199 protein-coding genes and 1 pseudogene (2 of these 200 cut by a window edge) are annotated in these 230,686 nt (G+C 58.5%); 99 read left to right on the top strand and 101 right to left on the bottom strand.

Translation table 11 applies throughout. From position 1 onward, the window contains the following. From RE428_RS08840 to RE428_RS08805, 8 genes and pseudogenes are all read right to left on the bottom strand, one after another. Positions 1 to 1,060, bottom strand: the 5' portion of a protein-coding gene (locus tag RE428_RS08840; protein WP_004581639.1) for a TDP-N-acetylfucosamine:lipid II N-acetylfucosaminyltransferase family protein. Its footprint begins 98 nt before the window's first position; the window shows 1,060 of its 1,158 coding nt (coding positions 1-1,060); its start codon is at positions 1,058 to 1,060; the stop codon falls past the left edge of the window. Next, positions 1,057 to 1,620 carry an acyltransferase gene (locus RE428_RS08835; RefSeq protein ID WP_081614607.1) on the bottom strand — a complete coding sequence of 188 codons (564 nt, stop codon included), beginning with the start codon at positions 1,618 to 1,620 and terminating at the stop codon, positions 1,057 to 1,059. Before RE428_RS08835 ends, RE428_RS08840 begins: the two co-directional genes overlap by 4 nt. Further along, positions 1,620 to 2,705 carry a DegT/DnrJ/EryC1/StrS family aminotransferase gene (locus RE428_RS08830; protein WP_004581637.1) on the bottom strand — a complete coding sequence of 362 codons (1,086 nt, stop codon included), beginning with the start codon at positions 2,703 to 2,705 and terminating at the stop codon, positions 1,620 to 1,622. Before RE428_RS08830 ends, RE428_RS08835 begins: the two co-directional genes overlap by 1 nt. Beyond that, positions 2,702 to 3,574 (bottom strand): glucose-1-phosphate thymidylyltransferase RfbA, encoded by an 873-nt coding sequence (gene rfbA, locus RE428_RS08825; protein WP_004581636.1) that lies wholly within the window; start codon positions 3,572 to 3,574, stop codon positions 2,702 to 2,704. Before rfbA ends, RE428_RS08830 begins: the two co-directional genes overlap by 4 nt. Before the next feature lie 78 nt (positions 3,575 to 3,652). Then, on the bottom strand, positions 3,653 to 4,705 hold the full coding sequence (gene rfbB / locus RE428_RS08820; RefSeq protein WP_004581635.1) for a dTDP-glucose 4,6-dehydratase: 1,053 nt from the start codon (positions 4,703 to 4,705) through the stop codon (positions 3,653 to 3,655). 68 nt (positions 4,706 to 4,773) lie between these two features. Beyond that, on the bottom strand, positions 4,774 to 5,535 hold the full coding sequence (locus RE428_RS08815) for a Wzz/FepE/Etk N-terminal domain-containing protein (RefSeq protein WP_004581634.1): 762 nt from the start codon (positions 5,533 to 5,535) through the stop codon (positions 4,774 to 4,776). A gap of 247 nt (positions 5,536 to 5,782) precedes the next feature. Further along, the gene (gene rfaH / locus RE428_RS08810) at positions 5,783 to 6,262 is read right to left on the bottom strand and encodes a transcription/translation regulatory transformer protein RfaH (protein ID WP_004581633.1); all 480 of its coding nucleotides are present in this window, start codon (positions 6,260 to 6,262) and stop codon (positions 5,783 to 5,785) included. Between the two features lie 228 nt (positions 6,263 to 6,490). Beyond that, positions 6,491 to 6,664, bottom strand: a pseudogene (locus RE428_RS08805) (integrase core domain-containing protein); the annotation flags it as partial. 35 nt (positions 6,665 to 6,699) lie between these two features. Here RE428_RS08805 and RE428_RS08800 point away from each other — a divergent pair. Both RE428_RS08800 and RE428_RS08795 read left to right on the top strand, forming a co-directional pair. Then, on the top strand, positions 6,700 to 7,098 hold the full coding sequence (locus tag RE428_RS08800) for a DDE-type integrase/transposase/recombinase (protein ID WP_115840248.1): 399 nt from the start codon (positions 6,700 to 6,702) through the stop codon (positions 7,096 to 7,098). Continuing rightward, positions 7,089 to 7,349 (top strand): IS3 family transposase, encoded by a 261-nt coding sequence (locus RE428_RS08795; protein ID WP_004581630.1) that lies wholly within the window; start codon positions 7,089 to 7,091, stop codon positions 7,347 to 7,349. The genes RE428_RS08800 and RE428_RS08795 overlap by 10 nt, the downstream gene beginning before the upstream one ends. Positions 7,350 to 7,449: 100 nt before the next feature. Here RE428_RS08795 and RE428_RS08790 read toward each other — a convergent pair whose 3' ends face one another. Together RE428_RS08790 and RE428_RS08785 are read right to left on the bottom strand one after the other, a co-directional pair. Beyond that, complete coding sequence (locus RE428_RS08790) at positions 7,450 to 8,991, bottom strand: O-antigen ligase family protein (RefSeq protein ID WP_154660759.1); 1,542 nt, start codon at positions 8,989 to 8,991, stop codon at positions 7,450 to 7,452. Positions 8,992 to 9,024: 33 nt separating this feature from the next. Continuing rightward, positions 9,025 to 9,495 carry a pilin gene (locus RE428_RS08785; protein WP_004581629.1) on the bottom strand — a complete coding sequence of 157 codons (471 nt, stop codon included), beginning with the start codon at positions 9,493 to 9,495 and terminating at the stop codon, positions 9,025 to 9,027. Between the two features lie 320 nt (positions 9,496 to 9,815). Between RE428_RS08785 and pilB the strand changes: the two genes are divergently transcribed. From pilB to RE428_RS08715, 14 genes are all read left to right on the top strand, one after another. After that, positions 9,816 to 11,531: a type IV-A pilus assembly ATPase PilB gene (gene pilB / locus RE428_RS08780; protein ID WP_004581628.1), complete on the top strand. Its 1,716-nt coding sequence runs from the start codon at positions 9,816 to 9,818 to the stop codon at positions 11,529 to 11,531. Between the two features lie 2 nt (positions 11,532 to 11,533). After that, positions 11,534 to 12,751 carry a type II secretion system F family protein gene (locus tag RE428_RS08775; protein ID WP_004581627.1) on the top strand — a complete coding sequence of 406 codons (1,218 nt, stop codon included), beginning with the start codon at positions 11,534 to 11,536 and terminating at the stop codon, positions 12,749 to 12,751. A gap of 63 nt (positions 12,752 to 12,814) precedes the next feature. Further along, the gene (locus RE428_RS08770; RefSeq protein ID WP_004581626.1) at positions 12,815 to 13,690 is read left to right on the top strand and encodes a prepilin peptidase; all 876 of its coding nucleotides are present in this window, start codon (positions 12,815 to 12,817) and stop codon (positions 13,688 to 13,690) included. 66 nt (positions 13,691 to 13,756) lie between these two features. After that, entirely contained in the window at positions 13,757 to 14,374 is a 618-nt protein-coding gene (coaE, locus tag RE428_RS08765; RefSeq protein WP_004581625.1) for a dephospho-CoA kinase, read from the top strand. 66 nt (positions 14,375 to 14,440) lie between these two features. Continuing rightward, complete coding sequence (locus RE428_RS08760; protein ID WP_004581624.1) at positions 14,441 to 14,893, top strand: HIT family protein; 453 nt, start codon at positions 14,441 to 14,443, stop codon at positions 14,891 to 14,893. Next, entirely contained in the window at positions 14,868 to 15,938 is a 1,071-nt protein-coding gene (locus tag RE428_RS08755) for a hypothetical protein (RefSeq protein ID WP_227500224.1), read from the top strand. Before RE428_RS08760 ends, RE428_RS08755 begins: the two co-directional genes overlap by 26 nt. After that, positions 15,935 to 16,675, top strand: a complete 741-nt coding sequence (tsaA, locus tag RE428_RS08750) for a tRNA (N6-threonylcarbamoyladenosine(37)-N6)-methyltransferase TrmO (RefSeq protein ID WP_004581622.1) — start codon at positions 15,935 to 15,937, stop codon at positions 16,673 to 16,675. The genes RE428_RS08755 and tsaA overlap by 4 nt, the downstream gene beginning before the upstream one ends. A 299-nt stretch (positions 16,676 to 16,974) precedes the next feature. After that, the gene (locus RE428_RS08745) at positions 16,975 to 19,323 is read left to right on the top strand and encodes a response regulator (RefSeq protein ID WP_227500223.1); all 2,349 of its coding nucleotides are present in this window, start codon (positions 16,975 to 16,977) and stop codon (positions 19,321 to 19,323) included. 158 nt (positions 19,324 to 19,481) lie between these two features. After that, a complete protein-coding gene (locus tag RE428_RS08740; protein WP_004581620.1) occupies positions 19,482 to 19,679 on the top strand; it encodes a DNA gyrase inhibitor YacG in 198 nt (65 codons plus the stop codon). A gap of 161 nt (positions 19,680 to 19,840) precedes the next feature. Beyond that, positions 19,841 to 20,395 carry a YfaZ family outer membrane protein gene (locus tag RE428_RS08735; protein WP_004581619.1) on the top strand — a complete coding sequence of 185 codons (555 nt, stop codon included), beginning with the start codon at positions 19,841 to 19,843 and terminating at the stop codon, positions 20,393 to 20,395. 227 nt (positions 20,396 to 20,622) lie between these two features. Further along, a complete protein-coding gene (locus tag RE428_RS08730; protein ID WP_004581618.1) occupies positions 20,623 to 22,728 on the top strand; it encodes a hypothetical protein in 2,106 nt (701 codons plus the stop codon). Positions 22,729 to 22,828: 100 nt separating this feature from the next. After that, the gene (locus tag RE428_RS08725) at positions 22,829 to 23,740 is read left to right on the top strand and encodes a glucosaminidase domain-containing protein (protein WP_004581617.1); all 912 of its coding nucleotides are present in this window, start codon (positions 22,829 to 22,831) and stop codon (positions 23,738 to 23,740) included. A 2-nt stretch (positions 23,741 to 23,742) separates the two neighbouring features. Continuing rightward, positions 23,743 to 24,126, top strand: a complete 384-nt coding sequence (locus RE428_RS08720; protein WP_004581616.1) for a YkvA family protein — start codon at positions 23,743 to 23,745, stop codon at positions 24,124 to 24,126. A gap of 92 nt (positions 24,127 to 24,218) precedes the next feature. After that, complete coding sequence (locus tag RE428_RS08715; RefSeq protein ID WP_004581615.1) at positions 24,219 to 25,154, top strand: acyltransferase; 936 nt, start codon at positions 24,219 to 24,221, stop codon at positions 25,152 to 25,154. 37 nt (positions 25,155 to 25,191) lie between these two features. Here the strand turns inward: RE428_RS08715 and RE428_RS08710 are convergent, their stop codons facing one another. From RE428_RS08710 to zapE, 5 genes are all read right to left on the bottom strand, one after another. Next, positions 25,192 to 27,897 carry a LuxR C-terminal-related transcriptional regulator gene (locus tag RE428_RS08710; RefSeq protein WP_154660758.1) on the bottom strand — a complete coding sequence of 902 codons (2,706 nt, stop codon included), beginning with the start codon at positions 27,895 to 27,897 and terminating at the stop codon, positions 25,192 to 25,194. Positions 27,898 to 28,470: 573 nt separating this feature from the next. Beyond that, a complete protein-coding gene (locus RE428_RS08705) occupies positions 28,471 to 29,832 on the bottom strand; it encodes a DUF1329 domain-containing protein (RefSeq protein ID WP_004581612.1) in 1,362 nt (453 codons plus the stop codon). Positions 29,833 to 29,867: 35 nt separating this feature from the next. Beyond that, positions 29,868 to 31,709 carry a DUF1302 domain-containing protein gene (locus RE428_RS08700; RefSeq protein WP_004581611.1) on the bottom strand — a complete coding sequence of 614 codons (1,842 nt, stop codon included), beginning with the start codon at positions 31,707 to 31,709 and terminating at the stop codon, positions 29,868 to 29,870. Between the two features lie 361 nt (positions 31,710 to 32,070). Then, positions 32,071 to 33,255, bottom strand: coding sequence for a thiolase family protein (locus RE428_RS08695; protein ID WP_004581610.1), 1,185 nt, complete (start codon positions 33,253 to 33,255; stop codon positions 32,071 to 32,073). A 105-nt stretch (positions 33,256 to 33,360) separates the two neighbouring features. After that, a complete protein-coding gene (zapE, locus tag RE428_RS08690) occupies positions 33,361 to 34,458 on the bottom strand; it encodes a cell division protein ZapE (protein ID WP_004581609.1) in 1,098 nt (365 codons plus the stop codon). Positions 34,459 to 34,769: 311 nt separating this feature from the next. Between zapE and RE428_RS08685 the strand changes: the two genes are divergently transcribed. After that, positions 34,770 to 35,201, top strand: coding sequence for a Z-ring associated ZapG family protein (locus RE428_RS08685; RefSeq protein WP_004581608.1), 432 nt, complete (start codon positions 34,770 to 34,772; stop codon positions 35,199 to 35,201). Between the two features lie 155 nt (positions 35,202 to 35,356). On the opposite strand, the gene RE428_RS08680 is transcribed toward RE428_RS08685, so the two are convergent. The 11 genes from RE428_RS08680 to RE428_RS08630 all read right to left on the bottom strand — a co-directional run bounded on the left by RE428_RS08680 (position 35,357) and on the right by RE428_RS08630 (position 44,299). Beyond that, complete coding sequence (locus tag RE428_RS08680) at positions 35,357 to 36,118, bottom strand: Nif3-like dinuclear metal center hexameric protein (protein WP_004581607.1); 762 nt, start codon at positions 36,116 to 36,118, stop codon at positions 35,357 to 35,359. Positions 36,119 to 36,145: 27 nt separating this feature from the next. Continuing rightward, the gene (gene hisC, locus RE428_RS08675; protein ID WP_004581606.1) at positions 36,146 to 37,210 is read right to left on the bottom strand and encodes a histidinol-phosphate transaminase; all 1,065 of its coding nucleotides are present in this window, start codon (positions 37,208 to 37,210) and stop codon (positions 36,146 to 36,148) included. Between the two features lie 27 nt (positions 37,211 to 37,237). Continuing rightward, entirely contained in the window at positions 37,238 to 38,545 is a 1,308-nt protein-coding gene (hisD, locus tag RE428_RS08670; RefSeq protein ID WP_004581605.1) for a histidinol dehydrogenase, read from the bottom strand. A 102-nt stretch (positions 38,546 to 38,647) separates the two neighbouring features. Continuing rightward, a complete protein-coding gene (hisG, locus tag RE428_RS08665) occupies positions 38,648 to 39,292 on the bottom strand; it encodes an ATP phosphoribosyltransferase (protein WP_004581604.1) in 645 nt (214 codons plus the stop codon). Between the two features lie 20 nt (positions 39,293 to 39,312). Then, positions 39,313 to 40,575, bottom strand: a complete 1,263-nt coding sequence (murA, locus tag RE428_RS08660; RefSeq protein ID WP_004581603.1) for a UDP-N-acetylglucosamine 1-carboxyvinyltransferase — start codon at positions 40,573 to 40,575, stop codon at positions 39,313 to 39,315. 130 nt (positions 40,576 to 40,705) lie between these two features. Continuing rightward, the gene (locus RE428_RS08655; RefSeq protein WP_004581602.1) at positions 40,706 to 40,951 is read right to left on the bottom strand and encodes a BolA family protein; all 246 of its coding nucleotides are present in this window, start codon (positions 40,949 to 40,951) and stop codon (positions 40,706 to 40,708) included. Positions 40,952 to 41,203: 252 nt separating this feature from the next. After that, positions 41,204 to 41,524, bottom strand: coding sequence for an STAS domain-containing protein (locus RE428_RS08650; protein WP_004581601.1), 321 nt, complete (start codon positions 41,522 to 41,524; stop codon positions 41,204 to 41,206). Next, positions 41,521 to 42,171 (bottom strand): MlaC/ttg2D family ABC transporter substrate-binding protein, encoded by a 651-nt coding sequence (locus RE428_RS08645; RefSeq protein WP_004581600.1) that lies wholly within the window; start codon positions 42,169 to 42,171, stop codon positions 41,521 to 41,523. Before RE428_RS08645 ends, RE428_RS08650 begins: the two co-directional genes overlap by 4 nt. Before the next feature lie 75 nt (positions 42,172 to 42,246). Further along, entirely contained in the window at positions 42,247 to 42,696 is a 450-nt protein-coding gene (mlaD, locus tag RE428_RS08640) for an outer membrane lipid asymmetry maintenance protein MlaD (RefSeq protein ID WP_004581599.1), read from the bottom strand. Next, the gene (mlaE, locus tag RE428_RS08635) at positions 42,696 to 43,478 is read right to left on the bottom strand and encodes a lipid asymmetry maintenance ABC transporter permease subunit MlaE (protein ID WP_004581598.1); all 783 of its coding nucleotides are present in this window, start codon (positions 43,476 to 43,478) and stop codon (positions 42,696 to 42,698) included. The genes mlaD and mlaE overlap by 1 nt, the downstream gene beginning before the upstream one ends. Beyond that, positions 43,475 to 44,299, bottom strand: coding sequence for an ABC transporter ATP-binding protein (locus RE428_RS08630; protein WP_004581597.1), 825 nt, complete (start codon positions 44,297 to 44,299; stop codon positions 43,475 to 43,477). Before RE428_RS08630 ends, mlaE begins: the two co-directional genes overlap by 4 nt. A 373-nt stretch (positions 44,300 to 44,672) precedes the next feature. Here RE428_RS08630 and RE428_RS08625 point away from each other — a divergent pair, with 373 nt between their 5' ends. The 14 genes from RE428_RS08625 (at position 44,673) to yjgA (ending at position 55,583) form a co-directional block, all read left to right on the top strand. Beyond that, positions 44,673 to 45,635 carry a calcium/sodium antiporter gene (locus RE428_RS08625; protein WP_004581596.1) on the top strand — a complete coding sequence of 321 codons (963 nt, stop codon included), beginning with the start codon at positions 44,673 to 44,675 and terminating at the stop codon, positions 45,633 to 45,635. Positions 45,636 to 45,653: 18 nt separating this feature from the next. After that, on the top strand, positions 45,654 to 46,622 hold the full coding sequence (locus tag RE428_RS08620) for a KpsF/GutQ family sugar-phosphate isomerase (RefSeq protein WP_004581595.1): 969 nt from the start codon (positions 45,654 to 45,656) through the stop codon (positions 46,620 to 46,622). A gap of 59 nt (positions 46,623 to 46,681) precedes the next feature. Continuing rightward, positions 46,682 to 47,230 carry a KdsC family phosphatase gene (locus RE428_RS08615; protein WP_115840329.1) on the top strand — a complete coding sequence of 183 codons (549 nt, stop codon included), beginning with the start codon at positions 46,682 to 46,684 and terminating at the stop codon, positions 47,228 to 47,230. A 3-nt stretch (positions 47,231 to 47,233) separates the two neighbouring features. Next, on the top strand, positions 47,234 to 47,824 hold the full coding sequence (lptC, locus tag RE428_RS08610; protein ID WP_004581593.1) for an LPS export ABC transporter periplasmic protein LptC: 591 nt from the start codon (positions 47,234 to 47,236) through the stop codon (positions 47,822 to 47,824). After that, the gene (gene lptA, locus RE428_RS08605; protein WP_040882589.1) at positions 47,802 to 48,350 is read left to right on the top strand and encodes a lipopolysaccharide transport periplasmic protein LptA; all 549 of its coding nucleotides are present in this window, start codon (positions 47,802 to 47,804) and stop codon (positions 48,348 to 48,350) included. The genes lptC and lptA overlap by 23 nt, the downstream gene beginning before the upstream one ends. Next, the gene (gene lptB / locus RE428_RS08600; RefSeq protein ID WP_004581591.1) at positions 48,350 to 49,075 is read left to right on the top strand and encodes an LPS export ABC transporter ATP-binding protein; all 726 of its coding nucleotides are present in this window, start codon (positions 48,350 to 48,352) and stop codon (positions 49,073 to 49,075) included. The genes lptA and lptB overlap by 1 nt, the downstream gene beginning before the upstream one ends. Before the next feature lie 38 nt (positions 49,076 to 49,113). Next, on the top strand, positions 49,114 to 49,482 hold the full coding sequence (locus RE428_RS08595) for a hypothetical protein (RefSeq protein WP_004581590.1): 369 nt from the start codon (positions 49,114 to 49,116) through the stop codon (positions 49,480 to 49,482). Positions 49,483 to 49,578: 96 nt separating this feature from the next. Further along, positions 49,579 to 51,099 carry an RNA polymerase factor sigma-54 gene (locus RE428_RS08590; protein WP_004581589.1) on the top strand — a complete coding sequence of 507 codons (1,521 nt, stop codon included), beginning with the start codon at positions 49,579 to 49,581 and terminating at the stop codon, positions 51,097 to 51,099. 123 nt (positions 51,100 to 51,222) lie between these two features. Then, complete coding sequence (hpf, locus tag RE428_RS08585; RefSeq protein WP_004581588.1) at positions 51,223 to 51,531, top strand: ribosome hibernation-promoting factor, HPF/YfiA family; 309 nt, start codon at positions 51,223 to 51,225, stop codon at positions 51,529 to 51,531. A 29-nt stretch (positions 51,532 to 51,560) separates the two neighbouring features. Then, positions 51,561 to 52,028: a PTS IIA-like nitrogen regulatory protein PtsN gene (gene ptsN, locus RE428_RS08580; RefSeq protein WP_004581587.1), complete on the top strand. Its 468-nt coding sequence runs from the start codon at positions 51,561 to 51,563 to the stop codon at positions 52,026 to 52,028. Positions 52,029 to 52,085: 57 nt separating this feature from the next. Continuing rightward, on the top strand, positions 52,086 to 52,976 hold the full coding sequence (gene rapZ, locus RE428_RS08575) for an RNase adapter RapZ (RefSeq protein ID WP_004581586.1): 891 nt from the start codon (positions 52,086 to 52,088) through the stop codon (positions 52,974 to 52,976). Then, a complete protein-coding gene (locus RE428_RS08570) occupies positions 52,973 to 53,242 on the top strand; it encodes an HPr family phosphocarrier protein (protein WP_004581585.1) in 270 nt (89 codons plus the stop codon). Before rapZ ends, RE428_RS08570 begins: the two co-directional genes overlap by 4 nt. Positions 53,243 to 53,407: 165 nt before the next feature. After that, the gene (gene mgtE, locus RE428_RS08565; protein ID WP_004581584.1) at positions 53,408 to 54,769 is read left to right on the top strand and encodes a magnesium transporter; all 1,362 of its coding nucleotides are present in this window, start codon (positions 53,408 to 53,410) and stop codon (positions 54,767 to 54,769) included. 283 nt (positions 54,770 to 55,052) lie between these two features. Then, the gene (gene yjgA, locus RE428_RS08560) at positions 55,053 to 55,583 is read left to right on the top strand and encodes a ribosome biogenesis factor YjgA (protein WP_004581583.1); all 531 of its coding nucleotides are present in this window, start codon (positions 55,053 to 55,055) and stop codon (positions 55,581 to 55,583) included. 60 nt (positions 55,584 to 55,643) lie between these two features. On the opposite strand, the gene RE428_RS08555 is transcribed toward yjgA, so the two are convergent. The 7 genes from RE428_RS08555 to RE428_RS08525 form a co-directional block, all read right to left on the bottom strand. Further along, positions 55,644 to 56,486: a carbon-nitrogen hydrolase family protein gene (locus tag RE428_RS08555; RefSeq protein ID WP_004581582.1), complete on the bottom strand. Its 843-nt coding sequence runs from the start codon at positions 56,484 to 56,486 to the stop codon at positions 55,644 to 55,646. A 95-nt stretch (positions 56,487 to 56,581) separates the two neighbouring features. After that, positions 56,582 to 60,544 (bottom strand): YhdP family protein, encoded by a 3,963-nt coding sequence (locus tag RE428_RS08550; RefSeq protein WP_040882587.1) that lies wholly within the window; start codon positions 60,542 to 60,544, stop codon positions 56,582 to 56,584. A 94-nt stretch (positions 60,545 to 60,638) separates the two neighbouring features. Further along, entirely contained in the window at positions 60,639 to 62,120 is a 1,482-nt protein-coding gene (rng, locus tag RE428_RS08545) for a ribonuclease G (RefSeq protein WP_004581580.1), read from the bottom strand. Further along, positions 62,117 to 62,725 (bottom strand): Maf family protein, encoded by a 609-nt coding sequence (locus RE428_RS08540; protein WP_004581579.1) that lies wholly within the window; start codon positions 62,723 to 62,725, stop codon positions 62,117 to 62,119. Before RE428_RS08540 ends, rng begins: the two co-directional genes overlap by 4 nt. A 23-nt stretch (positions 62,726 to 62,748) precedes the next feature. Continuing rightward, positions 62,749 to 63,228 carry a rod shape-determining protein MreD gene (mreD, locus tag RE428_RS08535; protein WP_004581578.1) on the bottom strand — a complete coding sequence of 160 codons (480 nt, stop codon included), beginning with the start codon at positions 63,226 to 63,228 and terminating at the stop codon, positions 62,749 to 62,751. Then, positions 63,225 to 64,175 carry a rod shape-determining protein MreC gene (gene mreC / locus RE428_RS08530; RefSeq protein WP_227500222.1) on the bottom strand — a complete coding sequence of 317 codons (951 nt, stop codon included), beginning with the start codon at positions 64,173 to 64,175 and terminating at the stop codon, positions 63,225 to 63,227. The genes mreD and mreC overlap by 4 nt, the downstream gene beginning before the upstream one ends. 199 nt (positions 64,176 to 64,374) lie before the next feature. After that, positions 64,375 to 65,418 (bottom strand): rod shape-determining protein, encoded by a 1,044-nt coding sequence (locus RE428_RS08525; protein WP_004581576.1) that lies wholly within the window; start codon positions 65,416 to 65,418, stop codon positions 64,375 to 64,377. 284 nt (positions 65,419 to 65,702) lie between these two features. On the opposite strand from RE428_RS08525, the gene gatC reads away from it, so the two are divergent. From gatC to gatB, 3 genes are read left to right on the top strand one after another with little or no spacing between them, the layout of a single operon-like run. After that, complete coding sequence (gatC, locus tag RE428_RS08520) at positions 65,703 to 65,990, top strand: Asp-tRNA(Asn)/Glu-tRNA(Gln) amidotransferase subunit GatC (protein ID WP_004581575.1); 288 nt, start codon at positions 65,703 to 65,705, stop codon at positions 65,988 to 65,990. Positions 65,991 to 66,030: 40 nt separating this feature from the next. After that, on the top strand, positions 66,031 to 67,485 hold the full coding sequence (gene gatA / locus RE428_RS08515) for an Asp-tRNA(Asn)/Glu-tRNA(Gln) amidotransferase subunit GatA (protein WP_004581574.1): 1,455 nt from the start codon (positions 66,031 to 66,033) through the stop codon (positions 67,483 to 67,485). 2 nt (positions 67,486 to 67,487) lie between these two features. After that, on the top strand, positions 67,488 to 68,936 hold the full coding sequence (gene gatB, locus RE428_RS08510) for an Asp-tRNA(Asn)/Glu-tRNA(Gln) amidotransferase subunit GatB (protein ID WP_004581573.1): 1,449 nt from the start codon (positions 67,488 to 67,490) through the stop codon (positions 68,934 to 68,936). Positions 68,937 to 69,279: 343 nt separating this feature from the next. Here gatB and rimO read toward each other — a convergent pair whose 3' ends face one another. Next, on the bottom strand, positions 69,280 to 70,623 hold the full coding sequence (rimO, locus tag RE428_RS08505; protein WP_004581572.1) for a 30S ribosomal protein S12 methylthiotransferase RimO: 1,344 nt from the start codon (positions 70,621 to 70,623) through the stop codon (positions 69,280 to 69,282). 350 nt (positions 70,624 to 70,973) lie between these two features. Between rimO and RE428_RS08500 the strand changes: the two genes are divergently transcribed. The 4 genes from RE428_RS08500 (at position 70,974) to RE428_RS08485 (ending at position 75,381) form a co-directional block, all read left to right on the top strand. Further along, on the top strand, positions 70,974 to 71,414 hold the full coding sequence (locus tag RE428_RS08500; protein WP_004581571.1) for a PilZ domain-containing protein: 441 nt from the start codon (positions 70,974 to 70,976) through the stop codon (positions 71,412 to 71,414). 231 nt (positions 71,415 to 71,645) lie between these two features. Beyond that, complete coding sequence (cysD, locus tag RE428_RS08495) at positions 71,646 to 72,554, top strand: sulfate adenylyltransferase subunit CysD (protein WP_004581570.1); 909 nt, start codon at positions 71,646 to 71,648, stop codon at positions 72,552 to 72,554. 34 nt (positions 72,555 to 72,588) lie between these two features. After that, complete coding sequence (cysN, locus tag RE428_RS08490; RefSeq protein ID WP_004581569.1) at positions 72,589 to 74,250, top strand: sulfate adenylyltransferase subunit CysN; 1,662 nt, start codon at positions 72,589 to 72,591, stop codon at positions 74,248 to 74,250. 99 nt (positions 74,251 to 74,349) lie between these two features. Further along, the gene (locus RE428_RS08485) at positions 74,350 to 75,381 is read left to right on the top strand and encodes a nucleoid-associated protein (RefSeq protein ID WP_004581568.1); all 1,032 of its coding nucleotides are present in this window, start codon (positions 74,350 to 74,352) and stop codon (positions 75,379 to 75,381) included. A 21-nt stretch (positions 75,382 to 75,402) separates the two neighbouring features. Here the strand turns inward: RE428_RS08485 and trmH are convergent, their stop codons facing one another. After that, positions 75,403 to 76,143 carry a tRNA (guanosine(18)-2'-O)-methyltransferase TrmH gene (gene trmH, locus RE428_RS08480; protein ID WP_004581567.1) on the bottom strand — a complete coding sequence of 247 codons (741 nt, stop codon included), beginning with the start codon at positions 76,141 to 76,143 and terminating at the stop codon, positions 75,403 to 75,405. A 13-nt stretch (positions 76,144 to 76,156) separates the two neighbouring features. Continuing rightward, positions 76,157 to 76,483 carry a DUF1820 family protein gene (locus RE428_RS08475; RefSeq protein ID WP_004581566.1) on the bottom strand — a complete coding sequence of 109 codons (327 nt, stop codon included), beginning with the start codon at positions 76,481 to 76,483 and terminating at the stop codon, positions 76,157 to 76,159. Between the two features lie 184 nt (positions 76,484 to 76,667). Between RE428_RS08475 and miaB the strand changes: the two genes are divergently transcribed. From miaB to lnt, 5 genes are read left to right on the top strand one after another with little or no spacing between them, the layout of a single operon-like run. Beyond that, complete coding sequence (miaB, locus tag RE428_RS08470; RefSeq protein ID WP_004581565.1) at positions 76,668 to 78,008, top strand: tRNA (N6-isopentenyl adenosine(37)-C2)-methylthiotransferase MiaB; 1,341 nt, start codon at positions 76,668 to 76,670, stop codon at positions 78,006 to 78,008. 56 nt (positions 78,009 to 78,064) lie between these two features. Beyond that, positions 78,065 to 79,057, top strand: coding sequence for a PhoH family protein (locus RE428_RS08465; RefSeq protein WP_004581564.1), 993 nt, complete (start codon positions 78,065 to 78,067; stop codon positions 79,055 to 79,057). Further along, on the top strand, positions 79,054 to 79,527 hold the full coding sequence (ybeY, locus tag RE428_RS08460; RefSeq protein ID WP_004581563.1) for an rRNA maturation RNase YbeY: 474 nt from the start codon (positions 79,054 to 79,056) through the stop codon (positions 79,525 to 79,527). Before RE428_RS08465 ends, ybeY begins: the two co-directional genes overlap by 4 nt. Beyond that, on the top strand, positions 79,524 to 80,369 hold the full coding sequence (locus RE428_RS08455; RefSeq protein ID WP_004581562.1) for an HlyC/CorC family transporter: 846 nt from the start codon (positions 79,524 to 79,526) through the stop codon (positions 80,367 to 80,369). Before ybeY ends, RE428_RS08455 begins: the two co-directional genes overlap by 4 nt. Next, on the top strand, positions 80,359 to 81,897 hold the full coding sequence (lnt, locus tag RE428_RS08450) for an apolipoprotein N-acyltransferase (RefSeq protein ID WP_004581561.1): 1,539 nt from the start codon (positions 80,359 to 80,361) through the stop codon (positions 81,895 to 81,897). The genes RE428_RS08455 and lnt overlap by 11 nt, the downstream gene beginning before the upstream one ends. Before the next feature lie 12 nt (positions 81,898 to 81,909). Here the strand turns inward: lnt and RE428_RS08445 are convergent, their stop codons facing one another. Continuing rightward, entirely contained in the window at positions 81,910 to 82,476 is a 567-nt protein-coding gene (locus tag RE428_RS08445; RefSeq protein WP_004581560.1) for a zinc ribbon-containing protein, read from the bottom strand. Positions 82,477 to 82,820: 344 nt separating this feature from the next. On the opposite strand from RE428_RS08445, the gene leuS reads away from it, so the two are divergent. The 5 genes from leuS to RE428_RS08420 all read left to right on the top strand — a co-directional run bounded on the left by leuS (position 82,821) and on the right by RE428_RS08420 (position 88,337). Next, positions 82,821 to 85,406, top strand: a complete 2,586-nt coding sequence (leuS, locus tag RE428_RS08440) for a leucine--tRNA ligase (RefSeq protein WP_004581559.1) — start codon at positions 82,821 to 82,823, stop codon at positions 85,404 to 85,406. Between the two features lie 37 nt (positions 85,407 to 85,443). Then, a complete protein-coding gene (locus tag RE428_RS08435; RefSeq protein ID WP_004581558.1) occupies positions 85,444 to 86,025 on the top strand; it encodes an LPS-assembly lipoprotein LptE in 582 nt (193 codons plus the stop codon). Continuing rightward, positions 86,022 to 87,029 carry a DNA polymerase III subunit delta gene (gene holA, locus RE428_RS08430; RefSeq protein WP_004581557.1) on the top strand — a complete coding sequence of 336 codons (1,008 nt, stop codon included), beginning with the start codon at positions 86,022 to 86,024 and terminating at the stop codon, positions 87,027 to 87,029. Before RE428_RS08435 ends, holA begins: the two co-directional genes overlap by 4 nt. A 122-nt stretch (positions 87,030 to 87,151) precedes the next feature. Further along, positions 87,152 to 87,415 (top strand): hypothetical protein, encoded by a 264-nt coding sequence (locus RE428_RS08425; RefSeq protein ID WP_004581556.1) that lies wholly within the window; start codon positions 87,152 to 87,154, stop codon positions 87,413 to 87,415. 280 nt (positions 87,416 to 87,695) lie between these two features. Then, positions 87,696 to 88,337, top strand: coding sequence for an endonuclease (locus RE428_RS08420; RefSeq protein ID WP_051079854.1), 642 nt, complete (start codon positions 87,696 to 87,698; stop codon positions 88,335 to 88,337). Between the two features lie 84 nt (positions 88,338 to 88,421). On the opposite strand, the gene RE428_RS08415 is transcribed toward RE428_RS08420, so the two are convergent. The 9 genes from RE428_RS08415 to bioB form a co-directional block, all read right to left on the bottom strand. Then, positions 88,422 to 90,212 (bottom strand): acyl-CoA dehydrogenase C-terminal domain-containing protein, encoded by a 1,791-nt coding sequence (locus tag RE428_RS08415; protein WP_004581554.1) that lies wholly within the window; start codon positions 90,210 to 90,212, stop codon positions 88,422 to 88,424. A 242-nt stretch (positions 90,213 to 90,454) separates the two neighbouring features. Continuing rightward, a complete protein-coding gene (locus RE428_RS08410; RefSeq protein ID WP_004581553.1) occupies positions 90,455 to 92,254 on the bottom strand; it encodes an acyl-CoA dehydrogenase C-terminal domain-containing protein in 1,800 nt (599 codons plus the stop codon). A gap of 221 nt (positions 92,255 to 92,475) precedes the next feature. Next, positions 92,476 to 93,180 carry a putative metalloprotease CJM1_0395 family protein gene (locus tag RE428_RS08405; RefSeq protein ID WP_004581552.1) on the bottom strand — a complete coding sequence of 235 codons (705 nt, stop codon included), beginning with the start codon at positions 93,178 to 93,180 and terminating at the stop codon, positions 92,476 to 92,478. A gap of 26 nt (positions 93,181 to 93,206) precedes the next feature. After that, a complete protein-coding gene (locus tag RE428_RS08400; RefSeq protein WP_040883351.1) occupies positions 93,207 to 93,455 on the bottom strand; it encodes a flagellar basal body rod C-terminal domain-containing protein in 249 nt (82 codons plus the stop codon). A 48-nt stretch (positions 93,456 to 93,503) separates the two neighbouring features. Next, a complete protein-coding gene (gene bioD, locus RE428_RS08395) occupies positions 93,504 to 94,196 on the bottom strand; it encodes a dethiobiotin synthase (protein WP_004581550.1) in 693 nt (230 codons plus the stop codon). Between the two features lie 215 nt (positions 94,197 to 94,411). Continuing rightward, a complete protein-coding gene (gene bioC / locus RE428_RS08390) occupies positions 94,412 to 95,239 on the bottom strand; it encodes a malonyl-ACP O-methyltransferase BioC (protein ID WP_004581549.1) in 828 nt (275 codons plus the stop codon). Beyond that, positions 95,220 to 95,930, bottom strand: a complete 711-nt coding sequence (locus RE428_RS08385) for an alpha/beta fold hydrolase (RefSeq protein ID WP_004581548.1) — start codon at positions 95,928 to 95,930, stop codon at positions 95,220 to 95,222. Before RE428_RS08385 ends, bioC begins: the two co-directional genes overlap by 20 nt. Before the next feature lie 56 nt (positions 95,931 to 95,986). Next, positions 95,987 to 97,156 carry an 8-amino-7-oxononanoate synthase gene (bioF, locus tag RE428_RS08380; protein ID WP_004581547.1) on the bottom strand — a complete coding sequence of 390 codons (1,170 nt, stop codon included), beginning with the start codon at positions 97,154 to 97,156 and terminating at the stop codon, positions 95,987 to 95,989. Between the two features lie 8 nt (positions 97,157 to 97,164). Beyond that, positions 97,165 to 98,226 (bottom strand): biotin synthase BioB, encoded by a 1,062-nt coding sequence (gene bioB, locus RE428_RS08375; RefSeq protein ID WP_040883348.1) that lies wholly within the window; start codon positions 98,224 to 98,226, stop codon positions 97,165 to 97,167. A gap of 151 nt (positions 98,227 to 98,377) precedes the next feature. Between bioB and RE428_RS08370 the strand changes: the two genes are divergently transcribed. Then, entirely contained in the window at positions 98,378 to 99,067 is a 690-nt protein-coding gene (locus RE428_RS08370; RefSeq protein WP_081614650.1) for a ComF family protein, read from the top strand. A 17-nt stretch (positions 99,068 to 99,084) separates the two neighbouring features. On the opposite strand, the gene RE428_RS08365 is transcribed toward RE428_RS08370, so the two are convergent. Together RE428_RS08365 and RE428_RS24420 are read right to left on the bottom strand one after the other, a co-directional pair. Beyond that, positions 99,085 to 99,837, bottom strand: coding sequence for an NAD(P)/FAD-dependent oxidoreductase (locus RE428_RS08365; RefSeq protein WP_421930571.1), 753 nt, complete (start codon positions 99,835 to 99,837; stop codon positions 99,085 to 99,087). Then, the gene (locus RE428_RS24420) at positions 99,795 to 100,199 is read right to left on the bottom strand and encodes an FAD-dependent oxidoreductase (protein ID WP_421930570.1); all 405 of its coding nucleotides are present in this window, start codon (positions 100,197 to 100,199) and stop codon (positions 99,795 to 99,797) included. The genes RE428_RS08365 and RE428_RS24420 overlap by 43 nt, the downstream gene beginning before the upstream one ends. 219 nt (positions 100,200 to 100,418) lie before the next feature. Here RE428_RS24420 and RE428_RS08360 point away from each other — a divergent pair, with 219 nt between their 5' ends. The 6 genes from RE428_RS08360 (at position 100,419) to cmoB (ending at position 105,351) form a co-directional block, all read left to right on the top strand. Continuing rightward, complete coding sequence (locus RE428_RS08360; protein ID WP_004581543.1) at positions 100,419 to 101,342, top strand: DMT family transporter; 924 nt, start codon at positions 100,419 to 100,421, stop codon at positions 101,340 to 101,342. A 180-nt stretch (positions 101,343 to 101,522) separates the two neighbouring features. Beyond that, positions 101,523 to 101,945 (top strand): hypothetical protein, encoded by a 423-nt coding sequence (locus RE428_RS08355; protein WP_004581542.1) that lies wholly within the window; start codon positions 101,523 to 101,525, stop codon positions 101,943 to 101,945. A gap of 117 nt (positions 101,946 to 102,062) precedes the next feature. Continuing rightward, entirely contained in the window at positions 102,063 to 103,088 is a 1,026-nt protein-coding gene (locus RE428_RS08350) for a serine/threonine protein kinase (RefSeq protein WP_004581541.1), read from the top strand. A gap of 45 nt (positions 103,089 to 103,133) precedes the next feature. Next, positions 103,134 to 103,508 (top strand): PA3694 family proteiin, encoded by a 375-nt coding sequence (locus tag RE428_RS08345; RefSeq protein WP_004581540.1) that lies wholly within the window; start codon positions 103,134 to 103,136, stop codon positions 103,506 to 103,508. A gap of 48 nt (positions 103,509 to 103,556) precedes the next feature. Beyond that, positions 103,557 to 104,288: a carboxy-S-adenosyl-L-methionine synthase CmoA gene (gene cmoA / locus RE428_RS08340; RefSeq protein ID WP_004581539.1), complete on the top strand. Its 732-nt coding sequence runs from the start codon at positions 103,557 to 103,559 to the stop codon at positions 104,286 to 104,288. A 76-nt stretch (positions 104,289 to 104,364) separates the two neighbouring features. After that, positions 104,365 to 105,351 carry a tRNA 5-methoxyuridine(34)/uridine 5-oxyacetic acid(34) synthase CmoB gene (gene cmoB, locus RE428_RS08335; protein WP_004581538.1) on the top strand — a complete coding sequence of 329 codons (987 nt, stop codon included), beginning with the start codon at positions 104,365 to 104,367 and terminating at the stop codon, positions 105,349 to 105,351. 212 nt (positions 105,352 to 105,563) lie between these two features. Here the strand turns inward: cmoB and RE428_RS08330 are convergent, their stop codons facing one another. The 11 genes from RE428_RS08330 to RE428_RS08280 form a co-directional block, all read right to left on the bottom strand. Then, the gene (locus RE428_RS08330) at positions 105,564 to 106,865 is read right to left on the bottom strand and encodes an adenylosuccinate synthase (protein ID WP_004581537.1); all 1,302 of its coding nucleotides are present in this window, start codon (positions 106,863 to 106,865) and stop codon (positions 105,564 to 105,566) included. A 38-nt stretch (positions 106,866 to 106,903) separates the two neighbouring features. Continuing rightward, the gene (locus RE428_RS08325) at positions 106,904 to 108,091 is read right to left on the bottom strand and encodes an ATP phosphoribosyltransferase regulatory subunit (RefSeq protein ID WP_004581536.1); all 1,188 of its coding nucleotides are present in this window, start codon (positions 108,089 to 108,091) and stop codon (positions 106,904 to 106,906) included. A gap of 243 nt (positions 108,092 to 108,334) precedes the next feature. Further along, the gene (hflC, locus tag RE428_RS08320; protein WP_004581535.1) at positions 108,335 to 109,216 is read right to left on the bottom strand and encodes a protease modulator HflC; all 882 of its coding nucleotides are present in this window, start codon (positions 109,214 to 109,216) and stop codon (positions 108,335 to 108,337) included. Between the two features lie 2 nt (positions 109,217 to 109,218). After that, positions 109,219 to 110,409, bottom strand: a complete 1,191-nt coding sequence (gene hflK / locus RE428_RS08315; protein WP_004581534.1) for an FtsH protease activity modulator HflK — start codon at positions 110,407 to 110,409, stop codon at positions 109,219 to 109,221. 105 nt (positions 110,410 to 110,514) lie between these two features. Further along, complete coding sequence (gene hflX, locus RE428_RS08310) at positions 110,515 to 111,819, bottom strand: ribosome rescue GTPase HflX (protein WP_004581533.1); 1,305 nt, start codon at positions 111,817 to 111,819, stop codon at positions 110,515 to 110,517. A gap of 142 nt (positions 111,820 to 111,961) precedes the next feature. After that, positions 111,962 to 112,213, bottom strand: coding sequence for an RNA chaperone Hfq (hfq, locus tag RE428_RS08305; protein ID WP_004581532.1), 252 nt, complete (start codon positions 112,211 to 112,213; stop codon positions 111,962 to 111,964). A gap of 187 nt (positions 112,214 to 112,400) precedes the next feature. Further along, a complete protein-coding gene (gene miaA / locus RE428_RS08300) occupies positions 112,401 to 113,414 on the bottom strand; it encodes a tRNA (adenosine(37)-N6)-dimethylallyltransferase MiaA (protein WP_004581531.1) in 1,014 nt (337 codons plus the stop codon). A gap of 3 nt (positions 113,415 to 113,417) precedes the next feature. Next, positions 113,418 to 115,316 (bottom strand): DNA mismatch repair endonuclease MutL, encoded by a 1,899-nt coding sequence (mutL, locus tag RE428_RS08295; RefSeq protein ID WP_004581530.1) that lies wholly within the window; start codon positions 115,314 to 115,316, stop codon positions 113,418 to 113,420. Between the two features lie 160 nt (positions 115,317 to 115,476). After that, complete coding sequence (locus tag RE428_RS08290) at positions 115,477 to 116,835, bottom strand: N-acetylmuramoyl-L-alanine amidase (protein WP_004581529.1); 1,359 nt, start codon at positions 116,833 to 116,835, stop codon at positions 115,477 to 115,479. Next, positions 116,825 to 117,361, bottom strand: a complete 537-nt coding sequence (gene tsaE / locus RE428_RS08285) for a tRNA (adenosine(37)-N6)-threonylcarbamoyltransferase complex ATPase subunit type 1 TsaE (RefSeq protein WP_004581528.1) — start codon at positions 117,359 to 117,361, stop codon at positions 116,825 to 116,827. Before tsaE ends, RE428_RS08290 begins: the two co-directional genes overlap by 11 nt. A gap of 125 nt (positions 117,362 to 117,486) precedes the next feature. Next, positions 117,487 to 119,043 carry a bifunctional ADP-dependent NAD(P)H-hydrate dehydratase/NAD(P)H-hydrate epimerase gene (locus RE428_RS08280; protein WP_004581527.1) on the bottom strand — a complete coding sequence of 519 codons (1,557 nt, stop codon included), beginning with the start codon at positions 119,041 to 119,043 and terminating at the stop codon, positions 117,487 to 117,489. 164 nt (positions 119,044 to 119,207) lie between these two features. On the opposite strand from RE428_RS08280, the gene queG reads away from it, so the two are divergent. Further along, positions 119,208 to 120,281, top strand: coding sequence for a tRNA epoxyqueuosine(34) reductase QueG (gene queG / locus RE428_RS08275; RefSeq protein WP_004581526.1), 1,074 nt, complete (start codon positions 119,208 to 119,210; stop codon positions 120,279 to 120,281). Between the two features lie 30 nt (positions 120,282 to 120,311). Here the strand turns inward: queG and orn are convergent, their stop codons facing one another. Next, positions 120,312 to 120,860 carry an oligoribonuclease gene (orn, locus tag RE428_RS08270; RefSeq protein ID WP_004581525.1) on the bottom strand — a complete coding sequence of 183 codons (549 nt, stop codon included), beginning with the start codon at positions 120,858 to 120,860 and terminating at the stop codon, positions 120,312 to 120,314. A gap of 113 nt (positions 120,861 to 120,973) precedes the next feature. Here orn and rsgA point away from each other — a divergent pair, with 113 nt between their 5' ends. Then, positions 120,974 to 122,023, top strand: coding sequence for a small ribosomal subunit biogenesis GTPase RsgA (rsgA, locus tag RE428_RS08265; protein WP_004581524.1), 1,050 nt, complete (start codon positions 120,974 to 120,976; stop codon positions 122,021 to 122,023). A gap of 12 nt (positions 122,024 to 122,035) precedes the next feature. On the opposite strand, the gene motB is transcribed toward rsgA, so the two are convergent. Together motB and motA are read right to left on the bottom strand one after the other, a co-directional pair. Continuing rightward, a complete protein-coding gene (gene motB / locus RE428_RS08260; RefSeq protein WP_004581523.1) occupies positions 122,036 to 122,995 on the bottom strand; it encodes a flagellar motor protein MotB in 960 nt (319 codons plus the stop codon). A 74-nt stretch (positions 122,996 to 123,069) separates the two neighbouring features. Next, positions 123,070 to 123,921: a flagellar motor stator protein MotA gene (gene motA / locus RE428_RS08255; protein WP_004581522.1), complete on the bottom strand. Its 852-nt coding sequence runs from the start codon at positions 123,919 to 123,921 to the stop codon at positions 123,070 to 123,072. A 306-nt stretch (positions 123,922 to 124,227) separates the two neighbouring features. Here motA and RE428_RS08250 point away from each other — a divergent pair, with 306 nt between their 5' ends. Continuing rightward, positions 124,228 to 125,058 (top strand): rhodanese-like domain-containing protein, encoded by an 831-nt coding sequence (locus tag RE428_RS08250; RefSeq protein ID WP_004581521.1) that lies wholly within the window; start codon positions 124,228 to 124,230, stop codon positions 125,056 to 125,058. Positions 125,059 to 125,063: 5 nt separating this feature from the next. Further along, complete coding sequence (gene asd / locus RE428_RS08245) at positions 125,064 to 125,921, top strand: archaetidylserine decarboxylase (protein ID WP_004581520.1); 858 nt, start codon at positions 125,064 to 125,066, stop codon at positions 125,919 to 125,921. A gap of 43 nt (positions 125,922 to 125,964) precedes the next feature. Here the strand turns inward: asd and epmA are convergent, their stop codons facing one another. Then, entirely contained in the window at positions 125,965 to 126,945 is a 981-nt protein-coding gene (epmA, locus tag RE428_RS08240) for an EF-P lysine aminoacylase EpmA (protein WP_004581519.1), read from the bottom strand. A gap of 49 nt (positions 126,946 to 126,994) precedes the next feature. Further along, complete coding sequence (gene efp / locus RE428_RS08235) at positions 126,995 to 127,570, bottom strand: elongation factor P (RefSeq protein ID WP_004581518.1); 576 nt, start codon at positions 127,568 to 127,570, stop codon at positions 126,995 to 126,997. A gap of 63 nt (positions 127,571 to 127,633) precedes the next feature. Between efp and epmB the strand changes: the two genes are divergently transcribed. The 3 genes from epmB (at position 127,634) to RE428_RS08220 (ending at position 133,187) form a co-directional block, all read left to right on the top strand. Continuing rightward, complete coding sequence (gene epmB, locus RE428_RS08230; protein ID WP_040882581.1) at positions 127,634 to 128,716, top strand: EF-P beta-lysylation protein EpmB; 1,083 nt, start codon at positions 127,634 to 127,636, stop codon at positions 128,714 to 128,716. Positions 128,717 to 128,986: 270 nt separating this feature from the next. After that, positions 128,987 to 130,780 (top strand): hypothetical protein, encoded by a 1,794-nt coding sequence (locus RE428_RS08225; protein ID WP_004581516.1) that lies wholly within the window; start codon positions 128,987 to 128,989, stop codon positions 130,778 to 130,780. A gap of 319 nt (positions 130,781 to 131,099) precedes the next feature. Further along, positions 131,100 to 133,187: an EAL domain-containing response regulator gene (locus tag RE428_RS08220; RefSeq protein ID WP_004581515.1), complete on the top strand. Its 2,088-nt coding sequence runs from the start codon at positions 131,100 to 131,102 to the stop codon at positions 133,185 to 133,187. A gap of 216 nt (positions 133,188 to 133,403) precedes the next feature. Here RE428_RS08220 and serB read toward each other — a convergent pair whose 3' ends face one another. Both serB and parC read right to left on the bottom strand, forming a co-directional pair. Further along, positions 133,404 to 134,630: a phosphoserine phosphatase SerB gene (gene serB, locus RE428_RS08215; protein WP_004581514.1), complete on the bottom strand. Its 1,227-nt coding sequence runs from the start codon at positions 134,628 to 134,630 to the stop codon at positions 133,404 to 133,406. Further along, entirely contained in the window at positions 134,623 to 136,923 is a 2,301-nt protein-coding gene (gene parC, locus RE428_RS08210) for a DNA topoisomerase IV subunit A (protein ID WP_004581513.1), read from the bottom strand. Before parC ends, serB begins: the two co-directional genes overlap by 8 nt. Positions 136,924 to 137,277: 354 nt before the next feature. Here parC and RE428_RS08205 point away from each other — a divergent pair, with 354 nt between their 5' ends. Together RE428_RS08205 and RE428_RS08200 are read left to right on the top strand one after the other, a co-directional pair. Next, positions 137,278 to 137,517 (top strand): hypothetical protein, encoded by a 240-nt coding sequence (locus RE428_RS08205; protein ID WP_227500221.1) that lies wholly within the window; start codon positions 137,278 to 137,280, stop codon positions 137,515 to 137,517. A gap of 118 nt (positions 137,518 to 137,635) precedes the next feature. Continuing rightward, on the top strand, positions 137,636 to 139,273 hold the full coding sequence (locus RE428_RS08200) for a methyl-accepting chemotaxis protein (RefSeq protein WP_004581511.1): 1,638 nt from the start codon (positions 137,636 to 137,638) through the stop codon (positions 139,271 to 139,273). Positions 139,274 to 139,535: 262 nt separating this feature from the next. Here the strand turns inward: RE428_RS08200 and RE428_RS08195 are convergent, their stop codons facing one another. The 3 genes from RE428_RS08195 to RE428_RS08185 form a co-directional block, all read right to left on the bottom strand. Continuing rightward, on the bottom strand, positions 139,536 to 140,129 hold the full coding sequence (locus RE428_RS08195; RefSeq protein ID WP_004581510.1) for a YceI family protein: 594 nt from the start codon (positions 140,127 to 140,129) through the stop codon (positions 139,536 to 139,538). Between the two features lie 194 nt (positions 140,130 to 140,323). Further along, a complete protein-coding gene (locus RE428_RS08190) occupies positions 140,324 to 140,899 on the bottom strand; it encodes a cytochrome b (protein ID WP_004581509.1) in 576 nt (191 codons plus the stop codon). 16 nt (positions 140,900 to 140,915) lie between these two features. Further along, positions 140,916 to 141,179: a hypothetical protein gene (locus RE428_RS08185; RefSeq protein ID WP_154660757.1), complete on the bottom strand. Its 264-nt coding sequence runs from the start codon at positions 141,177 to 141,179 to the stop codon at positions 140,916 to 140,918. Between the two features lie 530 nt (positions 141,180 to 141,709). Between RE428_RS08185 and RE428_RS08180 the strand changes: the two genes are divergently transcribed. Continuing rightward, positions 141,710 to 142,978 (top strand): EAL domain-containing protein, encoded by a 1,269-nt coding sequence (locus tag RE428_RS08180; RefSeq protein WP_004581508.1) that lies wholly within the window; start codon positions 141,710 to 141,712, stop codon positions 142,976 to 142,978. A gap of 87 nt (positions 142,979 to 143,065) precedes the next feature. Here the strand turns inward: RE428_RS08180 and parE are convergent, their stop codons facing one another. The 7 genes from parE to RE428_RS08145 all read right to left on the bottom strand — a co-directional run bounded on the left by parE (position 143,066) and on the right by RE428_RS08145 (position 153,531). Next, positions 143,066 to 144,961 (bottom strand): DNA topoisomerase IV subunit B, encoded by a 1,896-nt coding sequence (gene parE / locus RE428_RS08175; protein ID WP_004581507.1) that lies wholly within the window; start codon positions 144,959 to 144,961, stop codon positions 143,066 to 143,068. 104 nt (positions 144,962 to 145,065) lie between these two features. Further along, entirely contained in the window at positions 145,066 to 145,437 is a 372-nt protein-coding gene (locus RE428_RS08170; protein ID WP_169334067.1) for a protease complex subunit PrcB family protein, read from the bottom strand. Positions 145,438 to 145,541: 104 nt separating this feature from the next. Then, a complete protein-coding gene (locus RE428_RS08165; protein WP_040882576.1) occupies positions 145,542 to 148,175 on the bottom strand; it encodes a S8 family peptidase in 2,634 nt (877 codons plus the stop codon). Between the two features lie 151 nt (positions 148,176 to 148,326). Then, on the bottom strand, positions 148,327 to 150,375 hold the full coding sequence (locus RE428_RS08160) for a TRAP transporter large permease subunit (protein ID WP_004581504.1): 2,049 nt from the start codon (positions 150,373 to 150,375) through the stop codon (positions 148,327 to 148,329). 17 nt (positions 150,376 to 150,392) lie between these two features. Then, positions 150,393 to 151,406, bottom strand: coding sequence for a putative solute-binding protein (locus RE428_RS08155; protein WP_004581503.1), 1,014 nt, complete (start codon positions 151,404 to 151,406; stop codon positions 150,393 to 150,395). 114 nt (positions 151,407 to 151,520) lie between these two features. Then, positions 151,521 to 152,582 (bottom strand): hypothetical protein, encoded by a 1,062-nt coding sequence (locus tag RE428_RS08150; RefSeq protein WP_004581502.1) that lies wholly within the window; start codon positions 152,580 to 152,582, stop codon positions 151,521 to 151,523. Positions 152,583 to 152,901: 319 nt separating this feature from the next. Then, positions 152,902 to 153,531 carry a TetR/AcrR family transcriptional regulator gene (locus RE428_RS08145; protein ID WP_040882574.1) on the bottom strand — a complete coding sequence of 210 codons (630 nt, stop codon included), beginning with the start codon at positions 153,529 to 153,531 and terminating at the stop codon, positions 152,902 to 152,904. A gap of 199 nt (positions 153,532 to 153,730) precedes the next feature. On the opposite strand from RE428_RS08145, the gene RE428_RS08140 reads away from it, so the two are divergent. From RE428_RS08140 to RE428_RS08105, 8 genes are all read left to right on the top strand, one after another. After that, a complete protein-coding gene (locus RE428_RS08140; protein ID WP_004581500.1) occupies positions 153,731 to 155,530 on the top strand; it encodes an acyclic terpene utilization AtuA family protein in 1,800 nt (599 codons plus the stop codon). Continuing rightward, positions 155,527 to 156,393, top strand: a complete 867-nt coding sequence (locus RE428_RS08135) for an SDR family oxidoreductase (protein ID WP_004581499.1) — start codon at positions 155,527 to 155,529, stop codon at positions 156,391 to 156,393. Before RE428_RS08140 ends, RE428_RS08135 begins: the two co-directional genes overlap by 4 nt. 9 nt (positions 156,394 to 156,402) lie before the next feature. Further along, positions 156,403 to 158,019 carry an acyl-CoA carboxylase subunit beta gene (locus RE428_RS08130; protein ID WP_004581498.1) on the top strand — a complete coding sequence of 539 codons (1,617 nt, stop codon included), beginning with the start codon at positions 156,403 to 156,405 and terminating at the stop codon, positions 158,017 to 158,019. Positions 158,020 to 158,332: 313 nt separating this feature from the next. After that, positions 158,333 to 159,493 (top strand): citronellyl-CoA dehydrogenase, encoded by a 1,161-nt coding sequence (atuD, locus tag RE428_RS08125; protein WP_004581497.1) that lies wholly within the window; start codon positions 158,333 to 158,335, stop codon positions 159,491 to 159,493. Positions 159,494 to 159,502: 9 nt separating this feature from the next. After that, the gene (locus RE428_RS08120; RefSeq protein WP_004581496.1) at positions 159,503 to 160,324 is read left to right on the top strand and encodes an enoyl-CoA hydratase/isomerase family protein; all 822 of its coding nucleotides are present in this window, start codon (positions 159,503 to 159,505) and stop codon (positions 160,322 to 160,324) included. Between the two features lie 10 nt (positions 160,325 to 160,334). Beyond that, positions 160,335 to 162,308 carry an acetyl/propionyl/methylcrotonyl-CoA carboxylase subunit alpha gene (locus RE428_RS08115; RefSeq protein ID WP_004581495.1) on the top strand — a complete coding sequence of 658 codons (1,974 nt, stop codon included), beginning with the start codon at positions 160,335 to 160,337 and terminating at the stop codon, positions 162,306 to 162,308. Beyond that, on the top strand, positions 162,305 to 163,129 hold the full coding sequence (locus tag RE428_RS08110; protein ID WP_004581494.1) for an SDR family oxidoreductase: 825 nt from the start codon (positions 162,305 to 162,307) through the stop codon (positions 163,127 to 163,129). The genes RE428_RS08115 and RE428_RS08110 overlap by 4 nt, the downstream gene beginning before the upstream one ends. A 63-nt stretch (positions 163,130 to 163,192) precedes the next feature. Then, positions 163,193 to 165,025 (top strand): long-chain-acyl-CoA synthetase, encoded by a 1,833-nt coding sequence (locus tag RE428_RS08105; RefSeq protein WP_004581493.1) that lies wholly within the window; start codon positions 163,193 to 163,195, stop codon positions 165,023 to 165,025. 763 nt (positions 165,026 to 165,788) lie between these two features. On the opposite strand, the gene RE428_RS08100 is transcribed toward RE428_RS08105, so the two are convergent. Then, positions 165,789 to 166,766, bottom strand: a complete 978-nt coding sequence (locus RE428_RS08100) for an NADPH:quinone oxidoreductase family protein (protein ID WP_004581492.1) — start codon at positions 166,764 to 166,766, stop codon at positions 165,789 to 165,791. 163 nt (positions 166,767 to 166,929) lie between these two features. Between RE428_RS08100 and RE428_RS08095 the strand changes: the two genes are divergently transcribed. Beyond that, the gene (locus tag RE428_RS08095; protein ID WP_004581491.1) at positions 166,930 to 167,529 is read left to right on the top strand and encodes a DUF2238 domain-containing protein; all 600 of its coding nucleotides are present in this window, start codon (positions 166,930 to 166,932) and stop codon (positions 167,527 to 167,529) included. On the opposite strand, the gene RE428_RS08090 is transcribed toward RE428_RS08095, so the two are convergent. Further along, positions 167,526 to 168,086 carry a BLUF domain-containing protein gene (locus RE428_RS08090; protein WP_004581490.1) on the bottom strand — a complete coding sequence of 187 codons (561 nt, stop codon included), beginning with the start codon at positions 168,084 to 168,086 and terminating at the stop codon, positions 167,526 to 167,528. The two genes, RE428_RS08095 and RE428_RS08090, sit on opposite strands and share 4 nt — an antisense overlap. Before the next feature lie 354 nt (positions 168,087 to 168,440). Between RE428_RS08090 and RE428_RS08085 the strand changes: the two genes are divergently transcribed. From RE428_RS08085 to RE428_RS08070, 4 genes are all read left to right on the top strand, one after another. Further along, on the top strand, positions 168,441 to 169,736 hold the full coding sequence (locus RE428_RS08085) for an NCS2 family permease (protein WP_004581489.1): 1,296 nt from the start codon (positions 168,441 to 168,443) through the stop codon (positions 169,734 to 169,736). Positions 169,737 to 169,784: 48 nt separating this feature from the next. After that, positions 169,785 to 170,327, top strand: a complete 543-nt coding sequence (locus tag RE428_RS08080) for an adenine phosphoribosyltransferase (RefSeq protein WP_004581488.1) — start codon at positions 169,785 to 169,787, stop codon at positions 170,325 to 170,327. Positions 170,328 to 170,390: 63 nt separating this feature from the next. After that, positions 170,391 to 171,056: a fumarylacetoacetate hydrolase family protein gene (locus tag RE428_RS08075; RefSeq protein WP_004581487.1), complete on the top strand. Its 666-nt coding sequence runs from the start codon at positions 170,391 to 170,393 to the stop codon at positions 171,054 to 171,056. A 165-nt stretch (positions 171,057 to 171,221) separates the two neighbouring features. Further along, a complete protein-coding gene (locus RE428_RS08070; protein ID WP_004581486.1) occupies positions 171,222 to 172,532 on the top strand; it encodes an ABC1 kinase family protein in 1,311 nt (436 codons plus the stop codon). A gap of 100 nt (positions 172,533 to 172,632) precedes the next feature. Here RE428_RS08070 and RE428_RS08065 read toward each other — a convergent pair whose 3' ends face one another. The 5 genes from RE428_RS08065 to ligD (RE428_RS08045) all read right to left on the bottom strand — a co-directional run bounded on the left by RE428_RS08065 (position 172,633) and on the right by ligD (RE428_RS08045) (position 179,782). After that, positions 172,633 to 174,723: a catalase gene (locus RE428_RS08065; protein WP_004581485.1), complete on the bottom strand. Its 2,091-nt coding sequence runs from the start codon at positions 174,721 to 174,723 to the stop codon at positions 172,633 to 172,635. Positions 174,724 to 175,091: 368 nt separating this feature from the next. Then, positions 175,092 to 176,210 (bottom strand): non-homologous end joining protein Ku, encoded by a 1,119-nt coding sequence (ku, locus tag RE428_RS08060; protein ID WP_004581484.1) that lies wholly within the window; start codon positions 176,208 to 176,210, stop codon positions 175,092 to 175,094. Beyond that, entirely contained in the window at positions 176,200 to 176,976 is a 777-nt protein-coding gene (gene ku / locus RE428_RS08055) for a non-homologous end joining protein Ku (RefSeq protein WP_004581483.1), read from the bottom strand. The genes ku (RE428_RS08060) and ku (RE428_RS08055) overlap by 11 nt, the downstream gene beginning before the upstream one ends. Continuing rightward, positions 176,976 to 177,227: a hypothetical protein gene (locus RE428_RS08050; protein ID WP_004581482.1), complete on the bottom strand. Its 252-nt coding sequence runs from the start codon at positions 177,225 to 177,227 to the stop codon at positions 176,976 to 176,978. The genes ku (RE428_RS08055) and RE428_RS08050 overlap by 1 nt, the downstream gene beginning before the upstream one ends. Further along, a complete protein-coding gene (gene ligD / locus RE428_RS08045) occupies positions 177,224 to 179,782 on the bottom strand; it encodes a DNA ligase D (RefSeq protein WP_004581481.1) in 2,559 nt (852 codons plus the stop codon). Before ligD (RE428_RS08045) ends, RE428_RS08050 begins: the two co-directional genes overlap by 4 nt. Before the next feature lie 428 nt (positions 179,783 to 180,210). Between ligD (RE428_RS08045) and RE428_RS08040 the strand changes: the two genes are divergently transcribed. The 4 genes from RE428_RS08040 to RE428_RS08025 all read left to right on the top strand — a co-directional run bounded on the left by RE428_RS08040 (position 180,211) and on the right by RE428_RS08025 (position 185,678). Further along, positions 180,211 to 181,560 (top strand): acetyl-CoA C-acetyltransferase, encoded by a 1,350-nt coding sequence (locus RE428_RS08040; RefSeq protein WP_004581480.1) that lies wholly within the window; start codon positions 180,211 to 180,213, stop codon positions 181,558 to 181,560. A 21-nt stretch (positions 181,561 to 181,581) separates the two neighbouring features. Continuing rightward, positions 181,582 to 183,705: a 3-hydroxyacyl-CoA dehydrogenase NAD-binding domain-containing protein gene (locus RE428_RS08035; protein ID WP_004581479.1), complete on the top strand. Its 2,124-nt coding sequence runs from the start codon at positions 181,582 to 181,584 to the stop codon at positions 183,703 to 183,705. Between the two features lie 158 nt (positions 183,706 to 183,863). After that, positions 183,864 to 184,391 (top strand): ankyrin repeat domain-containing protein, encoded by a 528-nt coding sequence (locus RE428_RS08030; protein ID WP_004581478.1) that lies wholly within the window; start codon positions 183,864 to 183,866, stop codon positions 184,389 to 184,391. Between the two features lie 282 nt (positions 184,392 to 184,673). Next, entirely contained in the window at positions 184,674 to 185,678 is a 1,005-nt protein-coding gene (locus RE428_RS08025) for an AraC family transcriptional regulator (protein WP_004581477.1), read from the top strand. A gap of 553 nt (positions 185,679 to 186,231) precedes the next feature. On the opposite strand, the gene RE428_RS08020 is transcribed toward RE428_RS08025, so the two are convergent. The 7 genes from RE428_RS08020 to RE428_RS07990 form a co-directional block, all read right to left on the bottom strand. Continuing rightward, entirely contained in the window at positions 186,232 to 187,413 is a 1,182-nt protein-coding gene (locus tag RE428_RS08020; protein ID WP_004581476.1) for a thiolase family protein, read from the bottom strand. 30 nt (positions 187,414 to 187,443) lie between these two features. Further along, a complete protein-coding gene (locus RE428_RS08015; RefSeq protein ID WP_004581475.1) occupies positions 187,444 to 188,592 on the bottom strand; it encodes an acyl-CoA dehydrogenase family protein in 1,149 nt (382 codons plus the stop codon). Positions 188,593 to 188,613: 21 nt separating this feature from the next. Beyond that, on the bottom strand, positions 188,614 to 189,375 hold the full coding sequence (locus RE428_RS08010; RefSeq protein ID WP_004581474.1) for a 3-hydroxyacyl-CoA dehydrogenase: 762 nt from the start codon (positions 189,373 to 189,375) through the stop codon (positions 188,614 to 188,616). A 224-nt stretch (positions 189,376 to 189,599) separates the two neighbouring features. After that, a complete protein-coding gene (locus tag RE428_RS08005; RefSeq protein ID WP_004581473.1) occupies positions 189,600 to 190,001 on the bottom strand; it encodes a hypothetical protein in 402 nt (133 codons plus the stop codon). A gap of 83 nt (positions 190,002 to 190,084) precedes the next feature. Further along, positions 190,085 to 194,995: a putative Ig domain-containing protein gene (locus RE428_RS08000; protein ID WP_004581472.1), complete on the bottom strand. Its 4,911-nt coding sequence runs from the start codon at positions 194,993 to 194,995 to the stop codon at positions 190,085 to 190,087. A gap of 423 nt (positions 194,996 to 195,418) precedes the next feature. Next, positions 195,419 to 195,904, bottom strand: a complete 486-nt coding sequence (locus RE428_RS07995) for a hypothetical protein (RefSeq protein ID WP_004581471.1) — start codon at positions 195,902 to 195,904, stop codon at positions 195,419 to 195,421. A gap of 40 nt (positions 195,905 to 195,944) precedes the next feature. After that, the gene (locus RE428_RS07990; RefSeq protein WP_004581470.1) at positions 195,945 to 196,325 is read right to left on the bottom strand and encodes a DUF6152 family protein; all 381 of its coding nucleotides are present in this window, start codon (positions 196,323 to 196,325) and stop codon (positions 195,945 to 195,947) included. A 281-nt stretch (positions 196,326 to 196,606) separates the two neighbouring features. Here RE428_RS07990 and fdhF point away from each other — a divergent pair, with 281 nt between their 5' ends. From fdhF to RE428_RS07960, 6 genes are all read left to right on the top strand, one after another. Then, on the top strand, positions 196,607 to 199,576 hold the full coding sequence (gene fdhF / locus RE428_RS07985) for a formate dehydrogenase subunit alpha (RefSeq protein WP_004581469.1): 2,970 nt from the start codon (positions 196,607 to 196,609) through the stop codon (positions 199,574 to 199,576). Further along, complete coding sequence (locus tag RE428_RS07980) at positions 199,576 to 200,058, top strand: helical membrane plugin domain-containing protein (protein WP_004581468.1); 483 nt, start codon at positions 199,576 to 199,578, stop codon at positions 200,056 to 200,058. Before fdhF ends, RE428_RS07980 begins: the two co-directional genes overlap by 1 nt. Before the next feature lie 77 nt (positions 200,059 to 200,135). Beyond that, positions 200,136 to 200,735, top strand: a complete 600-nt coding sequence (locus RE428_RS07975; RefSeq protein WP_004581467.1) for a paraquat-inducible protein A — start codon at positions 200,136 to 200,138, stop codon at positions 200,733 to 200,735. Further along, the gene (locus tag RE428_RS07970; protein ID WP_004581466.1) at positions 200,717 to 201,349 is read left to right on the top strand and encodes a paraquat-inducible protein A; all 633 of its coding nucleotides are present in this window, start codon (positions 200,717 to 200,719) and stop codon (positions 201,347 to 201,349) included. Before RE428_RS07975 ends, RE428_RS07970 begins: the two co-directional genes overlap by 19 nt. Beyond that, positions 201,342 to 202,997, top strand: coding sequence for a PqiB family protein (locus tag RE428_RS07965; RefSeq protein ID WP_004581465.1), 1,656 nt, complete (start codon positions 201,342 to 201,344; stop codon positions 202,995 to 202,997). Before RE428_RS07970 ends, RE428_RS07965 begins: the two co-directional genes overlap by 8 nt. Further along, on the top strand, positions 202,994 to 203,560 hold the full coding sequence (locus RE428_RS07960) for a PqiC family protein (protein WP_004581464.1): 567 nt from the start codon (positions 202,994 to 202,996) through the stop codon (positions 203,558 to 203,560). The genes RE428_RS07965 and RE428_RS07960 overlap by 4 nt, the downstream gene beginning before the upstream one ends. Positions 203,561 to 203,575: 15 nt before the next feature. Here RE428_RS07960 and RE428_RS07955 read toward each other — a convergent pair whose 3' ends face one another. The 6 genes from RE428_RS07955 to RE428_RS07930 form a co-directional block, all read right to left on the bottom strand. Further along, entirely contained in the window at positions 203,576 to 204,559 is a 984-nt protein-coding gene (locus RE428_RS07955) for an aldo/keto reductase (protein ID WP_004581463.1), read from the bottom strand. A 249-nt stretch (positions 204,560 to 204,808) separates the two neighbouring features. Next, positions 204,809 to 205,189, bottom strand: a complete 381-nt coding sequence (locus tag RE428_RS07950) for a cupin domain-containing protein (protein ID WP_004581462.1) — start codon at positions 205,187 to 205,189, stop codon at positions 204,809 to 204,811. A 28-nt stretch (positions 205,190 to 205,217) separates the two neighbouring features. Next, entirely contained in the window at positions 205,218 to 208,355 is a 3,138-nt protein-coding gene (locus RE428_RS07945) for an efflux RND transporter permease subunit (protein ID WP_004581461.1), read from the bottom strand. After that, positions 208,348 to 209,604, bottom strand: a complete 1,257-nt coding sequence (locus RE428_RS07940) for an efflux RND transporter periplasmic adaptor subunit (RefSeq protein ID WP_004581460.1) — start codon at positions 209,602 to 209,604, stop codon at positions 208,348 to 208,350. Before RE428_RS07940 ends, RE428_RS07945 begins: the two co-directional genes overlap by 8 nt. Continuing rightward, a complete protein-coding gene (locus RE428_RS07935; RefSeq protein ID WP_227500282.1) occupies positions 209,604 to 210,983 on the bottom strand; it encodes an efflux transporter outer membrane subunit in 1,380 nt (459 codons plus the stop codon). Before RE428_RS07935 ends, RE428_RS07940 begins: the two co-directional genes overlap by 1 nt. Before the next feature lie 260 nt (positions 210,984 to 211,243). Continuing rightward, entirely contained in the window at positions 211,244 to 212,431 is a 1,188-nt protein-coding gene (locus tag RE428_RS07930) for a multidrug effflux MFS transporter (RefSeq protein ID WP_004581458.1), read from the bottom strand. Positions 212,432 to 212,737: 306 nt separating this feature from the next. Between RE428_RS07930 and ligD (RE428_RS07925) the strand changes: the two genes are divergently transcribed. The 4 genes from ligD (RE428_RS07925) to RE428_RS07910 all read left to right on the top strand — a co-directional run bounded on the left by ligD (RE428_RS07925) (position 212,738) and on the right by RE428_RS07910 (position 218,752). Next, complete coding sequence (gene ligD / locus RE428_RS07925) at positions 212,738 to 213,751, top strand: non-homologous end-joining DNA ligase (RefSeq protein ID WP_004581457.1); 1,014 nt, start codon at positions 212,738 to 212,740, stop codon at positions 213,749 to 213,751. After that, positions 213,748 to 214,665 (top strand): non-homologous end-joining DNA ligase, encoded by a 918-nt coding sequence (ligD, locus tag RE428_RS07920; protein WP_004581456.1) that lies wholly within the window; start codon positions 213,748 to 213,750, stop codon positions 214,663 to 214,665. Before ligD (RE428_RS07925) ends, ligD (RE428_RS07920) begins: the two co-directional genes overlap by 4 nt. Before the next feature lie 277 nt (positions 214,666 to 214,942). Next, positions 214,943 to 216,424: an ATPase domain-containing protein gene (locus tag RE428_RS07915; protein ID WP_004581455.1), complete on the top strand. Its 1,482-nt coding sequence runs from the start codon at positions 214,943 to 214,945 to the stop codon at positions 216,422 to 216,424. 12 nt (positions 216,425 to 216,436) lie between these two features. Further along, positions 216,437 to 218,752 carry a putative bifunctional diguanylate cyclase/phosphodiesterase gene (locus tag RE428_RS07910; protein WP_004581454.1) on the top strand — a complete coding sequence of 772 codons (2,316 nt, stop codon included), beginning with the start codon at positions 216,437 to 216,439 and terminating at the stop codon, positions 218,750 to 218,752. A gap of 23 nt (positions 218,753 to 218,775) precedes the next feature. On the opposite strand, the gene RE428_RS07905 is transcribed toward RE428_RS07910, so the two are convergent. Then, complete coding sequence (locus tag RE428_RS07905; protein ID WP_004581453.1) at positions 218,776 to 219,099, bottom strand: low molecular weight protein tyrosine phosphatase family protein; 324 nt, start codon at positions 219,097 to 219,099, stop codon at positions 218,776 to 218,778. 194 nt (positions 219,100 to 219,293) lie between these two features. Here RE428_RS07905 and RE428_RS07900 point away from each other — a divergent pair, with 194 nt between their 5' ends. The 5 genes from RE428_RS07900 to RE428_RS07880 all read left to right on the top strand — a co-directional run bounded on the left by RE428_RS07900 (position 219,294) and on the right by RE428_RS07880 (position 225,669). Further along, positions 219,294 to 220,292 carry an HlyD family secretion protein gene (locus tag RE428_RS07900; RefSeq protein WP_004581452.1) on the top strand — a complete coding sequence of 333 codons (999 nt, stop codon included), beginning with the start codon at positions 219,294 to 219,296 and terminating at the stop codon, positions 220,290 to 220,292. Further along, positions 220,285 to 223,023, top strand: a complete 2,739-nt coding sequence (gene rbbA, locus RE428_RS07895; protein WP_004581451.1) for a ribosome-associated ATPase/putative transporter RbbA — start codon at positions 220,285 to 220,287, stop codon at positions 223,021 to 223,023. Before RE428_RS07900 ends, rbbA begins: the two co-directional genes overlap by 8 nt. A gap of 1 nt (position 223,024) precedes the next feature. Next, a complete protein-coding gene (locus tag RE428_RS07890) occupies positions 223,025 to 224,143 on the top strand; it encodes an ABC transporter permease (protein WP_004581450.1) in 1,119 nt (372 codons plus the stop codon). A gap of 114 nt (positions 224,144 to 224,257) precedes the next feature. After that, positions 224,258 to 224,863, top strand: a complete 606-nt coding sequence (locus RE428_RS07885; RefSeq protein ID WP_004581449.1) for an ABC transporter ATP-binding protein — start codon at positions 224,258 to 224,260, stop codon at positions 224,861 to 224,863. Beyond that, positions 224,863 to 225,669, top strand: coding sequence for an ABC transporter permease (locus RE428_RS07880; RefSeq protein ID WP_004581448.1), 807 nt, complete (start codon positions 224,863 to 224,865; stop codon positions 225,667 to 225,669). Before RE428_RS07885 ends, RE428_RS07880 begins: the two co-directional genes overlap by 1 nt. An 18-nt stretch (positions 225,670 to 225,687) precedes the next feature. Here the strand turns inward: RE428_RS07880 and RE428_RS07875 are convergent, their stop codons facing one another. Together RE428_RS07875 and RE428_RS07870 are read right to left on the bottom strand one after the other, a co-directional pair. Next, positions 225,688 to 226,623, bottom strand: coding sequence for a hypothetical protein (locus RE428_RS07875; protein WP_154660756.1), 936 nt, complete (start codon positions 226,621 to 226,623; stop codon positions 225,688 to 225,690). A gap of 293 nt (positions 226,624 to 226,916) precedes the next feature. Then, positions 226,917 to 227,375 carry a DUF1353 domain-containing protein gene (locus RE428_RS07870; protein WP_004581446.1) on the bottom strand — a complete coding sequence of 153 codons (459 nt, stop codon included), beginning with the start codon at positions 227,373 to 227,375 and terminating at the stop codon, positions 226,917 to 226,919. 120 nt (positions 227,376 to 227,495) lie between these two features. Between RE428_RS07870 and RE428_RS07865 the strand changes: the two genes are divergently transcribed. Both RE428_RS07865 and RE428_RS07860 read left to right on the top strand, forming a co-directional pair. Next, the gene (locus RE428_RS07865; protein ID WP_004581445.1) at positions 227,496 to 228,326 is read left to right on the top strand and encodes an AraC family transcriptional regulator; all 831 of its coding nucleotides are present in this window, start codon (positions 227,496 to 227,498) and stop codon (positions 228,324 to 228,326) included. A gap of 36 nt (positions 228,327 to 228,362) precedes the next feature. Next, positions 228,363 to 228,968, top strand: a complete 606-nt coding sequence (locus RE428_RS07860) for a LysE family translocator (RefSeq protein ID WP_004581444.1) — start codon at positions 228,363 to 228,365, stop codon at positions 228,966 to 228,968. 6 nt (positions 228,969 to 228,974) lie between these two features. Here RE428_RS07860 and RE428_RS07855 read toward each other — a convergent pair whose 3' ends face one another. Beyond that, positions 228,975 to 229,919 carry an AEC family transporter gene (locus RE428_RS07855; RefSeq protein WP_004581443.1) on the bottom strand — a complete coding sequence of 315 codons (945 nt, stop codon included), beginning with the start codon at positions 229,917 to 229,919 and terminating at the stop codon, positions 228,975 to 228,977. Between the two features lie 9 nt (positions 229,920 to 229,928). After that, a protein-coding gene (locus RE428_RS07850) for a 2-hydroxyacid dehydrogenase (protein WP_205624610.1) crosses the window boundary here: on the bottom strand, positions 229,929 to 230,686 show its 3' portion. 220 nt of this gene lie beyond the right edge of the window; the window shows 758 of its 978 coding nt (coding positions 221-978); the start codon falls outside the window, past its right edge; its stop codon occupies positions 229,929 to 229,931.

The raw sequence follows: 230,686 nt of genomic DNA, 5'->3' as shown, positions 1-230,686 counted from the left end.
CACGCTCCTCGTCAGAAAGCGGTAGATTAAGTAGACCCGGATTCACTTCAAGTTCCTGAACAGTTGAGAGTGACACACCCAATTTTTTAAAAAAGGTATAAACCAAATTTTCTTCTCGAACGAATACTCTGGCCCCCAAGTACAGCATGATTACGATGTTGCCGACTGCCTGTTGCCGTCTATGATTCATTATTACGTAGCCGCATTTTTTTATCATAGCCACGTAATCTTTTATAGGTAAAAATTCTTGTAGCGGAACAAAGTCCACACCGAAATAACATTCCCCTGACTCTATAACTTTCCTAGCGTATAGCTTATTTCCATAACTAAGAGGAACAATAAATTTTCTATTTTTTAGATTTTGTGCCAGGAGAAAATCAAAAGCTTCTGCATGATTACAGTTCGGCGAAGCGCTATTGCCAACCAAGATCGCATCGCCACTTACTTGGTGTCTTTCAAATCCTCTAATTAAGTTGTCTTCGATGGTGCCATAATTCCAACTTGCGCTTCGAGGGAAGTCTTGCCACTTTCTGGCTTTTCGAACCAGCTCGTATTCATTAGGTAGCACCGGCGAAAACAGCGATATCTTTTCTATCGCCTTTTCTCGCGATTTAGAAAAACCTAGTGCCAGCAAGGCGCGACCAAAACTAGCACCGACAATTCTTAAAGTATTATTTTTTCTTAATTCGTCAATTAATAGCCGTGTTTTTGGAAGAAGCAATTCGCTTGAGGTACCAATCAATTCGTAGTAGTCATACCCCCATCCTAGCCAAATCTTTGGTAGATGCTCGGGGATATTGTAAACTTCTGGGTAAATTAAATCGTCAAGCGAATGAAAAAAAACCGCGTCGTAGTTTTCATAAAACGATCTTCGTACCTTTGGCCGCCTTTTGATTGAAAATCGGACCAAAGAAAGTTTTTTAGGAACCAGTTTAACGTACTTTAAATTGAAAGACTTCGAAATTATAAGTACGTCATTTTGCTTTGGAAACGCAGCTTCGAATAGATCAAACGCGTGATCTATGAATTTATCGTCTGTTGCGACGTGAAGTATCCTCATGACAAACTAAGCAGTTCTTTTTCCAGATTCTCGATATTCCTACTTCTATTTTTTATTGGCTTAGCCGGCACTCCAGAATATATTTTAAATTCCTGGCAATCTTTAACAACTAGACTAAGTGAACCCACCGCTGCACCTTTGTTAATAGTCACCCCAGGAAGAACGACTGCGCCAGAGCCAATAATTACATGTTTTCCAATGTAAACATTAGATACTTTCACACGTTTAAACTGGTCGGGAACTGTAGGATTGGTAAGGGAACCCCCTGAATAATCATCGTTACTGCTATAGACGGCGACTCTAGATGACAAACCGCTAAAATCATCTAGATGTATTGAGCCTGCGCCGATTAATAACGAGAAAACAGCAATATGAACATAGTTTCCAATAAAAATCCCACCGTCACCGGCGGAGAGCACACAATAATCATCTATCCTGACATTGCTTCCAATTTTGATATTTTCGGGATTATAAATGGAGGCTTTGTCAGATATTAATACGTTATTACCTAACTCAGAGAACCCTATAGACTTAAGCTGATCACAAGCTAGAAACGCCATTAGTACAATCTCCAAATTGAATCAACAACTCTTTCAAAGTCGCAACCGAAATAGAGTGGAAGGCATAGAATTCTTGAGGAGACGGAGGCAGAAACTGGCATCGGCTTTTCATTCTCCAGAAACTTAACACTCTCAAGTGATGGATAAAAATAGCGCCTCGGAAAGATATTTTTTTCAGCTAAGAATAACAACAACTTTTTAACTTCGTCTTGATTTTTCAGCATTACCGGAAAGTATGCGTAATTATATGTGATATTTTTATTTATTTTTTGTTTGGTAAAGTGCGATGGGACCTTTTGATAGTAGCCCTCCCACGCTTTCTTCCTCGCTCTAAGGTTATCTTGCATTTCATCCAAAACAGACAAACCCATCGCTGCCTGGAGCTCACTCATCTTCGCGTTGATGCCGATCTCCTCCATGCTTTCAGGCGCGGTTATTCCGAAATTAATCATTTTCCTGGCTCGCTCCAAATCCTCTTGGCGCTTGAAGACAATTGCGCCCCCCTCACCGGTATGGAATAGTTTCGTAGCGTGAAAACTAAGCGTGGCAGCATCTCCCTGCTTTAGTAGGCTCTCGCCTTTATATTTTACGCCAAAAGCGTGGGAAGCATCGTAAATGACTTTTAAGTTGTACTTGTGAGCAATTCGTCCGATAGCTTCTACATCGCAAGCGTTGCCGAATACATGCACAGGAATGATAGCGCGGGTTTGTAGTGTAATCTGCGCTTCGATGCTCTCTGGCGCTATACACCAGCTTTCCGGGTCGATATCTGAAAACGATGGCTGAATACCATCCCACTTCAATGAGCTTGCCGTAGCGATGAACGTAAAAGGTGTTGTAATCGCTTCAGCAGGTTTACGATCGACCAACTTGTTAATACCGAGCGCGCGATAAGCAATTTGTAGCGCAAGAGTACCATTTGAAACCAGGAGTAGATTTTCAACTTCGAGAAAATCTTCAAGTCTACTAGTAAGTGTCTGTACCAGCGGGCCGTTGTTGGTTAACACATTGCTGTCATATATATCATCAAGGTACCGGTTCAGCTTTTCCCGGCTTGGTAGGTACGGCTTAGTGACAGGGATCATTTTGTGCCTTCCAGTATATCTAGTAAGTATTGGCCGTAACCGTTTTTCTGAAGCCGGCTGGCTTGCTGCAGAAACTGTTCTTTGGTAAGCCAGCCTTGATTAAGGCCAATTTCTTCAAGACAAGCGATTTTGTACCCTTGACGCTTTTCAACAGTTTCCACAAACTGAGCGGCCTCCAATAGGCTTTCGTGTGTTCCAGTGTCCAGCCATGCGAACCCCCGACCCAACAGCTCAACATTTAGCTTACCTTGCTCCATATAGACCTGATTTATGCAGGTAATTTCCAGTTCGCCTCGGTTGCTGGGCTTTACCTTTTTGGCAATTTCTACGACGCTGTTATCGTAGAAATAAAGACCGGTAACTGCGTAATGGGATCTCGGATGTTCAGGCTTTTCTTCGAGGGAAATTGCGCGTTTGCTTTCGTCAAATTCTACTACACCAAAGCGCTCGGGATCTTTTACCTGATAACCAAAGACGGTGGCCCCATCAATACGCCGGGCCGATTGTTGCAATTTGGGAGTGAACCCTTGGCCATAGAAAATGTTGTCACCCAGCACTAAGCATACGCTGTCGCTACCTATGAATTCTTCCCCAATAATGAAAGCTTGGGCGAGTCCCTCCGGACGTGGTTGTACTTCGTAGCTCAGATTTATCCCGAACTTATCGCCCATACCCAATGCTCGTTTAAAACCAGCCTGGTCTTCAGGCGTCGTTATGATGAGGATATCCCGAATACCTGCGAGCATGAGTACGGAAAGAGGGTAGTAAATCATCGGTTTGTCGTACACCGGCAGAAGCTGTTTGGAAGTGCCTAGCGTTATGGGATATAGGCGCGTGCCGGAGCCGCCTGCAAGGATGATTCCTTTCACGTTCAATCGCCCTTTAGTTTGGTGATTTGAAAACTACTAACGCGGTGCTTGACCACTCAGAAATTCCATTTCGCTGTCTCATCCCGATACGCCCAAGCGCTCTCGTTGGTAGCTGCTATCTTGAATACGCTTGCACCAGTCGATGTTCGTCAGATACCAAAGTACGGTCTTTCGAATGCCAGTTTGGAAGGTTTCTTTTGGCGTCCAACCGAGTTCATTCTGAATCTTCGTTGCATCAATCGCGTAGCGCATGTCGTGGCCCGGGCGGTCTTTTACATAAGTAATTAGCTCCCTGTAATGGCCCTTTCGAGGACGGAACTCCTGTAGGAGCTCACAGAGGGCATGTACCACCTCAATATTTTGTTTCTCGTTGTGACCACCAACATTGTAAGTTTCACCCACCTTACCTTTTGTCACTACCTTATATAACGCTCGGGCGTGGTCTTCCACATATAGCCAGTCCCGGATCTGCTCGCCTTGACCGTAGACGGGTAGCGGCTTACCTTCCAGAGCGTTGAGTATCATCAGAGGTATGAGTTTCTCAGGAAAGTGATAAGGTCCGTAATTGTTAGAACAATTAGTTACCAAAACAGGCAAACCATAAGTCCGGTGCCACGCGCGCACTAGGTGGTCAGAACCGGCTTTACTTGCCGAATAAGGCGAGCTTGGCGCATAGGAGGTTGTTTCGGTGAACAGGTCATCCGACCCTTCCAGGTCACCATATACTTCGTCAGTGCTTATGTGATGGAAGCGGAAGCTCGACCTCCGTCTCAAATCCAAGGCATTCCAGTATTGACGGGCCGCTTCCAGTAACGTGTAAGTACCAACTATATTGGTCTCGATGAAGGCTGCGGGACCATCGATAGAGCGATCGACGTGGCTTTCTGCGGCGAGATGCATGACCGCATCAGGACGATGCTCGTCAAAAATACGGTCCATTTCCGCTCGATCACAGATATCCGCTTTCTCAAAGACATATCGCTCACTATCGCTTACTTCTGCCAAACTCTCCAAGTTGCCGGCATAAGTCAGCTTATCTAGATTGACCACTTGATCCGTCGTATCGTGGATAATATGGCGAATAACGGCAGAGCCAATGAAGCCCGCCCCACCTGTAACTAGTAGCTTCATGTGTTACTCAACATCTCCAAGATCCTAAATATACATTTTCGTTGAAATATACCCCCTTATTACAGCCTCTACTTTATGTCTACTCTCAATTTGGCCCTCACCAAAACGCAAAATTCAGCGAGGAACACGGCAAAAATACCACCAGCGCCAGCCAAAATGCCGGCTACCACCACAATTAGCACTCGCCGCGGCTCAGTTTTGTCGGCACTCTGGCGACTCACGACAAGCTCATCCACCGGCTTGAGCTGTTCCAGCTCACTCTCCAGGTTCACTCGCTTCTCGATTGCGCTCGCTAAAGCTTCGCCCGCATTCTGTTGTCCTTCAAGCGCTTGAATCACGTCGTCCAAAGATTTGACCTGACGCTGGAGACTTTTCTCCTCAATTTTGAGCGAGCCATTCTGATGTTCTTTTACTTTTTCAATTAACGTTGTATGAATTTTTTCTACCAAATCAGCGCTTTCTTGTTCTGCCTCCGACACCAGACGGACCAGACTGGTCTGCTCTGGATTGCTAGCCTTTACTTCGAAAGGAAGCTTCATATCCATTTCCGCTCGGAAACGTACGCCGACCTCCGGCAACCAGCGATTCTCTATAGTCGCAATAACTGTATGGGGTTGCTCAACCGATTTACCGTCTCCCAGTTTGGCCACTTCCAAGAGGCTCACATACTCATACTTGTCCGATGCAAGCAGAGCGTATGCTAGGCCGGCTAACGTCACGATGATGAATACGATATAAAATACAAACCGCCGCCGAACGAATACCGCGGCGAGATCTACCAAACTTATGTCATCGTCCAGCTTTTGTTGCTGCTCGTAAGCACTATTCATCTGCAATACCTGCTACATCTTATTGGCCAAGCCGGCACGCTACCGCCCCACCCACCCATTTCAGTGCTTTGAGGCATACGCCATCCGTGACAGTGGTTCAATAACTGTCCGTAAAGCCTGATGGGTATAAGCTTACCGGTGATTGGTACGCGTTACGGAAGGAGCCGAATTCTACGGCATTTTGGAGGATTTTTGCAGTTTCAGTGAGTGACGAACTTGTAGGGTGGCGTTTCAGAGTAGTCTTTGATTAGCGTTTTATGGAAGATACCGGCATGCGCACCCGCTGTTGCTTCTGCAAAAACTCAAGCAGAACAATGGCTCGGGTGTCACCGTCGTAGGTTTGAAAAATCGCGCTAAAGCCTTTAAAGGGACCTTCCTGAATCTCAATGGGCTGGCCAGGCTTCATACCACCCCGCTCCGCGATGGCTTGCATGCCTTCTTTAATCTGAGCGATGACATCGTCACCAACCGGTGCAGGATTCCCGGCAAAACTGACTACGCGTAGTACACCTCGAGTTGAGCGAAGCTTTGCCCATTGAGGGTCGTCGGGTTCCATTCTGAAAAAGATGTAACCGGGGAAAAGCGCTTCAAGCCTTTTAAAACGCCGACCAGCTTTGACCTTCTCGACTTCGATCTTGGGATAGAAGCAAGCAACTTCCTGACTTTGTAGGTGCTCTACCGCGCGATCGCCCTGATTTGGTTTGTGCCGTAGAACGTACCAAGTCATAGCTATGCTCCGCGTTTGGCGATGAGTGTGACTTCATCCAAAGCTATTCTATATTGAGCCCTTAAACTACGCGTAGTAGCGGGGGCTCAGAATGCGTCGCCCTAGGAAGACGGCCGCTTTGACTGGTTTGCCCATACCCTCGAATAAAGGCGCATACGGCAATGAGAAACAGGCCGAGCATCCCGCCTTACCATCACGCGCTTGGGTCCGCCTGTAAACATCCTTGTTTTAGTTGCACCGCTGATTAGAGTTTTCCGTCTGTTGGTGTCTCGCCAGATATTCCCATGGCGTCAGGTCTTCCAGTGAATCGTGGGGACGTTCGTCGTTGTATTCGGCCATCCACGACTCGGTCCGCTGCCGGACTTCGGTGAGATTCCGGAAGACATACATATTCAGGATCTCGTCCTGAGCCCGGTCGGGTCCGAGCCAACAGGGCACTGCTGCAGCAGATCGAGCAGGTTCACCATCAGAATCGGCACGCCTACTGTCCGCTTAGGATCAGGAAGGAGTTGCTCAGCCAAGGGGTTCTGGGCGGTGTGAACCGCATTGCGAAGCTCAAGCGCCAGGCGGGTCTGGTGACCGCTCTAGCCAAGGTCTGGCAACGTTCCTGTCGTGGCCAAACCTTCGAACACATCGTTGAGCGTCGGCTGCTCAGGTGCTTCTCGGCTGAGGCACCGAATCAGCGCTGGGTGGGCGATATTACCTTCATCTCCACCGCAGAAGGCTGGCTGTACCTCTCCGCCTTCATGGACCTGTTCTCACGCATGATTGTAGGCTGGTCGAAAATGGCGGCCCTAGTCGAAACCTGGCTACAGAGGCACTGGAGATGGCTTTAGGGCGACGCGGCAAACCGGACAAGCTCATGCTTCATACCGACCAGGGCGTTCAGTACCGCACCGCTCAGTACCAGGCACTGCTAACCCTTAATGGCATCGAGCCCAGCATGAGTCGTAAAGGCAACTGCCTCGATAATGCGGCAATGGTGAGCCTCTTCCATACGTTGAAGACCGAGCATGTACGGCACCATCGATACCGGACACACCAGCAGGCTCGACAAAGTTTATTGGATTACATGACACCCTTTTGAGTATAAACAACGACACGCTGTCTCTTAACCGAGTGTCCGTATAACTGAGGCTAGTTCAATCTGACCCCTGCACTTGCACCTGCACTTGAGAGCCAAACTTTCAATGCACGGATTGATAAGAAGCGGGCAAATCTGCAGCATATCCATGCAGCCAAAATCTAGGGTAGTACGTTACTCCTCCCTCTGAATAACGCCCGCCATCGAGTTTCATTGATTCCCAATAGTCATAAACACCCCTAGACCACAAAATCGCCCATGTAGAAAGCATTAGCACCATACAAATAGGCACAAGAACATTCGAGCCGCGCACTTGGTTGTTCGAGACAATAAAGCCGGAAGATTCAGCCTCCAGCAATGCCCACAAAGAAGACAAACAAGTAACACCAACTATCGCCGAACTTGGCATCAGCAGATTGCCAGAAACACCGGCATGAAGTAGACCAGAGACGCACGAATAAATAAAACCAAGAGTCAGCATAACTTTTGCCGAATCGGCCTTACTGGACAGCTTAACGGTCATTTTGAAATATCTAATCCTTAATGCAAAAGCAAGAAAAACTAACGCCAATCCAAGAAGCGAAACCCACCCATACTCCGCAGCAAACAAAAAATATGTGTTATGGGGATGACCGTGGGACAAGTTAGAAATAAAATTACCGTCTACCGGTGCGTGCAATATCCATGATTCACCTCCCATACCCCAAGGGAAATTTACGAAGCTCATGCCCCAAGCCTCTCTCCATAACATTACGCGCCCCGTTGGGTCTACAACAAACTCATTGGAAATAAGATCTTTGGAATCTATAACAAATTGAGTGACTGCCACCCATAACAAAAAGGCAAGAACAAAGGAGAGTAAAGCCGGATATACATGATTCCTACTTCTACCTCCAAATACAAGAAATAGAAAAACACTAGATAAGGCTATACTAAGAATCGTCCCCCGGATTGAGACGCTCAATACGATGAACCACAATCCAGACATAAGAGAAAATGATAGTATTCTAATTAGTTGGCGACGATACCTATATTCATATGAAGCCGCAGCGGACAACAAGGGTATGCACCATGTAGCCACTTGGCCTAAAAAGTTGATATTTGCAAAACCCGAGCCAATTATCGCACCTCTGAAACTTTGCATACCTCCAGCCACCAATAAAGCAACATATAATGAAAGGTAAACTAATGAAAAGACGAATACTGCGCATATTACGACTTGAGCCAGAGTGATACGAAACTGAGGAGATTGCGAAGAGAAAAACACGAAGACAAACAACAGGGCGAACAAAAAATAGGAAAGGTTTGCCAGCCAAAACTTCGACACTGCATACAGATGATCTGAGATCAGACTAGATAATACGAAAAGCAGAGTACCGAGCAGAAACAATATAGCACTAGGACTTCTAGAAGAACGCCAGTTAAAAAAAAGGACAGAAAGAACTACAGAAACAGCCAGATAGGAAACAAGAGCAACTCTGACCTGATCAAACCCTCCAACCCCAAGTACTCGCACTATCCCACCAAAAAACGCGAAGAAAAATAGGACGAAAATGAGGAAAACAGAAAAATACCACCAAACACTCCGGACGAATGTCAAAGGAAGACCCTCAAATAACCCCCAGCCCGGTGATGTGCTGGTCACCGGGCTGGGGTTTATACCAACTTCAGCAGCGTTTTAGGATGCGCTGTCGTTACGGCATTCGTTCGGAATACGATTGTAGTAGTCTGAATCAATATCAGTCCAGCATGTCACAGCCAGCCCGTTCGCCGACGGAGTTAGCGTGAAGTTCAGCTTCTTGCTGTCCAGATTCGTAGCATCACCGGTATTGGCAAGTGTAAGCTCGACTAGAGTTGCATCGGCAGTCGTGGCGCCAGCGGTATAATCAGCCGCACTTACGAGATCAGATTGCGACGCAATACGATCGACAATCTCTTCACCGTCACTATCGTCAGGCCATGCGCCCTCAGATACCATACGCTCATAGATATCCAGCTTTGCTGCAGACATCAGGGATACAGGCTCGGCCATACGGGCGCGAGTTGTATAGTCTTGGTAAGCAGGAATGGCAACAGCTGCCAAAATACCGATAATTGCAACCACGATCATCAATTCGATCAAGGTAAAACCCTGCTGCACACGTTTCATATACTTCTCCAATTCTTCAATTTTGGTTTGACACGTCCGTCACGGACAGCCTGACCAAGTCTCTACATATATCGTGCCAACCGCATAAAAAAATTTTTTGCCATATTTTTCAGCACAATAGGGACGACATGAAACATGACCCTAGTAACTGATACGACGAACGATGACCGTTTAACGCAAATTGTGACGCTCCACGTCACCCAGTCCTGCTATTTACAAAAGATCTCAAAAACCCACCGCTCCATAACTTTCCAAACCTTGGCCTGCCATCTAAACTACTTCGTCGACTAACGGGAACCATCGAGCGTTTAAAGCTGCCTATGCCTCCTAGCAATCAGAACGTTACTCTTACCGGGCTTGCACGCCGCTTCGTTGAAGACGGACTGCTGGACGAAGCCGCTGCTCGCGATGCTTTTATCCAGGCATCCAATAATAAGATCCCGCTCATCACCTATCTTGTGCAAAACAATCTAGCCGATAGCCGTGGGCTGGCGTTTTCAGCCGCAATGGAGTTTGGTGTTTCGGTACTGGATCTAAGTTCTTTCGCTCCTGAAATGCTGCCGGAGAAGATCGTCGACGAGAAACTCGTCAGGAAACATAACGCTCTACCACTCTACAAGAGGGGTAAGCGCCTCTTTATCGCGGTTTCCGATCCGACAAATATCCAGGCGCTCGATGAGATCAAGTTCAATACCGGCCTGAGTACCGACGCCGTGCTAGTCGATGACTCTCGACTCAGAGAACTCATTGACCGCTACCTCGAATCCAGCGACACCTCCATGGGAGATCTTGACGACAGCGATCTTGAAGACATCGATGTGGAGGGCGGGGACGATGAACGTGAAGACGCCGGCGTTACAGCCGCTGACATAGACGATGCACCTATCGTCAAGTACGTGAATAAAGTTCTTCTTGACGCTATCCGTGGCGGAGCTTCGGATATTCATTTTGAACCTTATGAAAAGACCTATCGAGTTCGCTATCGAACCGATGGCATTCTTAAGGAAATGTCCAAGCCCTCCATAAAGTTGGCACCGAAGATCTCCGCTCGCGTAAAGATCATGGCTCAATTGGATATTTCAGAGCGCCGCGTACCTCAAGACGGCCGTATCAAGATGAAGCTGTCCAAGACCAAAGCCATCGACTTCCGGGTAAACACCCTGCCGACACTTTGGGGCGAAAAGATCGTACTGCGAATATTGGACCCAAGCTCTGCCAAACTCGGCATTGATGCTCTGGGCTATGAGGATGAACAAAAGCAAATGTATATGGAGGCGCTGGAACAGCCTCAGGGCATGATTCTGGTTACAGGCCCTACGGGTTCGGGTAAGACAGTCTCGCTCTATACCGGCCTAAATATCCTCAATACTCAGGAACGCAATATTTCCACCGCCGAGGATCCGGCGGAAATCAATCTCGAAGGCATCAACCAGGTTAACGTCAACACCAAGGTTGGCCTCGGCTTCGCTGAAGCCCTTCGCGCATTCCTGCGTCAGGATCCGGACGTCATCATGGTCGGTGAGATCCGGGATCTGGAAACCGCCAATATAGCTATCAAGGCTGCCCAAACAGGCCACTTGGTGCTCTCGACGCTACATACTAACAGCGCCCCAGAAACACTGACCCGAATGATGAACATGGGCGTTCCCGCTTTTAACATTGCAACTTCCGTAAGCTTAATTATTGCCCAGCGACTTGCCCGACGCTTATGTAGCTGCAAAGAGCCTCTAGATGTCCCCAAGGACGTTCTTTTGAAGGAAGGCTTCACAGAGCAACAAATTGAAACAGGCTTTACTTTGTACCGACCCAAGGGCTGTGATAAATGCAATGGTGGATATAAAGGTCGCGTCGGGATTTACGAAGTGGTGAAGATTACGGATGAGCTGGCCAACATGATCATGGAAGAGGCTAGCTCCATCCAGATTGCAAAACAGGCTCAGGCGGAAGGCTTCGCAAACTTGAGGCAGTCAGCCTTGAAGAAAGTCATTGACGGCATGACCAGTCTCGAAGAAGCGAACCGCGTGACGAAGGATTAAACATGGCAGAAAATGCACAGAAGCTGTCTACCTTTGTATGGGAAGGTAAGGACCGTAAAGGTAACAAGACCAACGGCGAACTCGCCGGTTCGAGCTTGGCTTTGGTAAAAGCACAGCTAAGAAAGCAGGGGATTGTTCCTAGCAAGGTTAGAAAAAAACCTAAACCATTGTTCGGCGGAAGCAAGAAGATCACGCCGTTCGATATTGCAATGCTTACGCGTCAATTGGCGACCATGATGAAGGCGGGCGTACCGCTAGTTCAGAGCTTTGATATCGTAGCAGACGGTCTCGATAATAAAGGACTGCAAGAACTAGTGATCGCGATCCGTAATGATATCGCTGCAGGTACTAGTTTTGCCGGCTCCCTCCGCCGGCACCCCAAGTACTTTGATGATCTCTACTGCAACCTTGTTGATTCAGGCGAGAAGGCAGGCGCATTGGAACAAATGCTTGACCGTATCGCCACATACCTTGAGAAAACCGAGACACTTAAGAAAAAAGTAAAAAAAGCGATGACATATCCAGCTGCTGTCGTCGCGGTGGCGATCGTTGTTACCGCCATACTGCTGGTGAAGGTCGTACCTCAATTCGAATCTCTATTTCAAGGCTTTGGCGCGGACCTACCGGTTTTCACGCAATTTATTATTCGAATCTCCGAGTGGATGCAGGCTTGGTGGTTTATTGTACTCATTGGAATAGTTGGAGCTATCTTCGCATTCAAAGAAGCCAAGAGACGCTCTCAGAAATTTTCTGACTTGGTCGATAAATATGTCTTGAAGCTCCCTATTGTCGGCGAAATTCTAGATAAATCGGCTGTCGCCAAATTTGGTCGAGTGTTATCTACAACATTCGCATCAGGCGTTCCCCTTGTCGACGCTCTCGAGTCCGTTGCAGGTGCAACCGGCAACGCGATTTACCGCGATGCTGTACTTCGAATCAGAGATGAAGTTTCAAGTGGTACTCAGCTTCAAGCATCCATGCGCTCGGCGGGAGTTTTCCCCGTGATGGCAATTCAACTGACCGCCATCGGGGAAGAATCCGGTAACCTCGATTCCATGCTAGAAAAAGTCGCTGACCACTACGAATCTGTTGTTGACGATATGGTCGACAACCTCACGGCTTTGATGGAACCGATGATCATGGCCGTTCTCGGGGTGCTGGTCGGCGGTCTAATTGTTGGTATGTACCTGCCAATCTTTCAAATGGGCCAGGTCGTCTAACAAAAAGGTATTCGTGCGCCATCAGCCAGATGGCGCTTTTCTCCTTTAAAATCAAGCTTCCTCATGCCAACTCTTCAAGCATTCTTGAGTACCTCTTGGCTACTCTATCCCGCAGTCATTGTCCTCGCCCTCTGTATAGGCAGCTTCCTAAACGTAGTCATCCTCCGCCTCCCCAAGATGATGGAGCAGGACTGGCGCTGCCAATGCGAGGAGTTCCTCAAGCTCCCTGAAAAGCAACGCAAAAAGTCAGAAAAGATCAACCTCTCCTATCCCAATTCCACGTGCCCCAAATGCGGCCACGAGATCAAGCCTTGGGAGAACATCCCGGTCATCAGCTATCTGCTCCTCCGCGGTAAATGCAGCTCTTGCAAGACATCAATCTCGGCACGCTATCCCTTTATCGAGGCTGCGACTGCGATTCTCTCGGTGTTCACGGTTTACCTACTGGGAGCGACACTGGAAGGTCTCTGGGCGCTGCTCTTGGTCTGGGCTCTGATTGCCCTGACGGTTATCGACTTCGACACTCAATTACTACCAGACAGCATCACGCTGCCCCTACTCTGGCTGGGCTTAATTCTTAACTACTTCGGCATTCTGACTGATTTCACCAGCGCCTTCTGGGGCGCCATATTCGGTTACCTGTCACTCTGGTCCGTCTACTGGCTCTTCAAGCTGGTAACCGGTAAAGAAGGCATGGGGCACGGGGATTTCAAGCTGCTGGGCGCTCTCGGCGCTTGGCTGGGGTGGCAGTTGCTGCCGGCTGTGATTCTGCTCTCTTCCGTGGTGGGTGCTGTTATCGGCCTGAGTTTGATCGCCTTTAAAGGCCATGGTCGTGAAGTACCCATTCCTTTCGGCCCTTATCTCGCCATCGCTGGGCTTTTGGCGTTATGGTTTGGGCCTGAGATCCAGGCACTGTGGTTCAGCTACCTGAGGGGCTAAGCGCAGCCCTTCCTGTAGAACACTGATTGCAGAGCGTACTTTTCCATTTCCGGCAGGAATATTCGTTTGAGAGTCATCGGTCTGACAGGCGGGATCGGCAGCGGGAAGTCGACGGTTGCTCGCCTCTTCGAACAGGAAGGCGTGCATGCGGTCGATGCCGATACCGTAGCCCGAGAAGTTGTGGAACCCGGTACGTCAGCATTAGCAAAAATAGCAGACCATTTCGGGCCGGCTATTCTCACAGCGCAAGGCGCCCTGGACCGTGCCGCTTTGCGTCGCATCGTCTTCGAGGCACCTGCCGAACGGGATTGGCTCGAGAAGTTGCTGCATCCGATCATCCGTGATGAGCTGATGCGCCAGCTCTGGCTGACGCCTGACGCGCATGTTCCGCAGGAGTACAAAGCCGGTTACGTTCTACTCGTATCACCACTATTGCTCGAGACCGATCAGCACCAGCTCGTCGAGCAGGTCATCGTGGTGGATGTTCCGGTAGAGACGCAGATAGAGCGCACAATGGCCAGGGACGATAATGATCGCGCGCAGGTCGAGCGGATTGTCGCCGCGCAGATGAACCGCAAGAAGAGGCTGGAAAGTGCCGATATCGTTGTCGATAACACCCGGCCCGTCGAGGAAGTGGCAGATCAAGTCCGCAGCATCCATCACAAGCTAAGTGACGAAGGCTGAAAAACTGCGATACTTGCTATCCAAAGACCCAAGTATCCAACGACTTATTGGGATGAGATTCCGTAAATGGATTGCGTATTTTGCCAGATCGGCCAGGGACGGGCGCCCGCGGCACGGGTATTTGAAGACGAACACTGCTGCGCGTTCATGGATATCCATCCGCTTGGTCGAGGACATGTCCTGGTTATCCCGAAAACGCATGTGGTGCAAATCACCGAACTATCCGACCCGGTCTCGAATCACCTGTTTTCCGTGGCACGAAATATACTCAAAGCACAACGCGTCGTCGGCTGGGGCGTGGACGGTACCAACCTGCTGATTAACGATGGCAAGGCTGCCAACCAGACACTGCCCCATACCCATATCCATGTGATCCCGCGAGAAAAAGGCGATAGCCTGAAATCTGCCGGCCGGCTTTTACTTCACGTAACTGGCCTGTTTGGACCCAAGACTCGCCCCCACATCCTACAAGAACAAGCTGAAGCGCTACGTAATGCCTTGGAAACCCCTAGCGGCTAAAAGCCTCTATTTCACGATGATCGCCTCTGTTTTACTGCCAGGCAGGCTGGTTGCGGCGACAGAAGATCCTGATAACAAGTTTCTCTCGCCTCCGGGCATGGAGAGTGTGGAGCCATCGTTTTTTACCTACTCGCCCGACGAGACCCAATACCCTGCACAGGACTCCTGGTGGCTCAGGTCGTCTGACTGGGTCATCAAGGAGCATTACCGTCGCTCTGACCAAGTCCAGCAGGTTGGCGCCTGGGCGGATCGCACGCTTTCAGGGGACGAGCAAGCCTTGCCCGACAACGAGAGCTATTTACGCCTGGGCTTCGCTACTCGCCATGAAACCGGCGACCTTGCCCAACTGGAACCGGAAGCCCGTTTCAGACTGGACCTGCCAACGCTGGAAGAAAAGCTACGGCTGGTTATCGAAAGCGAGAGCGAGGAGACCAGATCACTGTCTGAACGTGACCGGGACCGCCAGTTGACCGACGCTGAACGCTCCGAATCCGAGACTACCGGCGCGCTACGTTACATCACCCAACTCACAGAGACCCTCAACCTGAGCAATGATGTAGGCGCTCGCCTACACTTCCCGCCGGACGCTTTCTGGCGCGCGCGGTCGCGGGCGCGATTCGATCTCGTGGACAACTGGCAGTTGGAGATTGACCAGCGCATCTACTATTTCCACGTGGATGGCTGGGGTGAAAGCACCCAGGTAGAATTTTCCCGGCCCATTGGCGAGTGGCATTTTCTCAGTGGTTCTGAGCTTCGCTGGGTCCATAAGGACCGCAATTTCGAGTTCTCGCAAATCCTGAGCCTCTACGATCGACTAAACAATCGAGCCGAACTGAACCCACGGATCGGCGTCATTGGGGAAAGCAATCCGACATGGCGCACTACCGAATATTTTGCCGATATGACCTATCGCTATCGCCTTTACGATACCTGGCTCTATGGCGAGGTCATCCCGGCCGTCAACTTTTATCGCGATGACGACTTCGGTGAAACCACATCCCTGACCTTGCGTATCGAGATGTTCTTCTCCCGGAGTATCCGATGAGCAGGCACCTTTCGCGGCCAGCCGAAGAAGCGCTCACACTGACCCCCATTGCCATCACCCGCTCCTGCTTCCGGGACAAGTTTGGCGTTCCGCGGCAGCCGGGATTGACTCGTCACGCCTGGGCCGACCTGGTAATCCAGCCGCCTTTTAACCGTGAAGATGCCTTTCGTGGACTGGAGGATTGCTCGCATATCTGGCTGACCTTCCAGTTCCACGAGGCGGTCCGTGCTGAGTGGCGCCCGACTATCCGGCCTCCACGACTGGGGGGTAACCGGAAGATTGGCGTCTTCGCCAGCCGTTCGCCTTTCCGGCCGAACAGTCTGGGACTCTCGGTGGTTCGCAACGAAGGCTTGTGTCGTCGCGATGGGGAGCTGGTTCTACGCGTCCGGGAGCACGATCTGATCGACGGTACGCCAATACTCGACATCAAACCCTACCTGCCGTTTGCCGACGCGATTCCCGAGGCGCAAATCCCGTGGGCCTCAACACCGCCGACCGAGCGATTCCCTGTCATTTTCGACGCTGAAGCGGACCGGCAACTGGCGGCACTGGATCCGGCGCGCTATCCCGATTTCAGGGCTCTGATCGAAGACGTGGTGGCCTACGATCCACGCCCGTCATTTCGGCGTGGGAGGATCGAAGAACGGATCTATGGCGCACACCTATACGACCACAATGTGCGCTTCCGATTTGACGATCACCAGGTGACCGTTTTGACGGTAAGTCTGCTAGACTGACAATCCGTTCTGGCGACATATTACAGGTTTGTTGAGCGCCATCTATCCGGCGCTACAGCGTCCATATAACACAGGGTTGCGGCATACGGACATGCTGCCACGTTGAAGGTCTCACCCTTCGATTCTGCGAGCCGGTCGAGCTGTGCTTGTGCCCGGTGACTCCGCGAAATGCCAGGGATGGCGCTTCAGCATGAAACACGGCCAACTGACCGAAGACACATGCCGGAGTCGCAAAACGAGCAACCACCAAGCTGTACCTATGCAGCCTTGGACGGTCTCAAAACCAGGGAAACGGTAGCGTGGCATTACGATTATCCCTCCGAAAGCTTGGCATTCGCCCCCTCGCGGCAAGATTGTTGGTCTACGTCTTGCTGTTCAGCCTCCTGTTGTCTCTGGTAGCGACCGGTGCCCAGATGGTGGGCGAGTTCGAACAGCGCAAGAGCAACCTGATGGACGTGCAGAACCGGGTCGCCGAGATGCTACTTCCCATCCTCAGCAAGAACCTCTGGATGCTGGATATGGAGGCGGTCGAAACCAGCCTTGAGGGGCTGCTGGCGTTCCCGTCCATGCAATACGCCGAGGTTCAGTCTGAAACCGGCGAAATCTTCCGGGCCGGTCAGCCCGTCGAACACGAGCATATCGAACAGCACTACACCATCGTGCTCAATAGCGAAGGCCGCCCACCCCAGGAACTGGGAACGTTGACCATCAGCTCTTCCCTGGCAACCGTCTACGACGAGATTATTGGCCGCGGGCTCCTATTGCTGATGTTCCAGAGCCTGATCGTTATGCTCGGCACCCTAGGCTTGCTCCTGATCGTCAGGCTGACCCTCACCCGTCACCTGGAAGCTATTTCCGATTACATCAAGCGACTGAATTTCGACGCGTTGATTGCACCGTTGAAACTGCGGCGTAAACCACCCAGCAAGCCAGACGAGTTGAGCGAGGTGGAGCACGCCCTGAATGTCATGCGCGCCCAGCTACTCGAGGAAGCGCGCGACCTGCGGCAGTCTAACCTGCGGAGCCAGGATGAGAGAGACGAGGCGGTCCGGGCCAACCACGCCAAGAACCTGTTCCTGGCCAACGTCAGTCACGAACTGCGAACGCCACTTCAGTCCGTGCTTGGCTACGCGAGCCTGCTGGAAGATACGGAGCTGGACCAGGAACAGCTGGATTACGTCAAAACCCTGCAAAGTTCGGCGGAGAGCCTATCCGCCATCATCAATGACCTGCTCGACATCTCCAGCATGGAAGCCGGTAAGCTGGTGCTCGAGAACATCGCCTTCGACCTGCGGGACACCCTAAACGACCTGGTCATCATGTTGGGCGGACGCGCAAGGGAGAAAGGCCTCGCCCTGGAGTTGAGAGTTGACGAGAACCTCCCCTCTGCCCTGCGCGGCGACCCGATTCGTTTGCGCCAGATCCTGCTGAACCTGACCTCCAACGCCATCAAGTTTACCGACTCCGGCCATGTCCTGATCAGCCTGGAAGTCCTCGGGCGCAGCCATGAGGACATCCAGATCCGCATCGCCGTTGAAGATACGGGTGTGGGTATTCATTCCGAAGACCTGCCCCTGGTCTACGAGCCTTATGTCCAGCTCGGCCAGCGCTTTCGCCGGCAGTTACCGGGCGCAGGGCTGGGCCTGACGATCTGTCGCCAGCTAATCAACCTCATGGGCGGCAATCTCGATGTCCAGAGCACGCCGGGCGAAGGCTCCACGTTCTGGATAGAACTGAATCTGACCCTGGCCCCCGAGGGCTCAACGCGGGTGCGGCCGGATACGCGGATGATCCTGGGCAAGCGGCTGCTGGTCGTCGATTCCTACGCCCTCTCCCGCAAGATCACGCTGGAGATGCTGTCCCGGCACGAGGTGGAGATCGAAGCGGTCAAGTCTGCGGCCGAAGCGATCCTCACCCTGCGCCAGAGCAGCGAGGGCGACATTCCCATCGATGCCATCATCCTCGATGGTTTCGTTCCGGATATGGACAGTGACCTGCTCTGCCAGCAGATCCGGGAAAACCCCGACTGGAAGGAGACACGTATCCTGGTGCTCTCCTCCAACCCGCAGCGCGGTGATGCTGAACATTTCAGACAGGCCGGCGCCGATGGATTCCTGAGCAAGTCGCTGCGCGAATCCTGCCTCACTCCCATGCTGCATCAGCTTTTTGCGGACCGCTCTAACGGCCAGCGCACCTTCCTCACCCGGTTCTCCCTCCAACCGGCACAGGAACAGCGCGAACGTACACCGCTACCAAGCCAGCGCATGCGCATCCTCCTGGTAGAAGACAATCCGGTGAACCGGACCCTCACCCGGCGTCTGCTGGAGAAACTCGGTTGCGACGTGACCACTGCCAACGATGGCGAAGCTGCGCTTGGTCTGATCCAGTGGCACCAGTTCGACATGATCTTCATGGACTGCGTCATGCCGCGAGTGGACGGATTCGAGGCAACCCGCCGCCTGCGTCAGCGCGAACGCGAGCAGAACCAGCTACCGGTGCCGGTCGTCGCGCTCACCGCGAGCGCCATGGAGAAGGATGAGGAACGCTGCCGCCGGGCCGGGATGGATGCCTTCGTAGCGAAGCCGGTCAATATGGAGATGCTCCGGGCAGTGTTGGAACAGTTCTGCCAGAGTGCAATCGACGTCTGAGCTGGTTACCATAGGCCACGGGAACGCCCTGTTCGCTACCCCAATTCCCTCGTGGCTACCATCGATGGTCGTTACAGACTTTTTGAGAACGGCCACTAGAGGTTCCCGGAGGTAAAGGGCGCCAAAACAACCCCTGTTTGACCGGTATACAGAAAGACATGCGAGTAACCTGCCCGACCTGCAAGAAAGACATCGAATGGGACACCGGCAATCCCCGCCGGCCATTCTGCAGCGAACGCTGCAAGCTGATCGACCTTGGCGCCTGGGCAAATGAGGAATACAGGGTTCCAGCCGAGGAGGTGGACCCGAACGACATACCCGCGGGCCAGGAAGACCCGGACGCCCCACGGCACTAAGGCAAGGATTGGCTAATCACCGAGGACGAACTTGGGAACGATAGGAACGACAGTCCCCAAGGCCATAACAAAACCGTTACCCAGCTTTAAGTTGAGCGGCCCCAAGCCCATGGCTACCATGAGCCGCTGATTCCATCAGAACGCATTATAAGGGTGAATCCATGAAATATAGCCGCCTTTCAGTTCTGGCACTTGCCATCGCCGCAACGCCTGCCCTGGCTGCCGATTTTGATCTGAGCCTGACCGACGACTCCGCAAAAGGTCAGGTCAACTTCACGCCGACCAACGCCGATATCCAGGCTGGTGCAGGCTACACCTACCACCAGGGTAGCCGTCACATTGCCAACGTCGATCTTCACGCCCAGGGCCGTACCGCGGTCGGTAATCTACCGACAACTGCTGGCATCGGCATGCGCGGCATCGGCTGGGATGACGACGATCTGGACGGCGGCGCCATCGGCCTGGGTGGCTTCGCCACCATGAACATCCCCAACGTGCCGGGGCTGTCCGTCGGCGGCAGCCTGCACTACGCGCCGAGCATCCTGTCATTCGGTGATTCGGACGACATGACCAGCGCAGAGGCCCGGGTCAGCTACCGTGTTATCCGCAACGCGGAAATCTTTGGTGGTTACCGCTACCTCAATACCGACCTGGATGGCGGCGGCGACGTCAACCTGGACGAAGGCATCATGGCAGGCATGAAGATCTTCTTCTAGGCCAGAACACTGATCGACCAGACGGGGCCCATCAGCGGCCCCGTTTTTGATTCCGTGCCCCGCCTCACTTTTTACCGCCCTCTGCACTGCTAAGCTGCTTTTTCCAATAATAGTCTTCAATAAAAATACAGGGATCGTCGCAGCCTATGTCTCCGGTAGTTCGTCTTATGTGTCTCGTTGGCCTCTCTACCCTTCTGGCAGCTTGCGGAGGTGGCGGAGATGATGCCGTGGAAGAGGCCGGCAGCCGGCCCAACACCTTTCCAGGCAACAAGAATCCTGCCGACGGTTTCTCGGAATCCAGTACGGGCGATTCCAACAACGCCAACGGGCTCAAGAAGAACCAGGTTCGCATTACCGTCGAGGTGCCCACCTCGCTGGCGCCCGGCGCTCCGTTGTCGCGCCGGAATTTGCGGTTGGTTCAACCGGATGGGATTAGCGTCTACCGGACAAACCAGACCCTCACCAGGATCTCGTCGGTCGACACAGAACACGGTGTCGACGATGATGGCTTTGATGTTATCGAGTTTTCGGAGGGTCAGCCCCTCGGGCCCGACGTCCTTATCGAAGTCGATTACAACGGTACCCGGATTCGTGCATTCGCCACGGATCGTGATCGTGACATCAAAGTTAACCCCTTTTCGGAGTACCTGGTGCGCAATGCGCTTGGTGGCTATAGCAGCGCGCAGTTCGAAGAAGTCATGGAGTGCGTCAACTCCAGCGATGACGCGTTGTGCATCAACAAGTACGTCTGGTCGACGCTTGCCGACCAGATCCAGGATTTCGAGATCGATATACCGGATGGCAACGACATCGATAGCGCCGTTGCACTGCTCGACGATCGTGCGGATTTTGCCGGTTACGTCAGTGACATGGCTGATCTGGCACAGGTTCCACCGAACGAATCGGGCGTGATTTCGGCGCAGTCCGTCAATATGAATACCGTATTCTTTGGCCTTGAACTCGGGCGCACCAGTCGGTTCTCGGATGAGCCGGCTTCCCAGTGGGGTACCCGGCGCGGCTACGAAGAGCAACTGGAGAGTTCCGGCACAGCATACGTCTATCCCGGGCTCAGCATGGCTTCACTTGAGGCTTTGGGTATCAGTGTCACAACCCTGGCCAGCGATGTCCCCTATGAGCGCGCCACCCTGACGCGCTTCGCCGATTACACCCCGCAGACTGAAGGTCCCGATTTCTGGGGCATCAATAGCCACGCGACCTCAGGTAGCCCGGCGAGTATCGTGAACGACACCCGCCTGCTATCGGGGCAGGCGCTATTCCAGACCATTACCGGTAAAAACAGTGCCCAACCCATTGGCTGGTCGCGCAACCCCTATTTCCTGGATGCCCAGCTCCAGCTGACCGGCCAAGATCCCAACGCATTACTCGCAAGCTACTTCGTCGGAGGCCGAGCGATTGAACTGGAAGGCTCATCGGGTGACTACGAACGTGGCGCCCTCGTCGAAGAGCACTATACGTCAGTGTTCGATGTATCACTGACTAAAACCGACGTGAAGGAAGAAGGCGCCTTCCAGATCGTCACCCTTGCCGATAACTACAATGTCGTCAGCTTTTCGGTTCAGCTTGGGGACAGCAGCTTTCCGTACAGAGCCGAGTCGTTCGTCGGCACCTGGACGGAAAGTGGCGGAATTGCAGGCCAATACACCCAGCAGGCCGATGCGCGTGAAATAAACCGCACACCCAACGGTGCAATAGGAACAGCAACGCCCAACCGCGCTGACACAGCTCAAATTGGCAACAGAACGTCGACGACAAGCTCCGGTCCCGAGGAGAATGGACGCCTCAATCTCGACTACACCGGGATTGGCAACGGATCCCGCTCGGAAGACGGCATTGGTGCAAGTAACCCTGATGGATCCATCGTCGCCTTCAACCTCAACAATCCAGCCAATGGCGATGGCATCCTGATCGCCATGGAGCGATCGACCCATAGCCCCGAGCTCGCCAACTACCGGTTGCAGGGCACTATTGCGGGTCTTGGGCCCGATACCAACTATCTTCGTCACATCAAGGACGGTCAATTATCGTTCACAAGCGGCACGGAAGCTTCGGTCTCGCTTGCAGGTTTCCAGGTAGAGCAGCAAATCAGCACCCGCGGCCTGACACGCCCCGTTAAGTCGAGTAGCGATCCGGTGGACCTCACGTATACCCAAGACGGTACAACCGGTCGACTCTCGTTCACCGCCGGGAGTGGCGCCATGGAAATGGACGGTTTCGTCTCCAGCAATGGTGAGTATCTGACGCTCAGGATCAGGGAGGCTTCCGGCAGTGGCGAGCAATACCTCGGCCTGCTCCTGGGCACGTTGGAGGACTAGCCCGTAACAACAAAACAACAGTTGGGGCCGCAAACCCGAATCGGGCACCGTTTCGTAACCTGATATAATAGACCTCACGCCGCAGTATACGGAGGACGTAATGTCAGCAGGTGCGAAACTCACGGCAATGGTCGTTACCCTGGTCGTCGCCTTTGGATGGGGGATCTTTCACGAGCCCGACGACTACCAGCCAGAGTATGACCAGGAGAGCATCACCCTGGATGCGCTGCCGCCCCTGCCTGAGTGGGCTCATGCCGATCTTCCGGATTTCAACAGCTACCGCGATACAGCCGAGAAAAAGGCTGCCTTTTTCTCCTTTCTGTACCCGCGCATCGTCCTGGCCAACACGAGGGTACTGATGTTGCGCGACAACCTGCAGGTGCTTGAAACCAAAAGCGAACTGACCGACACAGAGAAGGCCTGGTTGCAACGCCAGGCGGACAGGCTTCGTGTCGATGAGCAAACCGGATCGGCAGCAATGTATGAACTGCTGAATCGCCGCCTCGATGTTATTCCACCCTCACTGATCATGGCCCAGGCGGCCAACGAATCGGCCTGGGGAACCTCCCGGTTTGCGCGCAAAGGAAATAACCTGTTTGGTCAGTGGTGCTTTTCAGCCGGTTGCGGCTTAGTGCCCCTGGAGCGCAACGAAGGCGCCAGTCACGAAGTAGCGAGTTTCGAGTCGCCCTATGAATCCATCCGGGCCTACATAACCAACCTGAACCGTCACACGTCCTATCAGGCCTTGCGCAATACCCGCGAGCAGGCCCGCAAGAACGAACGTTTTCCCAATGGCACAACGCTGGCCCAGGGGTTGATCGGTTACTCCGAGCGGGGGGCAGCCTATGTTGAGGAAATCCAGTCTATGATCCGTTACAACAATCTCGGATACTATGACCAGCAGTACAAAGCATTGATTGGAGAGCGAGACTCCCTGCCGGACCTTTTACAACTGGCAACGAGCGACGAAAATGCGTTCTCTCCGGGAGGCATCGCAAAGAATGAGGGCTAACGATGAAAAGGCCGACGATCGACACACTTGAAAACTGGTCCGCGGATTACTCAGAGCCCGGCTTCTGGTCCAAGGTGCGGAACCGCACCCGGGCAATAGGGCGCCGCCCGGTAGAAATGGGCCTGACGTTGTTCTACACACTCAGGGAGCCATCCACGCCCATCTGGTGCAAGGCGGTCATTTCCGGAAGTCTTGGTTATTTTATCAGCATGGTCGACGCCGTTCCCGACTTGACGCCAGTCCTGGGGTATACCGATGACATCTACGTCATGGCTGCCGCCTTGGCCGCCCTTGGTGTCCATATAACGCCAAGAGCCCGTCAGAAGGCGCACGATACAGCCCGCCGCCTGATTAGGGACGACGCCCCTGCTCGCAAGCCAGAGTGACAGCCGTTAAGTAGCATCCGTTAACCGTGATACTCGTCGTCCGGCCGGCACGCTGGCAGAGAGTCACTGCATAAACCTGAGAGCCCGTGTACATGTTGTATTTCCTGCCCGCGAAGCTAAAAGGCTGTCTCGCGGCCTTATTGATTCTTGCCAATACGCTTTGGCTTTTCCCGATACTGCTGGCCTTCGCCTTCCTCAAACTACTCATTCCGTTGCGCTTTAGTCGCAAGCTCTGCACCAGGGTCCTCAATGCCATCGCCTACTTCTGGATCGGCTTTAACAACCGGTTGGCAGATCTCTTTCACCGCATCGAGTGGCAGGTTGAGGGCGCCGAAGCTCTGGCCCGAGATGATTGGTACCTGGTCACCTGCAATCATCAATCCTGGGCTGACATTCCCGCGATCCAGTACGTGCTGAACGACCGCATTCCGTTGCTGAAATTCTTTCTCAAGAAAGATCTGATCTGGGTGCCCTTTCTCGGCGTCGCCTGGTGGGCATTGGACTTCCCCTTTATGCGCCGATATACCAAGGAACAGATTGTCCGCCAGCCGGCGCTGAAGGGTAAGGATCTTGAAACAACCCGCATTGCTTGCGAAAAGTTCCGGTATATGCCGGTAACGGTCGTCAACTTCATGGAAGGCACACGATTTACCCCGGCCAAGCATGACAGCCAACAATCACCTTACCGTCACCTGCTCAAACCCCGTGCCGGCGGGACGGCTTTCGTGCTGGGGGCCATGGGCGAGGTTCTCAATAAGATGCTGGACGTCACCATCGTCTACCCGGGCAGGGCCCACGGCTTCTGGGATTACCTCTGCGGACGGATTGAGCGGATTATTATCCACATTCGCACCATCGATATTCCCAGCCAGTTCCTGGGAATGGATTACGCGAACGACGAAGCCCTACGGGAGGCGTTCCAGGAATGGATCGCCCAGGTCTGGGCTGAAAAGGATCGTCGAATCGAGAGCCTCCTGCACAACGGCCCCCACGAGCAGGAACAGGACATCAAGTCGTCAGCGGCCTGACCAGGCAGACCGCCGCTATCACCTCCTCCAACCAAATTCAGAGAACACCCAGCTCCCGCGCCCTTACGATGGCTTGGGTGCGGGAACGTACGCCCAGTTTGGCGTTAATGCGCCGGGCGTGGGTTTTTACAGTATGCAGGGAAATATGCAGACGGTCGGCAATATCCTGGTTTGAGAGTCCGATCGCGATCAATTCCAGCACACCCCGCTCCCGGTCACTGATCGGCTCCGCCAAAGCTTCGCCACCGGCCGGCCTGTCGCTCTTCTCTACCCGGAAATAAGCCCGCAGCTTGTCGTAGAAGTCGGAGTCGCCCGCGCTAGCCAGCACTTTCGGCAACAGGGCACGCAACGAGCGCTCCATTTCAACGAAGGGACTGATGTACTCCTCCCGGGCAGCCTCCTGGACCGCTTCGCGTAGCACGACTAACGCCCGGTCCGGCTTACCTGCTTTGTCGTGGATCAGCGACTGCAGGATTTTCGAGTAGATCAGGTGCCCCAGAGGGACCAGGCCACTGTCCCCGCCAGGTTCCAGATAAGCATCCAGCTTGTCCTGCGCCGCCTCCTGGTCGCCATTGGCAATATGCAGGCGAATGCGCATGGCCTCGAGCAATCCGGGTAACATCGGAAACAGTTCAGGGACTCGATCGTCCTGATCGTCCATGGGCAGCTTCTGCAGGGCATCGCTCACGTGATCGAGCTGATCGCCGTGCAGCCAGCATGACACTTTCAGCGCCTCGAGAATCGGACGATATACGACGTCGTCGACCTGCCACAACTGCATGGTCCGCTCCGCCTGCCCGATCCAGCTGAATGCCTGCTCCAGCTCGCCCCGGGACTTGGCAATCAGTACGCGCAACGCCATGTTCAGCAACAGGCCGAGATCCCGACATTGCTCCGCCTGACGAGCCGAGCGCACCAGGCAGGTCTCCGCCTCATCGAACCGACCCTGATGCCAGAGCACCAAGGCCAGGCTCAACTGGAGGCGGCTCTCCCCTACCCGCGGCGGCTGGTACGGCACGTTCAGAGCCACGTCCAGCCCTCGGCGAATCAGCGTCTCTGCGCGCTTGAGGTAGCCTTTACCCAGTTCGATTCGCGCGTGATCGTAAACCGCCAGTATTTCGCAGCCGGCATCGCCGGATTCCCGCGCTAGCCTGGCTGCATTCCGGTTAGCACTGCGTGCCTCGGCGTAGCACTGGGTCGCGCAGAGCGCACTGGAACGCACAAGCAGGGCCATCAACCTCGCGTGATCGGATAACTCCGCATCCTTCAATGCCCAGTCGGCCTCATCGAGCGCCGGCGTAATCGCGCCCCGCCCACGCAGGATGAATGCCTTAAGTGCCGACAGGCGGCCACCGAGGGATTCGACTTCGTCCTCCGGGAGGCCCGATATCAATTTTTCCGCTTGAGCGAACTGACCACCAATCGCATGCACCCAGCCATAAACCAGTCGCAAACGTGGACTTTTCTCAACCAGATGACCAGGGAGGTGCTGACGCCAGCTTAGGAGTGCGCCGGTATCCTGGCCGGCTAACAGCGCTTCGGAGCCCGATGCTGCGATTTCAAGCGCCCGATCGGCATCCTGTGCCCGTAGGGCATAGGTAAGCGCCTCGGACCGGTCCCCACGGGACTCGAACCAGTGGCTAGCCCGCACAGCTCGCTCGAATCGGCCGTTAAGCCCCTTCGCCAACAACCAATCGCGGAACAAGGGATTGAAGCGGTACCAACGGCCCTTGCCGGCAACCGGCCACAAAGGCAAACCTTTCTGGTAGGCGCTGGACGGCGAAAAATCCCCATTATCCCTGGTCTCGTGGATGGCATGAAACAGCGCGTCACTGATGAGGTCCGGTTCAGCCATCTGGAACAGGGTAGCCTGGGCTTCAGCGGTGAACCGGGCCAACAGGCCGTCGCGGAAGAAGCGAGCCACGCCGGGGCTTTCCGAGATCGAGCGGGCCATTGCATCGACCGTATTCAGCTCCAAGCGATAGAGCTGTAATGGCGTCAACCAACCTTCCGAAAGATGGTGTAAATGTTCGATCGACGTTGTGGAGATTCGCCCCCGGGCCATTTCGTCGGCGAACAACGTGGACGTCTCCGCCAGGGTCAGGGTGAGTTCATCGACCCCGAGGCGTTGGAGGCGGCCGTTGAGTGCCGGAGCGTGCGTAGAAAAGCTCACCTGCTCACTGGCTATGATAACCAGTGCAAGCGAGTCGGGTAATTCGGTAATGAGCTGGGCCACCATCTCCCGTGTGACGGACTGGGACAGCCAATGTACGTTGTCCAGTATGAGGCATCCAGGCAGTCCATCCGCGCCGGCTGCCCGTTCATTCTCGTAGCCCTGGAGCATGAGAGAGATCAGATCAGGGTAGACGTCCCGCTGGATCGGCGAGCGTCCCATTTGCTGGTCCTGTTTGAGAGCAATCGCCAGCAGGGTTAGTAGCCGTGAAGGCTCGTTGTCGCGGGGCTCAAGGCTCAGCCACGCAACACCCTGTCTCTCGCTGGCAACTGTCCGGACCGCCTGGGTTTTGCCGTATCCGACGGGGGCCTCCAGCAACAGCACGTGACCTGGCCTGATCGCGGAATCGATATGGTGGAGAAGCGCCGGCCGTTCAAGCATATCGCCGGCGGCAGGTGGAATTCGGATTCGATGGGTTAACAGATCCCAAACAAGATCACCCGGTTGTGCACCCCGGGCCTGACCGGCATAGTCGTCGTTCGCCGCATGTACGTCGTGGATACTTTTCAAGATTTGCCCCAATCAAAGCGGTGCGCTGCAGGCCAATCGCACCTGTGTGATGTCTCATTCTTATTCTCCTTGTTCTTATTCGTTCTTCCGTCCGGTTGCTTGGAGCTTCATTGGCGGATTTACCCAAAAGCCCTTATAGCCGACGTCTTGTGCGCCTTGGTTTCCGGCTCTTCTAATAACCTCAGCGCCTAGAGTAATACAAAGCTCTCAACAATCGCAAAATAACGTAAGGGGCTCAACTTCCTGAATTCACAGGATTTCACACTTTACTAAAGGTAAGGAAACCATAGCAATGAGGCAAAAAAGGTTCATCGCACCTTAGCGGGAATCCGCATAACGGAAAGCATTCCAAGGATGGGCAGCCCGACGGTCTGATCCGAAGCCGAAGCGTCGGGCAAATTTGCCAAATAACTCGAGCATGTAGCAGATGCTTCAGCTTCTGAGGCGCTGAAGGCGCCCATGGTCTTACGGCTCGTGCGGAAGGCTCCGAGTTCCCCGTCACGCTGATCAGCGATGAACCAAAAAAAAGCCCCGGCCATTGCCGGGGCTCATGAACGTCAGACGTTCCTGCGATTAACGGGTGCCCGCGCGGCGCAGGGCTGCCGGCGTGTACTCGCGGGAGTGGCGCTCGACACCAAACTCGTACGGGTTCGTCTCCTCGTTGGTCAGACCCAGCGCGAGGTAGCGGCCGGACAGCGTGTCATACAGGGTCTCAATGGCGTACCAGGGGACCTTCTGATCGTAGAAGTACATGCTATGGGCCTCGGCCACACGCCAGAGCTCGCCGCGTCCGTCGTAGTGATCGATGACCGTCGCCTGCCAGGTATCCTCGTCGATATAGAAGTCACGACGGGCGTAGATATGACGTTCACCGTCCTTCAACGTTGCACGCACGTGCCATACGCGGTGCAGCTCGTAGCGCGTCAGCTCCTGGTTGATATGGCCCGGCTTGATGATCTGGTCGTAGTTCAGACCACGGTCGACCAACTGGTAGGAGTTGTACGGGATGTACATTTCCTTCTTGCCGAGCAATTCCCAGTTGTAGCGGTCAGGAGCGCCGTTGAACATGTCGAAGTTGTCGGAGGTACGCATGCCGTCAGCAGCGGTACCCGGACCGTCATAGGCGACCTGCGGCGCACGACGGACACGACGCTGACCGGCATTGTAGACCCACGCACGCCGAGGCTCCTGGACCTGGTTGATAGTCTCGTGGACCAACAGCACATTACCCGCCAGACGAGCCGGACCGGTAATCGCCTGCTTGAAGTAGAACAGCACGTTCTCGTCTTCGTTCGGATCGAAGTCTGCCAGGGCCGTACGCCAGGTCAGCTCATCCTGAAACTTGACCACGCTATAGGCGCCGTCGGCAGTCGGAGTAACCTGCCCCACGTTACGGGAAACAGAGCCACCGCGATAACGCGTGATATGGTTCCAGATCGCTTCCAGACCGTTCTGTGGAATCGGGAACGGGAAACCTTTGGTGTAGTTTTCCATCCCGTTGCCGCTAGGGATCAGGCTCGTCTGAGTCGCATTGTTTTCGGTCGCCTCGTAAATGTCCTGAGGATAGGCCGCAGTCCGGTGGGTCGGGTAGACCGGGATGAAGTAACTGTCGTACTTCTTGATCATCTTCACCTGGCCCGGCGAAAGCTTGTCCGCGTACTCGTCGACGTTGCTCTGATCGATGCGGAATTCTTCTTTCTCGTCAGGGAACGGGTTCACGTAGATCCCATCACCCTTGTAGCCAGCCGGAATATCCTGCAAGCCCCCGTCCCAGGCCGGGACGGCGCCGCCATTGCCCGATTTTTCGGCGCCGACCGGTGTCAGCGAGTTGCCCAGTTGCTCGGCCTTATCCGCCGATACTTCAGCGAGAGCACTGCCGCTCAATACGGACGCGGCGAAGATACCGGACACAATCAGTTTCTTGTTTAATTTCATTGAATCTATACCTCGTTATACGAATTCAGGCCCGATCAGAAGGAAACCGATACACTGGCGCTGACATTATCCCGGTCTGCAAGTTCGTTATAGTCGCCGCCGAAATAGTTCGTATAGCCAACCGATGCACTGTAGCGGTTCTGGTAAACCCCCGTCAGGGAGACGCCCACCGCCTTGCTGCCCTCATTGAAGTTACCGCCAGGAGACGGCGCGTAACCCAGGACATCATGAGAGAACGCCAACTGCGGGCTCAGGTTCACGCCGGCAAAAACGTTCGGGTAATCCCATACGAAACGGGCACGGTAGCCCCACGAGAAATCGGTGGTGAAACCTTCGTTGTTACAGTAGTTATCGTTGATGTTCAGCGCGATGCAGCCACCACCGTCGAGCTCGCCGATGCCGTAGGTACCAGAGCGGCCGTAACGGGCTTCGTCAGTGTCCGGCAGATCGTGGACATACGTCGCACCTACTTCACCCACGAATGTAAGACGACTCGCACCCATGATCTGATCGAAGAATTTGATCAGTGTAAGCTGCGCCTGCGAGACCTTGAACCGGTCATACCCGCTGCTCTCCTGGCCGGAAAGATCAGCGCCGTTGGCTTCTTCGGTACGCTGGATCTCCAACAGGCTCGCGGGTTGCCCCGTAGCCGGGTTTTCCAGCTGCAAACCGCCGTAGATCAGTTCAAACGCGTTCCACTGGATCGGCATGTTGTCGCGGAAGCTGTATTCCGCACCCAGCGACCAGCCACCCGGGATGGTGGTGTTGATACTGATGCCGTATAGATTGATGGCTTCCGGATACTCAATAAAGTAATCAGGGAAACGCTTGCCTGCGGAGGGATCGTTAACCACACCGCTCACATAGGGCAGACGGCTATGGTAGCGAATGTAGTAGAAGCCGAGTTCAGAGTCATTCAGCTCAGGTACGTACCAGCGGATTGCCGCACCAAACTGGTCGCGATCATCCGGCTCCTCGTCCCCCAGGCGAGGGGAAACAAATCCCTGGGCATAGGCCTGGGAGTCCGGGAGCTGACCGGCCAGCAATACCGGGCCGCAACCGTCTGCTGCAAAGTCGTTCGTGGAAAAGAAGGTGCCACAGTCGTCCGGACGGACCTTTTCCCACTCGGTCTGTACGAAGCCTTCGAAGGTAATGTTCTCCGTCAGACCGATAGACGTATAAAGCATCTCGACCGGCAGCAGCGCGTCCTTGAGCTCCGCACCAGGCGCGCGAATGGCGTTGACGTCTACCGGATTGATCACGTTGATACCGCCCTGGATGAACGTGCTCTCGCCCCAGCTCAGAACCTGCTTACCGTAGCGGACACTGACCGGTGTCTCACCGAAATACCAGTCGGTAAATACATAAGCATCGAGGAATTCGCCGCCGGAGGCGTTGTCTTTGGCATCTGAGTTGAGTTCACGCTGCTGGCCTACCGGATCAATCGCACGGGATTCGTCCTTCAGCTCGAAATCGTACCAGTACCGGCCACGAACGAAGCCGCCGACGCGGGTCAGGTACTGACTGTCGACGTAGTAGTTCAGGTAGAGTTCACTGGTGCCCTTGACGATCTTGCTGTAGGTGTCGCCTTTCTCGAAATTGAGGTTACCGTCATCAAAGTTATTCGAGGAAGCACCGATGTTCTCGTTCACGCCACCCGGCGCATAGGACGGCCCGAGGTTACCCTGGGCGATCAGTTCCTTATCCTGCTCCTCAACGCGCCAGCCAACGCCGGCAGTCAGTGTGGTGTCGAAAGACGCTTCCACGTCCCCCAGATAGAACTGGAAAGCTGCAGCCGGAGTGGAAATGCTCGCTGCAATGGCTGCCGCCAGTGGCAACTTCGCCCACTGCTGCCGCTGCTGAATTTTTCTTGTCATTGGAAGGCTACTCCATTGTTGTTCTGAGTCGCTGCTCTAGTTATTGGTCTTCACGATATCGGAGGTCCACGCACAGTGCTCGTGATGCTGGCACTATAGCTAAGCGCGTGGGACGCTTTGATCAGTCAAAAGTATGATTTTGTGGACTCGCAGGTCGACGGCGCATCCGAAATGTCCAAACTGGCACCTCCCCCTGGGACATGCGCCGGCCTGGCGGTCAGAATCAATATAGACGCTATTCCAGCATGCAACCAGTTGGACATGCAGCGGGAACAAAGGGGAGCGGCAAGGTTGGGAGAGAGAGTCGGAGGACGGCGGACGAACACGTTCGCCCGCCAGGAAAAGACACGCCTTAGGGGATTTAGAGCATTTCGATCGCCATGGCCGTGGCTTCACCACCACCGATACAGAGTGCAGCAATACCCCGCTTCTTGCCCTGTCGCTTGAGCGCATGCATCAAGGTCACCACGAGCCGGGAGCCGGTGGAGCCCACAGGATGACCCTGGGCACAGGCGCCACCATAGATGTTCACCTTTTCAGGACCCAGAGCCAGTTCGCGGATGGGCATCATTGCGACCATGGCAAAGGCTTCGTTGATCTCGAAAAGGTCTACATCATCCTTCGACCAGTTCGCCTTCTCGAACAGCGTCCTGATTGCGCCTACCGGTGCGCAGGTGAACTCGGACGGGTGCTGGGAATGGGTCGCATGGGCAACGATCCGGGCCATTGGCTTCAGGCCGCGGCGTTCAGCTTCACTCTCGCGCATGAGCACCAGCGCTGATGCACCATCGGAGATCGACGAGGCATTCGCTGCGGTGACCGTGCCATCCTTCTTGAACGCAGGACGCAGGGTCGGGATCTTTTCGAGGTTCGCGGTCAGCGGCTGCTCGTCATCCTCGACAAGGGTCTCTCCCTTGCGGGTCTTGACGGTGACTGGCACGATTTCCTCTTTAAGCACGCCATCCTTGATGGCCTGCTGTGCCCGCTTGAGGGAGTTGATGGCGTAGTCGTCCATCTCCTCTCGGGTATAACCTTTCTTGTCTGCCATATCCTGTGCAAATGCCCCCATCAGGCGGCCGGTCTCTGCGTCTTCGAGCCCGTCCAGGAACATATGGTCCTGCGGCGCGGGGCCCGGGCCCATACGATAGCCCTGGCGCGCGCCTGTCAGGACGTAGGGGGCGTTGGACATGCTTTCCATGCCGCCAGCGACCATGATGTCGTTGGACCCCGCCTTGATCAGGTCGTGAGCCAGCATCGCAGCCTTCATACCCGAACCACACAATTTGTTGATGGTGGTTGCGCCCGTGCTATCCGGCAGACCCGCCTGGCGCGAGGCCTGACGAGCCGGTCCCTGTTTGAGCCCTGCGGGGAGCACGTTCCCCATAATCACTTCCTGCACGTCTTCCGGCTGCAGGGATGCCCTGCGAACAGCCTCGGCGATACTGACCGCCCCTAACTCAACGGCACTGACACTCCCAAGACTGCCCTGGAAACCGCCCATCGGCGTGCGTGCGCCGCTCACAATCACAACGTTGTCGTGGCTCATTCTGATTCCTCATCGGTTGAGTCAAGCTTGAAGCCCATCTTTATGGGCCGAGCCGCCGGTTAGGCGGTTCTTGTTATGGTCTTCTTTGGTTTCAGTTGATGATGGTCAAGGCTTATGCGGTGCTTCCAGATACTCCTGGGATTGCATCTCCAACAGCCGGGATTCCGTGCGCTCGAATTCGAAACCCAACCGTCCGCCCGCGTATAGCTCATGGATAGGAGCAGCAGCGGACATGATGACCTTCACGTTGCGGTCGTAGAATTCGTCCACCATATTGATAAAACGTCGCGCCTGATCGTCCTTGTCGTTACCCAGCACCGGCACGTTGCTGATGATGATGGCGTGGAACTCCCGCGCCAACTCGATGTAATCGTTCTGGCTGCGCGGCCCATCGCATAGGGCAGTAAAATCGAACCAGACGACATCCTCACAATGAGCCAACGCGCGGATCTTGCGGCCGTTGACCTCGAGATCCAGCTCATCGCGATCACATTCCACGGCGAGGCTGTCGAAACTGCGTTTCAGGCTTGCATCGGCGGATGAGTCCAGTGGCGTATGGAAGAGTTCGGCCTGCTCAAGCGTGCGCAACCGGTAATCCACACCGCCGTCGACGTTAACCACATCGGTGTACTTCTTCACAAGATCGATCGCCGGCAGGAAACGTGCGCGCTGTAAGCCGTCCTTGTAGAGCCCATCAGGCACGATGTTGGAGGTGCAAACCAACGTCACGCCACGACTGAAAAGCGTATCGAGCAGGGTGGCCAGGATCATCGCATCCCCGATATCCGACACGAAGAACTCATCAAAGCAGATAACGGCCGTTTCGTCCGCGAATCGCTGGCCCACGGTTTCCAAAGGATTCTTGGTGCCTTTCAGGGACTTCAGCTCGTTATGGACTCGTTGCATAAAGCGGTGAAAGTGAACCCGCATCTTGCGATCGAACGGCAGGGTTTCGTAAAAGGTATCCATCAGGTAGGTCTTTCCACGACCGACACCGCCCCAGAAATACAGACCCTTGACCGGTTCCTCACGACCACTGCTCAGCTTGCGACGTAAGCGGTTTAAGGGCTTATCCCGTTGCCTTTCCGCTTCAACAAGTTTGTCGTAAAGCGCCTGGAGACGCTTGACTGCATCTTCCTGTGCGGCATCCTTCTCAAAGCCGTCTTTCTGGAGATCTTGCTGATATCGTTTCCAGGGGGTCATGCGGTACTCTTGTCTCGCTCGGTAATCTTGGAGTTTGAGGATCGTCACGCTGAATGGCTGTCAGACCAAATAACGTACTTTGTCGACGGACAGCGCGCATCGACGCCTGCTCTAGCGCTCGGTTCAACAAAGCGCCGTATTGTCGCTGATTTCGTTCCTTTTCTCCATTATGTGAGTAGACTCACAGCAAGTACCCAAAGCACCGTCCCGACCTATTCGACGATTGGAGCAAGGTTCAGGCATGGGCGATCCGCGGGTCAGACGGTATACTCGGGCAACCACACCATTTTGAATTCAGGGCCAGGGACAGTATGACGAAACTCATTCTCATTGCTTTAGCGACACTCGTTATCGGGCTCATCGCCGGCGTTCTCATCGGACGCTCGGGGCAGAGCACCAGCCTGCGCCAACGTCGGCTGGAGCAGCAGATCGACGAGCTGCGCAGCGAGTACACCCGCTATCAGGCCCAGGTGAACGAGCATTTCATGGAATCCGCTCACATGATGCGCCGGCTCAACGATGTCTACCGTGATGTCAGCCAGCATATGGCGCGTGGCGCCAATCGGCTTTGCCACGATGAAGATTGGCTGGGTGAGCTGGATGAAAAAGACGACACCGCCCGCCTGGATAGCCAGAAGGACAGCGGCTTCGAACCGCCCAGAGACTACGCGCCCAAGAGCGATCCGAAAGAGAAAGGGACATTGGCCGAGGATTATGGCCTGAAAGAGAAGAACAAGGCCTAAACCGGTTCAACCTCAACTGCAGTAGACGTCTTCATAGCATAGGGCAGCCCGCCGGGCTGCTCCGAAGCTGAAGCGTCGGCTACATTTTACGGACAACTCGAGCATGTAGCAGAAGCTTCGGCTTCTGAGGCACCGCAGGTGCCCCAGTCTGGCATCTATACCGGGTTATCAATATCGATAAATTGGTGCTCTATATCCAACTCCCGCGCCAAACGCTCCCCCACTGCCTGAACACCATACCGCTCCGTTGCATGATGCCCCGCCGAGAAATAGTGGATGCCGCATTCGCGAGCGGTATGGACCGTCGGCTCGGAAATCTCCCCACTAACATACGCATCAGCCCCCGCCTCCAGAGCGTGGGTTATAAACCCTTGGGCTGCGCCCGTGCACCAGGCGACCTTGCGAATTCCCGCGCGCCCTTCCCCAACGTGTAGCGGACGGCGTGCGAGGCGGTCCTCAAGCAGACCGGCAAAGTCTTCGGCCGACATCGCGGCCTCCAGATCACCCATCCATACCAACCCACCTTCGGGATCAAGCGGCTTGGCATGTTTGATACCGAGCCTATTCGCCAACTGCCGGTTATTGCCCAATTCGGCATGAGCATCCAACGGCAGGTGGTAGGCCAGCAGACTGACGTCCCGAGCCAGCAGCGATTGCAAGCGCTGCTTCTTCATACCCTGGATGCGTTGATCCTCGCCCTTCCAGAAATAGCCATGGTGGACCAGGATCATATCGGCGTCAGCCGCCAACGCAGCATCGATAAAGGCCTGGGAGGCGGTGACGCCGCTGACGATGCGACGCACTCGGGATTTGCCCTCAACCTGGAGGCCATTTGGACAATAATCCTGGAAGCGGCCCGGCTGCAGCCATTCGTCGACGCGTCGCACGATATCGTCGCGTGCTACCTGAGCTGTCATGGTCTCCTCCGAGTCAATTACCCGACATCACCAATACCCCACAATCTCCGGCAACGCGCCCAGCAGGGCATCGTTCTGCTCGGTGGAGCCGATGGTGATCCGAAGGTGGTTTTCGATACGTGGCTTGTTGAAGTGTCGCACGATGATGCTGCGTTCACGCAAGCCCGCGGCAATATCCGCTCCTGCGATGCCGGGGTGCCGAGCCAGTACGAAGTTGGCAACCGACGGCAGCACCTCAAAGCCCAGCGTCTGCAGCGCCGCAGTCACACGCTCGCGCTCGCGGATAACGTAATCGGTGGCTTCGCGGAAGTAGGTTTCGTCTTCATACGCTGCCACGGCTCCGACGATGGCCAGGCGATCCAGCGGATAGGAATTGAAGCTGTTCTTGACCCGCTCGAGTGCTTCGATCAGGTCGGCATGACCAATGGCGAAGCCGACCCGCAGCCCTGCAAGGGACCGGGATTTCGACAGCGTCTGGGTGACCAGCAGGTTGGGATACCGATCCACCAGCTGTATTGCTGATTCTCCGCCGAAGTCCACATAGGCTTCGTCGACGACCACCGGTACATCCGGATTGTTCGCCGCGATCGTCTCGATATCGGCAAGCGGCATTAGCCGCCCGGTAGGCGCGTTGGGGTTGGGAAAGATAATACCGCCGCAATCGCCGGAGTAGTCTTCAGGACGAACGGCGAACTGCTCATCCAGTGGAATCAGGCGCGCCTCGATGCCATAAAGACCGCTATACACCGGATAGAAGCTGTAGGTGATATCGGGGAATAGCACCGGTTTGCCATGCTGGAACAGGCCGTAGAAGATGTGCGCCAGCACTTCATCGGACCCATTGCCGACGAACACCTGTTCAGCTGTTACGCCATGGTAGTCCGCCAACTTGTTTTTCAGCGCGTCGGCATTGGGATCCGGATAGAGGCGCAGGTTGGCGGATACTTCCGCCTGGATAGCCTCGATCACCCTGGGCGATGGGCCCCATGGGTGCTCGTTGGTATTCAGCTTGACCAGGTTGACCAGTTTGGGTTGCTCACCCGGCACATAAGGCACCAGGTCGTGGACCAATGGACTCCAGAAACGACTCATATTCAATCCTTCAGCTGCAATCTCGAATCAGGACTTCACCCGGTATTCAGCTGAACGGGCATGAGCCGTCAGCCCTTCGCCGCGGGCCAGAACCGAGGCCACTCTACCCATTCGGTCGGCACCCTCGGCGGAGAAGCCGATGATTGAAGAGCGCTTCTGGAAATCGTAAACCCCGAGCGGCGACGAAAAACGTGCTGTTCCGGAGGTAGGGAGCACGTGGTTCGGGCCCGCGCAATAATCACCGAGAGCTTCCGCCGTATATCGGCCCATGAAGATCGCACCTGCATGACGGATCGACGGCAGCAGGGCTTCGGGATCGGCTACCGACAATTCCAGATGCTCTGGGGCAATGCGATTGCTGACCTTGGCGGCTTCAGCAAGATCCTCAACCTGGATGAGGGCCGCACGGTCAGAGACCGACTTGGCAATGATCTCCGCCCGCTCCAGTGTCGGCAGCAGTTTGCGAATACTGGTTTCAACCTTGTCGAGAAAGTCGCCATCTGGGCTGACGAGGATGGACTGGGCCTGCTCGTCATGCTCGGCTTGCGAGAAAAGATCCATCGCGATCCAGTCCGGGTCCGTCTGCCCATCGCAGATCACCAGGATCTCGGAGGGTCCGGCAATCATATCGATTCCAACGGTGCCAAAGACTTCCCGCTTAGCGGTCGCCACAAAGATATTGCCCGGCCCGACGATCTTGTCCACCGGCGGGACGGTTTCGGTGCCATAGGCCAGCGCGGCCACGGCCTGGGCCCCGCCGAGGGTAAACACCCGGTCGACGCCGGCGATACACGCAGCCGCCAGCACCAGCTCGTTAACTGTGCCCCCAGGCGTCGGCACGACCATCACCACTTCACCGACGCCGGCCACCTTGGCAGGGATGGCGTTCATCAGGACGGATGAGGGGTAAGCCGCCTTGCCCCCTGGTACGTAAAGACCGGCCCGATCCAGCGCAGTCACTTTCTGCCCCAGGACCGTTCCATCGTCTTCTTCATACTGCCAGGAGCCCGCATTCTGCCGCTCGTGGTAGCTACGGATACGCTCGGCGGCCTTTTCCAGCGCCTCGCGCTGGTCCGCTGGAATCTTGTCCAGTGCCTGCTGCAGCCGTTCGGCGGAAATTTCCAACTCTGCCACGCTTGCCGCGTCCACCTGATCGAATTTGGAGGTAAATTCCAGCAATGCCGCGTCGCCACGGGTTCTTACGGCTTGGAGGATATGACGGACCGACTCGTTCACCTGATGATCGACACTATCCTCCCAGGCCAGCAGGCGATCGAGGGTGGCATCAAAATCCGCATCGGCCGCGGACAGGCGTTTTACGGTGACCTCAGTCATAACACATCCTCTCGGGATACGAACAAAGCAGGAGTTCCAGGGCGGCACACGTAAGTACCGCCAAATACGGGGCGACTAAAAATCGAAGGCGTCGGCTGTGAATCAGTCGTTACGGCGACGATCCACCGCTGCCCCCAACTGTTCAATAATAGGGTGCAGTCCCCGGTGTTTCATCTTCATTGAGGCACGGTTGGCAACCAGGCGCGTACTGATATGCGTGATCAGCTCGCGCGGCTCCAGCCCGTTGGCCTTGAGGGTATTGCCGGTATCGACAATGTCCACGATCTCGTCGGCCAGGTTCAGTATGGGAGCCAACTCCATCGCGCCATATAGCTTGATAATGTCGGCCTGCCGTCCCTGTGAGGCATAGTACTGGCGGGCAAGGTTGACGAACTTGGTGGCCACCCGCACTCGACCCTGGGGCGCCTTTACCCCCACTGGTCCTGCCGTCATCAGCTTACAACGGGCGATATTCAGATCCAGGGGCTCATAGAGGCCAGCACCACCATGCTCCATCAACACGTCCTTACCGGTCACACCAAGATCAGCGCCGCCATACTGGACGTACGTCGGTACATCCGTCGCCCGGATAATCAATAGCCGGACATTCGGATCGCTGGTGGGAAACACCAGCTTGCGTGATCGATCGATATCGTCGACCGGCTCGATGCCCGCCTCCGCCAGTAGCGGCAACGTCTCCTTGAGGATCCGCCCCTTGGAGAGCGCGATGGTGATGCTATCAGTCATAATACGTCCACAATGCTGGATCAAGCAGGCAGCCGGCGGATGCTTGCACCCAGGAGCTGCAACTTCTCTTCGATACACTCGTAGCCGCGGTCGATATGGTAGATGCGGTCGACGATGGTATCCCCATCAGCGACCAACCCTGCAATAACCAGGCTGGCCGAGGCTCGCAGGTCCGTGGCCATGACCGGCGCACCATTGAGGCTGCCAACGCCCTTGATGATGGCGGTGTTGCCTTCCAGCGCGATGTCAGCACCCATGCGGATCAATTCCTGGATATGCATGAAGCGATTCTCGAACACCGTCTCCGTGATGGAGCCGCTGCCCTCCGCGACGCTGTTCATTGCCGCAAATTGCGCCTGCATATCGGTCGGGAAGGCCGGATAAGGCGCCGTACGAAGATTGACAGCACGGGGCCGATTACCCTTCATGTCCAGCTCGATCCAGTCCTTACCGGTCGAAATATGGGCACCCGCTTCACTCAACTTGAGCAGCACGGCCTCAAGCAGATCCTCACGCGTATCCTTGACCTTGACACGACCGCCGGTCGCCGCGGCCGCAACGAGGTAGGTTCCTGTCTCCACCCGGTCCGGCAGCACGTTGTAAGTACAGCCGTGCAGACGCTCTACACCGTTGATTTCGATCGTGGCCGTGCCCTGCCCCTTGATATCCGCGCCCATGGCAATCAGGCATTCGGCAAGGTCGACGACTTCCGGTTCGCGGGCCGCATTTTCGAGGATGGTCTTACCATCGGCCAGGGCCGCGGCCATCATCAGGTTCTCGGTGCCTGTTACGGTAACGGTATCCAGGAAGATATGCGCGCCCTTCAGACGGCCGTTGGAGCGGGCCTTGATATAGCCGTTCTCCACCTTGACCTCGGCTCCCATCTGCTCGAGCCCCTGGATATGCAGGTTGACCGGCCGACTACCGATGGCACAACCACCCGGCAGAGAGACCTCGGCCCGGCCAAAATGGGCGACCAGCGGACCCAGCACGAGGATCGACGCGCGCATGGTCTTGACCAGCTCATAAGGCGCGTGGAATTCCTTGATCGTGTTGGCGTGGATCTCGACGCTCATCTTCTCGTCGATCATGAGTTCCACACCCATGCGCCCGAGCAGTTCGATCATCGTGGTGATGTCGTTGAGGTGCGGCAGGTTGCCTACCGTTACCGGCTCATCGGCCAGCAGGGTGGCGGCCAGGATGGGAAGAGCCGAGTTCTTGGCGCCGGAAATCCGGATCTCACCGTCCAGCGGCTTGCGACCGCGGATGAGTAGTTTGTCCACAATTCTTGTCCTGTTAGTAAGGTGTCGCACACAGTGGCGATCAACGTTATGCAAAACGGGCGGTATAGCTTTTTACAGTCACCCTTGGACCAGAAATCGCCTTGCCCTACGAAAGTTTGCCCGGCAAGAACTATTGCCCCTGACGTGCTGCCCACTGCGCGGGTGTAAAGGCCTTGATCGTCAGGGCGTGTATGGTTCCTTCGGCCAACTGCTCGTTGAGCGCTGAGTAGATCAGCTGCTGCTTCTTGACCGGTGACATACCTTCGAACCGCTCACCAACGGCGACCACCAGATAGTGGTTGCCATCGTTCTGGACCTGGATTTCGCAATCCGGCAGCTCTTTGCGGACCAGTTCTGCGACGTCCTCCGCCTGCATATATACCTCATCTGTTCTAGAGAGTGGGCTGCAACCGGCAACCCAGTCGGGAATCGGCCGGCCGCTGTACGAGCAATCTGTAAAAAGCCCCGGACACGGGTAGCCATTTAGCCCCATGATGAATCCACGACTGTGGCTCAGAATTATCGGCCATTCCGGACTTTTCAAAGACCCTTGCACAGAGGCGGGTTAGACGCGGGATTGTATCGAATTACCGAGGCAGGCTAAACAATAGATATCCAATGATGTCGATCAGGCGCTTTCGAGACCCAGGTACCCGGCGACGTGGCTCATCTCTGCCAAATCACGAAGACGCTCATTAGCGCCTTCGAAACGCAGCTCGATGTTGCGCCGGATGGCTTCCCGCTTCCAGCACAACATCAGGGAAAGCACGACGCTGCTGGCGTTGTTCAGCCCGGCGACATCAACCGTGCATTCGCCACTACCCCACTCACCCAGCAGCCGCTCACCTTCCTTGCGCACAGCGCGTACATCAGGCTCAAGCACCGTACCTGAGAGCTTCAGACAACCTTCGGGGTCTTTTTCCACGAGCGCTGGGGCCTGGGCATTCACGACTGGTCCACCTCGTCGTCGAGGTTCAGGTCCTTCACACTGTCAGTCCAACCGTCGATGACAGCTTGCACGTTGCCACGGCTTTCTTCCATTTCCTGAGCGAAACGGTCCCGGAACGCAAGTCCAATATTTACACCCTCGACGATGACATTCTCCATCATCCAATTACCGTTATTCGCCTTGAACATCGAGTAAGTCACCGGGTAGCGGTTACCGGAAGCGGTGTTCACCTGCAATTGGACAGATGCTCGATCTGAATTGTTCTGGTTTATTGTCGCCTCCTTCACGTCAATCGTGAAGCTGTCGGCCTCAACCAGTGCCTTGGCATAGCTATCGAACAGGCTGCGCTTGAACTTCTCGACGAAGGCATCACGCTGCTCGGGAGAAGCCTGATGAGCATACCGACCCATGACTCGGGCCGCGATCCGGCGAAAGTCGACAAAATCCTCCAGCGCGCTTTCCATCTCGCGATAGAAGGCTTCAGGATTCTTGCTGTAGAGAGAACGCTCTTCGTTGAGCTTCTGCACCAGTTCCTGGGTGTTTTCGTCCACGTACTGACGCAACGACTCGTCCGCCATGGCGGGCATGCCCAAAACCATGGAAACCAGAGCCACCAAACCGATCCAGAGTTGCTGGACTGCCTTCATAAACCTGCTCCTGCCTTGCTTTACATGCACAGGTTACACGCCGAGTGCAACTTGCGCCTTGCCCAAACCTGCAGCTTATTTGCCCGATGCAAAGTTACTGATCAACCGTTCGATGTTGAGCGCAGATTGAGTACCGTAAAAGGTATCGCCTGGTTGCATGTACGACTGATCGGCGCCAATGGATACATCGATATACTTTTCTCCCAAAAGACCAGCAGTACGGATAACCGCCGTGCTATCCGTCGGAATGATATCCACCGACCGGTTAACCGCCATTTCGACCCGAGCTTGGTAAGTTTCACGATCCAGCGTGATATCGGTGACTTCGCCGATGGTAACGCCGGCCATGGAGACCTGGCCACGCACCGATAAGCCACCGATATCGTTGAAATTGGCGTAAACCTTGTAGGTCGGCTCACCCGATTGCGGTGTCAGGCCGCTGACCTGCAACGCGAGGAACAGCAGTGCACCGATGCCTGCGAGCATGAAACACCCGACTACAATTTCCAACGTTCTCTGACGCATCAGATTTCTCCGAACATGACTGCTGTAAGAATAAAATCGAGACCCAGGACCGCCAGCGACGAGAAGACCACGGTCTTTGTCGTCGCCGAGCTTATGCCCTCGGAAGTCGGTACCGCGTCATAGCCCTGGTAGACTGCGATCCAGGTGCAGACGAAGCCGAACACAATACTCTTGACGATGCCGTTGAGGACATCCTCATAAAACGCCACGGAAGACTGCATATTGGCCCAGTAAGAGCCCTCGAACACACCCAGCCAGTCCACGCCGACCAGCATGCCACCCCAGATACCCACCACCGAAAAGATCATCGCGAGTAGCGGCATGGCGATAAAGCCTGCCCAGAACCGCGGCGCAATCACCCGCCGCAATGGATCGACGCCCATCATTTCCATACTGGAGAGCTGCTCGGTAGCCTTCATCAGACCTATTTCCGCCGTTAGCGCCGACCCGGCACGGCCAGCGAACAGTAATGCAGTCACGACCGGGCCAAGCTCACGCACCAGGGTTAACGCCACCATCTGGCCAATAGCCTGTTCGGAGCCATAGTCAGAGAGAATGTTGTAACCCTGAAGTCCCAGCACCATGCCGATAAACAGGCCCGAGACGACGATAATCGCGAGGGAAAGCACGCCCACGGCGTAAATCTGTTTGATCAGGAGCGGCAACCCGGTCGCCGGGCGTGGCACGGCAACGATACTGCGGAAGAGGAACTCACCGGAACGACCAACAGATGCGAAAGTATCAAGGGTTCCTCGCCCCAACGCGGCCAGACGTGCAATCATTGGGAGACTCCAGCAAGATCTTCGGCGATCGCCCGAGCGGAATAGTGGAAGGGAACCGGACCGTCGGGCTTGCCCTGCAGGAACTGCTGGACCCGCTCGGATTCGCTGGCCTTGAGGTCCGACGGCACGCCCTCACCAATGACCTTGCCATTGGAGACGATACAGGCGTAATCGCAGATACTCAGCGATTCAGGCACGTCATGGGAGACCAGCACGCTGGTCAGCCCCATGGTCCGATTGAGCTTGCTGATCATTTCCACCAACACGCCCTTGGCAATCGGGTCCTGCCCGGTGAACGGCTCGTCGTACATGATCAGTTCGGGATCCAGGGCAATGCTTCGCGCCAAGGCGACCCGGCGCGTCATGCCGCCAGAGAGTTCGGACGGCATAAGCTTGCGCGCACCACGCAACCCCACCGCTTCGAGCTTCATGAGCACGATGTCGCGGATCATATCTTCGGGCAGGTCGGTATGAACGCGTAGCGGAAAAGCAACATTCTCGTAGACACTCAGGTCTGAAAAGAGAGCCCCACTCTGGAACAGCATGCCTATTCGGGCCCGTAAGGCATAGAGCGCAGAACGGCCCAGGTCGTGGACTGCTTGCCCGTCGACCAGGATTCGCCCACTGTCCGGCTTGAGCTGGCCGCCGATCAGCTTGAGCAATGTGGTCTTGCCGGTGCCGCTCGGCCCCATGATGGCCGTGACCTTGCCGCGGGGAATCTTGAGGGAAAGACCATCAAAAATCCGGCGTTCGCCACGCAGGAACACCAGATTCTCAATATCGATGTACGTACTCTCGATATCGCTGTACGTGGACGCCATCAAGACCTTCCTATTGGAATAGTACGAGGGCATGCTGCGTTAGTGACGCATTAAACACCCATTAAATCCGTTACATACGTGCTCGTCATAACGCTATGGCGGACACGGACGCCAGTGTACTCTGACAGTACGCCAAGTGGCAGTGCGGTACATTAAGCGAAGTCGCTGCGAAGCTCAAACGCGACTGCAACGAGCCACCGTCAGCGCGTTACGCGGTTACATCGTCGACGGACCCGTAGAATACCCCGATTTCCCGCTTAGCGCCCGCCCGGTTGCGGCAATCCACCATCTCACGCACAATCCCACGCCTTCGCAAATCAAATACCTAATTGCTCCAACAACCTATTCGGTCTTCAAAACAGGAAACCGCAGGATGTCCTTACTCCCCTACATTGGCGCGCTCGTTGCCGGTCTTGTACTACTGATCTGGAGCGCCGACCGATTCGTCGAAGGATCGGTTGCCATTGCCCGCGGCTTCGGCATGTCACCTCTTCTGATCGGCCTTACGATCGTCGCGTTCGGCACTTCAGCACCCGAGATGCTGGTCTCCGCCACAGCGGCGCTCACTGACGCGCCGGCGCTGGCGGTAGGTAACGCACTCGGTTCGAACATCGCCAATATCGGCCTGGTGCTGGGGATCACCACCCTGATCGCACCAATACCGCTGAAACGTACCGTTCTGTTTCGTGAGTTCCCCATCCTGCTGGCTGTCACCATTCTGGTATTTCCATTGTTGCTGGACAACGAACTGTCCCCCCTCGACGGCATTCTCTTTCTCATCATGCTTGGGGTGTCGCTGTTCCTCATGAGTCGCAACAACGACCCTTCGGACGCTCCGGAATTCGTCGAGGAACTCGAGGACATTCCTGCCATGACTACGGGACGAGCGGTCCTCTGGTTCGTTATTGGACTGGCCGCCCTGGTCCTGAGTTCACGGATCCTGGTCTGGGGTGCTACCGAGATGGCGCTATCCCTGGGCGTGAGCGAACTGATCGTCGGCCTGACCATCGTCGCGATCGGCACCAGCCTGCCGGAACTGGCCGCCTCGGTTGCCAGCGCCCTCAAGGGGCATCACGACGTCGCGCTCGGCAACATCGTAGGCTCCAACCTGTTCAACCTGCTGGCCGTACTGGCAATGCCGGCGCTGCTCAACCCGCTACGCGTGGAGACCGACGTGCTCTACCGCGACTATGCGACCATGGGTGGACTCACGTTGCTGCTCGCCGCGTTCGCCTATGGCATGCAGAAAAAGGGAAAACTGGCCCGCTTTGAAGGTGGTATACTGCTGGCCGGATACATTGCATACACCGCCCTGCTTTACCATGCAGCGCGCTAGAGAGATATTTCTGCAATTATGACAACGTCCTTTATCGATTCGGCGCGTCAGGCCATTGCTATCCAGCGCGAGGCTATCGACGCCCTCGCCAATCGGATCGACGACACCTTTTCCAAAGCCTGCGAAGTTATCATGTCGTGCTCCGGCCGCGTGGTCGTGACCGGCATGGGCAAGTCCGGCCATATCGGCAAGAAGATTGCCGCGACCCTGGCCAGTACCGGCACACCATCCTTTTTCGTGCATCCCGGTGAGGCCAGCCACGGTGATCTGGGCATGATTACCGGCCAGGACGTGGTTCTCGCCATCTCCAATTCCGGTAAGACCAGCGAAGTGCTGACCATTCTGCCCCTGCTCAAGCGCATGGGCGCGCCTCTGATCAGCATGACCGGCGATGCGGAGTCCGTATTGGCCCAGGAAGCGGTGGTCAACCTCGATGTCAGCGTACCGCGTGAAGCCTGCCCATTGAACCTGGCACCGACCAGCAGTACCACGGCTACCCTCGTCATGGGCGATGCCCTGGCGGTGGCCTTGCTCGAGGCGCGAGGTTTCAGCGCTGAAGATTTCGCCTTTTCACACCCCGGTGGCAGCCTGGGCCGTCGCCTGCTGCTCCGGGTTTCCGACATCATGCACACTGGCGACCGTATCCCCCGGGTCTCTACCGACACTCTGCTCAGTGGCGCCTTGCTTGAAATTTCACGCAAGGGCCTGGGCATGACAACGGTCGTAGATGACAACGGCATGATCGTAGGCATCTTCACCGATGGCGACCTGCGCCGCACGCTTGACCGTAATATCGATGTCCGTGTGACGCCGATCAGCGAGGTTATGACTGCCGGGGGACGCAGCATCTACGACGACCAGCTCGCCGCGGAAGCGCTCAAGCTGATGGACGAAGTAAAGATCAATGCACTGCCGGTACTGAACCGTGAAGGACGACTGGTCGGCGCCATCAACATGCACGACTTGCTGCGCGCCGGGGTCATTTGAAGACAGGTGCCGACAGACACCCTAAACGAGACTCAAGAATGACCGTGAAGGACCTCCGAATGGAACGCCCCCTACCCGAGGATTTGATCAGTAAAGCTGCCGGCATCCGCCTACTGGCACTGGATGTCGATGGAGTCATGACCAATGGACAGCTCTACTTCACGGCCCAGGGCGACGAGATGAAAGCCTTTAACATCCTCGACGGCCACGGCATCAAACAGCTTCGACGCAACGGCGTCGAAGTGGCCATCATCACCGGCCGCAACTCCCCGCTGACCGCTCGCCGCGCGCGGGACCTGGGCATACAGCACCTACAACAAGGGCGAGAGGACAAGGAGAGCGCACTGCGCGAGCTATTGCAGGACCTGAATATCCCGGCCGAGTCGGCAGCCTATATGGGCGACGACCTGCCGGACCTGGGCGCCATCATGCTCGCCGGACTGGGCATCACCGTGCCCAACGGCCACTGGTACGTGCGTGAGCAGGCCGACTATTGCACCGAAACTGGCGGCGGCGAAGGCGCCGTCCGGGAAATCTGCGATCTGATCCTGCAGGCACAGAACAAGCTTGCCGACCTGCACCAGACCTATCACGGAAGCGGAGGCTGAGCCATGCTGAGCCGCCTCAACCTCCTCCGACTGCGCTACCTGGGCATCGCTGCCCTTTCGGCGGTGCTGATCGGACTGTTGTGGCAGAGCGACGAGAAAAGCGACGTCGATCCGGCGGCCCAGCTCCGCGGACCCCAGGAACCCGACAGCTTCGTCGTTAATGGCGAGTACCGGTCGTTTGCCGAATCGGGCGAGGTCTCGACCATTATCAGCAGCCCTCGCATCGAGCAGTTCGATGACCAGAACCTGGCCCACATGAACGAGCCCAGGGGCCGCCTTATCGACGTCAGCACCGGTACCCCCTGGACCGTCAGGGCAAACGAGGGCCGCTACCAGCTGGACAGGGATATCATCAGACTCAGTGGCAACGTGGTCATTACCCGCCTCCTCCCCTCCGGTCAGGAGGGCCAACTGGAAACTGAGCATCTCACGCTGGATAACGACGAGCGCATTGTGCACACTGACGCCCCGGTAGTCCTGACCGAACCCCGCGGCATCACCCGGGCAACGGGTATGCAGGCCTGGATCGACGAACGAATCGTGGAACTCAAATCACAGGTGGAAGGACAGTATGACACGCCCTCAAACCGGTAAAGCCCGCATACTCCAAGGACTCCTCGGCGTCGCTCTAGTCATGGTGGGCAGTCACGTGACGGCCTTCGACCTGGACTCGGACAACCCGATCAAGGTGAGCGCCGATAGCGCCCGCCTGGATGACGCTGAGGGTACGGCGGTCTACACCGGCGACGTGGTCGTACGGCAGGATGCTACGGAACTGACCGCCGACCGGGTGGTTTTGTATCGCACCGAAGGTGTACTCGATCGCATCGAAGCGTTCGGACAACCGGCCCACTATACCCAGCCACGCCAGGGCGAAACCCCGAAGACCGATGCAGAAGCCCTGACGATCATCTATGCCGCGGGTGAGAACCGCATCACCTTCGAGAAGCAGGCGGTCATTCGCCAGGAAGGCAACGTCTTCAAAGGCGATCACATCGAATATAATACGGCCAGTCGCGTCGTAGTGGCCGAAGGCGGCCGTGACGCTGACTCGGACGGACGGGTGGAAATGGTCATTCAACCCCGTCAGAGTGAAAGCAACCAGGACGGAGCCAACTGATGGCCATCCTCTGCGCGAGCAACCTGGCGAAGAGCTATAAGCAGGTGAACGTCGTCAAGGATGTTTCCCTGGAAATCCGAAGCGGTGAAATCGTTGGACTCCTTGGCCCCAACGGTGCGGGTAAAACCACCTGCTTCTACATGATCGTGGGCCTGGTGCCGGCCGACCGCGGTCGGGTCACAATAGACGATCGCGACATCACCCCTCTGCCGATGCATGGCCGCGCCCGCGCGGGAATCGGTTACCTGCCACAGGAAGCATCCGTTTTCCGCAAGCTCAGCGTGCGCGACAACATCATGGCGATCCTGGAAACACGCAAGGGTCTGTCCCGTGCTGATCGTGAGAGCCGCCTGAAAAACCTGCTGGAAGAGTTTCACATTACCCATATTCGTGACAGCCTCGGGATGGCCCTTTCGGGGGGAGAGCGAAGGCGGGTGGAGATAGCCCGGGCATTGGCCATGGAGCCGGCCTTTATCCTGCTGGATGAACCCTTCGCCGGGGTGGATCCGATTTCTGTCAGCGACATCAAGCAGATCATTCGCCATTTGCGGGACAAAGGCATCGGCGTCCTGATTACAGATCATAACGTGCGTGAGACCCTCGATATCTGCGAAAATGCCTATATCGTCAGTGGCGGGCACATCATTGCCTCCGGACATGCGGACGATATCCTGGCCAACCAGCAGGTGAAGGAAGTCTACCTGGGGAACGAATTTCGCTTATAAGATTCGTTTTGGGATTACTGGTAACACCGACTGGATTGATGCAAACAGCGATATTGAAAAAGAACGTAGCGCTGAAAAGCCCAGTATTTGAAAACGCAGTCCTTGAAAAATCAGCCTCTGACAAAGAAGTTCTGATGAAAGAGGGGCTGAAAAGAAAAAAGCGCTCACAGGTCGAGTTGCGAATTGACGGCGCCGCGAATTGCCTGATCCTGCAAACAGCCGGACTGGCGCATATTCCTGTGAAAACGCTACACTCAAAGCATGGTCGCCCGGGCACGGGCTCAAACACCGGCGGCCATAACGTTGTCATCTGCACACCCATGGCAGTAAACTTCGGCAAAGAATTTGCTTGTAGAACCGGGTCGCTACTTTGCAGCAACCATATCAATGCCCTATGCAATGCCTAATAATTGAGGGCGCGGCTTGGTTCGGCAAAAAATTAACCGCCGATAGCGCGGAGCCTCTGAAAAGCTCCAAAGGGTGACGGGACTAATTCAATGGTAATGAAAGCTTCGCTCCAGCTTAAGCTGGGTCAGCAGCTCACCATGACACCACAATTGCAGCAGGCCATTCGCCTCCTGCAGCTGTCGACGCTGGATCTACAACAGGAGATCCAGCAGGCTCTTGAATCCAACCCCATGCTCGAGAACTCCGAGGAAGAAGAAGGCTCGGACAACTCGACTGATTCCGAGAGCAACGCCGACGGCACCGAAGTAAAGGATCAGGACGACACCCGTTCGCAACAGGAAGACGGTAACTGGGACGAATCCGGCGACGATCAGGACTGGTCAGCCGACAATGAGCAGGACATCCCGGACGATCTGCCGGTCGATACCGCCTGGGACGATATCTACCAGTCTGCACCAGCGTCAGCGTCCCGCGGTGACGACGAAGACGACACTGACTTCGAGTCGCGTAATTCCCCGACGGAAACCCTGCAGGACCACCTACTCTGGCAATTGAACCTGACACCCATGAGCGATCGCGATCGGGCAATTGCGCATGCATTGCTGGATTCCGTCGATACGCGCGGTTATCTGGTCACCAGTCTTGAGGACATCCACACCGGCCTGCTGGACGAGACCGACGAGGACCCGCTGGAAATGGACGAGGTTGAAGCGGTGCTACGCCGACTGCAGCACTTCGACCCGCCCGGCGTTTTTGCCCGGGACCTGCAGGAATGCCTGCTGATCCAGCTCAACCAGTTCCCAGCAGAAACGCCCTGGCTGCCCCAGGCCCGCCTGGTAGTAAGTCATTACATCAACTTGCTGGGCAACCGCGATTACGCCCAACTCCTGCGTCGCAGCCGGTTGACCGAAGAACAGCTGAAGGCGGTTCTGGCGCTGATTCAGACCCTGGATCCGCGTCCGGGCGACATCCTCGACCAAGCCGAGCCCGACTATGTGGTCCCGGACGTGGTCGTCAGCAAATCCAAGGGGCGTTGGCGCGTCGAACTGAATCCGGAAATTGCGCCCCGTATTCGGGTTAACGCCGGCTATGCGGCGCTGATCCGCCGGGCAGACAACAGTGCAGAGAACACCTACCTGCGCGACCAGCTTCAGGAAGCCAAGTGGTTCATCAAGAGTCTGCAGAGCCGCAACGAAACCCTGCTAAAGGTAGCGACCCGTATCGTCGAGCATCAGCAGGGCTTCCTGGATCACGGCGAGGAAGCAATGAAGCCGCTGATCCTGTCGGATATAGCCCAGGCGGTGAGCATGCACGAATCGACGATATCCCGGGTAACGACCCAGAAGTACATGCACACACCACGGGGCATTTTCGAGCTCAAATATTTCTTCTCGAGTCATGTCAGTACCAACGAAGGCGGGGAGTGTTCGTCCACTGCAATCCGTGCCATGATCAAGAAACTGGTAGCGGCAGAAACACCAAAGAAGCCGCTTAGCGACAGCAAGATTGCCGCTTTGCTCGGCGATCAGGGCATCAACGTCGCCCGAAGGACGGTAGCGAAGTATCGCGAAGCGATGCACATTCCACCGTCCAACGAACGCAAACGACTGGTATGAGGGACTGCTGCTCCAATGAGTGAGCGGCTGCGAGGGCATTATTTCTGGCGTCCGCCGTCCGCGACGGGCTCAACACCGGAGACCTTCCGGGCCTCCGGGCATGTCGACAAGTAGGAGAAGCCTATGCAACTCAATATGTCAGGTCACCATGTCGAATTGACTCCCTCCCTGAAGGACTATGTGTCAGAAAAGTTCGAGAAACTCGAACGCCATTTCGACCATATCAGTAACTGTCAGGTGACCCTGTCCGTGGTGAAGCTCCGCCATACCGCCGAAGCCACCCTCCACGTCGTCGGCGGCGAGGTTCACGCAAAGGCTCAAGACGAAGATATGTATGCAGCGATTGATTCGCTTGTAGACAAGCTTGATCGGCAGATCCTGAAGCACAAGGAGAAGACGGTCGATCGAATGCACGGCGCGGCCAGTCGCTAGCCGTTTCATCAAGGAAAAGCATTCCATCCATGACGGAAACACCTTTAACCATCCAGTCCATCCTGGTACCCGAGCTCACCCTTTGCGGTGTCTCGGGCACCAGCAAGAAGCGCATCCTGGAGCTGATCGCCGAGCACATTGCTCGGCGCTACCCAGAGCTCGAGGAAACCCAGATCTTCAACAACCTGGTTTCCCGCGAGCGCTTGGGCAGCACCGGTATTGGCCAAGGCATCGCTATCCCTCACTGTCGCCTCGAAGGCTGCACCCAGGTCATTGGCGCCCTGTTGACGCTTGAGGAAGGCGTTGCCTTCGACGCTATCGACAACCAACCGGTTGATCTGCTCTTCGTGCTGATCGTACCCAAGGAGGCGACGAGCGAGCACCTTGAGCTGCTCAGTCAGCTGGCCGAGAAATTCAATGAACGCGCTTTCTGCGAGCGATTGCGTCGGTGCGAGAACGCGACCCAGCTCTATGAGGCCATGACGCAGTCGGACTAAACGGTAAAACAGGCGGCGGTCGCGACGCCGGATCCGGACAGGGCATTAAGGCTCACCATGAAACTGATCATCGTTAGCGGTCGCTCAGGCTCCGGAAAGAGCACGGCCCTCCACGTGCTGGAAGACCTGGGTTTCTACTGCATCGACAACCTGCCCATTGGCCTGCTGTTCCCGCTAACCGAGGAAGCCAGCCAGGCCTCGCCACGCAAGTTGCGCAATATTGCGGTGAGCATCGATGCCCGCAACCTGGCAGGCGAGATTGCCAACTTCGAATCCATGCACGAACGTCTGCAGAACGCCAAGCTCAAGGTTGAGATCATCTTCCTCGACGCGACTGACCAGGCGTTGTTACAACGTTTCCATGCAACCCGACGTAAACACCCGCTGAGCGATGATCGTACGTCGCTACGTGAAGCGATCACCGGCGAGAAACGTTTATTGGAGCCCCTGGCCCGCCTCGCCGACCTCTACATCGACACCACCGAACTCTCGATGTACGAGCTGCGAGACATGGTCAAGCAGCGGATTGTCGGCCGAAGGGAACAGGAACTGGCGCTGCTGTTCCAATCCTTCGGCTTCAAGCACGGCGTGCCAGTAGATTCGGATTATGTATTCGATGTGCGCTGCCTCCCCAACCCCTACTGGGACCCCAACCTGCGCAGGTTCACCGGCGTGGATCCCGAGGTCAAGGCATTCCTTGAGCAGCAGCCGGCGACACAGCATATGCTGGATGATATCAAGCGCTTCCTCGAATCCTGGCTACCCGCTTTCCGCGAAAGCAACCGCAGCTACATGACCATCTCGATCGGCTGCACCGGCGGCCAGCATCGCTCGGTCTATATGTGCGAACAGCTCGGCAGTTACTTCGAAAGTCACTACAGCAATGTCCAGGTTCGTCACACCGAGCTTCCTCACCTGCAAACCAAGCCCGCTCAGGACGCCACATGATCCGTGAGCCCATCACTATCATCAACAAACTCGGCCTCCACGCCAGGGCAGCGGCCAAGCTGGTCAGCACCGCATCGGAATTCGAAAGTCGCGTACTGGTTGCGAAAGAAGGCCGCGAAGTGGATGGCAAGAGCATCATGTCCGTCATGATGCTGGCCGCAAGTTGCGGAACCCAGATCGAACTGGTAATTGATGGGTCGGATGAGAACCAGGCCAGGGATGCGCTCGTAAACCTGATCAACGACTATTTTGGCGAAGGCGGGTGACAGGCCAGGGAGCCCAGCGGCTGTCGGTGGAATTCACCTACACTGATTTCTCACGTCTGCAACGTAAGTCCGCTATAATAAATCAGTTTCTTGAGCGGTAACCCCCGGGGAGCCAGTTATTTGCTCCCATCCCCACCGCCGTTATCCCGATTTCGTGGGTGATTCATGTCCGATGCACTCGAAAACAGCCAGGCCCGGCAGCGCCTCCGTACGCTTGGAGAAGCGCTGGATAGCGGCGCCCTGCAGCAGGTCGCCAGGATTCTCAATGGCGGCCTGAGTCCGAGTGATATCGCCCATCTTTTAGAATCGTCTCCGCCACGCCAGCGCGCCCTGCTGTGGAACCTGGTGGACAAGAGTCTGGAGGGGGAAGTCCTCCAGTACCTGAGCGACGATATCCGAAGCTACTTCCTGAGCAAGCTGAACGCCCAGGAACTGGCTACCATCATCGAGGACTTCGAATCGGATGACCTGGCCGACCTGCTGCAGCAGCTGCCGGACACCGTCATCCAGGAAGTCCTCGACACCATGGACGATCAGGACCGACAGCGGGTAGAGGAAGTACTCTCTTACCCGGAAGACACCGCCGGCGGCCTGATGAACACCGACACCATCACGGTACGTCCGGACCTCAGCATCGACGTTGTCCTGCGTTACCTACGCCGTCATCGGTCGCTACCGCCGATGACCGACAGTCTGATCGTGGTCAACCGCCGCGATGAATACATCGGTGTCATGCCCATCACCAAGATGCTGGTATCCAGTCCCAGTGCAACGGTACGGGAGGTGATGGATACCGATATCGAGCCCATTCCCGTTACCATGTCAGATACCCAGGTTGCCACGCTGTTCGAACGCTACGATCTGATTTCCGCTCCGGTGGTGAGCGAGAAAGGCAAACTACTGGGGCGTATTACAATCGATGACGTGGTCGACGTTATCCGCGAAGACGCCGACCACTCGCTGATGAGTATGGCGGGTCTGGACGAAGACGAAGATACCTTCGCGCCGGTTATGAAAACCACCAAGCGCCGCGCCATCTGGCTGGGCATCAACCTGATTACCGCATTCATCGCCTCATCAGTGATTGGCCTGTTCGAAGGCACCATTTCCAAGGTGGTCGCGCTGGCGGTACTGATGCCTATCGTCGCCAGCATGGGTGGTATCGCCGGCAGCCAGACCCTGACCCTGGTGATCCGGGGCATGGCGGTGGGACAAATCAGTGGTGCCAATGTGGCCTGGTTGCTGAACCGGGAGTTTCTGGCCGGAGCACTTAACGGCGTCCTCTGGGCCCTGGTGGTCTCTGTTGCCGCTACAGTCTGGTTCGGAGATCCGATGATCGGCCTCATCATCGCGGCAGCTCTGGTCATCAATCTGATTGCTGCGGCCCTGGTAGGCACCCTGTTGCCCCTTTTCCTGAAAGCCCGCAATATCGACCCAGCGCTCGCCGGAGGCGTTATTCTGACCACGGTTACCGATGTGGTAGGCTTCCTCGCTTTCCTTGGCCTGGCTACATTGATATACGGCTAGAACCACGCTTATTTGGTTATTTGTACTTTAAAATGGAAAGCTGCAGCCGGTAGCAGCTTCCTTCAATCCGGCAGCCCCTCGGGGCTGCTCCGAAGCTAAAGCATCGGCTACACTTTGCCTCAAACTCGAGCATGTAGCAGGCGCTTTAGCTTCTGAGGCGCCGAAGGTGCCCATGGCTTCAGCTCCTCGAGTGATGACCTCTCGCTCGCGCAAATCCGCTAAAAATACTTATTACGGTGGGCGGTAATTTAAATTCAATACGCCCGAAATAAAGAGAACAGTAATGACGACCGACCAGGAAGACGATTTCCACGACGAGGATTACAAAAGCAAATCCCAACTCAAACGGGAAATGCATGCGTTGCAGGATATCGGCAAACAGCTGATCGAACTGCGACCTGATCAGGTCACGCCCCTGCCCATGAGCGACAAGCTGAGGGCAGCCATTGAGGAATCACGCCGGATCACCCAGCGCGAGGCTCGCCGTCGCCACCTGCAATACATCGGCAAGGTCATGCGACAGGAAGATCAACTGGACGAGCTGATCCGTGCTATCGAGGGCTACGATGCCGGCAGTGCCGAACACACCCGTCGCCAGCACCTGGCTGAGCGCTGGCGCGACCGACTGGTGGACGAGGGAGACGCGGTTGTCGGAGAGTTTATCGACTACTGTCCGTATGCGGACATCCAGCACCTGCGCAACCTGGCCCGCAACGCCCGGCGGGATGCCCAGAAGGAAAAAAATACAGGGCAGGCAAAAAAACTATTCCGCTACCTGCGCGAGTGTATCGACGAGCAGGAAAGCCCGGGCTGAACCGGTACCCGCTTGTCTAGGGCGGGCACCGTGTCCCATGGGCGGTCCGTCGATCCGCTTTCAGCGATGCGGCTCCAATCGACGGTGTGACCATACCGGCATTCGCTCACGGGTCATGGCCAGGCGCTGCTGATCCAGTTCGGCCAGGGCCAGGGTCATGCCCTCACTCACCTCGACGGTCATGCTGCCCCAGGGGTCGACAATCATCGAGTGGCCGTAGGTGCGACGCTTGGAGTCATGCTCGCCGCCCTGCCCTGCTGCTACCATCCATACCTGGTTCTCGATTGCCCTGGCCCGCACCAACGGATGCCAGTGTGCGGCGCCAGTCTGGTAGGTAAAGGCGCTCGGCAGGGTAATCCATTCAGCCCCCTCCTCGCGCAACATTCGAAACAGCTCCGGGAAACGCAGGTCATAGCAGATTGCCAGTCCCAGACGTCCGAACGGCGTATCGACGGTAACTACGTCCTCGCCAGGTTCGAAGGTATCAGATTCCCGGTAACGCCCCTGCGCATCCTCGACTTGGGCGTCGAACAGGTGGATCTTGTCATAGCGGGCAACCTGATCGCCCTTATCGTTGAAGACCAGGCAACTGGCCCGGACCCGCTCGGTCAATGCCGTACCATCAGGGCGAGCGGCGATGGGCACGGAACCACCAACGATCCACAATCCCAGGCGCCGTGCCTGTTCGGCCAGGAACGACCGGATCGGACCATCGGGCGCACGCTCGTCCAGGCCGCGCTCTAGCATCTGACGTGTGCTGAGCACGGCGAAATTTTCGGGAAGCACGGCCGCCACGGCGCCTTTTTCGCTCGCGGCTTCCAGCAATTCACGGGCATCGGCCAGGTTCTGATCGAGGTCATGGCCGCTGACCATTTGCAACACGGCTACACTACGGTTCGTCATCACACGCTCTCCGGAAGAACCTCAATAACTTCAATGCTGCAGGGTGTTCTTATTGTTCTATTGCTGCTAGAAGATGGACATGCCGACCAGTCCAATCAATCGCCGGTATCGAACACGTTGCGCAGATCGACATCCGGCTCATCCCAGGTCCCTTCAACCGAATATGTGGCACTGGTCAGCCTGCTTAAAGGATCGCCCAAAACCTTGTCCAGCACAAACAGCGCACCACCGATCGGCGGCGCGGCCCCCATCAGGATTGCAGCCAGCGGCAGGTTTTGGGTGAGAGGAAGGACGACAACCAGACGCATATCCAGCGTCTCTTCCACGAGATTGGTAAAGCCGGTCAGCTTGAAGGCACCGGATGGTCCGACGATCTGCAGTTCCGGGTCCCAGCTCAAAATGCCTGAACCCAGGCGTGCGGTTCCGGAAATCGCATCGAAGGCGACACCCGCCTCGTAAAGATCGGAGAAATCCAGTTGCAGGCGTCGCAGCAACGTATCGGAATTGAGAATGCCGAACACGCGAAAAATCTGTGCGGTATTATTGCTCTCGAGAATCACGCCATCATCGAGACGAAACCCCAGCGTGCCCTCCACCGTCCTGAGCGAACCGTTAGTGGGGGCGCCTGCCCACCCAAGATCCACCGCGATTGCGGTCTTTTCGCTACGTAGCGGTACCGCGCCGCTAATCCAGGGGCTGATGTCGGCCAGGTTACCCCCCGTGAGGTTGCCGTTAATCTGCGTTTCTTCGATGCCGTCGAGCATGGACCAGACCACACTTCCATCGAACACCAGGCTGCCTACCTCGCCTTTCAGTTGCTGGATATTCAGAGAACTGGTCGAAGGCCGCAACAGGAACGACCAAGCTCCGTAATTCCGTCCGTTCAGGCGCAGATCCTCGATATTGACGTCCACGTCCGGCCAATCCGCTATCCCCCTTTCCTTGAACGTCGTGGCGGAGGGCGCTGTTGCAGACGAATCATCGTCTTCGCTGACCAGCACGACATGCTTGAAATCCACCTTAACGGGCTGCGCTTCAGTAGGCAGGGTAATCTCCCCGGCAATATCCTCACCGTCCAGAGCGATTCGCCAACCGGCGGTACGGGGCGTTGCGATAACCATCGTGTCGTTAAACTGCTGGCCCGCAACGTCGGCGACACCTATGTTGATCGCGATTCGATTGAGCCAGGCGGGCGTTTCGGGAACCGGGCGGCTGCCCTCCTTCTTCCCGCCGATACCCTGCTGCTCAAGGAGCCGGCGCCATTCCGCCAGGTCCAGGTGCGGTATGACGCCGATAACCTCCAAGCCAGGCACACCGGAGAGCGAAGTTGTCGCCGCTCCTAGTTCAATACGACCGCGCTGGAACTGACCCTGCGACCACCTCAGGCGGTAGGCCAGTCGATCGCTCCAATGGCCGGACAACAGCATGCCGTCATCGTCGCCCCAGCTAACAACCAACTGCATCGGGGCTGCAGTGCCAAGAGGCTTAGCCAGCGGCTCTGGCCATTCGACAGCAACATTGGCGAGAGAAGAGGAAATTACCAGTGACGACGCGCCGTTTGCAGAAAGATCCAGACGAGCAGAGTAGCCAGCGCGCCCGCTGATGCCGGGCGGAGGGGACTGCTCGAATTGCCTGGCGAGATCGGCAATCGCCAGTCGGCCAGTCTGGGTGACGCGCAACGGTGCGCCCGATTCGGGTCGGGACAGGGCGAGCTCTACCGGCGCGTCCAGAAAACGGGCGGTCAGCGGTTTACCGGAAAATCCGTCAGTGCTGCTGTAGTTCACCGTACCGGTAACCTCCTGCCAGACAGCCATGGTGTCCCCATAGGCAACCCGGGCACCGACCGCTTCGACAGCTACGTCCACTGCGGTCCGAATTTCGTCCTCTAGCGCAAGATCGATCCCCAGGTCGAGGTGGAAATCACCTTCCAGCTGCAGTTCGGAGGCCGCATCGCCAGCAAACTCGCCCAGAGGCGACATTGCCAACCAATGACCCACATCGGGGCCGGAAAACGGTGCTGCCGTCTGGATGGATACTTGAGCCGGCTTCGCATCTCCATCTACGGTCACGGTGGAGGGTTCCAGTTGAAGGCCTTCGGTCACAGCCGAATCTATCGTAATACGAGCCTGGGCATTCTGGACTTCGACAGTACCGGCGGCCTCGGTCACCGCCGGCCAGGCTTCGTCGTAGCGGATCCGGGCGTTTTCGAAACGGTAACGCATGCTGGAGGTAAAGCTGCCCGGCGGCGCGCCTTTATTGATCTGCCCATGGCCATAAAACCAGCCCTCGGGTACGTCGGCCTGCTCTACCGCTGTGGTTATCCAGTCATAGAATTCCCGGTCCACTTCCTTAACCGGGATAAAGTCAGCCAGCATAGGCGCCGTTGCGTTCCAACTGCCTACCCGCAAAGACAGGGTATCTTCACCCGGATTGTTAAGCACCAGTTCAAAGGCGCCCTCCAGTCGGGTCTTGCCCTGGTATTGCATGTCAATGCGATCGGACCAGACCCGCTTACGGCCACCGTCGAGCAACCAGTTAACCTGGGCCTTCACATTGTCCAACTTCCAGAAACCCGCGAACAACTCGGGAAAACCCAGGGTCACCGGCGCTGCATCCACATGAACCCGACCTGCTGATTCAGTCATGCTGATGCTTCCGGTAAGCCCCTCGAGGCCTGGCGCACCATCGTGGGCCGCGACCGAGACGCCTGCGAGTTCGGCTGCCAGCGAAAAGGTATTATCACCCGGCGTAGCGATCACGACGTTGCGCAGATGGCCACCGGGTTGATACCCCTCAAGGGCCCGTCGAATGCGGTCATCCAGCGGCGCCATCGCCAGCATCATCTGCCTGACCAGGCCAACCGGCAGACGGTCAGCCCGAACATCCCATTCGCCGTTTCGGATGACCTGGATGTCGATCGGATCTGCTTTTTCATCAGCCCACTGCCATTCCAGGTCTTGCACATCTGCTCGCCAGCCGCCTCCGTCGAGGTGCTGCCAGCCAACGTGAGCCTGTACGGCCTCGATCGGCGCCTGGCTTTCGCCTTGGGCACGGAATTGTAGGTGAGGAATCGACAACTGAGCGTTGACCCTCTGCAAGTCACCGCCAGCGAAATGCAGCCAGGCCCGGGCATCGGCCTCCACGCCGACAATGGCCCTATCCTGCCAGTCGTAACGAGCCAGTAGCGCATCAAAAACGCGACCTGAATCGATATCCAGGTAGAGCCTGCCATCGAAATCGCCACGGAAGAAGTGCTCGCCCTTGAGGTAGAAGCGTGCCAACTGGGTAACCGAACCCGGCTGCATCGCCCGACCTGAAGCGCTGAACACGCCTTGTTCGTAGTGCAGATCCACTTGGGGGATAAAGAATGTCCGCAAGTCGTCATCTGGTGTCTTGAGACTCAGACGCAATTGGTTGAGCTGGACGGAGGGATCGGAAAGGATATTGCCCAGCTTGTCGATCCAGGCCCTGGGCCCGCCCCTGAATCGAGGCTCTGCATCATCGGGATTAAGCAACGAGGAATGAGCTAATGGAATGCCCTGTACGGTAATAGCACCGGACGGCAGCTGCTCCAGCGTGAGATCCAGTCCGCTGGCGACAAACTCGCTGAACACCAGTCGGAGACGCAACAGTGAGGTAAACGAGTCGAGCCGGATACGCAAGCTGTCGATTCTGGCCGCCGTGCCATCCTGGCCGTCGGGCGCGAAAACCTCTTCGCCGGGCGCCCCCGCTTTGGCATCGGCTACTGTCTGGTCGCCGGATATCGCTTCGGCACGGGTCAACACTTTGATGTCGGACAGGCGGACAACCGGGTCCAGTTCCTGCCACTGCCCCTCAATCTGACCGATACTGACAGGTTGGCCGAGACGCTGAGAGAGCAGGTCTTCGAGTTCCTGGCGATAGTCCCCGGCCGAGCCGACCAACTGTCGGCCGATAACCACGTACAGGGCCACAAGGATAAGCAGGACGAGGACCACGCCCCAAATCAGGTTGGCGATACGCTCCAACCCGCGCAGAGCCAACGATTTTTGGTCTTCCTGACTGCGTGACGCTCCCATGGTTTGCCGGCCAGCCTACTGCAGCACGAGAATCGGCAAGCCTATGGAACAACGCCTGTACAAGGCGGATCTCATTATGGAGGGCAGTCGCACCCTAAAGCAGAACCACATCGTACTGTTCCTGGCTATAGAAAGGTTCGACCTGGAAGCGGATGCTCTTGCCGATGAAAGTCTCCAGGTCGGCCACGTTGTCGGATTCCTCGTCCAGCAGGCGATCCACCACTTTCTGGGATGCCATCACCAGGTAGCTCTCCGCCTCATAAGCCCGGTTGACACGCAGGATTTCCCGAAAGATTTCGTAGCAGACTGTTTCAGCGGTCTTGAGGAAGCCTCGTCCGTCGCAGATCGGACAGGGCTCACACAACACTTGCCCCAGACTCTCGGTGGTGCGCTTGCGGGTCATTTCGACCAGACCAAGTTCCGAGACACCGGTGATCTTGGTTTTGGCGTGATCGCGCTCAAGCATCTTCTCAAGCATACGATGGACCTGGCGCTGGTGCTCGGAATCTTCCATATCGATGAAATCGATGATAATTATTCCGCCCAGGTTGCGCAGGCGCAGTTGACGGCTGATGGAACGCGCCGCCTCCAGATTGGTCTTGAAGATGGTTTCCTCGAGGTTGCGATGCCCGACGAACGCCCCGGTATTGATGTCGATGGTGGTCATGGCTTCGGTCTGGTCGATAATGACGTAACCGCCAGACTTCAGCTGCACCTTGCGGCTCAGGGCCTTCTGGATCTCGTCCTCGACACTGTAGAGGTCGAAGATGGGCCGCTCCCCCGGGTAGTACTCCACCTTATCGGAGAACTCGGCCACGAATTCGTCCACGAACTCCATAACCCGTTGGTAGCTCTCGCGGCTATCGATGCGTACCTTCTCGGTCTGTGGCCGGATAAGATCGCGAATAGTGCGGATAAACAACGGAAGGTCCTGGTAGACGACGGCCGGCACCTTGCCGGATGTATTGCGTTCGACCACCGACTGGTGCAGGCGATGCAGGTACTTCATGTCGCCCAGCAGATCATCAGCGGACGCGCCTTCGGCCGCGGTGCGGATAATATAGCCACCGGCGCTTGCACCCAGGGCTTCGGCGCCCTGCTCCACCAACTCCTTGAGACGTGTGCGTTCGGCTTCGTCCTCAATGCGCTGGGAGATGCCTATGTGCTGCACCTCGGGCATAAAAACCAGGTAGCGGGACGGAATCGAAAGCTGCGTGGTCAGGCGCGCGCCCTTGGTGCCGATGGGATCCTTCGTAACCTGCACGACCAGCGATTGCCCTTCGCGAAGCAGGGAACGGATATCGGGTACCGTTTTCGGCCCCTCCGAGGCCGAATCCTCGCCGTTGCCGACGACCATCACATCCGAGGCATGGATAAAGGCGGCCCGTTCGAGACCAATATCGACGAACGCGGCCTCCATTCCTGGCAGTACCCGGACCACCTTGCCTTTGTAGATATTGCCGACGATGCCCTTGCGGCTGGTGCGCTCGATATAGGCTTCCTGCAACATGCCGTTTTCGACCAGCGCCACGCGGGTCTCCACCGGAGTCACGTTGATCAGGATTTCCTCGCTCATAGGGACATCTCCGCCGATGACAGCCAGACGCTCCATACCGGCTGACCTGCTTCTTCAAACAATTCCGCCGTTTCCTGTAAGGGTAGGCCCACAACTGCACTATAGCTGCCCCAAAGACCGTCCACGAACACTGCGCCACCGCCCTGAATACCATAGCCGCCAGCCTTATCGGCCGGCTCACCGGTCTGCCAATAGGCCTTGATCTCCTCCTCGAAGATCTCCCGGAAACGCACTTCGGTAATCACCAGTCGCGCATAGCAACCGTACTCGCCAGCCAGCGCGACGGCCGTCATCACCTTGTGCGTCCGCCCCGAAAGGAGCCGCAGCATGTCAGCCGCCTCGGCTTCATTGGCGGGCTTGGCCATAATGCGATCCTCGCAAACCACCGTCGTATCCGAGCCAATCACCAGACTGTTCGGATCGGCGGCGCGAGTCAGGCCAGCCTCGGCTTTCTGCCGCGCCAGGCGCTCGACGTAATGGTCAGGACGTTCATCGGGAAGCGGCGTCTCGTCGATATCTACCGGTGCCACGGTAAATGAGAGCCCGATCTGCTCAAGCAGTTCCCGGCGTCGGGGCGAAGCGGAGGCGAGCACAACAGGACGCATGGTCCGGGGATCTGATGACATAGTCAGGCCAGTTTCAGGTTGAGACGGTCGAGGATTGCACATAAAAATGGCCAGACAACGGCGCTGGTTACCGCAGGCAATAAATAAGTGAACCCGGGATTATCGGCGCCCAGCACCTGGTTCACGAAGTGCACCACCATCTGGTTGATGCCCAGTAAGAGAAACACCATCAGGCATTGCTGCGGCAAAGGGAACATGCGCAGCCGCTGATGGGTGGTCAATACCAGGAAGGCCACCAGCGCCATGGCGAAGGCGTTGATACCCAGGGTGCCAGCTTCGAGGACGTCCAGCAGTAACCCGAGCACCCAGGCAACCAACACCCCGAAACGGTGGGGTGCACGAAACGTCCAGTAGAAAACCACCAGTCCGACCCATTCCGGGCGCAGGATGAGCCAGTCGACCGGGAACAGGGAAATGCTCAGTACCAGAGCAAAGATCACGCTGACCACGAACACCGGATAGCTGATCACAGATAGACTCATGGGGTGACTCCATTACTGCTTCCAGATGCCGTACCCGCTTCGTCCGGCAGACACTCCGGCGAAGGCGTTTCACCTTCGGCGACAGGCTCGCACTCCGGTTCCAACCTCTGTACCTGCGGCTGGAAGACCACCAGGACCAGATCACTGCGGTTGAGCTCGGCCGCAGGCTCGGCCTGGATCTCGGCAAAAGGTTCACCTGGTTCACTGTGTATCCGGGTGACCTCGGCCACCGGATAGCCTTTGGGGAAGCGGCCGCCCAGACCGGAGCTGACCAGCATATCGCCCTCACGGATATCGGCGGTGTCCGGCACATGCACCAATTCGAGGGAGTCCACGCTACCCGTTCCCAGCAGGATTGCGCGAACGCCACTGCGCAGGACCTCAACGGGCACCGCATGACTGCTGTCGGAAATCAATAAAACGCGTGAGGTAAAACGATTGGTCTGGATCACCTGGCCCATCAAGCCATTGGCATCGAGGATAGCCTGGCCCTCGGTAACACCGTCGCGGGACCCGCGATTGACGATAACCTCGTGGGAAAACGGATCTGGCGACACCCCGATGATATCGGCCACCACCACTGTTTCGTCCAGTTGTTCGGAAGCATTCTTGAGGTTGCGCAGCTCAAGGTTATCGGCGGCGAGAGAGGCATACTTAATGGAGCGGCGTTCAAGGATCAGCAGCCGCGCGCGCAGCGACTCGTTCTCTTCCAGCAGTTCGTCGCGACTGGTGAAGACATCCTCGCTCCACTCCCCAAGACTATCGGGCACATGCCCCAACCAGATGACCGGCGTCAAAGCCGAACCGATCCAGCTGCGCACTTCATCAACCCGATTGAAGCGTGAATCCAACACCACAAGCACTAGAGACAGCACGACCACCAGCAACAGCCGGAAGCCCGGGATGGGTCCCTGAACAAAAAGTGTCTTGATAGCCCAATTCTCCACACTCAGGGAACGTCGGACCAAGTCTGCTAGCGGTGCTGCAACTCCGCGGATTACCTCTCCTGCCCACGGAAGCAGTGCGAACTGCCACTCGACTTGATCTTGGGTTCCTAAAACGACAACCGCCGCTGCGACGAATCGTCAGCGGCGGCCTTATACAGTGAGTCAGCCCACTGCAGTGTATTCAGTAGCGAAAGCCGGATCAGCCTTCGTGCGAGAACATACCAATGCCGCCCCGATCGATCACCTCAAGCGCCTTGCCCCCGCCGCGAGCCACGCAGGTCAGCGGGTCTTCAGCGACAATCACCGGCAGCCCGGTCTCCTCGCTCAGCAGCTTGTCGAGCCCGCGCAGCAGCGCCCCGCCACCGGTGAGGACAATACCACGCTCGGCGATATCCGACGCTAATTCAGGTGGCGACTGCTCCAGCGCACTCTTGACGGTCTGGACGATCTGCGCCAGGGATTCCTGCAGGGCCTCAAGGATTTCCTCGCTGTTCAGCGTGAAGGCCCGGGGCACCCCTTCGGCAAGGTTGCGGCCGCGGACATCGATCTCGCGGATTTCGACGCCTTCGTAGGCACAGCCAATCTCATGCTTGATGCGCTCGGCGGTGGAGTCGCCGATCAGGCTGCCATAGTTGCGCCGAACGTAGGTCACGATCGCCTCATCAAACTTATCTCCACCGACCCGGACCGACTCGGCGTAGACGATACCGTTCAGGGAAATGATCGCGATCTCGGTGGTACCGCCACCAATATCGACGATCATGGAGCCGCTGGCCTCTTCCACCGGCAGGCCTGCACCGATAGCGGCCGCCATGGGTTCCTCAATCAGGAACACTTCACGCGCGCCGGCGCCCATCGCAGATTCTCGAATCGCCTTACGCTCGACCTGGGTGGACTTGCTGGGAACACAGACAAGCACCCGCGGGCTGGGCGTAATAAAGCTGTTCTCGTGCACCTTGTGGATAAAATGCTGCAGCATTTTCTCGGTGACCACGAAATCTGCAATCACGCCATCCTTCAACGGGCGGATAGCCGTGATGTTACCCGGTGTCCGGCCCAGCATGCGTTTAGCCTCGCCACCGACGGCCGCCACCATCTTTTGCGCATTGTTGGTACGAATGGCTACTACGGATGGCTCGTTCAGCACGATACCGCGGTCGCGAACATAAATGAGGGTGTTGGCCGTCCCCAGGTCAATGGATAGATCGCTGGAAAAAAGGCCACGAATTTTCTTGATGAGCATTAGCGTATTTTCAACCTGAGGAATGCTGTTGGAGCCCCTGATTCAAGTCAGTTGGCGATTCTGGTCGACCAATGAACTCGAATCAGAGGGTCCTTCGAAAATGAATGCGGCAACTTTAGCAGTGGGCCGATACTCAGGCAAGGCTCATACAGGCCGGAGGCGGCGTCATATCTGACGAAACGGGACAGTTGTCGTGCCAGGAATCTAACAAAGACGGCCTCCCGGAGCCTGCACAATCTGTTACCATATTGCGCCGTCAATTGAACCGTTCTTGGAGACGTTACGTGGCCATATCCCGCGAGGACATCGAAAAAGTCGCCCTGCTCGCCCGTATCCGGCTGGAAGACAGCCAAATCGCTTCCCTGGAAAATGACCTGGGCAACATACTGAACCTTGTCGATCAGCTCCAGGCGGCCGACACCTCGTCCGTCGAGCCGCTGGCCCATCCGCTCGATGCCGTGCAGCGCCTAAGGGCCGACGAGGTGACGGAAAGCAACCAGCGCGAGGCGTTCCAACGCATCGCACCGGCGACGGAAGACGGACTCTACCTGGTTCCCCGCGTCATCGAATGATGAGCCCAAGCCGACTTCATTCTGTAACGGATACATCGATATGCACGACAAGACAGTAGCCGAACTGGCCCGCGAGCTGGAACAGGGCAAGGTTTCCAGCCTCGAGCTGACCCAGCATTTCCTGGGGCGCATCAAGCAGGAAGATACCCGCTACAACAGCTTTATTACGGTGACCGAGGAAGAGGCGCTACGGGACGCCAAGGCCGCAGACGAGCTGCGAGCCAAGGGCGAAGCGACGCCCTGGACCGGTATTCCCTTTGCCCATAAGGATATCTTTTGCACGAACGGCGTGCGCACCACCTGCGGCTCACGGATGCTGGAGAACTTCGTGCCTCCCTACGACGCCACTGTCACCGCCCGCTTGCGCGGCGCTGGCGCCGTTTGCCTCGGTAAGACCAATATGGACGAGTTCGCGATGGGCTCATCCACCGAAAGCAGCTACTTCGGTCCCACCCGGAACCCCTGGGGCGACAACCGCGTGCCCGGCGGCTCTTCCGGCGGTTCGGCAGCGGCGGTCGCCGCGCGCCTCGTACCGGCGGCTACAGCCACCGATACCGGCGGTTCCATCCGCCAGCCTGCAGCGCTATGTGGCGTCTCGGGCCTGAAACCCACCTACGGCCGGGTTTCCCGTTACGGCATGATCGCCTTCGCCTCCAGCCTGGACCAGGGGGGCACCATGGCGCGCACAGCGGAAGACAACGCGATGATGCTTAACGTCATGGCGGGCTTCGACCCCAAGGATTCCACCTGCATCGACAAGCCGGTACCGGATTACACTGCAACCCTGAACGAACCGCTCAAGGGACTGAAGATCGGCCTGCCGAAGGAGTACTTCACCGATCAGCTCGACAGCGAGATGGCACAGCAGGTACGCGCCGCGATCGGCGAGTACGAGAAGCTGGGCGCTACAGTCCAAGAGATCTCCCTGCCGAACACGCACCTGGCCATCGCCGCCTATTACGTCATCGCGCCGGCAGAAGCCTCCGCCAACCTGTCCCGGTTCGACGGCGTACGCTACGGCTACCGCTGCGAAGACCCGAAAGACCTGCTGGACCTCTACACCCGCACCCGGGCGGAAGGCTTTGGCGAAGAGGTCAAGCGCCGCATCCTGATCGGCAGCTATGCGCTATCGGCCGGTTATTACGACGCCTATTACCTGAAAGCCCAGAAGGTTCGTCGCCTGATCCAGCAAGACTTCATTGAGGCGTTCAATGACGTGGATGTCATTATGGGCCCTTCTTCGCCCACGCCGGCCTTTGCGCTAGGTTCGAAGACCGACGATCCGGTCAAGATGTACCTGGAAGATATCTACACCATTGCCATCAACCTGGCCGGTGTCCCTGCGATGTCCATCCCCGCCGGCCAGATCAACGGCCTGCCTGTAGGCCTACAATTGATTGGCAACTATTTCGACGAATCCCGCCTGCTCAACGCCGCGCACCAGTACCAGCAGGTTACCGACTGGCATAACCAAGCGCCGCAGGGAGGACGATAACGATGCAATGGGACGTTGTGATCGGGCTGGAAATCCACGTTCAGCTCGCAACCCAGACCAAGATCTTCTCGGGCACCAGCACCGCCTATGGCGCAGAGCCCAACACCCAAGCCAGTGCCGTTGACCTGGCCATGCCCGGGACCCTGCCGGTCGCCAACGAACAGGCGTTTCGTTTCGCCACTATGTTCGGTCTGGCCATCGACGCGGACATCAACCGCCGCTCCGTTTTCGAGCGCAAGAACTACTTCTATCCGGACCTGCCCAAGGGTTACCAGACCACCCAGCTGGCGGAGCCCATCGTCGGTGCCGGTCACGTGGACATCCAGCTCGAGGATGGCACCGAGAAGCGTGTGCGCATCCACCACGCCCACCTGGAAGAGGATGCCGGCAAGTCACTGCACGAGGACTACCACGGCATGACGGGTATCGACCTGAACCGGGCCGGCACGCCGCTGATCGAGATCGTCACCGAACCGGACATGCGTAGCGCAGAAGAAGCCGTCGCTTTCGCGCGCAAGCTGCACGGTCTGGTAACCTCCCTGGGCATCTGCGATGGCGATATGTCCCAGGGTTCCATGCGCTTCGACGTCAACATCTCAGTGCGTCCGACCGGAACCGAGAAGCTGGGCACCCGCACCGAAACCAAGAACCTGAACTCGTTCCGCTTCATGGAAGCGGCGATTCACCGCGAGGTGGAACGTCAGATCGACGTCCTCGAAGATGGCGGCACCATCATTCAGGAAACGCGCCTCTATAATGGCGACCGCGACGAAAGCCGGTCCATGCGCACCAAGGAAGAAGCGAACGATTATCGCTACTTCCCCTGCCCGGATCTACTGCCGGTGGTGATCGATGACGCGTTTATCGAGCAGATCCGGGCCACGATGCCGGAACTGCCGGACGCGAAGAAAGCGCGCTTCCTGTCGGACTATAACCTGACGGATTACGACGCCGGCCTGCTCAGCGCTAACGCCCGTACGGCCGAATACTTCGAGGCCACCGCGAAGACTAGCGGCGATGCCAAACTCTCCGCCAACTGGATCCTCGGTGAACTCAGCGCCCGCCTCAACGCGGAAGACCTGAGCATCACCGACTCCCCGGTTTCCGCCGATCGCCTGGGCGCACTGATCCAGCGAATTGCGGACAACACACTCTCCTCGTCTGGCGCGAAGAAGGTGTTCGACCTGCTCTGGAACAACGATGAAGCCGACGTGGACAGCATCATTGCCCGCGAAGGCCTCAAGCAGGTTTCCGATACCGGTGAGCTGGAAAAGCTTGTGGACAGTGTCCTGGCAGATATGCCGGAGCAGATCGCGCAGTACCAGGAAGCCGACGAGAAGAAGCGTAAGAAGCTGATGGGTGGCTTTATGGGGCCACTGATGAAGGCGTCGAAGGGCCAGGGTAACCCGAAGGTGCTAACCGAGATTTTGAAAAAGAAACTGGACGGCTAAGACGACCTTCTTGCTCGCCCGATAGCACGAGCAAAATGTAGCCGACGCTTTAGCTTCGGAGGGCCCGCCAGGGCTCTGATTGTTCTCGAGAAAAACCCTTTGAGCTATCGGCAGGCTTGCGCCTGCTCCGAAGCTGAAGAGGGTGTTGCAAAACGTAGCGAGCGAAGGCCAGGCAAGGCGGAAATGCGCGAAAAAGCGCAGTTTACTGATAGTAAATGAGCATTTTGAGCGGATTTCCAACGCCGCATGGCCGAGCGCAGTAGTTTTGCAACACCCTCTGAAGCGTCGGCTACATTTAACTGCCAAGCCCGCACGAGGTGAAGACGACCTTCACCAGACACCATCAGGCAATCAAATCCGCCCAAAGATCATGCTCATCAGCATGGGTCACACGCGCCCGAACGATTTGACCCGGCGCCAGGCCAGTCTCATCGTTCAGATAAACCATGCCGTCGATCTCCGGCGCATCCGCCTTGCTGCGGCCGATTGCGCCCTCCTCATCCACTTCATCGATTAGCACGTCGATTTCCATTCCGATCTTGCGCTGCAAACGGGCGGCGCTGATCTCAGCCTGTTTGGCCATGAATCGGGCAAGACGCTCCTCCTTGACCTCTTCCGGCACAGCACCCTCAATCTCGTTTGCCTTGGCACCTTCAACCGGGCTGTACTTGAACGCGCCAACGCGATCCAGCTGGGCTTCGTCCAGCCAATCCAGCAGGTACTGAAAATCTTCTTCGGTCTCGCCTGGGAATCCCACGATAAAGGTGGAACGGATAGTCAGTTCCGGACAGATCTCGCGCCAGGTGCGGATACGTTCCAGTGTCTTGCTGTCGTGCGCCGGACGCTTCATGGCCTTGAGTACACGCGGACTGGCGTGCTGGAACGGGATATCCAGGTACGGCAAGATCTTGCCTTCGGCCATCAGCGGGATCACGTTATCCACGTGCGGGTACGGATAGACGTAGTGCAGCCGCACCCAGACACCCAGTGAGCTCAGGGCTTCGCACAGCTCCTGCATCCGGGTCTTGAGCGGACGGCCCTGCCAGAAGCCGGTACGGAACTTCACGTCCACACCGTACGCGCTCGTGTCCTGAGAGATAACCAGCAACTCTTTCACACCCGCCTTGACCAGTCGCTGGGCCTCATCCATCACGCCCCCCACCGGCCGGCTCACCAGGTCGCCGCGCATGGAGGGAATAATGCAAAAGGTACAGCGGTGATTGCAGCCCTCGGAAATCTTCAGGTAGGCATAATGACGCGGCGTCAACTTGATGCCCTGCGGTGGAACGAGGTCGACAAAGGGATCGTGGGTTTTCTGGCTGGGCACGTACTCATGCACCGCACCGACCACTTCTTCATAGGCCTGAGGCCCGGTCACAGCGAGCACCTTCGGGTGAGCCTCACGAATACGATCCGCCTCGACGCCCATACACCCCGTCACGATGACCTTGCCGTTTTCCTGTAACGCCTCGCCAATGGCATCCAGGGATTCCTGCTTGGCCGCATCGATAAAACCGCAGGTGTTGACCACCACGACATCCGCATCGTTGTAGGTCGGTACCACCTCGTAACCGTCCATACGCAGTTGGGTCAGGATCCGTTCTGAATCAACCAGAGCCTTGGGGCAACCCAGGCTGATGAAACCGACCTTGCCACCGTTTGCAGCGACGCCCTGACTATCACTCATGATCAAACCTTCAGAAATGGAAACCAATGAACACCCGAAGCGGGCTTTGGCGCGCATTGTACTCCAGTCGTGCGCGGTTCTCTAAGTCTGTACGGCTAGGTTTAAGTTCATATCAGGAAGCCATCGAACGCGTTCCAATGGGAATTCGCGCACAGACCCGACCACATAAACGACACACAGCTTGCTCATCTTTTGGCATAGGTCTAAACTTTCAACACGTTAGCTTTCGAATGTTAAATGTCTGGGTGCCATTCGTCTGGCAAACTGTTGAGACCCCAGGTCTTAGGCACAGGGCGTCGAAGCCGGGATGTCGCGACGAGGTACCTTATTATGGAAGATCAGACGACGTTATGGGCAGCGCACTCACACCTTCACCTTATTCGCGAGGCGGCTTGAAGACCATGGCCGGCAAACCCAACCTTCGCCAGCAGCAACGCGTTCCGACGAACCTCGAAGTCACCGTCACCCATCCTGACGGGACCTGCATCACCTGTAAGACCGCCAACCTCTCCCGGGCGGGAATGATGGTGGAGTGCGATAGCGCACGGGTGCAGGAGTTGGTTCCCGACCGCCTGGCGGTAGCCCCAAAAGATCCGATCCAGCTCAGCATTAAATTTTCCGTACCGGTCGTCAGCGTGCAATCCGTCAACGTCGAAGCCCAATGCGACGTTGTTCACATCCGCCGCATATCCCGCCAGGTTTTCCATCTGGGGCTGCAGTTCCGGTTTTTCGAAGGTAACGGCCACGACTACGTCGACCAATACGTCAGCCGGTTGCTTAGCAAAGACTGAAGTGGCTACTGGCCGTATAGGCCCCGCCTGACGGCAAGTGTGAATAACCGCTTTGGCATATTGTTATGCCTCTAAACTCTAGCACCCCGCCTTCTTATGCACTTACCTGCTCTGGTATAGTTCTGCTCCAATTATGCGGTCTTGCGTCCTTGTAAAACGATCGCCGCTGGCTGATCGCGACGCCCCGCCTGAACGAATTTTTCTGCGCTCCATGCAACCGGTAACTGGATCATGACCACCTATAACCTGACGCATCTCAAGCAACTGGAAGCTGAAAGCATCCATATCATCCGGGAAGTCGCCGCGGAGTTTGATAACCCTGTCATGCTCTACTCCATTGGCAAGGATTCCTCCGTCATGCTGCACCTGGCACGCAAGGCGTTCTACCCCGGTAAGATTCCGTTCAAGCTGATGCACGTGGACACCACCTGGAAATTCAAGGAAATGATCGAGTTCCGGGATGAGCAGGCCCGCAAGTACGACCTGGACCTGATTGTCCACATCAACCAGGACGGTGTGGATGCCGGTATCGGGCCCTTTACCCATGGCAGCGCCAAGCATACCGACGTCATGAAGACCCAATCGCTGAAGCAGGCATTGAATAAATACAAGTTCGATGCGGCCTTCGGCGGTGCGCGCCGGGACGAAGAGAAATCCCGCGCGAAGGAGCGGGTCTACTCGTTCCGCGACGAATACCACCGCTGGGACCCCAAGAACCAGCGCCCCGAGCTTTGGAACATCTATAACGGCAAGATCAACAAGGGCGAGAGCATTCGGGTCTTCCCGCTATCCAACTGGACTGAACTGGATATCTGGCAGTACATCTACCTCGAGAACATCGAGATCGTACCGCTTTATTACGCCGCCGAACGTCCGGTGGTCGAGCGTGACGGCACCCTGATCATGGTGGATGACGACCGTATGCCGTTGAACGAGGGCGAAAAGCCGATGATGAAATCGGTCCGCTTCCGCACCCTGGGCTGTTATCCGTTGACCGGCGCGATCGAGTCCAAGGCCGACACCCTGACCGACATCATCCAGGAAATGCTGCTGGCGAAAAGCTCCGAACGCCAGGGCCGCGTGATCGATCATGATTCCGCCGGCTCCATGGAGCAGAAGAAACGCGAAGGCTACTTCTAAACGTCCGCCAGCCAGCATCTACGGGAAAAGAATCATGTCACACCAGTCCGAATTGATCGCAGAAGACATTCACGCTTACCTGAAACAGCACGAAGAAAAAGAACTGCTGCGTCTGCTGACCTGCGGCAGCGTCGATGACGGCAAGAGCACCCTGATCGGCCGCCTACTACACGACACCAAGATGATCTACGAAGATCACATGGCCAGCCTTAAGGCCGACAGCGCCAAGCTGGGCACGACGGGCGAGAAACTGGACCTCGCGCTGTTGGTGGACGGCCTGCAGGCGGAGCGCGAACAAGGCATCACCATCGATGTCGCCTATCGTTATTTCTCCACCGATAAGCGTAAGTTCATCATCGCGGATACCCCGGGCCACGAGCAGTACACTCGCAACATGGCCACCGGCGCTTCGACGGCACAGCTGGCGATCATGATGATCGACGCCCGCCACGGCGTGCTGACCCAGACCCGCCGCCACTCGTTTATCGCTTCCCTGCTGGGCATCCGTCACATCGTTGTCGCGATCAACAAGATGGACTTGGTGGACTACAGTGAAGAGCGATTCGAGGAAATCAAGCGCGACTACCTGGCCTTTGCCGACAAGCTCGGGCTTCAGGATATCCGCTTCGTGCCGATTTCCGCTCTGGAAGGCGACAATGTCGTCAACCGCAGCGCGAACACCCCCTGGTTCACCGGCCAGCCGATGATGGAAATCCTTGAATCGGTAGAGGTGTCGCGGGACAAGAATTTGGAGCATTTCCGCTTCCCGGTCCAGTACGTCAACCGCCCCAACCTGAACTTCCGTGGCTTCAGCGGAACTGTCGCATCGGGTGTCATCCGCCCCGGCGACGAGGTCATGGCCCTGCCCTCTCGACGAAAGAGTAAGGTGAAGGATATCGTCACCTTCGATGGCAATCTCGAAGAAGCCTATATCGACCAGGCCGTCACCCTGACCCTGGAAGATGAAATCGACGTCAGCCGCGGCGATATGCTGGTCAAGCAGGACGACGAACCGCTGGTAAGCAACAAGTTCGATGCCCATCTCGTGTGGATGATCGACCAGCCCATGGCCAAGGATCGCCTCTACGACATCAAGCTGGGACCAAATTTCACCTCTGGCTCGATCACCCGGATTCATCACCAGATCGATGTCAACACGCTCGACAAGGCCAGCGACCCTGACCACCTTGACCTGAATGAGATCGGTCTCTGTGAAGTGACCCTCAGCCAGCCCGTTGCTTTCGATCCATACTCACGCAACCACGCCACGGGTGCGTTTATCGTTGTTGATCGGCTAACGAACATCACCATCGGCGCGGGCATGATCAACGGTCTGGCCCAGAGTAGCAGTGATGGACTGCAGCCCGTCACCAGTGAAGAGCGCGAGCGCCGTCTGTCCCAGAAGCCGATCATCATTGGCTGCGCAGGCAGTCAGGCGGCAGAACTGGCCAAGGCGATTGAGCGCAAGCTGTTCGACCTGGGGCGCACCAGTGTCGTGCTGACTGAGGACAATGCAGGCAACGCCGATGATCGCCGCCGCGCAGCCCAGTTGCTGACCGCGCATGGTTTGATTGCCGTAGCAGTTAACATCGATGATGACGTCGCCGGCACGGTGGCCACCGCGGATGCCGAATCCGACCTTGCAGCAGTTGGCGATAGCGTGGTTCAGGAGCTGATCAACAAGAAGCGAATCTGATAAGCTCGCCACGCTAAAAGCTGAAACACGGCCATGGTCCGCTCATCCGGACCATGGCCGTTTGCTTTTCCAGAGAACGATTATTCCCAGAGGACAGCCATGGCCATCAAACAACTGCGAGTGACCTTTGCCAGCCAGATGCAGCCGGGCCAGGAGGCCCAGGTACGGCCGGGCAAGCCGCTCTCCGAGCCGGGCGGCGACTACGAAGGACTGCACAAGCAGCTCAAGCGTCTGTTCAATGCAAGACCGGGCAAGAAATATGGTCGCTTTACCGACGACATCGGCACCAGCCCAGCCAGCGCCTGGCTCCGCGACTACATCGAAGGCAAGCTGGGTTTCGAGTCGCTAACCGATAAACTATTCGGCCAATGGCAGGAGCTACTGACGAGCTCGCAAGAAGAATATTACGGTCACCTGATGTTGGTGCACGAAGCCCTCGCCGATGGCGAAGTGCTCTATCTGTTTGCCTTGGAAAGTGATAGCGCCTTGCGTCTCGATCATGAGCAGGCGTTGGATGCAACAGATGTTCTGAGCACTTCACGCCTGAACCTGGCCTTGCGACTGGAGGTGGAGGATTGGCTCGGCGACCATCCGTCTGAAAACTTCCTGACTCTGGTCCACGCCCGCGGTACCGGTGAACCGGGGGAACTGTTTATTCGCCTCTGCGGCTTCACCAATCAAGTGGATGTGGAAAAGGAAACCCTGACCTTCCTCAACGCGGTTGAAGCCTTCGCAGCCCAGACCGAGGAACCCGAGAAAGCCGGTCAGGTGCGCTCGAAGGCCTATGAGTTCTGCAAGGAGCAACACGCTCTGGGTGAACCCGTGGCTATCGAGGCGCTCTCCGGCTATCTCGATGAGGACCAGCCGGAGCGCTTCCAGACGTTTGCTTCGGAAAGCCAGGACATCCCGGCGGATGCCGTGCTCCACCCGGATCATCGCAAGGTCAAGAAGCTGGTTCGCATTTCCGGTTCCGGCGGCGGGATGAGTGTTTCGTTCTCATCGGACCTGGTTAACCAGGCGGTCTATTACGACCGGGAAAACGACGCGCTGACCATCACCAAGCTGCCAAAGGCGCTTCGGGAGCAACTGCAGCGCTACCTGGAAGCCCGCCAGGAAGGTGGCGAACAGTAATGGCTTGACCGGGGGCGAGGGCTATTCGACCGGCTCTGGCGCGGTGAAATCCGCCGGGTTCGCCCGGGGCCGGTTGCGCCGGATCTCCCGCACCTCGGTCATCCAGCTTACGCCATCGATCAGTTCTCCGGTTTCGACGTCGAAGGGTGGATAAGGCAGGTTGCGATCATCGCAATAACGGGTGACCTGCGGCTGGCACCAGCGAAACAGCAGGCGCTCGTACTCTTCATCCGGCAACCGGCGCTGATCGAACATTCCCGCCTCGGACCGCTGGCGCTGGGCCTCTGCCAGTATAATTGCGCAGGCCGCCGACACGTTCAGCGACTCCACCATACCCATCATCGGCACAATCACATGCTGATCCGCCTCTGCGGCGGCTTCGTCCGATACGCCATCGAGCTCATTACCCAGCACCAGTACGCAGGGCTGGGTGAAATCCGCATCCCGGTAATCGATCGCCCGGTCTGAAAACTGGGCGGCGTAGATGCGATGGCCGGATGCCCGTAGTTCAGCGATAGCTGGGGCCATATCCGCATGAGTATGGGTTGTCACCCAATGGTGGCTGCCTCCAGCGGTCTTGCGGAACGCGCGATAGCCCTCGCGCGGCCAGACCGCATGCATATTGGCTACACCAAACGCATCACAGGAGCGTATGACGGCTGAAATATTGCGCGGCTTATGGATCTGATCTGTGAGTACACGCAGGTCAGGCTGGCGCCGGTCGAGCGTGGCTTTGATACGGGCAAGGCGTTCAGGCGTCATGGGCTAGCAGGTTTCAGTCGCGGTTACGGTTTTGACCAGGCGAGCCCGGGAACGGTGTCACGGCATTCTTGACGCGCCCCAATGGATGGGCATTCTCCGCGGTTTCCACTTCGTCGATCCGGATCACCGCGTTCATCGGGATATAGGTGCGCTGTACACCTTCGAACTCGGTACGCAGCTTTTCCTGAGACGGATCGACCAGGACCTGGCTACGCTCGCCAAAGGTCAGGGCCTCTACTTCCAGGAAGCCGAACATCTCGCTGGGATAGACGTGCCCGGCGTAGATCTCGAACACATCGTCCTGATTGTAGAAAATGATCTTGTAGCACTTCTTGGCCATCCACCACTCCAATCAACAGAAAACCGCCAACCACGCCAGTTGACCGAAATCTCCAGACTGGCGCAGCGCCATGTTACCACGCCGTCGTGCAATATTGGCGCGGATATCCACTACGCCTCTGGTTGCTGTTTACCCACCCCGTTATAATAGCCGGCCCTTTACACACCAATCCCTATCGAGTTCCATGACCAAGAAGCTGTTTATCAAGACACATGGCTGCCAGATGAATGAGTACGATTCATCGCGTATGGCTGACCTGCTGAAGTCCGGCGACGATGTCGTCATGACGGATAGTCCGGACGACGCAGATATCCTGTTGCTCAATACCTGCTCCATCAGGGAGAAGGCACAGGACAAGGTCTTCCACCAGCTGGGACGCTGGAAGCAACTCAAGGCCCGCAAACCGGAACTCGTCATCGGCGTGGGCGGCTGCGTCGCCAGCCAGGAAGGCCAGGCCATCATCGACCGGGCGCCCTACGTGGATATGGTGTTTGGGCCCCAGACCCTGCACCGTTTGCCAGACCTGCTGAAGGAGTCCCGCAACGGCGGCGTTGGCGTAGTGGACGTAAGCTTTCCTGAGATCGAAAAATTTGACAACCTGCCCTCACCCGGCGCGGAGGGCCCTTCGGCTTTCGTCTCCATCATGGAAGGCTGCTCCAAGTACTGCACCTTCTGTGTCGTACCCTATACCCGCGGCGAGGAAGTGAGCCGGCCGGTGGACGACGTGATTGCCGAAGTAGCGCACCTGTCGACCCAGGGTGTACGCGAGGTCAACCTGCTCGGCCAGAACGTGAACGCCTACCAGGGCGAAACCCATGACGGCGACACCATCGACCTGGCAGAGCTGATCACCATGATCGCCACCATCGACGGCATCGACCGCATCCGCTTCACCACCTCCCACCCGGTGGAATTCTCGGATGCGCTGATCGACGTCTACGAGAATGTGCCGGAGCTGGTCAGCCATCTGCACCTGCCGGTCCAGAGTGGCTCCGACCGTATCCTGGCGGCCATGAAACGCGGTCACACAGCGCTGGAGTATAAGTCCAAGCTGCGCCGGCTGCGCAAGATCCGCCCGGATATCAGCTTCTCTTCTGACTTTATTATTGGCTTCCCTGGCGAGACTGAACGGGATTTCGAGGCCACCATGAAGCTCATCAACGACATCGGCTTCGACGTCTCCTTCAGCTTCGTCTACAGCCCGCGTCCCGGCACCCCGGCATCTGATTTACCCGACGACACGCCGATGGATGTGAAGAAGCAGCGCCTGAGTATCCTGCAGCAGCGGATTAATCAGCAGGCACAGGACATCAGCCGTCGCATGGTAGGTTCAACCCAGCGCATCCTGGTGACCGGCCTGTCCAAGAAGGACCCGGGCGAATATGCCGGACGCACGGAAAACAACCGTATCGTCAACTTCCGCACGGACAATCCGGAGGTCGTAGGCAGCTTTATCGATGTTGAAATTCTCGAAGCGCTCCCCAATTCACTAAGAGGCCGGCCGATCGACGACCGGCTACACTGACGACGGTCCCGCACCAGAGCTGGTGCGGTCATCCCTATTTTCTCTGTGAGGCCTGATTGAGCAGCGAAGACGCTAAACAGTTCGACCTGAAACCTGCCGATCCTCGCCGGCTGGCAGCCCTTTGCGGCCAGTTCGACGAGCATCTCAAACATATCGAACGTCGCATGAGTGTGCGTATCGGCTACCGCGGCCACCATTTCCGTATCCAGGGCGAGACCGAGCACGCCAACGCGGCGGCGGAAGTGCTGCGCCACCTGTACCGGGAAACCGAGGCTCTGGACGACATCTCTCCGGATATGGTGCATCTGTATATTCGTGAGTCCGGATTCGAGCGCCTGCCCGACGAGCAGCCCTTCGACGGCAGCCAGATCATCATCAAGACGCCGAAACTGCAGGCGCGGCCCCGGGGCAAAAACCAGCAGAAGTACGTCCACAGCATCCGTACCCACGACGTCAATTTCGGCATCGGGCCAGCGGGCACCGGCAAGACCTGGCTGGCTGTGGCGTGCGCGGTGGAAGCGCTCAAGGACGAACAGGTCAAGCGCATCCTGCTCGTGCGGCCCGCGGTGGAAGCGGGTGAGAAGCTGGGCTTCCTGCCGGGCGACCTTGCGCAAAAGGTTGATCCTTACCTGCGTCCGCTCTACGACGCGCTTTACGAGATGCTGGGATTCGAACAGGTCACCAAGTTGATCGAAAAGAGCGTGATCGAGATCGCGCCCCTGGCGTTCATGCGTGGGCGCACCCTTAATAATGCCTTCATCATTCTCGACGAAAGTCAGAATACGACCCGCGAGCAGATGAAAATGTTCCTGACCCGCATTGGCTTCGGCTCAACCGCGGTGATTACCGGCGATACCACCCAGGTGGATCTGCCCCGCGGCCAGCATTCTGGCCTCGTTCATGCAGCGGCCGTACTGCGCCAGGTAACCGGCATCGGCTTTACTCGGTTCGATGCCCGGGACGTAGTTCGTCACCCGCTGGTCCAGCGCATTGTCGAGGCCTACGACGACCACGATGACGAACTGACCGCCGGAGGGCGAAACCATTGAGCTCCATCGAGGTCGATATACAGCAGGCCTCCGACGCTGAAGAACTGCCTGACGACGAAAATCTTGTGCGTTGGGCCCAAGCCGGCTGGCTGGGCGACTACCGTTCCGAGGTGACGCTGCGCATCGTCAATGAGGACGAAAGCGCTTCGCTGAACGGCCAGTATCGGCAAAAGGACTACCCGACCAACGTCCTGTCCTTCCCGTTCGAGCAGCCGGAAGGGATTGAGGTACCGCTGGCCGGAGATTTAGTGATCTGCGCAGGTGTTGTGGCGCGGGAGGCGCAGGAACAGCACAAAACCCTGGATGCGCACTGGGCACACATGGTGATTCATGGCATGCTCCATCTTCAGGGGTATGACCATATCGATGACCGGGAAGCTGAAGAGATGGAAGCCCTTGAAGTCCGCCTGCTGGCGGAGCTCGGATTCAGCAACCCCTACCTTGCAGAGGAAACGGATCAGGACTCATGAGCGACGATCACTCGAGTCGCAGTCAGGGCAACAAGTCCTGGCTGGAACGCATTTCCCAGGCTTTCTCCAACGAACCTGAATCTATCGGCGACATCCTGGAAGTCCTCCGGGACGCCGAATCCGAGAACATCATCGACGCGGATGCCATGAGTATCATTGAAGGGGCCATGCAGGTCACCGATATGCGCGCCGATGAAATCATGATCCCCCGCTCCCAGATGGTGACCGTCAAGGCCAGCGCCGAGCCCAAGACGTTTCTCGCAGACATCATCGATTCGGCCCACAGCCGGTTCCCTGTCATTGGCGATAGCCAGGACGATGTTATCGGCGTCCTGCTCGCCAAGGACCTGCTGCCACTGGCGCTGAACAACGACCTGAACTGGAGCAAGATCCGCGAGATCCTTCGCCCGCCGACCTTCGTGCCGGAAAGCAAGCGACTGAACCAGCTGCTCAAGGAGTTCAAGGAAACCCGCAATCACATGGCCATCGTCGTGGACGAATACGGTGGCACCGCGGGCCTGATCACCATCGAGGACGTACTCGAGCAGATTGTGGGCGAGATCGAGGACGAGCACGACTTCGACGAAGAAACCCACATCAAGAGCCGGGCCGATGGCAGTTACGCGGTCAAGGCGGTCACGCCAGTAGAAGACTTCAACGAATTCTTCGACACCGAACTGGACGAGGAAGAGTTCGACACCATCGGCGGCCTGGTGCTGAAGGAATTCGGTCACCTACCCCGCCGCGGCGAGGAAATCGAGTTCGGCGGCTTCCAATTCACAATCCTGAACGCGGATAACCGTGTCATCCGGCTGATTCAGGTCCGTCGCCGTGAGTCTTGACGATAATCGACTGAGCTGGCTCCGGGCGCTCGCCCTGATTATCGGCGGTGGACTCCAGACCCTGACCTTCTCCCCCTTCGGCCTGACCTGGTTCGGGCCGCTGTCCGTCCTGATCATCCTCCTCGCAGCCATGGCACTGCCAGCGGGCAAACTGTTCCGCGCAGGATGGTTGATGGGAGCGGGCCTGTTCGGCTCCGGGGCATCCTGGGTTTACATTTCGATCAGCCAGTACGGCAATACGTCCGAACCCCTCGCGGTGCTGCTGACGGCCATCTTTGTCGCCGGCCTCGCGCTGTTTCCCGCAATCACTTTCTGGGGCTGGGGCAAGCTCTCCGGCGAAGGGCACGTGCGACGTCTGATCCTGTTTCCAGCGATCTGGATCATCGGTGACTGGGTGCGCAGCTGGCTGCTCACCGGCTTCCCCTGGCTTTATCTCGGTACGGGGCAGGTCGACGGGCCATTGGCCAGCCTGGCGCCCATCATGGGGGTGCATGGTGTCACCCTGCTCGTGGTGGCTACTGGCGCAGCCCTGTATATCCTGATCGACCTCGGTCGGCGGAAGCAGACCATTCCCGCGGTTACGGTAGCGGGTATTGCCTTACTGCCCTGGGTGCTCGGCCCCCTGCTCTCGCCCGTTAGCTGGACGGAGCGCGCTGAGAAGCCGCTGAGCATCGCTGCCATGCAGGGCAATATCCCCCAGCAGATCAAGTGGGATCCGGAATTCCTCGAACAGCAGATCGTCACCTACCTGAGGATGAGCGACGAGGATTGGAACCGCGACCTGATCCTGTGGCCGGAAACCGCTATTCCCATCACCCAGGACCAGGCCGGTCCGCTCATCGACAGCATCTCAAAGCGCCTTGGTCCGGACAGTACCCTGATCACAGGCATCCCCTGGTATGGTTTCAGCGACAGCCTGGAAGACTTCACCTTCCGTAATAGCATTATGGCCATCGGTAATGGTGAAGGGATGTACTACAAGCAGAAACTGGTGCCGTTTGGTGAGTACGTGCCGCTACAGCAATACCTGCGCGGCTTGATTGGCTTCTTCGATCTGCCGATGTCCAGCTTTTCCCGGGGCCCATCAGACCAGCCACCATTGACCGCCGGGCAGTACCGGGCCATGCCGTTCATCTGTTACGAGATTGCCTATCCGGATTTCGTTGCCCGTAACGCCTGGAATACCGGCTTTCTCGTCACCATCAGCAACGATGGCTGGTTCGGCCACTCGATCGGTCCGTTACAGCACTTACAGATCGCCCGGATGCGCGCGCTGGAAACCGGCCGCTTTGTGCTGCGCGGTACCAACAATGGCGTGACGGCGATTATTGATGACAAGGGGCGGATCACCCAGCGGATACCGCAATTCGAACGGGACGTCCTGCGGGGCGAACTCTACCCGGTCACCGGCGCCACGCCTTACATGGCTACCGGCTCCTGGCCAGCGCTGATCCTGGCATTGATTCTGATCGTCTTTGCCCGACCGCGGCGGATACCGCAGCCGAGCCACCAGACCCACGCGGGCTAGTGTCGAGTTCGTTCAGGAGGCGACATCCCCCGCAACTTCCGGTTCGTGGGGCCAGCGCGCGGTAATCCGCTCGAAGTAGTGGGAGTTGCAGGCCTCGCACGGCTCGATATGGCTGGTTTCCACCAGACAGACCATGTGCCCGCAGGCCATGCAGCGCAGCACGCCGGCGGTGGCGATTTCGCCGGCGATATACTGGCTCGGGCCGTGGTGGAGCTTGTGGTCCAGCTCCAGGGTTTCTAGCCGCGTCTTGTCGGCAATGGAGAACAGCAACTCCAGCAGGCGCTGCTCGATCAGGGCCAGATCCAGACGCAACCACTCGCTGGCATCGCCCCCGGTCTCATCGACGAAGTTCATCAGGTGGCCTACATCACGCTTGACGTAGGCGGCCAGCAGGTCGATCTCCTCCCGGGTGAGCTCCTCGACGTCGTTCTCGAATTCTACGGCTTCGTCCACGCTGTCGCGCAAGGCGTCCCAGCTCTTGCGCTCCATGTTCTTCAGACGCGACTCGACGCGCTCGAGCATGCGGTTGTAGACCTTCAACGCCTTACCGGAGAAATCCGGCTTATCCCGTTCACTCATGACCTGTTTCCTCGCTCTCCAAGGGCCAACGGCAGGACTCCCGAATCGGGAACGTCTCCCACTCGGAGCATCTCACACCGAAGGCGTAATCCGCTCTGGGGATGACTCACAAAGAGTGTGGCACAAACCTTCTCGTACTGCCGAGAGGGAGCTGTCTGTATGACTGAACGGTAACAGGCTACCTGTCGAGGCCCGTGTGCGTTAAAATGCGCAATTTCCCGCAGAAGCGCCGTCGCCAGTGAGACTCCGGGTCTCAAGCTCAGCCCCAGCCTCTAGGCCGACGCGCGTTCTGGTACCGTGACCGCATACAGTTCCACAACAGGGTAACCTCAGTAATGGCAGGAATGGACGAGCACTATCGCCCGCAGGACATCGAGAAAAAAGCCCAGCAGTTCTGGGAAACCAATGAAACCTTCTCGGTAAAGGAAGAGCCGGGAAAACCCAAATACTACTGCCTGTCGATGTTTCCCTACCCCAGCGGCAAGCTGCACATGGGCCACGTCCGCAACTACACCATTGGTGATGTGATCAGCCGCTACCAGCGCATGCAGGGCAAGAACGTGATGCAGCCCATGGGCTGGGACGCCTTTGGCCTGCCTGCCGAGAATGCTGCCGTGAAGAACAAGTCGGCGCCCGCCAAGTGGACCTACGCCAATATCGAATATATGAAGACCCAACTGCGCCAGTTGGGTTTCGGTTACGACTGGAAGCGTGAGCTGGCCACCTGTTCGCCGGATTATTACAAGTGGGAGCAATGGTTCTTCACCAAGCTCTACGAGAAAGGCCTGGTCTACAAGAAGATGGCGACCGTCAACTGGGATCCGGTGGACCAGACCGTCCTCGCCAACGAGCAGGTCGTCGACGGCCGAGGCTGGCGCTCTGGCGCGCTGGTGGAACAGAAGAAGATCCCCCAGTGGTTCATCAAGATCACCGATTACGCCGAAGAACTGCTCAACGACCTCGACGAGATGGACGACTGGCCCGAGCAGGTGCGCACCATGCAGCGCAACTGGATCGGCAAGTCCACGGGTGTCGAGCTCGACTTCAAGCTGCACGACCATGACGGTGCACTGCGCGTCTATACCACCCGCCCAGACACCTTGATGGGCGCGACCTATATGGCGGTCGCGGCCGAACACCCGCTGGCAAAGGAAGCGGCCGAGCGTAACCGTGAGGTGGGCTCGTTCGTGGAATCCTGTCGCAACAGCAAGGTGGCCGAGGCCGACCTGGCTACCATGGAAAAGCAGGGTATCGACACCGGCTTCAAGGCGGTGCACCCCCTGACCCAGGACCTGATCCCGATCTACGTCGCCAACTTCGTGCTGATGGACTACGGCACCGGCGCACTGATGGCCGTACCGGCGCATGACGAGCGCGACCACGAGTTTGCCCGCAAGTACCGCTTGCCGATCCGCCAGGTGATCGCGCCGAATGATCACCGGGAAATCGATACCCAGGAAGCAGCCTTCACCGATAAGGGCTTCCTGGTCAATTCCGGCAAGTATAACGGCCTCACCAGCGAGGAAGCCTTCGACGAGATTGCCGGCCACCTGGAAAGCACCGGCATCGGCGAGCGCAAGGTGAACTACCGTCTGCGCGACTGGGGTGTTTCCCGCCAGCGCTATTGGGGGGCACCGATTCCGATGATGACGCTGGAAGACGGCACCGAAATCCCGGTTCCCGAAGACCAGTTGCCCGTGCGTCTGCCGGAAGACGTTGAAATGGATGGCGTGAAGTCTCCCATAAAGGCCGATCCCGAATGGGCGACGACCACCTATAACGGTCAGCCGGCCACGCTGGAAACCGATACCTTCGATACCTTCATGGAATCATCCTGGTATTACGCCCGCTTCTGCAGCCCGCAGTACAAGGAAGGCATGCTGGCGCCGGACGCCGCCAACTATTGGCTCCCGGTCGACCAGTACATCGGCGGCATCGAGCACGCGATCCTGCACCTGCTCTATGCACGTTTCTTCCACAAGCTGCTGCGCGACTTCGGACTGGTCACCAGCTCCGAACCGTTCAAGCGACTGCTGTGCCAGGGCATGGTACTGGCCGAGACCTACTTCCGGGAAGACGCCAACGGCGGCAAGGAGTGGATCTCGCCGCTGGACGTGGAAGTCGAGCGTAACGAAAAGGGACAGGTGGTCAACGCCCGCCACCGTGGCGACGGCAAGCCGGTGGAGTCCGGCGGCATCTCCAAGATGTCGAAATCCAAAAACAACGGTATCGATCCCCAGGCGATCATCGACCAGTTCGGCGCGGACACCGTGCGCCTGTTCATGATGTTCGCGGCGCCGCCGGAACAATCCCTGGAATGGTCCGACAGCGGCGTCGAAGGTGCGCATCGCTTCATCAAGCGCCTGTGGCGCATGGTCAGCGAGCATGCAGAAGGCGGCAAGGCGCCGACGATCGATCCCGCTAACCTTAACGACAGCCGGCGCGATCTGCGCCGCAAGACCCATGAAACCATCGCCAAGGTAAGCGACGATGTTAGCCGTCGCCTGACGTTCAACACGGCCATCGCAGCCGTGATGGAATTGCTTAATGAAGTGAGCAAGCTTCAGGTCAACGACGAGGCTGATCGGTCGGTCGTCCAGGAAGCCCTGGATACCGCCGTTCTGCTGCTGTCCCCGATCATCCCCCACGCTTGCCACGCACTGTGGGAAAAGCTGGGCCACGAGGGTGCAGTGGTCGACGCGACCTGGCCGGAGGCCGACAAGGATGCCATGGTCCGCTCCACGATCCAGATGGTGCTCCAGGTGAACGGCAAGGTACGCTCCAAGGTCGACGTGCCGGCGGATATCCAGAAGGACGAACTGGAGAAGCTGGCCCTTGAAGACGAGAACGTCATGCGCTTTACAGACGGCAATACGGTTCGCAAGGTGATCGTGGTACCCGGCAAGCTGGTCAATGTCGTCGCCAATTGATCCTGACCAAATCAACCATGGCCGGGAGTTGCCATTAATGCCAAAAACGTCGCGGACACCGAATCGCCTGGCCGCCTTTATGGCGGCGTTTCTGCCCTTGGCGCTCACCGGCTGCGGGTTCCAGTTGCGTGGCGCCCCACCGGTATCAGCAGCACTCCAGCCCCTCGGCGTGGAATGCGACGCCAGCGTGCCCTTCGACCTGTGCGACACCTTGCGCACACAGCTTGAAGAGGGAGGTATCGAGGTTGTCGATAGCGAACAGGCAGCCTACCAACTCACGCTGGACAACTTCTCCGAGACCCGCCGCGCCAGCGCCATACAGCTTGACGCGTCGGCAGCCGAATACGACCTGCGCCAGTCCGTCGACGTCAACGTCACCAGCGACGATGGCGTCCCGGTACTCATCGATGCCGAAGTCCGTTCCAGCGAGATCTACAGCTACGACGAGACCAACGTGTTGGCTAAGCGACGTGAAGAAGAGGAACTTCGCAATAACCTTTACCAGCGTCTGGCGCAACAATCAATCTTCAGGCTCGCCCCATTGACTGAAGAGCGTCTCAAGGTCATTCGCGAAGACTTCAAAGCCAAGCAGCAAAGCGAAGGCGCGGAACAGCAATGAAGACCAGTCCGGCGCAGCTCGACCAGGTCCTCTCCCGGGGGTTGGCGCCAGTCTATCTGGTGTCCGGCGATGAGCCGCTGCTGGTCCAGGAGTGCTGCGACAAGATTCGGTCAAAGGCGCGCGAGGCCGGGTATGAGGATCGTCAGATCTTCCACGCTGACCGCAATCTGGACTGGGGACAGGTAGGCGAGGAGTTGAATGCCCTATCCCTGTTCGCGGAAAAACGTCGACTGGAAATCCACCTCCCCACCGGCAAGCTGGGCGATGGTCGCAGTATTATCGAGCAGGCACTGCAAACCCCGCCGGAAGACATCATCCTGATCCTGATCAGCGTCAAGCTGGATGCCGCCGAGATCCGCCGCAAGTGGTACAAGCTGCTGCAGGAGAAAGGCGTGCATGTGCCGGTCTGGCCGATCGATGCCGACAAATTCCCGGGCTGGCTCCAGCAACGAGCCCGGATTCACGGCCTGACCCTGACCCAGGGCGCGCTGGAAGAACTCAGCGACCGCCTGGAAGGCAACCTGCTCGCCGCAAGTCAGGAAATCGACCGCCTGGCCCTGCTGGCCCCCAACAAAACCATCGACGAGCAGTTCGTCACCCAGGTGGTGCTCGATAGCGCCCGTTTCAGCGTATTCGAATTGGTGGGCGATATCCTGACCGGCAGCACCGAGCAGGCCCATCGGGTTATCGGTGCGCTGCAGCAGGAAGAGGACAATCCACTGGGCCTGCTGGCCATTCTCAGCCGCGACCTGCGCATGGTCGGTCGGCTGCAACTGGCCCTGCAGCGCGGCGAAACGGCCAAGGATTTCTTCCGCAGCCAGAATATCCGCCAGCCCCAGCGCATGCGCCAACTGGAGCAGGCCGCCCGCCGTCTGCATCCGACGCAGATCCGGCAAGCGATGCTGCGCTGCAGCGACATGGATCGCAGCGCCAAAGGCTTCGACTCACTCTCCCCCTGGCACTACCTCCGCACCATGGCTACAGAACTGGCGGCCCGACGTTGATGCGAGACCACTAACACACCCTAAATGCGCTCTTGACAGGTTCGTACCTGCGGTAGCATCGTTCTGCTTATCACACGCCACACGCTCATTTCCATCGTGCGCCGCGCGGGAGGGATCTCACCATGAGCTGGAAAGAAGACCTACGCAAACTCTCCGACAACCTGAAACAGCAACGGGACGAGCTAAAACTCCAGCTGCACCTGGCCAAACAGGACGTGCGGGATGAGTGGGACGACATGGAGGAATACTGGGATCGTTTTCGCCACAAAATGGACCAAGTCCTTCATGATGCCTCAGACGCCACCGACGAGGCCTATCGCACTGCCCATACCATCGGGGAAGATCTGAAGTCCGGATATCGTAGGCTCCGCGAGCGCCTGAAATAACGATTGCACACTGCAACAATTAAACGACAAATATCCTGACCCCGCTCAATGCTCCGCGGCCAAAATTGGCCTATGATGACTCATCAAAGACTTTGAGTAGCCGTTAGCGTCATTTATAACACACTGGCCACTTAAAGACTGGCGGCGTTTCCACGGATACTCCAGGCTCGCTTGAGTTCGAGCGCATCGAACGAAAGTCGACGATAAAAAGGTGTGGGCAAGTGGCGGGGAGGCCTGATCTGCAATGCCAAATCGCATCAGTTCAGGTTACAAAGTGATCATGAATACAGTGATCAAGCAGGGACCGATACTTGCGCTGCTGATGCTGGGTATTGGCAGCACAGCCCCGGCGCAAACCCGATTTTCCGATCCTGACAAGACGGCCTCCGACGTTTTCTGGAAGCAGCTCTACGGGGATGGCGGAGTCACTTTCTTTTGCCAGAAGCCGTTCACCGGAAAATCCTTCCTGCTAACCCAGGGTTACATCTACCCGATGAGTCATGTCCGCAACGCACTGCGCTGCGGAACGCCCTCACAATGCGAGCGCGAAAGCGAAAGATACCGCCATATTGCTTCTGATCTGCACAATATGATTCCGGTACAGAACTCAATCGAGATGCGCCGGCGCAACGCCGCATATGCCCACTTGGGTGAAAGCGTCGCGGCGGAGGAATGTGGAATCCGCGCGGGCTTCCAGAACATCGAACCTCCGGATAACATCAAGGGCGATGTGGCAAGGGGCGTTTTCTATATGGTCCAGACCTACGACCTGCCCCTGATCGGCACGGATCAGGTATTCAATACCTGGAACCGGGAAGACCCGCCGGATGATCGCGAGCTGACCCGCAATCACCGCATCAAGGAACTCCAAGGCAACGAGAATCCGTTCATCAGCAGCCCCGGCATCGCAAACAGCTTGTAGTCGAGAGTTATCAGATCCGACAAAAAAAGCCGCATGCTCACACATGCGGCTTTTTCATTGTGGCAGGTTCTGTCCGTGACCGGATCAGAACTCGTCTGCGGTCAGGTCCATCATGGCATCACTGCCACTGCGGATACCTTCGGCCAGCGACACGGTCTTCGGCAGCATGCGGTTGTAATAGAACCGCGCAGTCTTCAGTTTGCCGGAGTAGAAACCGGAGGTATCTCCTTCCGCCTTGGGTGCCGCCGCCTTGACGATGCGCGCCCACATGTAAGCCAGCGCCGTCAGCCCGAACAGATCCAGGTAGTCCACCGAGGCAGCACCCACTTCGTTCGGATTTTCCGCAGCGGCCTTGATCACATATTCGGTGACATCCGCCAGACGCTCAAGGGCCGCAGCCAGGGGTTCCAGGTACGGGCGAACCGCCGCGTCCGACTGGTTGGTCTCAATAAACTCAGCAACATCCTCGGCGAAGAGTTCGAAGAAACGCCCCTGGTTCAGGACCACCTTGCGCCCCATCAGGTCGAGTGCCTGGATGCCGTTGGTGCCCTCGTAGATCTGGGTGATCCGCACATCGCGCACCAGTTGTTCCTGGCCCCACTCGCGGATAAACCCATGACCGCCGAAGACCTGCTGGCCGATAACGCAGACATCCAGGCCGCGGTCAGTCAGGAACGCCTTGGCAACCGGGGTCAGCAGCGCAACCATCTGCTCTGCGTGTACGCGACGCTCTTCATCATCGGCATACTTGGAAATATCGAGCCACTGCGCCACGTAGGTGGAGAATGCACGTCCGCCTTCGATGTAACCCTTCATGGTCAACAGCATACGACGCACATCCGGATGGACGATCAGCGGGTCTGCGGCTTTTTCAGGCTCCTGGATACCGGTCGGGGCACGACTCTGGAGGCGCTCCAACGCATACTCACGCGCGCTCTGCAGGGAAGCCTCAGCCGCCCCCATACCCTGGATGCCCACACCCAGGCGCTCGTAGTTCATCATGGTGAACATCGCAGCCAGACCCTTGTTCGGCTCGCCCACCAACCAGCCCTTGGCGCCGTCGAAGTTCATCACACAGGTCGCTGACCCCTTGATGCCCATCTTTTTCTCGATAGAACCACAGGCCAGGCTGTTGCGCTCGCCCAGGGAACCGTCCTCGTTGACGAGGAACTTGGGCACCAGAAACAGGGATATGCCTTTTGGACCTTTCGGTGCATCCGGCAACTTGGCCAGCACGAGGTGGATAATGTTCTCCGCCATGTCGTGCTCGCCCCAAGTGATAAAGATCTTGGTGCCGGTCACGTTGTAGGAACCGTCATCGTTCGGATCGGCCTTGGTGCGGATAATGCCCAGGTCGGTACCGGCATGGGGCTCGGTCAGGTCCATAGCGCCAGACCAGACGCCGGAGTACATATTGGGCAGGTATTTGGCTTTCAATTCCTCGCTACCGTGGGCGTCCAGCGCCAGGCAAGCGCCGGCGGTCAGCATCGGTGCCAGGCCGAAGGCCATATTGGAGGCCTGCAGCATCTCTTCGAACTGCGCCACCAGGGTCTTGGGCATGCCCATGCCACCGAAGTCCGGGTTGCCGCCAAGGCCGTTCCAGCCGCCTTCAACGATGGTCTGGTAGGCTTCCTTGAAGCCTTCTGGCGTAGTGACTTCACCATCGTTCCACTTGCAGCCCTGCTCGTCACCCTCGCGATTGAGCGGTGCGATCACGCCGCTGGTGATCTTACCGGCCTCTTCCAGGATGGCATCCGCCGTATCGGGATCGACGTTTTCGGCCAGTTTCGGGAGTGACGCCCATAGCGCCGGGGTATCGAAGACTTCGTTCAATACGAAGCGGATATCACGTAAGGGTGCCTGATAGTCTGCCATTGATGAATTCCTCTCTGTACGAGCATTAAACCTTCGGCCAACCTATTAGCCAGCAGCCCGATGTGTTGCGCATCGTTGTGCATAATCACGCACATAGTCGCCCGAAAGGTTCTGTTGAACGTGTTGTCTTATTATTGGGGCCGGATTTTACTCCAATTTGGCAGCAGTCTCATGCCATAGCTGCCAAGAAAAAGCCCGCCTCCGAAGAGAGCGGGCTTCCGTTGCCTCTTATATTCCCACGATCAGAATACGAAGGCTTCTTCCGGCATGTCCATCAGGCTGTCGGCGCCGGCCAGCATGGCTTCGGCGTGGGCCTTGGAGCGCGGCAGCATGCGCTTGAAGTAGAAGCGCGCGGTCTGCACCTTGGCGTTATAGAACATTTCCTCACTGGTGCCATCGACCATCTTATCGAGAGCAACCTTGGCCATGCGTGCCCACAGGTAGGCGAAAACGGCATAGCCGGAATACATCAGGTAGTCTACGGACGCTGCACCGACTTCCTCGCGGTTCTTCATGGCGTTCATGCCGATCTTCATGGTCAGGTCGCCCCACTCCTTGTTGATGGCCTGGAGCGGCTCGATGAACTCCTTCAGCTGTTCGTTATCCGCGTTCTCCTTGCAGAACACGTGAACCTGCTTGGTGAAGCCCTTCAGCGACTCGCCCTGGGTCATCAGGACCTTACGGCCCAGCAGGTCGAGTGCCTGGATACCGGTGGTACCCTCGTAGATCATGCCGATACGGGCGTCACGGACGTTCTGTTCCATGCCCCACTCGGAAATGAAGCCATGGCCACCGAATACCTGCATACCCAGGTTGGCGGACTCGTAGCCGATCTCGGTCAGGAACGCTTTGGCAATCGGGGTCAGGAAGCCCAGGGTGGCATCCGCCGCCTTACGCTCTTCCTCGTTCTTGCCGCTGTGAACAATATCGACCTGCTGGCCGGCCAGGTAGATCAGCGCACGAGCGCCTTCTGCAACGGCCTTCTGGGTCAGCAGCATTCGGCGAACGTCCGGATGAACGATGATCGGGTCAGCGATGCCTTCCGGGTTCTTAGGGCCGCTCAGCGAACGCATGGCCAAACGCTCCTTGGCGTAAGCCAGTGAGCCCTGGAAGCCCAGCTCGGACGCGCCCAGACCCTGGATCGCAGTACCGATACGCGCCGTGTTCATGAAGGTGAACATGCAGTTCAGGCCCTTGTTCTCCGGCCCGATCAGCCAGCCCTTGGCGCCATCGAAGTTCATGACGCAGGTCGCGTTACCGTGAATACCCATCTTGTGCTCGAGAGAGCCGCAGGATACCGCGTTACGCTCGCCCGAGGAGCCATCTTCGTTCGGCAGGAACTTCGGAACGATGAACAGGGAGATGCCCTTGGTGCCCTCCGGCGCGCCCGGCAGGCGGGCCAGTACGATGTGGACGATGTTCTCTGCCATGTCGTGTTCACCGGCGGAGATGAAGATCTTGGTGCCACTGATGCTGTAGCTGCCGTCGGCATTCGGCTCGGCCTTGCTACGCAGGGTGCCCAGGTCGGAACCGCAGTGCGGCTCGGTCAGACACATGGTGCCGGTCCACTCGCCGCTGATCAGTTTGGTCAGGTAGGTCTGCTTCTGCTCTTCGGTGCCGTGAGCTTCGATCGTGTTGGTGGCGCCGTGGCTCAGCCCCGGGTACATCCCCCAGGACCAGTTTGAGGTGCCAACCATCTCGCTGATGACCAGACCGATGGAATGCGGCAGGCCCTGACCACCGTAGTTGGTGTCTGCGGTCATGGACGGCCAGCCACCCTCGACGTACTGCTGGTAGGCTTCCTTGAAACCGGTCGGCGTCTTGACGTCGTCTTCGCTCCAGGTACAGCCTTCCTGGTCACCCACCCGGTTCAGCGGAGACAGGACCTGCTCACAGAACTTCGCGCCTTCCTGGATAATGGCATCGACCATATCCGGAGTCGCATCGTCAGCACCTTCCAGATTGGCGTAGTGCTGCTCGCTGTCCAGCAGCTCGGACATAACAAACTTGATGTCACGCAGGGGCGCTTTGTACTCAGGCATGGAATCCACCTCATTCTCGGTTGTGACCGTCGCGCAGCAACGGAGCACCAGCCTTTGGTTTTGCTCTGGGTCAGCACCAGGGCGCCAACCCGTTAATTAAACGGTTGTTTGAAACATACGTTTGCAGCGCCTCGAATGTCAAGCATCCCGTATGGAAATTGTGTTGCGTTAGGCAACCGAATATTGCCGAAATCGACGGTAATTAGCGGGTTTCAGGAAAATCAGGCAGTTGCCTGGAACGAGGAGGTATTGCCGGTCTGAGCTAGCGCGGAAACGCGCTGATAGGTGTTATCAGCGTGCTGTTCCTGGCGGGATATCTGGCGTTGGGAAGAGTCCTCCTGAGTTTCTGACTCGGAGGCCTTCGACTCGGGGTCGTCTTCACCGGTATCCGGTCGTCGCCCGGCAGCCAGCTCCACCTGCGCCTGCAACATGGTTTGCATGGCCTGGGCCGCCACCTGCCTGTCCTGGGAAGACGGTTCAGCCGGTGCCAATGCGGCGGCGCGCACCACGCGCATCTTGTCGATCGTCGCCTGGGGGTTGTTGGGTACGGGAGCCACATCAATGGACACTTCGCCACCTACGGCGTATTGCACGCCATCCGGACCGCGGCTGTAGGTATAGCTCACCGCCCCCGCATGTTGCCCGCCAACAGACTGGTGTGCCGCTTCGTGGGCCCTCACCTCGCGGTCGCGGGCTTTAAGCTCTTTGAGTTGCGCCAGCTCGGCCTCTTCCAAGGACTGGCCGTTGACTTTCTGGGAATCGGCGGCATTCCTGACCCGCTCGGTTGGGCTTTCAGCCTCCTTTTCAGCGGGACTGCCAGAGGCGTGCGCGTCAGAAGCGACAGCAGAACGCGTCGACGGGGAGACGCCCGATGCGCTTACCGTCGCAGAGGTGACATAGAGGGAAGCAGATAGTGCCAGGGACACCGCAGACACTCCAAAGGCGTTGCGGGCTAGGCCATGATGTCCAGAAGCGTTCCCACAGTCTCGTCAGCCGTCTTCACGACTTGGGCCGAGGCCTCGACACTCCGGGAATAGAGGTTAAGTTCAACGATCGGCTCGACCAAGCTGTTGCCACTCTCGGCGTTGATACCTTGCGGACCGTCGGCGCCAGCACGGGCGATCTTGCGGGCGGAGTTTTCCATTCCGACCATGCCATCCTGTACGCCCTGAATACCAATTGCAAAACTGTTGTTGATCATCATGGCCACCACTTAAAGACCGTTAACGGCATTCAAGCAGAAACCTGTCTAAAAATCAAACAGACCATTGATATCGAGGTGGGCTGATAAGGCCTCGGGATCCGGTTCTGGCTGCCAAGGCAGTTCGCCGATCATCGGGGCTGCCATGTGGGTGCGCAGATACTGGAGGTTTTCCGGCTCCACAGCCATCGGCTCGGGTCCAATACGGTTGGCGACCCAGCCTGCAACCTTGAGTCCATCGGCACGAATCGCCTCCGCACTCAGCAAGGCATGGTTGATGCAGCCCAACTGCAAGGGGACGACGAGGATGACGGGCAAATCCATTTCCTGAGGAACCCGAGCGTACGTTTCCCGGTCATTGAGCGGCACACGCCAGCCGCCTGCACCTTCGATCAGCATGAAATCTGCGGGCCGCATCTGCAATCCACGGCATAGGCCCACCAGACGCTGCACCGACAACTGTCGGCCGGCCTGGAGGGCGGCTATATGCGGGGCGATCGCCGGCTCGAGAGCGATCGGATTGATCTGTTCGTAAGGCAGGCTCTCAGTCATGGCAGCCTGGAGCGCCAGGGCGTCCTCGTTACGCAGACCCTCAGGCGTCTGGTCACAGCCGGACGCGACCGGCTTCATGGCGATGGTACGCAGGCCAGCCGCCTTTGCGGCATGGAGCAGAGCCGCCGATACCAAGGTTTTTCCGACGCCGGTGTCGGTGCCCGTTACGAAGAAGGTTTTCTTTGCCATTTTTGGGTCGTGCCTTACCTACAAATTGTTGGTGCCTGGTAGTCCCAGACTTTAAGTCCGTGCAGGAAGTGGATGGATACCACTGCTTACGCCGGTTTGGATGGCCCTCCCTGGCCAACCAAACCTCCAGGGGCGTCCCTGTCCCTTGCTACAGCAGTGGTACCCACCCACTTCGGCGATCATAGAGTTAGACCATAGAATCCGACTTTGCTTCATCAGGTTCGGTGACGTGCAACGACGAAGCCGGCTTCGTAACTTGCCAATACGCCCTCATTCGTCCTCGGGTATAGCCGATACAACTGCTTCAAGCGACGGGCACCCGTCATAGAAGTGCGTCGTTCCGACGACTTATGGTGGGCACCGAGATCCTTCAGTTCGCGTAAAAGCATCGACGGATGATCGTACGTCAGGTGGTAGCAGCGGTTGTCGATTCGCGCCCCTGGAAATACGTTGTCGACTGCCCAGCTAAACCGATCCGGCGCCTCGAATCGGTTAACGTGGGGAACGCCGGGATCAACCAAGTCCCAGGTCTGTTGGAGTTCTCGCAAGGTGCCGTCAAGTAGCGTCGAGCATAACAACCAGCCACCCGGGCGCAGTATACGTTGACACTCGCGCAGCACAGCCTCTGGATCATCACACCACTGGATCATCAGGTTCGAGAACACCAGGTCCTGGCTGTCGTCGGGTAGCGGCACGGATTCGGCAGCAGCACAGACCCAACTTGCATCGACATTTCGGTTGCACTTGGCATGAGCCAGCATCGCAGGTGACAGATCGATCGCCGTAAGGTTCTTCGAACCGCATTTGGCAGACAGTGCTTCGAGGAACAAGCCGGTACCACACCCCAGATCCGTGACATTGGTGAAGCTGTCTTCCGGCATCACACCGAGCAGGTGCGCCCCCATTTCCCGCTGGAGGCGAGCCGCACGATCATAGCTTGTGGCCGCAGCGCCAAAATCCCGTGCAATCGACGCCTTGTCGCCCCGGGAGTAGATTCGCGTCGAATCGCTCGGTTCGAAAATTTCAAACGCCTGCACGTTCATCGACAAATTCCGTGAGGAGGCGGGCAATAGAATCAGCGGCCTCGCCGTGAGGCCAGTGCGGCACAGCTTTCAGCAGGCGGCAATCCAGATTCTGCGTGCGTAGTATCGAGGCGGTATCCGGATTCACCAACCTGTCCCGGCCCGCAAACAGGTGGATAGCAGGCACGTCCAGTCGCCTCCAAAGTTCGCGCTGATCCAGTTGCCCCAACCAATCGAGGGAGCGCGCCAGATTCCGTTCGCTGACGCCCGGCCCGGCCTCCAGCCAACGCTGTAGCGCTCGTCGATCATCGGTCTCATGATTGAGTTTTTTCTCACTAGAACCCGTCTGATCGCTACCCCGCACCTGGAGCAGCATGAATCGCTTCCACTGCTTGAGGCAGGCCCGCTCCAGGCCCGATCGGAAATACTCAAACTCGGGCGAAGCCATGCCAACCGGCCATTCGGGCCGCTCAATAAAACTCGGCGTACTGCAGACAGTCACCAGTCCCCTCACCTTGTCCGGCATCTGCTCAGCTGCGGATGCTGCAATCTGGCCACCCAGGGACCAGCCGATGAACAGGCGCGGCGCTTCAGTGCGCTCCAGAATCCGGGTTGCAGCATCATCAGCCGTGCGGGATTGCGCCAGTAGCTCGTCGTCCAGGCTGATGTACCTGATATCGTCCGATAGGCCTTCGACCCATGGAGCGATCATGGATACAGGGGCACCCCATCCACTGATCAGTGTTACGGGCGGTAAAGGCATTGTGGTCATGCCGCGTGGCCCGGCAACTCTTGCTGGGCTTCTCCAAGCGCTGTGAGCAGCTTGTCGAGATGGGCTTCAGTGTGGGACGCACTGAAAGTGACCCGCAGGCGCGACTCGCCTTCGGGGACCGTTGGCGGCCGGATGGCGGTCACCCAGATGCCCCGGCCTTCCAGGGCCTTGCTCAGGGCCAGCGCAGACCAGGCATCGCCCAACAGGATCGGCTGGATGGGGGTGTCGGAGGGCATAAGGGTATAGCCCAAAGCCTGGGCTTCCCGGCGGAAGCGGTTGATCAGCCGCGCCAGATGTTCGCGCCGGTCGTCGGCCTGCTTCACCAAACGCACGCTGGTGCAACTCGCGAGCGCGACCGCAGGCGGCATCGCCGTGGTGTAGATATAGGTGCGCGCCTTCTGTACCAGGTAATCCACCATCATGGCCGAACCGGCGACGAACGCACCGCTGGTGCCGAACGCCTTGCCCAAGGTTCCAATGACGATCGGCACATCCTCTGACCCCAGCCCGAAGTGCGCCACGCTGCCCCGCCCTTCCGGGCCTACGCAGCCGAAGCCGTGGGCGTCGTCGACGACAAGCAGCGCGTCATGCTTCCGACAAAGCGCCGCCATTTCCGGCAGCGGTGCAACGTCACCATCCATGCTGAAGACGCCGTCCGTCACCACCAGCTTGTGCCCGTCGGTGGTCGCCAACTGCTCTTCCAAGGCTGTCATATCGCAATGGGGATAACGCTTCACCGTGGCGCGACTGAGGATGCAACCATCGATAAGCGAAGCATGGTTGAGGCGGTCGGAAAAGATGGTGTCGCCACGTCCGGCCAGGGCGCTAATGACGCCCATATTGGCCATGTAGCCCGTAGAGAAGAACAACGCCGATTCGCGTCCTGTGAAACGGGCCAACGTTTCTTCAAGCCGATGATGGGCAGAGTGATGGCCGCAGATCAGGTGGGAGGCGCCACCACCGAGTCCGGTTTCCGGCAGCGCGTCGCGAGCGGCGGCTATCGCATCGGGGTCGTTGGCCAGCCCGAGATAATCGTTACTGCAGAACGAAAGCACCGGGCGGCCGTCGACGACCATATCCGGTTGCTGGGGCGTTTCTACCTGGCGTCGCCAGCGATACAGCCCCTGCTCGCGCCGTTTTTCGAGTTCAGCCCTGAAGTCACGCACAGGTCACCTCAGGCGGACTTACGCTCGTCCGCGTTGTAGAACAAGTGGTGGTTGCGCTCGTGCTCCATGGCTTCGATCAAACCGGCTTCACGCTCTTCGTCGGTATGGGCTTCGCCACGCTGTTCCGGGCGGATGCCCAGGCGATTGAACAGCTGACGATCGTGATCCGCCTCCGGATTCGACGTGGTCAGCAACTTCTCGCCGTAGAAGATGGAGTTTGCACCCGCCAGGAAGCACAGCGCCTGCATCTGGTCGTTCATCTGCTCGCGACCGGCAGACAGGCGCACGTGGGAGGCCGGCATGACGATCCGGGCCACGGCAATGGTGCGGACAAATTCGAACGGATCGAGGTCCTCGACGTCGTCGAGCGGTGTGCCGGCCACCTTGACCAGCATGTTGATAGGCACGCTTTCCGGATGATGCGGCAGGTTGGCCAGTTGCATCAGCAGGCCGGCGCGATCGTCTTCATCTTCACCCATACCCATGATACCGCCGCAGCAGACTTTCATGCCCGCCTTGCGCACGTTTTCCAGGGTATCCAGGCGATCCTGGTAGGTGCGAGTGGTAATGATGTGGTTGTAGAACTTCTCGGAGGTATCGAGGTTGTGGTTGTAGTAATCCAACCCGGCTTCCGCCAGCTCACCCGCCTGATCCTCGTTGAGCATGCCCAGGGTCATACAGGTTTCCAGACCGAGGGACTTAACCTGGCGCACCATATCCAGCACATAGGGCATGTCCTTCTTGGTGGGACTGCGCCAGGCAGCGCCCATGCAGAAACGGGACGCGCCTTTCTCCCGAGCAGCCCGAGCTTCGGCGACCACCTTCTCGATTTCGAGCAGCTTCTCTTTTTCCAGGCCGGTGTTGTAGTGGCCACTCTGCGGGCAGTATTTGCAGTCTTCCGGACAGGCACCCGTCTTGATCGACAGCAGCGTGCTGACCTGGACTTCATTGGGATCGAAATGCTCACGGTGCACGCTCTGGGCTCGGAAGACCAGATCGTTGAACGGCAGTTCGAGCAGCTCGTGAATCTCGGAAAGTGTCCAGTCGTGACGGATCGGGGTGGCAGTCATGGGGATGTCCTGTTGGTTCTGACCCAGGGAGGCTTTATGCTTGTGCTCGCCTCGAAGATGGGCTTGTTTCTGTTCAGGGATTGAACGCATGATAAATCGCCTGCGAGCACTGTCAACCTTCATCAAACTAAAGGTTAACATCTCACCCAGCATGACTCACCTCTGCGTTGGCTGCCTCACCCCGACGCAAAACGATGGACTCTGTGGCGCTTGCGGCGCGGATCTTCCCAGAAATGACGCAGCCTGCGCCAGGTGCGCCCTACCGCTAACGTCGTCAATCGCCGATCCGCTTGGGGTACTCTGCGGCCCCTGCATCAGTCAACCGCCGGCGTTCGACCGGGTCGTAGCGCCCTGGCTCTACAGCTTCCCGGTTAACAGCCTGATCAGCCAGTTCAAATACGGTAAACAGCGAGCCTTCGGTAAACCGCTCGCCGGACTGCTTGCCCGGGAAATCGCGGCTTCAGGCGATGGCCGGCCCGAGTGCCTCATTCCGGTCCCCATGCATCCCTCCCGTGAACGGGCGCGAGGCTTTAACCAGGCAGAGGAAATCGCGTTGTGGCTGGCCGACGAACTTGATGTGCCGGTGATCAGCCACCTCGTGCAACGTCGAAAGCTAAGCGATACCCAATCCGGCCTCACCCGGCGACAGCGGCTGGTTAACCTGAAAGGTGCGTTTGGGGTGTCAGGGCCGATCCCCGAACACGTGGCTGTCGTCGACGACGTCGTCACTACCGGTGCCACCGCGGAGGAGCTCGCCAAGAAGCTGAAGAAAGCGGGAGCGCGCACTGTCGAGATTTGGGCGCTCGCCCGAACACCCAGAATACCCCTCGACGACCTGTAAAAAGAACGCCCAAAAGGTCAGGCGAGCTTGTCAGCCACGTATCGAGCCAGGGCCAGGCTCGCTGTGAGTCCGGGAGACTCGATTCCGAGCAGGTGAACGACGCCCGGCAATCGATGGGCTTCCTCATCCTGCACCAGGAAATCCTGAAAACCGGCACTGGCGTCGCCGAGCTTGGGCCGGATACCAGCATAAGCAGGCTGCAGCCGGTCAGCATCCAACCCTTGCCACCAGCGTCTGATCGAGGCAACAAAAGCTTCCCGGCGCGCAGGGTCGACACTGTAATCCACCCGGTCGATCCACTCCACATCCGGTCCAAACCGCGCCTGACCGGCCAAATCCAGGGTGAGATGAATGCCGAGACCACCCGGTTCCGGTACAGGATAGACGAGCGTATCGAACGGGTGCTTTCCGGAGTAACTGAAGTAGACGCCCCGAGCGAAATACTGGGCCGGCCTGGCGCTCTCCGGATAGCCCTTCCACCGCCGTAGTAGTGCGATCGCTTCGAGCCCGGCCGCGTTGACGACGCGGCTGGCAACCAGTTCGCAAGGAGACTCGCCACCTACGGTCACAATGTGCTTTGCGGGCATCGCACTGCTGTCAACGGACTCCACCGGTGCACGGCAGATCAGCATACCGCCCTCACCTTCTACGTCAGTCAGCAGTCCCAGCATCAGGCCATGGCTGTCGACAATACCGGTTGTTGGTGAAAACAAACCCGCGAAGGCGGTCACATCCGGCAAGGCGCGGGAAAGCCGTCGGTGATCCCCCATTCCAGCGGAACACCGCAATCCCTCGCCCGTCCCGCAATCCCCTGGAGCACAGCCCCCTGCTCGTCGGCGGTGGCGATAATCCATTTCCCGGTCCGACGATGGGGAATATCGCGTTGCTCGCAATAGTCATAGAGGAACTCGCGCCCCGAGATACATAAACGGGCCTTGAGCGACTCAGGTGGGTAATAGAGTCCGGCATGGATCACCTCGCTGTTGCGCGAGGATGTTCCCTCCCCCCAATGGGCACCCGCCTCCAAAACGAAGACGGATTGGCCAGCGCGGGCAAGCGCCCTTGCACATGCTAGGCCAATGACACCGGCACCAATTACAACTGCATCGGTTTCATAGCGTTCTAGTGTCATGGTTGCTTAAGGGCCTTTAGTGGATTTGGATGCCGTTGAGTTGACCTAAGCACTTATCCAGTCGGAAGTCACTGAAGTGCAATGCTATCATTAGCCGCCCCCATTCGAGGGACGGCTGAGGACTCTTCAAAAAGCCAACTCTGTCTGCAAAGCAAGGCACGGCGAAGCAGAACGATTTTTTCAGAAGGTCCATGAGTAAGGATAGCGAAGGAGGCGTGTGTGAGTGCATCTTCACGACAGTTGGCCATGGCTGGCCTGGTACTGACGACCCTGTTCTGGGCGGGTAATGCGTTGGTTGCACGAGGGACATCCGAGTCCATTCCTCCATTCGCACTGTCTTTCTGGCGCTGGCTGATTCCGACGATTTACCTGCTCCCCTTCACCATTAAAGCCGTCATTCGCTACCAGACCATTCTCCGCGAGCACTGGCTCGAAGTCATCGGCCTGGCCTTCTTCAGCGTGGGCGCCTACAACACCATCCTCTACCTCGCCGCCCAGAGTACGGGGGCCATCAATATCGCACTGGTGAGTTCTACCATGCCGCTAATGATCGTGCTGCTTTCGGCGCTGATCCTCCGCATCATTCCCGGTCGCCTGCAGATAACCGGCCTGATCCTGGCCTTCTGCGGCGTTCTGGTGATCCTGACCCGGGGCAGCATCAACACGCTGCTTGATGTGAACTTCAATCCCGGCGACCTGTTGATGGTCCTCTCGATCAGCAGTTGGGCGCTCTACTCAGTGCTACTCAAACGCTGGCCGCTGGATATTCCACTGTTCCCTCTACTGTGCCTCCTCATTACCCTGGGCACACCGATGATCCTCCCGTTTTACCTTTGGGAGCTGCAGAACGAAGGCAGCTTCGCCATGAGCATGCCGAACATGGCTGCGCTGCTCTACGTGGGCACCCTGCCTAGCGTGGCTGCTTATTTTCTCTGGAACAACGGGGTGAAAACCCTGGGTCCCGGCACGACGGGGCTTTTCGCTTACCTGATCCCGGTGTTTGCGGCGCTGATTGCTGTCCCCGTACTCGGCGAATCGATCGAGGCCTATCACGCTGCGGGCGGGGGGCTGGTGCTTGCGGGGCTCATCGCATCTTCGCGCCAAGCAAAAGTACCCGTTACAACGGAACGGGTAGCACCGTAACGACGTGTTATTCTTGTGAGCGTCTGACTAAGAGCACCGCTCTCTAAAAACCGGACCGCTGGCGAAATAGGTCCCTGTGGGCGTCCATTAACCTATAACGTTCGCACGGGCACATAAACTCGCTATACTGCGGCTCACTGATGTACCTACAGAAAGCATGGAATGCTACGGAAAACCTAGATGTCTGATCGCAAGCAGTTTCTGATCGTCATGCTGGTCGCCGCTATTTTTGTTGGGTGGCTGGGCTGGCGAGGGGTAGAAGTGATCTCCCTGAATGACCGTCTCCAGTCCGATCCCAAGCTCAACGGCTATCCCTATCTCTTCCGCGTGTTGCGGGTGGATGGCGACACCGCCATCATGAGCTCACCCCGCTCCTACGAGGTTACCACCCAGGAAGCCCTGCAGACCCTTTTCCCGGGCATGCGCTCCCTCAACGAGAATCACCGGGACTGGCAGCGGGCAGAACGGGAATTCGCCCACCTGCAGGCCCACGCGGCGAACCTGATTCTCGAGGACAACCGTATCGACCGCATCCGCTGGGAGTTGGACGAGAACTGGTATCACCTCAAGCACATGAAAGAACGGAATTCCGTTCTCCGGTAAGCTGTCAGAGCGGACAGGACATAGGTGCGGAGGCTGAGGCACACCCCGCGCCTGTGGTATATTGCGCCACCTGAACTTTTTAGGAGCGTCCGAGCAGCTCCTGGACGGCGGAGCTTTATGTCAGATACCGGAATGCCAGAAATCGGCCAGCCCAACGGACATCCCTATGACGCACTGACGCCCGACGTCCTGCTGGACGCTATGGAAGCGGCCGGGTTCGTCATCAATGGCCGGATATTTCCCCTCAACAGCTACGAGAACCGCGTCTACCAGGTGGGCATCGAGGACAGCCCCTCCGTCATCGCCAAGTTCTATCGCCCAGGTCGGTGGAATCGCGCCCAGATCGCCGAAGAACATGCTTTCTCGCACGAACTGGAAGACGCGGAAGTGCCGGTCGTCGCGCCGATGAAACTGGCGAACGGCGATTCCATCTTTGAGCACCAAGGTTTCTACATCGCCGTTTTCCCTCAACGTGGGGGCCAGGCGCCCGACACCAGCGAGCAGGATATGCTTTGGCGTCTAGGCCAGTGGCTGGGCCAACTGCATAATATCGGCGCCAACAAACCATTCCACGAACGCCCGGCGCTGGACCTCATTACCGGCCTGGAAGCCGACACCCGTTTCCTCGCCCAAAGCGGCCTGATACCAAACGATTTGCGCCCGGCCTGGGATTCGCTGGTACCGGAGCTGATCAGCCATTGCCGTGCCCGAATCGACGATGCCGGTCCTGTAGATACCTTACGCATCCATGGCGACTGCCATGCCGGAAACATCCTGGTACGGGACGAACAGATGCTGTTCGTGGACCTCGACGACTGCCGTCAGGGCCCGGCCATACAGGATCTGTGGCTGCTGCTCAACGGTGACGAACATGAACAGGCACTGCAGTTCAGCGAGCTGCTTGAGGGTTATGAGACGTTCCGCGAATTCAATCGGCGTGAGCGCTTTCTGATTGAGCCGCTACGCTGCTACCGTCAGGTCAGCCACGCAGCCTGGCTCGCCCGACGCTGGGACGACCCCGCTTTTCCCAAGTTTTTTCCTTGGTTCGCCCAGGCACGCTTCTGGTCAGATCATATCCTGGCCCTACGGGAACAATTGGCTGCGTTGCAGGCACCCCCGATTAGTCTGTTGGGTCAATACTGACCCGATCTACCCCGAACAACCTAACTGGAATGGACATAGCCGACCATGAGCAACACCGAAAACCGCTACAGCGTCAGAGCCCTGCTACTCACTTTTTTCCTGACGGTTGTCGTAACGGTTCTGGTGCTCGAATCCACCGGACGCATCGTACACACTGAAGACAAGGCCGAGGTGCCGGTGGGAGAGTTCCGCGCTGTATACGTCGGCCCGCGAGAGGACTACCGTATGTCGCCCAAGCCCTCGGAACTGCACGCCGAGTGCTACCGCGGTTACCTGGCTATCGGTTCAGACACTGACAGCACGCTTACCGGTGTATTGGTTGACTATAAGAATCGCGGTATCCGTTGCTTCGCTGGACCTCAAGCGTCGACCGATTCCGGCACCCCGAACAAAGACAGTCCAGAGCAAACCAACGAGTAGAAGCCCTTCGAGAAAAGCATGAGCAAAGCCCCTATAGACGCCAACCCAATGTTCGAGACAGACCGCATCTATACGGCAACGACCTCGGCAGGTGGCGATTTTCGTTTTGACGCCGCAGTGGCGCGGGTCTTTCCGGATATGATCCGTCGCTCGGTGCCGGGCTACACCACCATTATTCCGATGATTGGTGTCATCACCGAACGCTTCGCCCGGGATGATAGCCATTGCTATGATCTCGGCTGCTCCCTCGGAGCTTCCACCCTGGCCATGCGCCACGGAGTGGGCGACCGGCGCTGTCGCATTATCGGCATCGATAACTCAAGCGATATGATCGAACGCTGTCAGCACTTCATCGCGCTCGACGACCATCCCGCCCCTGTAGAATTGCGATGCGAGGATATCCTGGACAGCGAACTTGAGAAGGCCTCGGTCAGCACCCTTAACTTCACGCTGCAGTTTGTCGAACCCGAGCGCCGGCCGGAGCTGCTAGAGCGGATTGCCAGGGCCACGCTGCCCGGCGGCGCCCTTATCCTATCGGAGAAGATTCGCTTCGAGGAGGATTGGGAGCAATCCATCCAGACTGAACTGCATCACGATTTCAAGCGGGCCAACGGTTATTCCGATCTGGAAATCAGCCAGAAGCGTTCTGCACTGGAACAGGTGCTGATTCCCGAAAGCCTCGCCACGCACCGTGAACGCCTGCTCGCAGCCGGATTCCGGCAGGTTACGCTGTGGTATCAATGCTTCAACTTCGTATCACTGCTCGCCGTCAAAGGCTGACGGCGTGCTGCGGCCACCGGGGACTGACGACACTACTGCCAGGACTTGACGGCACAATACTGTAGGGAGACCGTACGTGTTTGACTGGAAACAACGCTTTCAGCCCCTCTTTACCGACCTTGAGTCCAACGACCAGCTCCAATGGGCGGACCATATCTGGGACCAGCTTTACCGGCAATTCGAAACCCGCCCTCATGGCGACCTGGAGCGCTGGAACGATGCGCTATCGGAACTGCCAGTACTGCATGAAGTGGAAACCGACTTCAACGCACCAGCGGTTACACTGACCACACCGAAACCGTTGACGGAAGGTCAGCATCGGGAGCTGGAAACCGGCCTGCGAGGCCTCATGCCTTGGCGAAAAGGCCCTTTCTCGTTCTTTGGCATCGAGATCGACACCGAGTGGCGCTCGGATCTGAAATGGGATCGAATCTCGCCTTATATCAGCGACCTGACAGGTCGCCGGGTACTGGATGTGGGCTGTGGCTCAGGCTATCACTTATGGCGCATGGCGGGCGCCGGCGCCAGCGACGTTATTGGAGTGGATCCGGGCCTGCTCTTCCTGATGCAGTTCTTCAGCGTGAAGGATTTCGTGGACGCACCTCACATTCATATGATCCCCGCGCGCCTGGAGGACCTGCCGCCCAAGCTGGAGTACTTCGACACCACATTTTCCATGGGCGTACTCTACCACCGGCGCTCGCCGCTGGATCACCTGCTGGAGCTGCGGGATACATTACGCGACGGTGGGGAATTGGTTCTTGAAACCCTGGTTGTCGATGGGCCGGAGGGTTACAGCCTGATGCCGGAAGACCGTTACGGCATGATGCGCAACGTTTGGTTCCTCCCCAGTTGCGATACGCTGATGCGCTGGCTGGACCGCACTGGCTTCAGGAACGCCCGGGTCGTCGATGTCACCGTAACCACAGCGGAGGAGCAGCGCTCGACGGACTGGATGCGCTTCCAGTCGCTGGAAGACTTCCTCGATCCAAATGATCCAACCAAGACCATCGAGGGTTATCCCGGACCCAAGCGGGCTACGATTATTGCGGATAAGGGGTGACTGGCAGGTACGTCAAATGCTTTAACGCAGACAATATGCATGAAAGGACGCTACAGACTGCATCGCGAGAGATATCACTGAAAGAGGGGCGCCTTTCGGCGCCTCAGAAGCTAAAGCATCTGCTACAAACCCGAGTATTACGTGAAATGTAGCCGACGCTTCAGCTTCGGAGCAGCCCGCAGGGCTGCCCCATAATCGGACTATCAGCGCGATCAGACGTTCTCACCGAATGGATGGCGCAGCACAACCGTCTCGACCCGGTCCGGACCGGTGGAGATGATGTCGATTGGCGCTTCGATCTGCTCTTCCAGGAAGCGGATGTAGGCCAGCGCATTCTTTGGTAACTGGTCCATGCTCGTCAGGCCGACGGTACTCTCGCTCCAACCCGGCAACTCTTCGTAAACTGGCTCGATATCGCCATAGTTGTCACAACCGATCGGCGGACGCTGGAGTTCGCCATTCGGCGTCTTGTAGCCCACGCAGACCTTCACGGTTTCCAGACCATCGAGCACATCCAGCTTGGTCAGGCAGATGCCGGAGACACTGTTGATCTGGATCGCATGGCGCAGCGCCACGGCGTCAAACCAGCCGCAGCGGCGGGCGCGGCCCGTGGTAGTTCCGAATTCGTTACCCTTTTGCGCCAAGTGGCGACCAAAATCATCAAACAGCTCAGTCGGGAAAGGCCCGGAGCCCACGCGGGTAGTGTAGGCCTTGGTAATGCCCAGCACGTAATCCAGGAACAACGGTCCGAAACCGCTGCCAGTCGCCGTACCGCCGGCCGTGGTGTTGGACGAAGTGACGTAGGGATAGGTCCCCAAGTCGATATCCAGCAATGAGCCCTGGGCGCCTTCGAACAGGATGTGTTCGCCTTTCTTGCGCAGGTCGTGGAGGATGCCGGTAACATCCGCCGCCATGGGAAGGATTTCCTTGGCCATGGTCAGCAGGTCTTCGAGGGCCTGGTCCACATCCACGGCGTCCTCGCCAAAATACTCGGTCAGCACGAAGTTATGGAACTTCATGATGTCCCGGAGTTTGGTTTCGAAGGTCTCGACGTTATACAGATCCCCCAGGCGCAAGCCTCGGCGGGACACCTTGTCTTCGTATGCCGGACCGATACCACGGCCTGTCGTACCGATCTTGTCGTTGCCACGGGCCTTTTCCCGGGCCAGGTCGATACGTACGTGCGTGGGCAGGATCAGCGGGCATGCCTGACTGATGCGCAGGCGCTCGCGAACCGCGACGCCGCTGTCTTCCAGTTGGCGTACTTCCTTCAGCAGCGCCTCGGGGGACAGCACGACGCCGTTGCCGATCAGGCAAGTGACATGCTCGCGCAGGATGCCTGAGGGAATCAGGTGCAGTGCGGTCTTCTTGCCTTCGATAACCAGCGTGTGGCCCGCGTTATGACCGCCCTGGAAGCGGGCTACAGCTGCCACCTGGTCCGTGAGCAGATCAACAATCTTGCCCTTGCCTTCATCACCCCATTGGGTGCCGAGTACGACGACGTTCTTACCCATGATTTTCTCTCAATCCCGCCCGTCTGGCCCGGACGCCTTTATCCGTTTAATGACTCGACGACCCACTGGCCGTCCCGTTTTACCAATTGCCGCGTGCAGCCTCGCGCCGCCGGCGTCGTGGAGGAATCATCCGGCAACGCCTGTAATACCGTGTCGGTTTTGCGCAGGTCGGCGATCATCGCGTGCAATGACGCGTCGTCGCTGACCGGTGCCCAGATAGCACCGTCGCGCGCCGGCACCTGTCGCTCGCCCAGTGCGACCAGCGCACGCACATCGGCACTGAAACCTGTCGCCGGACGCGGACGGCCGAAATCCCGACCGATAGCGTCATAGCGCCCACCCTGGGCGACAGCCTGACCATGCCCAGGCGCGTACGCGGCGAACACTAGGCCGGTGTGATAGTTGTAACCACGCAATTCGCAGAAATCGAAGCCAAGATCCACATCCGGGAATGCTTCGGCCATGACCGAGGCCACTGACGTCAAGTCATCCAGAGCCTTCAGGGCTTGAGGCGAGGCACCTGCCAGCACTTGCCGCGCCTCGTCGAGCACTTCGACACCACCACTGAGCCTGGCAAGTGCACGCAAGCGAGCTGCGGGACTACCCTGCGGACTATTGCCCAGCACAGTGTCGAGCTCGGGAATGGATTTACGCCGCATGGCGTCGAAGATTTCCGCCTCCGTCTGACTGTCCAGATCAGCTTCGGACATCAACGACTGGTAGATGGCCACGTGAGCCAGATCCAGGTGGATCCTCGGGATGCCGGCGATGCGCAGGGTTTCCAGCATAAGGCGGATCACCTCCTGATCCGCCAGCGCCGAAGCGCTTCCGAAAAGCTCGCAACCGGCCTGGATCGGCGTGCGCCCCGTCAGCATATGCTGCGGACGGGTATGCAAGACATGACCGGCATAACACAGGCGAGTCACGCTGTCCTGCCGTAGGGTATGGGCATCGATACGTGCCGCTTGCGGCGTCATATCCGCACGCACGCCCATCATGCGCCCCGTCAACTGGTCGGTAAGCTTAAACGTCTGCAAGGCCAAGTCGTTGCCGGTGCCAGTCAACAGGGATTCGAGGTACTCGATAAGGGGCGGGATTACCAGCTGGTAGCCCCAGCGCTGGTAGGTATCCATTATCTCACGGCGCAGGGATTCGATTTTCCCCGCCAGAGGCGGCAGGATATCCTCCACACCATCAGGCAATAACCAGCGGTCGGATGCAGTCATGAGTCGCGTTAAGTCCGTTCTTTTTGCCCACTGGTCGCAGGCTTCAGAATTTAGGCTGGTGCGTCAAATACGCCCGACTGGGGAAACAGACAGGCAGCGCACCGGAAAGCGCTGACGGATCCTAGAAAGGGATCACAAAACCCGGCAATTCTACACATTTGGCGCGCACAAAAAAACCGGAGCACGGCTATGCGCTCCGGTTTATTTCAAACCCCGCTAAAGGGCGCGGTCAAGCGCAGGCAATCAGTTACGCGCCTGCCCCTGAAGGTCGCCAAAGTAGCGCATGAAGTCGCTATCAGAGTCGATCACCAGGATATCGCCCTTGTTGGAGAACGTCTGGCCATACGCGGTCAGGCTGCGATAAAAACGATAGAACTCTTCGTCCGCCGAGTATGCATCGGCATAGATGCGGGCAGCCTGGCCATCGCCCTCACCCCGGGTTTCTTCCGCAGTCGCAAAGGCCTCTGCCAGTACGACCGTCCGCTGGCGATCCGCATCGGCTCGAATGCCTTCGGCCAACTCGCGACCGCGGGAGCGGAATTCCTGCGCCAGCTTCTCACGCTCGGTACGCATCCGACGATAAACGTTCTCGCTTACCGACTGGGGCAGCTCAATGGCCTTGACGCGGATATCCAGCACCTTGACCCCGAGTTCGTTGACAACTGTCTCATCGATGCGAGCCACCAGTTGCTCCATCAGCTCGTCACGCTGGCCGGAAACCACTTCATGCATGGTGCGAACACCAAATTCATTACGCAGCCCGGTATCAACCCGCGATTGCAGGAGTGAAATGGCCCGCAGCTCGTCCCCGCCGGTAGCCCGATAGAATTGATCCACGTCCTGGATCCGCCAAGCGATGTAGGAATCCACGTCAAGCGGCTTCTTCTCGATCGTAAGATACTGACGGGCCGGGAGGTCGTTGGTCAGTACACGAACATCGAACTCCCTCACCTGGTCGATTACCGGTACCTTGAAGTGAAGACCCGCTTCGATATCGGTCTGGATCAATTCACCGAACCGGAGCAGCACGCCACGATGGGTTTCAGGAATAATGTACACACTGGACGACACGATCAGTACGACGATAAGGGCGCCGGCCAGGCCCAGTACAGCTTTAGGACTCATGATTAACGCCCCCTCCGCACACTTGAGTTGCTCCGCAGACGAATCTCGTCCATGACCTGATCAGTCAGGGCCTGCACATCAGTCCCCGAACCCGACGTATCCGTCGCATTGGTTCCCGTGGTGGTGGTATCCCTCTGCTGCATCAGTCGGTCGAGCGGCAGATACATCATGTTATTGCTGCTCTCCGTATTGACCAGCACCTTGCTCGTGCTGGAGAAGACGTTCTGCATCGTATCCAGGTACATGCGGTCGCGAGTTACCTGCGGTGCATCGCGATAGACGTTGAGCAGTTCAACAAAACGGGCGGTTTCACCACGCGCCTTCTCGATGACCTCTTCCTTGTAGGCATTGGCTTCCTCGAGCATGCGCTGTGCGCGACCACGTGCCTCAGGCACGATCTTGTTGCGATAGGTCTCCGCTTCCTCCACCAGACGCTGCTCGTCTTCCTTTGCGCGCTGGACTTCGCGGAAGGCTTCCTGAACTTCCGAAGGCGGCTGTGTGCTTTCCACGTTGACCTGCACGATCTGGAGGCCGGTGCCATACTGCTCAAGGAAGTTCTGCAACCGCTGTTCCACGTTGATCGCCAGCGCCGCCCGACCTTCGGTCAACACCTGGTCCAGCTTGGAACTGCCTACCTCGTGACGCAACGCACTGTCTGTGGCAAATGCCAGGGCCTGGTTGGAGTCGCGCACGTTGATCACGTAATCCCGCGCATTGCCGACCCGGTACTGGACCTGCAGGTCCACCGACACCAGGTTTTCATCCTGGGTCAACATCTGTCCCTGGGATTCAGCGTTACGAACGTTGGTCACCCGAACCTTGGTTACGCTATCGATGATGGGCACTTTGAAGCGCAAGCCCGGATTCTCGGTAGTGTGATACTTGCCGAAGCGCAGGACGACCGCACGCTCCTGCTCATCGACGGTGTAGAAAGACTGGTAGATAACGTAGCCCAGAAAGAGGATGCCGATAATCGCCAGCACGGCGCCGAAGCCACCACTCGATTGACCGCCTCCGGAGCCGCCGGTGCCACCGCCCCCTTTTTTCTTGCCGCCCAGCATCTGGTTCAGCTTGTCGAGACCCTTACGCAGCGCCTCATCCAGATCGGGTGGTCCCTGATCGTTGCCACGACGCCCCCCGTTACCCCAGGGATCATTGTCGTTCCGGTTACCACCCGGTTCATTCCAGGCCATAATTCTCTCCGTTCGCAAACTCATCGAATGGCTGCAAATACTATGGATTAAGGCGCCCGTGGACAAGCCCTGAACCCGCTAAAGCAGCCTCGTACTTCAGCGCACTCACTTCAGGCCTGCGTTTTCCGCGTAGCGAACCTGGTCGGCACGCATACCGGCCTTACTGAGAAGTTGATGCCAATCCCTCGACTGCAGGCGCACTTCGACCTGCGCATCACCATTATCCAGATAAGCCTCGTCGATCACGCTGCCAGCCTCGTGCAGCAAGGCGCGAAGCTTGCCGTCATGAGGGCCTAGCAACACAGAAAGCTGGAGCACATCCTCGGCCAAACGCTCGACCACAGCATCGAACAGCATCTGGATGCCGGCACCGGTCATGGCTGAAACCCAGACCCGCACCGGCAGCCCATCCTCGTTGCGATCGACCCGAGGCTGAAAGTCCTCGAGCAGGTCAATCTTGTTGTAGACCTGCAGCACAGGCACCTCGTGAGCGCCTATTTCCAGCAGTACGTCCTCCACCTGCTCGATATTCTCGTCGCGACGCTCATCCGCACAGTCAATCACGTGCAGCAATAGCGACGCTTCGGTCGTCTCTTCCAGGGTTGCCCGGAAGGCCTCGACCAGCTTGTGCGGCAGGTGACGGATAAATCCGACAGTGTCGGCCATCACAACCGGCCCGATGTCAGGCAAGTCCAACCGACGCAGTGTCGGGTCAAGCGTCGCGAACAACTGGTCCGCGGCATAAACCGAAGCTGTGGTTATATGATTGAACAGCGTCGACTTTCCGGCGTTGGTATACCCCACCAACGATACGGTGGGAATATCCGCGCGCTTACGGGCGCGCCGGCCCTGGTCCCGCTGTCGACGAACCTTGTCCAGCCGGCGGTGAATTGCCTTGATTCGGCCACGCAACAGGCGCCGGTCCGTCTCGAGCTGGGTTTCACCCGGCCCGCGCAGACCGATACCGCCCTTTTGCCGCTCCAGGTGTGTCCAGCCGCGTATCAGGCGCGTCGACATGTGTTCGAGCTGAGCCAGCTCCACCTGCAGCTTACCTTCATGAGTCCGGGCACGCTGGGCAAAGATATCCAGGATGACGCCCGTACGGTCCAGCACACGACACTTGAGCTCACGCTCCAGGTTCCGCTCCTGACTGGGCGAAAGGGAATGGTTGAAAAGCACCACATCCGCTTCGTTCACCTGGACGGCCGCACGGATTTCCTCCAGCTTGCCCTCGCCGACAAACAGGCGCGAGCTAGGCTGGTTACGCGATCCGGTGACCTCATCGACCGCTTCGACACCCGCCGAGCGGACAAGTTCTACGAATTCACCAAGATCTTCGGATTCGTTGTGGGAAGAAAAATCGATATGAACGATAACCGCTCGTTCACCGACATCAGGACGCTCAAACAAGGAGCATTCTCTCCGGGAATAACAGGGGGTGGATGTCGTCAGAACAGACCCAACGGCCTGTTCCGACAAACGGATGGCTAGAGTGACAGGCGGCCGGAGTCATGGAATAAACCGGACCATCAAATCAGCCGCCTGGGAGAACTCAGGCTTCGCCTTCGCCCTCACCAACTGCATTTTGCTGCGGAATTCGGACATTGCGGGCAGGCACAACCGTCGAAATGGCATGCTTGTAAACCATCTGGCTCACTGTGTTCTTCAACAGGATCACGAACTGATCGAAGGATTCGATCTGTCCCTGCAGCTTGATCCCGTTAACCAGGAAGATGGACACCGGAATGCGTTCCTTGCGCAGTGCATTGAGGTAAGGGTCTTGTAAAGAGTGCCCTTTTGACATGTTATTTTCTCCTGTTTTTTTAATCGCAGATCGTCTGGTAGAAAGCGGATCACTGCTGCTGGGGGCCCGGCAGAGGCAATCCTGAACAGGTCTGAGATTCAGCACGCTTCATTTCAAACCTGAACGGTAAGGTACCGGCCACTCTTCAAGACCGGCGCAATATAACCCGGGCCACGATAACCCACGGCTACCTAATCAATGTGGTGCGAGATTCGATGATTTTCAAGGCGCGTGTCAAAGAACTTGCTGAATCGCCGTTGATCCAGTGCAAATCGTTCCATTTCCGCAGCCACGTCAACTGGCGCTTGGCCAATTGGCGTGTGGCTGCCACGCCCTTTTCCACGAAAGTTGGGTAGTCCATTTCCCCATCCAGCCAGGACCAGGCCTGTCGATACCCTACACAGCGAACCGACGGCAATCCAGGATGCAAGTCACCCCGCGCATGCAGGGCTCGGACTTCCTCGACAAATCCCTGATCCAGCATCTTGCCGAATCGCAACCGGATTCGCTCATGCAGTACCGAACGATTGTCAGGCGCTACCGCCAACTGCACCACATTATACGGAAGCCCCCCGGGAGCGTCTGCCTGCCAACGCGTTAAATACGGGTAATCCACGTCACCCGGGTCAACTTTGGGTGACTGGGCCGCCCAGGCCTCTGAGATAGGTTTGCCTGAGAGGATGACCACCTCAAGGGCCCTGAGCACGCGCTGCCGGTTGTTCGGATGTATCGCCGCCGCAGCCGCGGGGTCACGACGCTCAAGCTCAGCATGGAGTGCAGACCAGCCTTCCTCAGCAGCCCTGGCTTCCAACTCGGCACGCAAGGCCTGGTCCGCGCCAGGCATATCCGCCAGACCATGCAACAGCGCCTTGAAGTACATCATGGTTCCGCCAACAAGCAGCGGTATCCTGCCCCGGCCGGTAATCTCGGCCATTTCTCCCAGGGCATCCCGACGAAAATCGGCGGCTGAATAAGTCTCGGCCGGATCACAGATATCGATAAGACGGTGCGGTGCCCGGGAAAGTTCCCCGAGAGACGGTTTTGCCGTCCCGATATCCATGCCGCGATAGATCATGGCTGAGTCGACACTGACGATGTCGCATGGCAACTGTTCGCACAGATCAATCGCAAGATCAGTCTTGCCCGCCGCGGTCGGCCCCATCAGGAAGAGGGCTGGCGGTAGCTCGCGAGCTTCTGCCATGGGCTAGCGCCCGCGCAGGAAGAGTTTATCCAACTCCCCCAGAGTTACCAGCGTCCAGGTCGGTCGGCCGTGGTTGCATTGGCCGCTGCGCTCCGTGGCTTCCATGTCGCGTAGCAGGGTATTCATTTCCGGGATCGTCAGTTGGCGGTTGGCGCGGACAGATCCATGACAGGCCATGGTGCCGAGCAACTCGTTGGTGACCGCCCGAACCCGATCCGACTGGCCATGCTCGACGAGATCCGACACGACATCCCGCACCAACTGTTCCGTATCCGCGCCACGCAGCAATGCGGGGATCTGGCGTACCACCAGGGTCTCCGGCCCCATGCGTTCGATCTGCAAGCCCAGCGCATGCAATTCCTCTGCATGAGTCTCGGCAACACTGGCTTCACGCTGGCTAACCGCCAGTGTTACCGGCACGAGCAACGGTTGGCTTTTAAGATCCTGCGCCTCCAACGCGATTTTCATGCGCTCGTAGGTAATTCGCTCATGGGCCGCGTGCATATCCACCACGATCATGCCCTGGCGGGACTGCGCCAGGATATAGATGCCATGTAGCTGGGCAATCGCGTACCCGAGTGGCGGCTCCTCATCACCGGTCTGCGGCGGTGTTGGCATCACCTGGGGCATGGACGCACCAACAGGCGCTTCCGCTACGCCAAGTTCTGCATGTTCCAAGGGAGCCGTCGCCGCCTGCTGGGTGCCACCACCACTATTCAGCGACTGGTAGAACGCCATCTGGTCCTGGGCCTGCCAGGCTATCGGCCGTTCCGGGACATAGGCTGACCGGGAGGAAGCTCCACCATCGCTTCCATTCAAGCCTCCAGGCGGCTGAGACTGCCCGTAACCGGCCTCGCGAGTCAGGGACTGGGCAACCGCACCGTGCATATGGTCCTGGGGTTTCACCTCTCCCAACGCCCGATGCAGCGTTCGAAAGATGAAGTCATGCACCAGACGGCCATCACGGAAGCGAACTTCGTGCTTGGTCGGATGGACGTTGACATCCACGTTGGCCGGATCCAGCTCGAGGTAGAGCACGAATGCGGGATGCCGGTTGTTGTAAAGCACATCCCGATAGGCCTGACGTACTGCATGGGCTACCAGGCGATCCCGGATCACCCGACTATTGACGAAAAAGTACTGCAGATCCGCCTGGCTACGTGAGAACGTCGGCAACGCTACCCACCCCCACAGGCGCAAGCCGGAGGCTTCCGCGTCAATAACCACGGCGTTGTCGATAAACTGCTGGCCGCATAAGGACCCGATACGCCGCTCCCGGTCCAGCGGCGTCATGGCAGGACGCAAACTCTGCACGGCGCGCTGGTTATGGCGCAGGGTGAAACCGGTCTCGAATCGGGCCAGGGCCTGGCGCCGCACACATTCTTCGATATGGCCGAACTCGGTTTTCTCGGTCCGGAGGAACTTGCGGCGGGCAGGGGTATTGAAGAACAGGTCGCGCACCTCCACAGTGGTACCCACCGGGTGGGCGGCCGGCGACAAACGCGCATCCATATCACGACCTTCCACCTCGACACGACTGGCGGCATCGCACCCTTCGGTACGAGATGTCAGCGCCAGCCGGGAAACAGAACTGATACTGGCCAGCGCCTCCCCACGAAAACCCAGCGAGGCAACCGCTTCGAGATCGTCCAGATCCATGATCTTGCTCGTGGCATGACGGCTAAGCGCCAGCGGCAAATCATCTTCGGCGATACCGGTACCGGTGTCTCGCACCCGAATCAGCTTCACCCCGCCCTGCTCGATCTCGATTTCAACCCGGTCTGCCTGCGCGTCCAGCGCGTTTTCGACCAATTCCTTGACCACAGAGGCCGGCCGCTCGACCACTTCGCCGGCAGCAATCTGGTTGGCAAGTCTGGGGCTCAGCAGTCGAATGGCAGGCATGGGTGTCTACAGCGCCTCTGTCGGTGAGTCTGCGCAAAATGATGCTTTGCGAAGTACCCTGAAGGATTTGCGCAATATACTAACAGAGACCGCGACCGGGTCTCAGGTCAATTTGACACATTCGACCCAGATCGCACGAAGCGGATATAAAACCGGCCGTTTAGGACGTAGGGACAGCGATAGTCTGGCCAATCACGACCTGGTCGCTACTCAGGTTATTGATTTCCTTGATGCGACGAACGGTCGTGGAATAACGGCGCGCAAGGTCAGATAGCGTATCGCCTCTCTGGATACGGTAGGAGGCAACACTGTTGTCCTGCCCGTTGCGCTTCTTCCACGCCAACAGCGTGCCAGGAGGCGGCGTATCGTTGAAGTACGCGGAAATGCCTTCCCAAATGGCATTCGCAAGCTTGCCTTGGTAGGCCGAGGATTGGAGATTCTTCTCTTCCTGGGGGTTGGAGATAAATCCTGCTTCGACCAGGATCGAAGGAATATCCGGCGATTTGAGCACCACGAACGCCGCTTGCTCCACACCGGATTTGTGCAGTCGCGCCACCTGACCGAGGTTGCGCAGGACGTAATCGCCAACGCCTACACTGGCATTGATACTCGCCGTCATGGAAAGGTCCAGCAGCACACCCGCCAGCACCTCGTTCTTGTCCCCGAGGGAGACACCGCCGACCCCTCCGATCAGGTCTGAACTGTTTTCATTGCGCGCCAGCCAGCGCGCTGTCTCGCTGGTCGCACCACGCTGCGACAGGGCAAACACCGAAGCCCCTCTAGGCTTGGACGTGCGGAAAGCGTCGGCGTGGACCGATATAAAGAGGTCGGCATTTTGCTTGCGGGCCAGCAGGGTTCGCTCACGCAAACCAATGTAGTAATCGCCGTTGCGTGTCAGGCGGGCCTTATAACCAGGCTTGGAGTCCACCACCGCCTTCAGCTTGCGGGCCAGTTTCAGCACCACATCCTTCTCACGAGTACCACTCGGACCGGTGGCACCGGGATCCTCGCCACCATGACCGGCGTCGATGACTACAATAACGTCACGCTTGCCATCATGGTTATCGCTGAGGACAGGCTGGCTGGCCTCGTTACGACGCAGACCGTCTTCATCGATCAGGTCCAGCACGAGGCGATGACCATACTGTTCGTTCGGCTCAAGCTGAAAGCTGCGCGGCTTGATTTCGGACTTTAGATCCAGCACGACCCGTAGGTCATCACCGTTGCGAGGCGCACTCCGAATACGGCGAATCGGGCTGCCAGACAGATCCAGCCCGTCCAGATTAGCGCTAAGCTTGGTATTTTCGATATCGATAACCAAACGATCCGGATTCTTCAGCGCAAAGATCGAATGTTCCACGGAATCGCCCATATCGAGGACCAACCGGGTGTGATCGGGCGCGGGCCAGAGGCGCGCGCTGTTGAGCGCCGTATCCGCCCGTACGCCAGCGGCCATCAACAGCACCGACATCAGCGCCAGGAAAACCCGAGCCACCGACATATTCATATTACTGCCCATCGTTCCAGATCCTTTCGTCCCGTGACAGGGTAATCCAGCCTTTTTTCAAATTTTTTCGTAGTGTGTCTAGCAACTGCTGACCCGTGGCGGTAGCTGCGTCCAAACGGGCCTGGCGCCCCGGCTCAGCCATAGTCAGACTGATGGCGCAATCGGCCTGTGGTAACACACCGACACCACGCTCGGGCCATTCGATCAAACATACGGCCCCCGTCTCGAGGTAGTCCCGAATACCCATGAACTCGAGCTCTTCCGGATCGCCCAAACGATAGAGATCGAAGTGGTAAACCGGCGGCTGCAGTTCCTCGTAAGGTTCGACGAGGGTATAGGTCGGACTCTTGACGGCCCCCGCATGGCCGAGGCTCCGAATGAATCCCCTGCTAAACGTCGTTTTACCGGCGCCCAAATCGCCGATCAGATGGAGCACGCAACCGTCGCCGATACTTCTCACGGCCTGCACGACCAGCGCACCCAGCTGCTCGGTCGAAGACTCGTCCGGCAAATGAACTTCCAACTCTGAATTATTCACGGCAGCGCGCTCCGCCTCGACTCTCTCTGCCAACCACGACCACCCATTCTCTCTGTTCTTCTATGCTCGCTGAGACTTACCTTGCGATGCGAGCTGATACGCTTGCCGACTCAGGCATCCACTGACTAGCGGAAGCCGAGGGGGATTAGCACGCCCTCAGCCTCACCCAACACCTGCGGCACACGGTCGGTAACGTCCATGGGCAACAGCCCCATGAACCCTTTGTCCAGTGCTGCACGGTCCGCAGCCTCCGCATGGAGGCTGGCGCCGATCACTGCGGCTTGCGAGGGCACCAAGCCCTGGACCGCCAGCGCGCCGATTATCCCGGAGAGCACGTCACCCATGCCGCCGGCGGCCATGCCCGGGTTGCCACCCTGCACCACTACAGGCGCGATCATATCGTCCGCATAGACCAGAGTGCCCGCGCCTTTGAGCAATATGACGCCACCGTAGCGTTGCTGCAGCTGCCGCACCGCCTCGAGGCGGTCGCTATTAACCACCTTGTTTTCGACACCCAGTAGGCGGGCAGCCTCCCCCGGATGCGGCGTCAAAATCCAATTGCTGTGCACGCCCGGCGCTCGAGACGAAAGCATATTCAGACCATCGGCGTCCATCAAGACCGGGCCGTCAAACGCCATGATTCGCTGTAACATCTGCTGGCCCCATGCACCCTGGCCGGCTCCGGGACCGAAAACCACCCCGTCGGCGGCCTCAAGCAGCGCATCCAGCTCATTGCCATGGGTCAGACCGTGCACCAGCAGGCTCGGGCAGCGGACCAACGCCGGACTCACATGCTCCGGACGGGTGGCCAGTGTCACCAGACCCGCGCCGGTTCGGGCGGCCGCTTCGGCAGCCAGCAAGGCTGCACCGCCAAACCCCCTCTCACCGGCCACCACCAGCAGATGCCCGCAATCGCCCTTGTGCGCCCCACGCCGTCGTAGCGGCAAATTAGGCGCCACGCGATTCCAATCCACACGACCGGCGACCGGATCGACCCGCTGATAGATGTCTTCGGGCACCCCCAGGTCATCGAACAGAACGTCACCGGCAACATCCGGACCCTTGCCGGTCATCAAACCGGCTTTCAATCCTATAAACGTTACTGTTGCACCCGCCTTGACGGCATCACTTTCGATCCAGCCGGTGGATGCGTTCAAACCCGAAGGCACGTCAATCGACAGGACAGGACAGCCACTGGCATTCAGCCTGGCGACCACCTGATCAAAAGGTGATCGCAAGGCACCAGTGATGCCCGTTCCCAGCATCGCATCGACAACGACGTCAGCCTCGCTCAGGGCATTCTCAAGCTCACCCTCGCCCAGTGCCTCGAACGCCTCGACATGCAGACCCGTATCACGCGCAGCATCATGGGCCTTAAGCGCATCACCCTTGAGTTTACCTGGATCGGCAATAGCCAGACAGCGGACCTGCAGGGCCTGCCGGCATGCCGCAGAGGCCACCAGGTATCCATCGCCGCCATTATTACCGGCGCCACACAGTACCAGCACGGACTTGGCGTCAGGCCAGTGCCTCATCAATTGCCTGAAGCCTGATCGGGCCGCCCGTTGCATCAATTCGAACCCGGGTACCCCGAATTCCTCAATCGCACATCGATCAAGAGCCTGTACCCCATCCGCAGCGTACAGGCTCTCTGGTAAACTGGAACTTTCAGCAGCACTCATCGGTCTGTGAATCACCTTAATCGGTCTGTGAATCACCTGATGGCTTGCATTCCCTGGCAAACAGAGCGTTGCAGCCTCCCTGAAAAAACAGAATCCGGTTGAACTCATTCGGCCAGATGCCTGTTAAGCATAGCAAAACGATCGAAAAGGTCATAACTTAATCAATGTTAACTGACTCGCTAGGCGCCAACCTGGACAAATTAGCGCGGCAAATTCCTGTTTGGGCTGAAGAACTCGGTTTCCAGGCTACCGGTATTACCGAGGCGGAAACCGGCCGCCATGGCGCGCGGCTACAGGAATGGCTGGACTCCGGGATGAATGGCGAGATGAACTATATGGCCGATCACGGCAGCAAACGCTACCGGCCTGACGAACTCCTTCCCGGTACCCGCCGGGTCATCTCCGTACGGATGGACTACATGCCCTCCCCCGACAGCCCGGCCCGGACACTCAATGATCCGGAAAAGGCCTACATCTCCCGCTACACCCTGGGACGCGACTATCACAAGCTGGTGCGCAAACGCCTGGCCCAGCTTGCGAAGCGCATCGACGATGCGCTGGAAGGCCACAATCACCGCGCCTTCGTCGACAGCGCGCCGGTGTTGGAGCGAGCACTGGCCCAGCGAGCAGGCCTGGGCTGGTTCGGCAAGAACACCATGCTGATCCACCCAAAGGCCGGCTCGTTCTTCTTCCTGGGCGAGATTTTTACCAGTGCGCCCTTACCGGTCAGTGAACCTTTTGAGACAGAGCACTGTGGCAGTTGCTCCGCCTGCCTCGACGTGTGCCCGACCGATGCGTTCGACGGCCCCCATCGCCTGGACGCGAGGCGCTGCATCAGTTACCTGACAATCGAACTGAAAGGGTCGATTCCGGAAGAACTGCGCAGCAAGATGGGAAACCGGGTGTTTGGTTGTGACGACTGCCAACTGGTTTGCCCCTGGAACAAGTTCAGCAGACCGACCGACAAGGATGACTTCCAGGCCCGCCACAACCTCGACAACAGCGAACTGGCAGAACTTTTCCTGTGGACCGAGGCAGAGTTCCTGAAACGCACCGAGGGCTCGGCGATCCGGCGTACAGGCTATGAAGGCTGGCTCAGGAACCTGGCAGTGGGGCTCGGCAATGCGCCATCGACTATTCCCGTAATCGAGGCTCTAAAGAAGCGGGCGGACCATCCATCGGAACTGGTCCGCGAGCATGTGCAATGGGCCCTACGGCGGCATGGTATCACGAATTAAAGCGCCCGTTACGCCAACGACTCCCGCTGATCAGTCTTCCAGCCTGAAGAAATGCTCCCGATAGTGCCGCAGCTCGTCGATCGAGTCGCGGATGTCATCCAGTGCCAGGTGCGAGCCCTTCTTTTCGACGCCTTTCAAGACATCGGGTCGCCAGCGTCGTGCAAGTTCCTTCACCGTACTGACATCGAGATTGCGGTAGTGGAAGAAAGCCTCCAGGGCCGGCATGTAACGCACGAGGAAGCGGCGGTCCTGACCAATGCTGTTACCGCATAACGGGGACTGGCCACTCTCCAGGTGTTGCTCAAGGAATTCGATGGTCTGGCGCTCTGCATCAGCCTCGCTAAAGGAGCTTTCCTTGACCCGCTGAGTCAGGCCACTCTCGCCGTGCGTCCGCGTACACCATTCATCCATGGCATCCAGCAGACTGTCCGGCTGGTGGATCGCCAACACCGGACCTTCAGCAATGGTGTTGAGCTCCGAATCGGTGACGATAGTGGCGATCTCGATAATACGTTCCTTGTCCGGGTCGAGCCCGGTCATCTCCAGATCGATCCAGACCAGACGGTCGGTAGAAGCCATGCGTGAGTCTCCTGAAAAACCATTTCGCGGAAAAGGAAGCCGCCATGAGTGGTGGTATGATGGCACACTTGCACGAACAGGCAGAAATCCCGAGGAATCAAAGACGAAACCTTATGGCAAAACGTCGGCTGAACAGGCAGCAGAAATGGCGCATCGAAAAAATCCAGGATGAGCGCACGGCCCGGGCGTCACGCCGGGAACGGGACATCAACCGGCAGCTCCAGGCTGGAGAGCTCGGTGACGAGCAATCGGGCCTGGTCATCGCCCACTTTGGCAAGCAAATCGATGTCGAAGCGCTGGAGGGCGATCACCGAGGGGAAATCATCCGCTGCCATGTACGAGCCAATCTGGGCTCGTTGGTGACCGGAGACCGGGTCGTCTGGCGCCCGGGCGCGGAGGATCTGGGTGTTATCGTAGCCGTTCAGGAGAGGGATAACCTGCTACAGCGTCCCGACAAATTCGGCCAGCTGAAACCCGTCGCCGCCAACATCGACAGGATCATCCTGGTCATCGCCCCGGAGCCAGAGCCCCACGACAACCTGATCGATCGCTACCTGGTGGCTGCCGAGAATTGCAACATTACGCCACTGCTGCTGCTCAACAAAACCGACTTGATCGGCGACCACAACCGTGCCCAGCTCGAGGCGCTACTGCAACGCTACGAAGCGCTGGACTACACGGTAGAACAGACCTCGATGCATACTGCGCCGGAAGACGACCACACTATAGAATCCCTGCTCAAAAATCGCACCAGCGTCTTCGTCGGCCAATCCGGGGTCGGTAAGTCGTCGATCATCAGCCGGCTGCTGCAGGACAGCAGCATCAAGGTGGGCGAGGTGTCGCAGAGTACGGGCAAGGGCATCCACACCACGACCACGGCGCGGCTGTTTCATCTCGGTCTCGGCGGCGACCTGATCGACTCACCGGGTATCCGGGAATTCGGACTCTGGCATATGGATATCGAGCACCTGGAGTATGGCTTCCGCGAGATACGGCCGCTGATCGGCCACTGCCGCTTCCGCAACTGCCGGCACCAGGCTGAGCCCGGCTGCGCACTGCGGGAAGCCGAGGAGAAAAGTGAGATCAGCCCGGCGCGCATGCAAAGCTTCCGCCGAATCTATGCGGAGATCGAGGCGTCGGACTGGCAGAATCCCGCTCGGTAGCGACCTAAGCCCCTACCAGTTCACCTCGCCCGGATCGGGCTCCGGCGGCGGGTTGAACCATTCGCCGGATTCCAGCTGCTTGAGCGCCTCGCCGGACTCGGCCTCGGTTGGCTGGGTCAGGTCAATGACGGGCTGTGCATCGGCGCCGGAATCAGACTGAATATCTTCCACCGCCTTCTTGTTCAATACGATAATGGCAATACGACGGTTGACAGGGGCTGTTGGAGCATCCTTATCAAACAGGACCGAATCGCTCAGGCCAACCACCCGACCGATCTGCTCGCCCCTTACACCGCCAGCCACCAGCGCCCGGCGGGCCGTATTGGCCCGATCCGCCGATAGCTCCCAGTTGGTGTAGCCGGGGCGGCCGACGAAAGGCGTGGCATCGGTGTGCCCGGTAATACTGAGTTTATTGGTAACGGCGCTGAGCGGCTTGGCCAGCTCGAACAGGATGTCCTGGGAATAATATTTCAGGCGAGCACTACCGCTATCGAACATGGGCCGCTGGGAACGGTCGACAATCTGGATCCGCAGCCCTTCATCGGTGATGTCGATCAGCAACTGGTCCTTGAATTCCTGCAAAGTCTCGCTTTGTTCGATCTGCTCCTTCAGGTCCTGGAACAGCTCTTCCATCTGGCGCTGTTCGAGGGTTTCCGACAGCTCCTCTATTTTCTGGTCCTCGAGACGGATTTCGGTATCCGCGATGTCGGCGCTTGAGGCATCGACAACCGACGCGCTGCCCCCCAGATCAATGGGATTGCGACTGGCAGCCTCCATGTAACCCACCGGGTCCTTGAAATAGCCTTCAATAGCCTGCTTCTCTTCATCCGAGGCAGTCGTCGTCAGCCAGAGCACCATAAAGAACGCCATCATGGCCGTCGCGAAATCGGCAAACGCAACTTTCCAGGCGCCACCGTGGTGTCCCCCGGAAACCTTCTTGACGCGCTTGACGATGATCGGTTGCTCTTCCACGACTTACCTCAATACGAAGCGGTACTTATCGAGGACCGCTCGTGATGGCCGCTTGCGCTGACTCGTTGAAAAGATTACTTGGAGCGAACGTGATCGTTGAGTTCCTGGAATCCAGGACGCTTGTCCGATGGCAGGGCCTTGCGGCCGAACTCGATAGCCATTTGCGGAGCCTGTCCAGACACCGTAGCCAATATGGCCGCTTTGACACATTCGTAAGCCCGCAACTCATACTGGGCCTGGTGCTCCATGGCGGTCGAAGTAGGCCCGACAAAACCATAGCCGGCCCAGATACCGAGGAAAGTACCCACCAGCGCGGCGGCGACCTTGATACCAATCATTTCGGGCGGGCCGCCCAGCAGCCCCATGGTGATAACGATACCCAGAACGGCTGCAACAATACCCAGGCCCGGCAATGCGTCAGCCACCTTCGCCACCGCGTGGGAAGGCTCCAGAAGTTCGTGCTGCCGGTTCTCCAGTTCCATATCCATCAGACCTTCCAGCTCATGGGGTGCCATATTGCCGGTGCTGATGATGCGCATGTAATCCGTCACGAACGACATCAGCTTGTCGGACTTCATGATGGCCGGATAGCGGGTGAAGATCTGGCTCTCCTTGGGATTATCGATATCCTCCTCGATCGCCATGACGCCCTGCTTCCGGGACTTGTCGAAGACATCGTAGAGGAGGCTCAGCAAATCCATATAGAAGGCTTTATTGAAGGGAGATCCTGTCAACAGCCGAAGCACGCCACCGATGGTCTCTTTGATGGTGTGCATCGGGTTGGAGATAATGAAGGCACCCGTGGCGGCGCCGAAAATGATCAGTAGCTCCAACGGTTGCCACAAGGCCATCAGTTGACCTTTGGACAGCACATATCCGCCCAGCACACAGGCAATAACAATAATCGAACCGAGTATTAACGCCATATCGGTTTGGAACGCCCCCTAAATAACTGCATACCACTGCTTGAGGCATTAGACCGGAATACCCGGATGCGCCGCCAATGCACTATTGTGGGAATCTTGTTTCTATGAGTAACGGGCAAAGGTTGAGATGCAACCGCCTTTTTCCTGATTTGTCAGAATCATAGCAAGAGCCTCCGCTGATCGCGAAAAATTGGATAAGTTCCCTAAATCCATTTGAATGTGACTCAGTACATATACGCCCAGCCAACCGCTGCAATCTGATAAGATGCCGCCTTGGAAAGTGACCGCCATCTCGCGAGATATACCATGATCGAGCTGCCACTCGTTATCGAGCCGGAAACCCTCGAACCGTTACTGACGCCTGAGTCAACGGCAGAAGAATCGGGACTGCTGCTTATCGATCTCTGTCATCCGGAACGCTACGCCGGCGGACACTTGCCGGGTGCCGTATACGTGCACCCCCATGAGACGCTACTGGGTTACCCGCCAGCGCCAGGCAAATTGCCTACAGTCGAAGCGCTACAGGAGCTCACCAGCCGTATCGGTCTGACGCCGGATACGCACGTGGTGGTCTATGACGACGAGGGCGGCGGCTGGGCCGGACGTTTCATCTGGTTACTCGACTGCATCGGCCACACCCACTATAGCTACCTGAATGGTGGCTGGCTGGCCTGGCAGGCAGAGGAACGCCCGCTGACCACCGAAGTACCGGATCCCGAACCGACCCGCTACCCCATTGAGTTCCAACCGGAACCGACGGCGACGCTGGAAGAGGTCATGGCAGGCCTAGGCTCTACGGACCAGGTCATTTGGGACGCCCGCTCTCCCGGCGAATATTTCGGCAAACGGATCGCCGCAGCCAAGGCGGGTCATATCCCCGGCGCACGCAACGTGGAGTGGACGCAGGTCATGGATCCTGCACGCGAACTGCGGTTGCGCCCCGAATCAGAGCTTCGGGCGCTATTGGAGCAATACGGCCTCACGCCGTCGAAAACCATCATCACCCATTGCCAGACCCACCACCGGTCCGGCCTGACCTACCTGGTCGCCAAGGCTCTCGGCTATCCGCGCGTGCGCGCCTATGCCGGGTCCTGGGCTGAGTGGGGCAACCACCCCGACACACCCGTGGAGATTTGAGATTGATGCGAGACAAGCTTTTCGTGATGAGCCAATATCTGCTGCCGCAACAAGGGCTGTCGCAGTGGCTGGGCCGTCTGGCCGACGATGACCGGCACCCGCAGTTGAAAAACCGTGTTGCCCACTGGTTCATCAAGCGCTATGGCGTGGACATGAGTGAGGCTGTCGATACCGATCCTGCAGCTTACGCCACGTTCAACGACTTCTTCACTCGCCCACTGAAGCCCGGCATGCGTCCCATAGATGACGACCCGAACCATGTCACCAGCCCGGTAGACGGCGCGATCAGTCAATTGGGACAGATCGACGAAGGCCGTATCTTTCAGGCCAAAGGACAGGATTACAGCCTGCTCGAATTGGTGGGTGGTGACGAACAAAAGGCCAAGCCCTATGTGGACGGGGAGTTCTGCACAATCTATCTGGCCCCCAAGGACTACCACCGTATCCACATGCCATTGGCCGGCACGCTCAAGGACATGACTTACGTGCCGGGGCGACTGTTTTCGGTGAATCCGGTAACGGCAGCCAATGTGCCCCGCCTGTTCGCCCGTAATGAACGGGTCGTGGTCAACTTCGACACCGAATGGGGACCGATGTGCATGATCCTGGTTGGCGCCATGATCGTTGGCAGCGTCGAGACCACCTGGGCAGGCGTGGTCGCGCCCGGCCGCGATATCGCAACCGTCGACTACAGCCAGGACGCGCCCATTAGTTTCGATAAAGGCGAGGAGATGGGCCGCTTTCGATTAGGGTCCACTGTCATCCTGCTGTTCCCCAAAGGCCGGATGGATTGGTCCAAAGAGCTGAGCGCGGAAACCGTCCTGCGCCTTGGACGACCTATCGGCACCCGAGCCAGGGGCTGAGAGAGCCCAGCTAAAAGAAGGGCGCCTGAGCCAAGGTCCGGGCTCAGGCGCGCTCGATCGGGAAAGCAATCACATCCTGGATATCTCGCGTGCCAAGCCTGCACATCAGCAAACGGTCCAGCCCCAGTGCAACGCCAGCACAGTCAGGCATACCGGAGGCGAGCGCCTCCAGCAACCGCTCATCGGCAGGCATTTCAGGCTTTCCATGCAGTCGACGCAGCGCATTGTCCTGCTCGAAGCGCCGCCGTTGCTCCTCAGCATCCGTCAATTCCCAGTAGCCATTGCATAACTCCACGCCGTAGAGGTAGAGCTCAAACCGGTGAGCCACCGGGTGGCCCGCGGCCTCGCGGGTACGCGCCAGGGCGGCCTGGCTGGCGGGATAGTCATGAATGAACACCGCAGGCCGGCTTTCAAAGGCCGGCTCGATGGTATGGGTCAGGATGAAATCGAGGCAGCCATCGCGGTCGAGCTTTCCGGCAAAGGCCGGATCGCCGGCCTGTTCGCCCACCTGTCGCCGGAGCGCTTCGAGAGAAATAGAGAACGGGTCCAATCCCGCGTGTTGCAGGAAGGCCTGCCGATAGGTCATCCGCTCTGGCGCAGGGATCCTCAACCAACCGCAAACCAGGTCGCTGACTTCGTCCATCAATGCCTGGTCGTCAAAGCCTGGCCGGTACCACTCCAGCAGGGAAAACTCCGGATTGTGACGCCGTCCCCTTTCGCCGTCCCGGAAAGCGCGAAAAACCTGATAAATAGCCCCACTGCCAGCTGCCAGCAGGCGCTTCATGTGGTATTCCGGAGAGGTTTGCAGATAAACCCTGCCACCGGCGTAGCCAGATACCGCAGCGAGCTCCGCGGGGACACAATCGAGATGCAGATCTGAAACACCGCGCCGTGCCAGGAGCGGAGTCTCGACTTCCAGCACGTCACGGGCTTCGAAGAACTGACGCAGATAGGCGAGCAGCGCTGCCCGCTCCCGTTGGGCGGCCAAAGCGGCGGTCGGCCGCCAGCCCGGTTCCTGCGTCATGGAGAGTATCCCCCTGAGACTACTCTGGAGCAGCCCTAACGACTCCGAATCAGCTGCTCTTCACGCGGCTGACGTATTCGCCGGAGCGGGTATCGACTTTCAGGACTTCGCCGATCGTGATGAACAGGGGCACGTTGACAACTGCGCCGGTGGACAGGGTTGCCGGCTTGGAGCCACCCTGCGCAGTATCGCCTTTCATGCCCGGATCGGTGTCCACCACCTCAAGTTCCACGAAGTTGGGCGGAGAGACAGACAACGGTGTCCCGTTGTATAGGGTGACCGTGTAGACGTCCTGCTCCTTGAGCCACTTGAGCGCATCGCCCACGGCCTTCTCGTCAGCGGGGTGCTGTTCAAAGGAACCGTCGGTCGCCATGAAATGCCAGAATTCGCCGTCGGTATACAGGTATTCCATTTCCTGGTCGACCACGTCCGCTGCTTCAAGGCTTTCGCCAGACTTGAAAGTCCGCTCCCAAACCCGGTTGCTCATCAGGTTGCGCAGCTTGACCCGGTTGAACGCCTGGCCCTTACCGGGCTTGACGAACTCGTTCTCGAGGATGATACAAGGGTCGCCGTCCAGCAAAACCTTAAGACCGCCGCGGAATTCGTTGGTAGAATACGAAGCCATGAAAATCTCACCTGAATTAGTGCAGTTGAAAACAATGGTGCAGTTGGAAATCCAAAGGCGCTCATGATACAGCGAACCGCCACGTCGTTAGAAGCCCAGTCGTTAGAAGCCCAATCTCGGGAAATCCGGTCGATGGAAGACGGTCGTGGACCGGCGTCGCCCCTGACGTGGCAACAGGAACTGGCCCGGGCCATCAACCGCCCGGAAGCCCTGCTGTCCGAACTGGGCCTGCCCCCTGACCTCCTGCCCGGTGCACGGGCCGGCGCCACGCTTTTCAGCGTTCGGGTTCCCTATCCCTACCTGGCCCGCATAACGTATGGCGACCCGGATGACCCCTTACTGCGCCAGGTACTACCCCTGGGCGCAGAAACCCTTGAAAGACCAGGCTTTGTCGACGACCCCTTGAAAGAGGCCGACCACACACCGCAGCAGGGCTTGATCCGCAAATACCATAGCCGCGCCCTGCTCATGGTAACCGGCACCTGCGCGATCAACTGCCGTTACTGTTTCCGGCGCCACTTCCCCTACGCAGATCATCGGCAGTCTCCCGATGCCCGCGCTGCCGCACTGGAAACCCTGCGCGATAGTCCGGAGATCAACGAAGTCATCTTCAGTGGTGGTGATCCGCTGGCGGTTAACGACCGCCTCCTGGCCGCCTGGGCAGAAGATCTGGCGGCCATTCCACACCTGAAACGCCTGAGGATTCACACCCGCCTGCCGGTGGTCATTCCCCAGCGCATCGACGATGCCTTTATCAAGTGGTTCGGCAATAATCGCCTGCAAAAGGTGATGGTGGTGCATATCAACCACCCGCGGGAGATCGACGACGCCGTGCACCGCGCCATGGCGCGACTGCGAGACGCCGGTGTAACCCTGCTCAACCAGAGCGTGATCCTCAAGGGTGTCAACGATTCGGTGGATACACTGCGGGAACTCAGCGAGTCATTGTTCGATGCCGGTATCCTGCCGTACTACCTGCATGCCTTCGATCCGGTGCAAGGCGCCGCGCATTTCGACGTATCGGACGAACAGGCGCGAGCGTTGATGCGAGGACTTCTCGCCATGCTACCCGGGTTTCTCGTTCCACGCCTGGTGCGCGAAATTCCCGGCGAATCCAGCAAGACCCCCCTGACTATTCAGGATTAAAAACAGGCCAACAAAGACGACACAACGGCCACTCAAATGGAGAGGGACCGCCCTCTCGAAAGCTTTTTTGTCAAACAATGTCAACTTGGCGCGTTCTGACTTTCTGAAAGGCCTCCGCTACTTTAAAGTCCGAAACATCCTTATAAAAATATGTATTGTCGCCCTTTTCCGGTCAGCCTATCGTTCGCGGCCTGGCTGGCAAAAGGAGCAGGCACAGGGACTGGCCAAGATGCAATAACGGTCCAGGCAGGCTACGCGCAAGGTGTGACGTTGAAACCCGATCTGACATTACCCGAGCAAAAGATTGCCAACCTCTCCTTCTGCGATGCGACGCCCAAGTCCTTCGGCCGATGGGTGAGCGCCCTTCCAGTGGCCAATCTCGGCGAGACGTCACGCCAGCTCTATCATGCGGTTATTGAGCTCAACCAGTTGATCATCGCGCCCCAGCAGCGCCTGCAACTACTGGAACTGATCCGCCCGCGCATCAACTTCGTGTGCAGGGAGCTATCCCGCCACTATCTGGGACTGTCCATCGCCCTGCCGGAAAAGCAGCGGAAGATCGCTAACCTGTCCCAAGCCTTACAGCTGCACCTGGCCAACGGTTACAAGACGACACTGATAGAACTGCTGGATGCGGGCCCCCTGGACAAGTACCGCAAGGCTATCACGACAGCCTGCCACCGGATCATCACCGATCTGGGCCATACCATTCTGCGGGCCCATCAGCTCTATTGTCCGAGCCCGGCGCGGAGCTGGCTGGAGTGCCATCGCGTCTTCCGCTTTGCGCTGCGCAACAAGCTGCAGGACGGGACCGTGGAAGATGATACGCTCATGCATCGCAAGGCGAGCAGCATCGCCGATACCTACAAGCGTCTGCTGCTGCTTGGCTGCGCGAGACCCAACCAGCTCCGACAGAATGAGCTGGTACAGGCCTATGAGCTGTTCGAGGTCTGGACCAGCCATGTAAATTGCAGCATGGAACAGCTGGAAAGCGCCTTGTTCCTCATCAACATGGAACAGGATGGAGCGCCAATATATAAGAGCCTGATCCAGCCGGACCAGCTCACCCGCGACTGTCTCGGCTTCGACACGCTCAAACTCTCCAGCGCCATCAGCGAACATCTCAGCCGGCGCTCCGCCAAGCATGAACCGGAACCCGAACTGAGCCTGCCCGCCAATATATCGGACAACCTGCTCATGCACCTGAGTCAGGCGCTGGGCAATCTCACCAAGCGCAACTTCAAGCGTGTGAACACCCAGGGCAGTCTTCAGGTCTGTGTAGGTCTAACCGCGGCGCATTACTTCATCGCCGGTGAAAAGACTTTCAAGCAATTCATTGCCAGTGGCGACGTCCCTTCCCGGGAAGACGACAACTTCTTCCTCAAGCAGGCACGCAGACGCAACGACGCCTGGGCCGATGCCCATGATGCGGGGCCGTCGAACGATTTTTCGTCCTCGGCCGACACGCCCATCACCTTCCGTGGTGCCGGCGGCTCCGTTGAGACGGATGAAGCCCCTGGCAACCGACCCAAGACTTACCGCACCCCACTGGTCAACACCAGTCCCGGTGGCTACTGCGTGAGCTGGGAGGGGGAAATCCCACCGTCCCTGCAAGCCGGTGAGGTCCTCGCCGTTCGTGAGCATAACGCCCATCCCTGGAGTGTTGCGGTCGTGCGCTGGATTCGCCAGCTGCGTAATCAGGGCACGCAGATTGGTATCGAACTGCTGGCGCCCAGTGCCTCTCCCTGTGGCGTGCGCCTGATCCAGAAAGTCGGCAACAGCAGCGAATACCTCCGCGGCCTATTGCTACCGGAAGTCTCTGTCATTGGTCAGCCCGCGACGCTCATCACCCCACGCCTGCCCTTCCAGCAGGGTAGCCGGATCGTCCTGCGCCAGGGCGAGCGGGAGGACAACGGCCAGCTCTCCAAGCGCATATCGGCCACTGGGAGCATTAGCCAGTTCGAGTTGCGCCTGCAAAGCCGCTCGACCGATTCCACGAGCCAACCCTCCAGCCCAGACAAAACTAGCGAAGACGAATTCGACTCTCTCTGGCCATCCCTGTAAGCTTTCAACGTGCTGCATTTTGATTGTTAACCGGCAGCATAAGAGCTACCTAGCGGGTAATTCAGGCAATTTTCTGGTTGAGCCGGCGTCCTGCCGTGCCTAGAATCAACCAACGGCCTCAAAAATTCCTGACCAAGTCGCGTTAACGCCTTCAGGATTAAGGCATAATCCGACTTAGGGGCCTCTGGTTAGCGCCTGGGCCTGCTCTGGCTTACAGAGGGATTCAAGCGCTAATCAGAGGCTCCTTGGATACCCGAATTCAATTTACCCCTTCCGTTACGGACCAACGGAATGCCGGGCTGTGCGAGATGGTTTACGAATGCAGAAGAAGAATACGACGGTTCATCTGCTGATCCTCGATCCTTCCCAGAACGATGCCGAAGTACTGGTCAGTCTGTTGAGAAATTCCGGACGGGCAACCCGGGCCCACCGGGTCACTTCCGAAGAAGACCTCGAAGAAGCGCTGAGGACCAGCAACTGGGACCTCATGCTGGCCCGGGACCTGCCCGACCAGGAAGTTTCGCCCGATGCCGCGCTGGCACTGATCAAACGGCTCGACAAGGATATTCCGTTCCTTCTGCTGACGACCGAATTCAGCCGTGAACGTAGCGTCCAGATCATGAAGGCCGGCGCCCAGGCGGCCGTGCCGGGCGACTATAACGACCTGATCATGCTCACCGTCAAGCGCGAGCTGGACAGCCTCGCCGCACGTCACCAGCGCCGGGTGCTGGAATCGCACCTGCGCGAGTCCGAACAGCGTTGCCAACTGCTGCTCGAAAGCTCCAAGGACGCCATCGCCTACATCAATGATGGTATGCACATCTATGCCAACCAGTCCTACATGGACTTCTTCGGCTACGATGATCTCGACGAGATGATCTGCATCCCCATCCTGGACACCCTCGCGCCAGAAAGCCACGACGACTACAAAGAGTTCATGAAGGCCTTTGCTGAGCACAAGGAAGACGGCATGGCCCTCAATTGCGTTGCCAAGCGCAGCGACGGCACAGAGCTGAATATCGTCATCAAGGTGTCCGCCGCCACCTACGACGGCGAGCCCTGTACCCAGATCGTGGTCCAGCCGGAGCAGGACAACGCCGAGCTGGAAGAAAAACTGAAACAGATCAGCACCCAGGATCTGCTCACCGGCCTCTTCAATCGCCAGTACCTGATGGACGAGCTGGGCAAAGCCGTCGTGCGTGCAGGCGAGACCAAGCAGACCGGAGGCATTGCCTATATTGCGCTCGATAACTTTACCCAGGTTCGCGGCCAACTCGGCATCGCCGGCGCCGACCTGATGCTTGGTGATGTGGCGAACATCCTGCGCGAACAGGTCGAGGACGAGATGACCCTGGCTCGCCTGAGCGACGACGCCTTCTGCATACTTGCCCTGCCCTGCCAGGAAACCCGAATGGCGGAGATTTGCGAATCGATTCGTAAGACGATCGAAGATCACCTGTTCGAAATTTCCGGCAAGACGGTGCAATTGACGGTTTCAATCGGCATTGCAGCGATCACCGAAAATGCGCCCAAGGCACCCGATCTCTTGGGTCGTGCGCATACGGCATCCTCGGAAGTACGCAAGCTCGAGGGGCACGAAAACGGCAATGGTGTACTGGTCTACAACCCGGCCAAGTACGAATCCCTGGATGACTCAAATTCAGTAGAAGCCATTCAGAAGGCGCTCGATGAGGATCGATTCCGCTTGCTGTTCCAGCCGATTATCAACCTGCGTGGCGAAGGCGAGGAGCACTACGAGGCCTTTGTCCGCATGCTGGACAAGGACAACCAGGAGGTCTCGCCCTATGACTTCCTGCCGCCGGCCGGACCATCCGATATGGCCAGCAAGATAGACCGCTGGGTGATCCTGCAAACCATCAAGCACCTGGCCAGCCATCGTTCGAAAGGGCACGACACCCGCCTGTTCCTCAACGTGACCGGCGAAACCATCCAGGACAAGACCTTCACGGCTTGGCTCAGCGTGGCCCTCAAGGCGGCGCGCCTGCCCGGCGACTCGCTGATCTTCCAGATCCGCGAAGGCGATGCCAACAACTACATGAAGCAGGCCCGCGAATTCGCCAAGTCGCTAAGGGAACTGCACTGCAAGCTGTCCATCAGCCAGTTCGGCTGCGCATTGAACCCGTTCAACACGCTCAAGCACGTGGACGTGGACTATGTGAAGATCGACGGCTCCTTCACCGAGGAAATCCAGAAGAACGAAGATGTGAAGGAAGAAGTGAAGGAGATGGTGTCCGCTCTGCAAAACAACGGCAAGCTGACCATTATCCCGCTGGTGGAGAACGCCTCTGTCCTGGCGACCCTGTGGCAGGCCGGCGTGAACTACATCCAGGGCTACTACCTGCAGGCGCCGGTTCCGGAGATGGATTACGACTTCGGGGACCAGTAGGTTGATTGGCGTTGGGTGGGCGTAAGAATCGGAGCCAGGCCGGAGATAGAGCCGGCATTAGATGCGATTCGGGGTCAACTTCCGGCCAACCAAGCAGGTCGGGTTAGCTGAGCGTAACCCGACAAACCTTTCCTCCAACCCGTCATTTACGGGTATGTCTAGAGTTCAATGTCGGGTTACGCTTTGCTAACCCGACTCACATTAACAACCCGCGATCTATTCTGCCTTGAAAAACTGCCCCGTATCGCTCTCGCGGAAGCCAATCAGGTAAAGGATCGCATCCAACCCCAGGGTAGAAATCGAATGCCGCGCTGATTCCTTAACCAGAGGCTTGGCGCGAAAAGCAACCCCAAGCCCAGCCTGGCTCAGCATCGGCAGATCGTTGGCTCCGTCACCGACGGCGATCACCTGCTCTCGGGATACACCTTCCCGCTCGGCAATTTCCGCCAGTAGTTCCGCCTTACGCTGACCGTCAACGATACGGCCCGATACCTGACCCGTAACCTTGCCGTCCTTGATTTCCAGCTCGTTGGCGTAGATATAGTCGATGCCCAGCCGCTCCTGCAGATGGCGTGCGAAATAGGTGAAGCCACCCGACAGGATCGCCGTGCGGTAACCCAGTGCCTTGAGACTACGTATCAGGTGCTCGGCGCCCTCGGTGAGCGTCAGGCGGGCCGCGATCGTCTGCAGCACGCTCTCGTCCAGCCCCTTCAGCAGGGCCAGACGCTCGGTAAAGCTCTCGCTGAAATCGAGCTCGCCCTGCATCGCCCGCTCCGTAATCTCGGCTACCTGGTCGCCAATACCGGCCTCCCGGGCCAGCTCGTCGATCACTTCGGCCTCTATTAAGGTGGAGTCCATATCGAACACCACCAGCCGACGACTACGGCGGAAGATGGTGTCCTCCTGGAAGGCGATATCCACGTTCATCTCGCCGGCAATGCGCAGGAAATCTGTACGCAAGGTATCCAGGTCGGCCGGGGTACCGCGTACCGAGAATTCGACACAGGCGATGCGGTTATCCGCCGGGTTCAGTGACGGCCGCGCAGAGAGGCGGGTGATGTTGTCGATGTTCAGGCCGTGCTGGGCGGTTATCTCGGAAACCTTGGCAATCTGCTGAGCCTTGATGTCCCGGGACAGCAGCGTGACGATGTAGCAGGCGCGATTACGGCCCTCCGCCCACTGCTGATATTCCGCTTCGGTGATCGGCGCAAACCGCACTTGCAAGTCCAGTGAGTGCAACCGGAATAACAGGTCCCGGATGACCGGCGGCGCATTGGCCTCGTCCGGGATCTCCGCCAGGATGCCCCAGGTCAGGTGATCATGGATAACCGCCTGACCAATATCGAGGATACGCACGTCGTATCGCGCCATGATCCCGGTGATTTCGGACGTCAGCCCCGGCTTGTCACGGCCGGAGACGTTGATCAGAACCAGCTCACTCACTGTCGACTGTTCCTTCTGCTTCCGGCGCATCGGCCGCCGTCGATGCCGACACCACTTCAAGCGCGTCCACCCGCTGCAAACCTCGCGGCAGCTTGTGCCCACGGCGACCGCGTTCGCCGATGTAATGCTCCAGGTCGCTAAACTGCAGCGTCATCTTGCGCTTACCGGCCTGGACCACGAGCTGATCCGCTGGACGGAACACACATACGGCAACGACGAATTCTTCCCGGGTCTGGACCCTTGCCGAGGGAATGGAAATAATCTTGTTCCCCTTACCTTTGGCCAGTTCAGGCAACTCCGACAACGGAAAGACCAACATACGCCCTTCATTCGTGATCGCGCCCAGGTGGAGATCATCTCCTTCCGGCACCATGATCGGCGCCATGACCCGGGCCCCTTTAGGCACGGAAACCACAGCCTTGCCGTTGCGGTTCTTGCTGATCAGGTTGTCCAGATTGGATACGAAGCCATAACCACCGTCCGTGACCAGCAGCACCCGATGACGGGGATCCCCCATCATCACGCCGGCAAAGGTCGCGCCCGGCGGTGGATTAATACGACCGGTCAACGGCTCGCCCTGCCCCCTGGCGGAGGGCAGACTGTGGGCCATTAACGAATAAGCCCGACCGGTGGAATCGAGGAAGATGGCCTGCTGGTTGTTGCGCCCTTTCGCAGCGAGGGCGAAGCGGTCACCCGCCTTGTAGCTGAGCCCTTCGGGATCGATATCATGGCCCTTGGCCGCGCGGACCCAGGCTTTTTCCGAGAGTACGACCGTGACCGGATCGTTCGAAACCAGATCCACTTCACTGAAGGCCCGAGCCTCCTCGCGTTCGACAATAGGCGAGCGGCGTTCATCACCGTAAGTCTCGGCGTCTGTCTGGAGTTCGGACTTGATCAGGTCACGCAGTTTGGACTCGGAACCGAGTATCGACTGCAGGTGGTCCCGCTCCTGGGACAGCTCGTCCTGCTCACCCTTGATCTTCATTTCCTCCAGCTTGGCCAAGTGGCGCAACTTCAACTCGAGGATGGCTTCCGCCTGCTCCGGGCTTAACCCGAAACGGCGCATGAGCTCGTCTTTGGGCTTGTCCTCGTAGCGAATAATCTCGATAACCTCGTCGATATTGAGGTAGGCCACCAGTAGGCCTTCGAGGATGTGCAGACGTGCCAGGACCTTGTCGAGGCGGAACTGCAGTCGTCGGCGGACGGTCGTGGTGCGGTAGGTCAGCCACTCGGTCAGCAGCGTGCGCAGGTCCTTGACCTGGGGCCGGCCGTCGATGCCGATCATATTGAGGTTGACGCGGTAGGTCTTCTCCAGGTCGGTGCTGGCAAACAGGTGCGTCATCAACCCATCGAGATCCACCCGGTTTGACCGGGCCACGATCACCAGGCGGGTCGGGTTCTCGTGATCGGACTCGTCACGCAGATCCGCAACCATCGGCAGCTTCTTGGTCTGCATCTGCTGGGCGATCTGCTCCAGCACCCGCGCACCGGAAACCTGGTGAGGCAACTCGGTAACGACGACCTCGCCGTTCTCGCGTATCCACTTGGCGCGCATGCGCAAGGAACCGCGGCCGGTTTCGTACATCTGCCGCAGATCCTTGCGCGGCGTGATAATTTCCGCCCGGGTCGGGAAATCCGGGCCTTTGATGTGTTCGAGCAATTCGCCAGTGGTGGTTTCTGGGGCATCCAGCAACCGGATACACGCCGCCGTCACCTCGCGTACATTGTGAGGCGGAATATCGGTGGCCATCCCCACTGCGATGCCCGTGGTACCGTTAAGCAGCACATGTGGCAGTCGCGCCGGCAGCGAAGCGGGTTCGTCCATGGTGCCGTCAAAGTTGGGCACCCAGTCGACCGTACCCTGCCCCAGCTCACTTAGCAGGACTTCCGAAAAAGGGGCAAGGCGCGATTCGGTATAACGCATGGCGGCAAAGGACTTGGGATCGTCCGGGGACCCCCAGTTGCCCTGTCCGTCGATCAACGGATAGCGGTAGGAAAAAGGCTGCGCCATGAGCACCATGGCTTCGTAACAGGCGCTGTCGCCATGGGGATGGAACTTACCCAGCACGTCACCGACGGTTCTTGCCGATTTCTTGTACTTGGCGGTCGCCTTGAGCCCCAGCTCCGACATCGCATAGACAATGCGGCGCTGTACCGGCTTCAGACCGTCGCCCACGTGGGGGAGCGCGCGGTCCAGGATGACGTACATGGAGTAATCGAGGTACGCCTTCTCCGTATAGTCCCGTAGCGAGACGCGCTCAAAACCTTCGTCGGTCGTCTGAAATTCAGCCATATCGGCCCCTTTTCCTGGAAATTTTCGGTCGGATCGCGACACCTCGACAATCCGTATAGGGGAATCCTCGGATACGTGTCCGAGGGCTCCCGACAGCAAGCGGCCATTATAGAAAGGCAGGGCCAAACACACCAACTCTTCGCCTTCAACGGGCGGGGATTGTACAAAAACCTATCGATGGAATAGCGGAATCCACGAATGGAGGCTCCGGGAGGTGCTCTTTATTCTCCGTTTTGTGGTTGAGACACAGTTCTCAATTGCCTACACCTGCAGACTGGCGCCCGGAGGAATCCGGCCCAATCGCAACAGGCGCAGCGGACGCGTCGTCTACAGAGAAGGGTTATCGTCATTCGTATGCAGACACATTCGCTGAAACTGACCTTGAAAGCCTGCGGCCGCGCCGTCCTTACGGCCTGCATCAACGCAGGACTTGCGCTGGCTCTCATGCTTCTCGTGGAGTTCGCGATCAGCGGCAGCCTCCACCTGGCCGACCCCTATCTCTACGCTGGTCTTCTTATTTGGGTGGTCGTATTTACAGGTCAGATGTTCCGCCAATACCGCCTGTGCCATTGCCAGCGAGCCCAACAACAATAGCCTGACTTTCCATACCTCGAGCCTACGACTAGATTTACAACTGTTGACAAAAAATAATCGATTTACATGCATTGTCGAATTATAAATGTCACTAGATCTATAGCTCGAGGTAATAAGAATGAATTTCATCCGCAAACTGGGATTAAAGACCAAGATTGTTCTTCCCTTTGCGTTGACTGCGCTGGCTATTATTGCACTGGGCATCGTCAACCTTCTTACTACCCAGGGACTGGTACGTGACACAGGGCGTGTAGCACATGACTATCTACCATCTGTGAGCGCCGCATTGAATGCGGACCGAGACCTCTATCAAGCCTATACGGCACAACAAAACCTCCTCTTCGCCGCACAAGCCGGCGAAGATACGCAAACTTTTCTCGAAAGCTATGAGGAAAACGCGCAACAGGCCATCGACCGTATGGGAACTGTGCGTAGCAATCTTTCCGTAGACGGGGTGGAAGATGAGCTGAAAGGTTTTGAAACCGCTTTCGAAGGCTGGAAGTCTGCAGCAGACGCCGTTAATGAGAAAGTGCTCCAAGGCCAACTTAGCGAAGCAAGAGCGGACATGATAGAGACGGTTCTGCCGCTCTTCTCCACACTACGCGACTATTACGACATCGCGGGCGCATTTGCCGATGAGAGAGCCCTCGCAACCGCCGAAGGCGCGACCCAGGCGGGCAATCAGAGCATGACCACAACCGTTCTGGTGACGATCGTTGTATTGGCCATCAGCGGCCTCATTTTCTATATCTCGACCCGGCTCATCATTTCATCCCTGAAACACCTTCGGTCCAGGCTGGATGATATTGCCGAAGGCGAAGGTGACTTAAGCAGCCGTGTACCGGTCGAATCCGATGACGACTTGGGGCGACTGGCCAATAGCTTCAATGCGGTACTTGCCAACCTTCAGGGCATGGTCAGGGAAATCAAGAGCCTTTCCCAGGAGCTGAACCAGGGGGCCGAGAAACTCGAGCAGGCTGCAGCTGAGAACCGCGAAGGGATCAGCCATCAGACCGATGCGATTACCCAAGTCGCCACTGCGATCAACGAAATGCAAAGCGCGATCGAGGAAGTTGCCGGAAACGCGGGAACAGCGGCAGACGTGACCCGCGAAGCCCAGAACAATGCGGAATCAGGCTCCCGAATCGTTCGCAACTCATCTGAAGAGGTCCATCGTCTTTCCGATCAGATTGAAAATGCCGTTGGCGTTATTCGCAAGCTCTCAGAAGATTCCAATAATATTACGTCTGTTCTTGATGTCATCCGTGGTGTAGCCGAACAAACGAACCTGCTGGCACTTAATGCAGCGATCGAGGCGGCTCGCGCGGGGGATCAGGGCCGCGGATTTGCGGTAGTTGCCGACGAAGTGCGCACGCTGGCTCAAAGGACGCAGGAATCGACGGCCGATATACAATCCATGATCAGCACGCTGCAATCAGGCGTCTCGGACATCGTCGACGTTATGGAAACCGGCAACAAGCAGGCCGCTCAGACCGTGAAACTGTCGAGCGAGGCCGAGAAAGAACTGCATTCCATCCTTGAAGCGATGAACAGCATCAGCGACGTAAACGCCAGTGTAGCCTCAGCAACGGAAGAACAGACGCAGGTGGTGGACGAGATCAATCGCAGCATTACCCAGATTCACGATCTCGCACAAAGCAGCGACGAGCGTTCTACGGAGATCAACGAGATCAGCCTACTGTTGGCAGGATACGCACAGACACTGAATACTCAGGTGGGCCGTTACCGGGTCTGAATTGGTTGCTGGCAAGGGCCAGGCTTCTGGCCCTTAGCAATGCTTGCACAACGGGTTCAGGTTGCCAGGCCAGCAAAATTGGCGGCCATCAGGGCCAGCAAGACAACTGTGAGACTTAAAGTCACAAAACGAAGCGATCGATTGCGCCGGACGCGCTCCATAACACCTTCCTGAAAACGAGAAACACCGCCAATTTAAACCAGGCGGTGTTTCTCGTTCAATAGCCTGAGCGGACGTATTTCACATCCACCCACGATGTCGACTACTGGCGTACGCCCTCGATGGAGATAATCATCTCGAGCGTCTCGGAAGCGGGCCCCAGGTTGGTCGGGATACCCCAATCCGACAAGCGCAACTCGGTGTCGGCCTCGAAACCCATCCGGTAGCCGCCCCAGGGATCCTCACCGTGACCGATCATCTCGGCATCCAGGGTAATTTCCTTGGTCACACCGCGAAGGGTCAGATCGCCGACAATTTCGGCTTCGTCCTTATCGTCACCATCGACAATAATACGCTTGCTCTTGAAGGTCGCTTGCGGATATTCGTCTGTGGCCAGGAAATCATCGCTGCGAATGTGCTTGTCACGCTCGGCATGGTTGGTGTCGACGCTGCTCGTATCGATAGTGACTTCGACCGAGCTTTCGGATGGGTTATCGCCGTTGTAAGTAAACTGGCCATCGAATTCGTTGAAGCGCCCATACAGCCAGCTGTAACCGAGGTGCGAAATCTTGAACATGACGAATTGATGCGCGCCTTTTTTGTCGAAAGCATAAGTACCATCACCTTCGGCCGCCTGGGCACCACCAGCGATAAGCGCCATGGATACCGCAGAGGAAATTGCCAGTTTCTTCAACATGCTCTTTCTCCTTCTATCGGCCCGGATGGGCCTTCATATTTATCGAATCGAAACCAAGAGTTTATTGATTCGCCAACCAGTCATTTGGTGATTCGCCACTGTTTGTTGATCACGCCTCCGATATGTCGATCGATCAGCCAGTACTTCCATATCGGATGTCCACTACTTAATTAGCGAGCACCCAGATCAAACAATCACCGCGTCCGGGAATGCCGAGGCCTCAACCCCAGCATACGACGCAGGGTTTCATCCCGATCCATTAAGTGATGTTTGAGCGCGCCCAACGCATGGATGCCGGCCAGGACCACGACCGCCCAGGTTGACCAGTAATGCACCTTCCCAGCAAGCTCTTCCATACCCTGTTGGCGACCGGTGACAGACGGTACCGAGAACCAGTTGAAGACATCAATACTTGACCCGTCTGTAGTCGTAATAAGGTAGCCACTGATCATCGCGACAAATATGAGAACGTAGAGCAACGCGTGGGCAGCGTGGGCGCTGGCTTTCTCCCACGACTTATGGGTCGGTAGCGTTTTCGGAGGCGGCGACACGATGCGCCAGATAACCCGGACGACCATCGTTGCCAGTAGCAGGATACCGATACTCTTGTGAATATGCGGCGCCAGGCGATACCACTCATCGTAATAGGTGAGTTCCACCATATAGAGCCCGAGCCCGAACAGACCGAAGACCGCAACGGCGACCAGCCAGTGCAGGACGATACTCGTCCACCCGAAGGCTCCATTATCATTCAAGAACGCCCTGGCCATGTTTATTCTGCTCCCTTTACTGCGCTTCCCGAAGGCCATTCAGGTCGGATAGGACATTGCCCACCATACTAAGAACCGTATTGCCCACCGCCAATCGAAATGTTTTGTTTTCATTGTTCAGAAAAACTGATGGATCGCTTTCAAAGATAAAAGTTCCCGCTGGCTTGATAACACCCATTCCATCTTCGCTGACTGTACGAGGTAGTTTCACACCACTTTTGTCGAATACGGCTAATACTGATTGGCGCCTATGCTTATTGAAGCCATAGTTAAAAACCATCCTGCCCGTTCGTCACATGCTGCTACTGGGTCCGTGACAACTGAATTATTGGCCCAAGAGTCAGTAATAAAAGAGTCGGACATAAAAGATCGCCGTAAAGGTCGCGATAAAAGAGTAGTAACGGGAATAGTACGAGGCGGGAATTTCATCGGCATAAGTATTGGAGAGCAAAACAATGGAAGTCGAGTTCGACGAAGACGTTGTTGTTCCGAGCAACAACTAAGTTGACCTGTACCAGGTCCACAGCAGATTTCCGGCACGGGCGTGGCAATAGTGGCGCCCGTGCCACCAGGCATGAACGGTCGCCTTAAAGCGAGATCAGTTTGTTACGTAAGCAACTGATCAAAATGATTTTTTTAACGCCGTTTTACTGTTTCCTCTGGCACACCCAAGTAAACTTTGGCATTCTGCTCACGTGAATAGCCAACTAACGATGCTATTCCGCGAATGCCTGCCTATTGCGGTACCCGGTGAACCCGCTTTTACCGGTCAGAACAGGCAGGTTGCCGATAACGCGAGCAGTAGTTTCGATGTCGACGAGCGTTCCACAATACAACGCCGAGCCCGAGCTGGAGTTCCTCACCCCGATGCTCGACCGCCACCCCACTGGGTGGACGGCCAGTTTCCAGGGACTGACCCTGCGTACCGCTCTGCAGCCAATTTTTAGCATTTCCCACAAACGCATCGTCGGCTATGAGGCGTTGATTCGGGCCTTTGACACGGATAACGCCAGCGTCCTACCTATCCACCTGTTCCAGTTGCCCAGCAGCGATCCGGAGAACGTCCTGCTCGATCGCCTTTGTCGATACCTGCATATCCAGAATTTTGCGGCACTCAAGGATGATATCAACTGGCTGTTCCTGAACGTCTCGCCACGAGTGGTCGCCACCGGCACACATCATGATTCATTTTTCGGCCAGCTACTGAACCGTATCGGCTTTCCATCCCACCGCATCGTCGTCGAAATCGTCGAACAGCCGACTGACGATGCTGAGCAACTGCGCGATACGGTCAACTATTACAAGCAACTGGGATGTCTAACCGCCATCGACGATTTCGGGGCCGGCCATTCCAATTTCGAACGCATATGGAACCTGGCCCCAGACATCGTCAAACTGGACCGCCAGATCCTTACCCGAGCCACCGATGACAAGCGCGCTCGCCAGATACTCAACGGCATCGTGTCGCTGCTGCACCAATCCGGCTGCCTCGTGCTGCTAGAAGGAGTGGAAACTCGGGACCAGGCCATGATCGCCATCGATGGCGGCGTGGACTTTGTGCAGGGCTTCTTCTTCAAGCGTCCGGGGCTGGAATTGGACGAAGTCATCCGGTCGGCTACCGATTTCGATGCGCTTCTGACGGACTATAAGCGCAACAGCCAGGACGCACTCGATCCGACTCACGAGATTGGGCTTTTTTTCGAGAAACGCTTTACGACAGCAGCCGATGCTTTGCGGGCCGGCAAATCCTTCAGAGAGGCCTGTCAGCCTCTCACCGCACACCATACGGTGTCCCGCTGTTACCTGATCGATGAGCGTGGCGTCCAGATAGCAGATACGCTGAACTCGGATCGCCTGATCGAATGCTTCGACCCGCGATTCCGTCCCCTGGAAAATACCGCCAACGCCGATTGGTTCCGCCAGCACTACCTGCGCCAGGCACTGGGCCACCCGGAACAGCTCCAGGTTACCCGTCCCTACCTTTCCGTTACCGGCGCCTATATGTGCGTCACCTTGTCGCAAGCCGTTCGCCACGGCGGCGAATTGAAGGTGCTGTGCTGCGATATCCTCGCCGGCTGATGGCATCAGCCACTTTCTGAATAGATTGAAAAAGTAAGGATTACCCAGGGAGCCTCGAAATGGCTCCCGGTAGGATAAAACATCCGGTTAGACCGGTACGTCCGCCATGTTGCCGTAGGTTTCCAGCCACGAACGACGATCAGACGCGCGCTTCTTGCCCAACAGCATATCCATGCGCTCGTCGGTGCCGTCATTGTCTTCAAGCGTCAGCATCACCAGTCTACGGGTATCCGGCGCCATGGTAGTCTCGCGGAGCTGCAGCGGGTTCATCTCACCCAGACCCTTGAAACGGGTGACCGAGACCTTGCCCCGGCGCTTTTCGGCCTCTATCCGGTCCAGGATGCCCTGCTTCTCGTGCTCGTCCAGGGCATAGAAGGTTTCCTTGCCCAGATCCACACGATACAACGGCGGCATCGCGACGAATACGTGACCGGCAGCAACCAGCGGCCGGAAGTGCTTGACGAAGAGGGCGCACAATAGCGTGGCGATATGCAACCCATCCGAGTCCGCATCCGCCAGGATACAGATCTTGTTGTAGCGCAGTCCCTCGAGCTTGTCAGAGCCAGGGTCGACGCCGATGGCTACGGCGATGTCATGCACTTCCTGGGATGCCAGGATCTCACCCGAATCGACCTCCCAGGTATTGAGGATCTTACCCCGCAGCGGCATGACCGCCTGAAATTCACGTTCCCTCGCCTGTTTTGCCGAGCCGCCAGCGGAATCCCCTTCCACCAGGAACAGCTCCGACCGGTTCGCGTCCGCACCCGAGCAATCCGCCAGCTTACCGGGCAAGGCTGGCCCCTGAGTGACCTTCTTCCGGGCCACCTTGCGGCTGGCCTTCAGACGACGCTGAGCATTGCTGATAAACAGCTCTGCGAGGGCTTCGGCGATATCGGTGTGCTGGTTGAGCCAAAGGCTGAAGGCATCTTTCACCACGCCGGAAACGAACGCTGCCGCTTCACGGGATGACAGACGTTCCTTGGTCTGGCCGGAGAATTGCGGGTCCTGCATCTTGAATGAAAGCACGTACGAACACCGGTCCCAGATATCCTCTGGAGAGAGCCTTACACCGCGCGGCAACAGATTACGGAACTCGCAGAATTCCCGCATGGCTTCCAGCAAACCGGTGCGCAAACCGTTGACGTGGGTACCGCCCTGAGCGGTCGGGATCAGGTTGACGTAGCTCTCCATCACCGCCTCGCCGTCTTCCGGCAGCCACTGGATAGCCCAATCTACTTCTTCGGTGTTGCCAGCCATACGTCCAACGAACGGCTCGGCGGGAATCAGCTCGATATCGGCGAGCGCAGAACGCAGATAATCCCGCAGGCCATCTTCGTAAAACCACTCGTCCTTTTCGCCGGTGGCTTCCTGCTGGAAGGTGATGGTCAACCCCGGGCACAGGACCGCCTTGGCGCGCAAGTTGTGGCGCAGACGACTGACGGAGAACTTGGGACTATCGAAATACTTCTCGTCGGGCGTGAACGTGAGGCGAGTCCCCGTATTGCGTTTGCCTACGGTATCGACCACTTCCAGGTCGGTCTTCTTCTCACCGTCGGCAAACGTCATCCGGTGAAGCTGGCCATCACGCTTGATGGCGACTTCCAGGTGCGTTGACAGGGCGTTGACGACCGAGACCCCCACCCCATGCAAACCGCCGGAGAAATTGTAGTTACCCTGGGAGAACTTGCCGCCGGCATGCAGGCGGGTCAGGATCAGCTCGACGCCCGGCACCCCGTGCTCGCGATGAATATCGACGGGCATGCCCCGACCGTCATCCTCAACCGACAGCGACCCGTCCTTGTACAGGACCACGTCGATACGGTGGGCGTGGCCCGCCAGGGCCTCATCCACACTGTTATCGATCACTTCCTGAGCCAGATGGTTGGGCCGCGACGTATCGGTATACATGCCCGGGCGCTTGCGCACGGGATCCAGACCGCTGAGGACTTCAATGGCGTCGGCGTTATATTGTTTCTGGCTCATAGGGCGTTGGCTGCTCTCAGTCGACTACTATAAGAAATAACGCCCATAGCTTAGGGATTCACGGCCAAAGATCAACGGTTCTTTTGTTGCCCGGTGACAGGCTCTCATGGGTGTTGGCGCGACATTGGGAAAGGCGCTTCTCCGGAAACCGTCACCGTCTCCCAGCCGGTGGACGGCAGGTCGATAACCATGCACGGCGTTGTGAGTGCCTGTGTCACCATTGCATCGGCGGCGGGGCGCCTGACGTTCACGTTGATCGTCAATTGCTCTCCAGCCACGTCAACGCTCTCGAACTCAAGGCCATACCCACCGGTACGCTGCTGGCCCATACTGGCCACGATGAGCCAACGCCCCGGGGCGTCAGGCCAGGCCGGTAAATTGGCGCCCAGCCCCGAGGATAGCTTTCGCCATTGACCGACATTCTCCACCACCACTAGACCGGGCGCCGTCAGACCACAGTGCGTTAACGAAGCCACAGGCTTTACCTGAGAGGGCAAGGATTCGGAATCACCCGACATGGCACTGCACCCGGCCATAAGCAGGCAGCTCCCGAGCAGGGACGAGAACAGCCAACCCCGGGTCATGGCGACACCTCGCGAGGAAGATCGGTCTCAGGTTCCGCAGACAGCAATCGGTAGCCGCGGAAGCCGGCTCGCGGCAAAGACGCACTCTCCAATGACGGACGGGTAAAGCTGGTTGTCAGGGTGATACCCGATAGAGGCGCGTCGCCTTTAACGAGTGGCTGCGGCAGGCCATTGGTCGGGTACTCGGCGCAGGCTTCGCCGGACTGGCAGATGAAACCATCGTTATCCATATCGGTACCGGCGACAAGGAAGTATTCGCCGTCCGGCACCTCATCGAAGGCGAACACATAGCGACCGTTCTGAGCCACAACCGTTGTTTGGGCCAGCGGTTCGCGCTCTTCGTCGGCAGACACCAGAAGCACGAAATGGCGCCCCGCATTGCGGGTCGCAGGCTGGTCGCCCAATTGGACATTGATCGGAATAGCCAACGTCCGCAGATCGCCGGCAGCATTTTTATACTCAAGGGTCATTTCTGTTTGGCGGGCCGCCGAGGCATCGTTAATCGTGGCATTCAGGAACCGGGTGTTCCCCTGACTTTGTGACAGGTTCACGTCCAGCCATGCCGGAACAGAATCTTCCTTGACCGTGACCGAAGGCAACACCGCGTCAGTATCGTTGGACGGTACAACCTCGATAGCCAACTGGTCGGTGGTTACCGAGCCACCGAATTGGAGCGACGACGGCGACGTCGTCAGAAAGGCCCCAATGCCGTCATTGGCCGCGTTCACGGCTTTCAGCGCGTTGATCAACCCTGCGCCATATTCTGCCTGCGAACCCAACCCATCCGTAAGCGCGCCCTGTCGGATCAGCCCGAGAATCGCAGGCTGAGTCAGGGTTTCATCCTGCTGTCGCATTAACGCCAGCACCCCCGATACATGTGGCGCCGCCATCGAAGTACCCTGCAACCCCGCATAGGCTGGTGTAAACACGTTCCCCGAATCCGACCCCCACGTACTGATGATCACGTCGCCCTGGCCATCATTGTTCCCGTCTCTAGAGGCGTCCCCACCGGGCGCTACCAGATCAAGCCAATCGCCAAAACTCGAGTAGCTGGCTCGCCGGCGCCCGGCATCCACGGCACCAACCGCAATGGTGTTTGCGAAAGCTGCGGGATAGACCCGCTCGCTGGTCCCTTGGTTCCCCGCTGCGGCCACGACCAGGATGCCTGCATCAACCGCGCGCTGTATCGCCGACTCTAACTGCACGCTGGCGGCTTCGGTCCCCAGGCTCAAATTCATAATATCCGGTCGCGACGCCTCATCGAGTGCCACGAGCGCATCGATGGCGGCAATGATGTCGCTCAGTGATCCCATACCGTCCAGGCCCAGCACCCTGATAGGCAGCAAAGTTGCCTCGGGGGCAACGCCTATGCCGCCATGGTTGTTGTCCAGAGCAGCAATCGTTCCCGCGACGTGGGTGCCGTGGAACGACGTTGCGTCAGCGCGTCGGTTGCCCGGATTTGCCGGGTTGTAGTCTGGACCCTGCTCACCATCAACGTCAGCCTCACCGGTCACGAAATCGCTATAAGACGTGACCAGGGCAACGTTATTGCCGTTCGAGTTGCCATCGTCCAGGTCAGGGTGCCAATCACTTGCCGTGTTCGGGGACGAACTGAAAATACCGGTGTCCAGCACCGCCACCCGAACACCCTGCCCCGGCGTACCCACCGCCTGCCAAGCGGCCGGCAAGTTGATCAGTGGGTAATTCCACTGGCGGCCATAAAGCGGGTTGGTTTCCGGGCTGACGGCCAACGCCCTGAACTGGTAATTAGGCTCAGCAGCGAGGACGCCGGGAGCCTCGCGCAGCTGTCGAATCCAGTCCAACGTGGCCTCCTTGGCCGTCTGCGTCGATCCCAAGGTACCGAGGCTTGAATGACGATTGACAAGCCAGACACCTGCGCCCAGTTCACGGGAAGACGCGACCGCGGGTAATACCGCAGATGCTGCGTTGACGACCGTCGGCGATGCCATCGTGATGACCGCTTGGTCAGACTCGAAAGCCACATCGGGATAGCTGAAACTAAGGGAGGTTGCTGACGCCGTATTGACGCTGACGACATAGCGAAACGGGCCGCTACCGGCGCGCGACTCGATATCGAGGGTATAAACCTGCTTGGCGGCACCCGACGGAGGTTCGATGCTGACCGCCGTGGTTGGTGTCAGAACGCCTGTACCAACCTCACCGTCAACGTTGGAGAGCGTTACGTCCGCCTCGGGAGCCGCTAACAGCCCCCGACCCGGCTCAAAAGCCTGGACATAAACGGTCTGGCCACTTTCCAGCGCCAGGCGGAATCTATCTTCGCGGTCCGCATAGAAGGCGTAAGTCGAATCGTACCCGCCGGACTGCGAGCTCAAGTAACCGCCAAGCAGCGTAGGGCTGGGCAGATCCTGGGGGTCCGACGTATTGTCCGTCGCCTCCCGGAACAGGAAATCTGTCGCCGTATCGCTATCGGAGCGAGTGCGAGCCTCGATCTGGATGACACCGCTCAGGTCGGCGTCGGGAAGAACCGGGGGCGGGGCGACACCACTGTCATTTTCTTCACCGCTACTCCCCCCGCCTCCACCGCAGCCAGCCGTGACTGCAGCAAGTAGGACCAATGTGGGAACTGAAACCGAATAAGAGCCGGACAACGAACTTACCTCCACCGAAAACGTAACTGTACGCTCCTGTATCCTGAGCGTATCAGCACCAGTTGGCCTGTCCTAATCCCAGGTTAGTTTCAAAACGAAAAAAAGCCGCAACCAGATGCACCGGTCGCGGCTTTTTTCCAGCATTACGCCTTCAGGCGTAGAAGAACATGGGCACAAAGGCGACGATCAGCAGCGTGCTCCCCATCACCACCAGCGGCAGCAGCAGGCGCTCGTAACGGTGCCAGAAGCTACCGGTGCGCTCAGCCGCGAGCACCTCCGTTTCGCCCACGACCTGACGGGTGAGCAGGTGATTCAGTGCGACCGGCGGGCTCAGGTAACCCAGTTCGAACGCCACCAGGCACACCAGCCAGAAGTGTAGCGGATCGATTCCGAGGTTGATTGCCGCCTGGGCGATCGTAGCCGAGACCAGGATCACCGCGCCAAACGGGTCCATAATCATGCCGATGAAGGTTAGCATGACCACGATGACCAGCATGACCAGCCAGGGATTGGTGAGCCCTTCGGGGAAGATGGCGTGAACCACCTCGGACCGTTCAAGGATGCCGCCCAGGCAAACCGAGAAGCCAATCAGAGCCAGCAGCGCACCGATATGCACCGCGGAGTCGCTCGCCGCCGCAATGGATCGGCTCCAGAACACGGAAGACCGGCTCTGCCCAGGCGCCTTCTCACCCTTACCCGAATCGAGAAAGACCAGCGCCAGCATGACCAAAGGCAGAATCAAGGGTGCGCTGTACTCGTTGAACGTCAGTCCCAGCAGGAACCAGATCAGGCCAATCACCAAGGCGGCTACGAGGACATAGGGCACGAGCGGAACCAGCCGCCGGCCGGCTTCGCCGAAGGCACCCGGCTCCGGCTGGGGTTTCCAACGGCCCTGTGTCTTACACACGACCAGGGTGAACAGACAGGCGGACATCAGGAAAATCCAGAAGCCCCAGCCGTACATCTCATCGGTGGTGACTTCCTTATTCAGGGCAGCTACGACGACGATCAGCAGGCAGGGATTGAGTACCACACCCATGCTGCCAGACATAGCGGTGGTAGCGAGTGACAATTGACGCCCCGCACCCGACTTGCGCATTTCGTCGTAGATCACCCCGCCCACAGCCAGGATGAAAATCCCCGAGGCCCCGGTGAATGCGGTAGGGAAAGCCGTGGCAAAGATCATCAGCGACGCCAGTGCCGGCGCCGGCAGCCGGAACGGCTGGATCACCCCCAACAGAAGGTCCGGAAGGCGAGTCTGTTTCAACACCATGCCCACCAGCACGTACAGCCCGATATTGATGAACATGGAAGCGAGATTGGTCATCTGACCGAAATAAATGGCCAGGCCGGAACTATACCCGTCCACGAAGTAGAAATAGGCCATGGCTATCAGGCCCATCTGGCAGTAGAGCGGCACTGACAGCAGCGACGATGGCGCCAGCTTACCGGGACGTATACGCGCGGGTATCACCGTAAGGCGGTAGGCATTGATCAGAATGAACAGGACGAAAACCGCCGTCCAGGCATACTCCAGATGACGGAGCGCCTCCGTCGAGCGGGAATCTCCCAACTGTCCCGCGTAAGCGGTCAGCGAATACGCCATCAATCCGTTTACCAGCAACTGGATGCCCTGGGACAATTTCCATTCGGCCCGGTTGCGCGGCAGACGCAGGGCGATATGGTCCGTATCGAACGCTGCAATCATCGCCGCCAGGCCAAACAGGCCGAGGAACAGGTACTTGGTGAGGTCGATATTATCCAGCAACCAATCCGCAATACCCTGCTCGACTGTCTTATATAGGGTCAGCGCAGGCGTGATCTGCTCCTGGTTTGCCGCAAACATGGCGTACTTGTCCCGACACAGCTCCAGGTTCTTCTGGAAGCTCTCACGCAATGCCTGGGGGTCAGGCGGCGACGAGAACAGCGCATCGGGATCGGGCTTGTATTCCTGCATCCGCTTTTGCACTGCAGCGTCGATATCCATATCAACATTGCAGGTGGGCTCGGAGGCCCAGGGATTGAGCAGGTAGTAGTTGGGCCAGGTCTGCTCGCCGATCCAGAGCATCCGCGAATGCAGGGAGTTCCCCATGCCCAGCAAGAGTGTGAATACCAACAGCGCCAGCAGGATGACCCCGTGTAACCGGTGCATCGGGTACAGGGTGGTCACCCCGCTGGCTGAGAGCGCACGCCAGTTCATGATGCGTTATCTACCCTTTATTCGCGGTTGCCCGCGGTGCACTCGGAGGCACCGGGATTGCTCGCACAACGCACCTTGCTCAACAGGGCCATCATCTTCGGATCGTAGACTTCAGGCGCACCATTGACGCCATCGCGCAGTTCGATACGGTTCTCCCGGAACATCTCCTGATAGCCTTGGATGTCCTTATCGGGGATCCTGATCCACTGCTTCTCAGGAATGTTCTTCTCGCTCTTTTCCACCAGTGCCATGGCCTGGCCGTACATGCCCCAGACCGTCTCACGCGAGGCCTGCGCCATTTCATCGCTGAAAGCATCGTCCTTCGCCACAAGCTGGATCGTCAGCTGCGCCAGGGGGTAATCAACGATACCACCGTCCTGTCCGACGCCTTTGTAGAGTTCCAGCGCTTCATAGGCAAAGGCGGGCGCATAGGCCGTGTCGACGGAGCCGTTGTTGAATTTGCCGGCAAAGTTGGTGATGTCCGAAGGCACCACGGTCGCTTTCACATAGTCGACCATATGGATGGCGTCCTTCTGGTAGTCCAGGGTCGCCATGCGTTTGCCCGCCAACTCGCCTGCAGTATCGATGGAGCGGTCGTTGACGAACAGGTAGCCAGCGCCAGCCGGCGTAATCCCCAGGACCTCGTAGCCGTCTTCTTTCATCAACTTGGCGGCCTTGGGTTGGGCCAGGGTCGCAAGGACTGTCCTCAGATCGTCATAGGTCGGGATGGCGCCCACGGCACTGATGGAGCCGGTAAAGCGGTTGAACTGACGAATGCGAATATCGGTGGCCGCCAGGATATCGCACTGGCCGGACTGGAAGTCCCCCAGGGCAACGCCCTCATCGGTATAGGGCTTCAGCTGGATGTCCACGCCCTGGCCCTTCATCTCCAGGGCATAGTCCTTCATCAGGTTATAGACATCGCCATTGGCCCCGATCACATCGAATACACACATGCTCGCCGACTTGGCCTGGGCCACCGGCGCCACGGCCAGCGCCATCAACAGTGCTGCGGTCGTCTTGCGAAACATATTGGAACCTCCCGGATTATTGTGATTGTTGAGTCAGTATTCTCGCCAGCCGCTGTGGGCGGCACGGCCACCCTCCACCCAGTTGCCGGCGCATAAGGGCCAGCTAGAAATGGGTCAGAGCAGGCTGTCCAGATCCATTACCTCGGCATCAGCCGCGCTGTTCGGACTCATCTGGCCGAAGTAGGTGCGCGGCGTGCGGTAGCCGTATTCTTCAGTCCAGTGCTTGTCGGAGGCGTGAAGGACGACCGAACGGCCAACCTCGTCCACCAGTCGGTAGTCCTCGTGCACGTCGAAGCCCGCCTCGGAGGCCTCGAAACGCCCGATCACGTCAGCAATGATATCGTCCCGTCCCTTGGTCTCCGCCGCTACGACTTCCAGCGCCATAGCGGCGCGGAAGCCGGCCTTCACGCCCAGCTCGGAACTGTGACGCAGCACGCGCCAGGGGTCCGGAGCCATTGCGGGCCGGGTATCCGGCAGCAACAGCCAGACATTGGCGCGAATGGCATCGGGAATCCCGCCCCACTTTTCGTTATCGACGCACTGGGCAGCGCGTTCGGCTTGAGGAGCAATGTCCTTGGGCACGCCCGCGGCCCCACCGGAGTTCGTATCGTTGATAATGGCCTGGAGTCCTGTCAGCAGACCCAATAGGTAGGTGAGCTCGTCCTGGTCCGCATAGAGGAAGGGACATTCCGCCTCCGGATCGGAAGGATCGTATTCATAGGCGCGCATCGCCCGCTCAAAGGCCTTGAGTCGACGCTCGGCAGTCAACGCGTGCCAGCGTTTTTCGGCATTGCGGGCATCCTTGGCAGTGGGCACATCGTCCTGGTAGTTGGCACGCAGGTAGCGCAACTCCTCTTCCCAGGCTTGAGCTTCGGAACAATTGGCTGCCAACAGTTGCAACAAAGACCCGGTGGTGTCGGGTTTATCGGTTACGCGCCCAAAGGAATAGACCAGAGGATCGAGGGAGTTGCCGAGATTGCAGGCCATATTGGCGTCGGACATTTGCATGACGTAGGGGGTGGCTTCGGACTCCGAGTATCCGGTCATGACAGCGCCCGTGGTTTGATAGACCGGGTTATAGCCGCAGCCACTGAGGAAAGCGAGCAATCCGAAAGCGAGCAGGATTCGGTTCTTGGAACCGCTCATCCGGAAACGAGGAATGATTGAAGTCTGCATTCCAGATCCTTTCTCTTGTTTATTGTTGTATCGCCGTAGTCAGTCACTTGGCCGAAAACAGCGTTGCAGCAGAAGGCTCCAGATCTTTTGGATCAGCTCCATCCGACGCCGATCAAACCGCATCTGTCGCTTCTCAAGCTTGGAGAGAGGATGCGACCTGTACCGAGGTTAGTGAATGACCGGATTGCCGTCAGAATTGGCCGATCAGGCCAATCGGAATGGCGACACACCTACGCCAAGCCCGCGCCAATCCTACTTCTTGGGCAAATGTACAACTTTGCCGCGCAGACTGTCAGAGATGACAAAAATGCGAATTTGATCAAAAAGAGGCGGGAGCATCACCCAATCCAAGCATCGCCATGACTTCGTCGGCCAGGGTATCCAGGTCGCTTGGGCCATCGGGTCGGTACCAGGTCACTGTCCAGCTCAGGGCGCCGGTCAGCATGCGCCGGGTAACGAAGGGATCAGCCGCGAGCCGCCCGGCCTGGTGCAGCTCACCGAGTACGTCCAGCCAGAGCTGCTCGTAGATGTCCCGCAGTTTCAGGATCTCCCGCTGGGACTCCGGCGACAGACTGCGCCATTCGAAGACGAGTACGGCCATGGCCTCCCCCGTCTGACCATTGATGGCTTCCAGCTCGCAGCGAACCAGGGCGCGCAGACGCTCCTCGGGGGAGCTTGCCTGACTGACAGCATGGCGCATCAGCTCGGTATTGAGCAGCACGGTTTCCACCATCACCGCCTTGAGGATTTCCTCCTTGGTGCGGAAGTGGTGGAACAGGCTGCCAGACTGGATGCCGATAGCGGCCGCAAGATCGCGCACCGTGGTGCGTTCATAACCTTTCTCCCGGAACAGCCGGGCGGCTTCACGCAGTAGGCGGCCACGGGCACCGGCAGGATCGGAAATGCGCTCTTCGGAAACCAGTTCGGCAAGGATGGATTGCGGCGTCAAAACGTACTTCCTGTTGTCGTTATCGGGATCGCGAGTATTGGAATCGTCGCTACCGGCATGAGCCCGGAATCGGCCAGTATAAACGCTGGACCAGTGTACCCCGAATTTCACCATTTACAAACCAAGCGCTTGCTTGGTATTGTCATCTGCATCGATCGACACCGTTCCGCACAAGACCACAATACGGACAGGGCTCCTCATGACAGACGCACCCGTGCGCATCGGCTGTTCCGCCGCCTTCTGGGGTGACACCGAAACCGCCGCCCGCCAACTGGTGGACAAGGGCAACCTGGATTACCTGGTCTCCGACTACCTGGCTGAGATCACGCTATCCATCATGGCCGGCCAGCGTATGAAAGACCCACAAGCCGGCTACGCCCGGGATTTCGTACAAACCGTGATGGGGCCTTTGCTCAAGGACATCAAAGCCAAGGGCATCCGCGTCATCAGCAACGCCGGTGGCGTGAATCCGGAGTCCTGTCGGGATGCGTTGCAGGCCCTTTGCGACGCGCAAGATGTCGACCTGAAGATTGCACTGGTGCTTGGCGACAACCTGCTCCCCCTAAAGAAGCAGCTTGAGGCTCAGGGCATCACCGAAATGACCACCGGCGACTCACTCCCCCCCACGATGGTCAGCATGAACGCCTACCTTGGCGCGCAGGGCATTGTCGCTGCGCTGGAATCTGGCGCAGATATCGTTATTACCGGACGTATCGCCGACAGCGCGCTGGCGCTGGCGCCGCTGGTGCACGAGTTCGGGTGGGCCTGGGACGACTACGACAAGCTGGCCCAGGGTAGTCTCGCCGGTCACCTGATCGAGTGCGGAGCCCAGGCCACCGGCGGCAACTTTACCGATTGGGAGACGGTTGCCGATGGCTATGCAGATATGGGCTTCCCCATCGTGGAAGTCCAGGCCAATGGTGACTTCCTCATCACCAAACCTGATGCCACGGGCGGTGCGGTGAATACGGGCACCGTGTCGGAGCAGCTGGTCTATGAAATCGGCGATCCGCGGGCCTACCTGCTACCGGATGTGACCTGCGATTTCACCGAGGTCAAACTGGAGGATCTTGGCCATGATCGCGTCGCCGTCACCGGCGCACGGGGCTCGCAGCCAACCAACAGCTACAAGGTCTCCGGCACCTGGCCCGACGGTCACAAATGCACGGTCACCTTCCTGATCGGGGGTATAGACGCAGCCCGCAAGGCACAGCGCGTTGCCGATGCCATCCTCGACAGGACCAGCCGCCTGTTCGAGGAACGCGGCCTACCACCCTATTCGGAAACCAGCGTCGAACTCCTGGGTACCGAAGCTACCTATGGACCTCACAGTCGCACCGGCCAGACGCGGGAAGTGGTAGTGAAGATCAGCGCCGCGCATCCCAAGAAGGAAGCGCTGGTGCTGTTTTCTCGGGAGATCGCGCAGGCCGCCACTGGCATGGCGCCGGGATTGACCGGTATCGTCGGCGGCCGCCCGACGGTCTGGCCCAAGATACGGCTGTTCTCCTGCCTCGTACCCAAGGATCAGGTGAGCGTACGCGTCGAAACCGGAAGCGAAACCTGCCCGGTCGATGTGATGACCGCCGGTTTCGACACCGTCAAACCAGGCACCCAGCGCATCGAGATCGATCCGCCGCAGTCAACCGATGTCACCGTACCGCTGGTCGCCCTGGCCTGGGCACGTAGTGGCGACAAGGGCGACCACAGCAACATTGGCGTCATTGCCCGCCACCCGGCGTACGTCCCCTACCTGGCAGCAGCGCTTTCTGAGGAGGCTGTAGCCGAATGGATGGGCCATACACTTGATCCTGAAAATGGTCGGGTAACCCGATGGTTCATGCCTGGATTCAACGCCTTCAACTTCCTGCTGGAACACAGCCTCGGTGGCGGCGGCGTGACCAGTCTGCGTATCGACCCCCAGGGTAAGGCTTTCGCCCAACAACTGCTGGATATGCCGATTCCCATTGCCAGTGCCCTTTTAGAAGGACATCAATCATGAGCTACCAATCCATCCTGCGCCCCGGCCTGTTCGACGGCCAAACGATTATCGTCACTGGGGGCGGATCGGGTATCGGTCGCTGCACCGCCCATGAATTAGCCTCATTAGGCGCTCAGGTGGCTTTGGTCGGCCGCAAGCCCGAGAAACTGGATGCCGTCAAAGGTGAAATCGAAGAGGACGGCGGCAAGGCGTCGTCCTATCCCTGCGACATTCGGGATGAGGATGTCGTCGCTGCGACGGTCAAACAGATCCTGGCCGCTCACGGCCCCGTCAAAGGTCTGGTCAATAACGCCGGTGGCCAGTTCCCCTCGCCGCTCGCAGGCATCAACCAGAAAGGCTGGGAAACCGTCGTACGCACCAACCTCACCGGCGGCTTCCTGATGGCCCGGGAGCTCTACAACCAATCCATGAGCAAGACCGGGGGCGCCATCGTCAACATCGTCGCCGACATGTGGGGCGGTATGCCCGGCATGGGGCATTCGGGCGCCGCCCGGGCCGGCATGGTCAATTTTACCCAGACCGCGGCCGTGGAATGGGGCGCCTGCGGGGTGCGCGTTAATGCGGTCGCCCCAGGCTGGATCGCGTCCAGCGGCATGGATACCTACCCCGATCAGATGAAAGCCTGGATTCGCGGTCTGGCGGATGCCGTTCCCTCCAAGAGGATTGGCACGGAGTCCGAGGTCAGTTCGGCGATCTGCTTCCTGCTCAGTCCTGGCGCGTCCTTTATCAGCGGTGACACCCTGCGCATCGACGGCGGTGCTTCCCAGGGTAGTCGGGTGTGGCCTTTGCCCAAGGCGAAGAACATCGAGGTGTTCAATGGCTTCCACCGTGCCGTGACGCCCAAGATTTTCAGCGAAGACTGAGGCCCGCTCATGCAGATTCTCGAATCCACCATCGATCCCCAGTCCGAGGCTTTCGCCGAAAATGCTGCAGCCATGAAGGTCCACATCGACGCCTTCCGCGATGTGGAAAAACAGGTCTTGGCCCTGGCAGAATCGGCCCGGGAAAAGTTCACCAAGAAGGACAAGCTGCTGCCCCGGGAGCGGATCAACCGATTGCTCGACCGGAACGCCCCGTTCCTCGAACTATGCTCGCTGGCCGGCTACAAGATGTACGACGACAAGGACGGCAGCATGGCGGGCGGCGGTATCATCGCCGGCATCGGCACCGTCAGTGGTATCCGCTGCCTGGTGGTGGCCAGCAACTGCGCCATCAAGGGCGGCACTATCACGCCCGCAGGGCTCGACAAGACGCTGCGTTTGCAGCAGATCGCCATGGAGAACAAATTGCCGGTGGTATCGCTGTCCGAGAGTGGCGGCGCCAACCTGAACTACGCGACGGATATTTTTGTCCTTGGTGCCCGGGGGTTCGCCAACCAGGCGCGCATGTCCGCCGCCGGCATTCCCCAGGTCACCGTGGTTCACGGCAATGCCACAGCCGGAGGCGCCTATCAGCCGGGGTTATCCGACTATGTAATCATGGTACGCAACAAGGCCAAAATGTTCCTGGCCGGACCGCCGCTGCTGAAGGCCGCCACAGGCGAAGTCGCCACCGACGAGGAACTGGGCGGTGCGGAAATGCACGCCGAAATCGCTGGCACGGCGGAATACCTGGCCGAGAGCGACGCCGACGGTATCCGCCATGCCCGCGACGTACTCGACTCCCTCGCCTGGAACGAACATCTGCCACCAACCCAAACCGGTGCGTGGGAAGAGCCGCTCTACTCGCCGGACGACCTGGCCGGCATCATCCCGGCCGATCCCAAGAAGCCCTACGATGTCCGCGAAATCCTCGCCCGTATCGCGGATGGCTCGCGTTTTCAGGACTTCAAGGCCAATTACGACGACCAGACCGTCTGCGGCACCATTCGTATTTGCGGGCATCGTGTTGGCATTGTCGGCAATAATGGCCCGATTACGCCCGAAGGCGCCACCAAGGCGGCCCAGTTTATCCAGCTCTGCGATCAGGCGGGCACGCCGATTCTCTTTCTCCACAATACGACCGGATTCATGGTCGGCACCCACGCCGAACAGCACGGCATCATCAAGCACGGTTCGAAGATGATCCAGGCCGTCGCCAACTGCCGCGTGCCAAAGCTGGCGATCGTCGTCGGCGGCTCCTATGGGGCGGGCAACTACGCCATGTGCGGCCGCGGCCTGGACCCGCGCTTCATCTTCGCCTGGCCCAACAGCCGCACAGCGGTCATGGGCCCGGCCCAGGCCGGCAAGGTCATGCGTATCGTAGCGGAAGAAAAGCAGCGCCGGAGCGGCGTGGAGCCGGACGAGAAGACACTGGAGTTTCTGGAGCAGGCCACTGCCAAGAAACTTGAGGATGGATCAACCGCACTATTCGGCACTGCCCGGCTCTGGGATGACGGGCTGATTGATCCGAGAGACACGCGCAAAGTACTGGCGTTGGTGCTCTCGGTCTGTCGGGAGGCGGAACAGCGGGAGCTACGCCCAAACAGCTTTGGCGTAGCACGCTTCTGAGGGTTTGCACGAGCATGTAGCCGACGCTTTAGCTTCGGAGGCGCCGAAGGTGCCCATGACTTCGGACGCCGGTACCTGAAGCCAATGGACACCATCGCCTGCGCCGCCCTAGAGGGCCATCCATGGCCCGCTATTTCGGTCAAGGACATCCTTGTCCTTTCCTCCGGCGATGGTGTCGATTGGCTTCGATCTGAGTTCGATACGAAACGCCGGGGCCCTGGCGGGCCCTCCGAAGCTGAAGCGTCGGCTACATAAAGACAAAGCCAAAAGAACAATAGCCACCACAGGCAATAAACATAACAAGGGGATCCACATGCTATTCACCGAAGAACACGAAGCCTTACGCAAGACCGTCCGCGACTTCGTCGAGAAGGAGATCAACCCCCACTGCGACGACTGGGAGGAGGCGGGCAGATTCCCCATCCACGACCTCTTCGGGAAACTGGGCAACCTGGGCCTGCTGGGCGTCCATAAGCCGGAGGAGTTCGGCGGCATGGGTCTGGACTACAGCTACAACCTGGTCGTCGCCGAAGAGCTGGGCACCGCCCATTGCGGTGGCGTACCTCTGGCAGTCGGCGTACAAACCGACATGTGTACCCCTGCCCTGGCCCGCTTCGGCTCGGATGAGCTCAAACGGGAGTTCCTGGCGCCGGCCATTGCCGGGGAAATGGTGGGCTGTATCGGCGTGAGCGAAGTCGGTGCAGGGTCCGATGTAGCCGGCATGAAAACCACCGCCCGCAAGGACGGCGACGATTACATCATCAATGGCGCCAAGATGTGGATCACCAACTCCCCCAGCGCCGATTTCATCTGCCTGCTGGCGAACACCTCCGACGACAAGCCTCACAAGAACAAGTCGCTGATCATGGTGCCCATGAATACGCCGGGCATCTCATTCTCGCCGCACCTGAACAAGCTGGGCATGCGCTCGTCCGAAACCGCCCAGGTGTTTTTCGACGATGTGCGCGTGCCACAGCGCAACCGTATCGGCGCCGAAGGCACCGGATTCATGATGCAGATGGTGCAGTTCCAGGAGGAACGCATGTGGGGCGCGGCCAACGTGATCAAGGCGCTGGAGCACTGCATCGAGGTGACCATCAACTACTGCCGTGAGCGCCAGACCTTCGGTCAGCCGTTGATCGACAACCAGTCCATCCATTTCCGTCTGGCCGAGTTGCAGACCGAAGTCGAAGCGCTGCGCGCCCTCACCTACCAGGCCTGCGAACTGCATGTGCAGGGCAAGGATGTGACGCGCCTGGCCTCCATGGCCAAGCTGAAGGCCGGTCGCCTGGGCCGGGAAGTCACCGACAGCTGCCTGCAATACTGGGGCGGTATGGGCTACATGTGGGATAACCCGCTGTCCCGGGCCTTCCGCGACGTGCGGCTGGTCTCCATCGGCGGCGGTGCCGACGAAATCATGCTGGGCATCATCTGCAAGCTGATGGGTATCCTGCCCGGCAAGCGTAAGGACTGAGGAGGCACAATGAGCACGCTGCCTGACTGCCAGACGCTTTCCCTGCGCCAGTATGGCGCCATCCTGCACCTCACCCTCGACCGGCCCGAGAGCCGCAATGCGATGAGCCTGGATATGGTGCGGGAGATGTCGACGGTGTTCGATCAGATCGCGGCCGATTGCACCATTCGCGCCATAATTCTACGCGGCGCCGGCGGGCACTTCTGTGCAGGAGGCGATATCCGCGATATGGCGGCGGCCCGTTCCCAGAAGCCCGGGGCCGGCAAAGATCCTTTCCGCGACCTGAATCGCGCATTCGGTCGCCTGATCCAGCAGGTCAACGAAGCACCGCAAGTGGTCATTGCGGTACTCGAAGGCGCCGTGATGGGCGGCGGTTTTGGTCTTGCCTGCGTCAGTGATCTGGCTATTGCCGCAGAAAACGCCCGCTTTGCCATGCCGGAAACCAGCCTAGGCATTATTCCCGCGCAAATCGCGCCTTTCGTGGTGGAACGCATCGGCCTGACCCAGGCTCGCCGCCTGGCACTGCTCGGCCTGAAGATCGACGGTGCCGAGGCCCAACGGCTGGGTATCGTGCATCAGGTGGTGGAGAATGAAAGCGCCCTGGCCGCCGCGACTGACGCGGCCATAGACCAGCTTATTCGCTGTGCACCGCAAGCGACCGCCGCTACCAAGGCGCTGCTGCATCAAGCCGGCACGGTGCCCATGAGCGATTTGCTGGACGAAGCAGCCCAGCAGTTCGCTGAAACCGTGCGCGGCGAGGAGGGGGCGGAGGGCACCCTGGCGTTCATGCAGAAACGCCCACCGGCCTGGGCCGCCAAAAACGACACATAGGACGACGGGCATGCTCAACAAGATTCTGATTGCCAACCGGGGCGAGATCGCAGTCCGCATCATGCGCACAGCCCACGCCCTGGGCTATCGCACTGTGGCGGTATACAGCGATGCCGATAAAGATGCCTTGCATGTCCATACCGCCGAAGAAGCCGTCTGTATCGGGCCTGCTACGGTCAACGCCTCCTACCTGAACATCGAAGCTATCCTCGAGGCGGCCAAACGCACAGGCGCGGATGCCATCCACCCCGGCTATGGCTTCCTGTCGGAAAACGCCGCCTTTGCAAGCACCTGCGTCGATGCCGGGCTGGTCTTTATCGGGCCACCTGCCGAGGCCATCGAGCTGATGGGCAGCAAGCGAAGATCGAAGATCGCTATGCAGGAAGCGGGGGTGCCCGTTGTACCCGGCTTTGAGCAGGCCAATGCTTCCGACGAAGCATTGCAGGACGCCGCGGAAAAAATGGGCTTTCCGGCGATGATCAAGGCCTCCGCAGGCGGCGGTGGCCGCGGCATGCGGCTCGTCCGTGAGGCCGCCCAGCTACCAGACCAGATCCAGCGTGCCCGCTCGGAAGCGAAGAATGCCTTCGGCGACGATGAGCTGATCCTTGAGAAGGCGGTCATCGAGCCTCGCCATATCGAGGTTCAGGTCTTTGCTGACCGTCACGGTAACGTGATCCACCTGGGCGAGCGTGACTGTTCGATCCAGCGCCGGCACCAGAAGGTGGTAGAGGAGGCCCCTTCTCCATTCATGACGCCGGCGTTGAGGGAAGCCATGGGCGACGCCGCGGTCAAGGCGGCCAAGGCCTGCGACTACGTTGGCGCGGGCACTGTCGAATTCCTCGTGGACAAAGACCGCAACTTCTATTTCCTGGAGATGAACACCCGACTGCAAGTCGAGCACCCGGTGACTGAGCTGGTAACGGGACAGGACCTGGTCCAATGGCAGATCCGCGTGGCCGAAGGCGAAACGCTCCCCCTGACCCAGGATGATATCCGGTTGACCGGTCATGCCGTGGAAGTGCGGCTCTACGCCGAGGATCCCGCCACCGACTTTATGCCGCAGACTGGCACGCTGTTCGACTATTCACCGGCAGAATTGCCGGGGCTGCGCTACGACAGCGGCGTACGTACCGGCGATGCCATCTCGCCGTTCTACGATCCGATGCTGGCGAAAGTGATTGCCTATGGCGAGACCCGCACCGAGGCCATTCGCCGCCTGAAACGGGCCCTGGAAGATACCCGCGTATTTGGCGTGACCACCAACCGGGGTTTCCTCAGCCGGATTATGGCCCATCCATGCTTCATCGCCGGCGAGGCTACAACCGCGTTCCTCGATAATGATTTCGCCGACGATCCGTCAATGCAGACCGGTCGCGCATCACTAAAAGAGCTGGGGTTGGCAGCTCTGCTGCTCAGTTACGACGACGTCTCCACCAGCCGCTGGAGCAATAGCCTGCCAACGCCCTTGCCGCTGCGCCTGGCGGTCGACGATCAATATCACGACGTTCGCTTATTATGGGACCGGCAAAGACTCACGATTGCCGACGGTGACTCGTCCGCTACGCTTGAGGTGACCTCGCTGGGGGAGCACGAGCTGGACTATATAGACAACGGCGTTCGTCAGCGTTGCCAATATCAGCGTTGTGGCGATCGCCTATATTTGCAGCAGCTCAGCCGGGCTTTTTGTGTTCGGGACGTAACCCATGCTCCGGTTTCAATGCTGGACGGCGGAGCCTCAGACCGCGTATTGGCCTCCATGGACGGCGCTATTATCGATGTGCGTGCCGAGCCGGGTCAGAACGTGCAACGGGGTGATACGCTGGTAGTGCTGGAAGCCATGAAGATGGAACACCCGCTGGTTGCCGAGCGTGACGGCATCGTCGAAACGGTCCATGTCACCACAGGCACTCAGGTCAAACGTCGGCAGTTGCTGGTTGCGCTATCCGGCGAGGAAACACCATCCAATGAAGGAGCATCGGCATGAGCATGAAGGACAAAACCGTATTCATTACAGGCGCCAGCCGCGGCATCGGCCGGGCCATCGCCCTGGCCTGCGGCCGGGAAGGCGCCAACGTGGTGATCGCTGCAAAATCGGATGAACCACATCCCAAGCTGCCCGGCACGATTCACTCAGTCGCCGAGGAAGTCGAAGAGGCCGGGGGCAAAGCCCTGGCACTGGTACTGGATGTGCGTGACGAGAGGATGGTCAAGGAAAAGGTCGACCAGGCGGGCGAGCATTTCGGTGGTATCGATGCTCTGATCAACAACGCAGGGGCGATCCGTTTACAGGGCGTGGAGAAACTGCCGGTCAAACGTTACGACCTGATGCACCAGGTCAATGCCCGCGCGGTTTTCACCTGTTCCCAGGCTGCCCTGCCCTGGCTCAAGCAGTCCGAGCGGGCGCATATCCTGAGTTTGTCGCCGCCGCTGAATATCGAGCCTAAGTGGTTCGCCCAATACGGGGCCTACACCACCACAAAATACGGCATGTCGATGCTGACGTTGGGCATGGCGGAGGAATTCAGGAACTACGGGGTCGCCGTAAACTCGCTCTGGCCCAAGACACTGATCGCCACGGCCGCTATTGAGTACGAAGTCGGCGGACCCGAAATGATGGCCCAAGGTCGTAAGCCGGAAATCATGGCCGACGCGGCGACCACCATACTGGGCCACAGCCACGAAACCCTGACCGGCAAGCTGCTGATCGATGAAGATGTATTGCGGGAGGCCGGTGTGACGGATTTCGAGGGCTACCGCTATTCGGCCGGGGACAAACCGCTGTTGCCGGATCTGTTTCTAGACTAGAGCTCCAGGCGTGCTGTGATCTGGAGTCGGGAAAAACCTCACCACAAGACACTGGACTGCAGCATGACCCAAGACACCATTTCTGTTCGCGACATAGCCCGCCAGTTGCCCGGCGTCATGCGCCGGGTCCCGGCCATCGCCAAGGGCCTGTACTACTATTCCATCAAGGACGACCGCAAGGAACTGACCCTAGGCACCCTGATCGAACGCAATGCCCAGAAATACGGGTCCCGCCCGGCGGTGATGTACGACGACCGCCGGCTCACTTACACCGAATTCAACGCCTGGGCCAATCGCATCGCCCATTACCTCCGCGCCCAGGGCCTGAAGAAGGGCGACAGCATCGCCATCCTGCTGGAGAACCGCCCGGAGCTGCTGGCCATGGTCGCCGGCGCCGCCAAGATCGGTGTGGCCTGCGCGATGCTCAATACTTCACAGAAAGGCAAGGTGCTGGAGCACAGCATCAACCTGATCGCGCCCCAACTGATCGTTGTCGGCGAGGAGCTGCTGGAGAGTTTCGAAGGCGTACGCGACCACGTTGCCTTCGGTCATTCTTCGCCCTACCACTTCCTGCCGGATACGGACTCCATCCATGATTTCGGTGAGACGCCGAAGGGCTACATCAATCTGGCGCAGAAACTCAGCGGCTATCGCGGAGATAACCCCACCGTCAAGAATGGCCCGCGCCTCGGTGACACCGCCGTCTACATTTACACCTCCGGCACGACGGGCCTGCCCAAAGCGGCGTGCGGCTCCCACCGCAAGTTCATCAAGGCATACGGCGGCTTTGGCCTGATGACGTTGAACATGGGGCCCAACGACGTGCTCTATTCCACGTTGCCGCTTTACCACGCCACCGCGTTGCTGGTGTGTTGGGGCTCGGTGCTTTCCGGGGGTTCCGCCATCGCCCTGCGGCGCAGGTTTTCTGCGAGCGAATTCTGGAACGACGTACGCCGCTACGGCGCCACGACATTCGGCTATGTGGGCGAGCTGTGCCGCTACCTGCTCAACCAGCCTCCCAGCCCCGACGACCGGAACCACGGCCTGACCAAAATGATCGGCAATGGCCTGCGCCCGTCCATCTGGCGGCCGTTCAAGGAGCGCTTCGGTATCGAGACCGTGGCCGAGCTCTACGCTTCCAGCGAGGGCAATATCGGCTTCAGCAACTTCTTCAATATGGAGAACACCGTCGGCTTCACCACAGCGCCGTATGCGCTGGTGAAGTATCACGAAGGCACCCGGGACCCGATCCGCGACAGCAAGGGCCGCATGGAGAAGGTCAAGCAAGGCGAGCCTGGCCTGCTTTTGGGTGAAATCACCGCCAAGTGGGCTTTCGAAGGCTACACCCAGAAAGACGCCACGGAGAACTCGATCCTGCGGGACGCCTTCAAGAAAGGCGACGCCTGGTTCAATACCGGCGACGTGCTGAAGGAAATCGGCTGGCGCCACCTCCAGTTCGTGGACCGCATGGGCGACACCTTCCGCTGGAAGGGCGAGAACGTCTCCACCACCGAAGTTGAAAACATCATCGACGAATCCGGCCTGGTCGAGGAAGCCATCGTCTATGGCGTGGAGATCCCCGGCACCAACGGAAAAGCCGGCATGGTGACCCTTGTGCCGCAACAGGGCAAAGTCGACGACTTCGACGTACAGGCACTCTTCCGCTACCTGCAGGAGAACCTGCCGCCCTATGCCATTCCAGTCTTTGTAAGGGTGACGTCAGCTATCGAGAAAACCGGGACCTTCAAGTACAAGAAGGTGGATCTGAAGAAGGCGGGCTTTTCGTTGGATCGGGACGGTGAGGCCGTTTATGCCTGGCTGCCCAAGACCCAGGAATATACGCGCTTGGATGCGGGACTGGCTGGGCAGATTGAAAACGGCGAAATCAATTTCTGACCCCGAGCCGGGCGACCGCACGAGCATGTAGCGGACGCTTCAGCTTCCGAGCAGGCCGCAGGCCTGCCGATATATCCCCGGGGCCCTGGCGGGCCCTCCGAAGCTGAAGCGTCGGCTACATTTCTAAAGCTAGTGGCCGACGACTTGAGGCGATGATCAGGTTGAAAACGGCAAGATTAATTTCTGACACCTAAACCGGATCGATCGCACGAGTATGTAGCGGACGCTTCAGCTTCCGAGCAGGCCGCAGGCCTGCCGATATGTCCTGAGGCCCTGGCGGGCCCTCCGAAGCTGAAGCATCGGCTACATTTCTAAAGCTAATGGCCAACCCCACTATACGAGGTTGGGACTCGAGGCGGTGATCAGGTTGAAAACGACGAGATCAATCTCTGACACCTGAACCGGATTGATCGCACGAGCATGTAGCGGACGCTTCAGCTTCCGAGCAGGCCGCAGGCCTGCCGATATCCCCCCGGGGCCCTGGCGGGCCCTCCGAAGCTGAAACTTCGGCTACATTTCTGGAGCTAACGGCGAACCCCACTATACGAGGTCGAACTCAAGGCGGTGATCAGGTTGAAAACGACGAGATCAATCTCTGACACCTGAACCGGATTGATCGCACGAGCATGTAGCGGACGCTTCAGCTTCCGAGCAGGCCGCAGGCCTGCCGATATTCCCGGGGCCCTGGCGGGCCCTCCGAAGCTGAAGCGTCGGCTACATTTCTGGAGCTAGTCATCGGTCCAATGAGGTGGACTCACCCCATTCAGCCGACTTTCAGAACAACCTTACCCGTCGCGGTGCGCCCGGTCAGGGCGTTCAAGGCACCCACATAATCCTCGAACGCAAAGGTCTCGCTGATCTTCGGCTTGATCTTGCCCTCACCGTAGAGCTTCAGAAGGTCCTTCATGTTCTGGGCGCTGACCTCGGGTTCCATGCGGGTGAAGTTGCCCCAGAATACGCCGATCAATGCACAACCCTTGAGCAGGGTCAGATTGGCGGGCACCTTGGGAATGTCGCCGGCAGCAAAGCCAATGACCAAATGACGTCCGTTCCAGGCCATTGCACGCAGAGCCTGTTCGGTGAAATCACCACCGACCGGATCATAGATGACGTCCACGCCCTTGTTATTGGTCATCTTCTTGAGCGTGTCCTTGAGCGGCTCTTCGGCGTAGTTGAGCAACTCGTCCGCACCAGCCTGCCTGGCCACTTCCAGCTTCTCGGCGCTGCTGGCCGCGGCAATAACATGCGCGCCCATGGCCTTGCCCAACTCTACCGTCGCAAGTCCTACACCACCGCTGGCGCCCAATACCAGCAGGGTTTCCCCCGGCTGGATGTTCGCCCGCTGTTTGAGCGCGTGATAAGACGTGCCGTAAACCATGGTAAAGGCGGCGGCTTCCTCGTCGCTCATGCCATCAGGTACCGGCAGCAGGTTGGCCTCAGCCGCCACGATCTCCTCGGCGAAGGCACCGAAGCCGGTCAAGCCCATGACCCGGTCACCCGGCTTGAAACGGGTGACCTTCTCGCCCACTTCCAGCACTTCGCCAGCCATCTCGCCGCCCGGTGAAAACGGCATGGTGGGCTTGAGCTGATACTTGCCTTCGATAATCAGCGTATCCGGGAAATTCAGGCCAGCGGCCTTGACGCGAACCTTGACGCCGCTGCCTTTGGCTTCCGGAGACTTTACATCTTCGATAACCAGGCTTTCAGCCGGGCCGTATTCCTTGCAGAGAATCGCGCGCATTAAGGACCTCTCCTATTGGTTTTATTCGTCGGTGAGCTATGGCATTTGATACCGCAGATGAAAGGCCTCAAGCTAATGCGATTACAAAAATGAGGCAAATCAATATCAGTTATTCTTCTCCATAAACAACATTCATAGCTTCATTACAAGGGAATCAACGACAATGACTTACGCCTGGGTCGGCGCTTTTGCCGCTGTTCTGATCTGGTCCGCCATCGACCCTTTCGATCCCCTGACCTGGGTGCTGGAAGTCATGCCTGCCGTGCTTGGTTTCGTGGCCCTGGCAATCACCCGCAGCCGTTTCCCGCTGACACCGCTACTTTATGTGCTGATCCTGATTCACAGCATCATCCTGATCGTCGGTGGCCACTACACCTATGCGGAAGTGCCCCTGTTCGATTGGCTGGGTGAGGTCTTCGGCTGGGAGCGCAACAACTACGATAAGTTGGGGCATTTCGCCCAGGGCTTCGTGCCGGTCATGATCGCGCGGGAAATCGTGGTTCGCCTGGAGGTAATCAACGGTAAACGCTGGACGAACTTCTTTGTCGTGTGCTTCGCACTGGCCCTGAGTGCGTTCTACGAACTTATTGAGTGGTGGGTGGCGTTGGCCAGTGGCCAGGAGGCCGAAGCCTTCCTGGGAACCCAGGGGTACGTTTGGGATACCCAATCCGACATGCTCTGGTGCCTGGGTGGCGCCATTGTCGCCCTGCTCTCGCTGTCCCGGTGGCACAACCGCCAAATGAAACGCCTTGAGGCCTCCTAGACAAGAAACCAGCTCGCCGCGATAGCGACCACGACGATAACGACGGCTACGGCAACCAACCCCGCACGCGCCATTCCTGCGGGAGCGCTGTCGGCAGCCAGGCTTTTGGCAGCCCCCATCGTCGGCGCACGGTCTGATTCCCTGCGCATCAGATGTACCATCGCCCGGGTCGTTGCGGCATCGAAAGCAAACGGATCGAAGCTCTCCAGACCACGCTGGTTGAGGAAGGATGTGACCGACGTCTCAAGGGGCACATACTTCATGGACCAGTCCTCGAAGGCGTAATCATCGATCGGCTCCTCAAGCAGGAGGGTGACCTTGCGATGGCGATCATCATCGCGGATGCGGTTGTAGAGGTCGTGGACCTTGCCAGATTCGCCCTCGAGACACTGGAAGAAGTGGCCGTCACCGTAATAGAGCCCGCCCACCAGGCCGAGGGTCGGATTATTGCGGCGAGATGCCATCAGGATACGGCCGACATGAGGCTCGATACCCTGTTCGTCGGGCTGTTCGGCGAACGTTGCTTCGCTGGCGTATACCAGTCTGATCAGTCCCATTCCTTTGCTCCTTCGCTCAGGTGGCGATCTGATTGCCCCTACCGGGAAGAGTATAGGGCGTCGGAAAGTCGCTATCTCGAAAGGGCGCGGGACTGTTGCCCGTCGACCATCGCAATTCGTTACGTATGAGCTACGGGCAAGGATTCACGGGATGTCCGGCTTTTACATTTTTTTATCTCCAGGCGGGAAAGAATGAGTTGGCGCGGTGCACAAAAGCGTTAAAAGCTGCAATAGCCACCCGCTTTGCCGGGTCTTTTCTTGGCCTCAGCCCGCGTGGCCGTTAAGATTTGCACCTCATTTTGAGTATAAGAATTCCCAAACCTGAATTTGCTTTCACTCATTTAAGGCAGACCCATGCTCGACAAATTCTTCAAACTCCAGGCCAACGGCACGGATGTGCGCCGGGAGGTCATCGCAGGCATCACCACATTCCTCACGATGGCCTACATCATCGTGGTCAACCCCAGCATCCTGTCGGCTACGGGCATGGATTTTGGCGCGGTCTTCGTAGCGACCTGTCTTGCCGCGACCATCGGCACCCTGATCATGGGACTATGGGCGAACTATCCGATTGCGTTGGCGCCGGGGATGGGTCTCAACGCCTTCTTCGCCTTCACGGTCGTCGGCAGCATGGGTTACAGCTGGCAGGTGGCGCTTGGCGCCGTCTTCCTGTCCGGCCTGATTTTCTTCCTGCTCAGCATCTTCAAGGTGCGCGAGTGGATCATCAACAGCATCCCCTTGTCCCTGCGCTTCGGCATTTCCGCAGGTATTGGTTTCTTCCTGGCGCTGATCGCCTTTAAGAATGCCGGCATCGTTGTCGATCATCCGGCAACGTTGGTAGGTTTGGGTGAAGTAAAGGCAGCCGAAGCCCTGCTCTTTTTTGGCGGTTTTGCCTTGATCTGTGCGCTGTCCTACCGACAGATTACTGGGGCGGTGATGATCGGTATCATCGCCGTTACCGTGATCGCCATGATGTTGGGCCTGGTGAAGTACGAAGGCTTCGTTTCCGCTCCGCCCAGCCTGGCTCCTACCTTCCTGCAACTGGACATCGCCGGCGCACTGAACGTCGGCATGATCAGCATCGTCTTCGCGTTCCTGTTCGTCGACCTGTTCGACACGTCCGGCACCCTGATTGGTGCCGCTCAACGCGGCGGCCTGCTGGACAAGGACGGTAAGCTGCCGCGCCTGGGCAAGGCGCTCATGTCGGATTCCGTGGCCACCATGTCCGGTGCGGCACTCGGCACCTCCACGACGACCAGTTATATCGAGTCCACCGCCGGGATCTCCGCCGGCGGCCGGACCGGGCTAACGGCGGTTGTGGTCGCTATCCTGTTCCTGGCATGTCTGCTGCTGTCGCCGATTGCCAGCATCATCCCGGCCTATGCTACGGCGCCGGCTCTACTCTACGTCGCGGTGCTGATGACCAGCGGCCTGAAACTGATCGACTGGGATGACGTCACGGACGCCGCACCCGCCGTGGTGACCGCGTTAATGATGCCGCTGACGTTCTCCATTGCCAACGGTATCGCGCTGGGCTTCATCACCTATGCGGTGCTCAAGGCGCTGAGCGGCCGGTGGTCCCACCTGAACGCCAGCGTGGTAATCATTGCCATCATCTTCATCCTCAAATTCATCTTCCTGAGCGAATAAACCGGGTGGCGCAGGCTAGCCTGCGCCACCCGACCGAGGCCTGACCCCATGGACTACTTTTCCGAAAGCATCAAGAAAGCCATCCGCACCGTGCCCGACTGGCCCAAGCCGGGTGTACAGTTTCGCGACATCACCACGGTCCTGCAGGACCGCACGGCCTTTCGCAAGCTGATCGATGCCTTTGTACACCGTTACCACGGTCACGAAATCGATGCCGTCGCCGCCGTCGATGCCCGCGGCTTCATTATTGGCTCCGCCCTCGCTTACGAGCTGAATGCCAGCCTGGTGCTGGTGCGCAAGAAAGGCAAACTGCCGTTTGACACGCTGGTGGAAGATTATCAACTCGAGTACGGCACGGCGTCCGTCGAACTCCACAAGGATGCGTTCAAGCCCGGAGACAAGGTCGTGCTGGTGGATGACCTGATTGCCACCGGCGGCACGATGCTAGCCGCTTCACGCTTGATCCGGCGTATTGGCGCCGAGATACTGGAAGTCGCCGCCATGATCGATCTGCCGGACCTGGGCGGGTCACAGAAGCTGCGGGACGAGGGTCTGCAGGTCTACACGGTCTGTCAGTTCGAAGGCGATTGATTCCGTTCGCCAGCAGTGGCAAGGTTTGACCAAGACCTCTTCTCTCCAGGGACGACGCGTACCATGCACGGCTACCAGCACTTCTGGCACACCGGTAATCCGATAGAACTGCCACTCGGCAAGATTGTGTGCGTGGGTCGCAATTATGCGGCTCACGCCAGGGAACTGGATAATCCTGTCCCCGATACGCCACTACTGTTCATGAAGCCGGCCACGGCGGCAAAGGTTATGGAAGAACCCATCCGCCTGCCCCAGGGCCGCGGTGAAGTCCATTTCGAGACCGAGCTGGCCATTCTGATCGACAAACCGCTCACCGATGCTTACGAGGACGAGGTACGGGAAGCCATCATTGGTTATGGCCTCGCCCTGGACCTGACCCTGCGCGACGTCCAAAGCCAGCTCAAGGCCGACGGGCACCCGTGGGAACGGGCCAAGGCCTTCGATGGCGCCTGCCCGCTCTCGCCCTTCGTACCGGCGAAGGCGATCCACCTCGACGAAGCGATTACCTTTGCACTGGACATTGACGACCACCGTCAGCAGAACGGGTCTTCCTGGGATATGCTGCTCCCCATCGTTCCGCTGATCGCTCATATCAGCGAGCATTTCACGCTGACGCCCGGCGACGTCATCCTAACGGGAACGCCCGAGGGCGTGGGAGCCCTCGTTCCCGGGCAGAAACTGTCCCTGCAGTTGAACGAACAGCTGTTGATCGAAACCCGGGTGATCTGACAAAGGGCCACCTCTTCACGACCGATGCAAAGTCGGCTCCTTCGGGACGGGATGGGCCACGGGTTAAACTCTCTTCAGTTAAGGCATCGAGCAGTAAACCCGAGCCCCGTCGTCTCCGTACAAACGGTCTGACAACATCATCACGTACACACTCCGGGATAACGCATGGCCAAAAAACCGGTCACCACACGCAAGGGCCGTTTCTTCAAGTTAGCTGGCATGACCGCTTCGGTTGCGGGCCAGTATGCGGGCCAGAGGGCGCGCCGCTTCCTGGGGCGTGAGGAGGACGAAGCCGCCCGCAGCGAAAACTATACCCGCATGGCCGGTCAGATCGCCGACACCCTGGGCGAGCTCAAGGGAGCGGTGATGAAGGTGGGGCAAATCGCCTCCCAGACCCAGGATTTCCTGCCCAAGGAATTCTCCGACGCGCTGCAAAAGCTGCAGAAAGAAGCCCCGCCCATGCCGTTCGATGTGATCGTCGAGCAGGTCGAGCGGGAGTTGGGCAAGCCGTTGGGAGAAGCCTTCGAGTACCTGCAAGAGAAGCCCTACGCCGCAGCCTCCATCGGCCAGGTACATCGCGCACGGCTGCATTCAGGCGAGGATGTGATCGTCAAGGTGCAGTACCCCGGCGTCGACGAATCCTGCGATTCAGACCTGCGCCAGCTAAGGACTGCCCTGAAGCTTGGCGGTCTGCTGAAAATGCCAAAGGAGAGCGTGGACCAGCTCTTCGGCGAGATCCGCGAGCGTTTACATGAGGAGCTGGACTACGAGAACGAAGCACGGAACATCAAGCTGTTCCGCGATTTCCACAAGGACGATGAGAACGTCCTGATCCCCGGCGTTATCGACAGCCATTCCGGCCGCCGCGTGTTGACGCTGGAGCTGGTGGAGGGCGACCACATCAGTCAGGTCACCCCGGAGCACTACGACCAGGATACCGTCAACGCTATCGGCACCCGGATCTTCGCCACCATGGCGGACCAATTATTCCGCTTCCACTGCATTCATGGCGATCCCCATGCCGGTAATTTTGCTTTCCGACCGGACGGCACGCTGATCATGTACGACTTCGGCTGCGTCAAGAAGCTCAAGCCGGAGATCGTCGAAGCCTACCGCAAGGCGCTGATCGCCGCCCTGGACGAGGACTACGAAGCCCTCGACCGCCACCTGATCGACCTCGGGGCCCGGGTGGAAAGCCAGCCCGCGGTGGACGAGGCCTACTACGCCATGTGGAGGGATATCCTGATTAAGCCCTTCAGCACCGACGCGCCCTATAATTTCGCTGAATCCGAGATCCACAAGCACGTCGCCGCCAAGACCACGACTGTGTTCAAGTACCTGGACTACTTCAAGCCGCCGGTGGAGAGCATCTTTATCGACCGTCTGATCGCCGGCCATTACTGGATGATGAAGCGGCTGGGCGTGCATGCGGCTTTTGGGCCGGAGCTGCAACGTTACCTTAATCATTCTGGCTAGTCGCGAACCATCCTGGCTAGCCGCAGCATACGTTGAAGAAGGGGCGGAAACGGCGCCTAAGGGGCGCCGATCCGCTTGAACCACTCATCCGAACCGCTGATCAGAACTGATCCACGGCCGGTTCACGCTCCCAATAGCGAAGCTTCCGACAGGCCTCGATGAAGGTCTTGGCCGATGCCGGATCGTCGACCGGAATGCAGCCTTTATCCAGCATCTGGTCGAGGCCGGCGCTGGCGAAGAGCTTGTTGGCCTGCGATACGTAACCGATGAATTTGCAGTGCGAAAACGCATCGTTGACGAAGTCTCGGGCTGTAGCATCTTTGGCCAACATATCTATTTCATCATCCGATGGGACCACGACCACAGCGTCGAAGAGCACCGATGGCCCCCCATCCAGCTTCTCATCCGCCGGAATATGGCGCCCAACGCTGTCCTTGATACCGCCTATAGTTGGAGTGACCACTTTCATCTCGGCGCCTTCATCCTCGATGGCCTGTTTCATGCCGTCGATGATCCCGGAATCTGCACCATTGGTCAGTAACAGCCCGACCTTGCGGCCCTTGAAGCTATCCGGACCGTTCAGCAGGATGCTGAGCTTAGGCGATTCCTTGAGGTCCTGCCGGGTGGGCATGGCCGCCTCCGCTGCCTCAGGCATTTCCGCCAGACCAAGTCCCTTTGCAACCTCGTTGGCCAGGTCGTCATCGATATTGAGCAGGTGCGACACCATCCGTTCGCGGATATCGAGCCGCTCACACTTGCTCAGCTCGAAGACAAAGGCGTTGGCGATGTGACGCTGCTCAATCTGGGTCTGGCTCTTATAGAACTGCCGGGCCTGACTGTAGTGGTCAGAAAAGGTCTCGGACCGTACACGCTGCTTGTCGCCTTCGACGTGGGAGGGATAGGTGTTGAAACCCTTTTCCGGATTTTCCCGTGGGCCGCCACCGTCGCCCCAACTGTTGGGCTCATAGTTCGAGCGCCCAATCGGATTCTGCATGGCCATATGGCCGTCCTGCTGGAAGTGATGCATCGGGCACTTGGGGGCATTGATGGGGATTTGCGTAAAGTTGGGTCCGCCCAACCGTTTGAGCTGGGTGTCCAGGTAGGAAAAATTCCGTCCCTGCAGCAGCGGATCGTCCGAATGGTCGATACCAGGCACGATATTCTGGGTACAGAAAGCAACCTGCTCGGTCTCGGCGAAGAAGTTATCCACCATCCGGTTGAGCACCAGTTTGCCTACCTTGCGCACGGGCACTTCTTCTTCGGGAATAATCTTGGTGGCGTCCAGCACGTCGAAATCAAACTTCTCTGCAAACTCTTCGTCGAAGACCTGCAGCCCCAGTTCCCATTCCGGATAGTCCCCGCTCTGGATCGCATGCCAGAGATCCCGGCGATGGTAGTCGGGATCAGCGCCATTAATCTTCAATGCCTCGTTCCAGACGACGGATTGCAACCCCTGCTTGGGTTTCCAGTGGAACTTCACGAATTTCATTTCGCCCTGGGCATTGACCAGACGGAAGCTGTGCACACCGAAACCTTCCATGAATCGGAAAGAGCGGGGAATCGCGCGGTCAGACATGATCCACATGAGCATGTGCATGCTTTCCGGCATCAGCGTGGAGAAGTCCCAGAAGTTGTCGTGAGCGGTCTGGGCCTGGGGAAACGCGCGGTCCGGCTCCTGCTTTGCCGCGTGCACCAAATCTGGGAACTTCATAGCGTCCTGAATGAAGAACACGGGAATGTTATTTGCCACCAGGTCCCAGTTACCTTCTTTGGTGTAGAACTTGGTAGCAAAACCCCGTACGTCCCGGGCCAGGTCGAACGAGCCCTTGTTGCCTGCCACAGTAGAGAAGCGGGTAAATACGGGGGTCTGTTCTCCGGGGCGCTGGAAGAGGTCCGCCGAGGTAATGTCGGACAGGCACTCATAGTTCTCGAAATAGCCATGTGCCCCGTAGCCCCGGGCATGCACGACACGCTCCGGAATGCGCTCGTGGTCGAAGTGGAAGATCTTCTCACGCATCACGTGATCTTCCATGAGGGTTGGGCCCCGCGCCCCGGCCCTGAGGGAATTCTGGTCGTCAGCGACCGGACAGCCCTGCTGGGTAGTCAGGGTATGCTGATCCCCGGTCTCTTCCTGGTGGTATTCGCCGCCTTTTCCCGCGCGGCCATCTTTGTAGGTGAACCTTTCGGCCATTTCAGTCACTCCTTTTGACTCAGGTTTTGTGATGCACGCCAGACGGGCTTCGAGACAGGCAATGCCCCATAAAGGGCTTGCGACGCCTCGTGCGCACGGCACGGGATTGATGACAAGATTCACACCGGGCTTACCGGCGCAAAGGCGCTCGGCAGCGGAGACTTCGAGATGTCAGCAGCCAATCCGTCGTCTGGCTGATTCTCGTTTTAAGGGACATCTAGAGCATGCCTGCATTGCTCTGCAGGCGCCGCACAGTATGTGCGGATGCCGGCTTTACTGGCCGGCGGGGCCCCGCGGGGCCGGAAATACGCAGCTGAAAGCCGCGATACTGCACTTGCGTCTTACGTCGAACGCGTGTACCGCGCCTCCTAGCTGGCTTTCTGCAACGCGTCGACGAGTTCCTGCTTGGACATGTGGCTGCGCCCTGAAATCGACTGGTCCTGGGCGCGCTGGTAGAGCTCATTACGGGAAAGCGCCTCTAGTTCCTTCTGCCGGGATTTGCCCGACCGGCTCTTGTTGGCTGTCTTCTGTCCACTATTCCTGTTTTCACTACCCTTCTTTTCACTACCGTTAGCTTTGCGTGACCCACGTCCTTTGGATTGTGCTCGCTTTTCCGCGGATGAAGCGCCCGGATCCTTGCCCTGCAGGCGCTGCTTGAGCACCTGCATCAGGTCCACGACCTGGCCTTCCTCCTCAGGGGTATCCTCAACTTCCTCTGGCAACTGGACCACGTCTTCTCCCGCAGAAAGTTTCTTGTCGATACGCTTGAAGATGCGCTCGGTCTCACGGTCCCGTAGCAGATCTTGGTCGAGCGTCTTGGTCGACAGGGACTTCATGGCCCGGGTCATCTGGCTGACCTGCTTGCGGTCTGCCTTTTCCAACTCAGGCAATCCGATATCCGCCGGCGACCGGATCTCATCCTGGAAGCGGAGGGTCTCGGCGCGCAAGAGGCCTTTCTCCGAAATGATCGCGATAATGTATTCCTTGCCCCGCATGACGAATGTCGCCACGCCAGCCCGCTTCTTCTGGGCCATGCTGCGGGCCAGCAGCCGGTAAGGCTTGGTGGCGCCGGAGTTGGGCGTGAGGTAGTAGCCTCGCTCGAAATAGACCGGGTTGATGTCATCCAGCGGCACGAATCGGCGCAGGTCGATTTCCCGACTCTTCTCCGGCGCCACGGCCTCAAGGTCTTCGTCGTGGATGATGACGAACTTGTCTTTCTCGATCGGGTAACCCCGCACCAGATCTTCGTTCTCCAGAACCCGATGCTCCTTCTCACAGAAATAGCGCCGACGCAGGGGCATACCGTCCTGATCCACCATATGTAAAGATAGCGGTCGGCCACGGTTAGCCGGGAACAGGCTGACCGGCAGGCTCACCAGGCCAAAAGAGATCACCCCCGACCAGAAGGGACTCGGCTGGAAAGGCTGCGCGTTGTCTTCCTGTTCCTCTTTCCCGGCCTTCTGATTAGACGCCCGTTTAGCTGCCATCCTTCATCCTCTTCAGGCTTGCCTCCAGGGCGCCGGAAAGATCTTCCGAGGCTTTCTCCCGCTTGGCCGGCGGGCGCTTGACCTTACCGCCCTTGCGCTTCTTCTCGATCATTTCGAGTACCCGTTCCCGGTACTCGTTCGGGTAGTCTTCCGGCGTAAAGGAAGCATCGAGCATGCCGATAAGCTCTTGGGCCATGTCCAGTTCCCGGCCATCCAGTGCCTTGCCGCCCGGTGCCTTGAGCTCATCGGCCGAGATCACCCGATCGGCATAGCGCAGGGTCATCAGCATCGGATAGCCTTCGTAAAGACGCAGTGCCCCGACATACTCCTTTTTGCGCATCACCCAACGCGCCAAGCCCTCCTGATCCGCACTCTCCAGTGCTTCCGTAAGTGCAAAATACGCTGTTTCGTCGCCATCAGGCCCCAGGTAGTAGGGTCGGTCATACCATCGATGGTCGATCACGCGCGGCGGATAGAAACGCAGCACTTCGATGTCCCGGGACGGTTCCGGCTGCAGATCGTCCAGCTCCGAAGGTTTGAACAGTACCTCCTCGCCCTCGCCGGTGCGGTAGGCCCGCAGCATCTCATCCCGGGAAATCACATCTTCAGTCTCAGGATTGATCATGGTTTGCTTGACCGGCTGGTGATCCTTGCTGTGCAGCAGACGGAAATGAACCGTGCGGTCGGCCACCGCAGAATAGAGCTTGACCGGCACGGCAATGCTCTTGAAGCGCACAACACCTTTCCAGATCGCACGGGCTGCCATCAGCGGCCCTCTGCCTTGCCTGCTTCGCTTCCATCCGGGTCGCTCCCCTGCTCCGCTGCACATTCCGGACAAAGCAGATCATCGGACTCCACCGTCTCCGCCACGCAGATGTGGCAGACCGGACGATCACAGGCCATACAGTAGGCCAGCGCCTCGGCATGCCAGGAGCCCGAGCAGAACGGGCAGTACTCGCCGCCAGGCGAGAGCCACCAGTGGTCGTCGGGCGGGCGTTGATCGGCGTTATCTGTCACGTGCCTGCCTCCAGTTTTTCCAGGGTTTCGACAGTGATCCTGCGGCGGGCGACCTCGAAGTCGGCCCAGGGGTCCCGGTCCAGGGAGCTCAGGCGCCGGGGCAAATTGGCCACGGTATAGCGGTTACCCCGCCCTACTCGCGCCACCTCATCCCAGCGCAAGGGGGTAGCGACCGGTGCGCCGTCCCGTGCCCGCACTGAATATGAGGCAATGCTGGTTGCACCCCGCCCGTTGCGCAGGTAATCGAGGAAAATCCGGCCCTTTCGACGGCTCTTGGACATATTGGTCGTCATCAGTTTGGGCTGTTCCTGTACCAGGATTCTTGAAACAAAACGGGCAAATTGTTTGATAGTGTCCCAGTCCGCCTCCGGCTCAACCGGCACGACGATATGGAGGCCCTTGCCGCCGGTAATACGCGGGAATCCGGTCAGACCCGCGTTGTCCAGAATCTCGTTCAGTCGACGGGCAACGGACACAATCACCCGCCACTCAAGCGAAGGATCAGGGTCGAAATCGAAAGTGAGTGTATCCGGCCTTTCCACGTTCTCGACGCGGCTGCCCCAGGGGTGCAACTCGATCACACCGAACTGGGCGAGGTAGACCAGGTCCTGTGCTGAATCCAGGTACACCAAATTCTTGTCTGCGCCCGAGTTACCGGAAATGCTGACCTGCTCCAGCCGACCCGACAGCGTGCGCCCCGGACTCTTCTGGAAGAAGCATTCCCCCGCCCTACCTTCAGGACAACGCACCATAGCCAAAGGCCGATGGGCTGAGTGAGGGAGGAGCCAGTCCGCAACTGACGCGTAGTATCGGGCGAGATCCAGCTTGGTCAGGCCGTTCTCGGGAAACAGTAACCGGTCGGGATGCGTTATTCGTACACCGGCAACTCGAGGATCTTTACTGCGGGCCGTCCGCTTATCAGGTGGGCGCGGAGCCTGCTGCTGTTCGGTATCGGCGCCGGTCTCACGCTCGTCATCGACCCTGACTTCGTCAGCAGTCTTGTCTTCCCTGAGTCCCCGAAATACAGGCTGGCGCAATACCCCCCGGGGCGAACGCTGGGCAAAGGCAACGTCTACTACCAACTCGGGCTGAACCCAGCGGGCCCCCTTGCTATCCGGTACGGCATCCACAAATGGGCTATCGTCGGCGTGTGTCCGCTGAAATTGTTTTTCGAACCAACGCAGCTGTCTTGAAGAGAAACCGGCACCGACGCGCCCCTGGTACTCAAGCCCACGTTCACCATGGGCCCCCAGTAACAATGAGCCAAATCCGCTGCGGCTTCCCGAAGGCGGCATGTACCCACCAACCACGAACTCATCCTGCTGGATACACTTGGTCTTGATCCAGCTGGCATCACGGCCGGAACGATACGGACCGTCAGCACGCTTTGAAATCACGCCTTCCAGCCCCATTTCACTGACTTCGCCCAGAAAGGCCGGCCCGTATCCCCGAATATGGTCGGAATAACGCACAGGCTCGTTTGTCGCATCGGGCCGCGCATCAAGCACCGTCTTGAGCGCTTCCTTCCTGTCCGTTAGCGGTGTACGGACCAAATCGTAGCCATCCAAGTGCAACAGATCGAACACCTGATACACCAAGCCGGCCTCGTTAACCGTATCGCCACGGCCACCGACGCGCGCCTGCAACTTGCGGAAACTGGTGGAGCCATCGTTTTCGAATACCACGATCTCACCGTCTACCAGAGCCGATTTCGCAGGCAACCGCTGCAGGGCTGTGACCAGCGAGGGGAAGCGGTGGGTCCAGTCGTGGCCATTACGGGTCATCAGCCTGACTTCACCCTGCTCAAGGTACGCAAGCAGGCGATAACCATCGAACTTGATTTCGTGCAGCCAGGCTTCACCGCTCGGCGGCTCCGACTTGAGTACCGCCAGCTGCGGACGCACGTTTGGTAAGGTAGCGGTTTTCCGAGCCTTGGGCAGATCCGCTGCATCTAACGGTGACGCTGTCTCGGCGCTCGACCAGACCCGATTTCGGTCCCTGGCGATCTCATCCATCGTACGGCCGGATACCACACTCAGGTCGTCAGGCTCCAAGCGGCGGTGGGTGCGATCCCGGCGTTTGATCATCAGCCACTGCCGGTGATCTTCGCGCGTCTTACCATCCTTCGAGCCACCCTTCGTCCGGACCAGGGACCAGCGGCCTTCGAGCTTGGTTCCGCGCAGTTCGATGTCGATCCGGTCATCGCCGGTCTTTCCGTGCCGTATCCAGGCGCCGGTATCCCAGAGCATCACCGTGCCGCCGCCGTATTCCTTACGGGGTATAACCCCCTCGAAATCGCCATACTCAAGGGGGTGGTCTTCGACTTCCACCGCCAGCCGTCTCTCTCCGGGGACAAGGCTGGGCCCTTTCGGTAAGGCCCAGCTACGCAGCACCCCGTCTTGCTCAAGACGCAGATCGAAATGGTCGTGGCTCGCGGCATGCTTATGCATGACGTACCGGGCCTGACCCTGGCGTAGGGATAGCTCGTTGCCCCGGGGCTCGGGGGTCCGTTGAAAATTACGCTTATCCCGATAGGTCTTGAGGGTCTCGGCCATCCTGGAGCCTCTCCGATTCTGATCCTTGCAGTACCACCTGTTGACCTTAGCTTGATACAGGGCGTCGACGACTGACAAAAACCTGGATTAAGCTCGGACACGATTGTGGCGATGGAGGCAACGACATTTCAGGGGCTTAGGCACGCCATGAAGGACATTAAATTACCGTCACCCCAAAAGCGCGCCTCTGCTAATCCAGTTAATTGGCCTGCTCCGCACAACGGCGGTAGTCTCATATCAGTCGTTGAAAAAGAACCTGGGCTCGAGGCAATTCGGAATGATGTGTGGCCTTGAAGCCCAACGATATAGAGGTCAGATCAATTAGCAGATACAGCTACCCAACGGGAAAGCTCACAACGGCAGTTCTTTCCTGATCAGGTTCGCAGACTTCGTTCGCAGAACACGTCGATCAGTTAAAGGAGGAACACATGACACGGAGCGCTTCTACACCCTCAAGCAGTCCCGCCCCAGACACCCCCCAAAGTTCGAACAGCAAACACCGGCCGGTTTATATCGTCGACGGCGCCCGGACGCCTTTTATTAAAGCCCGCGGGCAACCCGGTCCGTTCACGCCGGTTGACCTGGCCGTCCAATGCGGTCGGCCTTTGCTGCTGCGTCAGCCCATGCCGGCGGATGCGTTCGATCAGGTCATCCTTGGCTGCGTCAACGTGCTACCCGAAGAGATGAATCCGGCGCGCATTGCCGCGCTGCGCCTGGGTATGGGCGAAGCCATGACCGCCATTACCGTCCAGATCAACTGCGGGTCGGGCATGCAGTCCATCGATACGGCCTACAAGTACATTCGCGATGGCGATAGCGACCTGATCCTGGCTGGCGGCGCCGAAGCCCTGAGCAAGGCACCGATGATGCTGACCGAAGATGCTGCACGGTGGCTCGCCGGATTGAATAGCGCCTCGTCACCGCAGGACTATGCGCGGCAGCTTGCCCAGTTCAGCCCTGGACAGTTCAAGCCGGAAATCAGTCTGGTCAAGGGCCTGACCGACCCTATCGTCGGCTTGAGCATGGGCCAGACCGCCGAAGTACTGGCGCAGCAATTCAACATCACCCGCCAGCAAGCCGATGAATACGCGGTGAGCAGTCATCAGCGCTTGGCCAAGGCACAGGAGGAAGGCTGGCTCGACAATGAAGTCATTCCGTCCATCGCGCCGGATGGCACGCTCTACAAACATGATGACGGCGTACGCGCCGATACCACGGTCGAAGCGCTGGCCAAGCTCAAGGCCGCATTCGAACCCCCGTACGGCCAGGTCACTCCCGGCAATAGCTCCCAGGTGACCGATGGCGCGTCCTGGGTCATCCTGGCCTCGGAAGAAGCCGTCAAAAAGCATGGCCTGGAACCCATCGCAGAGATCAAGGACAGCGAGTGGTCAGCGCTGGACCCGAAGATTATGGGGCTCGGCCCGACTCTCGCTTCAACGGCCATTCTCAAGCGGCTGAAGTCGGGCCTCAACGACATCGACCTGTGGGAGATCAATGAAGCCTTCGCGGCGCAGGTTCTGGCCTGCACGGCTGCCTGGGAAGATCCGGAATTCTGCCGCGTTGCCCTGAACCTGGACGAGCCCATGGGCAAGCTCGACCCCGAGCGTCTGAATGTGGACGGTGGCGCCGTGGCGATCGGCCATCCAGTGGGCACCAGTGGCAATCGCATCGTGCTGCATCTGGTCAATGCCCTGAGACGCAAGTCGCTCAAGCGCGGCATCGCCACTGAGTGCATAGGCGGTGGTCAATCCGGTGCCATGCTGATCGAAACCGTCTAGGCGATCAAGGAGGACAACACCATGACAGGTCACATACTCAAGACCCTCAGTACCCGCGAAATGGCGCTTGGCCCCTTCGATACCGACGAGCGCCACTCCCTTTCCAGTAAGGAGCAGCCCGGCGCCGCTGGCCACTGGAAGCATTGGCACCTGAGCCGCGACGCCAACGACATCGCCTGGCTGTTGCTGGATAAACAGGACGCCAACGCCAACGTGCTTTCTGCCGAGGTGCTTGAAGAGCTGGATTCTGTAGTCAGCGAACTCGAAAAGGACAAGCCCAGGGCACTGGCCCTGCGATCGATCAAAGCATCCGGCTTTTGTGCCGGCGCCGACATTACGGAGTTCAAGGAACTTGGCTCCGAAGCCGAAGTGGTTGAGAAACTCACCCGAGCCCACGACGTCGTCAATCGCTTCGAGGCGTTGCCGTTCACCAAGGTCGCCATTATCCACGGCGCCTGCCTGGGTGGAGGCCTGGAGCTGGCCTTGTGCTGCGATCATCGACTCGCCATAGCCGGTGCCAAACTCGGATTTCCCGAAGTTCAACTCGGGCTGCATCCTGGGCTGGGCGGTACGGACCGGCTTACGCGCCTGATCGATCCCATCGAAGCCATGACCCTGATGCTGACGGGAAAGAACTGTCATGACAGCAAGGCCAAGAAGCTCGGCCTGGTGGATGACGTGATCCAGGAACGCCACGTGGAGGCAGCCGTACGTATGGCGGCCGAAGGCGAGCTCAAGCACAACGGCAATGGCTTCCGCGAGCGCCTGCTGACCACCCGCCCGGCACGTCAGTTCGAGGTGCGGCAGATGCGCTCCAAGACCTTCAGTAAGGCGCCGCCCAAGCATTACCCGGCGCCCCAAGCGCTGATCGAACTCTGGGAGCACCATGGCGGCCAGGAAAAGGCCATGCGCACGAAGGAGATCGAGTCTTTCGCGCACCTGCTGACTACAGACGCTTCGCGCAACCTGGTACGCGTATTCTTCCTGCGAGAGAAGATGAAAGGCCTGACCCGGGCCGACGCAGAACCTGTACGCCATGTCCATGTCGTCGGCGCTGGAGAAATGGGTGGCGACATCGCCGGTTGGTGTGCCTTCCAGGGGCTGCGGGTGAGCCTGTTCGACATGGAGCCGGACAAGATCGCCAACGCGGTCAAGAAACTCGCCACACTGTGCGAGAAAAAGCACCGGTCCAAAGCGGAAACCCGCAACATTCTCGATAACATGATCCCCGACTTCGAGAACGAAGGCGTCAGCCGGGCCGATTTGGTGATCGAGGCTGTGCCCGAGAAAGTCGATATCAAGCACAAGGTCTACGCCGAAGCCGAACCCAAGCTCAAGGAAGGCGCTATTCTCGCGACCAATACCTCGAGCATTCCACTGGAGAGTCTGCAAGAAGGGCTCAAACAGCCTGAGCGATTGGTGGGCCTGCACTTCTTCAACCCGGTGGCCAGCATGCCCCTGGTGGAAGTGGTCAGACACAACGCCATCGCCGACAAGACCTATGACCGCGCCCGGGCCTTCGTCGGCCAGATCGATCGCTTGCCGGCGCCGGTGGAGACTGCCCCCGGCTTCCTGGTCAATCGCGCGCTGACACCCTATCTGGTCGAAGCCATGGTGATGCTGGACGAAGGTGTCCAGGCAGAAGCGATCGATAAGGTCGCGGAGGACTTCGGCATGCCTATGGGCCCTATCGAGCTTGCCGACCAGGTTGGCCTGGATATCTGCCTGAGCGTTTCGGACATGCTGCGCGAGCGGCTGGACACCGATATGCCGGACTCGCCGGAATGGCTCAAGATGCTGGTGGAAGAAGGCAAGCTCGGCAAGAAATCCGGTGAAGGGCTGTACAAGTGGAAAGACGGTAAGCCGGACAAGAAGGAGAAAGCATCGTCGCCGCCCGAGGATGCCCTCGACCGCCTGCTCCTGCCCATGCTCAACGCCTGCATGGCCTGCATCCGCGAAGGCGTGGTGGCCGATGAGGAAACCGCCGATGGCGCCATGATCTTCGGTACCGGTTTCGCGCCATTCCGCGGCGGGCCGATGAAGTACGCCCACGACCGCGGCTTCGACGTGATCCGCGAACGGCTTGGCACCCTCGCCGACCGCTACGGCAAGCGCTTCAAGGCCGATCCGGGCTGGGACGGCTAAGGACGTAACGGGTTTGCAACGGCCCCGGTCTTTTGGGGTCGTTGCCATCGATCCGCTCATTCCCGTCCTTGATGGCTATTGCCTTGATAGTCGGCGTCGCAACCCCAACTGATGTAGTCTCGAACCACAACGACGATCGCCGGTACAAGGAGTCACCGATGAGCGAGAAAAATCAGCCGCAGCAACCCAGTAACCAACTGGATGAGGATGCCATTGCATTTGCGCAGGGTATTTTCGACCTGGCGCGTAACGGCGGTACCGAAATGCTGGCGCCTCTGCTGGACGCCGGCGTGCCGGCAGATATTCGCACGAGCAGCGGCGACAGTCTGCTGATGCTGGCCAGCTACAATGGCCACCTGGAAACCAGTCGTCTGCTGCTGGAGAAAGGCGCCGACCCCAACCTGCCCAACGACCGCCTACAAACCCCATTGGCGGGTGTCGTCTACAAAGGCGAAATGGACATCGTAAACCTGCTGTTGGAAAAAGGAGCCGACGTTGATAGCCGGCCCGAAGGGGCAAAGACACCGCTGATGTACGCCGCGATGTTCAATAAAACGGAGATGATCGAACGGCTGATCGAAGCCGGCGCGAATCCCGAAGCGGTGGACGCCGACGGCAATTCCGCCATGACCCTGGCCAAGGCCATGGGAGCAGAAGAGGCCATTGCCTTGCTGGAGTCTCGTTAAACGGTCGCATTGATGCGATTCACGTTGTTCATCAGCATCCTACGTGTTGCTCGAGTCGGGTATATCCCCCCGTAGGATGCAGGTGAGGCCCGCCGAACCGCATCAAACCTCACATTCCCATTGCCACCGCCAGACATAGCGTCCGCCGTTATAAATTCCCGTCGAAGTTCTGTAACATCGATGCCACACAACACCGGCGAAGTCTTCCGTCACAATAAGCAACCGCCCCCACCAACAGAATGACAACTCCGGGCATATAACTTGACAAGTTTTGCAGCCCCCATGAAAAACCTGACTTTCTCTTCCCACTATGCGCGGGCCGCCCTCTACGGACTGGAACAGCAGCGAGGCAACAGCGACGACCTGCTACGCCAACGGGATATCGACCCCGAGCTTATCCGCGAACCCAAGGCCCGGGTACCCCTGGAACAATTCATTCGCCTGTTCCGACTGGTCTGGAAAACGTTGGACGACGAATTCATGGGCCGCACCACCCAGCGTTGCCGCGTCGGCCATTTTCATCTGATGGGATCGTTGTCGGTTCATAGCGCCAACCTGGAAGAGGTCCTGCGCCAGAGTATCCGCTGCTATCGGCTGTTCAACGAGGACATCTCTATCGAACTGGACCTTTCGGGCGGTGAGGCCCGATTGTCCATCACGCATCACCGCCCTGAGCTGGATCCCGACCACTTCCTCGTCGAATGGCTGCTGATGGTCTGGCACCGACTGGTAGGCTGGCTGATCGGCCGCAAGATCGTGCTCAGCCACGCCACCTTCACACAGGCCCTGCCCCAGCACTTCGACGAATACCGGTTCATCTTCCCCTGCCGCTGCTTTTTCGAGCGCGAGAGAAACAGCCTGTTCTTCAGCAAGAACTACCTGAACATGCCCGTCGTCCGTTCTTCCGAGGAACTGGACGAATTCATCCTCGGCTCCCCCAGGCACCTTCTGATCTGGACCGTCGACGACGACAGCATCACTACACAGGTTCGCCGCCTGCTGGAAACCTGCGACGACAGCCGCTTGCCCAACCTGGACTGGGCCGCAGAACAGCTACACATGACGAGCTATACCCTGAGCCGCAAGCTCAAGGTGGAAGGCAGCGCCTACCAGAAGATCAAGGACAACCTGCGGCGGGATCAGGCGGTGATCATGCTGACCCGGCAGAACCTGAGCGTGGCGGAGATTTCTTCACAGTTGGGGTTTACGGAGCCCGGGGCGTTCTCCCGGGCGTTCAAGCACTGGACGGGCGTGAGTCCGCTGGCCTATCGGAAGCAGGAGCAGTAACAGCGAAAATCGCAAATGTAGCCGCCGCTTCAGCTTTCGAAGCGGCGCAGGCGCAGTGTATAGGGTCCGCACCCTAATCCGAGCCGGCCAGGCAGCCCGGCGGGCTGCTCCGAAGCTAAAGCGTCGGCTACATTTTCCAGGCAACTCGAGCGTGTAGCAGAAGCTTCAGAGGGTGTTGCAAAACGTCGCGAGCGAAGGCCAGGCAAGGCGGAAATTCTCGAAAAAGCGCAGTTTACTGGTCGTAAATGAGCATTTTGAGGGAATTTCCAACGCCGCATGGCCGAGCGCAGTAGTTTTGCAACACCCTCTTCAGCTTCTGAGGCGCCGCAGGCGCCCGGTGTAGAGGGCCGTCCCTTCCCCTGCCCGCCAGGCAGCCCGACGGGCGGCTCCGAAGCTAAGCGTCGGCTACACTTTCCAGACAACTCGAGCATGTAGCAGAAGCTTCAGCTTCTGAGGCGCCGCAGGCGCCCGGTGTCCTAAAGCACAAAAAGGGGCCTGTCGGCCCCTCCGAAGCTGAAGCGTCGGCTACATTGCCTAGAGCAATCTGCAGGCTTCAGAGAAGCTCAATCGCAACAGCTGTACCTTCCCCCCCACCAATACATAGCGAAGCTACACCGCGCTTGAGCCCACGACGCTTCAGGGCGTTGATCAGCGTCACGATGATTCGTGAGCCGGACGACCCAATGGGATGACCCAACGCACAGGCCCCACCGAAGACATTCACCTTATCGTGATCCAGCCCCAGCTCGTTGATCGCCAGCAGCGCCACTACGGCAAACGCCTCGTTAACCTCAAACAGATCCACGTCGTCCTTGGTCCAGCCCGCTTTATCCAGCACTTTCTGGATCGCCCCGATCGGCGCCAGGGTGAATTCCGACGGCAACCGGGCATGGGTGGAATGGGCCACGATGCGGGCCAGCGGTTGCAGGCCACGCTGGCTGACTTCATCGGCATTGGCGAGGACCAGGGCTGAAGCGCCGTCGCTGATGGAACTGGCATTCGCCGCGGTCACACTACCTTCTTTGGCAAACGCCGGCTTCAGGGTCGGGATCTTGTCCGGGTTGGCCTTGCCGGGCTGTTCGTCGATTTCGACCAGGGTTTCGCCGTGGCGGCCTTTCACGGGAACCGGCACGATCTCATCACCGAAGTCACCGCCCTCGGCAGCTGCCAGCGAGCGCCGCAGGGATTCGATAGCGTAGCTGTCCATGGCTTCGCGGCTGATCTTGTACTCGTCCGCCACGCGCTGGGCGAAAACACCCATCAGGCCACCCTCATAGGCGTCCTCCAGGCCATCCAGGAACATGGAATCCAGCACCTGGCCGTGTCCCATGCGCAGACCCTGGCGCACCTTGGGCAACAAGTACGGCGCCTGACTCATGTTCTCCATACCACCGGCAATCATGATGCGGTTGGTACCGGCCTTGATCTGGTCGTGAGCCATAATCACCGCCTGCATACCGGAGCCGCACATTTTGTTGACCGTGGTACAGCCCGAACTGTCGGGAATGCCCGCCGCTCGCGAGGCCTGCCGTGCCGGCGCCTGTCCCAGGCCGGCCGGGAGCACGCAGCCCATGACCACTTCGTTGACATCCGCAGGCGTGAGCCTGGCCCGCTCAATAGCCGCCTTGATGGAAATCGCGCCCAATTCCGGCGAGCGAACACTGCTCAGGGCGCCCATCATTCCGCCCATCGGCGTGCGGGCGCCACCGGCAATCACAACATCGATATCTGACATAGCTTCACCTCAATCGTCTGGCTGGCCCACTCACTTACCCAGGATGGAGCGGGCGATCACTTCCTTCATGACTTCCGACGTGCCTCCATAGATCCGCTGGACGCGGGCATCCGTGAAGGCACGGGAAATCGGGTATTCGGTGGTGTAACCATAGCCGCCGAACAACTGCAGGCAGCCGTCCGCCACCCGGCACTGCATCTCGGTGGCGCTGTACTTGGCCATGGACGCGGTGGCCGCATCCAGCTCGCCGTCGCTGTACAGGTCAATACATTCGTTGATGAACGCCTGGTTGATCCGGTAGTCGGATTCCATTTCGGCGATGCGGAAACGGGTGTTCTGCAACTGCTTGAGCTTTTGCCCGAAAAGCTCCCGTTCGTCGGCGTAGGCGATGGTCAGGTCGAGCGCACCACGAGCAGCGGCACAGCCCAGGGCGCCGATCACCAGTCGCTCCCGGGGCAGTTCGGTCATCAGGTAGACGAAGCCTTTGCCTTCTTCACCCAATAGCGCCGAAGCCGGTACCCGCAGATCCTCGAAGAACAGTTCGGAGGTATCGCCGCAATGCTGGCCGATCTTGTCCAGGTTGCGGCCGCGACTGAAACCCGGCAGCGACGTATCGACGAGGAACAGACTGATGCCCTTGGCACCGGCTGCAGGGTCGGTCTTGGCGGCGACGATCACCATGTCGGCATGTTGGCCGTTGGTGATGAACGTCTTGGAGCCGTTCAATACATAGTCATTGCCATCACGCTTGGCGCTGGTACGCATCGCCTGCAGGTCACTCCCTGCGCCGGGCTCGGTCATGGCAATGGCGCCGACCGCTTCGCCACTCACCATTTTCGGCAGCCACCGCTGCTTCTGCTCGTCATTGGCGAGGTTTGTGAGATAAGGCGCAACGATATCGGAATGGACCATCACGTTGGTCGCCAGCGCGCCGAAACCCATGCGGGCCAATTCGGCACCGACCACAATGGAATAATCAAACGGCACACCGACGCCGCCGAAGTCCTCCGGCACATCCACACAGAGCATTCCGGCTTCGCCAAAGGTGCGCCAGAGCTGGCGCGGTACGATGCCGGCTTCGTCCCATTCCTCATAGTGCGGTTTGACCTGGCTTTCCAGGACCTTCACCACCATGTCGCGGAACATGGCGCGCTCTTCGGGTTCTCGCCTGTTGTTCATAACAATGCCTCCTGAGCCCGGTTATTTCGGCGCCATGCGCAGCGCACAATCCAGACGGACGACTTCGCCGTTCAGGATCGGATTCTTCACCATCTGCTCCACCATCATGCCGAACTCTTCCGGCTTGCCCAGACGCTGGGGGAACGGCAGCGTGGCGGCGAGGCTTTCCTGCACGTTCTCGGGCATGGCCGCCATCATCGGCGTCATGAAGATACCCGGCGCGATGGTGTTCACACGGATTCCGCTCCGGGCCAGTTCGCGCGCGGCCTGGAGCGTCATGGAAACCACCCCGCCCTTGGAGGCGCTGTAGGCGACCTGACCGATCTGGCCTTCATAGGCTGCTACTGATGCGGTGGAAATGATCACACCCCGTTCGCCATCGGCATTCGGTTCACGCCCGGCCATCTGTGCCGCTGCCAGGCGCATGATGTTGAAGGTGCCTACCAGGTTGACCTGGATAACCTTATTGAAGTCCTCCAGCGGCATGGGCCCTTCCTTGCCGACAATCTTCGCGGCCGGGGCGATGCCCGCGCAGTTAACCGCGATACCGCAGGGACCGTGGGCTTCACGGGCTTTCTGAAGCGCCGCTTCAGCACTCTCAGCCGAAGACACATCGCATTCCACGAAGATACCGCCGATCTCTTTGGCCACGGCGTCGCCGCGCTCTGCCTGCAAATCCAGGATCGCCACCTTGCAACCTTCGGCCGCCAGCGCCCGGGCTGCACCCTCGCCAAGGCCCGAAGCACCACCGGTTACGATTGCGGGTATATCTTTAAAATCCATCGCGTTTTCCTGTTGTCTACCAGAAAATCAGGTCGTCTCTCGTCGTTGACGGAAACGTTGCTCATGGATTCAGTGTGGGCCCCGGCGTATCGGATTGCCATGACAACTTCGGGCAGGAAATTTGATAAAAACAGGCGGGAAAGCGGGGGTATTCGCGGATGGATCAGCTATGCGTCGGTCCATCCACCACCGTCAAACGGATCGTACCTGGGTCGGGAAGAGCTCTAGTCGAGGGTGTAGGCAAATTCGAAGAACCATTCCTGCTCTGTACGTGTCCCCGACTTCCAGGTAAAGCAGTATTCCTGGCTTTTCTCGACGTCGAGCGTCGATGAGAAATTGGCCTTGGATTCGAGTTTGACTGGATAGAGAGTTTCAGTCGCGGTGTGGACGTGGATGTTGAAGTCCACAGGGTACTGCGAGTCGAACCGATAGTTCACCCGCGCACCCTCTTCCAGGTTGATGCATTTCTCAGTCGTGTAACCCGGATCGATACCCATCCTGATCGAAAATTCCTTCATCCCCTCCCGCGCTTCTTCATGCTCATGCCCGCCATGAGCAAGGGCTTGAGCGGAGACGGCCAGCATAAATGCAGAAAAGGCCGCGGAAAACCAGACACTTCCAGACATTGTCTTGATTCCTACAAGAAGTATTCGAGTGTTGAGGTGTGAACAAAGGCCAGCCCATATAGGCTGGCCCTTGACTATTTCGTTTACTCAAACAGCAGTGGGAAATGAAAGTCTAGCCCGGCAGAGACGTAATAGGTGGGGTCCCTGTCGAATTCGAAGCGCTGAACTTCGGTGCGCAGTGACAACAGCTCGCTATACCGGTAGTCCGCACCGATACCGTAGTAGAGATCGGTGCCGTCATCCGAGGTATCAGCCACCGCTACACCACCCTGGGACGTACCATAGTCACCCTCCCAGAAGAAGACGCCTACCCTCGCCCCAAGACCCCAGCGCTCACCCAGGCCATACCGGTAAGTGACGGAAGCCGCCGGTCCTTGGCCGGACTCGGGGTGTACTTCCGCGATCTTACGGTTGATCGGCGTGGACTGGAAATGGACTTCGGTGTCTCCCAGGTCGATATAGGCAACCTCCACCGCAAACTGGTCGTTCAGGCGGTAGCCGGCACCGATCATGCCTGCGAGCCGGTCGCCGTCTTCGGAAATCACGCTCGCTTGGTAACCACGGTCCGCAAAGCGGCCCTCGAGCTCACGTGCATCGATATCCGTATACGCGTAGCCAAGACTGGCCGTGAGATAGACGGGGGCTTTGTCGCTGCTGCCTTCTGACGCATAGGTGTCAGGAGATTGCAGGACGGCTGAAAACGCCAGGCCCACCGCGACGACCGAACCCAGCAGCTGCGCCCCGCCGGCGGCGCGCTGACGCGCCGCACGGACCAGGACACCGCCAGCCATCAGAACAAGCAGCGTGAAGGGGCCAAAGGCACCACCACCGCCGGACGTCTTCAGCGTGCCACTATTGTTGAGCCCACTGATGACGGCGACACCGCCCGGATCGACTACCGTACCGTTGACCTCACCGTCGTCGTCATTCGGGCCACCGTCTTCAATCGTCAGCTGCACACACCAATGGCCCGCCTTCAACCCATCGGTGTAGGCGTCACTTCCGGCTGTCGGGCAGAAGCCCGGCTCGCCAGCGGCCGATTTGACGTTGTTCTTGCTATCCTCACGGAAGTCCATCCATCCACCAACGGCGTTGTACTTGCGATAAATCGCATTCTCCGGAATGGCCGCACGCTGCGGGACCACCACACGGACGCTGTCGCCGGGGCGTGCCAGATCCTCGACCATGAAGTCGAAGACGCCACCCACGTTGGTCGCGGCACTATCTTCGGGCAGCCTGGTCACGCTCAGGGCGCCGATATCGTGGCCAGCGACCAAGTGACTGCCGCCGTTCATTGCGAAGCGGGAATAAACGCCCAGCTTGAGACAGCTACCCGGGTCACTTTCCATCAGGTAACGCTGATAGTCCTTGGCTTCCTCAGCTACCACACTGCAGGCGTTCAACTGGCTATCCAGATAATCCGGAATGCCATCCTGATCCGCATCACCATAACCTTCGTCGGCATCGGCGATGCCATCGCCGTCACTGTCCGTCGTTGCTGAGAGTGTCGGCAAAGCTTCCACAATCTGTAGATAGACCGTCGCGGAGCTGCTCAGCGAAGGAATGCCGTCATCGCTCACGGAGAGTTTGACCGGATACGCCTGGCCGCTCTCCATAACGCTCGGATCCAGCGTCACCGTCATATTGCTGCTGTCACCATCGATGAGGTAACCGGTGTCCCAGCTATAGGTATGCGAATCGGCCAGGTTGCTGTCTGTCACCGTGGCTTTCACCATGACCGGCCCCCCATCGCGCAGCAATTGCATACGATTCTCACCGTCCTGCACGACAGACAGACTGACGTGAGGCTCAATGTTCCTCTCGCTGATCGTCATCACATGCCGGAACGACGGGCTACGATTCACGTCCTTGCCCAGCGTTAAGATAAGGTTCTCATCAGCTTCCGGGATGCCGTCCTTGCGCACATCGACTTTGATCAGTGCCTGCAAGCCAGCGTTGATGACCACCTTTCCGCTCACCAGGTTATGGTCGGACGGATTCTCGGCATTACCCGCGACTGTATAGGGCACCTCGACCGGATAGGACGGCGCCGGACCATTGAGCACGACTTTGATCGTTGCGATCGCACCTTCGGGGACTGTCTGGTCCTTGCTCAGGCTGATCAACGGTTTCACGTTCAGCACCTGTTCTGCCGTGCCGACGTTTCCACTGTCATCCGTGGCCGCCCAGACGATCCTGTGCTTGCCCGGGGCGAAGAACGGCTCGTTATCGACCAGTGACTTCGGGTAGGGCGAACAGCAACTGGCGCCGTCCCGGCTGTCTGATGCAGAGGCCACACCCAGGGACTCGAGCTGGGCCCGGGTGATCTTGGTGTACAGCCCGGTTGCATTCACGGTGACCGCCGGAGGTGCCGTTACCTGCGGGGGCGTCGTGTCGCCCTGGACTTTCTCGACATAGTCCGGCTGACCATTGCCATTTGCATCGCGCACGCTATTGACATCGCCCGGATCTGTGCCGTCGTTATGAACTTCGTAATAGTCCGGTACGCCGTCGCCGTCCGTATCCGGGAAGTTGGTTTTTACATCCGGATCGGTACCTTCGACCACCTCGATATAGTCTGGCACGCCGTCACCGTCGCCATCGGTAAAGTTACGCGGATCGTTCGGGTCAGAGCCCCACTGTTCCTCGATGTAGTCGGGCACGTCATCGCCATCGCTATCCTTGAATGACTTTGGATCGGAGGGGTTGGTACCGTCCTTCGTTTCCACGTAGTCAGGCACACCATCCGCATCGCTATCCTTGTAGTCACCGTCATCATTCGGGTCGGTACCATCGCTGGTTTCCTGACTGTCAGGAACGCCGTCGCCGTCGCTGTCGGTATACACCCAGATCGCAAACGGCCCGATGCTATCGGAGGCACCGACGCTATCGGTGACGGTAATCGTGATGTTGCCATAGGTACCGAGATCGGCGCTGGCAGGAGTACCCGCAAGCTCACCGGTCGAAGCATCGAAAGAGGCCCAGCCTGGCAGGTTGACGATGCTGTACGTCAGGGTCTCACCAACGTCACCGTCTGCGGTTATGGGCTGGAAGCGATAGCTGGAACCCAGTGCCAGCGATGTGGCGGGGACACCTGTCATGACCGGGATATCATTCACGTTGGTGAAGCTTACCAGGCCGGCAGAGGGCAGCGTCGTTTCGGTGCCATCCGTCGCGGCAACCTTGTAGGACGGTGCAATTTCACTCCCGTCGTGAACGAAGGTCACTTGTCCCAGGTCGACCTGCTCCTGGGTAAAGCTTGTGACCGCTGTGCCAGGGATGCCGGACATCTCGAACTGACCATGGACGACATCAGAGACCGTCAGGACGATCTCGTGGCGGCCTGAATCGGGATCAGAGAAGTTGATATCTTCCGTGCCCAGGGCAACGGAGCCACCCTCGGTAATGGTGATCGCATTGGCAGACTCGACGGGCCCACCGCTGGCCGGACGTGAAGGATGGTCCTGCACATTGACGAAGAAGTTGTAGGCGTTGCTCTTACCTTCTCCATCCATGATGAAGAGTGACAGGTTGCGGTCCCCCGGGGCGCGCAGGGAGAACGTATCCTGATAAGTCAGGTTGCGGACAAGCGCAGTCAGGGCTGCGGGCGTTGAGTCGGGGCCCTTGAGGTGAATCTTGAGGGCACGTCCGACACCGTTGTCGCTGCTATCGACGGTACCGATCAAGTTACCTTCGTAGAAGATATCATCACCCGTACGGCTGATCTGGCCAGCGCCTGTCCCGACGCTCTGGACGCCCAGGTTTTCCTGCAGGCCATCCGTGAACGTGACATTGAGCTTCAGCACACCACCGTCGAGGTCAACGCTGTTGGCATCAGTGACCACGGCATCGAGGTTCTGATCGACAAGCTGGTAGTTCGCATCAGCGTAGACGGTCCGGTCTGCCTCAAGATTGACGATTTTCGGCGCATCGGGATCAGGCACGATGAAGTTGAGGATCAGGTAGTTCTTGGTGAAGGTATTTGTCGTATCACGGATTTCGAACGTGATCGGGTAGGCTGCGGGCACCAGGTTGGTCGGATCGAAGGTAAATTGTCCTTCTGTGGCCTCTTCGACTAGCGCACCCTGAATATTACCCAGGCTGGTCGTCTCAATGGCCTGGCCTGCAACGTCGAACGTGTACGTAGTGCCCTTCTCGACAATGATGTTACGTGTCTCCGGCACATTGCCGGACGTTGTGAACTGGGTGGCTTTCTTGGGCTGCAGGTAGAGGATGAAGTCAATATGGGACTTCGACTTGATCAAACCATTGGCGTCGAGATCTTCGGCAACCACGCCGGCGCTATACAGGCCTGGGGTCAGGTTGCCGGAATCGGTCCAGGTTATGACGCCTGTGTTGGGGTTGATGGAAAACCCCGGAGGCTGCACGGAACTGCCACCGCCAAGCTCATCGAGATTCGCCAGACGGAACTTGAGCTTGTCGGCGTTCGGATCCGTTGAACCGGTATTGAACGTCCAGTTGACCAGCGTCGAGTCATCCTGTTTGAGCTGGGGAACCTCGAAAATGATCGGCAAGTCGATCTTGGGCGCAAGGTTGCCGTCGGCGAGGTTTACCGTGGTCTGGATCTTCCATGTGCCATCGGCGTTATTGACCAGGTTGCTTATGCGGCAGCACGAGGAGTAATAGAGATTGTAAGTCGTGCTTAGGTCGAGATCTTTAGCTTGGAATATTTGCGTACTCAACTCGTACTGGCCGTCGGGATCAGTGCCCTGACTCAGTTGTGTCAAGTTTGCATTTCCCACCGGCGTGAAGTTCAAGGATGGCTGAGCATTCAGAACCGGGCTATCCGCAGCGTTCAGTCGCCATGCCGTCTTCACGGTAACCTGAATGTCGTTTCTCTGACCGTCGCCATCCAGATCCAAGGCTTGCCAGGTCAGTGACCCGCCACGAAAGTGACTGGCAAACCCCGTTGCCGGCAAAATAGAGGCCACCAGCATCAGCCAGACAGCCACGGAAAACCGTTTGAACATCATCCACCCACTCCCAACACAGTTAAGTCTGCAACGCGCAGCACCAGGCCATGCCTGGATTGGGCGGATAATATATGAGTTCCTCCCAGCCAAAAGATGGGAGAACAATTGTTTACAATCGGTATTAAGAGGTCTTCAGTTTAATTGAGAGGCGCAACCATCCTAATAAGTGGATTGGCACTTCTATGAAAAACAGCGACCTGGAAATCGAACATGCCAGATGCTCGTTTAGTATTTATAGTGTCTACTTATCCGTTTGGGCCAACAATATTTTGTCTACTAAACATAGAGATTTGTAGCCATATGTGCTTTGTCTTAAATGGCTTGATGGTTGTGTACCTGCAGCCGCGTGCCTAGCGTTTTTTGCTCAAAAAAGCGCGTTCGCCATAACCCCTATGAAGCGGCATTCCCAAGAATAACTGCCGGCTAGAAGTAACCAACGAATCGCCCAAGCACCAGCGCCACAGGCCAGACCAGGAGCGAAATCAAGGCTCCAAACCGCAATGACGCGGGCATTGTCGAACAGAGAGGTAAGCTCTGGATGTCCTCATTTGCCAGTACGCGAACAATAAATAGCGCATTGATGACGCCTAGCAAAACGACCGTCATCTTTGAAAGGAACCACCAGGAATGAACGTAGTCGGTTGCGGCCGTGGCGAAGAGCAACAGTCCACAGAAGATCGCCAATCCGAGCCCTAAAGCAGATGTGGCCCGCAAAACATGAAGAAAAGGCGCCACAGGATAGGCCCGCCAGGCGCCCAGCAGACGCAGATCCAGCGGCACGATACCTCCCACCAGCAGGGCTACACCCAGGATGTGGCCCGCGTTGACCAGCGGATAGGCCCAGATGGATTGGCGCAAGGCCGCCACCGGGGCCGAACCTTCGATCGCGACCAACACCTGCTCGATCATGGGTTATGCCCGCTCAAACATTGTTTATGAGAGATGCTTGTCAGGAGTCGCGATCCGGATAGAGATTGTAGTCTTTGCCATCGATCACGACGCGTTCAGCCTTGACCAGTCGTTCCCCTTCGTCAGCTGAACGATGGCCATGCACCGTAATCTCACGGCCGGGGCTGAGCATATCCTTGGTCAGCCCTACCCGGTCGTTTCGCCAGGGTTGGCCCACCTCGACGACCCAGGCTTCACCGTCAACGTCGATCGTAACCTCACCGTGAGGATTGCCCAGGCGCACATCGGTGATGGTGCCGGCAATCTCGAATTCTTCATCGGTTGCCCAGGCCCAACCATGGTGAGCATGGGCAACGGTCGTGGCCATCAAGGTGACGATGAAAGCCAAACCTATGAGCCAAGTAGGTTGCAGTTGATGCATATCAAGACCTCCTGTTCGGACGTTCAGGCATCGAGTGATCTGTTACAAACACTCTGGACAGTTGAAGTACGGCGGAATTCCCGTATCGGCTGGGGGCCGGCTGGACGCACCTCCAATTTGCCCGGCCTGGCACCTGACATTTAGGTAATCCTATGTGAGTGTCCGAGTTCCGATTGCTACGCTAGCATGGACTCAAATCCCATGATGGAGCAGTCAGTTGGAGCGCGAACAAGGCGAGATAAAGTCTCCGGCTGTCCGTCTAACATGGAGGTTATCTTCTGATGCCAGAGAGCCAACTCTGTACCCTCACCTGTGACGGCAAGGAACTGGTCGGGCCCGCCGGGACCCCTCTCATCGACTTTCTTGCCCGCTACGATATCGACCTTCCCCATATCTGCTACGACAAAACCCTCGGTGCACTGCAAACCTGCGACACCTGCTGGGTCAGCGTGGACGGCGAGCTGCGCCGTGGTTGCACGGTTCGGGCCGAGGATGGCCTGAATGTCCAGCTGGAGAACGAAGACGCGTGCAACGCCCGTCATGAAGGTGCCGACCGTATCGTGGCCCGGCATGAACTTTACTGTTCGGTATGCGAGAACAACAACGGGGATTGCAAGGTCCACAACGTCATCAATGCCATGGACGTGACCCACCAGCGTTATCCCTATCGCACGAAACCCTATGAAACGGACGACAGTCACCCGTTCTATCGCTACGACCCGGACCAATGCATCCTGTGTGGCCGCTGTGTGGAAGCCTGCCAGAACGTTCAGGTAACCGAAACGCTGACCATTGACTGGGAGCGGGAAGACCCGCGGGTCATGTGGGACGGAGGCGAATCCGCCAACGATTCCAGCTGCGTCTCCTGCGGTCATTGCGTCACGGTATGCCCCTGCAACGCCCTAATGGAAAAGACCATGCTCGGCGAAGCCGGACCGCTGACGTCCCTGCCGACCTCTTTGAAACGTCCGGCTATCGATTTCGTGAAGAAGATCGAACCTACCCTGGGCTTCCAACCCATCTTCGCCATGTCGGAAATGGACGAGGCCTGGCGCAAGTCCGAGATCAAGAAGACGAAGACCGTCTGCACCTACTGCGGGGTCGGCTGCGCCTTCGATATGTGGACGCGCGACCGGAAGATTCTCAAGATCCAGCCGGTGGAAGAGGCGCCGGTTAATGGCATATCCACCTGCATCAAGGGCAAATTCGGCTGGGACTTCGTCAACTCCGACGACCGCCTGACCACGCCGTTGATTCGCGAGGAGGGTCGCTTCCGTGAAGCCAGTTGGGAGGAGGCCTACCGCCTGGTCGCGAACCGCTTCAACGAGATCAAGGACGAGCACGGGCCTGACGCGCTGTCCTTCGTCGCATCGAGCAAGTGCACCAATGAAGAATCCTACCTGATGCAGAAGCTGGCCAGGGCCGTCATCGGGACCAACAACATCGACAATTGTTCACGCTATTGCCAGTCTCCGGCGACAAAGGGCCTCTGGCGTACGATGGGTTACGGCGGCGATGGGGGCTCCATTTCGGACCTGGAACAGGCGGACCTGATCTTCTTTATCGGCTCGAACACAGCCGAGAGTCACCCGGTGCTCGCCACGCGTCTCAAACAGGCGCAAAAGCACCGCGGTCAGAAGCACCTGGTCTTTGACCTGCGCAAGCACGAGATGGCCGAGCGTGCCGATGAATTCATCCGGCCCAAACCCGGTACCGATCTGGTATGGCTCTGCGCCATGAGCAAGTACATCCTGGACAATGATCTGGAGGACAAGGCTTTCCTCGAGGAAAGGGTCATCCAATTGGATGAGTACAGAGAGAGCCTGGCGCCTTTCACGCTGGAGTACGCGGAGTCCATTACCGGTATCGAAGCGTCGAAGCTCGAGTCCCTGGCCCGGATGATTGCCAGCGCCGACAAGGTGTGCGGCGTCTGGGCGATGGGTGTAACACAACATATCGCCGGCTCGGATACATCAACCGCCATCGCCAACCTGCTGCTGGTCACGGGCAACGCGGGCCGTCCGGGCACCGGCGCATACCCCATGCGCGGTCACAACAACGTCCAGGGTTGTAGCGATTTCGGCTCGATGCCGAGCCGGCTGCCCGGCTACGAGTTCGTAACCGACGACGAGGCACGCAAGCGCTACGAGGATGCCTGGGGCGTCAAACTATCCACCAACAACGGTTACAACAACCACACCATGGTGGAAGCGATCCACGACGGAAAGATTCGCTCCATGTACATCATGGGCGAAGAAATGGCTGTGGTGGACTCGGATGCCCACTATGTCCAGCAGGCGTTCGACAAACTGGACTTCATGGTGGTGCAGGATATCTTCTTCACCCGTACATGCGAACATGCAGACGTGGTACTCCCGGCGGCTCCGAGCGTCGAGAAGGAAGGTACGTTCGTGAATACTGAGCGGCGCATCCAGCGGCTCTACCAGGTACTTCCTCCGAAGGGGAATAGCAAACCCGACTGGCTCATTCATACCGAATTGGGACGCTACCTGGGTGCCCCCTGGGACTACCAGTCTCCAGCCGACATCATGGCGGAGGCGGCTTCCCTTTCGCCAATGTTTGCGGGCGTGACCTACGAGCGGCTTGAAGGTTACAAATCCCAGCAGTGGCCGATCGCGGCCGATGGTACGGACACCCCCCACCTGTACCTGAATGGTTTTGCCTTCCCCGACGGAAAGGCCCGTCTGCACCCGCTTGAATACACAGAACCGACGCAGCAGACGGACGAGAAGTACGACCTCCACGTTAACAACGGGCGTCTACTGGAGACATTCCATGAAGGCAACCTGACCCACCAATCAGCCGGCATCCGTAGCCAGGTCCCAACCAAGTTCGTGGAAGTCTCGCCGGAACTGGCCAAAGAGCGGGATATCGAAAGCGGCCGCTGGGTTCAACTCACGTCACGGTATGGTTCGATACGCCTGCAGGCCCTGGTGACCGACCGGGTTACCGGCAACGAACTGTTCGTCACCGAGAACGCCACCCGCAACGACCATGCGATCAACATCCTTACGTCCTACGATGCGGACAAGGACAGCGATACGCCCACGTTCAAGGAAATCGCGGTCTACATGGAACGGCTCGATACGATTGAGGAATCACCCTTGCCGCCGGACAACTTCAGATTCGGCCGCCCAACGCCTCGCCAGGGAGTGGAAGCTGAGTTGAAGTGGAACCGCTCGGACTACATCGCGCCGCCCGGCCAAGCCCGCTACCCGGAGAAATTCTGATGGCCAAACGCATACTTTACGAAGTTCCCACGCCGCCCGAACCGGATACCGCGCGGGAAGAACTCGACCAGTTGGTGGAGAACCTCAGTAATGCCGGCGTCCTCCGATTTGCCAACGACCTGCTGAAGGCCTCTCCAGAGGTATCGGAAATACTCCTCAGGGGCATCAATACCCAGGAGAGTCGCAACGCCGTGCAGAATCTTTCCTTGTTGGTGATGGCACTGGGCCGCCTACCGCCGGAACGGATGGCGACGATTACCCGCGCTTTCACCGAAGGTCTGGATAGTATGGAGGAAGCAGCAACGGATAAAACGGATGAACGGCCGCCTGGGGTCTTTGGCTTCTACCGACTGCTTCACGACGAGGAACTCTGGGCGGGTTTGAGACCCGTGCTGGCCGGGCTGAAAGGTTTTTCGGACAGGATCCATGAGCCACCGGAAAAGCCGGCCGCCAAACGCGAGGCGGAACGAAATAGCAAATGATGTGATTCCGGGCGGGGTCGCGTAGGGTAAGCTAGTCTGCGACTAACATCGATGTAACCGATTAACGGACCGGTCTGATGAATACGCCGTCGCCCTATATCATCTGCGAGTACTGCGATTCGGTGTATCACCGTCCTGACCTGGCACTGCACCAGAAAGCCGTGTGCCAGCGTTGCGGTGCGGTGATCGCCCGCCATCACCTTTTGTCCGTCGATCACATGCTGGCACTGAGCGTTGCCGCCGGCATGCTCCTGCTGTTCGTCTGCTTCTACCCAGTCCTGTCGATCCAGGCCCAGGATCAGGTGAATTCCGCCTCACTGGTTGATGCGGTACTCTCCCTGGCCGAGGGCTCCATCAGCCTCATGGCCGCCATTTCCGCGTTTGCGATAGTTGTCGTACCTGCGCTGCAAGTGGGCCTGATGCTCTGGTTGTTCAGCCATGCCCGGGCAGGCTACCGGGCGCCAGGATTCCGGGGCTGTATGCGGCTGCTCGCGACACTGCGGCCCTGGGGAATGCTGGAAGTGTTCCTGCTGGGTTGCCTTGTCGCGGTGGTCAAGCTGAAGGGACCGCTGGACGCGGCGCCTACGATTGGGTTATTCGCCCTTGGCGGTCTCAGTCTACTGATGATCGGCATGGCCGGACGCGACGTTTCGCTGCTATGGGAGAAGCTGCCGTGACGCCGCCTTCCGCCGAAGCCCTCAATCTCAGGCTCTGCCACTGTTGCCAGCTGGCGTGCTCGCTCGAGCAGCCTCATCGGGTCTGCCCGCGCTGCGGCACCACGCTGCACGACCGCAAGCCAAACGCCATCCCCCGCACCTGGGCGCTGATGCTGGCAGCACTGGTACTCTATCTCCCGGCCAACATCCTGCCGATCATGCACACAAGCACACTCTACGGCGAGTCCTCGACCACGATACTCGGCAGCGTCGTTACCTTGTGGCAAGGTGGAGCCTGGGATATCGCGCTGATTATCTTCATCGCCAGCGTCGGCGTACCGGTCACCAAATTCCTGGTACTGGGTCTGCTGCTGGTCACGGTCCAGCGCGGCAGTGTGCGGTCGCGCCGGGAGCGCACGGTGCTCTACCGCGCACTTGAGCTGATCGGCTACTGGTCTATGCTCGATGTATTCGTCGCTGCCCTGCTGGCGTCACTGGTGCAGTTCGGTGTGCTGGGTGCCATCGAGCCGCGATTGGGCATCCTGTTCTTTGGCCTGGTGGTGGTGCTGACCATGCTGGCCACGTTGAGTTTCGATCCACGACTGATATGGGACACAGAACCACGTAATGAGTGATAACCGGGAGTACAGGGAGCCGGGCGAAGCGGATGTAAAGTCCCGGCGCTGGGGATTATCGCTGGTATGGCTGGTTCCGCTCGTCGCCACACTGGTCGGTCTGTCGATGCTGATCCGCGCCTGGCACGAAGCCGGGCCCACCATCCGGATTACCTTCGAGACGGCAGGCAGCCTGGCGCCGGAAAAATCCCCGATAAAGTACCGCAATGTCGTCATCGGCGAAGTTACCGGCGTCCGGCTCAGCGAGGACCACGAGAAGGTCATCGTCACCGCCCAGCTGAACCGGGAAGCCTCCTCCTTCACCCGAGAGGATTCCCGCTACTGGGTCGTCCGGCCGCGCATTGGTGCCGAAGGCATTTCGGGTCTGGATACGCTGCTCTCAGGCGATTTCATCGCCGCAGACCCGGGCACGTCGTCGCAGCGCTCGGAAACCTTCCAGGGCCTGGAGTCGCCCCCTCCGGTGACCTACGGCGAGCCTGGCAAGCGCTTCCAGCTCAAGGCGCAGGACCTGGGTTCGCTGGACATCGGCTCACCGGTCTACTACCGCAAGGTGCGCGTGGGACAAGTGGTCTCCTACAAGCTGGACGAGTCCGGTGATGGCGTGAACGTCGATGTCTTTATCGCCGCGCCGAATGACCGCTTCGTCACCAACGACACCCGCTTCTGGAATGCCAGCGGCATCGATGTCGGGGTGAGTGCGAATGGTCTGGATATCGACACCCAGTCGCTGATATCCGTGGTGGCCGGCGGCATCGCCTTCGGCACACCCAGCTACAAGCGGGCACCGGAACCGGCCGAATCAGGGACCGAGTTCCCGCTTTTCGCGGAGCGGGAAACGGCACTGGCCCCCAATAAGGGCCCGGCCCTGGAGATCCGCATGCGCTTCGACGAGTCGCTGAGAGGGCTCCACGAAGGCGCACCGGTGGATTTCATGGGCAAGCGGATCGGCGAAGTGACCAGTGTCAGCCTGGATTACGATACCAACCAGCAGACGTTCCCTGTGATCGTCGAAGCCAGAGTCCACCCGCGACTCATGGGTCGGGCCTATGACAAGCTGCTGGAATCGGTCGATAACCAGGTCAGCGATGACAACGTCATGCCTCGCCTGTTCAATACCTTTGTGCTCCAGGGGCTGAGGGCAGAAGCCCGCACCAGCAACCTGCTGACCGGGCAGATGCATGTTTCCATGGAATTCTATCCAGATTTAGAGCCGGTCGAGGTGGAAGTCACCCGCCGCCCGGTCGTGATCCCCACGCGTCCCACAAGCCTGGCCCAATTACAGGACCAACTAATGGCCCTGGTAGATCGCCTGAGCGAGGTCCCCTTCAAGAGCATCGCCGGCAATATGGACAGCAGCCTGGCGGAGCTGCGCCAGACGCTGGAGCAGATCAACGACAACGTGTTGCCTCAGGCCTTGGGTGCGCTGCAAAGTATCGACACGACCATGAACGACATGCAGGACACACTGGGCACCGCCGCCGAAGCCTTGGACCCCGCATCGCCCGAACGACAGCGTCTCGGCCACGCACTGGATGAAGTAGAACGCATGTCACGGTCCGTGAGGGAGTTGACCGATTACCTGCGGCGCCACCCCGAGTCGCTGATTCAGGGTCGACCGGAAGCCCAGAGGAGAAACCTGCAACCATGAAACTGCCCTGGCCATTTACCGGACTTTTATTGGTTGGCCTCAGCCTCGGGCTGGTCGCCTGCAGCAGCGCCCCGATTCGCTTCCATACCCTGGTGCCACCGCCGGACAAGAGCAGCACTGCCGGCAATCGTGAGCGCATCGTCGTGGAAAGCGTGAGCGTTCCACCCCAGGTGAATCGGACAGAACTTGTCGTCCGCGAGGAAGCCAGTGGGTTAGTGATTCTGGAATCCGACTGGTGGGGCGCCTCCCTGCCCGAAGAAATCCGGAGTGCTCTCACGGCCCGGCTGGACGGCCCATCCACGCAGAATCCGACCCGCGCCTGGGTCACGATCACACGGTTCGATACCCTGCCTGGGCGGGGCGCCTGGCTGGAAGCCGACTACCGACTGAACGCAAGACAGTCCACGGACACCACAACCATTTGCCGCTTCCGTCATCAAAGCAATGCAGGCGACAGCATCACGTCGCTGGTACTCGCCCATCAGGAGAACCTGGATGCGCTGGCACAAGAGATCGCCCAGGGCGCCAGCCGTCTGGAACAGAGGCAAACGGGCTGCCCCTGAGCCGTGTCCGAAAAATCAGGAATGACCAGCGATAGCATGGGGCACGTAGGCGGCCTCCAGCAGTTCCATTTCCTCGGCACTTAAGGTGATATCCAGCGCAGCGATGGCATCGTCCAGGTGCCTTGCCTGGCTTGCGCCGACGATCGGAGCCGTGACCACCGGGTTCGCCACAACCCAAGCTAGTGCAATCTGCGCCATCGGCAATCCGCGCCGATGGGACACTTCTCGTAGCGCCTCAATGACCGGCGTATCGATACCACCACCCAGTTGCCACTTGCGGGTGTTCTCGTCGGTCCGCGCGCGTGTGCTCTCGCCACCCTCACCCTGGGTCGTCTTGCCCGCCAGGACACCCCGGGCCAGCGGACTCCAGGGAATCACCCCAATACCCTGGTCCCGGCACAGTGGAAACATTTCCCGCTCTTCCTCGCGATAGATCAGGTTGTACATGGGCTGCATCGTCGCAAACCGGTTCCAGCCGTTGCGCTCCGCCACATGCTGGGCCTTGGCGAACTGCCAGGCGAACATGGACGAGGCGCCGATGTAGCGTGCCTTGCCGGCTTTGACCACATCGTGCAGGGCTTCCATGGTTTCCTCGATGGGCGTGTCGTAGTCCCAGCGGTGAATCTGGTAGAGATCGACATGATCCGTACCCAGGCGCTGCAGCGAGCCGTCGATGGATTTCATGATGTGCTTGCGTGATAGCCCGCGGTCGTTGGGCTTGTCGCTCATGGGGTGGTAGACCTTGGTGGCGATGACTACATCGTCACGCCGGACGTAGTCGAGTAGGGTCTTGCCCAAAACCCGCTCGGATTCACCCAGCGAGTACATATCCGCCGTGTCGAAGAAATTGATGCCGGCATCCAGGGCTTTCTCGATAAACGGGCGGCTGGACTGCGCATCCAGCACCCATTCGCGCCACTTGGGGCTGCCGTAGGTCATGGTGCCCAGGCACAGGGGAGAAACCTTCATACCGGTAGTGCCGAGACGACGGTATTCCATGGTGAGCTCCTTATCATCTGTGATTGGCTGAGACAGCTTTTCGGGGGATCGGCGATTCAATCGTTCGATCGAACGGTAGCGGAAAGAGATGAAGGATTATGCTGGACCGACGGATCTGAATGCGCAAGCAGTGGCGATTGTCGAGGTCAATCCTCAAAGCCGTAATCGATGACCGGGAAGGTGATGCGGTTCGCTTTGCTCACCGCATCCTACGCGGGTAGCCCGAACCCGACGGGGCCACTTAAGACGTTATCCGCGCGGCTCGGGATCCACATCCCGATAGTCCTCGCGCCGGAACCTGGGCGTGCACAAGGCCAGGAAGATCAAGTCGCTCTCACCGATATTGCGGATGCGTTGCGGGCTCCCGGGCGGGATGATAACCACATCACCGATGGCCACCGTTTCGGCCAGCGTATCACCCACCTCCACCTGGCCTTCCCCGTCGAGGATCACATAGCGCTCAACCTGTTCGGCCAGGGTGTGCAGGCGGGTGATACAACCCGGCTCGAGCCGGGCGCGGGCGATGGAGAGCGCCGCATCGTCGGCGCTGTTGGACATTTCCAGGATGTAACAGCCTTCCTCGAAGAAGTATTCCTTCGAGGGATCGAAACGATTGATGGTCGGCTTCATCCTGACTCCTGTTTACGTCTAAATGTATCTACCGATTCTCGCCCTCGGGCTCATCCGGCAGTATCTCGCCCATGACGGCGCGAGCCCCGCCGGTGACCCGGTCTACGATATCCTCCAGCACCATATAGAGCGACGGCACCACCAGCAATAGCAACGCGGAGGAAAACAGGATCCCGTAGCCGAGGGAAATCGCCATCGGGATCATGAAGCGGGCCTGCATCGAGGTCTCGAAAATCATCGGCGCCAGACCGCCGAAGGTGGTGCAGGTAGTCAGGAAGATGGGCCGGAAACGCCTAACGCCGGCGGCATGGATCGCCTCGATGGCCGCATACCCCTCGCGCTTGCGGGCGTTGGCATAGTCGATCAGCACCAGCGATCCGTTCACCACCACACCGCCCAAGGCGATAATCCCCATAATGCTGATCAGGCTCAGGCTGTACCCCATGATCAGGTGCCCCAATACCGCGCCAACGATACCGAATGGAATGGCGGTCATTACGATAAACGGCTGGACATAGCTGCGGAACGGCAGCGCCAGCAGCACGAAGATGCCCATCAGCGCCAATGAAACGGTGACGTAGAAGCTGTCGACGGCGTCACGCATGCTCTCCTGACGACCGCCAAAGCTGTAGGACAAACCGGGAAAATCCTGCATCAGCTGCGGTAAAAGCTCCTGCTGCAGGGTCGAAAGTACGCGGTTGGTCTGCTCCATCGGCTCCACGTTGGCGGTGACCGGCATTACCCGGCGGCCATTTTCACGACGGATGCTGGTCGCGGAGACGCCGGGTTCGATCGTGGCCACCTGGTCCAGGGGTACGTATTGGCCACTTTCGGTCCGGATCATGAACGACGACACCGCCACCGAGCTCTGGCTGAGTTCCGGCGGCAGCTGCACCCGAACCGTCACCTCGTTGGCGCCACGCAGCAGCTTGAAGGCCTCGGCGCCATAGAAGGCATTTCGCACCTGGGTCGCTACATCGCCGGCTGTGAGGCCCAGGGAGCGTCCGGCTTCGGTGAGCTTTAAACTCCAGCGGGGCTTGCCCTCAGCATAGCTGTCATCCACATCAGTCACATGGTTAACGGACGCCAGGCGCTTACCCAGTACGGAGGCGGCCTGGTTCAGGGTTTCCGTATTGCTGTGGCTGAGCTGGACGGTCAGGCCCGCACCCCCACCCGGTCCGCCACGGTCAGACTGGAACTGCAGGGACTCCACCCCCAGGATGTCGCCGGTAAGCTGGCGCCACTTCTGTGCGACCTCCGCGGTGCTCACGGGACGCACATCCGGCTGGGTCAAGTAGATACGCACTTCGACGGTGGAGTCTTCGATGGAGGCGTAGATCCCGCTGGCCAGTGCATCACCGCCGTTATCTGCGATCACCTGGCGGGCGGATTCGGTGAGTTCGTCACGCACGCGCCGGGCCTCACTCACCGGTGCGCCGTAGGGTAGAGTCGCGGTCACTTCGGCACGGTCGCCCTCGACCCTCGGCATCAGGATAAACCCCATCCGGCCGCTCAGGGGCCAAGCCAGGGTGATCGCCAATACCGTCAATGCGGCTGCCAGGGTGACGTAACGCCAACGTAGCGTCAGCGCGAGCACGCGACCGTAGACCTGATCGATCAGTCGGGTGAAGCCGTGGCTGATCTTCTGCTGGAAACCATGCAGGTGCGCGCCGATGCGGGTCCTGGCGCCCTCGCGCACGTAGGCGAGATGCGCCGGCAGGATAATCAGCGCCTCGATCAGCGAGATCACGAATACCGTGCCCACCACGGCAGGAATAACAGCCCAGATCTGGCCAAACGGTCCCGGAATGACGGCTAGCGGCAGGAAGGCCACGATATTGGTGACCACGCTGATCAGTATCGGTACCGCGATATCCCTGGCGCCCTGGATCGCCGCATCTAGGAACGGCATGCCGCGGCTACGGTATTCGTAGATGTTCTCCCCGGCCACGATGGCATCGTCCACCACGATACCCAGCGCGATAATAAAGGCGAACAGGGAAATCATGTTGATGGACACGCCCATACCGGGCAGGAACAGGAAGGCCCCAAGGAAAGCCGTAGGAATACCGACCGTCACCCAGAACGCCAACTTGAACTCGAGAAACAGGCTGAGCAGCGCGAGGACCAGCATCAGGCCGAAGAAACCGTTCTTGAGCAGCAGTTCCAGGCGCTGCTGGTAGACCTCGGACGCGTCCCCCTGGATCACCACGTCGATTGACGGCGGCAGGCCGGAACGGATTTCGGGAAGCACACTGCGCGCCGCTTCCGACACACCGATGGGCGTTTCGGTGCCTACCCGGAACACCTCCACTTCGAGGGCGCGCATGCCGTTGTAGGACTGGATGTCCTCGACGGTTTCCGAGAACCCATCGGTAATGGTGGCGATATCCCCTAACCGCAGGATCGAGCCGCCCTCGCTTGCCCGGATGACGATGTCACGGAATTCTTCCGCATGGCTACGGCGCTCATCCACCTGCAGCAGGATCTCGCCGGCAGCAGTATCCACGGCGCCGGCCGAGCGATCGCGCGCGCTATCGGCCACAATAGAAGCAACGTCCTGCAGTGTCAGACCGTAGGCGCGCAGCCGGTCTTCGGGGATATCGATGTGAATCTCGTAGTCGCGCACGTCATCGAGGTCAGCCTGGGTAATTCCCGGCTCCAGCAGCAGACGGTCGCGGATCTGCTCCGCCGCCGAGCGCAGACTCTGTTCAGGTGCATCGCCGTAGACCAGCAGGTCCAGTACGTCGCGGCGCCAGCCGCTGTACTCGATCTCCGGTTCCTCGGCGTCGTCCGGAAACGTCTGGATCTGGTCGACTGCGCGGATGACATCCTGGTAAGTGCGCTGCATGTCGGCCCCTTCGATCAGCTCCAGGGTCACCATGCCGGCACCTTCACGAGCCACGGAGGTGACTTCCTTGATGCCGATCAGCCCGCGTACGGCTTCCTCGACCGGCAGTACCACGCCCTGCTCGATTTCCTCGGGGGTCGCGTTGGGATAGGACACGCTGACTTCGATAGCATCCACCTGGAAGTCGGGAAAAACCTCCTGGGTGATCTTGGTGGTCATGTAGAGCCCGCCCAGGAGCAGCACCAGCATCAGCAGGTTCGGCGCCACCCGGTGCGCGGTCATGAAGCCGATCAGGCCCCGCGTCCGGTCAGACATCGCTGCCTCCTGCGACGTTCGAGGAGGTATCCACTTCCTGTACCCGCAACGGCATGCCTTCGGTCACGACCGAAATCTGGGAGGTCACGATACGGTCGCCATCCTCGATACCTTCGGTGACCAGCACCCTTTCGGCATCCCGGTAGGCGATGTCCACCTTGCGCATGGCCAACCCGTCATTCTCATCCATCAGCCAGACCGTGTTATTGGCGTGAATCCATTCAGGCTGCAGGGCAACAGCCCCCTCGATTGTGCGGCCCTGGATCTCGCCACGGATATAGGCGCCCAGCAGCAGGCGCGGCTGATCTTCGTTGCCGGGCAATCGGGCCAGCGGGTCATCGACCGCTACCAGCACCTGGGCCATGCGGCCGCCCTCTTCGAGTTGGCCCAAGAGACGCACCACGCGGCCCTGGCGAGTCACGTGGGAGGGCCAGACGCTCTCATAGCGCAGGGTAACCGTTGAACCTTCACTCCCCTGCCCTGGGAAGCTCAACCACTTGAGGGCATTGACCGGCACCGAGAGCTCCACCCACCAGGTCTTCACGCCGACCAGCTCTGCCAGCGTCGTGCTGGTGGACACCTCGGCGCCTTCCGCTACATCCCGGCTCAGCACCAGGGCCTCGAAAGGCGTCTGGATTTCGGTGCGCTGCAGGTCCAGGCGCGCGTCTGCCAGATCCGCTTCAGCCGAAGCAACGACCGCTCGGGCCGTATCGAGTTGGGGCCGGCGCAGTATCAGTGCACGTTCGGCGTCACTGACGTCTTCCCCCAACAGTTCATATTCGCGCTGGGCCACCGCCTGCTGGCCCTGCTCCAGGGTGAGATCCGCCTGTGCCTGGGTCAGCGCGCTGCGGGCGCGGGTCAGCGACAGCTCGTAATCCTGCGCGTCGAGCTGCAGCAATTGTTCGCCGGCAGCCAATACGCTGCCCGCCTCGAAGTCCCGCGCCAACTCGGTGACACGGCCGCTAACCCTGGGAGTCAGGTTCAGTGAACGGGAGGGGGTGACCTGCCCCCAGGCGGTGACGGTCACGGTATGAGGCTGACGTTCAGCCACCTGGACTTCCACCAGGCGTTTGGACCTTTCCGCAGGTTGCTGGCGCCCGGCATCGTCCGCAGTGCCCAGGAACAACCAGGCGATACCCCCGCCCAGCACCAGGACGATAAGACATACCAGCACCTGCATCAGGCCCCGCGCCGGCGTCAGGCGACGGGACGTGGTCTGGCTCTTCAGCTCTTTCGGATCAATACTCATTAGCTGTTCTCACTAGCCTCGGATTCACCGGTGTTCCAACCACCGGCGATAGTTCTTATCAACGCAATCCGATCCAGCAGCAGGGCCCAGCGGGCTTCCAACTGCTGGCGCTGGACGTCCTGCAGGGTTGTCAGTGCGGACAGCACATCCAGGTACTCCGTCGCGCCGCTGAGGTAACGTCCGCGAAGCCGGTCCACCACCGCCTCCGCCAATTCCAGTTGCCGATTCAGGCTTTCCAGACGGTTGCGGTCGTAGCGGGCGTTAGAAAGGGCAATCTCTACTTCGGCCACCGCGTCCACCACGTTCTGGGCGTATTCGTTGAAGGCTACGGCACGCGCCGCCTGGCTACGCTCCACCTCGGCCCTCAATGCGCCACCTCGGAAGAGCGGCACAGTGAGGCTCGTCGCCAGCGAGCTCACCCAGTCCTCGAACAGATTCGAGGGCGAAGTGGCCGCTGTTTCCAGGGAGGCGGACAGGTCCAGCCGCGGATACTGGTTGGCGATGGCTGCTGCGGTATCTGCGTCTGCGGCGCGCACGCGCAGCCAGGCTGCCTGCAGGTCCGGGCGCCGCTGCAGCCACTCGGCGGGGATACCGACGGCGGGAATCGGCGGGAGTTGGGTAATCTCATGCCCCTCAGGCAACTCAAGGGCCTCGGCAGGCCGCCCCAGCAGCGCTGCCAACTGGTTGCGCTGTTCCTCAAGTGTTGCCCGGGCAGATAGCAGGTCGGCGGTGGAGGCTTCGGTCAGCCGTTGCTGACGCAGGTATTCGTCAAGTTGGGCCTGACCATTGCGATAGCGCACACGGATCAGGTCAGCCACCTGTTGGTTGGTTGTGCGCTGCTGCTCCAACAGGTCGACGATGGCCCGTTGCAGAAGCAGGCTGTAGTAGGTATCGGCGGTTTCCGCCGTCAAGCTGATATAGGCAGCCTGGAGATCGGCACGCGTAGCGCCGGCTTCCAGCTCGGCGGACTCGATGGTGGCATCGATGCGACCCCAGAGATCCACTTCGTAAGATGCAACGACGCCGACACTGTAGGACTCAGCATTACTGCCCTCCTCGCGAGAGACCCGGGCGTCCCCGCTGCCATCAAGCGCAGGCAAGGCGTCGGCTCCGGCGATACGCGCCGCAGCGTTGGCCTGGCGCAAACGCTCGCGGGCCGCCACCAGGCTGAAGTTGTCAGACACGGCAGCACCCACCACGGCATTGAGACGGGGGTCGTCGAAGTGCGTCCACCAGCCCTCGGACGGGGGCATGCCGGATGCCGTATCAGCAAAGGTCGACGGCAGCGGTGGCTCTGTAGGAAGGGACTCAGTCGGCGTCGTAGCACAGCCGGCCAGGAGAACCGTGATCGCAGCGGCCAAAAGGCTGCGACCGGACATCATTAGGAGCATAGAACCTCGAAACTCATACAGACTACAGCGCTCAGTACTATCAACACTGATTGGCCAGTCCACGCGCCCCTTGCATCGTTATTAGTCGGGCGCGCGCTCTCCAACCCGGCCAATGATAGAGGAGTAAGGCGACGTAAAGGGTGCCTTTGCACAAGATTTACACTGACTTGCAGAAATTGACGCAAACTCCGCAGGCCCCTCAGACAGCGCCGCGGGTCCGGTGTTCCATGCAGAGTTTGGTATCACAGTCACGCGGGCTTGCGGAGGGAGTTAAGCATGAATACGAAGGCCACCGAGGAGCAGACCGCCATGGCCAGCACCACTGCCAGCAGCGTGTGCGGCAACAGCGCAGAAGCGGCACTGAGCGTACCGGCGATCCCGAACTGGGAAGCCCCCAACAAAGCCGCCGCCGTGCCCCCGCTGGTGGGGAAGTACTCCATGAAGCAGGCCTGGATGTTCGGTGTGATCGCACCGACCACGCTAATAGCCAGCATCATGGCCGCCAGGAAGGCGTAGACCGACCAATCCATAACCGCGCCGATGGTCAGCAGTAAAACGCCCACCGCCTGAAGTGCCGTGGCGATCTGCAGGACCCGTAGCGAACTGATGCGCGACAGCAGGAACCGGTTGGCCAGGTTGAGGAAGAACATGGCGACGATATTGGCGCCGAACATTAACGCAAAGGCGTCCTCGGACTGCTCGAAGTGGGTCTGGTAGATAAACGAAGCATGGGTAATGAACACCATCATCACCGAGAAGGAGCCCGCCTGCCAGGCGATAAAGGGAAGGGCCTCCCGGGTCTTGAGCACAGCCACGTAGCGTTTCACCAGACTGACCGCGGCGCCGGGATGGATCGAGGTGTCCGGCGCGTTCCGGAAGACTGCCGTGAGCAGCAGGGGAACCACGGCCACGGAGTAAAGCGCCAGGAAAACGAAAATAATGTTCCAGGGCCCGACCTTTAGCAACAGGCTGCCGATGCTCGGCGCAATACCGGGCGCGATGACCATGATCAGCCCCATCAGCGAGAACAGCTTGGCGGCCTCCTGACCGCTGACCCGGTCGCGCACCAGCGCCGGCACCGAAACCAGCGCCCAACCTGCACCCAGAGCCTGTACCACCCGCGCCCACAGGAAAACGGTGATATCACTCGTCTGCGCCAGGACCAGGCTGGCCACACAGAAAATGCCCAGACCCGACAGCAGCAAGGGCTTGCGGCCGAAGCGGTCCGAAAAGGCACCACCGATGAGCTGCCCGAATGCCAGGGCGAAAATATAGACCGATACGCTGAATGCCACCGTCTGCTCGCCCACCCCAAGGCTGTCGGCAATGGATGGAAACGCCGGCAGGTATGTATCGAGGGAGAACGGCCCAAGCATCATGGTGGTGGCTAGGGCAATAACAAGGGGCATCCGAACGTTCGATTCGGTAGATGGCATGACAGTCCTGTTGTACGGGGCAACCTCTTTGCTTGAGCGGGCCGGAGCGATCGGTTGCAGGGAGAAGCGGAAGGTCGATCAATATAGAGCCCCGGGTCCCTGGCTTCAATTCCGCGATGGCCGGTGACTTGCTCCAGGCAAAGTGCGTTTCCATACAAAATGCTTTCCCATAATGGGTATGTCTTTCCTGAAGACGCTGTAATTACGGCCTTGACGCTATTACATCTACACTAAGGCGGACAGTCTGACTAAACATTCACCCCGTCTAGCTACCCCGAGGGAAATGCAGCGAAAGGAGTTTCGCCCATGCCCAAATGGTTCGACCAGCTCGATAAGGACGCTCAGGAGAAGCTGAGCAAGACGAAGATGCCATCGGAAGTGAATCCGATGCTCGCCACCCTCACCGACAACCATTTCTCCGACCCGGATTGGCTGTTCGAGCGCAAACTCGATGGCGAGCGTTGCCTGGCCTTCCACGATGGCAAAACCACACATCTCTACTCTCGCAAGCCCAAATCGCTCGATGCCACCTACCCTGAACTGCGGGAAGCCCTGGCCAACCACGACACCGCTTTTGTGGTCGATGGCGAGATCGTCGCCTTCGACGGTGATACCAGCAGCTTCGCCCGGCTGCAGAAGCGCATGCAGATCAAGGATGAGGACGAGGCGCGTAAGTCCGAGGTCACGGTCTACTACTACATCTTCGACCTGCTCTACTTCGATGGTTACGACACCAGCCAGCTGCCCCTGCGTCAACGCAAGCAATTACTAAAAGACGCGCTGACGTTCAAGGAACCGTTGCGTTACACGGAGCACCGCGACAAGGAAGGCGAGCGTTACCTCGAAGAGGCCTGCAAGAAAGGCTGGGAAGGGTTAATCGCAAAGGACGCCAACGCCGCCTACCGGAAAGGCCGCTCCAGGAAATGGCTCAAGTTCAAGTGCGTCAATCAGCAGGAACTGGTCATCGTGGGCTACACAGACCCGGAGGGCCAACGAACAGGGTTCGGCGCCCTGCTGCTCGGTTTCTACGATAATGACCAGCTGCACTTCGCTGGCAGGGTCGGTACCGGCTTCGACGAAAAGGAGTTGAAGTCGCTGCACGGCAAGCTGACACGGCTGGAACGCAAGTCGGCCCCGGTCGTTGACGCGTCGAAGGCCAAGACCAAGGGGGTCCACTGGGTTAGACCCGAACTGGTCGCGGAGATCGGCTTCACCGAATGGACGAGTGATAACCGCCTTAGACACCCCAAATACATGGGGCTTCGCGACGATAAATCACCGAAGGACGTCGTCAAGGAAGAACCGGGAGCACGCTCATGACTGAACGCAAGATTGGCCGTTACACCATCGATCTATCAAATGCCGACAAGGTCTATTTCCCCGACGCAAAATTCACCAAAGGCGACCTGGTGGACTATTACGAGCAGATCGCCGACACCATGCTGCCCCATATCAAGGGCCGTCCACTTACCCTGCACCGGTTCCCTGACGGCATCGGCAAGAGCGGTTTTTTCCAGCAGAACAGATCCGACCACTACCCGGACTGGCTGGACGAACTCGCGGTGGACCACGGCGGCAATACCGGCGAGGTGCGGCATGTCCTGGCCAACCACAAGGCTGCATTGGTCTACCTGGCGGATCAGGGCGTGATCACGCTCCACCGCTGGCTAAGCGAGCAGGCCAACATCGAAAAGCCGGACACCCTGATCTTCGACCTGGACCCGCCCGGCGAGGATTTCGGCCCGGTGCGTGAGGCGGCGCGCTGGGTGGCTGAAGCCATGCGCGAATTGGGAATGACACCCTATGTCATGACCACCGGCTCCAAGGGCGTTCATGTGGTCGCGCCCCTACGACCGGAAGCAGGCTTCGACAGCGTGCGCGATATGGCACAGGAGCTTGCCCGTTGGCTGGCCGACCAGCACCCGGACGAGCTCACCACCGAGCAGCGCAAGAACAAACGCAAGGGTCGCATTTACCTGGATGTCATGCGCAACGCCTTTGGCCAGACCGCCGTGGCACCTTACGCCGTGCGTGCCAAGCCCGGCGCACCGATAGCGACGCCATTGGAATGGGAGGAGCTTGACGACAAAGCGGTCAAACCCCAAACATTCGATCTGGAAAACATCATGAAACGCGTAGAGGACCGAGGCGACCCCTGGAGCGGCATGCAGCGTCATGCCGTTAAGCCAGGAAATGTAGCGGAGGCCCTCAAAAAGCTGAGCACAAACGGTTAATTTTGCGCACCCTTATCCTATGTTCTGGCCACCGTGCACCCTATTGCTCTTAAGTGTGCAAAGTCGCACTGAACACTCGGCCAATCAAGGAGTTGCGGAACCTCTCGGGCGCCGGAGATCCACACTGGAAAAGAGCACCCAAAGTGCCGGTCATCCCTCGTCGGACGTTCCCAGCCTCAGGGACTGAACATCAAACCTCGTTTGAGGACACATTTTTTCGACACCATCGCTGCCCCAGTCGGGATAAAGGTGTCGGATGACAAGGAGAACACCTGTCGTGGTCGAACGTATCTCTACCGGCATCGCCGGCCTGGACGAAATTACCGATGGTGGGCTTCTCAGCCAACGAACCTATATGGTCAGCGGCGGACCTGGCAGCGGCAAGACAACCCTCTGCCTGCATTTCCTCACCCAGAACCCCGACGAAGACACACTCTACGTCACTTTCGACAAGAACGGGCAGACCATACGCTGGCTCTCCGAAAGCCTTGGGCTGACCTCCCCGCGCCTGCATTTCGAGGACATGTCACCGGGAGATCTCAGCGAAGAAATCCGTTCGGCGTTCGACGTGGTGCCAAGCTCGGAGCTGGGGCTAAGCCCTATCCTGGAGTCGATCTGCGACGCGGTCGAGCGCCATCGTCCCACCAGAATCGTCATCGAGCCGCTGTCCACCCTGCTCTACCTGGCACCCGACAGCTACCAGTTTCGCCGCCAGTGCCAGTCGCTGCTGAATTTCCTGACCGACACCGGCGCAACGGTCCTCTTCACCTCCGAGTCCGGTTCAGCGACGTTCAGCGAGAACGCGGGCGGCGACCTTCAGTTTATTTGTGACGGCATCGTCGAATTGAAGAACATGCGCGAGGGTCGCAGCATCCATATGACCAAGTTCCGCGGTTCCGGGTATTCCGACGGGGCTCACTTCATGCGGCTCACCTCCCGTGGAATGGAGGTGTTCCCTCGCCTGATCCCAGAGGACCATTCCCGCGAGTTTCACCGCGAGACGGTTTCCAGCGAGATCAAGGAAGTCGACGATCTGCTTGGCGGCGGTATCGAACGGGGCACCGTTACGATCGTGGCTGGCCCTACAGGCGTCGGCAAAACCACGCTTGGCATGCAGTTCCTGAGATCAGCTGCACGCCGCGGGGAACGCAGCGTGGTCTATACCTTTGAAGAACACAGCCAGACCATGCTCTCGCGCTGCCGGCAGATTAATATGCCCGTGGATGAAATGATCGAGAGTGGCGCCTTGCAGATCACCTCCATCGAGCCCATGCGTTACTCACCCGACGAACTTGCATTGTCGGTGCGTCATGAAGTTGAACAGAGAGGTGTCAAGACGGTCATGCTGGACAGCTCCTCCGGTTACCAGATTTCCGTATCCAAACTTTCCGTGGCGGGCGAGGAAATCATCGAGCGCCTGCACGCACTGTGTCGTTACCTCGTTGGCATGGGCGTCACGGTCATTATCGTCAACGAAACGCCCATGATTGCCACCGACAACGTTCAGCCTACGGATCCGAGTATCAGCTACCTGGGAGATACGCTGATCCTGTTGCGTTACCTGGAGGTCCGCGGTGAAGTCCGCAAGACCATCGGCGTGCTGAAGAAACGCACCGGGGACTACGAAAAAAGCTTGCGGGAACTGGAAATTACCGGCGAGGGTATTCGCGTAGGAAAGCCTTTGCGCCACCTGCGTGGTATCCTGCGCGGCCTACCCTGGTACCCTTTCGAGCATCAGGATGACGTTGCCGGAACCTGAGGAGGCCAGCTGTTGGCACGCCTATTCGTATCATTAGGACATACCGGTAACGAACGCATCTTCAGGGATGTCTTGCCCGACCATGACCTTGAGTTTTCACGCTCGGGGCGCTTGCCGGAAGAACCTTTTGACGTCGCCGTACTGGACCTGACCACCTTCACCCGATTGCGTCGGGACCTGCGTGCCTTGAGGCGGCTGAATGCACCGGCAGTGCTCCCGGTACTGTTAATCCTGCAGCAGAGTCAGATGGGCCAAGTACGTGAGCTGCTGGGTAACGAAATCAACGAAGTCCTGCTCAAGCCGGTCAGCAGCGCTGAATTGGCGGCCCGGGTGGACAACCTGATACGCCTGCGCAGCCTCTCGCTCCAGCAACAGTCGGAATTGGACACCGCCCAGAAAGACCGGACGCGAACAAACCGGGCCTATAAAGTGTTGGCGGCCTGCAACGAGACCGTATTGCGCGGCGACACGGAGTGTCAGCTCATCAGTGCCGTGCTCGAGAAATTGATTGAGCTCAGCGATTACAACCTGGTATGGATGGGTATCGCCAGGGAGGACGACGATCATAGCGTGGACGTCCTGGCACATGCGGGTGAGCTCGAACCGTACATGAAGCACCTGGTCGTCCGGTGGAAGAAAAACGACGACTTCAGCAAGGGACCGGCAGGGCGGGCTATCAACGAGCAGCGTCCAATCGTGTGCCAGAATGTGGCTACGGATCCCGAGTTCGCGCCCTGGCGGGAGGCTGCCCTTGCGCACGGTATCGCTTCCACGCTCGCATTGCCGTTGGAAATCGACGACGGCGAGAAGGGCCTGCTCGCCATCTATAGCGCCCATACCAATGCGTTTACCGCCGACGAAATCATGCTGCTGGAGCGACTTGCAGCCAACCTGGCCTTCGGCGTCAGCGCCCTGCGCCTGCGGACCAACCTGCAGGAGCAACGCACGCTGGCCTGGAACCGGGCGTATCGGGATTCGCTCACCCACCTGCCCAATCGTCAGTGGGTGATGGAAGAACTGAACAAACTCGATGCCGAGTTATCCCGCCATAAGCGCTATGCGGCGGTGCTATTTGTCGACCTTGACGGCTTCAAGCGCATCAACGACAGCCTGGGTCATGAAGTCGGCGATCGACTGCTGTATCAGGTGGCTGGCCGTCTGCGAAACATAGCCCGGGAAGAAGATTTCGTCGCGCGTCTCGGCGGCGACGAGTTCCTGATCCTGATGCGGTTCGACGCGACCGATGAAGCCATAGCAGCATCACTGACGCCTCGGAACGCTGTCGCTGAAGCTGCCGCACGGCTCGCCCAACGGCTGGTGGAAGGCCTGCAGCAGTCGTTCGTGGATGGCGAGATGGAGCATCACCTGGGAACCAGTATCGGCATAAGCCTTTACCCCGACGACACCGACCAGGCCAGTAGCCTGGTCAATTGCGCCGATATTGCCATGTACGAGGCCAAATCAGCCGGCGGCGGCGATTTTCGCTTCTACTACAACGACCTCTCCGTAAAGCAGCGAGAAAAGCTGGTCCTGAAGAATGACCTCCATCGGGCAGTGCATGACGGCGCCTTCAGCGCCCACTTCCAGCCCATCGTCGATATCGAGACCGGCCAGGTGGAATATGTCGAAGCCCTCATGCGCCTGAACCGTCAGGACGGCACGGTGGTATCTCCGGTGGAATTCCTGCAAACCCTTGAAGAAACCGGCCTGATCTCACGTACCGGCCAGATGCTGTTGGAGCAGGCAGGCCATACCCTTGCCCAATGCCGGGAAGTAGAACCGAACCTGCGTTTGGCGCTGAACCTCTCGGTCAACCAACTCTGGCAGGCTGACCTGGTCGAGCAGCTTGAACAGATGCTGACCAAATACAACCTGCCCGCAGCGGCGCTGATGCTCGAAGTGACTGAAGGCTCGATGATTTCGGATGTCCGCAAGGTGGAGACCTTCCTGGAACGGCTTCACGCGCAAGGCTTCGAGATTGCTATCGACGATTTCGGTACGGGCTATTCCTCCCTGAGCCGTCTGAGGGCGCTACCGGTCAGCAAACTGAAGCTGGATAAATCGTTCCTTACCCATGTGCCCGAGCAACACGAAAACCTGGAGATGGTAAAGGCGGTCCTGCAGATGAGCCGGAGCCTCAACCTCGTGATGGTCGCCGAGGGTGTCGAGACTGAAGAGCAGCTCGAGATCCTGCGTCAGCTGAAATGCCCGTTGGGCCAGGGCTACCTGTTCGCCCGCCCGATGCCCTCAAATGAGTTGCTAGCCTATTTGCTCGCCAAGAAAAATCGCCCTGAACTCGCCGGCGGATCCGGCGCCGACTTGTCCTGAATAGCCGCCAATCCGGCGCCAAGCTAAAGCTTCACCGCCTTTCCGACGCGCTCTTCCAGTAAAGTCACCAATTCCTGGTCCATGAACGGAAAGCGATCCGGTATATCCAGGCTGACCACCTCTTTGTTTTCCAGTTGCAGCGCAAAGCCATTCATTAGCCATTCCCGCTGGAATGCGTCCATCACGAGGATCACATCCGCCCACTCGATCAGATCCGTCGACACGGAGCGGTTGGCCTCGGGGCTGATGCCGGCACTGAGCGCCTGAATATCGGGATAGCTCGAAAAGACCGCTTCAGCCGTGGGGCTGCGGAGTCGGTTCTCGCTACAGACGAAGAGGAGTTTCATTAGCGTCCTCCTTCACCATGAGGGATGCCTTCAGAGTGAACGGCGCCTCCAGGTCGCGTCAATGCCCCGGTTATCGTGTCCAGTCGCCCCCGCGGAACGTCCGTTGACCCACATCAAGACCCTTTCGTCAGCTATCGGTATTGTTATTATCCATAGGACTTTTCGCCTGTTACCGCAAAGACCCAGAGGCATTCATGACCCACCCAACCCGGACACGCTCCCTGGTGGGGGCATTGGTCGTTATCGTTCTGATCATTGGTGTGATCGTCGCCTACCGGTATCGTCCCGGTGCCGATCAGTTACCGCCGTTCGTAGCCTCCGGCAATGGCCGCATCGAGGCCACCGAAGTGGATATCGCCACCCGCCTGCCAGGGCGCCTGGAATCGGTCATGATCCGGGAGGGCGACATGGTGGAAGCAGACCAGCCCGTTGCCCGCATGGATACTGACGAGCTAGAAGCCAATCTCAGTGCCGCCCAGGCCAACCTGCGCCAGGCCATCGAAGCCAAGCGGCATGCCGAAGCCGTGGTCACCCAGCGCATAGCGGAACTGCGTCTGGCCGACGCCGAGTTACGTCGCATGGCCTCGCTGGTGGAGAAAGGCCATGTGTCACGGGAACAGGTCGACCAGTCACAGACGTCCGCCGAGACGGCTAAAGCAGCGCTACGCGCAGCGCAGGTCCAGGTGGAATCCGCCCAGGCCGGTATCGAGGCCGCGGAGGCAAGCATCCAGCAGGTCCAGACCAGCCTGGACGACAGTCTCCTGACCACGCCTGTTGGCGGCCGCGTGCTGTACAAGCTTGCCGAACCCGGCGAAATCCTGGCTTCAGGCGGCAAGATCGCAACCGTGCTGGACGTGACTGACGTCTACATGACCATCTTCTTGCCTACGGGCCAGGCTGGTAAGGTCCGGGTGGGCTCTGACGCCCGTATTATTCTCGATGCCATCCCCGACTACGTGATCCCCGCCAGCGTCAGCTTCGTAGCCGCAGAGGCGCAGTTCACCCCCAAGGCAGTCGAAACGCGCGCCGAGCGCGACAAGCTTATGTTCCGCGTGCGTATCCGGATCGATCCCGAACTGCTCAACGCCTATCGCGATCGCGTCAAGACCGGCGTGCCCGGCGAAGCCTACATCAAGATCGACGACCAGCAGCCCTGGCCAGACACGCTCGAGGTCAACCTGCCCAATGCGTGAACCCGTCGCCCTCCTTCAGGACATCAGCCACCGGTACGCCCGAACCGCTGCATTGACGGATATCTCGCTAGCGATACCTGCCGGCTGCATGGCGGGTATTATCGGACCCGACGGTGTCGGCAAGTCGACCCTTCTGGGCCTCGTTGCGGGTGCCCGCAAACTGCAACAGGGTCAACTCATGGTGCTGGGCGGCAACATGCGCAGCCGTCGTTTTCGCGCGGCGGCTTCACCACGCATTGCCTATATGCCACAAGGCCTCGGAGGCAATCTTTACCCCAGCCTGACCGTCCGCGAGAACCTGGAATTCTTCGCCGACCTGTTCGGTCTGAGGGGTCGATACAAAAAGGACAAGGTTAACCAGCTGTTGGCCGCAACCGATCTCCTCCGTTTTATCGAACGGCCCGCCGGTCAGCTATCCGGCGGCATGAAACAGAAACTGGCACTGTGCTGCGCCCTCATCCACGATCCGGATTTGCTGATCCTCGACGAGCCGACTACCGGTGTAGACCCGCTGTCCCGTCGGCGTTTCTGGGAATTAATCAACACCATCCGCGCGGACCGGGACCAGTTGAGCGTTTTGGTGGCCACCGCCTACATGGAGGAGGCCGAACGCTTCGACTGGCTGGCCGCCATGGATGCTGGTCGGGTGCTCGCTTCCGGAGCACCCCATGAGCTACTGACCGCAACCCGAACCGACCATCTGGACGACGCGTTCATTCAGTTGCTCCCCGAATCCAGACGCGACGGCGCGCGAAAACTGGAAATCCAGCCCCGCGAGCCAGATGGGACCGGCGACGATACCATCGCTATCGAGGCACGAAACCTAACCCTGAGATTCGGCGAATTTACGGCGGTTAACGACGTGAGTTTCCGCATTGAACGCGGTGAAATCTTCGGTTTCCTCGGTTCCAATGGCTGTGGGAAGACAACCACGATGAAGATGCTGACCGGGCTGCTGGAACCGAGCAAGGGCGAGGTGGTGTTGTTCGGGCAGCCCCTGGATTTTCATGACCGGGCGGCTCGGCGGCGCGTGGGCTACATGTCCCAGTCGTTCTCATTATATGGCGAGCTGACCGTTCGCCAGAATCTTGACCTGCATGCCCGTCTCTTTGATTTGCCCCGCACCGCCATCGAGGCCCGTATCGCCGAGTTGGGACGCCAGTTCGATCTGGAAGCCGTCATGGACAAGGTTGCGGCAGAGCTCCCCCTTGGGGTGCGCCAGCGCCTCTCCCTGGCCGTCGCGCTTGTGCATTCGCCCGAGTTATTGATCCTGGATGAACCTACCTCGGGTGTCGATCCGCTGGCCAGGGACAACTTCTGGCGAATGCTGATGGCTCTCTCACGGGAGGAGGGCGTCACGATCTTCATTTCTACCCACTTCATGAACGAAGGCGAGCGCTGCGACCGTGTTTCCCTGATGCACGCAGGCAGCGTACTGGCCTGCGACAGCCCCCACAAACTTGTCGAGCAGTACCAGGCAGATACCCTCGAAGAGGCCTTTATCAAGGTGCTCGAGCGCGAGGACCAGAACACGGGTAGGCCGATCGAACAAAGCGCCCTGCTGGCCGCACCTGAGTCAACGGGCCGCAGGCAGCCTCGCAGGGTTTTCAGTCCCGGCCGTATGTTCGCCTATTCCCGCCGGGAAGCGAAAGAACTGATGCGAGATCCGATCCGACTGGCTTTCGCCTTCCTCGGTTCAGCCTTGCTGATGGTTATCCTCGGCTACGGCATCACCATGGACGTCGAGGATCTTCGGTTCGCCGTGCTCGATTACGACCAAACCCCACAAAGCCGGGACTACATCGCTGCAGTCTCGGGCTCGCGCTATTTCCTGGAACAGCCGCCCATCCCCGATCGGGAAGCATTGGAGAATCGGCTACGTAGTGGTGACATCAGCCTGGCCATAGAGATACCCCCGCATTTCGGTAAAGACCTCAAGCGCGGTCGGGACACCGCTATCGCCATCTGGGTAGACGGCGCCATGCCGTTTCGAGGTGAAACGATTACCGGCTACATCCAGGGTTTGCACTACGCATACCTGGAGGACCTGATGCAGCGCAGTTACGGCAGCCAGATCTCTCTTGCCCCGTTCGGAATCGAAGACCGCTACCGGTACAACCAGGACTTCAGGAGCCTCGATGCCATGGTCCCGGCGGTGATACCCATGCTGCTGATCTTTATCCCGGCCATCCTCATGGCCCTGGGCATCGTGCGTGAGAAAGAGCTCGGCTCAATCACCAACCTCTACGTCACTCCCGTGACGCGCCTGGAATTCCTCATTGGCAAACAGTTGCCCTACATCGGCTTCAGCATGATCAGCTATTTCAGCCTGGTAGGGCTGGCGCTGCTGGTTTTCCGCGTGCCGATGGCCGGTAGCCTGCTGTGGTTGACCATAGCCGCCTTGCTCTACGTGACGGCGACCACCGCCATCGGCCAGGTCATGTCCTCGTTCTCTTCCACTCAAATCGCAGCGCTGGCCGGTACGGCCGTGCTGACTATGCTCCCCACCACGCAGTTCTCCGGCCTCACCGAGCCGGTCACCTCGCTTGACGGTGCCAGCGCCGTGATTGGCCACTTCTGGCCGGCGACCTGGTTCCTGCTGATCAGCCGGGGCATCTTCACCAAGGGACTTACGCCGGAAGACATGCGTTCAGCCTATATTTTCCTCGCGGCTTTCATCCCGGTGCTGACCGCCATGGCCGCCATGCTGCTGAAGAAACAGGGGCGCTGATATGGCTTTCCTGCGGAACGTCTATCACCTTGGCATCAAGGAGCTGCGCAGCTTGCGGCGGGACCGTGTGCTCCTCATTTTCGTCGTGGTTGCCTTTACCTTCATGGTGTATACCGCAGGGACTGGCGGCTCGACGGATCTTCACAATGCGCCCGTTGCCGTGGTCGATGAAGACCAGAGTGTCCTATCTGAAGCGATGGTAAATTCGCTGCAGCCGCCCTGGTTCCTTCCACCGGATACCGTCCGAATGCACGAGATCGACCGCGTGTTGGACCAGGGCACCCATACCTTTGCCATCGTTATTCCCAGCGGCTTCGAGCGGGACGTGCGTGAGGGCCGCCAGCCCTCGATCCAGCTTAATATCGATGCCACCCGCATGAGCCAGGCATTTATCGGATCCAACTACATCCAGCAACTGTTTACCACGGAAGCCCAGGAATTCCTCACGGCTGGCAGTTCCCGGGAAACCTCGCCGCTGGAGCTGGTTACCCGCACCAGCTTCAACCCCAATCTCGATGGCACCTGGTTTGGCGGCGCCATGGAGCTGATCCAGCAGATCACCATGATCAGTATCATCCTCACCGGCGCCGCGCTGATCCGGGAGCGGGAGCATGGCACCATCGAACACCTGATGGTGATGCCGCTCAGTCCCCTGGAGATCATGCTGGCCAAAGTCTGGGCCAACGGCCTGGTCATCCTGCTGGCTACCGCGATATCGATCACCCTTATTATCCACGGGTTCCTGGCCATGCCCGTCAGGGGCTCGATCCTGCTGTTCCTGGCCGGTACGCTGGTGCATCTCTTCTCCACCACCTCCATTGGCATCCTCATTGCCACCGTGGCGCGCTCCATGCCGCAACTTGGGCTGCTCATTTTCCTGGTCATACTGCCCTTGCAGATGCTCTCCGGTGCCATGACACCAGTCGAAACCATGCCGTCTGCGGTCCAGGCCATCATGCAACTGGCACCCACAACCCATTTCGTTAGTCTGGCGCAAGCGATCCTTTACCGGGGCGCCGACCTGTCCATCGTCTGGCCTCAATTCCTGGCGTTGCTGGGCATTGGCCTGGTGGTGTTCCTGTTCGCGCTGGTGCTTTTCCGGAAACACCTGGCGAGCTGAGTCTACTCAAGTTGAGCACAAACAAAGGACGGTTATTCCGCTACACCTTCATTCCGCTACACTTTCCCCTCTTGACCCACCTTCCCGCCATGAAGAGGAAAGCGGATAGCGAACATGTCTGAACCCGGCTGCCTAAACCTCGACGATGTCGCCGTAGGCGAGCTTAGCGGCGTCGGCCTAACCGTCGCGCCTGGTGAAATCGTGTGCATTTCAGGCCCTTCCGGTAGCGGCAAGAGCCGGCTGCTGCGGGCCATCGCCGACATTGAAGCTCACGATGGCCATATCCGACTCAACGGCCAAGACCAGCAAGACATGACCGGGCATGCCTGGCGACGTCGGGTGATCATGGTCCCCGCAGACAGTCAGTGGTGGTTCGATTCGGTGGGAGAGCACTTCCCAACTTCCCTGTCGCAGGATGATCTGAAGGCCCTGGGCTTCGATGAGGATGTGAGCGACTGGTCCATCAGCCGCCTGTCAAGCGGGGAACGTCAGCGCCTCGCGCTGCTGCGCACGCTCGTCCTTAAGCCGGAAGCCCTGTTGCTGGACGAGCCGACGAGCAACCTGGATCCGGATCGCGTCGCGGATGTGGAGACCTGGTTGCTGGAGCAGATTCGATCGCACCGCATCCCTACACTCTGGGTCGCCCACGACCCCGCGCAGATCGACCGGGTGGCCAATCGTCATTTCCGCCTCCAGTCCGGCCGCCTGGAGGCCACATAATGGACGTGATCGATATCGCCTGGTGGAAACTGGCGCTGGCCTCAGGTCTGGTACTGCTGCTGGCCGCCTTTACCTATTTCGGGCATTTGGGCATGACCAGAAGTCTCCTGGTCGCAGCCCTCCGCACGGTCATTCAACTCGCCCTGATCGGACTGGTGCTCGAAGCGCTGTTTGCCAACGCCGGCGTTCTGTGGGTGATCTTGCTGGCGATCGTCATGCTGCTCGTCGCCGGGCGAGAGGTCATGGCCCGTCAGAACCGACGTCTGACCGGCGCTTGGGCCTTCGGCCTGGGTACCGGCGCGATGTTCGTATCCTCGTTTACGGTCACGATTTTCTTGCTGACCGTCATTATCGGTCCCAATCCCTGGTATGCGCCGCAGTATGCCATTCCCCTGCTGGGCATGATCCTCGGCAATGCCATGACCGGTATCGCCCTTAGCCTGGATCGCCTGACCGAGGCAGTCTGGCGCCAGCAATCGGTGATCGAGTCCCGGCTGATGTTGGGCCAGACCTGGCGCGAGGCGGTAGGCGATATCCGTCGGGACGCCATGCGCAGCGGCCTGATTCCTTCCATAAATGCCATGGCGGCCGCCGGCATCGTCAGCCTGCCCGGCATGATGACGGGCCAGATCCTGGCTGGAAGCCCGCCGGGGGTCGCGGTTAAATATCAAATCCTGGTGATGTTCGCGATCAATGTGGGGGCGGGGTTTGGCTCGGTAATCGCAGTAAACCTGGGCAGTCGGCGCCTGTTCGACGAACGGGAACGCCTGCGTCTTGACCGGCTGGAAAAACGATCAGGGACGTAACGGGCAAGTGAAGGAGACCTAGCCGCGATATCTGCCCTGTCGGATATCGCGCCAGGATACTTCCCAAGGCGACTTGAACCACAACCATACCGAACGAAACATACCGGGCAGTGAGGGCTTATCGCTGTCCGGTGTCGCTTCCACGGGCGCTTGGCTGCCGCCTGTCACGGTTGAACTTGAGGTCGGCTTTACTACGACAGGCTCGTCCTCCTCCGACGATGCCTGATCTGCTTCGGGTAGAGCAATGCCGAAATCAGCGGTCTCTATGGGTAGTGGCAATTCAGCGACGCCGTGCCCGGCTCTGAGATGTTCAAGATTGGCAAGCAATCCGGTCTGCAACTGCTCCAGTAATTGGCGCATTGCCGCAGACAGATCGGTTCGTTCCAGCAACATGCGCACATCATTACCCATGGCCCTGACCTGTTGGATAACCTCCCGGCGTGCCTGTTGCTCTTCACGTGCGATGGCAAAGAGCTTTTTCTGTAGCTTTGCCCGATCCAAAGGCAAGCGGAAAGCAGGAATGCTGAGGCCTCGCCGGGCGAGCATGCCACGAAGGGCCAATGCTGTCCGCGACATGCGTTTGAGGGCATCGATGTCGTTCGAGGCTTCAGCCAGCATCCGGTCATCGACGCGTGCTTCGCCGGCGCTGATCCATTCAATCAATGGCATCATGCGGGAAAACAACCCATGCATCCTCAGGTCCAGCTTTTCGAGCCGTAAGGCCACCTCTGCATCCGACATGTTGCGCACCTTGCGCCCCAGGCCCTCGATAAACTGGGTCGCCTCCGGATCGCTGTCCGCGGCCGGCTCCCCCTGGGCCAGCATATCCTCGATACCCCGTTTGAGCCCCTCGATCGAACTCGTCATACGGATCAACCGCAGAAGAAAGTGACGACTTTCCTCAAGTTGCCGCAATGCGGTGGTTGCTGCAGGACTACCAACTACCTCGCCCAATTCTGTCTCCGGTTCATGGATATGCCATACCAGTTTAAAGCGTAAACCCGTCGATACTACTTTAAATGGTGCAAATATCGCGCATCCTCATGCCCACCTATCAAACATCGCCGCCCGCCTCACAAACCGTTGCAAGATAAAGCGACCAGCGATTATCCGAAGACTGCGCCAGGAAGAAGAATCGCCATGGTTTCATCGGCCTCTGCCACCAACTCATAATTTTTATATCGGAACCTGCAGTTAACCGAGGCCGGGACGAGGCGGCGAAAAGGGTAAGTTTTACCGGGACTGACTCACTCTCCCAACGCATTGTCGAGCGCTGCCTCGACGATGCTGAAATCAGGATCGTCCGGCAACTGCGGATCGAAAGGCGCCGGGGCTTCGCCCTCCTGCCACTTGGGGCCGAATGCCCGTACGGCTACATAGAACAGCATGGCGCGCCGGTGATCGACGCCGTCCTCGAGCATGGCCTCATAAAACATGCGGTGGGCGTCCCGAGAGCTGCGGATGTGCTTATTGCAGGCGACATCATGTACCACAGCAGCCCTGCGGTAATCACCCACGAAGGGCGTCCCCGCCAGGCGTGACCAGATGGCTTCCGGCAGGCTGGCGCCATTGATGACGTCGCCCGACTCAGCGGGCCAGGTACGGCCCTCGCTATCGATGAAGGCAAACGGCGCCAACAGCTCCATACGGCGGTCGAGACCTTCCTCCACGATCCAGCGGGTTTCCACTTCGCCGACAAAAGGCATGATTCAATCTCCTTGATAGCTTCAGGGCCAGTTTTACGGCATGGTCCATTCGAGCAATATTGTCCAAGCCATTCCCTCATACCCGTTTTAAAGTATCCTTAAGCATCGGGGGAATCGGCAATGGAACAAGACAGTCAGTTTCGATTTATCAAAAGCGTGCACTTGCCCGAAGTGACGGCACTCGAAGCTGCCATGGACACCTTCACCTATGACAAGCACGCACATGAGGAATACGCCTTTGGCGTCACCCTGAGCGGCCGTCAGGATTTCTTCAGTAACGGCGTCTATCACCGTAGCCCGCCCGGCAACATTATCCAGCTCAATCCGGACGCAGTGCACGACGGCAATTCCGGTGGCGATGAACCGCTCAACTACGTGATGCTCTACGTGCATCCCCGCCAGATCGAACCGCTGTTCGCCAATGCTGCGGGCGCGGAGGAAGCCAGCGATATCCGCATGAGCGAGACCCTGACGCACGACCCAGTCCTGCGCGGACACCTCATGGAACTCGTACGCCTGATTGCCAACAATGTCGGCAGCCGTATCGACCAGGAGCACGCGCTTTACCAGATCGCGTCACGGGTTGTTCAACGCGTCGGCCGATTCGAGCCGGACGAGGTGGCGCGGCGGGCCGATGTGCTGTTACGGCGCGCCAAGGACTTCATCCACAATCATGTCGACGCGGACCTGTCGCTGGAAGAGATCAGCGACGCCGCCAATCTTTCCAAATACCACTTCCTGCGCCTGTTCCGGCGCCAGTATGGCATCACGCCGCACCAGTATGTCATCAACTGCCGTATCAATGCGGCACGAACGGCCCTGGAGGCCGGCGAACCGGTCAACGATGTGGTCTATCGCTACGGCTTCTCCGACCTGAGCCACTTCAACCGGCGCTTCAAACGCATCTACGGCATGACGCCCAGGCAGTACCAGCAAAGCGTCACAGCCTGACGGCGCACTCGCTACCCGCATCCCAAAGGTTTAACCATGATTGAGATCTTCGCCTACGCCATAGGCGTGATGTACACGCCTGGGCCCGTGAACCTGCTCGGCCTGAATTCCGGCATCAATGGCCATTTCCGCGCATCGTCCGGCTTCTACGTGGGCGTTGGCACGGCCATGCTGATCCTGTTCCTGTTCTTTGGCTGGGTCGGCTCCAACGTCGTCGGAGGCAACGGCCTTATCCTGGTGAGCGTCCTGGGGTGTACCTACATCGCCTACCTGGCGTTCAAGATCCTACGGGCCAGCGTCGAGATCGAGGAAAACAGCCGGGCCACACGTCCATTGCGCTTCCGGGAGGGTCTGGTCACCCAGCTCCTCAATCCAAAGGGCATCGTCGCCACCCTGCCGATTGCCACCATCCAGTTTCCCGGCGTCGGTATCCACGGCATTGCGCTGGTGCTCTGGTCAGGCGTGCTGGCCTTGCTCGCCATCGGTGCGCCGGGGAGCTATTCATTGGTAGGTAGCCTGGTGGGCAAACGCATCCACCATCCGGCTTTCTTTCGCTGGTTCAACCGCGTTATGGCGCTATTACTGCTGTATGTAGCAGTGGCCATCGGGTACGAGTATATCTACCTGCCATTGGCGCGGTGAATACGGTTAAATCAAACCGTAGTGCTCGAGAAGATAAAGGCCGAACATGATGGTCACCATGGAAAAAACGGTGGAGATGGCAATGATGTTGGCTGCCAGCTTGCCGTCGCTTCCTGCAGCCCGCGCCATAACGTAACTGACGGCGGCTGTCGGGCTGGCGAGGAAGAGATAGAGCATGCCCAGGTCGCGGCCCTCGAAACCGATCAGCCAGGCGATGACGGTAAACAACGCCGGGGTCCAGAGCACCTTGATCAGGCTGGCACTGATAGCCAAACGTCCCGAATCCACCAACGAACCCAGGGAAAGCGACCCACCAATACAGACCAACGCCAGTGGCAGGGTCATGGACGCGAAATAATCGCCGGACACCATCACCCATTCCGGCAGCCCGAGCCCCACCCAAGACGCCAGGAGTCCAGCTAACACGCTGAGGATCAGAGGGTTGCGCGCCAGGTTGCTGAGCACCGATTTGATATCGCTCTCAAATGTCGGACTGTAGATACCCAATACGACGACCGACAACACGTTGAAGAGCACGATGCCGATGCCGGCAATCACCCCGCCAGTGGACAGGCCGTAGACGCCATACTGGCTCGCTGCCAGGGCCAGACCGATGATCCCACAATTGCCGCGAAAGGCACCCTGCACGTAGACACCCCGGTCCCGCACCGGAACGCGTTTCAATGACCAGAGCCACGCCCACCCGAAAGTCAGCAGCGTAACAAGGTAGAAATAGCCGATAAGATCAAGCTGAAGCGCCGTATCCAAGTCAGCCTGGAGGATCGAGAAAAACAGGAGCGTGGGCATCAGGGCCCGAAAACTGAGATTCGAAGCCGTGGCGATGAACGCATCGTTGATCAGCCGTGCCTTACGCAGGTATACGCCGGCAATCAGCATCGCGAACACCGGACCCGTGACGGTGAAGACCTGGAAAAACAGCGCTGTCTCCATCGATGGACGCTATACCGGCGTCAGCAAGGGGCTACCGGAAAAGTAGGCGGCCACGTTATCCACCACCAACTGTGCCATGGCATGGCGCGTTTCCTCGGTGCCACTGGCGCAATGGGGCTGCAGGACAACGTTGTCCATATCCAGCAGCGCCTGAGGCACGTTGGGCTCATCCGCAAAGACGTCGAGTCCCGCGCCGGCCAGCATGCCGCTAGATAGCACCTCTACCAGGTCAGGCTCGTCCACAACCGAACCGCGACCGATGTTGACCAGATAGCCGTCAGGACCTAACGCCTCTAGCACCGAGCGACCTACCAGTCGATGTGTGGGCTCGCCACCCGGTAGCGCAACCACAAGAATATCCACGTCTTCCGCCAACGCTTGGAGATCGTCGTACCAGGGATAATCCACCTCGGGCTGCTCCCGACGACCGTAATAGGCGATATCCAGCCCGAATGCCTCGGCCCTGTGCGCTATGGCCTTACCGATACGGCCGAGCCCCGCGATGCCCAGTCTTTTTCCGCGTACGCAGCGATTAAGCGGCATCATCCCATCGCGCACCCAGTGCCCTCCCCTGACCCAACGGTCACCGGGCAGCAGACGTCGTACCGTGGCGAGCAGGAGCATCAGCGCCATATCAGCCACGTCATCGTTGAGTACGTCAGGTGTGTTGGCGACATGGACGCCCCTGGCCTTGCAGGCCTCGACGCAGAGTCCGTCTGTGCCGACACCCTGGGACGACACCAGTTTGAGATTGGGCAACCGATCGA

The organism is Marinobacter nanhaiticus D15-8W, assembly GCF_036511935.1.
Lineage (GTDB): Bacteria > Pseudomonadota > Gammaproteobacteria > Pseudomonadales > Oleiphilaceae > Marinobacter_A > Marinobacter_A nanhaiticus.
Note: the sequence above shows the minus strand (reverse complement) of the source record. Positions and strands in the feature narration are given on the sequence as shown.

Bases quoted from the DNA above. Each gene is read 5' to 3' on its own strand.
- cysN (WP_004581569.1), top strand. From the start codon at position 72,589: ATGTCACACCAGTCCGAATTGATCGCAGAAGACATTCACGCTTACCTG.
- RE428_RS07860 (WP_004581444.1), top strand. From the start codon at position 228,363: ATGATTGAGATCTTCGCCTACGCCATAGGCGTGATGTACACGCCTGGG.
- lptC (WP_004581593.1), top strand. From the start codon at position 47,234: ATGCTGAGCCGCCTCAACCTCCTCCGACTGCGCTACCTGGGCATCGCT.
- queG (WP_004581526.1), top strand. From the start codon at position 119,208: ATGTTAACTGACTCGCTAGGCGCCAACCTGGACAAATTAGCGCGGCAA.
- RE428_RS08615 (WP_115840329.1), top strand. From the start codon at position 46,682: ATGGAACGCCCCCTACCCGAGGATTTGATCAGTAAAGCTGCCGGCATC.
- RE428_RS08475 (WP_004581566.1), bottom strand. From the start codon at position 76,483: ATGGCCAAGAAGTGCTACAAGATCATTTTCTACAATCAGGACGATGTG.
- RE428_RS08620 (WP_004581595.1), top strand. From the start codon at position 45,654: ATGACAACGTCCTTTATCGATTCGGCGCGTCAGGCCATTGCTATCCAG.
- miaA (WP_004581531.1), bottom strand. From the start codon at position 113,414: ATGGCAGAAGCTCGCGAGCTACCGCCAGCCCTCTTCCTGATGGGGCCG.
- RE428_RS08590 (WP_004581589.1), top strand. From the start codon at position 49,579: ATGAAAGCTTCGCTCCAGCTTAAGCTGGGTCAGCAGCTCACCATGACA.
- atuD (WP_004581497.1), top strand. From the start codon at position 158,333: ATGCTATTCACCGAAGAACACGAAGCCTTACGCAAGACCGTCCGCGAC.
- ligD (WP_004581481.1), bottom strand. From the start codon at position 179,782: ATGGCCGAGACCCTCAAGACCTATCGGGATAAGCGTAATTTTCAACGG.
- parE (WP_004581507.1), bottom strand. From the start codon at position 144,961: ATGAGCCAGAAACAATATAACGCCGACGCCATTGAAGTCCTCAGCGGT.
- RE428_RS08455 (WP_004581562.1), top strand. From the start codon at position 79,524: ATGAGCGACGATCACTCGAGTCGCAGTCAGGGCAACAAGTCCTGGCTG.
- RE428_RS08445 (WP_004581560.1), bottom strand. From the start codon at position 82,476: ATGAGTGAACGGGATAAGCCGGATTTCTCCGGTAAGGCGTTGAAGGTC.
- RE428_RS08735 (WP_004581619.1), top strand. From the start codon at position 19,841: ATGAAATATAGCCGCCTTTCAGTTCTGGCACTTGCCATCGCCGCAACG.
- RE428_RS08160 (WP_004581504.1), bottom strand. From the start codon at position 150,375: ATGAACTGGCGTGCGCTCTCAGCCAGCGGGGTGACCACCCTGTACCCG.
- RE428_RS08550 (WP_040882587.1), bottom strand. From the start codon at position 60,544: ATGGGAGCGTCACGCAGTCAGGAAGACCAAAAATCGTTGGCTCTGCGC.
- RE428_RS08785 (WP_004581629.1), bottom strand. From the start codon at position 9,495: ATGAAACGTGTGCAGCAGGGTTTTACCTTGATCGAATTGATGATCGTG.
- epmA (WP_004581519.1), bottom strand. From the start codon at position 126,945: ATGACGCAGGAACCGGGCTGGCGGCCGACCGCCGCTTTGGCCGCCCAA.
- RE428_RS08070 (WP_004581486.1), top strand. From the start codon at position 171,222: ATGGCCAAAAAACCGGTCACCACACGCAAGGGCCGTTTCTTCAAGTTA.
- RE428_RS08095 (WP_004581491.1), top strand. From the start codon at position 166,930: ATGACTTACGCCTGGGTCGGCGCTTTTGCCGCTGTTCTGATCTGGTCC.
- mgtE (WP_004581584.1), top strand. From the start codon at position 53,408: ATGTCCGATGCACTCGAAAACAGCCAGGCCCGGCAGCGCCTCCGTACG.
- RE428_RS08135 (WP_004581499.1), top strand. From the start codon at position 155,527: ATGAGCTACCAATCCATCCTGCGCCCCGGCCTGTTCGACGGCCAAACG.
- RE428_RS07855 (WP_004581443.1), bottom strand. From the start codon at position 229,919: ATGGAGACAGCGCTGTTTTTCCAGGTCTTCACCGTCACGGGTCCGGTG.
- RE428_RS08385 (WP_004581548.1), bottom strand. From the start codon at position 95,930: ATGATCGCTCCATGGGTCGAAGGCCTATCGGACGATATCAGGTACATC.
- RE428_RS08500 (WP_004581571.1), top strand. From the start codon at position 70,974: ATGGGCAGCGCACTCACACCTTCACCTTATTCGCGAGGCGGCTTGAAG.
- RE428_RS07900 (WP_004581452.1), top strand. From the start codon at position 219,294: ATGACCCACCCAACCCGGACACGCTCCCTGGTGGGGGCATTGGTCGTT.
- hisC (WP_004581606.1), bottom strand. From the start codon at position 37,210: ATGAGTCGTTTCTGGAGTCCATTGGTCCACGACCTGGTGCCTTATGTG.
- RE428_RS07995 (WP_004581471.1), bottom strand. From the start codon at position 195,904: ATGATCGAGCAGGTGTTGGTCGCGATCGAAGGTTCGGCCCCGGTGGCG.
- RE428_RS08180 (WP_004581508.1), top strand. From the start codon at position 141,710: ATGTCGACGAGCGTTCCACAATACAACGCCGAGCCCGAGCTGGAGTTC.
- RE428_RS08010 (WP_004581474.1), bottom strand. From the start codon at position 189,375: ATGGATTTTAAAGATATACCCGCAATCGTAACCGGTGGTGCTTCGGGC.
- leuS (WP_004581559.1), top strand. From the start codon at position 82,821: ATGGACGAGCACTATCGCCCGCAGGACATCGAGAAAAAAGCCCAGCAG.
- RE428_RS08290 (WP_004581529.1), bottom strand. From the start codon at position 116,835: ATGGGCAGTAATATGAATATGTCGGTGGCTCGGGTTTTCCTGGCGCTG.
- RE428_RS08005 (WP_004581473.1), bottom strand. From the start codon at position 190,001: ATGTCTGGAAGTGTCTGGTTTTCCGCGGCCTTTTCTGCATTTATGCTG.
- RE428_RS08525 (WP_004581576.1), bottom strand. From the start codon at position 65,418: ATGCTCATCAAGAAAATTCGTGGCCTTTTTTCCAGCGATCTATCCATT.
- RE428_RS07935 (WP_227500282.1), bottom strand. From the start codon at position 210,983: ATGTCCGGTCGCAGCCTTTTGGCCGCTGCGATCACGGTTCTCCTGGCC.
- RE428_RS08655 (WP_004581602.1), bottom strand. From the start codon at position 40,951: ATGCAGGCGGAGGACGTCGCAGAACTGGTCCGCAAAGAGCTGCCGGAT.
- RE428_RS08325 (WP_004581536.1), bottom strand. From the start codon at position 108,091: ATGACTGCATCCGACCGCTGGTTATTGCCTGATGGTGTGGAGGATATC.
- RE428_RS07970 (WP_004581466.1), top strand. From the start codon at position 200,717: ATGGGAGAAGCTGCCGTGACGCCGCCTTCCGCCGAAGCCCTCAATCTC.
- orn (WP_004581525.1), bottom strand. From the start codon at position 120,860: ATGGCTTCTACCGACCGTCTGGTCTGGATCGATCTGGAGATGACCGGG.
- RE428_RS07955 (WP_004581463.1), bottom strand. From the start codon at position 204,559: ATGGAATACCGTCGTCTCGGCACTACCGGTATGAAGGTTTCTCCCCTG.
- mreD (WP_004581578.1), bottom strand. From the start codon at position 63,228: ATGAGTCTATCTGTGATCAGCTATCCGGTGTTCGTGGTCAGCGTGATC.
- mutL (WP_004581530.1), bottom strand. From the start codon at position 115,316: ATGCCTGCCATTCGACTGCTGAGCCCCAGACTTGCCAACCAGATTGCT.
- RE428_RS08280 (WP_004581527.1), bottom strand. From the start codon at position 119,043: ATGAGTGCTGCTGAAAGTTCCAGTTTACCAGAGAGCCTGTACGCTGCG.
- RE428_RS08425 (WP_004581556.1), top strand. From the start codon at position 87,152: ATGAGCTGGAAAGAAGACCTACGCAAACTCTCCGACAACCTGAAACAG.
- mlaD (WP_004581599.1), bottom strand. From the start codon at position 42,696: ATGCGTCAGAGAACGTTGGAAATTGTAGTCGGGTGTTTCATGCTCGCA.
- tsaA (WP_004581622.1), top strand. From the start codon at position 15,935: ATGAGCAGGCACCTTTCGCGGCCAGCCGAAGAAGCGCTCACACTGACC.
- ku (WP_004581484.1), bottom strand. From the start codon at position 176,210: ATGGCAGCTAAACGGGCGTCTAATCAGAAGGCCGGGAAAGAGGAACAG.
- hfq (WP_004581532.1), bottom strand. From the start codon at position 112,213: ATGTCAAAAGGGCACTCTTTACAAGACCCTTACCTCAATGCACTGCGC.
- RE428_RS08355 (WP_004581542.1), top strand. From the start codon at position 101,523: ATGTCTGATCGCAAGCAGTTTCTGATCGTCATGCTGGTCGCCGCTATT.
- trmH (WP_004581567.1), bottom strand. From the start codon at position 76,143: ATGACGCCTGAACGCCTTGCCCGTATCAAAGCCACGCTCGACCGGCGC.
- pilB (WP_004581628.1), top strand. From the start codon at position 9,816: ATGCCTCCTAGCAATCAGAACGTTACTCTTACCGGGCTTGCACGCCGC.
- rsgA (WP_004581524.1), top strand. From the start codon at position 120,974: ATGGCAAAACGTCGGCTGAACAGGCAGCAGAAATGGCGCATCGAAAAA.
- RE428_RS08595 (WP_004581590.1), top strand. From the start codon at position 49,114: ATGCAAACAGCGATATTGAAAAAGAACGTAGCGCTGAAAAGCCCAGTA.
- RE428_RS08155 (WP_004581503.1), bottom strand. From the start codon at position 151,406: ATGTTTCGCAAGACGACCGCAGCACTGTTGATGGCGCTGGCCGTGGCG.
- RE428_RS08195 (WP_004581510.1), bottom strand. From the start codon at position 140,129: ATGTTGAAGAAACTGGCAATTTCCTCTGCGGTATCCATGGCGCTTATC.
- RE428_RS08040 (WP_004581480.1), top strand. From the start codon at position 180,211: ATGACACGGAGCGCTTCTACACCCTCAAGCAGTCCCGCCCCAGACACC.
- RE428_RS08760 (WP_004581624.1), top strand. From the start codon at position 14,441: ATGGATTGCGTATTTTGCCAGATCGGCCAGGGACGGGCGCCCGCGGCA.
- efp (WP_004581518.1), bottom strand. From the start codon at position 127,570: ATGGCTTCGTATTCTACCAACGAATTCCGCGGCGGTCTTAAGGTTTTG.
- gatA (WP_004581574.1), top strand. From the start codon at position 66,031: ATGCACGACAAGACAGTAGCCGAACTGGCCCGCGAGCTGGAACAGGGC.
- RE428_RS07870 (WP_004581446.1), bottom strand. From the start codon at position 227,375: ATGCCTTTTGTCGGCGAAGTGGAAACCCGCTGGATCGTGGAGGAAGGT.
- RE428_RS08075 (WP_004581487.1), top strand. From the start codon at position 170,391: ATGCACGGCTACCAGCACTTCTGGCACACCGGTAATCCGATAGAACTG.
- RE428_RS08035 (WP_004581479.1), top strand. From the start codon at position 181,582: ATGACAGGTCACATACTCAAGACCCTCAGTACCCGCGAAATGGCGCTT.
- RE428_RS08835 (WP_081614607.1), bottom strand. From the start codon at position 1,620: ATGGCGTTTCTAGCTTGTGATCAGCTTAAGTCTATAGGGTTCTCTGAG.
- RE428_RS08150 (WP_004581502.1), bottom strand. From the start codon at position 152,582: ATGCAGACTTCAATCATTCCTCGTTTCCGGATGAGCGGTTCCAAGAAC.
- ligD (WP_004581456.1), top strand. From the start codon at position 213,748: ATGACTGAACGCAAGATTGGCCGTTACACCATCGATCTATCAAATGCC.
- ligD (WP_004581457.1), top strand. From the start codon at position 212,738: ATGCCCAAATGGTTCGACCAGCTCGATAAGGACGCTCAGGAGAAGCTG.
- RE428_RS08330 (WP_004581537.1), bottom strand. From the start codon at position 106,865: ATGGGTAAGAACGTCGTCGTACTCGGCACCCAATGGGGTGATGAAGGC.
- RE428_RS07950 (WP_004581462.1), bottom strand. From the start codon at position 205,189: ATGAAGCCGACCATCAATCGTTTCGATCCCTCGAAGGAATACTTCTTC.
- RE428_RS07885 (WP_004581449.1), top strand. From the start codon at position 224,258: ATGTCTGAACCCGGCTGCCTAAACCTCGACGATGTCGCCGTAGGCGAG.
- RE428_RS08365 (WP_421930571.1), bottom strand. From the start codon at position 99,837: ATGGGGGATCACCGACGGCTTTCCCGCGCCTTGCCGGATGTGACCGCC.
- RE428_RS07965 (WP_004581465.1), top strand. From the start codon at position 201,342: ATGAGTGATAACCGGGAGTACAGGGAGCCGGGCGAAGCGGATGTAAAG.
- hisG (WP_004581604.1), bottom strand. From the start codon at position 39,292: ATGACTGATAGCATCACCATCGCGCTCTCCAAGGGGCGGATCCTCAAG.
- RE428_RS08085 (WP_004581489.1), top strand. From the start codon at position 168,441: ATGCTCGACAAATTCTTCAAACTCCAGGCCAACGGCACGGATGTGCGC.
- RE428_RS08110 (WP_004581494.1), top strand. From the start codon at position 162,305: ATGAGCATGAAGGACAAAACCGTATTCATTACAGGCGCCAGCCGCGGC.
- RE428_RS08795 (WP_004581630.1), top strand. From the start codon at position 7,089: ATGGCTTTAGGGCGACGCGGCAAACCGGACAAGCTCATGCTTCATACC.
- RE428_RS08370 (WP_081614650.1), top strand. From the start codon at position 98,378: ATGACTCACCTCTGCGTTGGCTGCCTCACCCCGACGCAAAACGATGGA.
- RE428_RS07990 (WP_004581470.1), bottom strand. From the start codon at position 196,325: ATGCATCAACTGCAACCTACTTGGCTCATAGGTTTGGCTTTCATCGTC.
- RE428_RS08350 (WP_004581541.1), top strand. From the start codon at position 102,063: ATGTCAGATACCGGAATGCCAGAAATCGGCCAGCCCAACGGACATCCC.
- zapE (WP_004581609.1), bottom strand. From the start codon at position 34,458: ATGACCCCCTGGAAACGATATCAGCAAGATCTCCAGAAAGACGGCTTT.
- RE428_RS08220 (WP_004581515.1), top strand. From the start codon at position 131,100: ATGCAGAAGAAGAATACGACGGTTCATCTGCTGATCCTCGATCCTTCC.
- miaB (WP_004581565.1), top strand. From the start codon at position 76,668: ATGACCAAGAAGCTGTTTATCAAGACACATGGCTGCCAGATGAATGAG.
- RE428_RS08250 (WP_004581521.1), top strand. From the start codon at position 124,228: ATGATCGAGCTGCCACTCGTTATCGAGCCGGAAACCCTCGAACCGTTA.
- RE428_RS07865 (WP_004581445.1), top strand. From the start codon at position 227,496: ATGGAACAAGACAGTCAGTTTCGATTTATCAAAAGCGTGCACTTGCCC.
- RE428_RS08185 (WP_154660757.1), bottom strand. From the start codon at position 141,179: ATGGTTTTTAACTATGGCTTCAATAAGCATAGGCGCCAATCAGTATTA.
- RE428_RS08105 (WP_004581493.1), top strand. From the start codon at position 163,193: ATGACCCAAGACACCATTTCTGTTCGCGACATAGCCCGCCAGTTGCCC.
- RE428_RS08770 (WP_004581626.1), top strand. From the start codon at position 12,815: ATGCCAACTCTTCAAGCATTCTTGAGTACCTCTTGGCTACTCTATCCC.
- ku (WP_004581483.1), bottom strand. From the start codon at position 176,976: ATGGCAGCCCGTGCGATCTGGAAAGGTGTTGTGCGCTTCAAGAGCATT.
- RE428_RS08115 (WP_004581495.1), top strand. From the start codon at position 160,335: ATGCTCAACAAGATTCTGATTGCCAACCGGGGCGAGATCGCAGTCCGC.
- RE428_RS07960 (WP_004581464.1), top strand. From the start codon at position 202,994: ATGAAACTGCCCTGGCCATTTACCGGACTTTTATTGGTTGGCCTCAGC.
- rng (WP_004581580.1), bottom strand. From the start codon at position 62,120: ATGAGCGAGGAAATCCTGATCAACGTGACTCCGGTGGAGACCCGCGTG.
- RE428_RS08715 (WP_004581615.1), top strand. From the start codon at position 24,219: ATGTTGTATTTCCTGCCCGCGAAGCTAAAAGGCTGTCTCGCGGCCTTA.
- holA (WP_004581557.1), top strand. From the start codon at position 86,022: ATGAAGACCAGTCCGGCGCAGCTCGACCAGGTCCTCTCCCGGGGGTTG.
- RE428_RS08090 (WP_004581490.1), bottom strand. From the start codon at position 168,086: ATGGGACTGATCAGACTGGTATACGCCAGCGAAGCAACGTTCGCCGAA.
- ptsN (WP_004581587.1), top strand. From the start codon at position 51,561: ATGACGGAAACACCTTTAACCATCCAGTCCATCCTGGTACCCGAGCTC.
- gatB (WP_004581573.1), top strand. From the start codon at position 67,488: ATGCAATGGGACGTTGTGATCGGGCTGGAAATCCACGTTCAGCTCGCA.
- RE428_RS08555 (WP_004581582.1), bottom strand. From the start codon at position 56,486: ATGACGAACCGTAGTGTAGCCGTGTTGCAAATGGTCAGCGGCCATGAC.
- RE428_RS08625 (WP_004581596.1), top strand. From the start codon at position 44,673: ATGTCCTTACTCCCCTACATTGGCGCGCTCGTTGCCGGTCTTGTACTA.
- RE428_RS08415 (WP_004581554.1), bottom strand. From the start codon at position 90,212: ATGGCAGACTATCAGGCACCCTTACGTGATATCCGCTTCGTATTGAAC.
- fdhF (WP_004581469.1), top strand. From the start codon at position 196,607: ATGCCAGAGAGCCAACTCTGTACCCTCACCTGTGACGGCAAGGAACTG.
- RE428_RS07980 (WP_004581468.1), top strand. From the start codon at position 199,576: ATGGCCAAACGCATACTTTACGAAGTTCCCACGCCGCCCGAACCGGAT.
- RE428_RS08645 (WP_004581600.1), bottom strand. From the start codon at position 42,171: ATGAAGGCAGTCCAGCAACTCTGGATCGGTTTGGTGGCTCTGGTTTCC.
- RE428_RS07975 (WP_004581467.1), top strand. From the start codon at position 200,136: ATGAATACGCCGTCGCCCTATATCATCTGCGAGTACTGCGATTCGGTG.
- RE428_RS08065 (WP_004581485.1), bottom strand. From the start codon at position 174,723: ATGGCCGAAAGGTTCACCTACAAAGATGGCCGCGCGGGAAAAGGCGGC.
- lptB (WP_004581591.1), top strand. From the start codon at position 48,350: ATGGCCATCCTCTGCGCGAGCAACCTGGCGAAGAGCTATAAGCAGGTG.
- RE428_RS08830 (WP_004581637.1), bottom strand. From the start codon at position 2,705: ATGATCCCTGTCACTAAGCCGTACCTACCAAGCCGGGAAAAGCTGAAC.
- RE428_RS08000 (WP_004581472.1), bottom strand. From the start codon at position 194,995: ATGATGTTCAAACGGTTTTCCGTGGCTGTCTGGCTGATGCTGGTGGCC.
- RE428_RS08015 (WP_004581475.1), bottom strand. From the start codon at position 188,592: ATGAACAACAGGCGAGAACCCGAAGAGCGCGCCATGTTCCGCGACATG.
- RE428_RS08130 (WP_004581498.1), top strand. From the start codon at position 156,403: ATGCAGATTCTCGAATCCACCATCGATCCCCAGTCCGAGGCTTTCGCC.
- yjgA (WP_004581583.1), top strand. From the start codon at position 55,053: ATGACGACCGACCAGGAAGACGATTTCCACGACGAGGATTACAAAAGC.
- RE428_RS07930 (WP_004581458.1), bottom strand. From the start codon at position 212,431: ATGCCATCTACCGAATCGAACGTTCGGATGCCCCTTGTTATTGCCCTA.
- RE428_RS08030 (WP_004581478.1), top strand. From the start codon at position 183,864: ATGAGCGAGAAAAATCAGCCGCAGCAACCCAGTAACCAACTGGATGAG.
- hpf (WP_004581588.1), top strand. From the start codon at position 51,223: ATGCAACTCAATATGTCAGGTCACCATGTCGAATTGACTCCCTCCCTG.
- RE428_RS07905 (WP_004581453.1), bottom strand. From the start codon at position 219,099: ATGAAACTCCTCTTCGTCTGTAGCGAGAACCGACTCCGCAGCCCCACG.
- RE428_RS08205 (WP_227500221.1), top strand. From the start codon at position 137,278: ATGCAGACACATTCGCTGAAACTGACCTTGAAAGCCTGCGGCCGCGCC.
- lptA (WP_040882589.1), top strand. From the start codon at position 47,802: ATGACACGCCCTCAAACCGGTAAAGCCCGCATACTCCAAGGACTCCTC.
- RE428_RS07940 (WP_004581460.1), bottom strand. From the start codon at position 209,604: ATGAGTATTGATCCGAAAGAGCTGAAGAGCCAGACCACGTCCCGTCGC.
- RE428_RS08200 (WP_004581511.1), top strand. From the start codon at position 137,636: ATGAATTTCATCCGCAAACTGGGATTAAAGACCAAGATTGTTCTTCCC.
- motA (WP_004581522.1), bottom strand. From the start codon at position 123,921: ATGGCGTTAATACTCGGTTCGATTATTGTTATTGCCTGTGTGCTGGGC.
- RE428_RS08485 (WP_004581568.1), top strand. From the start codon at position 74,350: ATGGCCATCAAACAACTGCGAGTGACCTTTGCCAGCCAGATGCAGCCG.
- RE428_RS08725 (WP_004581617.1), top strand. From the start codon at position 22,829: ATGTCAGCAGGTGCGAAACTCACGGCAATGGTCGTTACCCTGGTCGTC.
- bioB (WP_040883348.1), bottom strand. From the start codon at position 98,226: ATGACTGCCACCCCGATCCGTCACGACTGGACACTTTCCGAGATTCAC.
- RE428_RS08720 (WP_004581616.1), top strand. From the start codon at position 23,743: ATGAAAAGGCCGACGATCGACACACTTGAAAACTGGTCCGCGGATTAC.
- RE428_RS08140 (WP_004581500.1), top strand. From the start codon at position 153,731: ATGACAGACGCACCCGTGCGCATCGGCTGTTCCGCCGCCTTCTGGGGT.
- RE428_RS08775 (WP_004581627.1), top strand. From the start codon at position 11,534: ATGGCAGAAAATGCACAGAAGCTGTCTACCTTTGTATGGGAAGGTAAG.
- RE428_RS08080 (WP_004581488.1), top strand. From the start codon at position 169,785: ATGGACTACTTTTCCGAAAGCATCAAGAAAGCCATCCGCACCGTGCCC.
- RE428_RS07890 (WP_004581450.1), top strand. From the start codon at position 223,025: ATGGCTTTCCTGCGGAACGTCTATCACCTTGGCATCAAGGAGCTGCGC.
- RE428_RS08120 (WP_004581496.1), top strand. From the start codon at position 159,503: ATGAGCACGCTGCCTGACTGCCAGACGCTTTCCCTGCGCCAGTATGGC.
- RE428_RS08540 (WP_004581579.1), bottom strand. From the start codon at position 62,725: ATGCGTCCTGTTGTGCTCGCCTCCGCTTCGCCCCGACGCCGGGAACTG.
- RE428_RS07945 (WP_004581461.1), bottom strand. From the start codon at position 208,355: ATGTCTGACCGGACGCGGGGCCTGATCGGCTTCATGACCGCGCACCGG.
- rfaH (WP_004581633.1), bottom strand. From the start codon at position 6,262: ATGACTTGGTACGTTCTACGGCACAAACCAAATCAGGGCGATCGCGCG.
- RE428_RS08685 (WP_004581608.1), top strand. From the start codon at position 34,770: ATGACGAAACTCATTCTCATTGCTTTAGCGACACTCGTTATCGGGCTC.
- RE428_RS08815 (WP_004581634.1), bottom strand. From the start codon at position 5,535: ATGAATAGTGCTTACGAGCAGCAACAAAAGCTGGACGATGACATAAGT.
- rapZ (WP_004581586.1), top strand. From the start codon at position 52,086: ATGAAACTGATCATCGTTAGCGGTCGCTCAGGCTCCGGAAAGAGCACG.
- RE428_RS08705 (WP_004581612.1), bottom strand. From the start codon at position 29,832: ATGAAATTAAACAAGAAACTGATTGTGTCCGGTATCTTCGCCGCGTCC.
- rimO (WP_004581572.1), bottom strand. From the start codon at position 70,623: ATGAGTGATAGTCAGGGCGTCGCTGCAAACGGTGGCAAGGTCGGTTTC.
- rfbB (WP_004581635.1), bottom strand. From the start codon at position 4,705: ATGAAGCTACTAGTTACAGGTGGGGCGGGCTTCATTGGCTCTGCCGTT.
- rbbA (WP_004581451.1), top strand. From the start codon at position 220,285: ATGCGTGAACCCGTCGCCCTCCTTCAGGACATCAGCCACCGGTACGCC.
- hflK (WP_004581534.1), bottom strand. From the start codon at position 110,409: ATGGCCTGGAATGAACCGGGTGGTAACCGGAACGACAATGATCCCTGG.
- RE428_RS08100 (WP_004581492.1), bottom strand. From the start codon at position 166,766: ATGCGCGCGATTCTCTGCAAGGAATACGGCCCGGCTGAAAGCCTGGTT.
- parC (WP_004581513.1), bottom strand. From the start codon at position 136,923: ATGGCTGAATTTCAGACGACCGACGAAGGTTTTGAGCGCGTCTCGCTA.
- cysD (WP_004581570.1), top strand. From the start codon at position 71,646: ATGACCACCTATAACCTGACGCATCTCAAGCAACTGGAAGCTGAAAGC.
- RE428_RS08190 (WP_004581509.1), bottom strand. From the start codon at position 140,899: ATGGCCAGGGCGTTCTTGAATGATAATGGAGCCTTCGGGTGGACGAGT.
- RE428_RS08630 (WP_004581597.1), bottom strand. From the start codon at position 44,299: ATGGCGTCCACGTACAGCGATATCGAGAGTACGTACATCGATATTGAG.
- bioC (WP_004581549.1), bottom strand. From the start codon at position 95,239: ATGAACGTGCAGGCGTTTGAAATTTTCGAACCGAGCGATTCGACGCGA.
- RE428_RS08695 (WP_004581610.1), bottom strand. From the start codon at position 33,255: ATGAGCCACGACAACGTTGTGATTGTGAGCGGCGCACGCACGCCGATG.
- cmoA (WP_004581539.1), top strand. From the start codon at position 103,557: ATGTTCGAGACAGACCGCATCTATACGGCAACGACCTCGGCAGGTGGC.
- bioD (WP_004581550.1), bottom strand. From the start codon at position 94,196: ATGGCAAAGAAAACCTTCTTCGTAACGGGCACCGACACCGGCGTCGGA.
- RE428_RS08410 (WP_004581553.1), bottom strand. From the start codon at position 92,254: ATGCCTGAGTACAAAGCGCCCCTGCGTGACATCAAGTTTGTTATGTCC.
- RE428_RS08025 (WP_004581477.1), top strand. From the start codon at position 184,674: ATGAAAAACCTGACTTTCTCTTCCCACTATGCGCGGGCCGCCCTCTAC.
- RE428_RS08570 (WP_004581585.1), top strand. From the start codon at position 52,973: ATGATCCGTGAGCCCATCACTATCATCAACAAACTCGGCCTCCACGCC.
- RE428_RS08700 (WP_004581611.1), bottom strand. From the start codon at position 31,709: ATGACAAGAAAAATTCAGCAGCGGCAGCAGTGGGCGAAGTTGCCACTG.
- asd (WP_004581520.1), top strand. From the start codon at position 125,064: ATGCGAGACAAGCTTTTCGTGATGAGCCAATATCTGCTGCCGCAACAA.
- RE428_RS08680 (WP_004581607.1), bottom strand. From the start codon at position 36,118: ATGACAGCTCAGGTAGCACGCGACGATATCGTGCGACGCGTCGACGAA.
- RE428_RS07880 (WP_004581448.1), top strand. From the start codon at position 224,863: ATGGACGTGATCGATATCGCCTGGTGGAAACTGGCGCTGGCCTCAGGT.
- RE428_RS08400 (WP_040883351.1), bottom strand. From the start codon at position 93,455: ATGATCAACAACAGTTTTGCAATTGGTATTCAGGGCGTACAGGATGGC.
- RE428_RS08755 (WP_227500224.1), top strand. From the start codon at position 14,868: ATGCCTTGGAAACCCCTAGCGGCTAAAAGCCTCTATTTCACGATGATC.
- hisD (WP_004581605.1), bottom strand. From the start codon at position 38,545: ATGACTGAGGTCACCGTAAAACGCCTGTCCGCGGCCGATGCGGATTTT.
- RE428_RS08345 (WP_004581540.1), top strand. From the start codon at position 103,134: ATGAGCAACACCGAAAACCGCTACAGCGTCAGAGCCCTGCTACTCACT.
- hflC (WP_004581535.1), bottom strand. From the start codon at position 109,216: ATGAGTCCTAAAGCTGTACTGGGCCTGGCCGGCGCCCTTATCGTCGTA.
- RE428_RS08020 (WP_004581476.1), bottom strand. From the start codon at position 187,413: ATGTCAGATATCGATGTTGTGATTGCCGGTGGCGCCCGCACGCCGATG.
- RE428_RS24420 (WP_421930570.1), bottom strand. From the start codon at position 100,199: ATGACACTAGAACGCTATGAAACCGATGCAGTTGTAATTGGTGCCGGT.
- RE428_RS08435 (WP_004581558.1), top strand. From the start codon at position 85,444: ATGCCAAAAACGTCGCGGACACCGAATCGCCTGGCCGCCTTTATGGCG.
- mlaE (WP_004581598.1), bottom strand. From the start codon at position 43,478: ATGATTGCACGTCTGGCCGCGTTGGGGCGAGGAACCCTTGATACTTTC.
- epmB (WP_040882581.1), top strand. From the start codon at position 127,634: ATGATACAGCGAACCGCCACGTCGTTAGAAGCCCAGTCGTTAGAAGCC.
- RE428_RS08420 (WP_051079854.1), top strand. From the start codon at position 87,696: ATGAATACAGTGATCAAGCAGGGACCGATACTTGCGCTGCTGATGCTG.
- RE428_RS08740 (WP_004581620.1), top strand. From the start codon at position 19,482: ATGCGAGTAACCTGCCCGACCTGCAAGAAAGACATCGAATGGGACACC.